The sequence below is a fragment of the Arthrobacter sp. 10N43 genome (assembly GCF_056394525.1).
Map to the genome: position 1 here is coordinate 111921 of NZ_JBFTIA010000005.1, position 230686 is coordinate 342606.

The 230686-nt window shown below is 68.1% G+C and carries 187 protein-coding genes, 4 tRNA genes, 2 pseudogenes and 2 riboswitches (2 of these 195 only partly in view); of the genes and pseudogenes, 69 read left to right on the forward strand and 124 right to left on the reverse strand.

The genetic code is table 11. The features are described from left to right. Positions 1–456 carry the final stretch of an aminoglycoside phosphotransferase family protein gene (locus tag AC1DDO_RS12215; protein ID WP_476971912.1) on the forward strand. Its footprint begins 654 nt before the window's first position, so 456 of the gene's 1110 nt are visible here — the last part of the coding sequence; its start codon lies beyond the left edge, outside the window; its stop codon occupies positions 454–456. On the opposite strand, the gene AC1DDO_RS12220 is transcribed toward AC1DDO_RS12215, so the two are convergent. The 11 genes from AC1DDO_RS12220 to dxr form a co-directional block, all read right to left on the reverse strand. Then, a complete protein-coding gene (locus AC1DDO_RS12220; RefSeq protein WP_476971913.1) occupies positions 453–1862 on the reverse strand; it encodes a pyridoxal phosphate-dependent decarboxylase family protein in 1410 nt (469 codons plus the stop codon). The two genes, AC1DDO_RS12215 and AC1DDO_RS12220, sit on opposite strands and share 4 nt — an antisense overlap. A 55-nt stretch (positions 1863–1917) precedes the next feature. Beyond that, positions 1918–2712: a sulfite exporter TauE/SafE family protein gene (locus tag AC1DDO_RS12225; RefSeq protein WP_476869889.1), complete on the reverse strand. Its 795-nt coding sequence runs from the start codon at positions 2710–2712 to the stop codon at positions 1918–1920. A 19-nt stretch (positions 2713–2731) separates the two neighbouring features. Next, positions 2732–4543, reverse strand: a complete 1812-nt coding sequence (locus AC1DDO_RS12230; protein WP_476971914.1) for a proline--tRNA ligase — start codon at positions 4541–4543, stop codon at positions 2732–2734. A 438-nt stretch (positions 4544–4981) separates the two neighbouring features. Then, positions 4982–5752 carry a hypothetical protein gene (locus AC1DDO_RS12235; protein WP_476971915.1) on the reverse strand — a complete coding sequence of 257 codons (771 nt, stop codon included), beginning with the start codon at positions 5750–5752 and terminating at the stop codon, positions 4982–4984. A gap of 40 nt (positions 5753–5792) precedes the next feature. After that, positions 5793–6680, reverse strand: a complete 888-nt coding sequence (locus tag AC1DDO_RS12240) for a GNAT family N-acetyltransferase (protein ID WP_476869885.1) — start codon at positions 6678–6680, stop codon at positions 5793–5795. After that, positions 6643–7809 carry a flavodoxin-dependent (E)-4-hydroxy-3-methylbut-2-enyl-diphosphate synthase gene (ispG, locus tag AC1DDO_RS12245; protein WP_441409394.1) on the reverse strand — a complete coding sequence of 389 codons (1167 nt, stop codon included), beginning with the start codon at positions 7807–7809 and terminating at the stop codon, positions 6643–6645. The genes AC1DDO_RS12240 and ispG overlap by 38 nt, the downstream gene beginning before the upstream one ends. A gap of 48 nt (positions 7810–7857) precedes the next feature. Continuing rightward, positions 7858–8148: a YciI family protein gene (locus AC1DDO_RS12250; RefSeq protein ID WP_476971916.1), complete on the reverse strand. Its 291-nt coding sequence runs from the start codon at positions 8146–8148 to the stop codon at positions 7858–7860. Positions 8149–8206: 58 nt separating this feature from the next. Beyond that, complete coding sequence (locus AC1DDO_RS12255; protein ID WP_476971917.1) at positions 8207–8728, reverse strand: hypothetical protein; 522 nt, start codon at positions 8726–8728, stop codon at positions 8207–8209. Beyond that, positions 8725–9423 (reverse strand): MarR family transcriptional regulator, encoded by a 699-nt coding sequence (locus AC1DDO_RS12260; protein WP_476971918.1) that lies wholly within the window; start codon positions 9421–9423, stop codon positions 8725–8727. Before AC1DDO_RS12260 ends, AC1DDO_RS12255 begins: the two co-directional genes overlap by 4 nt. A gap of 125 nt (positions 9424–9548) precedes the next feature. Further along, positions 9549–10880: a M50 family metallopeptidase gene (locus AC1DDO_RS12265; protein WP_476971919.1), complete on the reverse strand. Its 1332-nt coding sequence runs from the start codon at positions 10878–10880 to the stop codon at positions 9549–9551. A 19-nt stretch (positions 10881–10899) separates the two neighbouring features. Further along, positions 10900–12084, reverse strand: coding sequence for a 1-deoxy-D-xylulose-5-phosphate reductoisomerase (gene dxr / locus AC1DDO_RS12270; protein ID WP_476971920.1), 1185 nt, complete (start codon positions 12082–12084; stop codon positions 10900–10902). 55 nt (positions 12085–12139) lie between these two features. Here dxr and AC1DDO_RS12275 point away from each other — a divergent pair, with 55 nt between their 5' ends. Then, on the forward strand, positions 12140–13636 hold the full coding sequence (locus tag AC1DDO_RS12275; RefSeq protein WP_476971921.1) for a lipase maturation factor family protein: 1497 nt from the start codon (positions 12140–12142) through the stop codon (positions 13634–13636). 75 nt (positions 13637–13711) lie between these two features. On the opposite strand, the gene AC1DDO_RS12280 is transcribed toward AC1DDO_RS12275, so the two are convergent. Genes AC1DDO_RS12280 through AC1DDO_RS12290 form a run of 3 tightly spaced genes read right to left on the reverse strand, consistent with a single transcriptional unit; the run spans position 13712 to position 16822 of the window. Beyond that, entirely contained in the window at positions 13712–15244 is a 1533-nt protein-coding gene (locus AC1DDO_RS12280; protein WP_476868999.1) for a tripartite tricarboxylate transporter permease, read from the reverse strand. Next, the gene (locus AC1DDO_RS12285; protein WP_476971922.1) at positions 15237–15758 is read right to left on the reverse strand and encodes a tripartite tricarboxylate transporter TctB family protein; all 522 of its coding nucleotides are present in this window, start codon (positions 15756–15758) and stop codon (positions 15237–15239) included. Before AC1DDO_RS12285 ends, AC1DDO_RS12280 begins: the two co-directional genes overlap by 8 nt. Before the next feature lie 2 nt (positions 15759–15760). Continuing rightward, positions 15761–16822, reverse strand: coding sequence for a Bug family tripartite tricarboxylate transporter substrate binding protein (locus tag AC1DDO_RS12290; RefSeq protein ID WP_476971923.1), 1062 nt, complete (start codon positions 16820–16822; stop codon positions 15761–15763). A 172-nt stretch (positions 16823–16994) separates the two neighbouring features. On the opposite strand from AC1DDO_RS12290, the gene AC1DDO_RS12295 reads away from it, so the two are divergent. Then, positions 16995–18575: an ATP-binding protein gene (locus AC1DDO_RS12295; protein WP_476971924.1), complete on the forward strand. Its 1581-nt coding sequence runs from the start codon at positions 16995–16997 to the stop codon at positions 18573–18575. After that, positions 18572–19288, forward strand: a complete 717-nt coding sequence (locus AC1DDO_RS12300) for a response regulator (protein ID WP_476869003.1) — start codon at positions 18572–18574, stop codon at positions 19286–19288. Before AC1DDO_RS12295 ends, AC1DDO_RS12300 begins: the two co-directional genes overlap by 4 nt. 52 nt (positions 19289–19340) lie before the next feature. On the opposite strand, the gene AC1DDO_RS12305 is transcribed toward AC1DDO_RS12300, so the two are convergent. The 7 genes from AC1DDO_RS12305 to AC1DDO_RS12335 form a co-directional block, all read right to left on the reverse strand. Next, on the reverse strand, positions 19341–20183 hold the full coding sequence (locus AC1DDO_RS12305; RefSeq protein WP_441409382.1) for an HpcH/HpaI aldolase/citrate lyase family protein: 843 nt from the start codon (positions 20181–20183) through the stop codon (positions 19341–19343). Then, positions 20180–20740: a MaoC family dehydratase gene (locus AC1DDO_RS12310; protein ID WP_476971925.1), complete on the reverse strand. Its 561-nt coding sequence runs from the start codon at positions 20738–20740 to the stop codon at positions 20180–20182. Before AC1DDO_RS12310 ends, AC1DDO_RS12305 begins: the two co-directional genes overlap by 4 nt. Beyond that, the gene (locus AC1DDO_RS12315) at positions 20737–21498 is read right to left on the reverse strand and encodes a CoA transferase subunit B (protein ID WP_441409380.1); all 762 of its coding nucleotides are present in this window, start codon (positions 21496–21498) and stop codon (positions 20737–20739) included. The genes AC1DDO_RS12310 and AC1DDO_RS12315 overlap by 4 nt, the downstream gene beginning before the upstream one ends. A 2-nt stretch (positions 21499–21500) precedes the next feature. Beyond that, the gene (locus AC1DDO_RS12320; protein ID WP_441409379.1) at positions 21501–22286 is read right to left on the reverse strand and encodes a CoA transferase subunit A; all 786 of its coding nucleotides are present in this window, start codon (positions 22284–22286) and stop codon (positions 21501–21503) included. An 18-nt stretch (positions 22287–22304) separates the two neighbouring features. Continuing rightward, a complete protein-coding gene (locus AC1DDO_RS12325; protein ID WP_441409378.1) occupies positions 22305–23468 on the reverse strand; it encodes an acyl-CoA dehydrogenase family protein in 1164 nt (387 codons plus the stop codon). 115 nt (positions 23469–23583) lie between these two features. Next, positions 23584–25794 (reverse strand): acetyl/propionyl/methylcrotonyl-CoA carboxylase subunit alpha, encoded by a 2211-nt coding sequence (locus AC1DDO_RS12330; RefSeq protein WP_476971926.1) that lies wholly within the window; start codon positions 25792–25794, stop codon positions 23584–23586. 7 nt (positions 25795–25801) lie between these two features. Then, positions 25802–27409 carry a carboxyl transferase domain-containing protein gene (locus tag AC1DDO_RS12335; protein WP_476971927.1) on the reverse strand — a complete coding sequence of 536 codons (1608 nt, stop codon included), beginning with the start codon at positions 27407–27409 and terminating at the stop codon, positions 25802–25804. A 212-nt stretch (positions 27410–27621) separates the two neighbouring features. Here AC1DDO_RS12335 and AC1DDO_RS12340 point away from each other — a divergent pair, with 212 nt between their 5' ends. Next, on the forward strand, positions 27622–28263 hold the full coding sequence (locus AC1DDO_RS12340) for an SACE_7040 family transcriptional regulator (RefSeq protein ID WP_476972063.1): 642 nt from the start codon (positions 27622–27624) through the stop codon (positions 28261–28263). A gap of 240 nt (positions 28264–28503) precedes the next feature. Here the strand turns inward: AC1DDO_RS12340 and AC1DDO_RS12345 are convergent, their stop codons facing one another. Genes AC1DDO_RS12345 through pdhA form a run of 3 tightly spaced genes read right to left on the reverse strand, consistent with a single transcriptional unit; the run spans position 28504 to position 32059 of the window. Beyond that, positions 28504–29874 carry a dihydrolipoamide acetyltransferase family protein gene (locus tag AC1DDO_RS12345; RefSeq protein WP_476971928.1) on the reverse strand — a complete coding sequence of 457 codons (1371 nt, stop codon included), beginning with the start codon at positions 29872–29874 and terminating at the stop codon, positions 28504–28506. Continuing rightward, entirely contained in the window at positions 29871–30881 is a 1011-nt protein-coding gene (locus AC1DDO_RS12350; protein WP_441409373.1) for an alpha-ketoacid dehydrogenase subunit beta, read from the reverse strand. The genes AC1DDO_RS12345 and AC1DDO_RS12350 overlap by 4 nt, the downstream gene beginning before the upstream one ends. Then, positions 30881–32059, reverse strand: coding sequence for a pyruvate dehydrogenase (acetyl-transferring) E1 component subunit alpha (pdhA, locus tag AC1DDO_RS12355; RefSeq protein ID WP_476869011.1), 1179 nt, complete (start codon positions 32057–32059; stop codon positions 30881–30883). The genes AC1DDO_RS12350 and pdhA overlap by 1 nt, the downstream gene beginning before the upstream one ends. Positions 32060–32255: 196 nt before the next feature. Here pdhA and AC1DDO_RS12360 point away from each other — a divergent pair, with 196 nt between their 5' ends. The 4 genes from AC1DDO_RS12360 (at position 32256) to AC1DDO_RS12375 (ending at position 35033) form a co-directional block, all read left to right on the forward strand. After that, positions 32256–32729 carry an Lrp/AsnC family transcriptional regulator gene (locus AC1DDO_RS12360; protein WP_441409371.1) on the forward strand — a complete coding sequence of 158 codons (474 nt, stop codon included), beginning with the start codon at positions 32256–32258 and terminating at the stop codon, positions 32727–32729. Between the two features lie 228 nt (positions 32730–32957). Next, positions 32958–33611, forward strand: a complete 654-nt coding sequence (locus AC1DDO_RS12365) for a hypothetical protein (protein ID WP_476971929.1) — start codon at positions 32958–32960, stop codon at positions 33609–33611. A gap of 132 nt (positions 33612–33743) precedes the next feature. Further along, entirely contained in the window at positions 33744–34160 is a 417-nt protein-coding gene (locus AC1DDO_RS12370) for a DUF4383 domain-containing protein (protein WP_476971930.1), read from the forward strand. Between the two features lie 123 nt (positions 34161–34283). After that, positions 34284–35033, forward strand: a complete 750-nt coding sequence (locus tag AC1DDO_RS12375; RefSeq protein ID WP_476971931.1) for a hypothetical protein — start codon at positions 34284–34286, stop codon at positions 35031–35033. 100 nt (positions 35034–35133) lie between these two features. Here the strand turns inward: AC1DDO_RS12375 and AC1DDO_RS12380 are convergent, their stop codons facing one another. Both AC1DDO_RS12380 and AC1DDO_RS12385 read right to left on the reverse strand, forming a co-directional pair. Further along, entirely contained in the window at positions 35134–36741 is a 1608-nt protein-coding gene (locus tag AC1DDO_RS12380; protein ID WP_476972064.1) for a solute symporter family protein, read from the reverse strand. A gap of 5 nt (positions 36742–36746) precedes the next feature. After that, the gene (locus tag AC1DDO_RS12385) at positions 36747–37127 is read right to left on the reverse strand and encodes a DUF485 domain-containing protein (RefSeq protein ID WP_476869015.1); all 381 of its coding nucleotides are present in this window, start codon (positions 37125–37127) and stop codon (positions 36747–36749) included. 226 nt (positions 37128–37353) lie between these two features. On the opposite strand from AC1DDO_RS12385, the gene AC1DDO_RS12390 reads away from it, so the two are divergent. Genes AC1DDO_RS12390 through AC1DDO_RS12405 form a run of 4 tightly spaced genes read left to right on the forward strand, consistent with a single transcriptional unit; the run spans position 37354 to position 41234 of the window. Continuing rightward, the gene (locus tag AC1DDO_RS12390; protein ID WP_476971932.1) at positions 37354–38571 is read left to right on the forward strand and encodes a sensor histidine kinase; all 1218 of its coding nucleotides are present in this window, start codon (positions 37354–37356) and stop codon (positions 38569–38571) included. A gap of 35 nt (positions 38572–38606) precedes the next feature. Continuing rightward, positions 38607–39326 (forward strand): LytR/AlgR family response regulator transcription factor, encoded by a 720-nt coding sequence (locus tag AC1DDO_RS12395; protein ID WP_476869017.1) that lies wholly within the window; start codon positions 38607–38609, stop codon positions 39324–39326. Further along, complete coding sequence (locus tag AC1DDO_RS12400) at positions 39323–39745, forward strand: DUF485 domain-containing protein (RefSeq protein ID WP_476869018.1); 423 nt, start codon at positions 39323–39325, stop codon at positions 39743–39745. Before AC1DDO_RS12395 ends, AC1DDO_RS12400 begins: the two co-directional genes overlap by 4 nt. 25 nt (positions 39746–39770) lie before the next feature. Continuing rightward, positions 39771–41234 (forward strand): sodium/solute symporter, encoded by a 1464-nt coding sequence (locus AC1DDO_RS12405; RefSeq protein WP_476869019.1) that lies wholly within the window; start codon positions 39771–39773, stop codon positions 41232–41234. Positions 41235–41292: 58 nt separating this feature from the next. Here the strand turns inward: AC1DDO_RS12405 and AC1DDO_RS12410 are convergent, their stop codons facing one another. The 6 genes from AC1DDO_RS12410 to rpsB all read right to left on the reverse strand — a co-directional run bounded on the left by AC1DDO_RS12410 (position 41293) and on the right by rpsB (position 46345). Continuing rightward, positions 41293–41919 (reverse strand): DivIVA domain-containing protein, encoded by a 627-nt coding sequence (locus tag AC1DDO_RS12410; protein ID WP_476869020.1) that lies wholly within the window; start codon positions 41917–41919, stop codon positions 41293–41295. 32 nt (positions 41920–41951) lie between these two features. After that, positions 41952–42872, reverse strand: coding sequence for a phosphatidate cytidylyltransferase (locus tag AC1DDO_RS12415; protein ID WP_441409360.1), 921 nt, complete (start codon positions 42870–42872; stop codon positions 41952–41954). Continuing rightward, positions 42872–43429, reverse strand: coding sequence for a ribosome recycling factor (gene frr, locus AC1DDO_RS12420; RefSeq protein WP_441409359.1), 558 nt, complete (start codon positions 43427–43429; stop codon positions 42872–42874). Before frr ends, AC1DDO_RS12415 begins: the two co-directional genes overlap by 1 nt. A gap of 132 nt (positions 43430–43561) precedes the next feature. Then, entirely contained in the window at positions 43562–44299 is a 738-nt protein-coding gene (gene pyrH, locus AC1DDO_RS12425; RefSeq protein ID WP_441409358.1) for a UMP kinase, read from the reverse strand. Between the two features lie 176 nt (positions 44300–44475). Continuing rightward, complete coding sequence (tsf, locus tag AC1DDO_RS12430) at positions 44476–45312, reverse strand: translation elongation factor Ts (RefSeq protein WP_441409357.1); 837 nt, start codon at positions 45310–45312, stop codon at positions 44476–44478. A gap of 133 nt (positions 45313–45445) precedes the next feature. After that, positions 45446–46345, reverse strand: coding sequence for a 30S ribosomal protein S2 (gene rpsB, locus AC1DDO_RS12435; protein WP_476869021.1), 900 nt, complete (start codon positions 46343–46345; stop codon positions 45446–45448). Positions 46346–47049: 704 nt separating this feature from the next. Here rpsB and AC1DDO_RS12440 point away from each other — a divergent pair. After that, on the forward strand, positions 47050–47610 hold the full coding sequence (locus AC1DDO_RS12440; protein ID WP_476869022.1) for a M23 family metallopeptidase: 561 nt from the start codon (positions 47050–47052) through the stop codon (positions 47608–47610). A gap of 231 nt (positions 47611–47841) precedes the next feature. Here AC1DDO_RS12440 and AC1DDO_RS12445 read toward each other — a convergent pair whose 3' ends face one another. The 6 genes from AC1DDO_RS12445 to AC1DDO_RS12470 form a co-directional block, all read right to left on the reverse strand. Next, positions 47842–49032, reverse strand: coding sequence for an acyl-CoA dehydrogenase family protein (locus AC1DDO_RS12445; RefSeq protein ID WP_441409354.1), 1191 nt, complete (start codon positions 49030–49032; stop codon positions 47842–47844). Positions 49033–49243: 211 nt separating this feature from the next. Further along, positions 49244–49320 (reverse strand) — tRNA-Ile (locus AC1DDO_RS12450). A 195-nt stretch (positions 49321–49515) separates the two neighbouring features. Further along, a complete protein-coding gene (locus AC1DDO_RS12455; protein ID WP_476869023.1) occupies positions 49516–50712 on the reverse strand; it encodes a glycosyltransferase in 1197 nt (398 codons plus the stop codon). Positions 50713–50817: 105 nt separating this feature from the next. Then, positions 50818–51720 carry a DMT family transporter gene (locus AC1DDO_RS12460; protein WP_476869024.1) on the reverse strand — a complete coding sequence of 301 codons (903 nt, stop codon included), beginning with the start codon at positions 51718–51720 and terminating at the stop codon, positions 50818–50820. Then, positions 51720–52343: a CDP-alcohol phosphatidyltransferase family protein gene (locus tag AC1DDO_RS12465; RefSeq protein ID WP_441409351.1), complete on the reverse strand. Its 624-nt coding sequence runs from the start codon at positions 52341–52343 to the stop codon at positions 51720–51722. The genes AC1DDO_RS12460 and AC1DDO_RS12465 overlap by 1 nt, the downstream gene beginning before the upstream one ends. Positions 52344–52398: 55 nt before the next feature. Continuing rightward, positions 52399–53277: a phage holin family protein gene (locus AC1DDO_RS12470; protein WP_476869025.1), complete on the reverse strand. Its 879-nt coding sequence runs from the start codon at positions 53275–53277 to the stop codon at positions 52399–52401. A 184-nt stretch (positions 53278–53461) separates the two neighbouring features. Here AC1DDO_RS12470 and AC1DDO_RS12475 point away from each other — a divergent pair, with 184 nt between their 5' ends. Both AC1DDO_RS12475 and AC1DDO_RS12480 read left to right on the forward strand, forming a co-directional pair. Next, positions 53462–54685 carry a multidrug effflux MFS transporter gene (locus AC1DDO_RS12475; protein ID WP_476869026.1) on the forward strand — a complete coding sequence of 408 codons (1224 nt, stop codon included), beginning with the start codon at positions 53462–53464 and terminating at the stop codon, positions 54683–54685. Positions 54686–55191: 506 nt separating this feature from the next. Continuing rightward, positions 55192–55599, forward strand: a complete 408-nt coding sequence (locus AC1DDO_RS12480) for a hypothetical protein (RefSeq protein WP_476869027.1) — start codon at positions 55192–55194, stop codon at positions 55597–55599. Between the two features lie 127 nt (positions 55600–55726). On the opposite strand, the gene AC1DDO_RS12485 is transcribed toward AC1DDO_RS12480, so the two are convergent. The 7 genes from AC1DDO_RS12485 to AC1DDO_RS12515 all read right to left on the reverse strand — a co-directional run bounded on the left by AC1DDO_RS12485 (position 55727) and on the right by AC1DDO_RS12515 (position 63638). Then, positions 55727–55799: transfer RNA gene (locus AC1DDO_RS12485), tRNA-Asn, on the reverse strand. A gap of 135 nt (positions 55800–55934) precedes the next feature. Next, positions 55935–56007 (reverse strand) — tRNA-Asn (locus AC1DDO_RS12490). 53 nt (positions 56008–56060) lie between these two features. Continuing rightward, entirely contained in the window at positions 56061–58022 is a 1962-nt protein-coding gene (dnaG, locus tag AC1DDO_RS12495) for a DNA primase (RefSeq protein WP_476869028.1), read from the reverse strand. Between the two features lie 52 nt (positions 58023–58074). Further along, entirely contained in the window at positions 58075–59364 is a 1290-nt protein-coding gene (locus AC1DDO_RS12500) for a deoxyguanosinetriphosphate triphosphohydrolase (protein ID WP_476869029.1), read from the reverse strand. After that, positions 59357–60535 carry a tRNA dihydrouridine synthase DusB gene (gene dusB, locus AC1DDO_RS12505; RefSeq protein WP_476869030.1) on the reverse strand — a complete coding sequence of 393 codons (1179 nt, stop codon included), beginning with the start codon at positions 60533–60535 and terminating at the stop codon, positions 59357–59359. Before dusB ends, AC1DDO_RS12500 begins: the two co-directional genes overlap by 8 nt. 158 nt (positions 60536–60693) lie before the next feature. Next, positions 60694–62160, reverse strand: coding sequence for a YibE/F family protein (locus AC1DDO_RS12510; protein WP_476869031.1), 1467 nt, complete (start codon positions 62158–62160; stop codon positions 60694–60696). Positions 62161–62264: 104 nt separating this feature from the next. Continuing rightward, positions 62265–63638, reverse strand: coding sequence for an FAD-binding oxidoreductase (locus AC1DDO_RS12515; RefSeq protein WP_476869032.1), 1374 nt, complete (start codon positions 63636–63638; stop codon positions 62265–62267). A gap of 254 nt (positions 63639–63892) precedes the next feature. Between AC1DDO_RS12515 and AC1DDO_RS12520 the strand changes: the two genes are divergently transcribed. Genes AC1DDO_RS12520 through AC1DDO_RS12530 form a run of 3 tightly spaced genes read left to right on the forward strand, consistent with a single transcriptional unit; the run spans position 63893 to position 66436 of the window. Further along, the gene (locus AC1DDO_RS12520) at positions 63893–64657 is read left to right on the forward strand and encodes an alpha/beta hydrolase (RefSeq protein ID WP_476971933.1); all 765 of its coding nucleotides are present in this window, start codon (positions 63893–63895) and stop codon (positions 64655–64657) included. After that, entirely contained in the window at positions 64657–65496 is an 840-nt protein-coding gene (locus tag AC1DDO_RS12525) for a DUF1295 domain-containing protein (protein ID WP_476869034.1), read from the forward strand. The genes AC1DDO_RS12520 and AC1DDO_RS12525 overlap by 1 nt, the downstream gene beginning before the upstream one ends. 37 nt (positions 65497–65533) lie before the next feature. Continuing rightward, complete coding sequence (locus AC1DDO_RS12530; RefSeq protein ID WP_476869036.1) at positions 65534–66436, forward strand: lysophospholipid acyltransferase family protein; 903 nt, start codon at positions 65534–65536, stop codon at positions 66434–66436. 143 nt (positions 66437–66579) lie between these two features. Here AC1DDO_RS12530 and AC1DDO_RS12535 read toward each other — a convergent pair whose 3' ends face one another. The 3 genes from AC1DDO_RS12535 to AC1DDO_RS12545 all read right to left on the reverse strand — a co-directional run bounded on the left by AC1DDO_RS12535 (position 66580) and on the right by AC1DDO_RS12545 (position 70065). Beyond that, complete coding sequence (locus AC1DDO_RS12535; RefSeq protein ID WP_476869244.1) at positions 66580–67581, reverse strand: GNAT family N-acetyltransferase; 1002 nt, start codon at positions 67579–67581, stop codon at positions 66580–66582. A 2-nt stretch (positions 67582–67583) separates the two neighbouring features. After that, positions 67584–68969 (reverse strand): glycine--tRNA ligase, encoded by a 1386-nt coding sequence (locus tag AC1DDO_RS12540; RefSeq protein WP_441409340.1) that lies wholly within the window; start codon positions 68967–68969, stop codon positions 67584–67586. Between the two features lie 130 nt (positions 68970–69099). After that, a complete protein-coding gene (locus AC1DDO_RS12545; RefSeq protein ID WP_476869245.1) occupies positions 69100–70065 on the reverse strand; it encodes a DMT family transporter in 966 nt (321 codons plus the stop codon). A 33-nt stretch (positions 70066–70098) separates the two neighbouring features. Here AC1DDO_RS12545 and AC1DDO_RS12550 point away from each other — a divergent pair, with 33 nt between their 5' ends. Then, positions 70099–70335: an RNA-binding S4 domain-containing protein gene (locus AC1DDO_RS12550; protein ID WP_441409338.1), complete on the forward strand. Its 237-nt coding sequence runs from the start codon at positions 70099–70101 to the stop codon at positions 70333–70335. A 61-nt stretch (positions 70336–70396) separates the two neighbouring features. Here AC1DDO_RS12550 and AC1DDO_RS12555 read toward each other — a convergent pair whose 3' ends face one another. Beyond that, positions 70397–71053, reverse strand: a complete 657-nt coding sequence (locus tag AC1DDO_RS12555; protein ID WP_476971934.1) for an alpha/beta hydrolase — start codon at positions 71051–71053, stop codon at positions 70397–70399. Positions 71054–71147: 94 nt separating this feature from the next. Between AC1DDO_RS12555 and AC1DDO_RS12560 the strand changes: the two genes are divergently transcribed. Beyond that, the gene (locus AC1DDO_RS12560; RefSeq protein WP_441409503.1) at positions 71148–72023 is read left to right on the forward strand and encodes an SGNH/GDSL hydrolase family protein; all 876 of its coding nucleotides are present in this window, start codon (positions 71148–71150) and stop codon (positions 72021–72023) included. A 99-nt stretch (positions 72024–72122) separates the two neighbouring features. Then, on the forward strand, positions 72123–72728 hold the full coding sequence (locus AC1DDO_RS12565) for a hypothetical protein (RefSeq protein ID WP_476972065.1): 606 nt from the start codon (positions 72123–72125) through the stop codon (positions 72726–72728). A gap of 32 nt (positions 72729–72760) precedes the next feature. On the opposite strand, the gene AC1DDO_RS12570 is transcribed toward AC1DDO_RS12565, so the two are convergent. The 3 genes from AC1DDO_RS12570 to mmsB all read right to left on the reverse strand — a co-directional run bounded on the left by AC1DDO_RS12570 (position 72761) and on the right by mmsB (position 75824). After that, positions 72761–73321, reverse strand: coding sequence for an isochorismatase family protein (locus AC1DDO_RS12570; RefSeq protein ID WP_476869247.1), 561 nt, complete (start codon positions 73319–73321; stop codon positions 72761–72763). Between the two features lie 84 nt (positions 73322–73405). Then, positions 73406–74890 carry a CoA-acylating methylmalonate-semialdehyde dehydrogenase gene (locus AC1DDO_RS12575; RefSeq protein ID WP_476869248.1) on the reverse strand — a complete coding sequence of 495 codons (1485 nt, stop codon included), beginning with the start codon at positions 74888–74890 and terminating at the stop codon, positions 73406–73408. A gap of 31 nt (positions 74891–74921) precedes the next feature. Next, entirely contained in the window at positions 74922–75824 is a 903-nt protein-coding gene (gene mmsB, locus AC1DDO_RS12580; protein ID WP_476869249.1) for a 3-hydroxyisobutyrate dehydrogenase, read from the reverse strand. Between the two features lie 195 nt (positions 75825–76019). Here mmsB and AC1DDO_RS12585 point away from each other — a divergent pair, with 195 nt between their 5' ends. Next, positions 76020–76919 carry a LysR family transcriptional regulator gene (locus AC1DDO_RS12585; RefSeq protein ID WP_476972066.1) on the forward strand — a complete coding sequence of 300 codons (900 nt, stop codon included), beginning with the start codon at positions 76020–76022 and terminating at the stop codon, positions 76917–76919. Positions 76920–77015: 96 nt separating this feature from the next. Here the strand turns inward: AC1DDO_RS12585 and AC1DDO_RS12590 are convergent, their stop codons facing one another. The 3 genes from AC1DDO_RS12590 to AC1DDO_RS12600 form a co-directional block, all read right to left on the reverse strand. Next, complete coding sequence (locus AC1DDO_RS12590; RefSeq protein ID WP_476869250.1) at positions 77016–78398, reverse strand: MFS transporter; 1383 nt, start codon at positions 78396–78398, stop codon at positions 77016–77018. Positions 78399–78565: 167 nt separating this feature from the next. After that, entirely contained in the window at positions 78566–79813 is a 1248-nt protein-coding gene (gene metX, locus AC1DDO_RS12595) for a homoserine O-acetyltransferase MetX (protein ID WP_476869251.1), read from the reverse strand. Positions 79814–79825: 12 nt separating this feature from the next. Further along, positions 79826–79941, reverse strand: a riboswitch (SAM riboswitch). A gap of 216 nt (positions 79942–80157) precedes the next feature. Beyond that, positions 80158–81474, reverse strand: coding sequence for a bifunctional o-acetylhomoserine/o-acetylserine sulfhydrylase (locus tag AC1DDO_RS12600; protein ID WP_476869252.1), 1317 nt, complete (start codon positions 81472–81474; stop codon positions 80158–80160). A 62-nt stretch (positions 81475–81536) separates the two neighbouring features. Then, a riboswitch (SAM riboswitch) is annotated at positions 81537–81652 on the reverse strand. 169 nt (positions 81653–81821) lie between these two features. Between AC1DDO_RS12600 and AC1DDO_RS12605 the strand changes: the two genes are divergently transcribed. Continuing rightward, a complete protein-coding gene (locus AC1DDO_RS12605; RefSeq protein ID WP_390204337.1) occupies positions 81822–82460 on the forward strand; it encodes a VOC family protein in 639 nt (212 codons plus the stop codon). A gap of 105 nt (positions 82461–82565) precedes the next feature. On the opposite strand, the gene AC1DDO_RS12610 is transcribed toward AC1DDO_RS12605, so the two are convergent. Then, positions 82566–83333, reverse strand: coding sequence for a CPBP family intramembrane glutamic endopeptidase (locus AC1DDO_RS12610; protein ID WP_476869253.1), 768 nt, complete (start codon positions 83331–83333; stop codon positions 82566–82568). Between the two features lie 100 nt (positions 83334–83433). On the opposite strand from AC1DDO_RS12610, the gene AC1DDO_RS12615 reads away from it, so the two are divergent. Beyond that, positions 83434–84114, forward strand: a complete 681-nt coding sequence (locus tag AC1DDO_RS12615) for a histidine phosphatase family protein (protein WP_441409329.1) — start codon at positions 83434–83436, stop codon at positions 84112–84114. Positions 84115–84137: 23 nt separating this feature from the next. On the opposite strand, the gene AC1DDO_RS12620 is transcribed toward AC1DDO_RS12615, so the two are convergent. The 7 genes from AC1DDO_RS12620 to tdh form a co-directional block, all read right to left on the reverse strand. Then, entirely contained in the window at positions 84138–85382 is a 1245-nt protein-coding gene (locus tag AC1DDO_RS12620; RefSeq protein ID WP_476869254.1) for an amidohydrolase family protein, read from the reverse strand. Between the two features lie 11 nt (positions 85383–85393). Then, positions 85394–86527, reverse strand: coding sequence for an NAD(P)/FAD-dependent oxidoreductase (locus AC1DDO_RS12625; RefSeq protein ID WP_476869255.1), 1134 nt, complete (start codon positions 86525–86527; stop codon positions 85394–85396). Between the two features lie 46 nt (positions 86528–86573). Next, the gene (locus tag AC1DDO_RS12630; protein WP_476971935.1) at positions 86574–88955 is read right to left on the reverse strand and encodes a SulP family inorganic anion transporter; all 2382 of its coding nucleotides are present in this window, start codon (positions 88953–88955) and stop codon (positions 86574–86576) included. A gap of 349 nt (positions 88956–89304) precedes the next feature. Further along, positions 89305–89802, reverse strand: a complete 498-nt coding sequence (locus tag AC1DDO_RS12635; protein ID WP_476971936.1) for a GNAT family N-acetyltransferase — start codon at positions 89800–89802, stop codon at positions 89305–89307. Between the two features lie 76 nt (positions 89803–89878). Continuing rightward, positions 89879–90136 carry a PLD nuclease N-terminal domain-containing protein gene (locus tag AC1DDO_RS12640; protein ID WP_476869257.1) on the reverse strand — a complete coding sequence of 86 codons (258 nt, stop codon included), beginning with the start codon at positions 90134–90136 and terminating at the stop codon, positions 89879–89881. 474 nt (positions 90137–90610) lie between these two features. Continuing rightward, positions 90611–91822: a glycine C-acetyltransferase gene (locus AC1DDO_RS12645; RefSeq protein ID WP_476869258.1), complete on the reverse strand. Its 1212-nt coding sequence runs from the start codon at positions 91820–91822 to the stop codon at positions 90611–90613. 76 nt (positions 91823–91898) lie between these two features. Next, complete coding sequence (gene tdh, locus AC1DDO_RS12650; protein ID WP_476869259.1) at positions 91899–92945, reverse strand: L-threonine 3-dehydrogenase; 1047 nt, start codon at positions 92943–92945, stop codon at positions 91899–91901. 145 nt (positions 92946–93090) lie between these two features. Between tdh and AC1DDO_RS12655 the strand changes: the two genes are divergently transcribed. Next, positions 93091–93999 carry a LysR family transcriptional regulator gene (locus AC1DDO_RS12655; RefSeq protein WP_026537693.1) on the forward strand — a complete coding sequence of 303 codons (909 nt, stop codon included), beginning with the start codon at positions 93091–93093 and terminating at the stop codon, positions 93997–93999. Between the two features lie 3 nt (positions 94000–94002). Here AC1DDO_RS12655 and gatB read toward each other — a convergent pair whose 3' ends face one another. The 4 genes from gatB to AC1DDO_RS12675 all read right to left on the reverse strand — a co-directional run bounded on the left by gatB (position 94003) and on the right by AC1DDO_RS12675 (position 98991). Next, complete coding sequence (gatB, locus tag AC1DDO_RS12660) at positions 94003–95508, reverse strand: Asp-tRNA(Asn)/Glu-tRNA(Gln) amidotransferase subunit GatB (RefSeq protein ID WP_476869260.1); 1506 nt, start codon at positions 95506–95508, stop codon at positions 94003–94005. Continuing rightward, complete coding sequence (gatA, locus tag AC1DDO_RS12665) at positions 95508–97073, reverse strand: Asp-tRNA(Asn)/Glu-tRNA(Gln) amidotransferase subunit GatA (protein WP_476971937.1); 1566 nt, start codon at positions 97071–97073, stop codon at positions 95508–95510. Before gatA ends, gatB begins: the two co-directional genes overlap by 1 nt. A 4-nt stretch (positions 97074–97077) precedes the next feature. Continuing rightward, a complete protein-coding gene (gene gatC / locus AC1DDO_RS12670) occupies positions 97078–97374 on the reverse strand; it encodes an Asp-tRNA(Asn)/Glu-tRNA(Gln) amidotransferase subunit GatC (protein WP_091249523.1) in 297 nt (98 codons plus the stop codon). Between the two features lie 138 nt (positions 97375–97512). After that, positions 97513–98991, reverse strand: coding sequence for a CitMHS family transporter (locus tag AC1DDO_RS12675; RefSeq protein WP_476971938.1), 1479 nt, complete (start codon positions 98989–98991; stop codon positions 97513–97515). Between the two features lie 170 nt (positions 98992–99161). Here AC1DDO_RS12675 and AC1DDO_RS12680 point away from each other — a divergent pair, with 170 nt between their 5' ends. Beyond that, a complete protein-coding gene (locus AC1DDO_RS12680; protein ID WP_476971939.1) occupies positions 99162–100940 on the forward strand; it encodes a sensor histidine kinase in 1779 nt (592 codons plus the stop codon). After that, a complete protein-coding gene (locus tag AC1DDO_RS12685; protein ID WP_476869264.1) occupies positions 100933–101604 on the forward strand; it encodes a response regulator in 672 nt (223 codons plus the stop codon). Before AC1DDO_RS12680 ends, AC1DDO_RS12685 begins: the two co-directional genes overlap by 8 nt. Before the next feature lie 18 nt (positions 101605–101622). Here the strand turns inward: AC1DDO_RS12685 and AC1DDO_RS12690 are convergent, their stop codons facing one another. The 10 genes from AC1DDO_RS12690 to AC1DDO_RS12735 form a co-directional block, all read right to left on the reverse strand. After that, on the reverse strand, positions 101623–103338 hold the full coding sequence (locus tag AC1DDO_RS12690; protein ID WP_476971940.1) for a SulP family inorganic anion transporter: 1716 nt from the start codon (positions 103336–103338) through the stop codon (positions 101623–101625). Positions 103339–103410: 72 nt separating this feature from the next. Beyond that, complete coding sequence (locus tag AC1DDO_RS12695) at positions 103411–103794, reverse strand: RidA family protein (RefSeq protein ID WP_441409316.1); 384 nt, start codon at positions 103792–103794, stop codon at positions 103411–103413. Positions 103795–103955: 161 nt separating this feature from the next. Then, positions 103956–104459 carry a GNAT family N-acetyltransferase gene (locus AC1DDO_RS12700; protein ID WP_441409315.1) on the reverse strand — a complete coding sequence of 168 codons (504 nt, stop codon included), beginning with the start codon at positions 104457–104459 and terminating at the stop codon, positions 103956–103958. A 121-nt stretch (positions 104460–104580) separates the two neighbouring features. After that, positions 104581–105423 carry an inositol monophosphatase family protein gene (locus AC1DDO_RS12705; protein ID WP_476971941.1) on the reverse strand — a complete coding sequence of 281 codons (843 nt, stop codon included), beginning with the start codon at positions 105421–105423 and terminating at the stop codon, positions 104581–104583. Continuing rightward, entirely contained in the window at positions 105420–107777 is a 2358-nt protein-coding gene (gene ligA / locus AC1DDO_RS12710; protein WP_476971942.1) for an NAD-dependent DNA ligase LigA, read from the reverse strand. Before ligA ends, AC1DDO_RS12705 begins: the two co-directional genes overlap by 4 nt. Then, positions 107764–108549 carry a PP2C family protein-serine/threonine phosphatase gene (locus AC1DDO_RS12715; protein WP_476971943.1) on the reverse strand — a complete coding sequence of 262 codons (786 nt, stop codon included), beginning with the start codon at positions 108547–108549 and terminating at the stop codon, positions 107764–107766. The genes ligA and AC1DDO_RS12715 overlap by 14 nt, the downstream gene beginning before the upstream one ends. A gap of 134 nt (positions 108550–108683) precedes the next feature. Then, positions 108684–110024: an adenylate/guanylate cyclase domain-containing protein gene (locus AC1DDO_RS12720; RefSeq protein ID WP_476971944.1), complete on the reverse strand. Its 1341-nt coding sequence runs from the start codon at positions 110022–110024 to the stop codon at positions 108684–108686. Then, a complete protein-coding gene (locus AC1DDO_RS12725) occupies positions 110014–110613 on the reverse strand; it encodes a PH domain-containing protein (protein ID WP_476971945.1) in 600 nt (199 codons plus the stop codon). The genes AC1DDO_RS12720 and AC1DDO_RS12725 overlap by 11 nt, the downstream gene beginning before the upstream one ends. Beyond that, positions 110606–111544 carry a biotin--[acetyl-CoA-carboxylase] ligase gene (locus AC1DDO_RS12730; protein ID WP_476971946.1) on the reverse strand — a complete coding sequence of 313 codons (939 nt, stop codon included), beginning with the start codon at positions 111542–111544 and terminating at the stop codon, positions 110606–110608. Before AC1DDO_RS12730 ends, AC1DDO_RS12725 begins: the two co-directional genes overlap by 8 nt. Positions 111545–111730: 186 nt before the next feature. Then, a complete protein-coding gene (locus AC1DDO_RS12735; RefSeq protein WP_476971947.1) occupies positions 111731–112636 on the reverse strand; it encodes an SDR family oxidoreductase in 906 nt (301 codons plus the stop codon). A 204-nt stretch (positions 112637–112840) separates the two neighbouring features. On the opposite strand from AC1DDO_RS12735, the gene AC1DDO_RS12740 reads away from it, so the two are divergent. From AC1DDO_RS12740 to AC1DDO_RS12755, 4 genes are all read left to right on the forward strand, one after another. Then, the gene (locus AC1DDO_RS12740) at positions 112841–114424 is read left to right on the forward strand and encodes an acyl-CoA carboxylase subunit beta (RefSeq protein WP_476971948.1); all 1584 of its coding nucleotides are present in this window, start codon (positions 112841–112843) and stop codon (positions 114422–114424) included. Between the two features lie 35 nt (positions 114425–114459). Beyond that, positions 114460–114696: an acyl-CoA carboxylase subunit epsilon gene (locus tag AC1DDO_RS12745; RefSeq protein ID WP_476971949.1), complete on the forward strand. Its 237-nt coding sequence runs from the start codon at positions 114460–114462 to the stop codon at positions 114694–114696. Between the two features lie 95 nt (positions 114697–114791). Then, positions 114792–116492: a DUF885 domain-containing protein gene (locus tag AC1DDO_RS12750; protein WP_476971950.1), complete on the forward strand. Its 1701-nt coding sequence runs from the start codon at positions 114792–114794 to the stop codon at positions 116490–116492. A gap of 264 nt (positions 116493–116756) precedes the next feature. Continuing rightward, the gene (locus tag AC1DDO_RS12755) at positions 116757–118220 is read left to right on the forward strand and encodes a dicarboxylate/amino acid:cation symporter (protein WP_476971951.1); all 1464 of its coding nucleotides are present in this window, start codon (positions 116757–116759) and stop codon (positions 118218–118220) included. 82 nt (positions 118221–118302) lie between these two features. On the opposite strand, the gene AC1DDO_RS12760 is transcribed toward AC1DDO_RS12755, so the two are convergent. Continuing rightward, positions 118303–118869, reverse strand: a complete 567-nt coding sequence (locus AC1DDO_RS12760; RefSeq protein ID WP_476971952.1) for a hypothetical protein — start codon at positions 118867–118869, stop codon at positions 118303–118305. A gap of 183 nt (positions 118870–119052) precedes the next feature. Here AC1DDO_RS12760 and AC1DDO_RS12765 point away from each other — a divergent pair, with 183 nt between their 5' ends. The 3 genes from AC1DDO_RS12765 to AC1DDO_RS12775 all read left to right on the forward strand — a co-directional run bounded on the left by AC1DDO_RS12765 (position 119053) and on the right by AC1DDO_RS12775 (position 122784). Beyond that, on the forward strand, positions 119053–119451 hold the full coding sequence (locus AC1DDO_RS12765; protein ID WP_441409303.1) for a YbjQ family protein: 399 nt from the start codon (positions 119053–119055) through the stop codon (positions 119449–119451). A 68-nt stretch (positions 119452–119519) separates the two neighbouring features. Beyond that, the gene (locus tag AC1DDO_RS12770) at positions 119520–120242 is read left to right on the forward strand and encodes a TetR/AcrR family transcriptional regulator (RefSeq protein ID WP_476971953.1); all 723 of its coding nucleotides are present in this window, start codon (positions 119520–119522) and stop codon (positions 120240–120242) included. Between the two features lies 1 nt (position 120243). After that, the gene (locus AC1DDO_RS12775; RefSeq protein ID WP_476971954.1) at positions 120244–122784 is read left to right on the forward strand and encodes an MMPL family transporter; all 2541 of its coding nucleotides are present in this window, start codon (positions 120244–120246) and stop codon (positions 122782–122784) included. Positions 122785–122888: 104 nt separating this feature from the next. Here the strand turns inward: AC1DDO_RS12775 and map are convergent, their stop codons facing one another. After that, positions 122889–123671: a type I methionyl aminopeptidase gene (gene map / locus AC1DDO_RS12780; protein WP_476971955.1), complete on the reverse strand. Its 783-nt coding sequence runs from the start codon at positions 123669–123671 to the stop codon at positions 122889–122891. A gap of 66 nt (positions 123672–123737) precedes the next feature. On the opposite strand from map, the gene AC1DDO_RS12785 reads away from it, so the two are divergent. After that, positions 123738–124040, forward strand: coding sequence for a helix-turn-helix domain-containing protein (locus tag AC1DDO_RS12785; RefSeq protein ID WP_476971956.1), 303 nt, complete (start codon positions 123738–123740; stop codon positions 124038–124040). On the opposite strand, the gene AC1DDO_RS12790 is transcribed toward AC1DDO_RS12785, so the two are convergent. After that, positions 124010–125476 carry an HNH endonuclease gene (locus AC1DDO_RS12790; RefSeq protein WP_476971957.1) on the reverse strand — a complete coding sequence of 489 codons (1467 nt, stop codon included), beginning with the start codon at positions 125474–125476 and terminating at the stop codon, positions 124010–124012. The two genes, AC1DDO_RS12785 and AC1DDO_RS12790, sit on opposite strands and share 31 nt — an antisense overlap. 368 nt (positions 125477–125844) lie before the next feature. Here AC1DDO_RS12790 and AC1DDO_RS12795 point away from each other — a divergent pair, with 368 nt between their 5' ends. The 3 genes from AC1DDO_RS12795 (at position 125845) to AC1DDO_RS12805 (ending at position 129412) form a co-directional block, all read left to right on the forward strand. Then, the gene (locus tag AC1DDO_RS12795; protein WP_441409297.1) at positions 125845–126552 is read left to right on the forward strand and encodes a Maf family protein; all 708 of its coding nucleotides are present in this window, start codon (positions 125845–125847) and stop codon (positions 126550–126552) included. 201 nt (positions 126553–126753) lie between these two features. Then, a complete protein-coding gene (locus AC1DDO_RS12800) occupies positions 126754–128574 on the forward strand; it encodes an acetyl/propionyl/methylcrotonyl-CoA carboxylase subunit alpha (protein WP_476972067.1) in 1821 nt (606 codons plus the stop codon). A 106-nt stretch (positions 128575–128680) separates the two neighbouring features. Then, the gene (locus AC1DDO_RS12805; RefSeq protein WP_476971958.1) at positions 128681–129412 is read left to right on the forward strand and encodes a glutamine amidotransferase; all 732 of its coding nucleotides are present in this window, start codon (positions 128681–128683) and stop codon (positions 129410–129412) included. Between the two features lie 86 nt (positions 129413–129498). On the opposite strand, the gene AC1DDO_RS12810 is transcribed toward AC1DDO_RS12805, so the two are convergent. Beyond that, positions 129499–130911, reverse strand: coding sequence for an MFS transporter (locus AC1DDO_RS12810; RefSeq protein ID WP_476971959.1), 1413 nt, complete (start codon positions 130909–130911; stop codon positions 129499–129501). Between the two features lie 294 nt (positions 130912–131205). Between AC1DDO_RS12810 and AC1DDO_RS12815 the strand changes: the two genes are divergently transcribed. From AC1DDO_RS12815 to AC1DDO_RS12825, 3 genes are read left to right on the forward strand one after another with little or no spacing between them, the layout of a single operon-like run. Next, positions 131206–132621, forward strand: coding sequence for an MFS transporter (locus AC1DDO_RS12815; RefSeq protein WP_476971960.1), 1416 nt, complete (start codon positions 131206–131208; stop codon positions 132619–132621). Position 132622: 1 nt separating this feature from the next. Then, positions 132623–134929, forward strand: coding sequence for a molybdopterin oxidoreductase family protein (locus AC1DDO_RS12820; protein WP_476971961.1), 2307 nt, complete (start codon positions 132623–132625; stop codon positions 134927–134929). Beyond that, positions 134926–136485, forward strand: coding sequence for an FAD-dependent oxidoreductase (locus tag AC1DDO_RS12825; protein WP_476971962.1), 1560 nt, complete (start codon positions 134926–134928; stop codon positions 136483–136485). Before AC1DDO_RS12820 ends, AC1DDO_RS12825 begins: the two co-directional genes overlap by 4 nt. A gap of 49 nt (positions 136486–136534) precedes the next feature. Here AC1DDO_RS12825 and AC1DDO_RS12830 read toward each other — a convergent pair whose 3' ends face one another. Continuing rightward, positions 136535–136921 (reverse strand): hypothetical protein, encoded by a 387-nt coding sequence (locus AC1DDO_RS12830; RefSeq protein ID WP_476971963.1) that lies wholly within the window; start codon positions 136919–136921, stop codon positions 136535–136537. A gap of 212 nt (positions 136922–137133) precedes the next feature. Between AC1DDO_RS12830 and AC1DDO_RS12835 the strand changes: the two genes are divergently transcribed. Together AC1DDO_RS12835 and AC1DDO_RS12840 are read left to right on the forward strand one after the other, a co-directional pair. Continuing rightward, positions 137134–137517: a hypothetical protein gene (locus AC1DDO_RS12835; RefSeq protein ID WP_476971964.1), complete on the forward strand. Its 384-nt coding sequence runs from the start codon at positions 137134–137136 to the stop codon at positions 137515–137517. A gap of 239 nt (positions 137518–137756) precedes the next feature. Continuing rightward, positions 137757–138734: a hypothetical protein gene (locus AC1DDO_RS12840; RefSeq protein WP_476971965.1), complete on the forward strand. Its 978-nt coding sequence runs from the start codon at positions 137757–137759 to the stop codon at positions 138732–138734. A gap of 258 nt (positions 138735–138992) precedes the next feature. Here the strand turns inward: AC1DDO_RS12840 and AC1DDO_RS12845 are convergent, their stop codons facing one another. From AC1DDO_RS12845 to AC1DDO_RS12855, 3 genes and pseudogenes are all read right to left on the reverse strand, one after another. Beyond that, the gene (locus AC1DDO_RS12845) at positions 138993–139172 is read right to left on the reverse strand and encodes a hypothetical protein (protein WP_476870088.1); all 180 of its coding nucleotides are present in this window, start codon (positions 139170–139172) and stop codon (positions 138993–138995) included. A 54-nt stretch (positions 139173–139226) separates the two neighbouring features. Next, positions 139227–139367, reverse strand: a pseudogene (locus AC1DDO_RS12850) (recombinase family protein); the annotation flags it as partial. A gap of 179 nt (positions 139368–139546) precedes the next feature. Then, positions 139547–140206: pseudogene (locus AC1DDO_RS12855) on the reverse strand (recombinase family protein); the annotation flags it as partial. Between AC1DDO_RS12855 and AC1DDO_RS12860 the strand changes: the two are divergent. Together AC1DDO_RS12860 and AC1DDO_RS12865 are read left to right on the forward strand one after the other, a co-directional pair. After that, positions 140157–140789 (forward strand): hypothetical protein, encoded by a 633-nt coding sequence (locus AC1DDO_RS12860; protein WP_476971966.1) that lies wholly within the window; start codon positions 140157–140159, stop codon positions 140787–140789. The pseudogene AC1DDO_RS12855 and the gene AC1DDO_RS12860 sit on opposite strands and share 50 nt — an antisense overlap. A gap of 67 nt (positions 140790–140856) precedes the next feature. After that, complete coding sequence (locus AC1DDO_RS12865; protein ID WP_476971967.1) at positions 140857–141549, forward strand: hypothetical protein; 693 nt, start codon at positions 140857–140859, stop codon at positions 141547–141549. 29 nt (positions 141550–141578) lie between these two features. Here the strand turns inward: AC1DDO_RS12865 and AC1DDO_RS12870 are convergent, their stop codons facing one another. The 4 genes from AC1DDO_RS12870 to AC1DDO_RS12885 all read right to left on the reverse strand — a co-directional run bounded on the left by AC1DDO_RS12870 (position 141579) and on the right by AC1DDO_RS12885 (position 145112). Continuing rightward, positions 141579–142124, reverse strand: a complete 546-nt coding sequence (locus AC1DDO_RS12870) for a flavodoxin domain-containing protein (protein WP_476971968.1) — start codon at positions 142122–142124, stop codon at positions 141579–141581. A gap of 167 nt (positions 142125–142291) precedes the next feature. Next, complete coding sequence (locus tag AC1DDO_RS12875) at positions 142292–142765, reverse strand: DUF805 domain-containing protein (RefSeq protein ID WP_476971969.1); 474 nt, start codon at positions 142763–142765, stop codon at positions 142292–142294. Positions 142766–142908: 143 nt separating this feature from the next. Continuing rightward, positions 142909–143646 carry a hypothetical protein gene (locus tag AC1DDO_RS12880; RefSeq protein WP_476971970.1) on the reverse strand — a complete coding sequence of 246 codons (738 nt, stop codon included), beginning with the start codon at positions 143644–143646 and terminating at the stop codon, positions 142909–142911. 50 nt (positions 143647–143696) lie between these two features. Further along, positions 143697–145112 (reverse strand): NAD(P)H-quinone dehydrogenase, encoded by a 1416-nt coding sequence (locus tag AC1DDO_RS12885; protein ID WP_476971971.1) that lies wholly within the window; start codon positions 145110–145112, stop codon positions 143697–143699. Between the two features lie 121 nt (positions 145113–145233). On the opposite strand from AC1DDO_RS12885, the gene AC1DDO_RS12890 reads away from it, so the two are divergent. Then, positions 145234–146052, forward strand: a complete 819-nt coding sequence (locus tag AC1DDO_RS12890) for a purine-nucleoside phosphorylase (protein WP_441409283.1) — start codon at positions 145234–145236, stop codon at positions 146050–146052. Positions 146053–146089: 37 nt separating this feature from the next. On the opposite strand, the gene AC1DDO_RS12895 is transcribed toward AC1DDO_RS12890, so the two are convergent. Next, positions 146090–146569: an RrF2 family transcriptional regulator gene (locus AC1DDO_RS12895; protein ID WP_476867612.1), complete on the reverse strand. Its 480-nt coding sequence runs from the start codon at positions 146567–146569 to the stop codon at positions 146090–146092. Between the two features lie 129 nt (positions 146570–146698). Here AC1DDO_RS12895 and AC1DDO_RS12900 point away from each other — a divergent pair, with 129 nt between their 5' ends. After that, on the forward strand, positions 146699–148438 hold the full coding sequence (locus AC1DDO_RS12900) for a phospho-sugar mutase (RefSeq protein ID WP_476867613.1): 1740 nt from the start codon (positions 146699–146701) through the stop codon (positions 148436–148438). A gap of 30 nt (positions 148439–148468) precedes the next feature. On the opposite strand, the gene nirD is transcribed toward AC1DDO_RS12900, so the two are convergent. Beyond that, positions 148469–148861 carry a nitrite reductase small subunit NirD gene (nirD, locus tag AC1DDO_RS12905; RefSeq protein ID WP_476971972.1) on the reverse strand — a complete coding sequence of 131 codons (393 nt, stop codon included), beginning with the start codon at positions 148859–148861 and terminating at the stop codon, positions 148469–148471. A gap of 256 nt (positions 148862–149117) precedes the next feature. On the opposite strand from nirD, the gene nirB reads away from it, so the two are divergent. The 6 genes from nirB (at position 149118) to AC1DDO_RS12935 (ending at position 156327) form a co-directional block, all read left to right on the forward strand. Continuing rightward, positions 149118–151799 (forward strand): nitrite reductase large subunit NirB, encoded by a 2682-nt coding sequence (gene nirB / locus AC1DDO_RS12910; RefSeq protein WP_476971973.1) that lies wholly within the window; start codon positions 149118–149120, stop codon positions 151797–151799. 2 nt (positions 151800–151801) lie between these two features. Beyond that, on the forward strand, positions 151802–152836 hold the full coding sequence (cobA, locus tag AC1DDO_RS12915; protein ID WP_476971974.1) for a uroporphyrinogen-III C-methyltransferase: 1035 nt from the start codon (positions 151802–151804) through the stop codon (positions 152834–152836). 8 nt (positions 152837–152844) lie between these two features. After that, positions 152845–154086, forward strand: a complete 1242-nt coding sequence (locus AC1DDO_RS12920; RefSeq protein ID WP_476867617.1) for a uroporphyrinogen-III synthase — start codon at positions 152845–152847, stop codon at positions 154084–154086. Positions 154087–154270: 184 nt separating this feature from the next. After that, positions 154271–155188, forward strand: a complete 918-nt coding sequence (locus tag AC1DDO_RS12925) for an FAD-dependent oxidoreductase (RefSeq protein WP_476971975.1) — start codon at positions 154271–154273, stop codon at positions 155186–155188. 162 nt (positions 155189–155350) lie between these two features. Beyond that, positions 155351–156049 (forward strand): deoxyribose-phosphate aldolase, encoded by a 699-nt coding sequence (gene deoC, locus AC1DDO_RS12930; RefSeq protein ID WP_476971976.1) that lies wholly within the window; start codon positions 155351–155353, stop codon positions 156047–156049. A 53-nt stretch (positions 156050–156102) separates the two neighbouring features. Further along, positions 156103–156327 carry a hypothetical protein gene (locus tag AC1DDO_RS12935; protein ID WP_441409274.1) on the forward strand — a complete coding sequence of 75 codons (225 nt, stop codon included), beginning with the start codon at positions 156103–156105 and terminating at the stop codon, positions 156325–156327. A gap of 51 nt (positions 156328–156378) precedes the next feature. On the opposite strand, the gene AC1DDO_RS12940 is transcribed toward AC1DDO_RS12935, so the two are convergent. Both AC1DDO_RS12940 and mfd read right to left on the reverse strand, forming a co-directional pair. Further along, on the reverse strand, positions 156379–157203 hold the full coding sequence (locus tag AC1DDO_RS12940) for a metal-dependent hydrolase (RefSeq protein ID WP_441409273.1): 825 nt from the start codon (positions 157201–157203) through the stop codon (positions 156379–156381). Positions 157204–157207: 4 nt separating this feature from the next. Next, entirely contained in the window at positions 157208–160864 is a 3657-nt protein-coding gene (gene mfd / locus AC1DDO_RS12945; protein WP_476971977.1) for a transcription-repair coupling factor, read from the reverse strand. 265 nt (positions 160865–161129) lie between these two features. On the opposite strand from mfd, the gene AC1DDO_RS12950 reads away from it, so the two are divergent. The 5 genes from AC1DDO_RS12950 (at position 161130) to AC1DDO_RS12970 (ending at position 165322) form a co-directional block, all read left to right on the forward strand. Then, the gene (locus AC1DDO_RS12950) at positions 161130–162653 is read left to right on the forward strand and encodes an SDR family oxidoreductase (RefSeq protein WP_476971978.1); all 1524 of its coding nucleotides are present in this window, start codon (positions 161130–161132) and stop codon (positions 162651–162653) included. A 46-nt stretch (positions 162654–162699) separates the two neighbouring features. Next, positions 162700–163197 (forward strand): DUF2505 domain-containing protein, encoded by a 498-nt coding sequence (locus AC1DDO_RS12955; protein WP_476867623.1) that lies wholly within the window; start codon positions 162700–162702, stop codon positions 163195–163197. 4 nt (positions 163198–163201) lie between these two features. Next, on the forward strand, positions 163202–163423 hold the full coding sequence (locus AC1DDO_RS12960; protein ID WP_441409269.1) for an SCO4848 family membrane protein: 222 nt from the start codon (positions 163202–163204) through the stop codon (positions 163421–163423). 112 nt (positions 163424–163535) lie between these two features. Next, positions 163536–163979: a VanZ family protein gene (locus AC1DDO_RS12965; protein WP_476867624.1), complete on the forward strand. Its 444-nt coding sequence runs from the start codon at positions 163536–163538 to the stop codon at positions 163977–163979. Positions 163980–164008: 29 nt separating this feature from the next. Next, complete coding sequence (locus tag AC1DDO_RS12970) at positions 164009–165322, forward strand: UDP-glucose dehydrogenase family protein (RefSeq protein ID WP_476971979.1); 1314 nt, start codon at positions 164009–164011, stop codon at positions 165320–165322. Positions 165323–165376: 54 nt separating this feature from the next. Here the strand turns inward: AC1DDO_RS12970 and sufU are convergent, their stop codons facing one another. The 5 genes from sufU to AC1DDO_RS12995 form a co-directional block, all read right to left on the reverse strand. Next, positions 165377–165832 carry a Fe-S cluster assembly sulfur transfer protein SufU gene (gene sufU / locus AC1DDO_RS12975; protein ID WP_476867626.1) on the reverse strand — a complete coding sequence of 152 codons (456 nt, stop codon included), beginning with the start codon at positions 165830–165832 and terminating at the stop codon, positions 165377–165379. Between the two features lie 11 nt (positions 165833–165843). Then, positions 165844–167151, reverse strand: coding sequence for a SufS family cysteine desulfurase (locus AC1DDO_RS12980; protein ID WP_476971980.1), 1308 nt, complete (start codon positions 167149–167151; stop codon positions 165844–165846). Positions 167152–167239: 88 nt separating this feature from the next. Continuing rightward, the gene (locus AC1DDO_RS12985) at positions 167240–168793 is read right to left on the reverse strand and encodes a glycerophosphodiester phosphodiesterase (RefSeq protein WP_476971981.1); all 1554 of its coding nucleotides are present in this window, start codon (positions 168791–168793) and stop codon (positions 167240–167242) included. Continuing rightward, on the reverse strand, positions 168790–170103 hold the full coding sequence (locus AC1DDO_RS12990; protein ID WP_476971982.1) for a hypothetical protein: 1314 nt from the start codon (positions 170101–170103) through the stop codon (positions 168790–168792). The genes AC1DDO_RS12985 and AC1DDO_RS12990 overlap by 4 nt, the downstream gene beginning before the upstream one ends. A gap of 74 nt (positions 170104–170177) precedes the next feature. After that, on the reverse strand, positions 170178–171608 hold the full coding sequence (locus AC1DDO_RS12995) for a tyrosine-protein kinase domain-containing protein (protein ID WP_476971983.1): 1431 nt from the start codon (positions 171606–171608) through the stop codon (positions 170178–170180). Positions 171609–172088: 480 nt separating this feature from the next. Here AC1DDO_RS12995 and AC1DDO_RS13000 point away from each other — a divergent pair, with 480 nt between their 5' ends. From AC1DDO_RS13000 to AC1DDO_RS13015, 4 genes are all read left to right on the forward strand, one after another. Next, complete coding sequence (locus AC1DDO_RS13000; protein WP_476971984.1) at positions 172089–173249, forward strand: glycosyltransferase family 4 protein; 1161 nt, start codon at positions 172089–172091, stop codon at positions 173247–173249. Next, a complete protein-coding gene (locus AC1DDO_RS13005; protein WP_476971985.1) occupies positions 173246–174760 on the forward strand; it encodes a lipopolysaccharide biosynthesis protein in 1515 nt (504 codons plus the stop codon). Before AC1DDO_RS13000 ends, AC1DDO_RS13005 begins: the two co-directional genes overlap by 4 nt. After that, positions 174753–175808 (forward strand): glycosyltransferase family 2 protein, encoded by a 1056-nt coding sequence (locus AC1DDO_RS13010; RefSeq protein WP_476971986.1) that lies wholly within the window; start codon positions 174753–174755, stop codon positions 175806–175808. Before AC1DDO_RS13005 ends, AC1DDO_RS13010 begins: the two co-directional genes overlap by 8 nt. A 416-nt stretch (positions 175809–176224) precedes the next feature. Beyond that, positions 176225–177277: a right-handed parallel beta-helix repeat-containing protein gene (locus AC1DDO_RS13015; RefSeq protein WP_476971987.1), complete on the forward strand. Its 1053-nt coding sequence runs from the start codon at positions 176225–176227 to the stop codon at positions 177275–177277. 96 nt (positions 177278–177373) lie between these two features. On the opposite strand, the gene AC1DDO_RS13020 is transcribed toward AC1DDO_RS13015, so the two are convergent. The 19 genes from AC1DDO_RS13020 to AC1DDO_RS13110 all read right to left on the reverse strand — a co-directional run bounded on the left by AC1DDO_RS13020 (position 177374) and on the right by AC1DDO_RS13110 (position 211600). Beyond that, positions 177374–179110 (reverse strand): YncE family protein, encoded by a 1737-nt coding sequence (locus AC1DDO_RS13020; RefSeq protein ID WP_476971988.1) that lies wholly within the window; start codon positions 179108–179110, stop codon positions 177374–177376. Positions 179111–179209: 99 nt separating this feature from the next. Then, on the reverse strand, positions 179210–181807 hold the full coding sequence (locus tag AC1DDO_RS13025; RefSeq protein WP_476971989.1) for a PKD domain-containing protein: 2598 nt from the start codon (positions 181805–181807) through the stop codon (positions 179210–179212). Positions 181808–181895: 88 nt separating this feature from the next. After that, positions 181896–185720: a PKD domain-containing protein gene (locus AC1DDO_RS13030; protein WP_476972068.1), complete on the reverse strand. Its 3825-nt coding sequence runs from the start codon at positions 185718–185720 to the stop codon at positions 181896–181898. A gap of 30 nt (positions 185721–185750) precedes the next feature. Continuing rightward, positions 185751–189251: a PKD domain-containing protein gene (locus AC1DDO_RS13035; protein WP_476971990.1), complete on the reverse strand. Its 3501-nt coding sequence runs from the start codon at positions 189249–189251 to the stop codon at positions 185751–185753. A gap of 176 nt (positions 189252–189427) precedes the next feature. Next, positions 189428–190351: a hypothetical protein gene (locus AC1DDO_RS13040; RefSeq protein ID WP_476971991.1), complete on the reverse strand. Its 924-nt coding sequence runs from the start codon at positions 190349–190351 to the stop codon at positions 189428–189430. Next, positions 190348–191130, reverse strand: a complete 783-nt coding sequence (locus AC1DDO_RS13045) for a hypothetical protein (RefSeq protein ID WP_476971992.1) — start codon at positions 191128–191130, stop codon at positions 190348–190350. The genes AC1DDO_RS13040 and AC1DDO_RS13045 overlap by 4 nt, the downstream gene beginning before the upstream one ends. After that, positions 191127–191924: a CDP-alcohol phosphatidyltransferase family protein gene (locus AC1DDO_RS13050; RefSeq protein WP_476971993.1), complete on the reverse strand. Its 798-nt coding sequence runs from the start codon at positions 191922–191924 to the stop codon at positions 191127–191129. Before AC1DDO_RS13050 ends, AC1DDO_RS13045 begins: the two co-directional genes overlap by 4 nt. Continuing rightward, the gene (locus AC1DDO_RS13055; protein ID WP_476972069.1) at positions 191921–193087 is read right to left on the reverse strand and encodes a DUF1972 domain-containing protein; all 1167 of its coding nucleotides are present in this window, start codon (positions 193085–193087) and stop codon (positions 191921–191923) included. Before AC1DDO_RS13055 ends, AC1DDO_RS13050 begins: the two co-directional genes overlap by 4 nt. A gap of 5 nt (positions 193088–193092) precedes the next feature. Next, a complete protein-coding gene (locus tag AC1DDO_RS13060; protein WP_476867640.1) occupies positions 193093–193554 on the reverse strand; it encodes an FAD synthase family protein in 462 nt (153 codons plus the stop codon). Between the two features lie 54 nt (positions 193555–193608). After that, entirely contained in the window at positions 193609–195195 is a 1587-nt protein-coding gene (locus AC1DDO_RS13065; RefSeq protein ID WP_476867641.1) for a sugar transferase, read from the reverse strand. Between the two features lie 688 nt (positions 195196–195883). After that, on the reverse strand, positions 195884–198652 hold the full coding sequence (locus AC1DDO_RS13070) for a helix-turn-helix transcriptional regulator (protein ID WP_476867642.1): 2769 nt from the start codon (positions 198650–198652) through the stop codon (positions 195884–195886). A gap of 71 nt (positions 198653–198723) precedes the next feature. Further along, positions 198724–201462 (reverse strand): LuxR C-terminal-related transcriptional regulator, encoded by a 2739-nt coding sequence (locus AC1DDO_RS13075; protein ID WP_476867643.1) that lies wholly within the window; start codon positions 201460–201462, stop codon positions 198724–198726. Between the two features lie 287 nt (positions 201463–201749). Next, positions 201750–204446 (reverse strand): helix-turn-helix transcriptional regulator, encoded by a 2697-nt coding sequence (locus tag AC1DDO_RS13080; protein ID WP_476867644.1) that lies wholly within the window; start codon positions 204444–204446, stop codon positions 201750–201752. Positions 204447–204468: 22 nt separating this feature from the next. Further along, on the reverse strand, positions 204469–207213 hold the full coding sequence (locus tag AC1DDO_RS13085) for a LuxR C-terminal-related transcriptional regulator (RefSeq protein ID WP_476867645.1): 2745 nt from the start codon (positions 207211–207213) through the stop codon (positions 204469–204471). A 207-nt stretch (positions 207214–207420) separates the two neighbouring features. Continuing rightward, positions 207421–208008 carry an aminoacyl-tRNA hydrolase gene (gene pth, locus AC1DDO_RS13090; protein WP_476867646.1) on the reverse strand — a complete coding sequence of 196 codons (588 nt, stop codon included), beginning with the start codon at positions 208006–208008 and terminating at the stop codon, positions 207421–207423. A gap of 107 nt (positions 208009–208115) precedes the next feature. Then, complete coding sequence (locus tag AC1DDO_RS13095; RefSeq protein ID WP_441410333.1) at positions 208116–208715, reverse strand: 50S ribosomal protein L25/general stress protein Ctc; 600 nt, start codon at positions 208713–208715, stop codon at positions 208116–208118. Between the two features lie 261 nt (positions 208716–208976). Continuing rightward, on the reverse strand, positions 208977–209957 hold the full coding sequence (locus AC1DDO_RS13100) for a ribose-phosphate diphosphokinase (protein WP_026537748.1): 981 nt from the start codon (positions 209955–209957) through the stop codon (positions 208977–208979). Positions 209958–209962: 5 nt separating this feature from the next. Further along, entirely contained in the window at positions 209963–211486 is a 1524-nt protein-coding gene (glmU, locus tag AC1DDO_RS13105; protein ID WP_476867647.1) for a bifunctional UDP-N-acetylglucosamine diphosphorylase/glucosamine-1-phosphate N-acetyltransferase GlmU, read from the reverse strand. Between the two features lie 42 nt (positions 211487–211528). After that, positions 211529–211600: transfer RNA gene (locus AC1DDO_RS13110), tRNA-Gln, on the reverse strand. Positions 211601–211830: 230 nt separating this feature from the next. On the opposite strand from AC1DDO_RS13110, the gene AC1DDO_RS13115 reads away from it, so the two are divergent. After that, the gene (locus AC1DDO_RS13115) at positions 211831–212430 is read left to right on the forward strand and encodes a TetR/AcrR family transcriptional regulator (protein WP_476867708.1); all 600 of its coding nucleotides are present in this window, start codon (positions 211831–211833) and stop codon (positions 212428–212430) included. Between the two features lie 246 nt (positions 212431–212676). On the opposite strand, the gene AC1DDO_RS13120 is transcribed toward AC1DDO_RS13115, so the two are convergent. The 5 genes from AC1DDO_RS13120 to AC1DDO_RS13140 all read right to left on the reverse strand — a co-directional run bounded on the left by AC1DDO_RS13120 (position 212677) and on the right by AC1DDO_RS13140 (position 219041). Continuing rightward, positions 212677–214506, reverse strand: a complete 1830-nt coding sequence (locus tag AC1DDO_RS13120) for an ABC-F family ATP-binding cassette domain-containing protein (RefSeq protein WP_476867648.1) — start codon at positions 214504–214506, stop codon at positions 212677–212679. 73 nt (positions 214507–214579) lie between these two features. Next, positions 214580–215542, reverse strand: coding sequence for a 4-(cytidine 5'-diphospho)-2-C-methyl-D-erythritol kinase (locus tag AC1DDO_RS13125; RefSeq protein WP_476867649.1), 963 nt, complete (start codon positions 215540–215542; stop codon positions 214580–214582). A gap of 91 nt (positions 215543–215633) precedes the next feature. Next, positions 215634–216533, reverse strand: coding sequence for a 16S rRNA (adenine(1518)-N(6)/adenine(1519)-N(6))-dimethyltransferase RsmA (gene rsmA, locus AC1DDO_RS13130; protein WP_476971994.1), 900 nt, complete (start codon positions 216531–216533; stop codon positions 215634–215636). A gap of 170 nt (positions 216534–216703) precedes the next feature. Continuing rightward, positions 216704–217849: a transglycosylase family protein gene (locus tag AC1DDO_RS13135; RefSeq protein ID WP_441410328.1), complete on the reverse strand. Its 1146-nt coding sequence runs from the start codon at positions 217847–217849 to the stop codon at positions 216704–216706. 304 nt (positions 217850–218153) lie between these two features. Next, on the reverse strand, positions 218154–219041 hold the full coding sequence (locus AC1DDO_RS13140) for a TatD family hydrolase (RefSeq protein ID WP_476867651.1): 888 nt from the start codon (positions 219039–219041) through the stop codon (positions 218154–218156). A 177-nt stretch (positions 219042–219218) separates the two neighbouring features. Here AC1DDO_RS13140 and AC1DDO_RS13145 point away from each other — a divergent pair, with 177 nt between their 5' ends. Genes AC1DDO_RS13145 through AC1DDO_RS13155 form a run of 3 tightly spaced genes read left to right on the forward strand, consistent with a single transcriptional unit; the run spans position 219219 to position 224424 of the window. Then, entirely contained in the window at positions 219219–220361 is a 1143-nt protein-coding gene (locus AC1DDO_RS13145) for an AAA family ATPase (RefSeq protein ID WP_476867652.1), read from the forward strand. Between the two features lie 14 nt (positions 220362–220375). Beyond that, positions 220376–221905 (forward strand): DUF58 domain-containing protein, encoded by a 1530-nt coding sequence (locus AC1DDO_RS13150; RefSeq protein WP_476867653.1) that lies wholly within the window; start codon positions 220376–220378, stop codon positions 221903–221905. Next, positions 221902–224424 carry a transglutaminase TgpA family protein gene (locus AC1DDO_RS13155; protein ID WP_476867654.1) on the forward strand — a complete coding sequence of 841 codons (2523 nt, stop codon included), beginning with the start codon at positions 221902–221904 and terminating at the stop codon, positions 224422–224424. Before AC1DDO_RS13150 ends, AC1DDO_RS13155 begins: the two co-directional genes overlap by 4 nt. A 22-nt stretch (positions 224425–224446) precedes the next feature. Here the strand turns inward: AC1DDO_RS13155 and AC1DDO_RS13160 are convergent, their stop codons facing one another. Beyond that, the gene (locus AC1DDO_RS13160; RefSeq protein WP_476867655.1) at positions 224447–225946 is read right to left on the reverse strand and encodes an NAD-dependent succinate-semialdehyde dehydrogenase; all 1500 of its coding nucleotides are present in this window, start codon (positions 225944–225946) and stop codon (positions 224447–224449) included. Between the two features lie 280 nt (positions 225947–226226). Then, positions 226227–227165 carry a 16S rRNA (cytidine(1402)-2'-O)-methyltransferase gene (gene rsmI, locus AC1DDO_RS13165; RefSeq protein ID WP_476867656.1) on the reverse strand — a complete coding sequence of 313 codons (939 nt, stop codon included), beginning with the start codon at positions 227163–227165 and terminating at the stop codon, positions 226227–226229. Positions 227166–227223: 58 nt separating this feature from the next. Between rsmI and AC1DDO_RS13170 the strand changes: the two genes are divergently transcribed. Together AC1DDO_RS13170 and AC1DDO_RS13175 are read left to right on the forward strand one after the other, a co-directional pair. Further along, complete coding sequence (locus AC1DDO_RS13170; RefSeq protein ID WP_476867657.1) at positions 227224–228978, forward strand: dolichyl-phosphate-mannose--protein mannosyltransferase; 1755 nt, start codon at positions 227224–227226, stop codon at positions 228976–228978. A 61-nt stretch (positions 228979–229039) separates the two neighbouring features. Next, positions 229040–230686, forward strand: partial view of an AMP-dependent synthetase/ligase gene (locus tag AC1DDO_RS13175; protein WP_476867658.1) — the 5' portion only. Its footprint extends 183 nt past the window's final position; the window shows 1647 of its 1830 coding nt (coding positions 1–1647); it begins with the start codon at positions 229040–229042; its stop codon lies beyond the right edge, outside the window.

Consider the following 230686-nt stretch of genomic DNA (forward strand, 5'->3'; position numbering starts at 1 on the left):
CTGGTCCATGCGGACCTGCACTACCTGAACGTCCTGGCCCGGCCCGGCGTGCCGGAACCAGGAAACGGACAGGCGGCGGAGCTGGAGTCGTACGCCGCCATCGATCCCCAGCCGCTGATCGGCGAGGCGGAGTTTGCCGTGGCCCCGCTGCTGTGGAACAGGCTCCGGGAATTGCCGCAGAGGGATCCCGGGCGCGCCCTGCTCGCCCGCTGCGCTGATTTCAGTGCGGCAGCCGGCCTCGACGCCGAGACCGCCCGGCAGTGGAGCCTGGCGCGGGAGGTGGAGAACGCCCTCTCCTATGCCTCACTGCGTCATCATGAGGGCGATCTGGCCCGTTCCCTTTGGGTGGCGAGCACGCTGGCGGGCCGGACACTTCCGGGGCTGCCCGCCCCGCAGGAGCTCCGGGCGCCCGGGGAAGCCTACGGCGAAGTTCAATGGGACGCGGCAGGAGGCTAGCCCCGCACTGCCGCCAGCGCGTCGCGGACGGCGTCGACGGCGACTCTGACGTCGGCGTCGTCCGTGCTCCAGTTGCTCACCGAAATCCGAAGGATGTCCCGGTCCTGCCAGCGTGAACCGGACATCCAGACCCGGCCGTCGCCAATGATCCGCTCCGTCACGGCCCGCGTCAGAGCATCGTCCCCGAATGCCAGGGACACCTGGGTGTAGTCGACGTCGTTGAGCACTTCGACGCCGTCCAGCGCCGCAAGCTGTTCGGCCAACTGCGCTGCACGCTGCACCAGCGTCCGGACCTGGCTGGCGACGCCGTCGCGGCCCAGGGATTTCAGCGCCGCCCACACCGGCACGCCGCGTGCCCGCCGGGAGAGCTCGGGCACGCTCTCGAACGGGTCGCCGGCTCCGTCCGCGGCCTGGATCAGGTAGCTGGTGTGCAGCCCCATCGCGGACCGCAGGGCCTGGGCGTCACGAACCATCACGATCCCGCAGTCGTACGGCACGTTGAGGGTCTTGTGCGCATCCGTCCCCCACGAATCGGCGAGCCCGAGTCCGGCGGTCAGGGCGGACAGTTCGGGCACAGCAGCTGCCCAGAGTCCGAAGGCCCCGTCCACGTGCACCCAGGCGCCATGGGCCTTCGCGACGGCGATGGCCTCGACGAAGGGGTCGAAGGCGCCCGAATGCAGGTTCCCGGCCTGCAGGCACACGAGCAGTGGGACCGGGCTGCCCTCCCCCGCACTGAGCGCGAGGTCCAGGGCACAATCCAGCTCGGCCGGGATGATGCGCCCCTGGCGGTCGGAGGGCACCAGGGCGGGACGTCCCAGGCCCAGATAGCGCAGGCCAAGGTCGATGGTGTCGTGGCGTTCCTGTCCCACGAAGCAGCGGATCCGGGGCGCGCCGGCGAGTCCGTCGCCGTCGAGGTCCCACCCGGCATCGGCCATGAGCCGCCAGCGGGCGGCGGCGAGGCCGGTGAAGTTGGCCATGGTGGCGCCGGTGGCAAAACCAACGCCGGACTCTTCGGGGAGCCCGAGAAGCTCAAGGATCCAGTGGCCGGCGGCTTCCTCGATTGCGGCGGTCGCGGGCGTGGCGAAGCGCAGCCCGGCGTTCTGGTCCCAGGCACTGACCAGCCAGTCCGCCGCCAGCGCCGCCGGCAGCGTGCCGCCGATGACCCAACCGAAGAACCGTCCGGACGGCATGGCCATCAGCCCGGGTTCGGCCTTCGCCGCGAGGTAATCCACCACTTCGGCGGCCGGCATGCCGGTTTGGGGCAGCGGACCGCCGAAGTCGGCGGCCAGCTCGGCGGCCGTGGCCTGCGGTCCGATGTGGCGTGTGCCCTGGCTCTCGAGCCACCGGCGTGCGTGCCGGGCCGCGGCTTCGAGGGCATCCCTGTAACGTTCCTCGCCTGCTGACATAGCTGCATGCTACGCCCGGCGCCAGCGGACCGGGAGCCCCTCGCGGAGCCGTTGATTAGGTGAAGTTGTCCTGCCAGACGTCGGAGCCGAGCTTGATGATCAGCGCGGCAACGACCACCAGGAAGACGATGCGGATGAAGCGGCTGCCCTGCCGGACGGCGGTCCGGGCACCGATGTAGCCGCCGGCCATATTTGCCGCCCCCAGCAGCAGCCCCAGTCCCCACAGCACCGCGCCGTGAGGCACGAAGAACAGCAGGGCGCCGGCGTTCGTGGCCACGTTCACGATCTTGGCCTTGGCGCTGGCCTCCAGGAAGGCGTAGCCCATGGCCGAGACGAGCGCGATGATCAGGAACGAGCCCGTTCCGGGTCCGATCAGCCCGTCATAGAAGCCGATCGCGCCACCGATCAGGCAGGCCACCACATAGTGCCGGTGCCCTTCGTGGCGCAGTTTGGTCAGCTGGCCGACGCTGGGTTGGAAGGCGGTGAAGAGGGCGACGGCGATCAGTGCGGCCACGATGATTGGCTTGAAGACGCTCGCGGGCAGGTTAGCGGCCAGCACCGCCCCGCCGTAGCTGCCCGCCATCGCGATCGCCGCCATAGGCAGGGCGGTGCGCAGATCGGGCCGGACGCGGCCGTAATACGTGACCGCGCTCGTAGTGGTGCCGAAGATGGACCCCATCTTGTTGGTTGCCAGCGCCTGCACCGGGCTGATGCCGGGCACGAGGAGCATGGCCGGGAGCTGGATGAGCCCGCCGCCGCCGACCACGGCGTCGACCCAGCCCGCCGCCAGACCAGCCAGAATGACCAGGACGACGGTGCCGAGCTGGATCGACTCGAGACCGGAAACCACTAGTGGGAACTGTGCAGCATCAGCCGTTGCGCACGGCGTTGACCACGTAGTCAACAGCCTTGTCAACGGCTACGTTCTCGGCGTCGCCGCTGCGGCGGTCCTTGATCTCCACGACGCCGTCCACGAGTCCGCGCCCGACGGCGAGGATGGTGGGGACGCCGACGAGTTCGGCGTCGCCGAACTTCACGCCGGGGGAAACCTTGGGGCGGTCGTCATAGATGACGTCGAGGCCGGCGGCTTCCAGTTCCAGGGACAGCTTCTCTGCGGCCGCGAAAATCTCCTCGCCGCGGCCCACTGCCACAACATGGACGTCGGCCGGAGCGACGGCGCGCGGCCAGACCAGGCCCTTGTCATCGTGGTTGGACTCGGCCAGGGCAGCCACCGCGCGGGTGACGCCGACGCCGTAGGAACCCATGGTCACCACGACCTGCTTGCCGTTCTGGTCCAGGACTTTCAGGTCCAGGGCCGCGGCGTACTTCCGGCCCAGCTGGAAGATGTGGCCCATTTCGATGCCGCGGGCGGTTTCGAGCGGGCCGGAACCGTCCGGTGCCTCATCGCCGGCGCGCACATCGGTGCACTCGATGACGCCGTCCCAGCCGAAGTCGCGTCCGGCGACGAGGCCGAACACGTGCTTGCCGGCCTCATTGGCGCCGGTGACCCAGGCGGAGCCGCTGACCACGCGGGGATCCACGAGGTAGAGCAGCTTCGCGGCGCCCTCGGTGCCCAGCAGCGGCGCGTCCAGTGACATGCCGGGGCCGAGGTAGCCCTTGACGATCAGTGGCTGCTTCTTGAGGTCGTCGTCGTTGGCGGCTTCGAGCGTGATTTCGCCGGCGATCGGCAGGAAGGATCCAATGTTCGCTTCGACGCGCTTGAGGTCCACGCCGCGGTCGCCCGGGAGGCCGATCACGACGAGCTGGCGTTCACCGGTGGGCAGCGTCACGGCGAGCACGACGTTCTTGAGCGTGTCGGCGGCGGTCCAGGGGCCGCCGTCGGCCTCAGCCCGCGGAACCAGGACGTTGGCGGCGTCGACGAGCGTTTCGATGGTGGGCGTGTCCGGGGTGTCCCGGACATCAGCGGCCGGTGCGTTGCTGAAGTCGATGTCTGCGGGGACCACGGTGGTGACGGCCTCGACGTTGGCCGCGTAGCCGCCGGCGGAGCGCACGAACGTGTCCTCGCCGATCTCGGTGGGGTGCAGGAATTCCTCGCTCTTGGACCCGCCCATGGCACCGGCGGTGGCAGCAACCGGAATAACTTCAAGGCCCAGGCGCTCGAAGATCTTCAGGTACGCGCCGCGGTGGGCGGCGTAGCTGGCGTCCAGTCCGGCGTCGTCGACGTCGAAGGAGTAGGAATCCTTCATGATGAATTCGCGGCCGCGCAGCAGGCCTGCCCGGGGGCGTGCCTCGTCGCGGTACTTGTTCTGGATCTGGTAGATGCTCAGCGGCAGGTCCTTGTACGAGGAGTACAGGTCCTTGACCAGCAGGGTGAACATTTCCTCGTGCGTGGGTGCCAGGAGGTAGTCGTTGCCCTTGCGGTCCTTGAGCCGGAAGATGCCCTCGCCGTATTCGGTCCAGCGGTTGGTGGCCTCGTAGGGCTCCTTGGGCAGCAGCGCCGGGAAGTGGACTTCCTGGGCTCCGATGGCGGTCATTTCCTCGCGGATGACCTGCTCCACCTTGCGCAGGACACTCAGTCCCAGCGGCAGCCAGGTGTAGATGCCCGGGGCCGCGCGGCGGATGTAGCCGGCGCGGACCAGGAGCCGGTGGCTGGCCACCTCGGCGTCGGCGGGATCTTCGCGCAGGGTGCGCAGGAACAGCTGGGAGAGTCGAAGGACCACAGGTGGGGTATCCGTTTCTGGGGAAGTGCGGGCAAAGCCTAAGAAAAGCGTCTAGATACTAATCTACCGTCCTGAAGGCCCCCGCTTGCCCCGATGCCCTGCCGCGATGCACTGTTGCGTGGCCTGCCGCCGCAGCGCCCATGGCACGGAAGATGACAGGAAAGAGCCACGCCATAACTGATGGAAGCCCCTGGCCGTTTCCAGCTGGTCATCCCGTCATGGCGTGGCTCCCGTGGCCCCAGCACCCCCAGATCTCAGGCTGCGAGCTACTTGGTGTCGCCTCCAGGCGTCGCCTTCCCCGGAATTTTCGCCGGGGAATGCACGCGCCTTTGCGACACGGCTAGGTAGAACCTATGTGACACGGCGCCCGGAATCAAGAGTCTGCACCCGGTTAATTTCAGCAGTGTCGCTGTAGGACCGGTCCGGGCTCCGGGCGGCTTATTTCCCGACCAGCGCGGCGGCCTCGTCCAGCATCTTTCCCGCCCGGGTCACTGCCTCGGCCTCGCTGGCTCCACCCGCGGCGACGACGGTGACGAGAACGCCGCCCTGGAGCACCTGCCCGGTGATCGCGGACTGCTTTCGGCCGTCCGCCAGGGCGGTGTCCGTCCGGTACGCGACGCTGCCCGGGGTGGTGCCGAGTCCGTCCAGCTTGGTCAGTTTGAGGTCCACCTTGGTCCCGCCGGTGGTGAACGACATGGCTGAGCACTTGTTGAGGACCTCGCCCTGGGCGATTCCCTGTTCAAGGACCTTGGAGTCGGCGCGGTAGGCCAGGGAGACCCCGGTGCTGGCGCCTGTCGCCGCGTCCTGGGACACGCCCGCCGCAACCGCCGTGCCTTCGCTCGATGCCGCCTGCCCGCCCAGGGCCAGCGGCGCGCACTCTGCGGGTTCCACCGAGATCGATGCCAGCATGGACTTTGCCTGGTCAATGGATTTCTGGAGGTCGGCGCCCGACATCATGGTGAGCGGCTTGCCCTGCGCGTCCTTCAACTGCGCCACGATGGCCGTCAGTTCGGCGCTCGTGTACGCCTTGGCCTGCGTCTGCGTGGGAGTCGGCGTGCTTGCCTGGCTGGGCGCCGGGCTTCCACCCTGGGCTTGCGCACTCTTGGCGGCGTCCGGCGAGCCGCCGGGGGTGCCGCACGCGGACAGCCCCAGGGCGCCCCAGGCGAGTAGTGCCGAGGCACCGGCAATGCGCAGCGCTGACGTCTTCATGTTTCCCCCAAGAACGAGACCGGTCGCCGGCAGCTGCCCGCTAGAAGAGCACTGTAGCGAACGTGCCCACCTGGCGGAAGCCCACCCGTTCGTAGGTGGCCCGCGCCCTGGCGTTGAAGCCGTTGACGTACAGGCTGGTGACCGGCGCCAGCGTCTGTGCGAGGACGACGACACCGGCCATGTAGCCCGCGCTCAGTCCCTGCCCGCGGAACTCTGGATTCATCCAGACGCCCTGGACCTGGGTCACTTCCGGCGTGACGGCGCCCAGCTCGGCCTTGAAGACGACGTCGCCGTTAGCGTTCAGGTGCACGAGTGAATGGCCCTGGCGGATGAGGCTCTTGACGCGCCGGCTGTAGTATTCCCGGCCGCCAAGGTAGGGCGAATAGCCCACTTCTTCTTCGAACATGGCCGCGCACGCGGGCAGGATCTTGTCGAAGTCGGCCAGTTGGCCAAAGCCGAGTGCAGGCTCGGGCCGGACAGCGGGCGGGCCCGAGATCGTCAGCAGGGGCTGGTTGTCCCGGACTTCATGGGCGCCCTGGCCGAGCCGCTCCAAGGCCGAGTGGATGGCCAGGACAGGCTCGGCCGGCCCGAAGATCGAGGCGTAGCGGCGCCCTGAGCGGTGCGCGGCCATCGCGATGAGGCCGGCGAGGTCCGCGTCCAGCTCGATCGGCACCAGGTTGGCGCCGGCCCAGCAGGCGCCAAGGAGGGTGCCGCCGTCGAACGCGCCAAAGATGCTGGCGCCCCCGGCCGTGGGCGCCGCCGTGCCGGCGCCCTCCAGGTGCGAGAGGATGAAGACGTTGGCGACGGCGTCCCGGTGGGCGAGCGCCAGCAGCGCTCCGGTGTCGGCGCCGCCCAGGGCCCTGACGACGACGCCGGGTGCGGCGTCGTCCCTACGAGACGCTAACCACGGGGCTACCCTTTGCAGCATCTTCGCCACCGGCGTCCCCCATCTCTTCAGCGATTCGCATGGCTTCTTCGATCAGTGTCTCAACAATCTGATCCTCGGGCACAGTTTTGATGACTTCGCCCCTGACGAAAATCTGGCCCTTGCCGTTACCTGAGGCGACGCCGAGGTCCGCTTCGCGGGCCTCGCCCGGGCCGTTCACGACGCAGCCCATGACGGCCACGCGCAGCGGGACCTCCATGCCTTCCAGGCCCGCGGTGACCTGCTCGGCAAGCGTGTAGACGTCCACCTGGGCGCGGCCGCAGGACGGGCACGAGACGATTTCCAGTTTGCGGGGGCGCAGGTTGAGCGACTGCAGGATCTGGTTGCCCACCTTGATTTCCTCGACCGGCGGGGCCGAGAGGGAGACCCGGATGGTGTCGCCGATCCCGCGGGAAAGCAGGGCGCCGAACGCCGTCGCGGACTTGATGGTGCCCTGGAAGGCCGGTCCGGCCTCGGTGACGCCAAGGTGCAACGGCCAGTCACCCTTTTCGGCCAGCATCTCGTAGGCGGCGACCATGATGACCGGGTCGTTGTGCTTGACGGAGATCTTGAAGTCGTGGAAGCCGTGTTCTTCAAACAGCGAGGCTTCCCAGACGGCGGATTCGACGAGGGCTTCCGGGGTGGCCTTGCCGTATTTCTTCATGATGCCCGGTTCCAGGGATCCTGCGTTGACGCCGATCCGGATCGAGGTGCCGTGGTCCTTTGCGGCCCGGGCGATTTCCTTGACCTGGTCATCGAACTTGCGGATGTTTCCCGGGTTCACGCGCACGGCCGCACAGCCGGCCTCGATCGCGGCGAAGACGTACTTCGGCTGGAAGTGGATGTCCGCGATCACCGGGATCTGGGACTTCTTGGCGATGATCGGCAGGGCCTCGGCGTCATCGGCGGACGGGCAGGCGACACGCACGATGTCGCAGCCGGAGGCCGTGAGTTCGGCGATCTGCTGCAACGTGGCGTTAATGTCCGTGGTCGGCGTCGTGGTCATCGACTGGACGCTGATGGGCGAGTCGGAGCCGACGCCCACGGAACCCACCTTGATCTGGCGCGTCTTCCGGCGGGGGGCAAGGACGGGGGGCGGTGCTGACGGCATTCCCAGGCTGACCGAGGTCACGTGGACTCCCTTTTAGTAGCGATGTAAAGAAGGTGTGGGCGGAAGGGGCTAGGCGTGATCGGCCAGGAGACCGGTCAGCGGGGCCCACACCGTGGTGCGCGTGCCCGAGATGGCACCGGCGGCCGCGAAGGGGTCCTGCCGCAACAGGTCGTTCAAGGCCGCCTCGTCGGCCGCCTTGAAGATGAGCAGTGCACCTGCACCGTCGCCGTAGGGGCCGCTTGCCAGCAGGGCGCCCTCGCGGGCAAGTCCCGCCGTCCATTCACGGTGTGCCGGTCGGCTGGCATCGCGGACCTCGGAAGATTCGGCGTCGTACACGTACTCCACAGCAAAAACAGTCATACGGATACACTATCGCCCTGTTTGCCCGGTTCCCATCCGGGGACGCCAGGGCACGCTGTCAGCCGAATAAGAGGACCTTGGCTGCAGCCGCCACGCCGGCTGCCCACAGCATGGATGTGAGGGTCCCGATGATGAACCGCTCGGCGGCGACCGGAGTTTCCTTCAACTCCGCAAACCGGCCCAGGCCCTTGATGGCCACGACGTAGGCGATGGCGACGGGCTGGCCGGCGAGGATGGCCAGGCACACCGCGAACCGTTCCAGGATGCCGATGATGGCGCCGCCTCGCAGGATCCGGGCGCTGCTGACGGTCTCGGCAGGCCCGGCCGCGTCACGCGCCGGGACAGCGTCCGGGGCCGGCTCCTGGCCGGCCCGTGTTTCGGGGTCAGTGGTGGAATCGGCGGAGGGGTCCTCGGCCGTGTCCGCGCCGGAAGCGCTCCCCCTGTCACCGGGTCTGTCACCGGGTCTGCCGTCAAGGGTGCGGTCGTCAATGGTGCGGGCGAGGCGGAACACCCCGGCGGTGACCGGCCAGCCGGCGAAGCCTGCTATCAGCAGGGCCAGCGTGATCCAGAGGGCGTTCACGTGTCTCCTTCTGTCATGCCGGTCATCAGGCTGTCCGCGAGGGCCAGCAGCATTTCTGCCGCCGGCCTCGCCGCCCATTCTTCCTGCCAGCCGGAGCGCATGACCGCGCGGCTCACCGATTGCTCGGTGATTCCAAGTTTCTGGGCGGCAATTTTTTGAGTCCCGTGAGTGCCGTTGGTGCCGTGCCGCACCGAGCGCAGCACGTCCACCACCTTCCATTGCGCCGCTGTCCGGTCCTGGACCAGCCGGCCAATCAACCGGAGCACCGCCTCTGCATTGGCACAGGCGCCCGCCGCACGGGACCTGGCCGCGCCGTTCGCGGCCGCCGCGGCACCTGCCCTGCGGGCGGCCCCGCCGGCCACCACGGCGAGCGGCACGTGGGCAGCCGCCCCCTTGGCCCGGTCGACGGCGGCCCGGGCAGCCACGAAGGCCGGTCCGGAGCCTTCCCGCGGGCTGGCGGGCAACGGCAGATCCACCTCCCCCACGCCGATCCCGACGTACCAGCGGCCGCTGCGCAGGGCGTGAAGTGCGATGTCCACAACCTCGTCGACCCGTTCCACGACCCCCTGGACCTCGTCGCCAACCGAACGCTCAAAGCGCCCGCTGGTGGAGAGGCTCCCGAGTTCCTTCAGGAGGCCCGGGACGCGGTCGACGTCGCCGGTGCTGCCCCGCTGGTCGATAGTCATGACGTACATGACCCCAGCCTAGGGAGGTGATTCTAAATAATCAATCATTTTCAACTGATTATTCTAAATCAGCCGAAATAAGCTTATGTATGAAAATCAGCTGAAGCCGGCTGGAGCGGCCTGCGTGAAGGCCGCTACCCGAAGAGGTTGACCGGCTTGACGATGTCCGCGTAGATCAGCAGCGCCCCCATGCCCATCAAGAGCACCGCCACTACGTACGTCACCGGAAGCAGCTTGGCGATGTCGAAGGCGCCGGGATCCGGGCGGCCGAACAGCTTGGCGATCTGGCGGCGGGCCCCCTCGTACAGCGCGCCCGCCACGTGCCCGCCGTCGAGCGGCAGCAGCGGAATGAGGTTGAAGACGGCCAGGGCGAAGTTCAGTCCGGCCAGCAAGCCGATCAGGGCGGCGAAGCGGGACTGCAGCGGGACCTGCTCCATGGCGGCGACCTCGCCGGCCACGCGGCCCACGCCCACCACGCTGATGGGGCCGTTGGGATCCCGGGGCTCCTCGCTGAAGGCCGCCTTGGCCACCCCGGCCACGCGGGCGGGCAGGTTGACCACAACGCCGGCCACCTGCGCGATGTTCTCCCCCGCCATCGGCAGCACGGACGACGCCGGCTGCTGCACCAGCGCCGTCTGGGCGCCGATGCCCAGGAAGCCGACGTCCTGGTACTGGAGGCTTCCGTCGGCGGCCTTGGCCTGCCGGCCGTCGGCGCCGATCACCGGCCGGGACGAGAGCACGGGCGTGACCGTGGTGTTGACCGTGGCGCCGCCGCGCTCCACGGTGATGCTGACCTGCCTGCCCGCCGAGGCGCGGATCCAGCCGGTGAGTTCGTCCCAGCTGGTCACGGCCTTGCCGTCGAAGGAAGTGACGGTGTCATTCGGTTTCAGCCCCGCGGCCGCGGCGGGCGTGAGCTTGCAGTCCGCCGAGTCCGGGTCCACGGTCTCGCCGGCCTTGACCTGGCACTTGGAGACATCGGCGATGGTGGTGGTCTGGCTGGCGGTCCCGAATCCCATCAAGAGCACGGCGGTCAACACGACGCCGATCAGCAGGTTCATCACGGGGCCGCCGAGCATGATGATGACCTTCTTCCAGACCGGCAGCCGGTAGAAGACCCGGTTTTCGTCGCCGGGGCCGATTTCCTCGTGGGCAAGGGAGCGGGCATCGGTCGCCAGCGACTGGAACATGCCGGTGCTGGACGGGCGGACGGTGCCGTCTTCCTTGTTCGGCGGGTACATCCCGATCATGGACACGTAGCCGCCCAATGGGATGGCCTTGAGGCCGTATTCGGTCTCGCCGCGCTTCCTGGACCAGACAGTGGGTCCGAAACCGATCATGTACTTGGTGACGCGGACTTTGAACAGCTTGGCCGGCAACAGGTGGCCGACTTCGTGCAGGGCAATGGACACGGCGATGCCGATCGCCACGAAGACGACACCGAGGATAAAGAGGAGGACGGGGCTCATGTGCGTGATCTGCTGCTTCCTAGACGCTTCTGACGGCTAAACGTTCGTGGGTGCGGGCACGTGCCCATCTTTCAGCATCCAATACGGACTCCACCGTCAGCCCGGAGGATCCTGTGTGTTCGCTGAGCACGGCGTCGATCGTGTCCACAATGTCGGTGAAGCGGATCTGCCCCGCGTGGAAGGCCATCACCGCCTCCTCGTTGGCGGCGTTGAACACCGCCGGGAAGGTGCTGCCCTGCTGGGCGGCGGCCTTGGCGAGGGCGACGGCGGGGAAGGCGACACCGTCCAGCGGCTCGAATGTCCAGCTGGTGGCCTTGCTCCAGTCGCACGCGCTCGCGGACCCGGGGACCCGGTCCGGCCAGCCGAGGCCCAGGGCAATGGGCAGGCGCATGTCCGGCGGCGAGGCCTGGGCGATCGTGGAGCCGTCGACGAACTGGACCATGGAGTGCACCACGGACTGAGGGTGGACCACAACGTCGATCTTCTCCAGGGGGATGTCGAAGAGCAGGTGCGCCTCGATCACCTCCAGGCCTTTGTTGACCAGGCTGGCGGAGTTGGTGGTGACCATGAGGCCCATGTCCCAGGTGGGGTGCGCGAGGGCGTCCTGCGGCGAGACGTCATGCAGCTCCTCGCGGGTCTTGCCTCGGAACGGGCCGCCGGATGCCGTCAGGACCAGCCGGTCCACTTCGGCGGCGGAGCCGGAGCGCAGGCACTGGGCAATGGCCGAATGCTCAGAATCCACGGGGACGATCTGCCCCTCGCGCGCCGCGGCCTTGACCAGGGCGCCGCCGACGATCAGGGATTCCTTGTTCGCCAGCGCCAGGGTGGCTCCGGATTTGAGGGCAGCCAGCGTGGGGGCCAGGCCGATGGAGCCGGTGATTCCGTTGAGGACGACGTCGGCGCTGATTTCCGCGATCCGTGTGGAGGCGTCCGGGCCGGTGATGATCTCGGGACGGTAGCCCGTCACGGAAGCCGCGCGGGCGGCGTCGTCGATCATGTCCCGAAGGGCGGTGGCCTCCCCGGAGGCGGCGCCGACGGCCCAGGCGCGGGTGTGCACGGCCTGCCGGGCCAGGAGTTCGAGGTTGCCGCCGCCGGCGCTGAGCGCCACGACCTCAAACAGGTGCGGGGCGCCGTCGACGACGTCAATCGCCTGTGTGCCGATGGAACCGGTGGACCCGAGGAGGACGATTTTGCGCGGCTGCATGGTTCAAGTATCCCGCACGGCGACGGCGACTTAGTTGAGGCGTAACGTGGAAAACGTGGAGTGGACCGCGTGGTTCGACGCGCCAGAGTACGAGTTCGCCCGGCAGGTGCTGCAGCGCGGCACTGCCACCCTCTACTTCGTGGCCTTCCTCTCCTCGCTCAACCAGTTCCCTGCCCTCCTCGGCGAGCGCGGCCTGTTGCCCGTGCCGGACTACCTCGAGGGCTTCAACCGGCTGGGCCGGCCCAGCCTGTTCCGCTGGCGCTACTCGGACCGGCTGCTGCGGACGGTCTGCTGGAGTGGCATGGCGATTGCCGCCACGATCGTTGCCGGGCTCCCCCAGCTCGGCCCGCCGTGGGTTCCGCTGCTCGCGTTCCTGGCCCTGTGGCTGCTGTACATGTCGATTGTGAACGTGGGGCAGACTTTTTACAGCTTCGGCTGGGAGATCCTGCTCCTGGAGGCCGGGTTCACTGTGGGGTTCCTCGGCTCAGACCAGACTCCCCCGCCCCGGACCATCCTGATCCTGCTGGCCTGGCTGGTGTTCCGGCTGGAGTTCGGCGCGGGCCTGATCAAGATCCGGGGCGGTTCCGAGTGGCGGGACCTGACGGCCCTGTACTACCACCACGAAAGCCAGCCGATGCCGGGGCCGCTGAGCCGTCAGGCCCATCTGCTGCCCAAGGCATGGCACCGGCTGGAGGTCCTGGGCAACCACTTCGCCCAACTCGTGGTCCCGTTCTTCCTCTTTGCCCCGCAGCCGTTGGCCAGCGCCGCCGCCGGGATCATCATCTTTACGCAGTTGTGGCTGGTGGCGAGCGGCAATTTCGCCTGGCTGAACTGGATGGCGATCATCCTGGCCTTCGCGGCGGTCAGCGATCCCGTGGCGCACGCCGTGGTGCCGGCACTCCCGCTTGACTGGCACGCCGCGTCCGCAGGAGCGGGATCAGGCGCCGGATCCGGTGCCGCATCGGGTGTCGGAAGCCAGGCGCCGGTCCCGTGGCTCGTGGTGGTCACGTTCGCCACCGTGTTCCTGGTGGTGCTGAGCTACCGGCCGATCGAGAACCTCTTCTCCCACCATCAGCTGATGAACGCCTCGTTCAACCGCTGGCAGCTGGTGAACACCTACGGCGCGTTCGGCACCGTCACGAAGCGGCGGATCGAGATTGTGGTGGCGGGGACCCTCGAGGAGGAACCAGGGGACGACGCCGAGTGGCGGGAGTACGGCTTCAAGGGCAAGCCGGGAGACCTCCGGCGGCTGCCGCGCCAGTTCGCCCCGTACCACCTGCGGCTGGACTGGCTGATGTGGTTCCTGCCGCTGCGGACCGTCCACGAAGAGTGGTTCTATGCGTTCCTGGCCAAGCTGCTGGAGGCGGACCGGCCCATGCTGCGCCTGCTGCGCTACGACCCGTTCGACGGCGAACGGCCCCGCTGGGTGCGTGCCAGCAGCTATCTCTACCGGTTCACCACCCGGGCCGAATTCCGTGCGACGGGCCAGCGCTGGAACCGGACCCTGCTGCACGTCGCCATCCCGCCGTCGAGGCTGCCGCCGGAGCGCTGAGGCGCGTTTGCCGCACATGGCCGGAATGGGGTTGCCATTCCGGCCATGTGCGGCGAATCAGTGACACACCCCGGCTTAGACGGACACCTCTTCCTTCGCCGGTGCGGCCTCCAGTGTTGCCTGGCGGCGGCGCAGCCACCACGAGGCGACGAAGATCAGCGCCATGGAGATGTACACCACAAGGGCGAACGGCGAGCCGAAAAGGGCCGTGGGGTCGTTCTGCGACAGCTGCAGCGAGCGCCGCAGCTGCACCTCGAACATCGGGCCCAGGATCATCGCCACCACCATAGGCGCCACGGGGTAGCCGTAGCGGCGCATGAAGTAGCCCAGGATGCCCACCACCAGCAGGATGCCGACGTCGCTCGGGGAGAAGTTCACCGAGAACGCGCCCAGGGCGGCGAACACCAGGATGCCTGCGTAGAGGTAGGGCCGGGGGATCTGCAGGATTTTTACCCACAGGCCCACGAGCGGGAGGTTCAGCACCAGCAGCATGAGGTTGCCGACATACAGCGAGGCGATCAGGGTCCAGACCAGCGCCCCCTGGTTTTCGAACAGGAGCGGCCCCGGCTGGATCTGGTAGCGCTGGAACGCCGTGAGCATCATGGCCGCCGTCGCCGTCGTCGGGATGCCGAGGGTCAGCAGCGGCACCAGGACCCCGGCAGCCGCGGCGTTGTTCGCCGCCTCCGGTCCGGCGACGCCTTCGATCGCGCCCTTGCCGAACTGGGCCTTGTTGGCGCCCCTGGCCAGCTTCCGCTCGGCGGCGTAGGACAGGAACGTGGAGACGTCCGCGCCGCCTGCCGGGACGGTGCCGATCGGGAACCCGATGAAGGTTCCGCGCAGCCATGGCTTCCAGGACCGCTGCCAGTCCTCCTTGGACAGCCAGGCGTTCTTGCCCTTGCTGACCGGGATGAGCTCCACGGGGCCGTGCCGCAGCTTGGACGCGACGTACAGCGCCTCCCCGAGGGCAAAGAGGCCCACGGCCACGAGGACCATGTCGATGCCGTCCACCAGGGTGGGGTTGTCGAACGTGAAGCGCTGCTGGGCGGTGCTGTCATCGATGCCGATCAGGCCGATGAACAGTCCGAGGGCAAGGGAGGCCAGGCCGCGCAGGACTGAGGCGCCCAACAGCGCACCGACGGTCAGGAAGGCCACCACCATGAGGGCGACGTAGTCCACCGGACCGAGGCCGACGGCGAAGTCGGCCACCACGGGCGCCAGGAAGGTCAGCAGGACCGTGGCGATGGTCCCGGCGATGAAGGAGCCGATCGCCGCCGTCGCCAGGGCCGCCGCTCCCCTGCCGGCCTTGGCCATCTTGTTTCCCTCCAGCGCCGTGACGATCGAGGAGGATTCGCCGGGCGTGTTCAGCAGGATGGAGGTGGTGGAACCGCCGTACATGCCGCCGTAATAGATTCCGGCGAACACGATCAGCGCGGCGGCAGGATCCAGGGCGTAGGTGATGGGCATGAGCAGCGCCACGGTCATGGCGGGACCAATGCCGGGGAGGACGCCGACGGCGGTGCCGACGAACACCCCGCCCAGGGCGTAGAGCAGGTAGACCGGCTGCAGCGCGGTGGTGAATCCTTCGAGCAGGAGCATGAAGCTATCCATGAAGGAACGGCACCCCCTCGAGCAGCGGGCCCGGCGGCAGGGAGACGCCCAGGAGCCCGCCGAAGACGTACTGCAGTACCAGCGCCAGGACGATGGAAATGATGATCGCCTTCCAGAGGGGTTTGGCGTCCAGGGACCAGGCGGCACCGCTGAAGAGCACGGCGGCGGCCACCGGCCAGCCGGCCGGTTCGATCAGGAAGATGTGCAGCACCACGAAGCCCACGAGTTTGGCCAGGGCCACCCAGTCGGTCTTGGCCGTCACGTCGAGGTCTTCGCTGTCCTCGGCCTGGCCGACTTTGCCGCGGAGGACCTGCAGGACCACCCCGGCGCCGCACAGCACCAGCATGCCGCACACGATGTAGGGGAAGGCGCGCGGGCCGATGCCGGTCTCCGACGGCGGGATCGGAATGGATCCCGCCGTCAGCAGCCCCGCCGCGCCCACGCTGACGAACACGAGGGCGAAGAGGATCTCGCCCGTCGGCCGTTTGGCGGGCGTTGTTGCTTGTACGGACATTGTTACTTGACCAGGCCGATCTGGGTCAGCGTGGTCTTGACCTTGGCGATGTCCTCGGTCAGGAAGGTCTTGAAGCCGTCGCCGGCGAGGAAGGCGTCGTCCCAGTTGTTCTTGGTCAGGGTGGACTTCCAGGCCTCGGACGCGTGCAGCTTGGTGACGACGTCGGTCAGCTTCGCGCGCTGGGCGTCGTCGATGGAGCCGGGGGCCACCACGCCGCGCCAGTTGGTCAGCACGACGTCGATCCCCTGGTCCTTGAGCGGCTTGACGCCGGGCAGCGCCGGGGCCTCGGATTTGCCGGAGACGGCGAGCGCCCGGACCTTGCCGGCCTTGACCTGCTCGGCGTACTCGCCCACGCCGGAGATGCCGGCCTGGACCTTGTTGCCGAGCAGCGCCGCGATGGATTCGCCGCCGCCGGAGTAGCCGATGTAGTTCAGCTTGTCCGCCTCCACGCCCTGGGACTTCAGGATCTGCCCGGCCAGGATGTGGTCCGCGCCGCCGGCCGAGCCGCCAGTGATGGCCACGCCCTTGCCGTTGGTCTTGATGTCCGCCACGAGGTCGGCGACGGACTGGTACTTTGACGACGCCGGCACTACGAGGACCAGCGGTTCTTCGGTGAGCCGCGCGATCGGGGTGGTGTCTTCGAGCCGGGTCTTGGCGCCATTGGTCTCAACTGCGCCGACCATGACGTAGCCCATCACCATGAGGGTGTTGACGTCCTTCTCGGTGGCAAGCTTGGCGAGCCCATTGGTTCCGCCGCCGCCGCCAATGTTGGTGACCTGGGCGGAAGAGACCAGCTTGTTGGTCTGCAGGTCCTGCTGGATGGCGCGTCCGGTCTGGTCCCAACCGCCGCCCGGGTTGGCCGGGACGATGATGCTGAGCTTCTTGATCGGGTCGGCGCCCGCGGCCGTGCCGGCAGCCGTGCCGGTTCCGCTTCCAGCGCAGGCGGACATGGCCAGGACGACTCCGGCGGCACCGGCGATGAGGGCGGCGCGGCGGGTGTAGGCGGACCGCGTGAAAGTGGGCCGCGTGAAAGTGGACTGCGTGAGAGTGGACTGGCCAGACATGGTTTCTCCTTGGGCGAATGTGATGCACATCATTGGAATCACGTCACTGACCCTAGGAGCGCCCGGCGACGGGCAACAGAATTTGGCCTTAGAGGTAGTAGTGGTCATATTGGTCACGGCCGCGGCCGTCTTTTTGGCGGGCGGACGCCGCTGCCGATGGGAAACTTGTGACATGTTTCACAGGATTCCCCTACGGTTCCAGCTGGTCGCATTGCAGCTGGGCATCGTGCTGGCTGTCCTCACGGTGGTGGGGGCCGTGACCATCCGGATGCAGGAACAACAGCTCCGGGATGCGTACAAGGGCCGGCTGATCGGCGTCGCCGAAAGTGTCGCACAGCTGCCCTCGGTCATCAGCGCGTTCGGAACGCCCTCGCCGGCCCAGACCATCCAGCCGATCGCGGAAGTCATCCGGCAGGCCTCCAATGTCACGTACGTGGTGGTGACAGACCGGCACGGCGTCCGGCAGTCGCACCCCAACCCTGCGGAAATCGGCCGGCCGGTCTCCACCGATCCCTCCGTGCCCCTGTCCGGGGAGATCTACGTGGGCACCCAGACCGGAACCCTCGGCGAGTCCTGGCGGGTCAAGGTCCCCATCTTCGACCGGACCGGCACCGTGATCGGCTCCGCCTCCGTGGGGGTGCTGGAGAGCACGCTGGCCGCCGACCTCCACGACGACATGCCACAGCTGTTCGCCTGGCTGCTCGGGGCCGCGCTGCTGAGCTCACTGGGCGCGATGTACGTCTCGAAACTGGTATGGCGGCGGATCTACAAGCTTGAGCCCGAGGACATCGCTGCCCTGCTGGAAACGCGCGACGCCATGCTCCATGGCCTGGGCGAAGGGCTCGTGGCGGTGGACGCAGACGGCAGGATCGCGCTGGTCAATGACGAGGCCCGGCGCCTCCTCGGACTGTCAGCGGATATCACCGGGACGCCCGCCGCGGCAAGCCTGGAGCCGGCGGTCCACCGTCTGCTCTCGGCCGGGTCGGCCACGGAGGAACTGGTGCTCTCGGGAGAGCGGATCCTGCTGGGCAAGGTCAATGCCGCCACGGTCGACGACCGGGAAGTCGGCAAGGTGCTGATCCTGCGGGACCGCACGGAACTGCACACCGTCCTGCGTGACCGCGACGGCGCCGTGGACGTAACCCAGGCCCTCCGCGCCCAGGCGCACGAGTTCGCCAACAAACTGCACGTTATTTCCGGACTGCTGGAGCTCGGGAAGCAGGACAAGGCCATCGAATACCTTGGCCGCAGCCACAACGACGCCGTCTTCGCGAACCGGCCGCTGGCGCCCGGAATCACCGACCACGGGGTCCAGGCCCTGCTGATAGCCAAGTCCACAGTCTGCGCCGAGCGCGGCATCGACATTGTGGTCAGCCCGGATTCGGTGTGCTCCGCCGATGACTCAGGCGACGTCATCACGGTCCTGGGCAACTTGGTCGACAACGCCGTGGACGCCGCGGGCTTCGACAGCACCGTGGCCATCCGGCTCGGCGAGAGCGCCGACGGCGAGCGGACCATCGTGGTGGAGGACGACGGGCCCGGCGTCCCCGTTGCGGAACGCGCTAAAGTGTTCGAGCCCGGTGTGACCAGCAAGGAGGCCGAGGGGATCAACAGCCGCGGGTTTGGGCTGGCCCTGGTCCAGCGGGTTGCCCTCCGGCGCGGAGGCCGGGCCGCGGTATCCTCATCGGCATTGGGCGGAGCCTGCTTCTTGGTGGTGCTCAGGACAAAAGAGGCGGAACTACAGAAGCAATGAGCGCCATACGCACCCTCATCATCGACGATGACGTAGCAGTGGCCGGGATCCATCACGGGTTCCTGCTGGCACGCGGCGGATTCGACGTCGTGGCCATGGCCCACACCGGGCAGCAGGGCATCGATCTGGCCGCCGAGCTGGCGCCGGAGCTGGTGCTGCTGGACATTCATTTGCCGGACATGTCCGGCCTGGATGTCCTGCAGCGGCTGCGCGGGCACCGGCGGCCGGTGGATGTCCTGGTCATTACCGCGTCCCGGGAACTGGATACGGTCCGTGGCGCGATGGCCGGCGGGGTGCTGCACTACCTGGTCAAGCCCTTTTCCTCGCAGGCGTTGAACGAACGGCTGGACGAGTACGTCATGCTGCGGGACGAGCTGGCCTCGGGCGCCGCCGGGCCGCTGGACCAGGCCAGCATCGACCGCCTGGTGGCTCCCTCCCGCCGGTCCGCGCCGGCAGAGCCGGCCCAGCCGCCGGGCCAGGCTGCGCTGCGGCTGCCCAAGGGGCTCTCCCGTCCCACCCTGGACGCGGTCATCGAGGCGCTGAAGGCCAGCCCCGAGGACGTATCCGCCGCCGGCCTGGCGCTGCAACTGGGCCTGTCCCGGGTCAGCGCCCGCCGCTACCTTGAGTACCTTGTGGTTCACGGCCATGCCCGGCTGACGCCCCGCTACGGAGCGGCGGGCCGGCCGGAGAACCGCTACCTCTGGCGCCGCTGAGATTGCGGAGCCAAGGATCCAGGCGTTGGGCGCCGAGGGTGGGCGCCGAGGGTCAGGAGCTGACGTGGCCCGCGCGGCGCAGCGTCGATGCGGCGTGCTTGAGGATGGGCCCGTCGATCATCTTGCCCTTGAACGCGAACACGCCCGTGCCTGCCGCGGAGGCGGCGTCAAGCAGCTCGGCGGCCGCCGAGACGTCGGCCTCGGTGGGCGCGTAGGCTTCGCGGACCACGGCCACCTGGTCCGGGTGGATGCAGGCTTTGGAAGAGAACCCGGACGCCACGGCGTCACGGGATTCCAGGGCCAGCCCGGCAAGATCCGGGATGTTGACATAGACGGCGTCGATCGCGTCCTTGCCGAAGGCGCCGGCGGCCAGGAGCACACTGGAACGGGCGTGCAGCGCGACTGCCCGGTAGCTGCCGTCCTCGAACCGGCTGGAGGTTCCGCCGAGCGAGGCGAGCAGGTCTTCCGCGCCCCACATCAGGGCCACCACGTTGGGTTCGGCGGCGATGGCTGCGGCGTTGAGGACTCCCGCGGCCGTCTCGCAGAGGGCAATCACGCTGTAGCCCTGGAGTTCCTTGAGTTGGGCGGCGCTCTCGGCCTTGGCCAGCATGATGTGCCGGTAGGGCGTGTGCTTGAGGCAGTGCAGGTCCTTCTCGAACTCGTCCGTGCCGGCGGGATTGACCCGGATGATGGTGCGGCTCGGGTCCAGTTCCGGGACGTCGCCGGTAGCGCCCAGCTGGGCGAGGATGGCGCCGCGGGCCCGCTGCTTGTCGGCGGGCGCGACGGCGTCCTCGAGGTCCACGATCACGGTATCGGAGCGCTCGGCGGCCTTCTGGTACCGCTCAGGGCGGTCGGCGGGGCAGAACAGCAGGGCAGGACCCATCAGGAAACTCATGTTTCTATTGTCCCCTTTTGCGCCGCTTCCAGCTCGGCAGCCGCGTGGGCCTCGCGTGTCCACATCAGGCAGCTGCGGGCAGCCAGCGCCACCACCTCGCCATGCTGGTTGCGTCCGGTGTGCTGCATGGTCACGATGCCCTGCCCGGGGCGGGACGCGGACAGCCTTTTCCCGGTGACCACGGTCTCCGTGTAGAGGGTGTCCCCGTGGTACAGCGGGCGCGGAAAGGACACGTCCGTCAGTCCCAGCTGGGCGATGATGGTGCCCTGGGTCAGCTGAGGCACCGACTGGCCCACCACGGTGGCGAGGGTGAACATCGAATTCATCAGCCGCTGGCCGAATGGCTGCCCGGCGCTCCAGGCCGCGTCCAGGTGCAGGGCCTGGGTGTTCATGGTCATGGTGGTGAACAGGACATTGTCCGTCTCCGTGACCGTCCGGCCCGGCCGGTGGGCGTAGACCACGCCCTCCTGGAGCTCGTCGAAATAGAGGCCGCGCTGTTCAATCACCCGGGGGGTGCCGGCATCGGGGCTTGGGGAGGGCCGGTCGGCGTCGCTCATACAGTCAGTTCCTGGTCTTCCTCGAAAAGTTCGGCTCCGGTGGCGGCCACGACGTCCTCAACGGTGACGTCGGGAGCCAGCTCCCGCAGCACCAGCCGGGACTGCCCGGCCTCGGTCACGACGTCGATCACGGCGAGGTCGGTGATGATCCGGTCCACACAGCCCTTGCCGGTCAGCGGCAGCGTGCACGATTCAACGATTTTCGGCTTGCCGTTGCGGTCCACGTGGTCCATCATCACGATCACCTTCTTGGCCCCGAACACGAGGTCCATCGCGCCGCCCATGCCCTTGACCATCTTGCCCGGGATCATCCAGTTGGCGAGGTCGCCGTTGGCGGCCACCTCCATGGCGCCCAGCACCGCCACATCGACGTGCCCGCCCCGGATCATGCCGAAGGAGGCGGCGGAATCGAAGAACGCCGCACCCTTGTTGACCGTGACAGTTTCCTTGCCGGCATTGATCAGGTCCGGATCGATCTCATCCTCAGCCGGGTACGGCCCGACGCCCAGGATGCCGTTCTCCGAGTGCAGCACCACCTCGACGCCGGCCGGAATGTAGTTGGGGATCAGCGTCGGCATCCCGATGCCAAGATTGACATACTGGCCGTTGTGCAGCTCCTGCGCCACCCGCGCGGCGAGTTCGTTGCGGTTCCAGCCCTTTGTTTCAGTACCGGGGGCGTGTTCGACGGCGGAGCGCCGGTATTCGTGGCGCACGGCCTCGGGACGGGGCGGCGCGCCCTGGGCGTTGTTTGTTTCCACGGCTATGCTCCTGCCTGGTTTGGTGTGCCGGGGGCAGCCGAAACTGCGACCGTCCGCTTCTCGATGCGTTTCTCCCCCTGCGGGGCCAGGACCACGCGCTGGACGAAGATCCCCGGAACGTGGACGTGCTCCGGGTCCAGCTCCCCCGGCTGCACAAGTTCCTCGACCTCGGCGATCGTGATCTTCCCGGCCATGGCGCACAGCGGGTTGAAATTCATCGCGGTGGCGTGGAAGACGAGGTTGCCGTGGCGGTCCCCCTTCCAGGCGTGCACCAGGCCGAAGTCGGGCGTCAGCGACTCTTCCAGCACGTAGTCGGCGCCGTTAAAGCTGCGGACCTCCTTCGGGGCGGAGGCGATCGCGACGTTACCCTCGGCGTCGTACTTCTGCGGCAGCCCGCCGTCGGAGACCTGGGTCCCGACGCCGGCCGGCGTGTAGAAGGCGGGAATGCCGGCACCGCCGGCGCGCAGCTTTTCGGCCAGGGTGCCCTGCGGGGTGAGGACCACCTCGAGCTCACCGGCAAGGTACTGCCGGGCGAACTCCTTGTTCTCCCCGACGTAGGAGCTGATGGTGCGCCGGATCCGGCCGTCCTTGAGCAGGATCCCGAGTCCCCAGTCGTCCACGCCGCAGTTGTTGCTCACGGTTTCCAGATCCGTGGCGCCGCGCTGGTGCAGCGCCTCGATGAGGGTCACGGGGATGCCGCAGAGCCCGAACCCTCCCACGGCGAGGGAGGCGCCGTCGTGGATGTCCGCGACAGCCTCGGCTGCGCTGGCGACTACTTTGTTGATCATCAGGATCCTTCCGGCCGGCTACAGTCCCAGTTCGCGGGCGATCAGCATCAGCTGGACCTCCGTGGTGCCTTCGCCGATTTCGAGGATCTTGGAGTCGCGGTAGTGGCGTGCCACGGTGAATTCGTTGATGAAGCCATAGCCGCCGAACACCTGGGTGGCGTCCCGCGCGTTGTCCATGGCTGCCTCGCCTGCGACCATCTTAGCGATGGCCGCCTGCGTCTTGAACGGCTTGCCGGCAAGCATCCGGGCGGCCGCGTCGTAGTAGGCCAGGCGGGCCGTGTGGGCGCGGGCTTCCATCCGGGCAATCTTGAACGCGATGGCCTGGTACTTGCCGATGTTCTGCCCGAACGCGCTGCGTTCCTTGGCGTACTTCACCGACTGGTCCACGCAGCCCTGGGCCGCGCCGACGGCCAGCGCCGCGATCGCGATCCGGCCCTCGTCCAGGATGGACAGGAAGTTGGCGTAGCCGCGGCCCTGGGTGCCGAGCAGGTTGGCTTCGGGGACGTGGACGTTGTCCAGCGTGAGCGGGTGGGTGTCCGAGGCGTTCCAGCCGACCTTGTTGTAGGCCTTCTCCGCCGTGAACCCCGGGGTGTTGGTGGGCACCAGGATGGTGGAGATCTCCTTCTTGATGCTGCCGTCCGGACGTTCTTCCTGGCCGGTGACGGCCGTGACGGTGACGAGCTTGGTGATGTCCGTGCCGGAGTTGGTGATGAACGCCTTGTTGCCGTTGATGACCCATTCACCGCCGCCCAGTTTGGCCGTGGTCTTGGTGCCGCCGGCGTCCGAGCCGGCCTCGGGCTCGGTCAGGCCGAAGCCGGCGAGCGCCTTGCCGGAGGCGAGCAGGGGCAGCCATTCCTCTTTTTGGGCGTCGTTGCCGAAGCGGTGGATCGGCATGGCGCCGAGCGAGACGCCGGCCTCCAGGGTGATGGCGACGGACTGGTCCACGCGGCCGAGCTGTTCCAGCGCGAGGGCCAGGGCGAAGTAGTCCCCGCCCATGCCGCCGAACTCTTCCGGGAAGGGCAGGCCGAAGAGGCCCATGTCCGCCATCTGGGAGACGACCTCGTAGGGGAAGCTGTGTTCCTCGTCGTGCTTGGCGGAAACGGGGGCCACTACTTCGTCGGCGAATTCGCGGACGGTGTTGCTGAGGTCCTGGTAGTCCTCGCTGAGCTCAAAATCCGGCATGGGGGTGACTCCTTTGTCTGATGTAAATCCGCGGTCTGGTGATGGTGTCTGGTGATGGTGTGTGCTGCTGTTTTTCTGCAAAAGCTGCTCCGTGGCCGCCCGGTCAGAAAGTTTGTTAGTCGGCCGCGCCCATTGCGATCACGGCTTCCTCGATCGTGTCCTCGGCGGCGTTCTCCGCCGGGGACGGAGCATGGACCGCGGGGTGGACGGTGGCGAGCACCTGGTCTGCCTTCACGAGGTCCCCGGGACCGACGCTGATGTGGACTGTTCCCTCGAGCGGCGCCACGAGCTGGTGCTCCATCTTCATCGCCTCCACGGAGAGCAGTACCTGGCCGGCTTCCACCGTGTCGCCGTCGCTGACGGAGACGGACACCACCGTCCCTGGCATCGGCGAGCGCACGGCCGGGTCGGCGGCGCCTTCCTCGCGTTCGATCGCGGCCAGCACCCGGGCGAGCCGGGACTCGCGGGTGAGCACCTCCAGGCGGCAGGACCAGCCCTCGTTGCCGAGGAAGAGCTCGTGTGGGTCGCCGGAGGCCGGGCCGCTCTGGTCCGGTGTTCCCGGGCCCTCAGGCGTCGACACCAGCGCGTATTCCCGTGCTTCGCCATCGAGGGTCAGCTCGGCGTGGTTGCGCTTGGGGAAACGAAGCGATGCCGTGCGTTCCGGCCCGCCGTCGACACTCACCGCCGCGGTGCCCTGCCCGACGGCGCCGGACACCGTCACCGTGGCGACGCCGCCGCCGGGCGTGCCCAGGCTGATCCGCCGCGGGGCAGGCACACCGATCCGCCAGCCGTCGCGCCGGCTCCACGGGCCTCCCCCGGGGTTCCGTGCATCGCGTTCCTCCATCGCAGCGGCGAATACCGCGGCGGCAGCTGCCTCGAAGTCGCCCACGCGGCGGAAAGAGAACTCCGGCATCTTGCGCTCGATCAGGCCGGTGTCGAGCCGGCCGGCGCGGACGTCGGCGTCGTTGATCAGCAGCCGCAGGTACTCGATGTTGGTGTCGATGCCCAGCGCCGTGTACCCGGCGAGCGCCCGGTCCAGGGTGTCCAGGGCTTCGGTGCGGTTCCGGCCCCACGCGATGACCTTGGAAATCATGGGGTCGTAGCTGGAGGAGATTTGGAGGCCCTCGACAAGGGACGAGTCGACCCGGACCTGGCCATCGGCGTGATCGGGCATTTCGTCCAGCAGGACCACCCGCCCCGTGGACGGCAGGAAATTCTTCTCCGGCACCTCGGCGTAGACGCGGGCCTCCACCGAGTGTCCGGTGAGGACGACGTCGTCCTGGGTCACGGTGAGTTCCTCGCCGGCGGCGATCCGGACCTGCCATTCGACGAGGTCGACGCCGGTGACCATCTCGGTGACGGGGTGTTCGACCTGGAGCCGGGTGTTCATTTCCATGAAGAAGAATTCGTCTGGGGCGTTGTCCGAGACCAGGAACTCGACGGTGCCGGCGCCGGAGTACTTGACGCTGCGGGCCGCGTTGCAGGCGGCCTCGCCGATCCGGGCCCGGATGTCCGCCCCGTCGGGCAGGGATTCCAGCAGCGGGGAGGGAGCTTCCTCGATGACCTTCTGGTGCCGGCGCTGCAGCGAGCACTCGCGCTCCCCCAGGTGGATGACGTTGCCGTGGTTGTCGGCGAGGACCTGGACCTCGATGTGGCGCGGGGTGAGCACGAGCCGTTCCAGGAACAGGGTGTCGTCGCCGAAGGCACTCGCGGCGACCCGGCGGGCCGTGGCCAGGGTGGCTGCCAGGTCCTCGGGGCGTTCGACGATGTGCATGCCCTTGCCGCCGCCGCCGGCTGAGGGCTTGATCAGCAGCGGGAAGCCGACGCCGGCCGCGGCCTCGATCAGCTGCGCGTCCGTCATCCCCGGTTCGGCGATGCCCGGGACCACCGGGACGCCGTAGCCGGTGACGTGGTTCTTCGAGCGGATCTTGTCGCCCATGACATTCAGGGATTCCACGCCCGGGCCGATGAACGTGATCCCGGCTTCGGCCAGGGCACGGGCGAAGTCGACGTTCTCGCTCAGGAAGCCGTAGCCCGGGTGCACGGCCTCGGCCCCGGTGTCGCGGCAGGCCTGGATGATGGCCTCGATCTTCAGGTAGCTCTCGGTGGCCGCGGCCGGGCCGATCCGCACCGCCACGTCGGCTTCGCGCACGTGCCGGGCGCCGGCGTCGGCGTCGGAATAGACCGCCACCGAACGGATGCCCAGGGCCCGCAGGGACCGGATGACGCGGCAGGCGATCTCGCCGCGGTTGGCGACCAGCACGGTGCCGAACAGGGGCTTGCGGGGGGTCGAGGGTGCACTCGATGAAGAGGAAGTAATTGTCATTGCTGGCTCACATCCGGAACAGGCCGAAGGAGGTCTCCGGCAGCGGGGTGCGGGAAACGACGTCGAGCGCCAGTCCCAGGACGGTGCGGGTGTCCGCGGGGTCGATCACGCCGTCGTCCCAGAGGCGGGCGGTGGAGTAGTAGGGGCTGCCCTGGTCCTCGTACTGGGCCTTGATGGGGGCCTTGAAGGCTTCCTCGTCCGCGGCGGACCATTCCTCGCCGCGGGCCTCGTACTGGTCCCGCTTCACGGTGGCCAGCACGCTGGAGGCCTGGTTTCCGCCCATCACGGAGATCCGCGACGCCGGCCACATCCACAGGAAGCGCGGCGAGTAGGCCCGCCCGCACATGGAGTAGTTGCCCGCGCCGAAGGAGCCGCCGATCACCACCGTGAGCTTGGGGACGCGGGCGGTGGCGACGGCGGTGACCATCTTGGCGCCGTTCTTGGCGATGCCGCCCTGCTCGTAGTCCTTGCCCACCATGAAGCCGGAGAGGTTCTGCAGGAAGATCAGCGGGATGCCGCGCTGGTCGCACAGTTCGATGAAGTGCGCGCCCTTGAGCGAGGATTCGCTGAACAGCACCCCGTTGTTCGCCACGATGCCCACCGGGTGGCCGTGCAGCTTCGCGAAGCCCGTGACCAGGGTGGTGCCGTAGTTCTTCTTGAATTCATGGAATTTGCTGCCGTCGACCAGCCGGGCGATGACCTCGCGCACGTCGTACTGGGCGTTGACGTCCGTGGGAACGGCGCCGTAGAGCTCAGCCGGATCCGCGACGGGTTCGACGGCGGTGTCCACGTCCCAGACGGGCGCGGCCGGCCGCGGCAGGGTGGCCACGATGTCCCGGACGATCTGGAGGGCATGCTCATCGTTCTCGGCCAGGTGGTCCGTGACGCCGGAAATCTTCGAGTGCACGTCTCCGCCGCCCAGTTCCTCGGCCGTGACGATCTCGCCGATCGCGGCCTTCACCAGCGGCGGGCCGCCCAGGAAAATGGTGCCCTGGTTGCGGACGATGACCGTCTCATCGCTCATGGCAGGGACATAGGCGCCGCCGGCGGTGCAGGAACCCATCACGGAGGCGATCTGCGGGATCTTCGCCGCGGACATCCTGGCCTGGTTGAAGAAGATCCGGCCAAAGTGCTCCTTGTCCGGGAAGACCTCGTCCTGCTTGGGCAGGAAGGCCCCGCCCGAGTCCACGAGGTAGATGCAGGGCAGCCGGTTCTCCAGGGCGATTTCCTGGGCCCGGAGGTGCTTCTTCACCGTCATCGGATAGTAGGTGCCGCCCTTGACCGTGGCGTCGTTGGAAATGACCAGGACCTGGCGGCCGTGCACCAGGCCGATCCCGGCGATCACCCCGGCGCCCGGGGAGTCATCGTTGTACATGCCGTTGGCCGCGAGCGGCGCGATTTCCAGGAAGGGGCTGCCGTCATCCAGCAGCCGGTCGATGCGTTCGCGCGGGAGGAGCTTGCCGCGGGCCACATGGCGTTCGCGGGACTTTGCCGGCCCGCCCAGCGCCGTAGCGGCGAGCCGTTCCCTCAGTTCGCCGGCCAGGCCCAGCTGGGCCTGGCAGTTCGCGGCAAAGGCGGCGCTTGTCGCATCCACCCGGCTGGCGATTGTCTCCATTGACTGCTTCCGTTCCCTGACCTGAGTGCCGGTTCGGCGGCTACAGCCGCCCGGATATTTCGGCTGATTCCGCAAATATTTCGGTTAGTACCGCATAACTGAGATTTAGGTTAGTCTCTATTAACTGTGATGTCCAACACAGGGATCATTTGCAACGAGGGGATGCGCCGGTGACCGAGCCCAGCCTGACCACCCAGCTTCCTACAGTCCCGGTGGCTTCCACCCCGGCCCTCTCCAGTCCGGTCCCCTCCACACAGCGCAGCCAGGCCAAGGCGAACAGGCGGCAGGCCCTCCTGTCCGCGGCCGCCGCGCTCTTCGCCCTGGAGGGCTTCAACCGCGTTTCACTGGAGGATCTGGGGGCCGCGGCCGGCGTCAGCGGGCCGGCGGTCTACCGCCACTTCGCCGGCAAGCAGGCAGTCCTCGGTGCGCTGCTCCTCAGCGTCAGCCAGGACCTGCTCGACGGCGGCCGCAAGGTGGTGGCCGATTCCGACGGCGATCTGGCGGCGCTGGGCGGCCTCGTGGCCTTCCACGTCGACTTTGCCCTGAGCAATCCCGACGTCATCCGGGTCCAGGACCAGGACTTCAGCAACCTTGCCGGCGAGGACCAGGCCGAGGTCCGCACACTCCAGCGCAACTACGTTGAACTCTGGGTGGAAGTGCTGGCTGGGCTGCATGAAGGCACGGAGGCGGCCGAGCTGCGGATGCGGGCACATGCCACCTTTGGATTGATCAACTCGACCCCGCACTCGGTACGCAGCCACGGCCGCCGGGTCGGCGTCCGCCGCGCCCGGCCGCTGCTCGAAAGCATGGCACTGGCCGCGCTCCTGGCACCGGCCGCGCCGCCGGCAGACTGACGCTCCCGCCCGACTGACCAGTCCCCGTCCGGGCACACTCCGCTCCCGGCGTTTTCCCGCTGCGGCACACTCCGGGGGCAGTTTGGCGTGGACACGCCGTCAATTGGGCCGCCGCCGTCGGGCATGGCGCCCAAAGTGCCCCCGGAGGGAGGCACCGGCGGAGACACCCCGCACACAACAAAGCTGCCGGCCGCTCGTTCCTTTCGGAAGGAGCAGCCGGCAGCCGTGGTGGGCCGGAGCCTAGACCATCGCGAGGACCATGCCCGGATCGGCCAGCATGGCGCCGAGGTCCTGGAGGAACCGTGAGCCCTGCTCGCCGTCCACCAGGCGGTGGTCGAAGGAGAGGCTGAGCGTCATGACCTGGCGCAGGGCGACCTCGTCCTGGTACTCCCACGGCATCTTCCGGACCGCACCGAGGGCCAGGATGGCGGCCTCGCCCGGGTTCAGGATGGGCGTGCCGGCGTCAATGCCGAAGACGCCGATGTTCGTGATGGAGATGGTGCCGCCGGAGAGCGCCTCGGGGCTTGTCTTCCCGGCCCGGGCCGTGTCCGTCAGTTCCGTCAGGGCGGAGGAGATCTCCAGGAGGGACATCCGGTCCGCGTCCTTGATGTTCGGAACCGTCAGCCCGCGCGGGGTCGCGGCGGCGATGCCCAGGTTCACGTAGTTGAACTGGACGATCTCCTGGTTGGCCTCATCCCACCGTGCGTTGAGCGTCGGGTGGTTGCGCAGGGCAATGAGCACCGCTTTGGAGACGAGCGTCAGCGGCGTGAGCTTGTACCCGGCGAACGCGCGGCTCGCCTTCAGCCGTGCCAGCAGCTCCATCGTGGGCGTGACGTCGACGGTCAGGAACTCGGTGACGTGCGGTGCGGTGAAGGCACTGGCGACCATGGCGGCGGCCGTGAACTTCCGCACGCCCTTGATCGGCGTGCGGGTCTCCCGCTCGCCCCGGGCCTGGGGCGCAACGGCCTGCGCCGGCGCACCGGCGAGTTCGTGAGCGGCCGCGGACTGGTCGCCGCCGGCGAAGTTCTGGACGTCCTCGCGGGTAATGAGGCCATGTTCGCCCGTGCCGGTCACCGCTTCGAGGTCGACGCCGAGATCCTTGGCCAGCTTGCGCACCGGCGGCGTGGACCGCGGACGCTCCCCCGGCACCGAGGCGGCAGGCTTGGCCTCAACCGGCTCGGCCGCGCGGACCGGCGCAACTGGAGCAGCCGCCGGAGCTGCAGCCGGAGCTGCCGGGGCTGCGAACGTGCGGGCACGGCGGGCCGGCCGGCCTGAGGCTTCGAGCACGGCTCCGTAACCCACAAGGTTCGGCTCACGCTTGGCCGCGGCCGCCTCGGGTGCGGAGCCTGCGGAGCCGTCGTCCTCAATCTCGAAGGAGACGATCGGCTTCCCGACCTCAACCACGGTGCCGGGCTGTTCGTGCAGGGCCGCGACCACACCGGCGAACGGCGAGGGCAGCTCGACGACGGCCTTGGCCGTCTCCACCTCGGCGATGATCTGGTTGAGGGTGACCGTATCCCCCACCGCGACCTTCCAGGCGACGATTTCCGATTCCGTCAGTCCTTCACCGAGGTCCGGGAGCCTGAATTCCTTGATCATGGTGGCGCTCATCCTTCCAGCCCGCTGAGGGAGTTGGGGCGGCCCATGGCGCGGTCAACGCCGTCGAGAATCCTGTCCAGGCCCGGCAGGTGGTGCATTTCCAGCTTGGAGTACGGGTACGGAACGTCGAAGCCGGTTACGCGGACCGGGGCGGCTTCGAGGTGGTAGAAGCAGCGTTCGGTGATGCTCGCGGCAACTTCGGCGCCGAGGCCGCCGGACTGGCCGGCCTCGTGCGTGATGACCAGCCGGCCGGTCTTGCGGACCGATGCCTCAAGGGTGACGAAGTCCAGCGGAGCCAGCGAGCGGAGGTCGATGACCTCGACCGAAACGCCTTCGTCCGCGGCCGCCAGTGCGGCATCGCGGGCAGTCTTGACCAGCGGACCGTAGGCCACAAGGGTGACGTCGTTGCCCTCGGTGACCACGCGGGCCTTTTCCATGGACAGCGCAGTGCTCAGGTCGACGGTCTCGTCCACCTCGCCCTTGTCGTGGTAGCGCCGCTTGGGCTCGAAGTACAGGACAGGATCGTCGGAGGCGATGGCCTGCTGGATCATGGTGTAGGCGTCCTGGGGGTTGGACACGCTGATCACGCGCAACCCCGAGGTGTGGGTGAAGTAGGCCTCGGGCGATTCCGAGTGGTGCTCCGGAGATCCGATGCCGCCGCCGAACGGGACGCGAATGGTGATGGGCATCTTGACGGCGCCCTGCGTGCGGTAGTGCATCTTGGCGACCTGGCTGACGATCTGGTCGAACGCCGGGTAGATGAACCCGTCGAACTGGATCTCCACCACCGGGCGGTAGCCGCGGTAGGCCAGGCCGACCGCGGTGCCCATGATCCCCGACTCTGCCAGCGGGGTGTCCACGACGCGGTGCTTGCCAAAGTCTTTCTGCAGGCCGTCGGTGACACGGAAGACACCGCCGAGTGCGCCGATGTCCTCCCCCATCAGGACCACCTTGGGATCGTTTTCGAGGGACTTGCGCAGGCCCGAATTGATGGCTCGGGCAAAGGTCATCTGCGTCATCAGCGTGCACCTTCTTCAGAAGAGGCTTCTGCGGGATCGCCGAAGGAAGCCAGGTAACGGGAGTAGTGCTCCTGCTGGCGGTCCAGCCAGGAGTTGGGCGTGCTGTACACGTGCTTGAAGATATCCAGCGGCTGCGGCTCGGGCATGTTGATGGTGCCGGCCCGGAGTTCCTTGGCCACGGCGTCGGCCTTCGCGGCGACGGCTGCCTCAAGGTCCGCTGTCAGCAGCCCCTTGCGGTCCAGCAGCGACTTCATCCTGCTGATCGGGTCCTTGGCGGCCCAGTCCTCGAGCTCGTTGGCGTCCCGGTAGCGGGTGGGGTCATCCGCCGTCGTGTGCGGGCCCATCCGGTAGGTCACGGCCTCGATGAAGGTGGGGCCGCCGCCGTGCCGGGCGCGGTCCAGGGCAATGCGGGTCGCCGCCATGACGGCGAGGACATCGTTGCCATCGACCCTCATGCTGGGGATGCCGAAGCCTGAGGCGCGGTCCGCCAGCTGGATGTGGGACTGCAGCCGGACGGGCTCCGAGATGGCCCAGTGGTTGTTCTGGCAGATGAAGACCACCGGCGCCTGGAAGCTCGCAGCGAAAACCATGGCTTCGTTGACGTCGCCTTCGCTCGTGGCGCCGTCACCGAAGTAGGCCACGGCGACACAGTCGGCGCCGTCGTTCTGGATGCCCATGGCATAGCCGGTGGCGTGCAGGCTCTGCGCACCGATGATGATCTGCTGGGTGGCGACGTTGACCGTGAACGGGTCCCAGCCGGCGGACGCGTTGCCCCGCCAGGCCCGGACCAGGTCTTCCGGCTTCACTCCCCGGCAATAGGCGACACCGTTGTCGCGGTAGCTGGGGAAAACAAAGTCGTCTTCGCGCAGAGCGCGGGCCGAGCCGATCTGGGATGCTTCCTGGCCGAGCAGCGGCGGCCAGAGGGCCAGCTCGCCCTGCCGCTGGAGGGCAGTGGCTTCGGCATCGATCCGGCGGATGGCCACCATGTCCTCGTAGAGCCCGCACAGCTGCTCGTCGCTGACGTCCTGGAGCCAGGAATCGAACTCCGGATGGCTGATGCGCTCGCCCGCCGGTGTGATGAGCTGGACGAGATCGCCGCCCGTCCGCCGCGCTGAATTCTCACTGTTTCCGGGGCCCCCGGCGGAAATGCCGCCCTTGCCCGCGTCGTCGGTAAACACTGTTTGTCCACACCTTCTGACGTCGTCTGACCGGAACTCGCAGGACTCGTGATCCCGCGGCGCGCCAGCCGTCCGGGCGCCGTTGCCCCGGATAATTGTGACCCTACTCACAATGCTCATCAGGCACAACCACCGGTAAAAATACTGAGCATTATGCACTATTTGCTGCCACCAGACCGTGCTAATCTTGCGCATTATGCAACCCTTGGATGGCACTGACACCCGCCTGCTTTCGGCCATGGCGCGGGACCCGCGGCGGACCGTGGTTGCCCTCGCCCAAAAGCTCGGGCTCTCCCGCAATACGGTCCAGGCCAGGATGGCCCAGCTGGAGAAGAAGCACGTCTTCCTCTCCTTCGAGCGGCGCATCAACCCGGCGTCTCTGGGGTACCCGCTGATGGCCTTCATCTCCGTCCACGTCCAGCAACAGAAACTCGGCGCCCTTGCCGTGGAACTTGCCGGGATTCCGGAAATCCTTGAGGGCTTCGGCCTCACCGGCTCCGCCGATCTTCTCCTGCGGGTGGTGGCCCTCGACGCCGAGGACCTGTTCCGGATCAACGGTAAGATCCTGGCCTGCGACGGCGTGGACCGGACCGATACCGCCCTGGCCATGAGCGAGCTGATCCCGTTCCGAATGCAACCGCTGCTGGAACGCGGATCCGCCGACACCTGAGCCAAGTCTCAGGGACCGGAGCCGCGCCCCGGATCTGTGCTGTACATCTGTGCTCGGGACATCTGTGCTCGGGGCATCTGTGCTGTACATCTGTGCTCGGGACATCTGTGCTCGGGGCGGCCGCGGCGCTAGGCTGTGTCCGTTGGGTCCCCTTGAGTTCTTTGGGGCCGCGCACGCGGCCCTGTGCAACAGGCAGTGGCTGTCTGGACTGCCGGAAAGGCTTGAACCGTGAGCAGCCCCGAGGAACCACACCGCCCGGTACCGCCGCAGCCCGGGCACGAGCCTGCGGCCGGCCACCCGGCGCCCGGACAGCCGCCCGTTCCGTACTACGCGGCCCCGCCCGGACCGCCCGCCAACGGCGCACCCTCCAATTACCCGCAGCCGAACTACGGGCCACCCGCCAACTACGGCCCGCCGCCCTACTACGGGGGCCCGGGCCAGCCGCCGCCGAAAAAGAGCCGCAAGGCCCTGTGGATCGTGTTGGGGATCGTCGGAGGCGTCCTCCTGCTGGTGACAGTCGGCGTCGTCGTCCTCCTCAACGTGGTGGGCGGAGCCACCAACCACGCCCGGGGTATCGCAGACGACTTCACCAAGCTCATCATCGCCGGCAACTTAAACAGAGCGTATGACAAGTACCTGGATCCGGCCCTGATGGAGAAGATTTCCCGCGAGGAATTCGCCACGGGGGTGCAAAGCCTGGAACTGGACGGCAGCTGCAAGCCAAACTTTTCAAGCCTCAACGTCAGCTCGAACAACGGCGCCAACGCGGCCGACGTCGCGGGATCCATTGACTGCGACACCAAGCATGTGGAGCTGGCCTACCGCTTCGAGGGCCGCGACGAGCTGAAAATGGTGAACATCCGGCTGCGGCCGCAGCGCTGACCTCGGAAAACTCTCTCGCAGCCGGCGCCCATCCACAGGCGCAAGTGGTCCGAATCGCCTTCAGAGAGTCCCGCCCGGGACCCCGCTCCCCGGCCGATGTTCCAGTCGGCCCGACAGAAAAGGATTCGGACCATGCGCACTTCACCGAACCGTCTGATCGCCACCGTTTTCGGTGCCGTCTACCTGCTGGTTGGCCTCCTTGGCTTTGTGGTCACCTCCGGCGTGGGCTTCGCCGCGACCGAGGGCGCCAACCTGATCATCTTCGAGGTCAATCCGCTGCACAACGTCATCCACCTCGCCATCGGCGCCGCCCTGCTCTACGCCGGGCTGCAAGGTGTGGCCCTGTCCAAGTCGATCAACACCGCTGTGGGTGCCGTCTACCTGCTGGTGGGCATCGTCGGGCTCTTCCTGCTCAGCTCGCCGCTGAACATCATCGCCCTCAACGGCCCGGATAACGTCCTGCACCTTGCCAGCGCCGTGCTGCTGCTGGGCGTCGGGCTGTCCATGGACAAGGCAGTCGCCCCTGCCCGCGCCCGCGCCCGCGTCTAAGGCAAGCGTTCTGTACCGCAACTGATCCACATCCATGCTGGACACCGACTCCGGGTCCCACCCAGCATCCCGGCCCGGCGTCCCAGTGACGTCGCTCCCCCACAACGCGAAAGGACGGGCGAGATGAGTTCTGTTCCGCTGAACACCAATGCACTCCCGGAACAGTTCCCCCAGCCGCGGTTGCAGCGGGAGAACGGCGACAGCGAGCACCCTGGGGCCACGACCGGCCCGGCCGGCGGCGCCACGAAGGCCGCAGCCGTTGGTCTGCTCGCGGGCTTCGCCGGCTTCGGCGCCGGAGCGGTGAACCTGGCAATCGCAGCGAGCCTGCTGCTGGCGCCCGCCTCCGGCGCGGGCGCGCCGCCGGTCAACGGCCTGTCCATTGCGGCGGGAGCAGCCGCCGGACTCTGGGGGTGCGCCCTTCTTGCCTGGACCGTCCTGACACTCCGCAAGGGGCAGATACCATGGGCCGCCCGAACCATACGAGTGCTCGTGGCGGCAGCCTTCGTGCACGCGGCCGCTGCGGCCGGGCAAGGGCTGAACGGCGGGTCGCCGGACGGGCAATCGCAGAACGGCAGCTCACTGGTGGTCAGCCAACTTGCCGCGCTGCTGTTGACCCTGATGATCGTGGCGTCCGCAGGCTGGCTGCGCCGGCAGGGCAACGGCACGGACACGTCGGCCGGCAGTGGCGCGGCGGCGGGCTCGGACACGGCCGGGCTCCGGCCCGGGCGGCTCCTGCTCGCGGCCTTTGGCTTCGCGGTCCTGGTGGCGGCAGTGGCCACGCCGGGCCTGGCCGCCTCCACAGCGGGCCAATTCGCGGTGCCTCACGGCAGCCACGGGATCCCCGCCCTCGGCGGCCAGCACCACGGCCACTAGGCACGGGGTTCGAGGCACGGGGCTCGAGCCCGAACCCGAACCCGAAAGCAAGGAGCTCCCGTGCTGATGCACGGGAGCTCCTTGCGTTGCGGCGCCTGCCCTAGTGGTTGGTGGCCTTTTCGGCACCCACACCGGTCAGGGAACGGACCTCCATCTCGGCCTGCTTCGTCGCATCTTCCTTCCGTTTGTCCAGGACCGTGCCGAGCCAGCCGAGGAAGAACGCCAGCGGGATGGACACGATGCCCGGGTTGCTCAGCGGGAAGACGGCGAAGTTGGCGCCGGGGATCATGGACGTCTTCGCCCCCGATACCACCGGGGAGAGCGCAATCAGGATGATGGCCGCGGACAATCCGCCGTACATGCTCCAGACGGCCCCCTGGGTGGTGAACCGGCGCCAGAACAGCGAGTAGAGGATGGTCGGAAGATTGGCGGAAGCTGCCACGGCGAAGGCGAGCGCCACGAGGAACGCCACATTCTGTCCGTTGGCGAAGATTCCCCCGGCGATGGCCAGCAGGCCGATCACCACCACGGTGCGGCGGGCAACCTTGACCTCAGTGCCGGCGTCGGTCTTCCCCTTGGCCAGCACGTTGGCGTAAATGTCGTGCGCGAAGGACGCCGCGGCGGTGATCGTCAGGCCCGCCACCACGGCCAGGATCGTGGCGAACGCCACCGCGGAGATGAAGCCCAGCAACAACGGTCCGCCGAGGTGGAACGCGAGCAGCGGCGCGGCCGAGTTGACCCCGCCCGGGGCGGACTTGATGGTGTCGGCTCCCACGAGCGCTGCGGCGCCGTAGCCGAGCACCAGGGTGAAGAGGTAGAAGATGCCGATCAGCCAGATGGACCACACCACGGATTTGCGGGCTTCCTTGGCCGTGGGCACCGTGTAGAAGCGCATCAGCACGTGCGGCAGGGCGGCGGTGCCGAGCACCAGCGCCAGGCCCAGGGACATGAAGTCGAGCTTGGAGGTATCGGACTTGCCGTACTGCAGGCCCGGGTTCAGGACGGCCGGGTTCTTCGCGGTTTCGGCGGCACCGCCCAGCAGGTCAGAGAGGTTGAAGCCGTAAATCGCCAGGACCCAGAAGGTCATGACGGCGGCGCCGGCAATCAGGAGCATGGCCTTGATGATCTGGACCCAGGTGGTGCCCTTCATGCCGCCGATCAGCACGTACATGATCATCAGGACGCCGACGACGATGATTACCAGGGCCTGTCCGCCCCAGTCGCTGATGCCCAGCAGCAGCGAGATGAGGCTGCCGGCGCCGGCCATCTGCGCCAGCAGGTAGAAGAAGCAGACGGCCAGGGTGGAGATGGCGGCCGCGATGCGCACGGGGCGCTGCCTGAGCCGGAAGGACAAGACATCGGCCATGGTGAATTTGCCTGTGTTGCGGAGCAGCTCGGCCACGAGCAGCAGGGCCACAAGCCAGGCCACCAGGAAGCCGATGGAGTACATGAAGCCGTCGTAGCCGTTGATGGCGATCGCCCCGGTGATGCCCAGGAAGGACGCCGCGGAGAGGTAGTCGCCCGCGATCGCCGTGCCGTTTTGGGATCCTGTGAAGGATCGTCCGGCCGCGTAGTAGTCGGCCGCGGTCTTGTTGTTGCGGCTGGCGCGGAACACGATCACCATGGTGACCGCCACGAACAGGGCGAAGATGCCCATGTTCAGCAGGGTGGTGTCTTTGAGGGCGGCGACATTGACCGCGGGAACCATAAGCGTCACTTTGCTGCCCCTCCTACCGGGTTGCCGTGCTTGTCGAATTCGTGCCCTTCGATGCCGTGGCGGATTTCGGCGGCGATGGGGTCGAGCCTGCGGTTGCAGTAGCTGACATACCAGCCGGTGATGGCGAACGTGGTCACAAACTGGAGCAGGCCCATGATCAGGCCAACGTTGATGTTGCCCCAGACTTTGGTGGACATGAAGTCCACGGCGTAGTCGGCCAGCAGCACATAGGCGAAGTACCAGAGCAGGAATGCAATGGCCATTGGAAAGACAAAGCTGCGGTGACGTGTGCGCAGTTCCTGGAACCGCTCCGTCGACTGGACTTCCTTGAAGTCCACGGCCGCCTTAGCGGCCGTTTCTTGGGCTTCGTGACCCATCGTTCCTCCTCATTGAGACTGGTGAGCCCACACCGGCTGCTTTGCTTATCGCGGGAAACCGCAGACAATCCCACCCGCCAATGTGACTGTGATCACTCTGCACCCTCGCTCGCGCTGCGTTCCAGAACCCGCGCGGCCTGCGTCGCTCAACGGTCCCGATGCTGCGCCAAACGGTGCCCTGCGACGTCCAAAAGAGCCCGCCGGGCCGCGACGGTAGGCTGGCACCATGCCGGACTCTCCCCTGTTCACCGCCGCCGCAGTCGCGGTGATCGCCCTGGCAATTGCCGTCGTCGTGGCCGTGGGGCTGAAGGTCCTCCGTTCCTTCCGTGACCTCGGCACTGATGCGGAGCGGGCCACCTACAAGACGCTGCATGCGGCGTCCCGCGCCGGCCAGTACCTGCGGACGGGCCTGAACCCTGCCGGCGCGGCCAAGGCCAGCAGGCAGCTGCGCACCCTCCTGGGCTGCGACGCCCTGGCCATCACCGACACAACCGGCGTGCTCGCGTGGGACGGCGCCGGCGAGGAACTCAAGCCTGCCCTGATGGGGCTCGCGTCAAAAGTGCTCGACGGCGGCCACCTCGCCGTGATTCCGGCGGGCGACCTCCAGTTGCGCACCGCAGGCGACGGCGGCCGGACGCTGGCGCCGGAGGTGGAGCGCGCCGTCGTGATCGCCCCGATCAAAGCCGGCACACGCGTGGTGGGCGTGGTCGCCGCCTTCGCGCCGGCCGCCGGCGCCGGACTGGTCCGCGCCACCGGCGAGGTGGCCGACTGGGTGGCCACCCAGGTGGAACTCGCCGAACTCGACGCCTCCCGCACGCTTCTGATGGAGGCGGAGGTCCGGGCCCTGCGCGCCCAGATCAGCCCGCACTTCATCTACAACTCGCTCAACGCGATCGCCTCCTTCATCAACACCGATCCGGTACGCGCGCGCGAGCTCGTGGTGGAGTTCGCCGACTTCACCCGCTACTCCTTCCGCCGCCATGGCGACTTCACCACCTTGGCCGAGGAACTGCGCTGCATCGACCGCTACCTGCTCCTGGAACGGGCCCGGTTCGGGGACCGCGTGCAGGTCAGCCTGCGGATCGCGCCGGAGGTCCTCAGCACCGTGATCCCCTTCCTGAGCCTGCAGCCCCTGGTGGAAAACGCCGTCCGGCATGGCCTGGAGGCCAAGGAGGGACCGGGCCACATTTCCATCACGGCGAACGACTCCGGCGCATTCGCGGAAGTGACGATCGAGGACGACGGCGTGGGCATGGACCCGGAGCAGCTGCGCTCCGTCCTCGCCGGGCACAGCGACGGCGATCATGTCGGGCTGCGCAACGTCGACGCCCGCCTGCGGCAGGTCTACGGTGACGAGAACGGCCTGGTGATTGAGACCGCACCGGGGGAAGGCACCCTGATCACGATGCGCGTCCCCAAGTCCCAGCCCCGGCACGACGCCTGAGCCGGTCAAAATGACCGCCGCAGTAGGCTAGAGCCATGATTAACGTCCTCGTCGCCGACGACGAGCTCCCCGCCGTCGAGGAACTGGCCTTCCTGCTCGGCAAGGATGACCGGATCGGCGCCATCCACCGCGCCTCCTCCGGCGCCGAGGCCCTCCGGGCGCTCGAAGCCGAGACGGTCGACGCCGTCTTCCTCGACATCCACATGCCGGCCCTGTCAGGGCTGGACATTGCCCGGGTCATTGCCCGCAGCGCACGCCCTCCTGCCGTGGTCTTCGTAACCGCGGACGAGGACTGCGCCCTGGAGGCCTTCGAGCTCGCGGCCGTGGACTACCTCCTGAAGCCCGTGCGCGCAGAACGGCTGGCGAAATCGATCGGTCGCATCAGCGAACTGCTCAAGGACGGCGCCCCGGCCCCCGAAATGATCACCGTGGACCTGGGCGGGACCACCAAGATGATCCGCCGCGAAGACGTCACGTACGTCCAGGCGCAGGGCGACTATGCACGGCTGCACACGGCGGAGGCGAGCTACCTGGTCAGGGTTCCGCTGGCCGACCTGGAACAGCAGTGGGCCGACGCCGGATTCCTGCGCATCCACCGCTCCTACCTGATCGCGCTGAGCCACGTCAGCCAGATGAAGCTGGCTGCGGCGCGGCCCAGCGTCACCGTGGCCGGGGCCGAACTGCCCATCAGCCGCCGGCACCTGCCGGCGGTCCGGGAAAAGCTCGAAGCAAGCCGGATCCGGCCGCAGGCATGACGCGGGTCCGGGTCACGGCGCCCCGAAGCGTCAAGGCAGGAACCGTCACGGCGGGCAGCCCCTCGCCGGGCAGTGCCACACCGAACGGTTCCGCCCTGGCCGGCGGGCACTCCGCGGCGGCCGCACGCGAGGCGGCGGAGGAATCCGACGCCGGCCAGTTGTTCGTCCGCTCCCTCATCCGGTCCCAACTCCGGCTGGCCCTGGTGGTGGGCCTGGGGTTCCTGCTGATCCTGCTGGCCTTCCCGCTCATGCTGGGGCTGGTTCCGGGCCTGGCCGGCTCCACTATTGCCGGCCTTCCCTTCGACTGGGTCCTTCTCGGTGCCGGAATCTATCCCGTGATCGGCCTGAGCGCGTGGCTGTACGTGCGCACCGCCGCCAGGAACGAGGCCCGCTACCGGGACCTCGCCGGCGAAAAGTGAGGGGCACGGGCAGGGTGAGCGGAACGTGAACCCCGCCGTCGGGGTGGCGGCGTTCGCTGCCGTCTCACTCGCCACGGCCGTCATCGGTTTCTACGGGTTGCGGGTCTCGCGCACCACCGGGGACTTCTATGTCGCGTCCCGGACGGTCAAGCCATGGTGGAATGCCTCGGCAATAGGTGGCGAGTATCTCTCCGCCGCGAGCTTCCTCGGCGTCGCAGGGCTCATCCTGCTCTCCGGCACGGATGCACTGTGGTATCCGGTGGGGTACACGGCCGGCTACCTGATGCTGCTCCTGTTCGTCGCGGCTCCCCTGCGCCGCTCGGGCGCCTACACGATTCCGGATTTCACCGAGGCGCGCCTCGATTCGCGGGCCGTCCGGCGCGTCACGAGCCTGGTGGTGGTCCTGGTCGGCTGGCTCTACATCGTCCCGCAGCTCCATGGGGCCGCCCTGGCCATCCGGATCACCACGGGCCTGCCGGCCTGGGTGGGCCCGGTGGCGGTGGTCGGCGTCGTGTGCATCACCGTGGTGGCCGGCGGGATGCGCTCCATTACCTTTGTCCAGGCGTTCCAGTACTGGCTCAAGCTCACCGCACTGGCGGTGCCGTTCGTGTTCCTGCTGTTTGTGCTGGGCGGCAGCAACGCCGCGGCGGCGTCCCCGGCAGCCAACCCGACGGCGCTGGCCCCCGCGGGCCCGTACCAGATCATTTCGCTGCTGGTGGCCCTGCTCTTTGGGACGCTGGGGCTCCCCCACGTCCTGGTGCGTTTCTACACCAATCCGGACGGGCAGTCCGCCCGGCGGACCACCCTGATTGTCCTGGGCCTGCTGTCGGTCTTCTACTTGTTCCCGACCGCGTACGGGATGCTGGGCCGGTTGTTCGCCGCGGACATTGCCCAGAGCGGCCAGGCCGATGCCCTGGTCCTCCTGCTGCCGGGCCGGATGGTCGGCGGGCTCGCAGGAGACCTGCTGACCGCGCTCGTGGTGGCCGGGGCGTTCGCGGCGTTCCTGTCGACGACGTCCGGCCTGGTGGTCTCTCTGGCGGGTGTGATCAGCCAGGACGTGTTCGGCGGCAGTGTCCGGGGTTTCCGGCTGGCCGCACTGATCTCGGCCCTCGTCCCGCTGGGGATCGCGTCGATGACCGAATCCCTGGCGCTGGCCGGCAGCGTGGGGCTCGTGTTTGCCTTTACCGCGTCCACGATCTGCCCGGTGCTGCTGCTGGGCATCTGGTGGCGCGGGCTGACGGACGTCGGGGCCATCACCGGCATGGCGACCGGCGGTGTGCTCTGCGGCAGCGCAATGGTGGCCGGCTCGGTGCTGGGCGCTGCGCAGACGCCGTCGTGGCTGGCGATGCCCGCGGCGTGGACGGTCCCGGCGGCGTTCGCCGTCACGGTCTTGGTCTCCCGGGCCACGCAGGGCCGCGTTCCGCGGACCTTGACGCGCATCATGACCCGGCTGCACACCCCGGAGCGGCCGCTCGCGACGGAGCGGTGACCCGGCGTCAGGCAGGATCCGCCGGCATTCCGGCGTCGGGCAGGATCAGTCGAGGAACCTAGTCGATGGCGGCCATGAGCTCGACGGCGCGCTCGAGGAACGCGTCCACCTGGCTTTCCTCGTAGCCTTCCCGGCCAACGGCGGGGCGGAACACGGCGCGCCGGACGTTGTCCACGCTCAGCGGCTGGTCCTCCTCGAGGTAGCCGATCAGGTCGTGGCACAAGTCGTCGACGTCAGTGGTGTTGTAGCTGCGGGCCTTGGCCTTCGACGGGCGGCGGAAGCGCTCGCCGTCCGGGCGGTGCAGACGCCCGCGCAGGACGCCCGCGAGCCGGCCGATTTCACGCAGCCAGGCTTCCTCGCCGCGTTCGGCAACCAGCTCATCGCGCTCCTGCCGGGCGAGGGCGTCTTCGAGCCGGTCCAGCGCGGCATCCACGCCAGCTGCGGCGTAGCCGCCCTTCACCGGGTCGAAGGACACTGCGCGGACGTCGGAGCTCTTGATGGCGCGGGCGGCCGGGGACGGAGTTTCGAATGACACCCTGGCGCGCTGCAGGAAATCGTCGACCTGCCTGGCGTTGTAGCCATACTGGTTCCGCTGCACGCGGTCAAAAGACGCAGGAATCTGCCGTTGAATGTCCACTGTTACTTTGTTCCTTTGATGCCGTTCGGCTGGTTTGCTCGGCACCATTCTAGGCGCCGGAGGGGCTGGTCCGGGTGCTTCTAGCTGCCAGCGACGGCCGAGAACAGGATGAACGCCGCCGGCGAGGCGAACACAATCGAGTCCAGGCGGTCCATGACGCCTCCGTGGCCGGGGAGGATGCTGCTCATGTCCTTGATGCCGAGCTCGCGCTTGACCATGGATTCGGCGAGGTCGCCGGCGGTGGCCGCCGCCACCATGCCCACGGCGAGCACGACGCCGAACCACCACGGCTTGCCGAGCACGAAGATCATGGCGAGCACGCCTACGATCACGGCCCCGGCAATCGAGCCGGCAAAGCCTTCCCAGGTCTTCTTCGGGCTGATCTTGGGGGCCATCGGGTGCTTGCCCAGGGATGCGCCTACGAGGTAGCCGAAGGTGTCGTTGGCGACCACCAGGAGCAGCAGCGTCGCGATCTGCCACGCGCCGGGCGGGATCACCCCGTCAGGCCAGAGGCCAATGGGGGTCTCGCCGTCGGCGGTGTGCAGGAGCAGTGTTGCGAAGCTGATCAGGAACGGCACCCAGGACAGCGTGAAGACACCTGCGAAGATGCTCCGCGCCGATCCGGCGGCGCCTTCCAGAGTCCGCCACAACAACACCGCCACGCTGCTGACGAGCATGGCAAAGAGCAGGCTCTCGAGGCCGCCGAAGTAGGCAGCGACCGGCATGCCGACCGTGCCGACCATCACCGGGACGATCGGCAGGCGGGTGCCGGCGGCTTCAAGCGCGCGGTAGATTTCCCAGACGCCGAAGATCGCGAAGGTGGTGGTCACCAGGACGAAACCGAGCGGCAGGAACAGCAGGCCGCCGAGGACACACACGAGCATGCCAACGCCAGAGCCGATGGCGGCGGGCAGGTTCCGGCCAGCTTTGGGCGTAGGGTTTTCGCGCCGTGTCCCCCGCCTCCGGGCGCGTGGCCCGGGGGCCTCCTTTGCCTGATCCATCAGACCTCGAGCAGCTCAGCTTCCTTGCGCTTGAGCAGCTCGTCAATGCCGTCCACATGCGCCTTGGTGAGGGCGTCGAGTTCCTTCTCGCCGCGTGCGCCTTCGTCTTCGCCGGCTTCGCCGTCCTTGACGAGCTTGTCCAGGGTTTCCTTGGCCTTGCGGCGGATGTTGCGGATGGACACCTTCGCGTCCTCGCCCTTGGACTTGACGATCTTGACGTATTCCTTGCGCCGCTCGCTGGTCAGCTCGGGAATCGTGATCCGGATGACGTTGCCGTCGTTGGAGGGGTTGGCGCCCACCTCCGAGTCGCTCAGGGCGCGTTCGATGTCGCGCAGCGCCGTCTTGTCGTACGGGGTGATGAGGATCGTCCGGGCATCCGGGACCGCGAAAGAAGCCAGCTGCTGCAGCGGCGTCGGCGTGCCGTAGTACTCAACGATGACCTTGTTGTACAGGCCAGGCGTCGCGCGGCCCGTCCGGATCGAGGCGAAGTCGTCCTTGGCTACCTCAACTGCCTTGTCCATCTTGTCCCCGGCTTCGAGCAAGGTTTCTTCGATCACGGTCTCTCCTCAGAAATTGGTGCGTCCCGGGGGCCGGGGCGCGGCACGTCTTCTTGTGCGCCTGCGGCTTCCGCCCGGCGCGTGTGTCTTCCGCCTAGCGGCGGAAAGGTCCTGAAAACATCCTAGCCGTTGCTACGGGGTGACGACGGTGCCCAGGTCTTCGCCGAGGATGGCGCGGGTGACGTTGCCCTCCCCTTCCATGCCAAAGACCACCATGGTGAGGTTGTTGTCCTTGCACATGGTCATGGCGGTCTGGTCCATCACGCGGATGTCCCGGCGCAGGGCGTCGTCGTAGCTGAGGTGGTGCAGCTTCTCCGCCGTCGGGTCCTTTTTCGGGTCGGCGGTGTAAACGCCGTCGACGCCGCTCTTGGCCATCAGGACGACGTCGGCGTGGACCTCCAGGGCGCGCTGGGCAGCGACGGTATCGGTGGAGAAGTACGGCAGGCCGGCGCCGGCGCCGAAGATGACAACCCGGCCCTTTTCCATGTGGCGGATGGCGCGGCGGGGAATGTAGGCCTCGGCGACCTGGCCCATGGTGATGGCGCTCTGCACGCGCGTTTCCACCCCGGCCTGCTCCAGGAAGTCCTGGAGGGCGAGGCAGTTCATGACGGTTCCGAGCATGCCCATGTAGTCGGCGCGGGAACGGTCCATGCCGCTCTGGGACAGTTCGGCGCCGCGGAAGAAGTTGCCTCCGCCGACGACGATTGCTACCTCGACGTCGGGAACTGCTGCGGCGATCTGCTTGGCCACGCCGCGGACGGTATCCGGGTCAACGCCAAGTTTCCCGCCGCCGAAGACCTCGCCGGAGAGCTTCAAGAGGACGCGGCGCCTGTTCTTCTTTGGCTGGGCTGAAGTGGTGACGGTTTCCATGGTGCCTTCCCGTTGGTGAACTCTGAGTTAGGTTATCGTGCTGGACGCCGAAGGCGGCATTCGGGCCGTGACCGGAACGGGTGCCTCGCGCGTGCATGCAAAAGGGGTGGCCACCATGGTGACCACCCCCTTAGCGTGTCTGACTAATGCCTGACTGGTGTCTGGCCAGCCGCTGACTAGGAACCGACGCGGAAGCGCGTGAACGCGGTGCCCTTGACGCCGGCCTCTTCGAGGACCTGCGCGACGGACTTCTTGGCGTCCTTGGCGAAGGCCTGGTCGAGGAGAACCTCGCCCTTGTAGAAGCCGGTAACGCGGCCTTCTACGATCTTGGTCATCGCAGCTTCGGGCTTGCCCTCGGCCTTGGCGGTTTCCTCGGCGATGCGTCGCTCGGACTCGACGAGCTCGGCCGGAACGTCCTCACGGGAGAGGTAGTTCGGGGACATCGCGGCGACGTGCACGGCGACGTCGTGAGCTGCGGTGGCAGCCGCTTCGCCTTCGCCGTCGACAGCGAACAGAACGCCGACCTGGGCCGGGAGGTCCTTGGAGGTCTTGTGCAGGTAAGCGTCGACCGTTGCACCCTCGATGCGGGAGATGCGGCGGACAACAACCTTCTCGCCCAGGATGGCGCCTTCTTCGACGACAACCTCGGAGAGCGGCTTGCCGTCAACCTCGGTGGCCAGCAGGGTCTCGAGATCGGCAGCGCCGGACTCGACGGCCACGGCCAGGACCTTGTCGGCCAGCTGGATGAACTTGTCAGCCTTGGCGACGAAGTCGGTTTCGCAGTTGACTTCGATCATCACGCCGACGCCGTTGGCGACCTTGGCAGCAACCAGGCCTTCAGCGGTGGAGCGGCCTTCGCGCTTGGTGGCGCCCTTCAGGCCCTTGATGCGGATGATTTCGATGGCCTTCTCGGCGTCACCGTTGGCTTCGTCAAGAGCCTTCTTGACATCCATCATGCCGGCGCCGGTGCGCTCGCGCAGAGCCTTGATATCAGCGGCAGTGTAGTTCGCCATGTGAACCCCTCTGTCTAGAAATTTTATGTGGTGTACGGACCGACAGGACGGCTGCTCACCAGGTGAGCGGCCATCCTGTCGGTACCCCTATGCACCGGAGCGCATGCGGGGAGATCCAGATTTATTTGTCTGACTACTTGGCTTCGTCGGCGGCCGGTGCTTCTTCAGCAGCCGGTGCGGCTTCAGCGGCCGGAGCAGCCTCGGCAGCGGGAGCCTCTTCGGCTGCCGGTGCGGCTTCAGCGGCGGGCGCTGCAGCAGCTTCAGCCTTGTTGCCTTCGAGGAGCTCGCGCTCCCACTCGGCCAGCGGCTCTTCCGGAGCTTCCGTGGTGCCGGTGGCGCGCTGGTTGCGGGCGATGAGGCCCTCAGCAACGGCGTCGGCGACAACGCGGGTCAGCAGGTTGACGGAGCGGATGGCGTCGTCGTTGCCCGGGATCGGGAAGTCGACTTCGTCAGGATCGCAGTTGGTGTCCAGGATGGCCACAACCGGGATGTTCAGCTTCTTGGCTTCGTCGACAGCAAGGTGTTCCTTCTTGGTGTCAACGATCCACAGAGCGGAGGGCGCCTTGGTCAGGTTGCGGATACCACCGAGGTTGGTTTCCAGCTTGGTGAGTTCGCGGCGAAGGAGCAGCAGTTCCTTCTTGGTGTACGCGGAACCGGCGACGTCGTCGAAGTCGATCTCTTCGAGTTCCTTCATGCGCTGGATGCGCTTGGAGACCGTCTGGAAGTTGGTCAGCATACCGCCGAGCCAACGCTGGTTGACGTACGGCTGGCCAACGCGGGTGGCCTGCTCGGCGATGGATTCCTGCGCCTGCTTCTTGGTGCCGACGAAGAGGACGGTGCCGCCGTGTGCAACGGTGGCCTTCACGAACTCGTAGGCACGGTCGATGTAGGACAGCGACTGCTGCAGGTCAATGATGTAGATACCGTTGCGCTCCGTGAAGATGAACCGCTTCATCTTCGGGTTCCAACGGCGGGTCTGGTGTCCAAAGTGGACGCCGCTGTCAAGCAGCTGGCGCATAGTTACGACGGGCATGCCGACGCTCCTTCCGGCAGGTCATTCATGAGAGAGCCCATGGCTCTCTTACCCTGCCAATAGTTGACGGTTGTTTAGCTTTCGCCCGGGGCGGGCGTTGCTCCTGGCATCCACCGCGCTTCCCATCCGTGCCATATGGAACGGACCGCAGGAGGCGCAGTCCTCCGCAGCGGAAGTTTTAGGCTTCTTTTGAGGAGGGCTGGATACGCGTTAGTCAGCCACTGCTCCCCCGCACCCCTGAATGAGGCGTGCCGGCTCGGACAATCTCGATTAACGCGATGAACTAGCGTGAGGGCACAGCAAACTGCTCCACCAAGTGTACTACAGCGGCCCCGCCCCGGAGGACGGTTTTCGCAGGGCAGCGGGCCGGCGAAACAGGGCTTGCGCAGGGGCCTGCGGTCCCGGGCCGGCGGGGCCTCCGGAGGCGCAGGCGGGCCTGCTGAAGGGCGGGCCGGTGGCTGGATTGACTGTCGGGCCGGTGGCCGGATTGACTGCCGGGCAGGTGGCCGGATTGACTGCCGGGCAGGCGGCTGGATTGGCTGCCGGGCTGGCGGGCTGATTGTCTGCCGGGCCGGCGGGCTGATTGTCTGCCGGACTGGCCGCCGGATCCACCCCTGGCTTCCCCCCACTTTCCGCCCGTACCGCTATCCACATAGCCACCCGTGGCAGTTCCACCCGACTCCCCGCCCGGGCAGGCTGGTGCCATGAAGATTCTCCCCGGCCTGGCGGCTGTGCTCCTGTTACTCTCGCCCCTCGCCGCCGATTCCCCCGCAGAGGTTCCTGGGCTTGCGACGTCCACGGTCCGCGGCTCCCACGAGGCAGGGTCTGTCCCGGCACCTGACTGGAGTTGGCCGCTCAGCCCGCGGCCGGCGGTTCTGCGGGCCTTCGATCCCCCGGCCAGGCCATGGCTCAGCGGCCACCGCGGCGTGGACCTTGCGGCGGCCCAGGTTGGCACCCCGGTTATCTCGCCGGCCGCCGGGACGGTGAGCTTCGTCGGGGTCGTGGTGGACCGGCCGGTCATCACGATCGATCACGGCAACGGGCTGCGCAGCAGCTTCGAACCGGTGGCGAGCGCCCTGGCAGTAGGGGCCGCCGTGGCGGCGGGTGACATCCTGGGGCAGCTGCGGGCCGGCCACTGCGGCCCGGCGCCGCCCTGTCTCCATTGGGGCGTCCGCCGCGGCGAGGAATACATCAATCCGCTGGCCTTCGTGATGGATCTCAGACCCTCGGTCCTGCTCCCGCCCCTTAGCTCCGGGCCCGGGTGACGCCGGCCCGAACGGCCGGCCGCAGCTGATTCCGCACGACTGCGCGCACTGTTCCTCCGCGCACTGTTCACCGTGCACAGTTCACCGCGCACGGCCCCTACGGCGGCGAGGCGGTGGCCGCCGCGCACCAGCGGACCGCATCAGCGGACCGCGTCAGCGGACCGCATCAAAGGACCGCGTCAAAGGACCGTGTCAAAGGACCCGCTCAGCGGACCGCCTCACCAAACCGTGTCAGACGATCGCGGAAATGCCTGTGATCGCCCGGCCGGTGACGAGGGTATTGATTTCGTGCGTGCCCTCGTAGGAATAGATGGCCTCGGCATCCGCGAAGATCTTGGCCATCTCGAAGTCGGTCACGATCCCATTGCCGCCGAGGATGCTCCGGCCCAGTGCCACGCTTTCACGCATGCGGGCCGTGGTGAACGCCTTGGCCAGGGCCGACTGCTCATCCTTGGCCTCGCCCGCGTCCTCGAGCTGGGACAGCCTGACCATCATGCCCATGGAGCTGACAGCGTTGCCGAGGATCTGCACCAGCTGGTTCTGGACCAGCTGGAAGGAGGCAATCGGGCGGCCGAACTGGCTGCGTTCCACGGCGTAGCGCCGGGCGACGTCGAAGGCTGCGAGCTGCTGTCCCACTGCCTGCCAGGCCACGGCGAGGCGGGTGACCTTCAGGACCTTGTTGGTGTCGCGGAAGCTGTTGGCGTTGGCAAGCTTGAAGAAGTCCGGCACCACTACGTTCTCCAGCGTGATGTCGGCGTTTTGAACCGTGCGCAGCGAGATCTTGTTCTCGATCTTCGTGGCACTATAGCCCTCGGTCTTGGTGTCGACGAGGAAGCCCTTGACCTGGTTGTCCTCGACGTCCCGGGCGTAGATGACCACCCAGTCGGAGAAGGTGGCGTTGCCGATCCAGCGCTTGGCCCCGTTCAGGATCCAGTTCCCGCCCTCGCGCCGCGCCGTGGTCCGCGTTCCGCCGGCGACATCGGAGCCACCGAGGGGTTCAGTGAGGCCGAATGCGCCGATCTTCTTGAGCGAGTAGATGTCCGGGAGCCAGGCGTCCTGCTGCTCCTGGGAGGCAAGGGCTTCGATAGAGCCGGTGAACAGCCCGTCGTGGACACCCATGAAGGTGGCGATCGACGTGTCCGCACGGGTGGCTTCGGCGTGCAGGATTCCGGCGAACAGGTTCGAATAGCCCTGCCTCCTGACCGGGCTGACCAGGTCGATTTCGGCAAGCTTCGGGATCAGCTCCATCGGGAACTCAGCGCGATTCCAGCAATCCACGGCGATCGGCTTGACCTCGCGGGCCAGGAACTCGCGGACCTCGGCCAGCCTGTCCTGCTCCTTGGCACTGAGGAGCTGCTCGAAAGCGAAGAAGTCGCCATCGGCGTAGGGCAAGTTGTGGATGTCGATTGCAGCTTTGGACATGATGTTCCTTCACTCGTGGTCAGCGTCGACCTAAAGGACGCGGGGCTTCGCGCCGGCGATATGTTACTGGTCAGTAACATATCGCAGTTTGGAGGCGCCTGCAAGCGCCCGCTCGCCCACGAAAAAGGAGCCGTGGCCGACATCGTACGTCAGCCACGGCTCCGCTTTTTCGTGGGGGTTGCGGGCTCCGGATGAGGAGAATTCCGCAGAATGGTAGGGCTACTCGGACTTGAACCGAGGACCTTAGGATTATGAGTCCCGCGCTCTAACCAGCTGAGCTATAGCCCCTTGCGCCCGGAACCAGGCCTGGCCCGCGGGGGCCGGATTGATTCCGGGCAAAAATACTCTAGCAATAGTAGACGCATCACACGTGCAGGCGGCCACCGGAGAGCGCCCAGCCCGCAGGCGAAGCGTCCACCTACGGCCTGCCGAGCCCTCAGCCGGACCGCCGCAGACCGCCGCAGACCGCCGGAGGCAGCCTGCCTAGACCACCAGGTCGTCGTAGCTGGCGCCCCGGTAGATGTCCTCAAAGGTCTGCAGCGTGCGCGCGATGCCATGGTTCTCCACCATTTCGCGGCTGGTCTTGCCCATCGCCTCGCGCTCGTGCGCGGGCAGCGAGAAAACGCGCTCCAGCTTTGCGGCGAGGTCATTGCTGTCGTTGGGCGTGAAGAGGAAACCGTTTTCCCCTTCGCGCACCAGGTGCGGCAGCGCCATGGCGTTGGCCAGCAGGACCGGCGTCGAGGCCGACATCGCTTCGAGGGTCACGAGGGACTGGAGTTCTGCCGTGCCGGGCATGCAGAACACATCGGCCGTGATGTAGGCCCTGCGGAGGTCCGCGTCGCTGGCCAGTCCGAGGAATTTGACCCTGTCCGTCAGTCCGAGGCGGGCCACCTGGGCCTCGAGGGCCGGACGGACTTCCCCGCCGCCAACGATTTCCAGGTGGATGTCCAGGTCCTTGGGCGTTTTAGCCAGGGCGTCGATCAGCACGTCCACATGCTTCTCCTCGGCCAGGCGGCCGGCAAAGAGTGCGGTTGGGCTGGCATGGCGCTCCACGGTTTCGCCGGGACCCAGCTCGTAGGCGGAGGCATCGATGCCGTTGGAGAGCGGCAGGACCTTGCGGAGGAAGGCATGCTGGTGCATGGCCTTGGCGGCGAGCGGAGTGGGCGTGGTCACCACATCGGCCTGGCCCATCACCTTGCCCATGTCCTTCCAGGAGATGCGCCCGATAATGTCCTTGAACCATTGCGGGAACGGCAGGAAGGGGTTCAGGTTTTCCGGCATGAAGTGGTTCGTCGCCACTACCCGGATCCCGCGCTTCACGGCCTCGTAGAGGACGTGCTCGCCAATCATGTAGTGGCTCTGGATGTGCACCACGTCCGGCTGGATCCGGTCGAACAGGAGTCCGATTTCCTTCTTGATCTCCCAGGGGAAGGTGACCCGGAAGTACTCGTGCGTGGGCACGGAGTGGGAGCGCAGGCGGTGGACGGTGGCTTCCTCGCTGAACTCGCTGTAGCTCGCGCCCTTGCCCGGGCGGCAGGCCAGGACGTGCACTTTGTGTCCGCGTGCCGTCATACCCTTGGCGAGGCGGTAGCCGAACTGGGCCGCGCCGTTGACGTGGGGCGGATAGGTGTCAGCGGCAATCAGGATGGTCAGCGAGGGCTGGTTGTCGGACTTGGTCACGTGAAGAGCTCCTGGTGGTCGCTGTGCGGACAGCTGGATCAATGGCGGCCGGCTGGCGGTCGGCGCAGGCGCGCCGGGCCTGCAGCCGAAGTCTGGACTGATGCCCTAGGACCTGCCCGCCGCCTTCCGCGCGTCCTTCTTGCGCTTGGTGACTTCCGGGTGGTGCCTGGAAAGGGCTATGACTCCCACGATAGCAAGCAATGCGGCCGTCCCCATGGCAATAGCCGTCACAGGCTGGACATCCGGGCGCAGTTCGCCCAGGATCACGATGCCGATCGCGATGCCTACAATCGGGTCGATCACAGTCAATCCGGCGATCACAAGGTCCGGCGGTCCGCTGGAGTAGGCGTTTTGGACAAACCACGATCCCAGGGCGCCGGCAGCAATAATCGCAACCACGCTGTACCACGGCACATTCAGCAGGAACTGTCCGTTGGGATCGAGCAGATGCCTGCCAATGATGCGGGTCAGGACAGCCACGAAGCCGAACAGGACGCCGGCGCCGAGGATATAGACGAATGCGCTCAGGCGGTGCCTGAACAGGATGGCGAGTGTGCCGAAAAGCCCCACAGCCAGGGCAAGAAGCAGCACGATGGTCAGCTCGTCCGAGGCACTGACGTTGTGGTTCTCCTGGGTCGCGTTGACGGCCAGCAGCACGAAAAGCGCTGAGCCGGTCACGCAGCAAGAGATCGCCACAACCGTTGCCCGGTTCATACTCAGGCCCTGGTCCTTGGTGTTGACCACGGTGGTGATGACCAGCGCAATCGCGCCGATCGGCTGCACCACCGTCAAGGGGGCCATGACGAGGGCGACGGCGTTCATCGCCATCCCGGCGCAGAGCAGCAAGAGCCCGAAAACCCAGCGCGGATTGCGGGCGAGCCGCAAGAGGCCGTGGCTGCTCAGCGCCAGGCCGCCGGTATCGGCCTTGACCGCGCTGCCTTGACGCTGGGCGCCAAACGCCAGGCAGAAGGCGCCGAGGACCGCAAGCAAAACCGCAAGCCAGACCATCAGCGGGTGCCGCCGTCGTGCTCGCGGAGTTGCCGGCCCTTGCCAATGATGGCCCAGACGTAGTTATAGGCCGCGATCCAGTGCCCTACCAGGCCCAGGCCCAGGAAGATCCACGCGAGGGTGGCGTAGACCTCGGCGGCGGGCACCGGGAGTTTGGACAGCACCAGCAGCGGTGTGCCCACGAGCAGCAGGCCCGTGCGGATCTTTCCGATGCGGCTCACCGGCAGGTCCGGGTGGCCATGGAAGTAGAACAGGGACAGGGCCAGCAGGACCGCGTCGGGGACCAGCAGCGCGGCGAGATACCACCACTGGACGACGCCGGCGATCACGAGGGTGACCGCTACGGCGATCAGCGACAGCCTGTCGGCGATGGGGTCCATGACCCGTCCGAGGTTGGACATCTGGTTGAAGCGGCGGGCGATGTAGCCGTCCACCCAGTCGGTGCTGGCCATGATGGCGAGCACGAGGGCACCGTAGCCGTACGCGTGCTCGGCGAGGACCAGCCAGATGAACAGGGGAACGCCAAGGAAGCGCACCACCGTCAGGACATTGGGAACCGTGAAGACCGCATCGCGGTGGACGAGGGGCTGCCCGGGGCGGGCGCCAGCGCCGATGAACTTCATCGATTCCCCCTTTCCGTGGACGGCAACGGTTTGGCGTTCGGCTTCAGGGGCCCGCCTATCCCTTCATCAGCCTGCGCACCAGGACCGCAAGGGCGGCCCCGGATGCGGCGAGCACAGCAAGAGGCTTCCAGCGCTGCATGATCTTGGCCGCAAGGCCCTGCCCGTCAGCGGATGTGGGCGACCACGACGAGGAGCGGGCTGAGGAGCGGAGGCCTGCGATCTTGTCGCCGAGCTGCTCCTTGCCGTCCTGCAGCCGGGCCTGGGTGACGGCCAGCAGGCTCTGGGCCTGGGTCTTGACATCGAGTTCCCGGCCGAGGTTGTCCCGGACTTCGGTGAGATGCGTGCGCCGCTGATCCAGCCGGCGCAGGAGTTCGGCCTCTGTGAGGACGGGCCCGAGGTCGGGCTTCGCGGCAGCCTGGGCTTCCTTTTCCGCCTTTGCCTTGGCAGCAGCGGCTTCCTTGGCGGCCTTCGCGGCTTTGTACTTTTCGGAGTTCGGGTCCAGGACCGAGGCGTCGAAGGCGGAGCCTTCCTTGGCGATGCCGAGATCATGCTTGAGTCCCCGGATGGTCTCCTCGGGGACCAGCGGCATGAGCGCCTTGAACTTCCTGAGCCCGATCAGCGCCCCGATCACGGCGATGACCAGGCAGACCGCACAGACCAACAGGGCTGCGAGCCATGCCGGCATGATCGTGGCCAGACCCATGATCGCGGCCACGACGAGTCCGATCACCAGGAGCGCTACGAAGACCAGGGCGACGGCGAAGAAGGCGCCGGCGACGCCGAGCTTGACTCCCTTGCGCTTAAGTTCGGCCTTGGCCAGAGCAATCTCGTCATTGAGCTGTCGGGGCGCCAGCGTGAAGATTGTCTTTACGGTTTGCGGGAGCTCGGAGATGCGCAACCCGCTGTTTGTCCCGCCGCTGTGACGTCCGCTCATCGGTCCCGCCTAACTGGTGCCATCCGTCGATCCGCTACCGCGGGCTTGCCGGGTCTGGACAGCTTCGCACAGACCCCGGTGTCAAAACTATCATTTCGGCTCGTGGGAGGCCTTTTCGGGCAAGGCGTGGCGCGCCCGCCCAACCACCCGTCGGGCAGGTGTGCGGGCCCTAGGATGGACCTCTGTGAGCACACCCCCCAATCCCGGTGATTCCCTGACCCGCCGTCGTAAATTCCTGTACATCCTGACGCTCGGCGCGTTGACGGCCCTCGGGCCGTTCACTGTGGATCTCTACCTGCCTGCGTTCCCGGCCCTGGAAGACAGCCTTGGCGTCTCCGAGGCCGCTGTGCAGCTGACGCTCACGGGGACGACCATCGGGTTCGCGCTGGGGCAGCTCGTAGTGGGCCCGCTGAGCGACAAGTTCGGCCGGCGGCTGCCCCTGATCCTGGCGACGGCGGTACACATCACGGCATCGCTGGGCGCCGCCCAGTCCACGGACATTGCCACGCTGGGCTTCTTCCGTATCCTGATGGGCATCGGGGCTGCCGGCGGCGGCGTGGTGGCCATGGCCATGGTCCGGGACCTGTTCAGCGGCTACGCCATGGTGCGGATGTTCTCTCGGATGGCCCTGGTCAACGGCCTGGCCCCGATCCTCGCCCCGGTGATCGGCTCCCAACTGCTGTTGCTGATGCCTTGGCCGGGCATCTTCCTGTTCCTGGCCGCCTACGGGACCTGCGTCATCATCGCGGCCCTGTTCGTGATCCGGGAGACCCTGCCACCAGAGATGCGCGGCAAGACCGGGATGACCGCGCGCCAACGCTACAAGGTGCTGTTCTCCGACCGGATCTTCGTGGGCCTGCTGCTGGTGGGCGGCATGAACTTCGCGGGCCTCTTCGCCTATCTCTCCGCCTCGCCGTTCCTGTTTCAGAACGTCTACGGTTTCACGCCCCAGCAGTACGGCCTGCTCTTCGGCATCAACTCCCTCGGCATCGTGGCGGGTGTTCAGACCAGTGCCCGGCTCATCAGGCGCGTCCCGCCGCAATGGATCCTGGCTTGCTCCACCGCCTGGATGTTCGTCATGGCCGTCCTGATCGTCATCTTCGACCAGCTCGGCTTCGGGCTGTGGGGCGTCCTGGTGCCCCTGTGGTTCTACATCCTCGGCGCCGGCTTCACGTTCCCCACCGTGCAGGTGCTCGCCCTGGCCAAGCACGGCGCCCAGGCCGGAACCGCGGCGTCGCTTCTCGGCGCGGCGACCTTCATGATGGCGGGTCTTGTCTCCCCGGTGGTCGGCTGGCTCGGCGTCGGGTCCGCGACCCCCATGGGCGCCGTCCAGGCCGTCTGCATCCTGCTGGCAGCCGCGGCGCTGTGGCTGGTCGTCCGCCCAAGTACGGTCCCCCCGATCCAGTAACGGACTCCCGGCGGCCGCCCCGGGGGGGACATGCCCATTCTTCGAGGCCTCCCTGCGGGACATGCCCGTTTCTTCGCAGCTCGCCGCGAGGGACATGACACCCGCGGGGACATCGATTAGAACATGCCCATTCTTCGAGGCCTCCCCCGCGGGACATGCCCATTCTTAGCGCCGAGGACTGGGCACGGGGGCATTATGTCCACTCGCCAGGGCCGGGACTGGGCATGTCCCCCCGGGCCCTTTTCGGAACTGAGCACCCACCGGGCATGGACAGGACATGCCCGTTCTTAGGGCTCCCCAGAGGGACATGCCCATTCTTGGAGGCCTCCCCCGCGGGACATGCCCATTCTTGGCGCCGAGGACTGGGCACGGGGGCATTATGTCCACTCGCCAGGGTCAGCACTGGGCATGTCCCGCGGGCACCCCTGACATAGCGAGCCGTCGCCCCCTGCCCCCGACACACCCGCACCCTGTTCGACGTCCGCGGCGGGCGATAAAGTTATTTCATGCCCGACAGGCAGGACCACCAGCCCCTTCCGGCCACATGGCAGCGGTGCGACTCCGGAATCCTGCCCCTGTGGTGGGATCGGTTGTGCAGCCAGACCAGTCCGCAGTCGGCGGCCCTGTACGCCTCCGGGCTGTTCACCGAAGACCGCCGGCGCCCGATTGCCCAGTGGTACAACCCCGCGTATGACTCCGCCCTCCTGGTGGCACCGGAAAGCTCCCCGGAATGGCCGGTGCAAAGGTTCGGCATCTTCTACGCGCCCCCGGGCGGCGGATTCACCCAGGTCCATTCGGCGCCGCACGAATGGCACCCGCGCGAGCCGCGGAAGTCCCCCACGGAGCGGGAGGCCTTCGAGGCCGCCGTCGCCGAGGCCCAGCGTTTTCTCCAGGTGGAAATGTACTTCGTCTGAGCCGGCAAAGGCCAGCACAAGCCCCGGCAGCCGCCAACGGCCACAACGAAAACAAAGCAGCGCGACAAGAACCAGGGAAATAAAAAAGGTCCCGCGGCGGGTTTTCACCTGCCGCGGGACCTGTCCGCTCCTCCTGCTGGACTTGAACCAGCAACCCTTCGATTAACAGTCGAATGCTCTGCCAATTGAGCTAAGGAGGAATGAAGCAGGTATGACATTAGCAAAGGTTTCGCCGGTAGGGAAATCGGCGGCGGGGCCAGTGCCGGCAGGACGCGAAATACCCCCTCCGGGTATAAAAAAGTCCCCGTTCCGGAACCCGGAACGGGGACTGCGCGCTCCTCCTGCTGGACTTGAACCAGCAACCCTTCGATTAACAGTCGAATGCTCTGCCAATTGAGCTAAGGAGGAATGAAGCGGGTATAAGCCTAGCAAACACCAGCCCGGGAAACGAAATCGGCGGCTCAGGCGTCCGCGCGCAGGGACCGCCGCTGCATCTCCAGCTGCATGAGCTCGCGATTGAGCCGCTGGAATTCCTCGGGATCGGCCGAGGCGTCCAGACGCTGCAGCTGGCCCATTTTCTCGGCCTTCACCCTGGTGATCTGGAGTTCGAACAGGCGCGCGAGAATGTCCTTGCAGTAGCGCTGGACGCCCTCGGGCGTGCTGGCCGGCAGGGGCACGACAGCGAGTTCGGACACGAGCGGCCGCAGCGGCTCGGGGACCTCGTGGAGCAGCTGCTCCACCCAGCGCACCGGGTCTCCGGCGAACGCCAGTCCGGCGGCACGGATGGCCTCGTGGATGGCGAGGTAGGCGGGCGTGGAGAACCGCGCTTCCGAGAAACGCTGCCACGTTTCGCCCACCAGAATGCCGGGCTCCTGCAGTGCGACTTCGAGCGCCTGGCGCTCCATCGCTGCCACGGGATCCCGCGGATCCGGCCGGTTGAAGGACGGAAGCACGTCCGACGGCGGCAAGGGGGCGACACCCGGTCCCGGCCCCGCAAAGCCGCGGCCGGACCCGGCATAGCCCTGCCCGCCGCCTTGTCCCGGCGCGTTCCCGTGGCCGTGGCCGGTGCCCGGCGGGGCCGAGGCAGCCTGAGCGGCACGCTTTGTCGCCGCTCCGACGGCCCTGCTGACCTCCTCGACCGGCATTCCCAGCCAGCCGGCCAGCTCCCGGGCGTAGGCTGGCCGGATACCGGCGTCGCGGATTTGGGCCACCACGGGCGCGGATTCGCGCAGGGCAGCGATCCTGCCCTCCACGGTGTCCAGGTTGTGCCGTTTCAGGGTGGCCCGGATGGCGAACTCGAACAGCGGGCGGCGGCTCGCGATCAGGTCCCGGACGGCGGAATCGCCCTTGGACTGTCGGAGTTCGCAGGGGTCTGCGCCGCTGGGCTCCACAGCCACGAAGGTTTGCGCGACGAACCGCTGGTCCTCTTCAAAGGCGCGCAGGGCGGCCTTCTGCCCGGCGGCGTCGCCGTCGAAGGTGAAGATGACCTCTCCCCCGCTGCCGTCGTCGGAGAGGAGCCTGCGGGCGACCTTGATGTGCTCGGTGCCGAAGGCAGTGCCGCACGTGGCCACGGCCGTCGGGATGCCGGCCAGGTGGCAGGCCATGACGTCGGTGTAGCCTTCCACGACCACGAGCTGCCGGTCCTTGGCGATGTTTCGCTTGGCGAGGTCGATCCCGTAGAGGACCTGGGATTTCTTGTACAGCGCGGTTTCGGGTGTGTTGAGGTACTTCGGGCCCTGATCGTCCTCGTAGAGCTTGCGGGCGCCGAAGCCGATGGTGTCGCCGGCGATGTCCCGGATGGGCCAGATCAGCCGGCCACGGAAACGGTCGTAGATTCCCCGGCCGCCTTCAGAAAACATGCCGGTGAGTTTGAGCTCGGGGTCGGTGTAGCCGCGGCCGCGGAGGTGCTTGAGCAGCGAGTCCCAGCCCTGCGGCGCATAGCCCACGCCGAACTGCTCCGACGCGGCACGGTCAAAGCCCCGCTCGTACAGGAAGTTTCGGCCCTCCGCCGCGCCCGGGGTGAGCAGTTGGGCGCGGAAGTATTCGTCGGCGATCTTGTGCGCGTCCAGCAGCCGCTGGCGCCGGCCGATGTCCTCCCGGTTGGGTCCGGAGCCGCCGTCCTCGTAGTGGAGTTCGAAGCCGATCCGGTGGGCCAGCTTTTCCACGGCCTCGTGGAAGGAGGTGTGGTCCAGCTTTTGGACGAAGGAGATGACATCGCCGTCCTCGCCGCAGCCAAAGCAATGGTACCGGCCAACCTGGGGCCGGACGGTGAAGGAGGGTGAACGCTCGTCGTGGAAGGGGCACAGGCCTTTGTAGGAACCCAGCCCGGCCCCCTTGAGCGTCACGTAGCCATCGATGACTTCCTTGATGTCCGTGCGCTGGCGTACTTCGTCGATGTCTTCGCGTTTGATCAGGCCGGCCACAGTGCCATCCTAGTCCCCGGGTACGACACCGGTCCGCCGGCCACGGTCCCCGTCACCACAGCGACGGCAGGCTGCCCACGAGGCGCTCGTACATGGCCAGGGCCGAGCCGTCGGTCAGCGATGCGACCTGGTCGATCACGACGCGCAGCCGCGCGCCGTCGTCCGCGGCGTCGCGCCAGTCGGCGGCGAACATCGGCTCCAGGTGGCGGTCGCCCGTGGCGCTGAGGGCGGTGACGAGGGCGTGCAGGACCTCGCGCTGGCGCTCGTAGATGGGCTGCCGGTGTTCGGTGGTCATCACGAAGGTGGTGGCCAGGCCCTTCATCACCGCGATTTCCATGACGGTGTCATCCGGGACGATCAGCTCGGCGTTGTAGCGGGTCAGGTTTTCCGGGCCGTAGACGGCGCGGGTGGCTTCCAGGGCGCTCTGGCAGAAGCGGCCGATGAGCTGGCTGGTCATGTCCTTGAGCGCCGCCATGGCTTTGCGGCTGCCGTCGGCCTCGCGCACCCAGACGTTCGTGGCTTCCAGCCGGGCCAGGGCCGCGTCGATCGCGGCGGGTTCGTTGTGCGGCAGGTACCACTGCTTGGCGTAGCCGACGACGCGGGCGCGGTGGTCCGGGTTGTCCATCCAGCGCAGCTGGAAGTGGCCCGCGACGATCGCGTCCTCGACGTCGTGCACCGAGTAGGAGATATCGTCCGCCAGGTCCATGACCTGGGCTTCGAGGCAGGACCGGCGTTCCGGGGCGCCGTCGCGGATCCAGCCGAAGATGGGGAGGTCGTCCTCGTAGGCGCCGAACTTGCTGGTCCGCTCGCCGTGGATGACGGGCGCGTTCACGGCGGACCACGGGTACTTGGCGGCGGCGTCGAGGCTCGCCCGGGTCAGGTTCAGGCCGGCAGGCCGGCCGTCCGCGGCCAGGACCTTCGGCTCCAGCCGGGTCAGCAGCCGCAGCGTCTGGGCGTTGCCCTCGAAGCCGCCAATTCCATGGGCGACCTCGTTGAGGGCCGATTCGCCGTTGTGGCCGAAGGGCGGGTGGCCGAGGTCGTGGCTGAGGCACGCAGTGTCCACGACGTCGGGGTCGCAGCCGAGCGCGCGGCCCAGCTCACGGCCCACCTGGGCCACCTCGAGGCTGTGGGTGAGCCGGGTCCGGACGAAGTCGTCAGTATCGGGGGCCACCACCTGGGTCTTCGCGCCGAGCCGGCGCAGCGCCGAGGAGTGCAGGACCCGGGCACGGTCGCGCTCGAAGTCGGACCGGTAGGTGCTCTTGGGCGGCTCTTCGACCCAGCGGGCGGAGTCGCGGGAGGTGTAGCCGTCCAGGACGGGGGCGGTGGTCCGGGTCTCAGCCACCGGAGACGTCCAGTTCGGCGAAGGAAATGTCGCGGGTCTGCTCGTCATCCAGCGTCCGGTTGAGCAACCAGTCCTTGGGCAGCGCGGGCTTTTTGGGAGAGCCGGCGCGGCCGCGCGGGCCCTCGGCGTCGTTTCCCGGATACGGTGAGTCGAGGTCCAGCTGGTCCAGGGTTCCGCGCAGCACCTCAAGGCTGGTGACGAGCGCAAGTTTGGTCCGCAGTTCGCTGCCGACCACATAACCCTTGAAGTACCAGGCAATGTGCTTGCGGATTTCGCGCAGGGCCTTGCCCTCATCCCCGAACGTCTCGACCATGAGTTCGGCGTGCCGGTACACGCTCTCGGCCACCTGGCGCAGATCCGGCCGGTAGCGCTGCTCGCTGCCTTCGAACGCGGCCATGAGATCGCCGAACAGCCACGGCCGGCCCTGGCAGCCGCGGCCGACGACGACGCCGTCCACTCCCGTTTCGCGGACCATCCGGACCGCGTCCTCGGCGGACCAGATGTCACCGTTGCCCAGGACGGGAATGTCCGGCAGGGCCTCGCGCAGCCGGGCGATGGCGGACCAGTCGGCCTGGCCGGAATAGAACTGTGCGGCCGTGCGGCCGTGAAGGGCGACGGCGGCGACCCCGGAATCGCGGGCAATCCGGCCGGCGTCTAGGTATGTCAGGTGGTCATCGTCGATGCCTTTGCGCATCTTGATGGTCAGCGGAATGTTGCCCTTGGAGGCTTCCTTGACGGCGGTCTGGACGATCGAGGTGAAGAGGTCGATCTTCCACGGAAGGGCGGAGCCGCCGCCACGCCGGGTGACTTTGGGGACGGGGCAGCCGAAGTTGAGGTCGATGTGGTCCGCCCGGTCTTCCTCGACCAGCATCCGGACCGCCTGGCCGACGGTCACGGGGTCTACGCCATAGAGCTGGACGGAGCGGACTTTTTCGTCGTCGTCGTGCGAGATGATGCGCAGCGACTCCGGTGTGCGCTCGACGAGGGCACGCGAGGTGACCATCTCCGCCACATACAGGCCGCCGCCGTATTCACGGCACAGCCTTCGGAAGGCGGAGTTGGTGATGCCCGCCATGGGAGCCAGGATCACGGGGGTGTCCACGGTGATCGGGCCCAGCTTCAGGGGCGGGAGTTCCAGCTTGGGGGCGGGAGGCGTTGCTACAACAGTCACCCGACCATTGTCTCAAAGCCGGGCAAATCGGCCCGGTCCCCGCTTCGGCTATGTGGAAATCTTCCGCTGCGCGGGAAACGCCGGGTGCCGCCGCGGCCCGGAACGGAGACCGCTTTCGTCCGGGTTAGGGCCCGGATCAACTCCAGATCGAGGCCGGATCAGCTGCGCAGGGCGGCGCGCCGTCCGCGCCGGGTGGCAGGGCCGGCGTCGTCGGGCCCGCCGCCTGCGGACCCGGCGTCGTCAGCGGCCTCAACATCGCCGTACCCAACACTGCCGGACTCGACACTGTAGGGCCCGCCGCCGCCGGCCGCCGAGCCTGCGAGCGCGGCGACGGGGACCGCATCAGTGGCCCCAGCCCCAGTCCCCTTGGCTGCATGGCCATTGATTCCGGTGGCCTTGACCACCAGCACCGCGATGAGCGTGGTGACCGGAACGGCCAGGACGAGCCCCACGGAACCGACGAGCGTGCGGATGACTTCCTCGGAGAGTTCGGCGCTGGTGAGGGCGTCCCCGAGCGGACGTTCGTAGAGCATGACCAGGATCAGGACGGGCAGGGCCGCGCCGGCATAGGCGAACGCGATGGTGTAGACCGTGGAGGCGATGTGGTCCCGGCCAATCCGCATCGCGGACGCGAACAGCTGCCGGGCACTGGTCTCGGGGGCGAGTTCCCACAGTTCCCACACAGCAGAGGACTGCGTAATGGTGACGTCGTTCAGCACGCCGAGGCCGGAAATGATCAGCCCGCACAAAATGATGCCGGAGATCGAGATGTTGTCCGACATGTTGGTGAGCGTGGCGGCGTCGTGGCTGCCCACACCGGCGAGGTTGGCGGCGTCGGTGGACCAGGCCGCCAGCAGCGCTGTAATGGCGAGGCCGAACATCGTCCCCAGCAGCGCCGTCGACGTGCGGGCGGAGAAGCCATGGGCGAAATACAGCACCCCGATCATGATCACCGTGGAACCCACGAGAGCCAGCAGCAGCGGCGGCTTTCCTTCGACCAGCCCGGGCAGCATGAAGGAGACGAGCACGACGTAGGCGCCGACAAGTCCGATCAGGGCCCGCAGGCCGCGCCAGCGCGCCACCGCGATTACGACGACGGCGTAGAGCACCGCCAGGAAGATGATGGGCAGCGTCCGCACGAAATCGACGAAGACGTAGGCCGGTGCACCCTGGCCGGTGGCGCCCTGGGCTTTGGAGAGGTTGAGGTAGCGGATGTTGTCCCCGGGCTTCACGCCGTGGGATTTCGCGATGTCAGGGTTGATGACCACCTTCACCGGGTTGCCGCCCTTGTCCGGCTCGGTGTAGGCGAAGGTGCACTGCGATCCCTCCTGCGGTGCCTGCACGGCAGGGTCGCCGCCCGCCTGGGCGTCCGAGCAGCTGCCGACGACGACGCGCTGGATCTTGCCGGTGTCAAACGTCACGCCCGGAGCCGCCGCGTAGGGGCTGGCCAGCGTGATGCCTTCCTTGCTTCCCGAGGGCCACATGAGCACCATGGCCGCCAGGGTCAGCAGCGTCAGCGGGATCAGGATGGCAGCCAGGATCCAGTTGGCCTTCTTCCGCGCCGCGCGCGTCTGGGGCGTCGGCTCCGAATGTTCAGTATGGGAATGGGTGTGTCCGGCGCCCATCAGCAGTTCAACCTCATGCCGAAAACTTTACGGCGTGGGCGGGCGTGGTCCGGACGGATGACGCGGCACGCCGGGCAGTGCCGGCGTTCCGGCGGGAGGTCCAGCTAGGCCGGAGCGATGTTTTGGTTGACGTGGAAGAAATTCTGGGGATCGTACTTGGCTTTGACGTCGCGCAGGCGGCTGTAGTTCGGACCGTAATTCTCCGCAATCCTGGGCAGGTCATCGCCGTCCATGAAGTTGATGTAGCCGCCGGGAGCCGAATAGGGCCGCAGCGCGGCCGCGTAGTCCCGCACCCAGGCGATGTTGGCCTCGTTGTCCGCGGGGTCCATCCACTGCGCCGCGATCACGGGCGAAAACTTCACGTTCCGGTTGGCGAACGCCGTGTCCGTGGCGCCCACCCGCTGGACAGCACCATCGATGGGGTAGATATGTACCGCTGTCTGCACGCTGGGGACCTTGGCGCCGTGTTCGATGTGGGCAGCGATGGCACCGTCATTGAGCTCCGCCAGGAAATCGGCTTTCCAGTAGGCCTGCATGCCCGGAGGCTGCAGCGGGTCGAAAGCCGAGTTCAACGCGGGGTACGGCATCGGCCCCACCATGAATCCGGCCGGTTGCGCGACGTCCAGGAACGGCTGCCAGCGTGCCGGTCCTTCCGCCGGGTCGCCGGTCCACATGCCGACGACGACGCACACCGGTTTCCCGTGCCACTCCTCGGGCAGGAACGGCACCGGCGGGCCCTGGTGGAAGCCCATGAAAGCCCCAAACTCTTCCGGGGCGGAAGCCATGTGGTCCCGGTAGAACCTTGCCACCGACTCCGCATGCTCGATGGGGTAAATGATGATGCCGGCGTGGACCATGTCCACGGGGTGCATCCGGTACTCGAACGAGGTCACGACGCCGAAGTTCCCGCCGCCGCCGCGCAGCGCCCAGAACAGGTCCTGGTTCTCGCTTTCGCTGGCGGTAAGGAATTTTCCCTCCGCCGTGACGACGTCGGCTGAGAGGAGGTTGTCGCAGCTGAGCCCATACTTGCGGCTCAGGTAGCCGATGCCCCCGCCGAGGGTCAGCCCGGCGATGCCGGTTGAGCCGACAATGCCGCCGGGAGTTGCCAGCCCGAAGGCATGGGTCGCGTGGTTGAAGTCGGCCCACGTCGCACCGGCCTCCGCGCGCGCCGTCGCGGCCGCGGGATCGACCCGGACCCCTCTGGTGTTGGAGAAGTCGATGACCAGGGCGTCATCCCACGTGCCAAAGCCGGGGGCGCTGTGCCCTCCCCCGCGGACCGCCAAATCCAGGGAGTTGTCCCGGGCGAAGTTGACGCAGGAGATGACGTCGGCCACTTGGGCCACCTGGGCCACCGCTGCCGGCCTCTTATCGATCATGCCGTTGAAGACCGCACGCGCCGCGTCGTAGCCGGCGTCGCCGGGCGTGATGATCTGCCCGCGGACTTGCTCGCGAAGGCCATCGAACTTTGTTCCGTTCATTTTCTATACCGTCGATTTCGTGGGATTCGACCCGGACGGTTTTTTGCGCTCCCAGCCGGCGTGGCGCCCGGAGGTTTACCTGCACATGCCTACTCTCCCCGCAATCCCCCGTCAAGGGCACTTTGGCGGGCCGCACCCATCGCCGGTGGCACCGGCTCCGAATCCACACTAGGCACCCCTCTGCCTTGACGGGCGGGGGCGGAGACCTAGGGTTGGTTATTGACGGACGAAGGACCGGAAGGACACACGTGGCGATGCGCAAACTAGACGACCGCGAACCGGAGGCGGGCCGATCCGGGCCCGCCGCCAAGGCCGTGCTGAGAATCGCCGAGGCCGCCGGGGAGACCCGCGGAGTCGCGCTGGTCCTGCACGGCGGGAGGGCCGACAGCTACGATCCGGTCCGCGGCCGGCACCTGAGCCCGGCCCGGATGCAGCCTTTCGCCCGTGCGCTGAACCGGCAGGGCGGCCCGCACGGGCTGGCCGTGTGGACCCTGCGGAACCGGTACCGCGGCTGGAACGGCAAGGACATGTCACCCGTGCAGGATGCCCGCTGGGCGCTGTCCCGGATCAGCAAGGAACATCCCGGCGTACCGGTGTACCTGCTGGGCCACTCCATGGGAGGGCTCACGGCACTGTGCGTAGCCGACGACCCCCAAGTCGAGGCCGTCGTCGCGCTCGCCCCGTGGCTCAATCACGAAACTCCCATCGGACCGGTCACCGGCCGCAGGGTCCTGATCGTCCACGGCACCGAGGACCGCTGGACCAGTCCGGCGAACTCGTTGGACTACGCCCGGCGGTCTGAGGGCGTCGCGGCTTCCGTCGACTATGTCTCCCTCCGGGGTGCCGGCCATTTCATGTTCCGCCGGGTTGGACTGTGGAACACGCTGGCGAACGGCTTCGTCCTGGCCGCCTTTGGCGAGGCCACGGGAGCCGACGTCTCCACCGCCACGGCGGCGCTCCGCGGCGCTCTCGGCAGCGCCGTGCCGGCGGCCGGTGCCCGCATGCCGGTGGTGTTGTGATGCCGCCGTTCCCGCTTGATGCCTTCCTTGCCAGCCTCCCGTGGGTCATCGCCGGATTGGTGGTGCTGCTGGCGCTGACCTTCGCGGTTGCCGTCCGGCAGAACCGGCACTCCGTCATTGACACCGTCTGGGGCCTTGGTTTCGTGGTGGTGGCCGGCATCTCCTGGGCGCTCTCCGCCGGGTACGGCGACGCCGGCCGGCGGCTGCTGCTCCTTGTCATGGTCGCGGTGTGGGGCATCCGCCTTGCCGTCCACATCGGGCTTCGTGCCCGCGGCGGCCACGAGGATCCGCGCTATGTGGCCATGCTCGCCGGAGCTCCGGGATCACGCAATGTCTATGCCCTGCGCCGGGTCTACCTGCCCCAGGGCGTGGTGATGTTCTTCGTCTCGCTCACCATCCAGGTCGGCATGTTCGCCACCGGAAGCGTGGGCTGGCTGGCCTTCGCCGGCGTCCTGCTCTGGATCCTTGGCTTCGTGTTCGAGACGGTCGGCGACTGGCAGCTGACCCGGTTCAAGGCCGATCCCGCCAGGCGCGGCACCGTCCTCAACACCGGCCTGTGGCGCTACACCCGGCATCCGAACTACTTCGGCGACGCCGCCGTCTGGGCCGGGCTTTTCCTCGTGGCGGCCGATTCGTGGCCCGGCGTCCTGACAATCCTCTCCCCCGCCCTGATGATCTGGACACTCGCCGGCAAGACCGGGAAGCCGCTGACGGAAAAGGCAATGTCGGCTCGGCCCGGCTACAAGGAGTACATCGACTCCACGTCCGGTTTCCTGCCCCTGCCGCCCCGGCGGACAGGCGGCCCAAAGGCCGGCGGGCAACAGGCCGGCGGGCACTGACGTGCGGGGGCAGGCCAGGTCCGGCGCCGGCTCCGTCCTGGGCTGGCGGCCGAAGCGCTGGCGGCCGAAGCGGTGGAGGCCACAGCCCAGCGACCGCTTCTACCGTTTCATTGTCCGCACCGGGCTGGCGCTGCGATGGCTGTTCCGGATCCGCGTCCTTATCACCGGCCAGGAGCACCTGCCGCACCACGGACCGGCAGGGGCCTCCCGGCAGTATGCTTCCCCACTGAAGGTCTCCGCCCGCGGCCCGTCGCGCACGGTGGTGCCCGGCCAGGGGGCCGTCATCGCGATCACGCACTTCGGTTACCTGGACTTTGCCTTTGCCGAAATGCTGCTGTGGTGGAACAACCGGGCCCAGTTGCGCTTCCTCATCACCCAAGGAGCCGCCGACCACTGGTTTGCCGGGCCTGCGGTCAGCGCGGCCGGGCACGTCGTGGTCGGCTACGGCTCGGGGACCCACGCCTACGACGCCGCGGTCGCCCGGCTGAAGGAGGGCGAGTACATCGGCATCCTGCCCGAGGCCGGCGTGAGCCGCAGCTTCACGGTCCGCGACTGCAAGACCGGCGCCGTTCGGATGGCCGCCGAGGCCGGCGTGCCGATCATCCCGGTCTCCGTCTGGGGCGCCCACCGGCTGATGACCCGCCACCACGCCTTCTCGCCGTGGCGTGCCTGGCGTGCCCCGGTCCGCATCCACGTGGGCGAACCCCTGCTTCCGGGCTCACTCCCGGACCCGGCAGACGACGCCCAGCCCGCCACGGCGCGCCTGGCCAGGACCCTCCAGGACGGGATCGACGTCGGGATTGCAGACTTCCCGCTGAACCCGGCGCCGGGAGCCTGGTGGATGCCGGCCGGACGCGGCGGCGGCGCCCCGACGGAAGAGGAACGACGCCGGCTCGACGAGGCCGACGGCCCGCGGCGCGCAGGGGCCAGGCGCCGATAAGCCCCACTGCCGCTGCTGGCGGTCATGCCCAAGTAGCCGGGCCGCGCCATTAAACGACAACTGACCCGCAGCTGCGGCCGTTATCACGCTTCATAACGGCCGCCAGCTGCGGGTCAATCGGGTTATATGGTCAGTTCGGTTGCCTACACCGGGTCGGAGACAACCAGTGTTTCCGAGCCCTGGACATGGGCCTTGCCGCTCTCGAGCAGCGGTTCGACGACGGCGCGCAGGGCGGTCATCGCGTCGTCCAGTTCCAGCATCACCGGGTGCTGGTAGGCGATCAGGGCCAAAAGATCCCGGACGGCGGTCAAGGCTTCCTCCGCGCCCAATGCGGGCTCGTGGCCGAGGAAAACCTCAGTGGGCTCGCCCGAGGCTGCACCGGAGCCGTCGGCGTCGGCGCCGGGAATGCCCTGCGCGTAGCTGATGGCAAAGCCCTCCAGCCGGCCCTTGCGGCTGGCCGCGACGCCGTGTCCGAAGGCACTGGCCTTGGGCGCCCGCAGAACGATCGCGCCGTGGGCGCCGCTGAGATCATCCAGGAACAAACGCTGCACCGTGGCAACGCTCAGCTCCCCCGGACTGTCCCAGCCGTGCACGGCGGTGTAGTAGCGGCCCACGACGTCGCTGAGCTCCACCGAGCCGGTGGCCAGGTCTTCGACCTGATCGGTGGCCGCGGACTCCGAACCGTCGCCGAACACCGGCAGCTTCAGCGGCGCCGGGTCCACGACGATCAGGCGGGACCGCTGGATCGGGGCCAGGCCCGCGGCCTCGGCAAACGCCGCCCCGGGGGTGCCCGGCTCCACCTTGCAGCGCAGTTTGGACACTCCCGACGGCGCCTGGGCGGCCTCGTGCCGCAGCATGCTCAGCAACGTGGACCCCAGACCCACGCGGCGGTGGTCCCGGGCGACCTCGACATACGCCCAGAGCCGTTCCGGATGCAGTGAGGCCTCGTGGACCACGGCCGCCGCCACGGGAATGGCGACACCGTCCACGACGTCCTCGGCCACAATGCAGCGGCGCCACGGCGAGTTGCCCGAGGGCGCCAGCGTGCCGCGGAACTGTCCGGCCTGGACCGTCTCGGGACCGCCCCAGACTTCCAGCAGCGCGAGGTCGTCGCCCTCCCGCCACTCCCGGTATTCGATGGCCATGATCAGGCGCCGATCAGCCGCGCGGCCAGGTAGCCCTCGACCTTGTCCAGGGACACGCGTTCCTGGCTCATGGTGTCGCGTTCGCGGATGGTGACGGCCTGGTCGTCCAGGGTCTCGAAGTCCACGGTGATGCAGAACGGGGTGCCGATCTCATCCTGGCGGCGGTAGCGGCGGCCGATGGCGCCGGCGTCGTCGAACTCGATGTTCCAGCTCTTGCGCAGCTGCGCGGCGAGGTCCTTGGCCTTCGGGGACAGGTCCTCGTTGCGGCTCAGCGGCAGCACAGCGGCCTTGACCGGGGCCAGGCGCGGGTCGAGCTTGAGCACGGTGCGGATGTCCACGCCGCCCTTGGCATTGGGGGCCTCGTCCTCGGTGTAGGCGTCGATCATGAAGGCCATGAACGAGCGGGTGAGGCCGGCGGCCGGCTCGATCACGTACGGGGTGTAGCGCTCGTTCGTGGCCTGGTTGAAGTAGCTCAGGTCCGCGCCGGAGGCCTTGGCGTGGGTGGAGAGGTCGAAGTCGGTGCGGTTGGCGATGCCCTCGAGCTCGCCCCACTCCGAGCCCTGGAAGCCGAAGCGGTATTCGATGTCCGTGGTGCCCTTGGAGTAGTGGCTGAGCTTGTCCAGCGGGTGCTCGAAGAAGCGCAGGTTCTCTTCGCGGATGCCCAGGCCCGTGTACCAGGACATGCGTTCCTTCATCCAGTACTCGTGCCACTGCTCGTCCGTGCCGGGCTCGACGAAGAATTCCATCTCCATCTGCTCGAATTCGCGGGTGCGGAAGATGAAGTTGCCCGGCGTGATCTCGTTGCGGAAGGACTTGCCGATCTGGCCGATGCCGAACGGGGGCTTCTTCCGCGAGGTGGTCAGGACGTTGCCGAAGTTCACGAAGATGCCCTGGGCCGTTTCGGGCCGCAGGTAGTGCAGGCCTTCCTCGCTGGCGACGGGGCCCAGGTAGGTCTTGAGCAGGCCGGAGAATTCGTGGGGCTCGGTCCACTGGCCGCGGGTGCCGCAGTTGGCGCAGGCGATGTCCTTCAGGCCGTTCTCGGCGGGACGGCCCTTCTTCTCCTCGTATTCTTCCTCGAGGTGGTCCGCGCGGTAGCGCTTGTGGCAGGACAGGCACTCCACCAGCGGGTCGGAGAAGACATCCACGTGGCCGGAGGCCTCCCAGACCTGGCGGGGCAGGATGACCGAGGAGTCCAGGCCCACGACGTCGTCGCGGCCGCGGACCACGGACTGCCACCACTGGCGCTTGATGTTTTCCTTGAGCTCGGCGCCGAGGGGCCCGTAGTCCCAGGCAGAACGGGAGCCACCATAGATTTCACCGGCCTGGAAAACGAATCCCCGTCGCTTGGCGAGGGAAATGATCTGGTCGAGGACGGATTTTGCTGCCATGGGAACTCCAATTTTGTACAGGGCCGCTGGGTGCGGTCCGCGGTGTCAGCCCCGGTCACCGGCTGGTTGCCGGGCGGGGTGATACGAACAATGCGATGCGTCTGGGCGATGCAATCTCCAAGCCTACCGGTTACCGCTTCAGCGCGCCCCGCGGCCAGGGCAGGGTGGCCAGGATGATGGCGCCAAGTGTCAGCACGGTGCCGAGGACAGTCGGAAGCGCGATCACGGTCCCGGGCACGGGCAGGATCAGGTCCAGTCCGAGGGAGCCCAGCAGCTGGCCGGCGATCATCCCGAGCCCGGTGACCAGCACGCCAAGGCTGCGGACCAGGAGGGCGCCGACGCCGATGAAGACGCAGCCGAGCGGGCCGCCCAGGTACAGCCACCACTGCGCCGGGAGCGGGTTGCCGGCGCCGGCAACGGCGAGCTTGATCAGCCAGGCCACCCACAGCAGGGTGGCTCCGGCGATGAAGTTCACCAGCGTCGCAGCGATCGGGGACCCGTAGTGGACGGTGGCCGTGCCGTTCATGGCCTGCTGGAAACTCATGAGGAAGCCGGCCAGAACCGGGAGCAGCAGGGGAAGCAGCAGCTGCACCCCGGACTCCCCGGCGCTGAACCGGGGCGACACGGCCCATCCGACGGCGGCGACGGTCAGCGCACTGCCCAGCACCCGGATGCCGGTGATGGGCCGCTTCCCCGCGGGCCCGATTCCGAGCCGGTCCACCAGCAGGCCGCTGAGGGTCTGTCCGGTCACGGCGGCAACGGTGAAGAGGGCGACGCCAAGCAGCGCCACAGTGAAGGACTGGGCGAAGACGAAGAGGGCCCCGATGCAGCCGGCCAGCACGTAGTAGGGCGGGAACTGCCGCTCCCGCACCGCGGGCACGATCCGCGCCAGCCCGGCCCGGCCCTTCGGCAGCGCCAGGGAAATGACCGCCATCACCACCAGTCCGGTGCTGAAGCTGACGACGGCGGCGGCGATGCCGTCCCCCAGCGCCACCCCGAGGGCGCCGTTGATCCGGCCCTGGAGCGGGATGAACAGCCCCGCCGCGACGGCGATGGGCAGCCCCGCGATGAGCGGGAGCCGGGGGGTGTGGGTCATGGGTGTCACCTTTGGTCAGGCATCATTGCCTATATGAGCAATTCGGAATTCGAAGACATTACTATCCGCGACGACATGATCCGGCTGGGCCAGCTGCTGAAGCTGGCGAATCTGGTCGAGGACGGTGTGGAAGCCGCGGAGCTGATCAAGAACGGGCTGGTCAAGGTCAACGGCGAAATCGACGAGCGCCGCGGCCGCCAGCTTCACGACGGCGACACCGTCACCGTCAACAACCGGACTGTGCGGATCAGCGCGCCCGCAGCCTCCTAGCGGCCGGCGCGCCCGGTTGTTGGGGCGCGGCTGTTGGGGCGCGGCTGTTGGCCGGGTGCGCTTACTTCTTGGAGTTGAGCACTACGTGCGTGAGGAACTCGGAGACGTGGCCGATTTCCTGCTGGTTGATCCCGTGCCACATGCCCATGTAGAGGACCTTGGTGAGCTTCACGTGCTTGCGGACCCAGCCGACGGTGAAGTCGATCTTGTCCTCGGTGATTACCGGGTCCTGCTGGTCGCGGCCCCAGAACAGCGGCACGGTGCCGTCGAGTTCGCCGTCGTGGAAGCTGGGGTCATCGCCGGCGTCGACGACGAACCCTGAGAGGCCGACGACGGCGGCGAAGTCCGCCGGGCGCTGCCGCAGCAGCGTCGTCGCCATGGCCATGCCCATCGAGAACCCCAGCAGCGTCACCGACGGGTGGTTGGCCTTGACGCCGTCGAGCCAGTCCTGCACATACGCCGCGGCGACCTTGACGGCGTCGAGCGAATAGTCAATGGACGCCGTCAGCGGGAACCAGGTGAAGCCCGGACCCATGGGAAGCGGGGCACGCAGCGAGGCCACTGCGAATTCCTGCGGCAGCATCTCCGCCAGGCTGAGCAGATCCTGTTCGTTGGCCCCGTAGCCGTGCAGCAGGACCAGCAGCGGTTTGCCGGCCCGCTCCTGCTCCGGCTTGGACCACAGGACGACGGGCGCGGGACGGGCATCAGCGTGAGTCATGGAACCATTCTTACAGTTACCCGACGGTAACAACCTACGGTGGCGTAGCTTAACGTGAACAGTGCAGGATAAGAGGGTGAGCGAAACCGAAGCCATGGAAAATTCACCAGACACCTCAGCGGACACTTCGGCGGATACCGTCGTAACCCACCCGTGGACCCGCTACGTGGCCATGGGCGACTCCTTTACCGAAGGCATCGGCGACCCGGAGCCGGCCAGCCCGGGCGGCCACCGGGGCTGGGCAGACCGGGTGGCCGAAGAACTCAGCCGCGGGCACAACGACTTCGCCTACGCCAACCTGGCTGTCCGAGGCCGGCTCCTGCAGCAGATCGTGGACCAGCAAATGGCGCACTGCTTGTCCCTCAAGCCGGACCTCATCACACTCTCAGCCGGCGGCAACGACCTCATCCGCCCGGGTGGCGATCCCGACATACTGGCCGAAAAGCTGGACTCAGTGGTCCAGATCCTGAGCCTGGGCGGCGCCACCGTGGTCCTGTTTAACGGCCCGGACACCGGCTCCACCGTGCTGGGCCGGATCCGCAGCAAGGTGGCCATCTACAACGAGAACCTGCGCACCATCGCCGCGCGCCACGACGCCGTGATCGCGGACATGTGGTCGCTGCGACAGCTCAATGACCCGCAGATGTGGAATGTTGACCGGCTGCACTTCTCACCGCTGGGCCACCACACCATCGCGGCCATGGTGCTGGACTCCCTGAATGTCCAGCACACCCTGCAGCCGCTCTCCCCCAAACCGCTGCCGCAGCGCAGCTGGCGCGAGGCGCGCAGCGGGGACCTGGTGTGGGCCAAGGAGTATTTTGTGCCCTGGGTGGTGCGGCGGCTGCGGCACCGCTCCTCGGGAGACGGCGTGACGGCCAAGCGGCCCCTGGCTGGGCCGGTCTTCGGCCCCGGCGTTCCGCTGGGCTCGGGCGAAGGACCGCCCGGCGCCGAGGACGCGGTACGGTCCTGAGCCTGCGGGGCATAAGCTGGAGGAACACTTCTCCGGCCCGATGTTTGAGCCCGCAGACGAGAAGGCCCAGCAGCTGAAAGGCCCCATACCGTGAGCAGTATGTTCTTCTGGATCATCGTGTTGTCGTTCCTGATTCCCGTCGTCATGCGCTTCTACCGCAGGTCCGCCCGCGGCCGGAACCAGGGCACTCCTGGCCAGTTCGGCGGGTTCCCCGGCACCCCGGGAAACAACAACCAGAGCAACCAGCCGCGGGATGGCTACACCCAGCAGGACTACTTCGGCGGCTTCGGCCAGCTGGGCGCTCCCAGGCAGCCGGGACCGGCAAACGGGCAGTACCCGAACCAGCAGAACCCGGACGAGCAGTACCCGAACCAGCAGTTCCCGAATCCCCGGTTCCCCAACCAGCCGTTCCCGACCGAGCCGTACCCCGGCCAGCAGTACCCCAACCCGCCATATTCCGGTCCGGCGGGCTACCAGTCCCCGGTTCCCTACGAGGACAGCCCCGAATACCTGAACAACCCGCCGCAGCCGCAGCGGCAGACACCCCAGACTCCCCCCGCAGCGGAAGCGGCACAGCCGCAGGCGCCGTCGGCCCCGCTGGGGTACCGGGCGCGCAAGCTCGCCGAACTCGACCAGCAGTACAGCGACGGCAAGCTGTCCATGGAGGATTACATGGCCCAGCGCGCTGAAATCATGAAGGGCTAGGTTCCCGAAGGGCTAGACCATCACGGGCCAGATCAGGAACGGCCAGCGAAGTCGACGTCGGCCGCTTTGACTGTTCCTGCGGTCCGCCCCGGGGCCTTGTGGTACTGCCAGTACAGGTTGGTGTGGGACACCACGAGTTCCGGCGGCGGCGCGCCAAAGTCGGTCAGGTCCTCAGTGGTGTGGGCGTCGGCCACCAGCGTGACATCGTAGCCGCGGGTGATCGCGCCGTGGAGGGTCGAACGGATGCACTCGTCGGTCTGGGCGCCGGCCAGGAAGAAACGGCCGATGCCGCGGTCGGCAAGCACGGATTCCAGGTCGGTCGCCTCAAAGGCGTCGCTGTACTCCTTGGCCACTAGCGGCTCCGAATCGCGCCGGATGAGCTCGGGCACGTACTGCCAGCCGTCGCTTCCCCGGGGCAGCTCCTCGGAGTTGTGCTGCACCCAGACGACCTCCACCCCGGCGCCGCGCGCCTTGTCCACGAGGGCGGCTATGGTCGCAACGACGGCGTCCCGGCGGTAGGCCTCCGCGACCACACCGACCTGCATGTCGACAACGAGCAATGCCGTGTTGGGGCGGTTGATGAGCGTGGTCATGGTGCCTCCCGGATCGTGGCTGTCCCTGGCTGCCTACTCTAATCCCGGAGCCCTATACCGGCGAGAGACCAGGGCAACGCGGGGTCAGTCGACCTGGGGGAAGCCGAGGTCGATCACCGAGGTGGCCGGGTCCGGCCACCGGGTGGTGACCACCTTGCCGCGGGTGTAGAAACGGATGCTTTCCGGGCCGTACATGTGGGTGTCGCCGAAGAGCGAGTTCTTCCAGCCGCCGAAGGAGAAGGTGCCCACCGGTACCGGGATGGGCACGTTGACGCCCACCATGCCGGCCTCGACGTCGAACTCGAACTGCCGGGCGGCGCCGCCGTCGCGGGTGAAGATGGCCACGCCGTTGCCGAACTCGTTGTCGTTGACCAGCTTCACGGCGTCCGCATAGGTTTCGACCCGCACCACGGAGAGGACGGGGCCGAAGATCTCGTCGTCGTAGACCTTCATGCCGGGCTTGACGTGGTCGATCAGGCTGACGCCGATGAAGAAGCCGTTGGAGTCGAACTCGTGCTCGCGGCCATCCACCACCACGGTGGCGCCCTCGTTGGCGGCGCCGGCGACGTAGGAGGCCACCTTGTCGCGGTGCTCGGCGGTGATGAGCGGGCCCATCTGGGAGGCCGGGTCCGTGCCGGGACCGATCGTGAGGGTGGCCATGCGGGTGCTGATCGCGTCCACGAGTTCATCCGCGGTGCTGCCGACGGCGACCAGGACGCTGACGGCCATGCAGCGCTCCCCGGCGGAGCCGTAGGCGGCCGAGACGGCGGCGTCGGCGGCCATGTTCAGGTCCGCGTCCGGCAGGACCACCATGTGGTTCTTCGCCCCGCCCAGGGCCTGGACGCGCTTGCCGTGATCGGCGGCGCGCTTGTAGATGGACTGCGCGATCGGCGTCGAGCCGACGAAGCTGATGGCCTTGACCTCCGGGTGTTCCAGCAGGACGTCGACGGCTTCCTTGTCGCCGTGGACCACGTTGAGCACGCCTGCCGGCAGTCCGGCCTCGGCGAAGACCTCGGCGATGAAGATGGCGGAGGACGGGTCCTTTTCGCTCGGCTTGAGCAGCACGGTGTTGCCGCAGGCCAGGGCGCTGCCGATCATCCACAGCGGCACCATCGCCGGGAAGTTGAACGGCGTGATGCAGGCGACGACGCCGACCGGCTGGCGGACCGAGTGGACGTCGACGCCGCCGGCGACCTGCTCGGAGCGTTCGCCTTTGAGCATGTGGGACAGCCCGGTGGCGAACTCGATGTTCTCCAGGCCGCGGGTGATTTCACCTTCCGCGTCGGAGAGGACCTTGCCGTGCTCGCTGGTGAGCAGGGCTGCGAGTTCGGGGCGGCGCTGCATGAGCAGTTCGCGGACCTTGAAGAAGATGCCGGTGCGCTTGGCCAGGCTCGTGGCGCGCCAGCCGGGCAGGGCGGCGCGGGCGGCGGCGATGGCTTCCTCGACGCGGGCGGCGGAGGCCAGGGCAACCTCTTTCTCCTGTTCCCCTGTGGCGGGGTTGAAGACGGGGCCGAAGCGCTCGGCGTCGGAAATCAGGGCGCCGTTGATGAAGTGCGGAATGCGTTCCATGGGGTGGTTCTCTTTCTAAAAGGGGTGGGGGCTAGTTGGCGGACTCGAAGGAGCCGTCGACGAGCTTGACGATGGCGGAGCAGTCCGTGCCGGACTGGCCGGCGTCGATGAGCCGCTGGAAGAGCTGCTGGACGTGCTCGCCGAGTTCCAGCGGGGTGCCGGTGTCCCGCGCGGCGCTGATGGCCAGGCCGATGTCCTTGTTGGCCAGCTCGGTGGTGAACGTCGGGGCGAAGTCGTTGTTCGATGCCGCGGTGGGCACCACGCCGGCCACGGGATACCAGGTGCGCAGCGCCCAGCTGTCGCCGGAGGAGACCGATGCGATGTCCCAGAAGACCTGCTTGTCCAGGCCGAGCCGGTCGGCAAGGACCGCTCCCTCGGCGGTGGAGGCAAGGTTGATGAAGAGCATGAGGTTGTTGCAGATCTTCGCGGCCTGGCCGGTGGTGGCGCCGCCGGTGGGGATGATATTCGCCGCCATGGGGCGGATGTATTCGGTGGCATCGGCGACGGCGCCGGCCTCGCCGCCGACCATGAACGTCAAGGTGGCGGCCTTCGCGCCGCTCATCCCGCCGGAGACGGGCGCATCGACAAAGCGGAAGCCGGCGGCAGCGGCGGCGTCGTGCAGGGCCTGGGCGGAGGCAATATCGATGGTGGAGGAATCCACCAGCAGGGTCCGGGTGTCCGCGTGGGACAGGACGCCGTCCTCGCCGAGGTACACAGCGCGGGCGTGCTCGCCTTTGGGCAGCATGGTGAAGACGACGTCGGCACCGGCGACGGCCTCGGCGATGCTGCCGGCGGCCCTGACTCCCCCGGCCTCGGCGGCGGCAACGGCTGCGGCGTTGAGGTCGAAGCCGCGGACCTCATGTCCGGCCTGCGCGAGGTTGACCGACATGGACCCGCCCATGTTTCCCAGTCCGATCCAGGCGATAACTGCCATGGCTTAAGCTCCTTTGCTTGGTGGTTGCGATGCACTGCGGCGTGAAAGCCGAGACCCTCTGTGTCCACCATCACATCCTGCTAGAGTGCAATCAAGGCAAAAAATCACAGAGGGCATGTGCATAAATGCACACAGGCGGCGTGGGCCTCCGTATCCGTTGACGACAGACCCGCTGAGGAGGGACCACACGTGGACATGCGTCGGCTTCCGAGCCCCGATGACCTGCTGATCCTGCTGACGGTGGCCCGGCTGGGCCGGTTCAACGCGGTGGCCGAGACGCTCGGGACCACTCACACCACCATTTCCCGCCGCGTCCTTGCCCTGGACAAGCAGCTCGGCGGCCGGACGCTGGAACGCAGCCCGCATGGCTGGGAACTGACCGAGCTCGGCAGTCAGGCCGTCGCCGCGGCCGAGGCCATCGAGGGCACCCTGGGCGCCCTGTCCAGCAGCATCGCCCGGTCCGGCGATGTGGTGTCCGGCCTGGTCCGGATCAGCACCCCGGACGGCTTCGGCGCCGAATTCCTGGCCCCGGCCCTCGTCCGGCTACAGCGGGCGAACCCCATGCTCAACGTGGAGTTGCTCAGCGCCACGCGCAAGGTCAGCCAGAACCGCTCCGGCGTGGACCTGGAAGTGGTGGTGGGCAACATGGAGACCACGAATGCCCGGGCCATCTTCCTGAGCAACTATTTCCTCCGGCTGTATGCCAGCCCCGGCTACGCGCAGGAGCACGGGCTTCCGGCAACGCTCGACGACGTCCGGCAGCACGGGTTTGTCTCGTATGTGGAATCGGCGCTTCAGGTCGCGGAGCTGGGCCACCGCTCCACGCAGCTGCCCGTGCCGCGGTCCAGTTTCCAGGCCACCAGCGTCTTCGCCCAGCTCGAGGCCGTCCGGCGGGGAGCCGGGATAGGACTGCTGCCCAATTTCCTCGTGGCGGGCAGGTCCGGTTTCCTGCCCGTCCTGCCGGACGATTTCCAGCGACAGCTGCCCATCTGGGCGGTCGCCCGGCCCGAGTCCCTGCGCTCGGCCCCGGTCCGCGCCGTGCTCGAGGCGATACGCGGCGAAATCCGGGAGCGGCAGGACGTGCTGTCCGCCTGAGTCCGCGTAAACGCAGCTGCCCGGGTCCGCGCGGTGCGCGGACCCGGGCAGCCTCCCCCACTGCGGTTATTCCTGGCGGGGTCTCCTCGGGCGGAACTACCGCTTGCCGGCGGCGAGGAGGTCTGCGGTGCCCCGGGCGTCGGCGGCGTCGACGTCGTGGAGCGAAATGCCGCGGGTCTCCTTGAGGAAGAACACGGCGACGGCGGTAATCGCGCAGGCGATCATGAGGTAGATGGCTACCGGGACGGAGGACTTGAACTGGCCCAGCAGGGCGACGGCGATGATCGGCGCCAGCGAGCCGGCCACGATCGAAGTCACCTGGTAGCCAAGGGAAACACCGGAATACCGCATGCGGGTCGGGAACATCTCGGCCATGATGGCCGGCTGGCCGGCGTACATCAGGGCGTGGAAGAGCAGGCCGATGACGACCGCGGCGAGGATGATGAAATCGTTTCCGGTGTCCATCATCGGGAAGGCGAAGAAGCCCCAGGTCGCACCAAGAACGGCGCCGGCCATGTAGACCGGCTTGCGGCCCAGGCTGTCCGAGAGCCTGCCGACTATGGGCACCACGGAGAAGTGGACCACATGCGCCACCAGCAGGAGCAGCAGGATCCGGGAGGTGTCGGCATGGACCACCGTCTTGAGGTAGGTGATGGAGAAAGTGACCACGAGGTAGTACAGGATGTTTTCCGCGAAGCGCAGGCCCATGGCGGTGAACACGCCGCGGGGGTAGCGGCGGAAGACCTCGGCAACACCGTAACCCTTGTGGCCGGCCTCAACCTCCTTGCGTGCTTCGAGGAAGATCGGGGCGTCGCTGACCTTGGTGCGGATGTAGTAACCGATCAGGACAATCACGGCCGAGAGCCAGAAGGCAACCCGCCAGCCCCAGCCGAGGAAGTCCGCGGAGGACAGCACGGAGGACAGGATGAACAGCACGGCGGTGGCGAAGAGGTTGCCGAGCGGAACGGCCGACTGCGGCCAGCTGGCCCAGAAGCCACGGGACTTGCTCGGGCTGTGCTCTGCGACGAGCAGAACGGCACCGCCCCATTCACCGCCGACGGCGAAGCCCTGGGCGAAGCGCAGGAACACCAGCAGCGCCGGGGCCCAGTAGCCGATCTGCGCGAAGGTGGGGAGGCAGCCCATCAGGAAGGTGGACACGCCCACCAGGATGATGCTGAGCTGGAGCAGCTGCTTGCGGCCGAACTTGTCGCCAAAGTGGCCGAACACGATCCCGCCGATCGGGCGGGCGACGAAGCCGACGGCATAGGTCAGGAACGCCGCGAGGATGCCGTCCAGTTCCGTGCCTGAATTGGGGAAGAACGTTTTGCCGAAGACCAGCGTGGCCGCGGATGCGTACAGGAAGAATTCGTACCATTCCACCACGGTGCCGGCCATCGAGGCCGCCACCACCTTCTTCAGGCCGGACGTCTTGACGTCTGGCTCGTCTGCGCGCGTTGCGGCGGCGTTTTCCGTGCTCATGAGAACTCCTTCGGTGTCGCCTTCGACACCCCGTGGACCATTGGGCTGAAAATTTGTGTGAGTTAGCACACACAGCGTTATTCTCAACGAGTATGGGTCCGCAGGCACTGAGCCACAACGACCATTAGTGCAGAGAGCATCTGCAAAAATGCACAGGAACGCCACGCCTAGTGGCCGAAGAAGGTCTCCCGCAGCTGGCCGCCAAGCTGCCCGATCTCGGTCAGGAAGCCGTCGTGGCCGATCGGAGCCTGAATCATGTGCAGTTCCGCACCGCCCGGCAAGGCATCTGCCAGCTCGCGGGTCTGGGCCGGGAAGTACAACCGGTCCGAGTCGACGGCCGCCACCAGGAACTCGGCGGTGGCGGGGGCAAGCGCCTCCGGCAGGCTTCCGCGCCCCCGGCACACATCGTGGCTCATGAGCGCCTCGGTAATGGCGATGTAGCTGTTGGCGTCAAAGCGCCGGACCAGCTTGCTGCCCTGGTGGTCCAGGTAGCTTTCAACCTGGTAGCGCCCGCGTCCGGCCAGCGATCCGGCTTCCAGCGGCGCCTCGGACGCCTGCGGGTTCCGGCCAAACCTGCCGTCCAGTTCGGCCGCGGAGCGGTAGGTGATGTGGGCGATGCGGCGGGCGAGGGCCAGCCCAGCTTCGGGTTCCGGGCCACCGTAGTAGTTCCCCCCGTTGAAATGGGGGTCCTGCCGGATGGCCAGGGTCTGGGCCTGCGCAAAGGCAATCTGTTCGGCGGTGCTGCTGGGGCCGACGGAAATCACGGCGCAGCGGCGGACCCGGTCCGGGTAGGTGACGGCCCATTCAAGGGCGCGGGCGCCGCCAAGCGAGCCGCCCACCACGGCGTACCAGCTCCCGATGCCCAGGGCGTCGGCCAGCCGGGCCTCGGCGGCGGTGGTGTCCCGCAGCGTGACCAGCGGAAACCGCGATCCCCACGGGCGGCCGTCCGGCGCCGGGGTGGAGGGGCCGGTGGAACCGTAACAGCCGCCCAGGATGTTGATCGAAACGACGAAGTACTTCTCCGTGTCCACGGGAGCCCCGGGTCCGGCGAGCTGCTCCCACCAGCCGGGCTCCTCGCTGGCGCCGCGGGTCACGTGGGTGTCCCCGGTCAGGGCATGTTCAATGAGGACGGCGTTGGAGGCGTCCGCGTTCAGGGTCCCCCACGTCTCGAAGCCGAGGACCACATCCGGCAGCAGGATCCCGGATTCAAGCTGCAGGTCACCGATCCTGACGTACTGGACAGTACCGTCCTGAACCGTGCCATCCGGCACAGGGGAAGCAGCGTGGACCGGAGTGCTTTCCGGGGTGCTTTCCGGCCTGCTTTCCCGGGTGCTTTCCCGGGCCGCTGCGGCGGCAACAGGGTTCGGGGATGGCTTCGTTACGGTTTCACCACTGCGGGTGACGGCAATCGTCATAATGAGGACCTATCTTCGCGCTTGCCTGCCGTCAGCTGACCGGCAGGCCAGGTCTTCACCCGGGGCACCCCGCCGCAAATGGAGGGTTGCCGGCCAGCAAGCCGGGGCTGTCACTGGCACTCATGACCTGGTACGAGTGTACGAAACGGCGTGCGGAAATGACGAAGATTGTGACTCCCGTGTGACAGCCCGGCGGTTCCCACGTCGATCCAGCCCCATGTCGATCCAGGCCCACGTCGATCCAGTCCGGCGAGTTCGCCGGAAGCCTGCCCAGTCGCCGGAAGGTTACGGCGACTGCGACGGGTTCCGGCGAACTCGGGGCCGGCGGCTACCAAAGCGCCGGGTCAGGCGCCCTTGGCAGCGCGGAATCCGGCGTCGAGGTCCGCGAGGATGTCATCGATGTGTTCCAGGCCCACCGAGAGCCGCACCAGCCCGGGATTGACCCCGGCGATCTCCTGCTGCTCGGGCGAGAGCTGGCTGTGCGTGGTGGACGCCGGGTGGATCACCAGGGAGCGGACATCGCCGATGTTCGCGACATGCGAGTGCAGTTCGAGGGCATCGACGAACCGCTTGCCGGCCTCCGCTCCCCCGGCGAGGTTGAAGGCGACGACGGCGCCGGTCCCCTTGGGCCCGTATTTGCGGCCACGCTCGTACCAGGGGCTGGACGGCAGCCCCGCGTAGGCGACCGATTCGACGTCGTCCCTGGCCTCCAGCCACTGCGCCACCTTGGTGGCGTTGGCAACGTGGCGTTCGACGCGCAGGCTCAGCGTTTCGATGCCCTGGGCGATGAGGAAGGCGTTGAAAGGGGACACGGCAGAGCCGAGGTCGCGCAGGAGCTGCACGCGGGCCTTGAGGATGTAGGAGAGGTTGGCGCCCAGTGCGCCGTCCGCACCGAGGTCCCGGGCGTAGACCAGGCCGTTGTAGGTGGGGTCGGGGGTGTTGAAGCCCGGGAACCGGGCGGGGTCCTTGCCGAAGTCGAACTTGCCGGAATCCACGATCACCCCGGCGATCGCGGCGCCGTGGCCGCCCAGGTACTTGGTGGCGGAGTGGACCACGATGTCCGCGCCCCACTCGATCGGACGGATGAGGTACGGGGTGGAGAGTGTGTTGTCGACGATCAGGGGCACGCCGGCCTCGTGGGCCACCCCGGACACGCCTTCGATGTCCAGCACGTCCTGGCGCGGGTTGGAGACCACTTCGCCAAAGAACAGCTTGGTGTTGGGCTGGACGGCGTCCCGCCAGTGGTCCAGGTTGTCCGGGTCCTCCACGAAGGTCACGGAGATGCCGAACTTCTTCAGCGTGTGGGCGAGCAGGTTGTAGGTGCCGCCGTAGAGGCTGGGGCTGGCCACCACATGGTCCCCGGCCTCGGCGATGTTGAGGATCGCGAAGGTCTCGGCGGCCTGCCCGGAGCTGAGCAGCAGGGCTGCGAGGCCGCCCTCAAGGCTGGCCACGCGCTGTTCGACGGCGTCCTGGGTGGGGTTGCCGATCCGGGTGTAGATGGGCGCGAGTTCGGCGAGTGCAAAGCGGTTCGCGGCGCTTTCGGCGCTAGGGAACACGAACGACGTCGTCTGGTAGATCGGCAGGGACCGCGCGCCGGTGGCGGAGTCGGCCTCCTGGCCGGCGTGGATCTGGCGGGTTTCAAAGGACCAGGCAGTGGACATTGACGCTCCTGAGGGTACTGGGCACAGCACCGGCCAGGGCCCTTCGGCCCGTACCGGCGCAGGCGCCGCGCTTGCCTTCCGGCGGGCGCCGGACGGCCGGGTCCTCACCCGGGGCACCCCACCGCGAGACGAGGGTTGCCGGCCAGCAAACCGGGGCTTTGCGCTGGCACTCATGACCTTGCTTCAGTGTAGGAATGGCGGCGGAGCGCTGGATAGCTTTGTGACGAAGATGAAGGCGCCGGTCCAGGAATGCCTCTCGGGATGTAACGGCAGGTAACACTGGACATCCCACGATGGTAAGGCAAGCCTAAGCTGAGAGGTCCATCACAAAGTGCCAAGATGAGGGCATGCGCATGGATCACGTCTCTTACGCCTGTGAACACGATGGCTTGGCAGCCACCACTGAACGTATTGCGTCTGCCCTCGGCGTCGAAGCCGTGAAGGGTGGAGTGCACCCCCGTTTCGGGACACGCAACATGATTATCCCGCTCGCGGGACACAAGTACCTGGAAGTCGTGGAGGTCCTGAACCACCCGGCCTCGGACAAGGCCCCGTTCGGCCAGGCTGTCCGGGCACGCTCCGAAGCGGGCGGCGGCTGGATGGGGTGGTGCGTCGAGGTTGACGATCTCGCCCCGTTCGAAGAGCGGCTCGGCCGCGCGGCCGTGAACGGCAACCGGAAGTTTCCGGACGGCCGTGAACTGGTCTGGAAGCAGATCGGCATCCTGGGGCTCATCGCCGACCCTCAGGTGCCCTACATGCTCAAGTGGGAGGGCGACCCGGGACTGCACCCGTCCAACGCCTACGCGAGCGAGGTCAAAATGTCCGCGCTGACCATTGCCGGTTCGGCAGCGCGCGTGACGGAATGGCTGGGCGAGCCGGTTGAAAAGCCGCTGGAAGACGTCGCAGTGAACTGGATCGCACCGCACGGCACGCCCGGCATCCTCTCGGTCACCTTCGAGACCGCCTCCGGAGCGGTCACGATCTAACGCTCCACCCGCCCCACGCTTCGGCCGCCATCCCCTAGGTGCCAACGATGTCACCCAGGAGATGGCGGCCGAGATTATTTAACGCCCGTCGTCCAGAACAGCCCCTCAGCCCAGGCCCACGGCCTTGCCGAACAGGCTGAACCCCACGAACGCAACGGTGTCCAGGATGGCGTGGGCGATCACGAGCGGCATCACCCGCTTGGTCCGGATGTAGAACAGCGCAAAGATGACGCCCATCACCGCGTTGCCGATGAACGGCCCGAACCCCTGGTACAGGTGGTAGCTGCCGCGGAGCAGTGCGCTGGCGATGATTGCCGCCGGCACGCTCCAGCCCAGTTTCCCGAGCCGGTCCAGCAGATACGCCACCACAATGACTTCCTCGACCACCGCGTGCCGGATCGCGGACAGGACCAGCACCGGCACGGTCCACCAGTACGCGTCCAGGGCGCTGGGGATGATCGACGTCGTGATCCCCAGCGCCCGGCCGGCGGCGTAGAGCCCGAGGGACGGAATGCCGATGAGCGCGGCGAGCCCCAGGCCCTGCAGGAGGTCCTTGCCGGGCCGGGCGAAGTCGAAGCCGATCCTTCGGAACGCCGAGGTTCCGCGCACTCCGGCCGGCCAGTGTTCGGTGAGGAAGTAGATCACCAGGGCCACCGGAACCAGGGCGAAGAAGATGTCCAGCACCTGGTAGGTGAGGTCGAAGTATTCGCGCGTGCTCTGCGAACGGTTCAGCGTGGACGTCCCCTGGGCCAGCGGCGCCGTGGTCATCTTGTCCAGCAGCTGCACCAGGGAGTAGACCGCGGACTGCCCCAGCGACAACCCCAGGACAATCAACACTTCGAACCGCAGCCGACGGCGGGAGGGAACCAACATGTTTCTATCTTGCCTGCAGTTGCCGATAGTTTGCTGGTGCCCGCGTGGTGCAGGCCGCGCGGGCACCGCCGGCATTTTGGGAGCCCTATGCTTGGGGATTATGAGTGCGCCCCGGAAAATCATCATGATCCGGCACGGCCAGTCTGCCGCCAATGCCGATACCTCGATCTACAACCGTGTTCCGGATTACCGGATTCCGTTGACGCCGCTTGGCCTGGAGCAGGCGACCGCGGCCGGCGAGGAGGTCAAGCGCCAGCTGGACGGGCGGCCGGTGTGCGTCTACGTCTCGCCGTATCTGCGCGCCTACCAGACCCTCGAGGCGCTCAATCTTGGCCCGCTCGTGGAGCGGGTGATCGAGGAACCGCGGCTGCGGGAACAGGACTGGGCCAACTTTCAGATCGCCGGCGACATTGAGGACCAGAAGGAACTCCGTAACGCCTACGGGCACTTCTTCTACCGTTTCCGCGAGGGCGAGTCCGGTTCCGATGTGTACGACAGGATTTCCTCTTTCATGGAAACCCTGCACCGGCACTGGTCCAAGCCCAACTACGCCCCGAACGCCCTGTTTGTGACCCACGGGCTGACCATGCGGCTGTTCTGCATGCGCTGGTTCCACTGGTCCGTGGAATATTTCGAGTCCTTGAACAACCCGGAGAACGCCGAGGTCCGCACCCTGCTGCGCACTGCCCGCGGGAAGTACGAGCTCGACAAGCCCTTCACGCAGTGGGAGTTGCGGCGCGTGGACGAAACAGTCCTCGACGCTCCGCCCATGATGTTCTAGCCGGCCCTGGCGGACCGCCGGCGCTACCGGAGCTTCTGCGGAACGCCGGCCCGCCACACCGCGTGGGTCAGCGGGATACCGGGCCGGTAGGCAAGGTGCGTCGCCGACGGCGCGTTGAGCAGGTGCAGGTCCGCGCGGTGCCCGACGGCGATCGAGCCCACCGCACGTTCGCCGTCGACGTCGTTCCCGGATTCCCGGCCCAGGGCCAGGGCGCCGCCGTACGTCGCGGCGCGCACGGCCTCATGGACGCTGAGCCGCATCTGCAGCACGGCGGTAGTTACGCAGAACGCCATGGAGCTCGTGTAGGACGTGCCGGGATTGCAGTTGGACGCCAAAGCGATCTGCACGCCGGCGTCGAGCAGTTCCCGGCCGGGGGCCAGGGGCTGCCGGGTGGACAGGTCGCAGGCCGGCAGGCACGTGGCCACCGTGCCGCGGGTGCCGGAGCCGCCGGTGCCCTTGCCGGAGCCGGAGCCGCCGTCGGCGTCCCACCCGGACCAGCTGGCGGCGAGGGCATCGATGTCTGCGGCCGACAGGTAATTCACGTGGTCCACGCTCGCGGCGCCGACTTCCACCGCCAGCCGGACGCCGGGGCCCTCGCCGAGCTGGTTGCCATGGACCCGCAACCCCAGCCCGGCGGCCTTGCAGGCCAGGAGGACCCGGCGTGACTGCTCCTCGTTGAAGGCGCCCTGTTCGCAAAAGACGTCGGCCCAGCGGACGTAGGGCCGGACCGCGGCGAGCATCGGCCCGCAGACCAGCTCGGTGTATTCCTCCGCGTCCGCCCCGGCGGGCACCAGATGCGCCCCAAGGTAGGTCACTTCGTCCGCGACGGTCGAGGCGATGCGGGCACTGCGGGCCTCGTTTTCGAGGTCCAGGCCGTAGCCGGTTTTGGTCTCCAGGTAGGTGGTGCCCTGGGCGACGGCCTCCGCGACGCGGCCCATGGCAAGGCGGGTGAGGTCGTAGTCGCTCGTGCTCCGGGTGGCGCCGGTGGTGACTGCGATCCCGCCCGCGCTGTAGCTCTCCCCCGCCATCCTTGCTTCGAACTCGGCCGTGCGGTCCCCCGCGAAGATCAGGTGGGTGTGAGAGTCAACCCAGCCGGGCAGGAGCGCCCGGCCGGCGGCGTCCACGGCCTCGTCGGCCGCCGGCGCCTCGGATGCGGGGCCGAGCCAGGAAATCCGCTCGCCCTCGATCACCACCGCCGCGTCGCGGAGGACGCGGTGTTCCGCGTCCTGGGTCATCAGTTCGGCGATATTGGTGATGAGGGTGCTCATGGGTCCATTCTTCAGCGCCGGATGGACCAGCGGGTCGCGGCCAGCGCTTCCGCTGTCCGGGATGCCGGACTGGCCTCGGTGGGCGGGACCGTGGCGGCGGGTCCCTGGCCGGCGCCTTTTCCGGAGAGGATCAGCCCGGCGGCCAGTTCGGCGATGCCGGAGGAGGTCTGGAAACCGTATCCGCCCTGGCCGGCGAGCCAAAAGAATCCGGTGGCTTCGGCGTCGAACCCCACCACGGGGACGCCGTCGGCCGCCTCCGTCCGCAGCCCCGTCCAGGCCTGGCGGACGCCCCTGATCCCGAGCGTGGTGATGGCGTTGAGCCGGGCGACGAGCCGTTCGATGTCGCCGGGGTATGGCCGGGCATCCTCGGGGCCGCTGGGCACGTGCTCCGCGGGCGAGATCAGGATCTGGCCGTGTTCGGGCCGGAAGTAGAAGCTGTCGTCGGCAGCGGCCACGAACGGGGCGGCTTCCGGGAGCGGATTCTCGACGTCGACGATCGCCGCGGTGCGCCGGTACGGCTGGAGCTGGACTTTTTCGACGCCGCTGAGGACGGCAAGCTCATCCGCCCAGGCCCCGGCGGCATTGACCACGACGGCGGACTGGAAGCCTTCCTGCCCGGCGCCCAGTTCCCAGCCGGTGCCCAGGCGCTGGGCCGAATGGACCCTGGCACCGGTGATGATGTCCACGCCGCCGGCCTCCGCACGGCGCCGGTGGTCCTCGAGCAGCACGGGGGCGTTGCATGCGAAGGATCCAGTGTCCAGGCCCGCGGCGCTGAACGACTCCGGAACGAGGGCCGGGCACAGCTCCAGCGCCTCGGCATGGGTGATCCGGCGCATGTGGCCGCTGGCCTCCGCCTGGACGGTGGCGTCGTCCCCGATCAGCATGAAGCTGCGCGGCGTGAGCACCGGTTCCGGGCGTTCGGCGTCCTGGGCGGTGATGAGGTCCAGCGTCCGGACGGTGAGTTCCTGGACCACGGGCGGGCCGTAGCTGGGAATCAGTTGCCGGGCCGAGCGGGCCGAGGTGTGGTAGGCCAAGGTCTGCTCGGCTTCGATCAGGGCCACGCTGCATTCCCCTGCGAGGGCGGAGGCAAGGGACAGTCCGGCGATACCGCCGCCGACAATTACGACATCGTAATGAGCTGACATGGTCCCATCCTTGCAGATGGTCCCATGTCAGGGCAGATGCTCCCCGTCAGGCCACGCCGGTTCCGGCGCTGGTGCGGCCCGCGCCGTCAGGGGTCCGCGGCAGCGGGTCCAGGTGGCTGATGCCGGCAGGGGTCACCTGCAGCACCTGTGCCGTGGCGATGTCATAGAACAGGCCTGTCAGGTGCAGCTCGCCTGACCGCAAGGCCTGCTGCAGGCTGTGGTGCCGCCCCAGCTGCTCCAACTGGATGGCGACGTTGACCATGGCCAGCTGGTCCGCCTCCCCGTACCCGGCGTTGGCCGCGTCGGCCTGCACCGGGTGGCCCGCACGGAACGCGGCCATGCTCGGCCGGGCATGGTCCAGCCAGACGTCGACCGGGGTGCGGCCGGCCCCAGCCGCAGCCTCACGCGAGTGCCCGGCCTCAGTTGGGTGCTCTGCTTCAGACATCAGGGCGGCCATCGCCCCGCAACCGGAGTGTCCGCAGATGACCACGGACTGCACGGAGAGCTCCTTGAGCGCGAATTCGAGGGCGGCCTCCACTGAGGGATCGAGGTGGGCACTGCCGGCGGCGTTACCCACGGCGTTGCCCACGTTGCGGACGGTAAAGAGGTCTCCGGGCCCGCTGCTGGTGATCAGGTTCGGCACGAGCCGGGAGTCGGCGCAGGTAAGGAACAGCGTGTCCGGGTCCTGCCCGGCGGAGAGTTCCTGCACGTGGGGCCGGAGCAGGTGCGCGTGCCGGCGGTGGTAGCTGTCCACTCCGGCCAGCACAGGGCTCAGCGGGACGGGCACGTCGGGCGTCTCCGGCGCTGGGCCCGCATGGCCACTCCGCCCGTGCCGCTGCCAGCTGCGCCAGGGGGCGAATCCGCCGCGGAGGGCCGAGCGTGAACTGCCGCGTGCCGGCGGGCGGTCCTGGGCCTCGCGAAGGGTGGCCGTGCCGCTTTCCTCGATCTCCACGGTGCCGCCGTTGCTGACGTGGCGCCGGCGCCAGGCGTCCAGGGCGTCATGGACCGGGTGGTCGAGGAAGTCCACCTCCAGCTCGACGGTCACGTGCGATCCCGACGGCACGGACGCGAGCACGTGGCTGAGGCGGGGCAGGGACAGGAAGCTGCAGGAGCCGTCGATGACTACCCTCCAGCGCTGTTCGTCCCGCGCGCCGAGCGGTTCGGCGTGGATCCCGGCGCGGACAACCCGCCACAGGACGGACGCCATGGCCAGGGCGAGCCCGGTGACCACGCCTGCCAGGAGGTTCACGAACACCACGGTCAGCAGCGTGACGGCGTAGATGGCCATGTCTCCGGTGACGCGGGCCGTGGTGAAGTCGGCCACCTTCACCAGCCGCACGCCGATGATGATCAGCAGGCCCGCCAGGACAGCCACCGGAACCAGCTCGATGACAGTTGCCAGCAGAAGAGAGAAGACCAGGACCCAGACACCGTGAAGGATGGCGGACTTGCGGGTCCGCGCCCCGGCTTCGAGGTTGGTGGCGCTGCGCACGATAACCCCGGTGACGGGCAGGCCGCCCAGCATGCCGGACGTGACGTTTGCCGCGCCCTGGCCGACGAGTTCACGGTTGAAATTTGTGCGTTCGCCGTGGTGCATCCTGTCCACGGCCACCGCGGAGAGCAGCGATTCGACGCTCGCCACCAGGGCGATCGTCACGACGCCGACGACGACGGCGCTCCAGTGTCCGCCCGGCAGCTGAGGCAAGGACAGCGCGTCCAGCAAGGACCCATCGAAAGTGATGCGGTCGACGTCGGACGCCAAAGGCAGCGACAGCGCCGTGGCGGCGACGACCGCCACCAGGGGCGCGGGGACGCGCCGGAGGGACGCCGGCATGTACTTCCAGCCCAGCAGCAGCAGGATCACGGCGGCGCCCAGGACCGCGGCCTGGGGGTCCAGCGAGGCGACGCTCGCCGGGAGGGCTTTGACGTTCTGCCAGGCTGATTCGCCGGCCTCGGCGCCGAGCAGCACGTGGGTCTGCTGCAGCACGATGATGATGCCGATTCCGGCCAGCATGGCGTGCACGGCCACCGGGGCGATGGCCAGGGCAACCCGGCCGAACTTGGCGAAGCCGAGAAGCACCTGCAGAACGCCTGCAGCCGCCGTGATGGCGCAGGTGGCGGGCCAGCCGAACTGGTCGATCAGGCCCGCCACGATGACGGTCAGGCCTGCGGCGGGGCCGCTGACCTGCAGGGGCGAGCCGCCGAGGGTGCCGGCAACGATCCCGCCGACGGCCGCCGCGATCAGCCCGGCCATGACCGGTGCGCCGGACGCCGCTGCGATGCCCAGTGACAGCGGAACCGCCACGAGGAACACCACAAGGGACGCCGGTAAATCCCAGCGGAGCCCGGAAGTCAGGGCTGTTCGGAGGGGAATCCGGCTGCCAGTGGCAGCGGCTGGACGTGGATCCGTGACGGCGGGTGCGGGCATTTCAGTCCTTGGCTCGTTGGGCGGGTCCTGATCCACGCTATTGACGCCGCCGCCGGGCCCGCAAGGATGCCTGCCGTGAGAAGAAACACGAGGTCAGAGCCGTAAGAGTGCCCGTAACAGAGTCCTTTTTGCCCGACTCCGATCCCGGTCTGGTACGGCCTCAGGGGCCGGTGTGACCCCCGAAAAAATCCCGGGCAATTTCAAGTCACATGGGAAAATTGAGCCCTTTTGTGGACCTGATCTCGAAAAGAAATTTCCCGCGGCGGCTGTTTGCCGGATACGAGCGTGGGTGGGCCCCCCGGGTCCATCAGGCATGCAGCAGGTTCCGCCGTCACCACCGTCGCTGTTGTCAGGTTCCAGGGCGCCGAAGAGTCCAGTGGCTCACGGTGTTGTCGGCAGATGGCATCTCCACCATTCCGAGTTTGGCCGCGACCTTCTTGGACGGCCCGTTGCCTGGGTCAATAGTTGCGGAGATTGACCGGAGCGGGGAGATTTTGAAGACGTGGGCGAGCATTTCCCGCCCGATTTCGGTTGCGTAGCCTTGACCCCAGAACTTCCGGTGAAGGACGTAGGTGAGTTCATCGAAGTCCCGATCCGGCGCCCTCACCACGCCGCAGTAGCCGACAAAGGCTCCCGTGGATCGTTCGAAAATGGCTGACGTGCCATATCCGCGTTGCGCGTATTTTTCCTGACTGACATCTATCCAGCGCGCGACTTCAGCCCGCTCCAGCGTTGAACCATCGCCGACAAATCGCATGACCGCGACGTCCGCGCAAAGTGCTGCGAAGTCATCCAGATCTGTCTTTTCAAACTGGCGGGCAATGAGTCTGTCCGTCTGAAACATCATGGTGAAACAGTAGTTGCTGCGCCCGCGTTAGGCTGCCGGAGAAGACGTTCCCTTAGGCCACCCGCCACCCGCAGGCTCAGGAGGATCCCGACCGTCCCGCCTGCGAATTCGTTCGTCCCACGAGGAACCAGAGCATTGGGCCGAAAACTGGCAGCGCGAACACAATCAATAGCCAGAGCGCCCGGCCGGACGGCGTGTGATTAGTGCTCCGCGCGATGCTGATCAGCGCACCAATGAAAGTTGCGGCACAGATCATGCCGGCAACAATGACCATGACCTCCCACGCAGAAGGGACGATCGGATTCACGCTCTCGGCACCAGCCAGCAACAGCAACTTTCATTCCCCCAATTTCGATTCTCGGCCCGCGTTCCCAATTGGAGTTCGCGGGTGCCGAAAACCCTACAGCTACTCCCGCCCTGACCATAGTCACGGCTGAGCAGGGAAGGCCGCCGCGCACTTGGAGAAGTCCCGAGAGGTTAGGCCGGGCCCGTGTAACTGGGTCCGGCCGCTGGGATCAGGCCACTCCGTCTGCGGCGATCGTCGCGCGGCCGCGCACGAACGCCCGCACCATTGGACATGCCCTCCCCTGGCGCGCACGACTGGACATGTCCCTCGCTGCCGCCTGCCGGCCCGGGACATGCCCCCCGTTGGTCGCGGCCAGTGGACATAGTGGCATTATGTCCACTCCTGGCCGCCGGGGCTGGGCATGTCCCGCGGGCAAGCAGCGGAGGAAGCCGGGATGAACGGGCAATGCCGGGCCGGGCCGGACCCCTGTGACTGAGCTGGGGTCCGGCCGCTGGGGTCCGCCTAGGCTGCTGCCACCGCCGCGCGGCTGCGCACGAACGCCTGGACGCAGGCCTCGACGTCGTCGGAGCTGTGCGCGGCGGAAAGCTGGACGCGGATCCGGGCTGCGCCCTTGGGGACCACCGGGTAGCTGAATGCCGTGACGAAGACGCCGTGGTGGAGCATGGCGTCGGCCACCTTGGCCGCCATGACGGCGTCGCCGAACATGACCGGGACAATTGCGTGCTCGCCGGGAAGCAGGTCGAAGCCTTCCTCGCTCATGCGGTTCCGGAAGAGCTCCGCGTTGGCGAAGAGTTTGCCGCGCAGTTCGCCGGAGTTCTCCACGAGGTCCAGGGCCTTGAGCGTGGCCGCGACGATCGCCGGGGCCAGCGAGTTGGAGAACAGGTAGGGGCGGGCCTTCTGGCGAAGCATGGCGATGACTTCGCTGCGGCCGGAGACGTAGCCGCCGGAGGCGCCGCCGAGGGCCTTGCCGAAGGTGCCGGTGTAGATGTCCACGCGGTCCGAGACTCCGGCGTGCTCCGGCGTGCCGGCACCGGTGGCGCCCATGAAGCCCACGGCGTGGGAATCGTCCACCATGACCAGGGCGTCGTACTTCTCGGCGAGGTCGCAGATTGCTTCGAGCGGGGCCAGGAAACCGTCCATCGAGAAGACGCCGTCCGTGACGATGATCTTGCGGCGGGCCGGGTTCTCCTGGGTGCTGGCCGCAATCAGCTTCGCCTCGAGGTCTGCCATGTCCTGGTTGGCGTAGCGGAAGCGCTGGGCCTTGCAGAGCCGGATCCCGTCAATGATGGAGGCGTGGTTCAGGGCGTCGGAGATGACGGCGTCTTCCGGGCCGAAAAGCGACTCGAAGACACCTCCGTTGGCGTCGAAGCAGCTGGAGAACAAAATGGTGTCCTCGGTGCCGAGGAACTTCGAGACGCGCTGCTCGAGTGCCAGATGCAGGTCCTGGGTGCCGCAGATGAAGCGGACGCTGGCCATGCCGAAGCCGCGCTCGTCCATTGCGGTCTTCGCGGCGGCGATGATGTCGGGGTGGTCCGCGAGGCCCAGGTAGTTGTTGGCGCAGAAGTTCAGCACGTCCGCGCCGGACTCGCCGATCTGCCCGGCCTTGATGCGGTTGGCCTGCGGCGAGTCGATGTGCCGCTCGGTCTTGAACAGGCCGGCGCTGCGGATCTCGTCGAGTTCGTGCTGCAGCTGGTCCTTGATGGCTGAATACATGGGTTGGCTCCTCAGCTGGTTGGATGCGGGGGCAAAATGCGGGCGGGTCGGGAAGGGGTTCTGAAAAGGGGCTGGCCTAGAAGACGGTCCAGTCGAGGACCACCTTGCCGCCGACGCCGGCGCGGGCCACTTCGAAGCCCTTTTCCCAGTCGGTGGCCGGCAGTGTGTCTGTGACGACGGCCGAGATGTTCGCGTGCAGGACCGGGTTGGAGGCGAGCATGGCGCTCATCGCGTACCAGGTCTCGAACATTTCGCGGCCGTAGATGCCCTTCATGGTCAGCATGTGCGTGACCACCTTGCCCCAGTTGATGTCGATGGACTGGCTGGGCAGTCCCAGCATCGCGATCCGGCCGCCGTGGTTCATGTTGTCGATCATCTCAGGCAGCGCGGTGGGGTGTCCCGACATTTCCATGCCGATGTCGAAGCCTTCGCGCATGCCCAGTTCACGCTGGGCGTCCTTGACCCGCATCTTCGAGACGTCGATCGCGAGGTCGACGCCGAGCTGCCGGGCCAGTTCGAGGCGGGGGGCGGAGACATCGGTGATGGCGATCTTGCGGGCGCCGGCGTGGCGGGCGACGGCGATCGCCATCAGGCCGATGGGGCCGGCGCCGGTGATCAGGACGTCCTCGCCGACCAGCGGGAAGCTCAGGGCGGTGTGGACGGCGTTGCCGAACGGGTCGAAGATGGCGCCCAGTTCCGGGGTGACGGACGGGTCCTGGTGGACCCAGACGTTGGTCTCGGGGATGACAACGTACTCGGCGAAGGCGCCGTCGCGCTGGACGCCGACGCTGACGGTGTTGATGCACATCTGCCTGCGGCCGGCGCGGCAGTTGCGGCAGATCCCGCAGACGATGTGGCCTTCGCCGGAGACGCGGTCGCCCACCTTGACGTCCAGGACGTCCTCGCCGATTTCCACGACCTCGCCGTAGAACTCGTGGCCGGCGATCAGGGGGGCGTTGATGATGCCCTGCGCCCAGGCGTCCCAGGCCTGGATGTGCAGGTCTGTGCCGCAGATGCCGGTGGTCATGACGCGGATCTTGACGCCGCCGGGGCCGGTCTCCGGCTCGGGACGGTCGACGAGTTCGAAGCCTGCGTGGGCGCCGGCCTTGTAGAGAGCCTTCATGGGTCTGCCTAACTGTGTGGAACGCACCGGAAAGGATGCGGTCGTGTGGGACAACTCACCCCATTAGACCCATCCAAAAGCATTAGCACAACCGAATTTTTCTCAATCGACGAATTAGCAATTGCTGTTGCATAGAATGGCTGGCATGGAAATCCACCAGCTGGAAATGCTGCGCGAACTCGGAGCCCTGGGAAGCGTCAAGGCCGTCGCCGAAACCCTCCTCGTGACCCCGTCGGCCGTGTCCCAGCAACTGGCCGCGCTGCAGAAGACCGTGGAGGTGCCGCTGACCCGCAAGGAGGGCCGGAACCTGGTGCTGACGGAGGCGGGACAGGTCCTGGCGGACGCCGGGGCCGCCGTCGTGAGCGCCATGGCGGATGCGAAGATGGCGATCGGCGCGTACCACGGCTCTCCGGTCGCTCCGGTGACGCTCAGCGGCTTCCACAGCGCCGGGCAGGCGCTCTTCGCGCCGCTGGCGCGGTTCCTGGACGGCCCCGGCCAGCCGCGGATCCTGCTCTCGGACGAGGACGTGGCCCAGCAGGATTTCCCGGCCCTGACGGCACGCTATGACCTGGTGCTGGCGCACCGGATGGACCACAGCCCGCGCTGGCCCGAGGAACGCGTCGCGGTGATCCCGCTGGCGCACGAGCCCCTGGATGTGGCCCTGCCCGCCGGGCACCGGCTGGCCGGTCAGCGTGCAGTGACGGCCGACGACGTCGTGGGCGAACCGTGGGTGACCAGCCGGGCAGGCTACTCCCCCGCGGACGTGCTCTCCGCCGTCGCGGCCGTTTCCAGCCGCGAGCTGAACATTGTGCACCGGATCAACGACTATTCGACCGTGGCGGCGCTCGTGGCGGCCGGCGGCGTGATCGGCCTGCTGCCGCGGCACACCGCGCGGCCCGTGCTGAATCCGGACATCGTGCTGCGGCCGCTGGAGGGCATCAGCACCCGGCGCCGGATTGACCTCCTGGCCAGGCCCGAGAACCTTAAACGCACATCGGTCATGATGGTCTGCGAAGCGCTTCAGACCATCATGACCGATTTAGTGGGTGGCTAGGACCTAGCCTTCGACGCCGAGGCGCTGCAGGATCAGTTCACGGACGCGGCCGGCGTCGGCCTGCCCGCGGGTGGCCTTCATGACGCCGCCGACGATCGCGCCGATCGCCTGGAGCTTGCCGCCGCGGATCTTGTCCGCGACGTCGGGCTGCGCGGCGAGGGCCGCGTCGATGGCTTCCAGGAGGGGGCCGTCGTCGGAGACCACGGCGAGGCCGCGCTGCTCGACGATTTCCGCCGGGGTGCCCTCGCCGGCGAGCACGCCGTCCAGGACCTCGGAGGCCATCTTGTTGTTGATCTTGCCCTCTTCGACCATCTTGTTCAGTTCCACGATCGTGGCCGGTGCGACGCCGAGCTGGCCGGGGTCGACGTCGGCGTTCTTGGCGCGTCCGACGATCTCGCCCATCCACCATTTGCGGGCCACGGTGGCGGTGGCGCCGGCGGCGATGGTTTCCTCGATCTCGTCCATGACGCCGGCGTTGACGACGTCGCGGAATTCCAGGTCGGAGTAGCCCCAGTCGGCCTGCAGGCGCTTGCGGCGGGCGGCCGGCGGCTCGGGCAGCGTGGCGCGGAGTTCCTCGACCCATTCGCGGGAAGCGGTGATCGGGACCAGGTCCGGTTCCGGGAAGTAGCGGTAGTCGTCGGCGTCGGACTTGGCCCGGCCCGACGTCGTGGTCCGCGTGTCCTCGTGCCAGTGCCGGGTTTCCTGGGTGACCGGCTCGCCGGAGTCCAGGACGGCGGCGTGCCGCTGGATCTCGTAGCGGACGGCGTGTTCGACGGCGCGCAGCGAGTTGACGTTCTTGGTCTCCGAGCGGATGCCGAAGCGTTCGCGGCCGTGCGGGCGCAGCGAGACGTTGGCGTCGCAGCGGACGTTGCCGCGTTCCATCTTCGCGTCCGAGACGCCGAGGTTCTTCACGATCTCGCGCACGGCGGCGACGTAGGCCTTGGCCAGCTCGGGGGAACGGCTGCCGGCGCCCTCGATCGGCTTGGTGACGATCTCGACCAGCGGCACGCCGGAGCGGTTGTAGTCCACCAGGGAGTAGTCCGCACCCTGGATGCGGCCGGTGGCGCCGCCCATGTGGGTCAGCTTGCCGGCGTCCTCCTCCATGTGCGCGCGTTCGATCTCGACGCGGAACACGGTGCCGTCGGAGAGCTCGACGTCAAGGTACCCGTCGTACGCGATGGGCTCGTCGTACTGGGAGGTCTGGAAGTTCTTCGGGGTGTCCGGGTAGAAGTAGTTCTTCCGGGCGAAGCGGCACTTCTCGGCGATCTTGCAGTTCAGCGCCAGGCCGATCTTGATCGAGGACTCGATCGCGGTCTTGTTCACCACAGGGAGAACGCCGGGCATGCCGAGGTCCACCTCGTTGACGTTGGTGTTCGGCTCGTCGCCGAAGACGTTCGGCGCGGAGGAGAACATCTTGGTCTTGGTGTTGAGCTCCACGTGAACCTCGAAACCCAGGACGGGATCGTACTTCTCCATCGCCTCTTCGAAGCTGAGGGTTGCGTCAGTCATTAGTGTGAACCTCCGTGGCTCGCGACGGCATCATTAAGGGAAGTTGCTGTCAGTGATGGTGCCTTGTCCAGCAGCGGGCCGCCCCACTGCGCCTCGAGCAGGGATTCCAGGACCGCGCCGACGCGGTACAGCCGGGCGTCCTGGCGGGCCGGGGCCAGCAACTGGATGCCGACCGGCAGTCCGTCCTCATCGGCCAGGCCGCCGGGCAGCGAGAGCCCCGGCACGCCTGCCATGTTGGCGGGGATGGTGGCGACGTCGTTGAGGTACATCGCCAGCGGGTCGTTGAGCTTCTCGCCGAGCTTGAAGGCCGTGGTGGGGGCCGTCGGGGAGATCAGCACGTCGGCCTTGGCGAACGCGGCCTCGAAGTCGCGCTGGATCAGGGTGCGCACCTTCTGGGCCGAGCCGTAGTAGGCGTCGTAGTAGCCGGCGCTCAGGGCGTACGTGCCCAGGATGATGCGGCGCTTGACCTCATCACCGAAGCCAGCGGCACGGGTGGCGCCCATGACGCGTTCGATCGTCAGCGGCCCCTCTTCGGGCAGGACCCGCAGGCCGTACCGGACGCCGTCGAACTTGGCCAGGTTGGAGGAGGCCTCCGAGGGCATGATCAGGTAGTAGGCGCCCAGGGCGTACTTGAAGTTGGCGCAGGAGACCTCGACGATCTCGGCGCCCGCGCCCTTGAGCAGCTCGAGGGATTCGTTGAAGCGGTTCTCGACGCCGGCCTGGTAGCCCTCGCCGTGGAGCTCTTTGATGATGCCGATCTTCATGCCCTCGACATTGCCGGTCCGGGCCGCGGCGACGAGGTCCTCCAGCGGGTCCGGGAGCGAGGTGGAGTCGCGCGGATCGTGCCCGCCGATCACCTGGTGCAGCAGGGCCGAGTCCAGCACGGTGCGGGAGACCGGGCCGATCTGGTCCAGCGAGGAGGCCATGGCGATCGCGCCGTAGCGGGAGACCCCGCCGTAGGTGGGCTTGACGCCGACCGTGCCGGTGACGGCGCCGGGCTGGCGGATGGACCCGCCCGTGTCCGTGCCCAGGGCCAGCGGGGCTTCGAAGGCCGCGACGGCGGCAGCGGAGCCACCGCCGGAACCGCCGGGGATGCGCTCCAGGTCCCACGGGTTATGGGTGGGGCCATAGGCGGAGTGCTCGGTGGACGAGCCCATCGCGAACTCGTCCAGGTTGGTCTTGCCCAGGATCGGCATCTTGGCCGCGCGCAGGCGCTCGACCACAGTGGCGTCGTAGGGGCTGTTCCAGCCTTCGAGGATCTTCGAGCCGGCCGTGGTGGGCTGGCCGATGGTGACAATGAGGTCCTTGACGGCGATCGGCACGCCCGCGAGGACGTGGAGCTCGTCGGCGGCGGCGCCGCCCGCGGCGCGGATCGCGTCCACTTCGGCGGCGACGGCGAGCGCCTCCTCCGTGTTGACGTGCAGGAAGGCGTGGACCTTGCCGTCGACGGCGGCGATGCGGTCCAGGTACGCCTGGGTGACCTCGACGGCGGTGATCTCGCGGGCGGCCAGCTTCTCGGCGAGCGCGGCGGCGGAGAGGCGGATCAGTTCGTTGTTCTCAGTCATGGTCTTAGTCCTCATCCAGGATTGCCGGGACCTTGAAACGGCCTTCGTACGCGTCGGGGGCACCGGAGAGGGATTGCTCGGCCGTAAATGTGTGGCCCACGACGTCCTCGCGGAACACGTTGGTCAGCGGAATCGGGTGAGACGTGGCCGGGACGTCGTCACCGGCAGCTTCACTGACGGACTTCACTGATTCGACGATGACGGCGAGTTCGCCGGCCATCCTGTCGAGCTCTTCGGCACTCATCTCGATGTGCGCGAGTTGCGCGAGATGCGCGACGTCGTCGCGGTTGATCGCAGCCATGGATCTCCCCTGCAAGTTCGGATTATTTTCCGTCCCAGTCTACGTGGATTGAACTGCGGTTACCGTCGGACGCCGAGATGACAGTTCGCGGCAATGTTTTGTGCAAACACTGCCGCGAACTGTCATCTCGTGGGGGGCTTAGCCGATGCCGATGGCTCCGGTGAGGACTCCTACTCCCAGCATGACCAGGGAGATGACGGCCGTGCGCCAGAGGACCTTCTTGTGGTGGTCGCCCAGGTCCACCTTGGCCAGGGAGACCAGGAGCAGGATGGCCGGGACCAGGGGGCTCTGCAGGTGGAAAGGCTGGCCGGTGATGGAGGCCCGGGCCATGTCGGCGGCGCTGACGCCGTAGTGGGCCGCCGTCTCGCTCAGGACCGGCAGGACGCCGAAGTAGAAGGCGTCGTTGCTCATGAAGAACGTCATCGGGATGCTCAGGACGCCGGTGATGACGGCCATCAGCGGGCCCATGTCGGACGGGATGATCTGGACCAGCCATTCCGACATTGCCTTGACCATGCCCGTGCCGTTGAGAACGCCGGTGAGGACCGCGGCGGCCATGACCATGCTGACGACGGCGACAATCGAGGGTGCGTGGGCGATCAGCTGGGCGCCCTGGTCCTTGACGTTGGGGAAGTTGACCAGCAGGGCGATGGCGGCGCCGACCATGAAGACGAACGGCAGCGGAATGATGTTGGCTACCAGCGTCACCATGACCGCGACCGTCAGGCCGAGGTTGAACCAGAACAGCTTGGGGCGCAGGGTCTTGCGGTTGGGGTCCAGGGCGGTGTCGGCCATGGCGGAGTCCCGGTCATCGACGAGGACGTCGGTGCGTTCCAGGACTGCAACGGAGGATCCCTCCGGGGAGAGCCCTGCCGGCGAGTTTCCTGCGGGGCCGGAGCCCTTGCGGCCGCGGCCGGTTCCGGAACCGCCGGTCGAGCGGCCGCCGGTGCCGCCGTCGAACCCTTCAGCCGAGTCCGGCACGCCCCAGATTTCCGGTGCAACGGCGCGGAGCCGGTTGCGCTCCTGCAGGCCGAGCAGCCAGGAGAAGACCAGCACCACAACAAGGCCGGCGATCAGGGACGGGATCATGGGAACGAAGACATCGTTGACATCGAGCTTCAGTGCGGTGGCGGCGCGGGCGGTGGGACCGCCCCACGGCAGGATGTTCATGGTGCCGTTGGCCAGGCCGGCCACGCAGGTCAGGACCACGGGGCTCATCTTGAGCCGCAGGTAGACCGGCAGCATCGCCGCGGTGGTGAGGATGAAGGTGGTGGAGCCGTCGCCGTCGAGGGACACTGCTGCGGCGAGGATGGCCGTGCCGAGGACCACCTTGGCGGGGTCGTTGCCGAGCTTGCGCAGGATGAACCGGACCAGGGGGTCAAAGAGTCCGACGTCGATCATCAGGCCGAAGTAGATGATCGCGAACATCAGCAGCGCTGCCGTGGAGGTCATGGACTTCATGGAATCCATGACCATGGGCCCGATGCCGAGGCCCGCGCCGGCGAAAAGCCCGAAGATTGTGGGGACGATGATGAGCGCCAATACGGGCGTCAACTTCTTCGTCATGATCAGCACCATGAATACCGCGATCATGGCGAATCCTAGTAATACCAGCACGGCCGGCTCCTTCTTCTTTGAATGACACCACTCCGGTGTGATGCGCACTACAGACGTTAGAGTGGCGCCCGTCACGGCTGGGCCTTTGGCTCAATTGATTGGCATACTGCTTATTGGACGCATTTTGCGCATTTTGCTCACGTCCCTATCGACCACCAGGCAGGAGCCCGATGAAGCGCCGCACACCTCTGCCGGCCCTGCGCTTTTCCACCCAGACACTGCTGCTGCAGCTCGGCGTCGTGGCGCTCGTGGTCCTGCTGAGCAGCGCCGTCCACGCCTGGCTGACCTACGACCGTCTGGGCCGCGAAGCGGAGAACCAGGCGCTGACTCTGGCCCGGACGGTGGCCTCGGACCCCTCGATACGGGCAGACGTCCAGTCCATCAGCGCCCTGCCCGCCGCTCCCCCGGCGGCAGAGCTGCTGGCCGGCCCGTTGATGGCTGCCGCCGAGGGCGCCCGCACCCGCACCGGGGCACTGTTCGTGGTCATCACGGACGAGACCGGCATCCGGCTGGCGCACCCGGACGCGGAACGGCTGGGCGAAAAGGTCAGCACCGACCCCTCCGAGGCCCTCGCCGGCAAGGAGGTCACCACGCGCAACACGGGCACGCTGGGTCCGTCCGCCGGGGCCAAGGTCCCGGTGTTCGCCCCGGGCTCCACGGCGGTGGTGGGCGAGGTGAGCGTGGGCTACTCCACCGAAACGATCAGCCAGAGCCTGGCCCGGGACATCCTCCCCATCGCCGTCACGGCCGCCGGGGCGCTCCTGGCCGGCGTGCTGGCATCCTTCCTGTTGCGGCGGCGGCTCCAGCGGCTCACCCTCGGGCTGGAGCCCGAGGAGATCAGCACGCTCGTCCACGACCAGGTGGCCGTGTTGCAAGGGGTCGACGACGGCGTGATCGGCGTCGCGGCCGACGACCGGGTCAGTGTCTTCAACGCCGCCGCCCAGCGGCTGCTCGGCGTTCCCGACCTCGCGGGCACCGCCTGGGCCGCGGCTCCGGTCCCGGCGCAGCTCAAGGTCCTGACCCGGGCCGACGCGGCCGAGGGCGATGCCGTGGAGCTCGTCGCCGGCGGCCGGGTCCTGGTGGCGAGCGCCCGCAAGGCCCTGCATGGCCGCGAGGACCTGGGCTGGGTGGTGATGCTGCGGGACCGGACCGAGCTGCAGCAGCTGACCCGCCAGCTCGACGCCGTCGGCACCATGTCCGCTGCCCTGCGGGCGCAGCGCCACGAGTTCGCCAACCAGCTGCACACGATTGCCGGCTTCATGAGCATCGGCCAGCCGCAGCAGGCCCAGGACTACCTCGCCAAACTGGCGGGCACCGGGCCGCTGGCGTTCCCGGTGGACCAGGCCGAGCTGCTCCAGGACCCCTATCTGCAGGCTTTCCTTGGCGCCAAGGGCGTCGAGGCGGACGAGCGCGGCGTGAGCCTTCGCCTCGGCCCGGAGTCCGTGGTCCGCGGCCACGTCACCGAACCCCAGGATGTCACCACCGTTCTGGGGAACCTGATCGACAACGCGGTGAACGCCGCCGTCGCGGGCTCGGCGGCCGAGCGCTGGGTGGAAGTGGAAGTGCTCGACGAACCGGGAAACGGCGGCGGCCCCGGCACCCTGCACATCGTCGTCGCGGATTCCGGCGACGGCCTGGGCGAGGGAATCACTGCCCCCGGGGCGGAGGGGGCGGAGGCGGTCTTCTCGGAGGGCTTCACGACCTCGGAACACCCGGCGCGGGCCGGGGCCGGGCAGGGCCTGGGGCTGGCGTTGTCCCGGCAGCTGGCACGCCGCCGTGGCGGGGACGTGCGGATCCTGGACCCGGGCTCCCCCGGCGGCCCGGGCGCCGTGTTCGTCGCCACGCTGCCGGGAACCACACTGCCGGGAACCACACTGCCGGGAGCGACGTTGCCGGGGACCTCCCAGCCGGGAGCCATACAGCCAAACGGAGAGGACAACGATGTCTGAGGATTTCAGGGTGCTCATTGTCGACGATGACTTCCACGTCGCCAAGCTGCACGCCGCCTATGTGGATTCGGTGGCCGGCTTCCTGGCGCTGCCGCCGGCCGGCTCGGCCTCCCAGGCCCTGCAGGCCATTCACAGCCTGCGCCCGGACCTGGTGCTGCTGGACGTCTACCTCCCGGACGCTTCGGGCCTGGACCTGCTGCACCAACTGGACGTGGACACCGTGATCCTCAGCGCGGCCTCGGACACGGCCTCGCTGCGGCTCGCATTCCGCCGCGGGGCACTGGGCTACCTGCTCAAGCCCTTCACGTCCGAATCCCTCTCGCAGCAGCTGCGCTCCTACGCACGCTACCGGCGGATCCTGGGCCAGCCGGGTTCCGTCAGCCAGGAGACGGTGGAACGGGCCAAGCGCGCCCTGATCCCGGGCGATGTGGTCGCCTCGGCCCGGCCCCGTTCGGCCACCGAGGCCGCGGTGCTCGAGTCCCTGGTTCCCGGCGAGCAGTATTCCGCCGCCGACGTCGCCGCCCGGGTCGGCGTGTCCCGGGCCACCGCCCAACGGTATCTGTCCGCGCTGGCGGACGACGGCGCCGTCGACATCCAGCTGCGGTACGGCACCACGGGCCGGCCCGAGCACCGCTACGGGATCCCCGCCGCAACCGGCCACTAGCCCGCACAGCACAAGCAACTAACTGGCGTCAGGTTCCTTCTGCGCGTCCGCCTGCTCTGCCTGGACGGCCCGGAAGATGTTGCCGTGGATCATCTCCGCCCCGAGGCGCTCGATCACGCCGTCGCGCTCCAGCACCGCCCGGACGGCCGGCTTCAGCCGGGTCAGGCGCAGGTTGACGTCCGACTCCCGGGCCAGGTTCACGATGTCCGCCATCTTCGCTGCCCCTTGGGAGTCGACGAAGTTGATTCCGCCGCAGTCGAGCACAATCCCGGTGAGTCCGGGCGTGGACTGGATGACCTCGCGCAGGCGGTCCTCGAGGGCGTCGGCGGTGGCGAAGAACAGGCCGCCGTCGAACCGGATGACGGCTATGCCGGGAACGGTCTCGTCGCCGGGATGATCAGCGGCTTCGCGGAAGACCTGGGTGCCGGGCTCCCGGCCGAGGGAGGGCATCTCGGGGTGGGTGGCCACCCGGACGAGCCAGATGAGCGAAAGTCCGATCCCGATGACGACGCCGGCGAGCACGCCGAAGATGAGGGTGCCGATGATCGCCGCGACCGCAATCCAGAAGTCGAACTTCTGCACCCGGGCAAGCCGGCGCATTTCCGGCAGGTTCATCATGCCCATGACCACGGCCTCGATGATCAGCGCCGCGAGTACCGGTTTGGGCAGGATCGAGAACAGGGGCGCCAGGAAGAGCAGCGTGAGCAGCACGGTGACCCCCGAGGTGAGGGAGGCAAGCCCGGTCTTCGCTCCGGAGTGGTCGTTCAGCGAGCTCGCGGACAGGCTGGTGGAGACGGGCATCCCGTTGAAGAGTCCCGCGGTGATGTTGGCCAGCGACTGGGCAATGGATTCCTGGTTGATGTCGATCTGGTAGCGGTGTTTGGCGGCGAACGCCCGGGCATCCCCGGCGGTCTGGGAAAAGCCGATCAGGACCAGCGCCACGGCCGCGACAGCCACTGTTCCCACGTGGTCCCACATCAGCTGGCCGTTCGGGACCTGCAGCGAAGGCAGCCCGCTGGGGACGTCGCCTACGAGGGCCACGCCCTTGGCCCCGAGATCGAACAGCGCCGCGGCCAGCAGTCCGCCCACCACCAGGACCAGGGCACCGGGAACCCTGGGCGCGATGGCCTTCAGACCGAAGACGACTACCAGCGCGATCACGCCAACCACCACGGTCGTTTGCTGCGCCTCGCCCAGGGTCCCCAGCCAGGACCACAGTTCCTGGATCGGGTTCGAGCCGGTGACCTCGGTGCCGGTGAGCTTGGGAAGCTCACCGATCACGACGTCGATCGCCGCGCCGAAGAGGAACCCGGTGACCACGGCCCTGGAGAGGAACTGCGCAATCCAGCCCATCTTCAGGACGGCCAGAAGCAGGAACAGGATCCCGGAGGCAAGGGTGATTCCCGCAACGAACGAGGCAACATCCTGCTCGTTGGTGATGCCTGCCGCGAGCACGGCACTCGCGGCCACCGCCGCCAGGCCGGAGCTCGGCCCCATGGAGATCTGCCGGCACGTGCCGAAGATCGCATACACGATGGCGCCGGCGGCCGCGGCATACAGGCCGTTCTGCAGCGGTACGCCGGCGATTCCGGCGTACCCCAGGTTCTTCGGAACGATCAGGGCCGCCACCGTGACTCCGGCGATCAGGTCGCCGCGCAGCCACGTGCGGTCATACGAGCGGAACTGGCCAATGATCGGGACCCCGGCCGGACCTCTCCCCTGCGCCCTCTTCATGGGCCAGTCTTACTCCAAGTCCGGAGGTTCCACCAGAGTCCGGCGCCGGCGCCCGGCACAAGCAACCGGTTTCTAGCTGGCGCTCTTCTGGGCGACGAGTTCGATCTCGACGAGCATCTTGGGGTCCAGGAACGGCAGCACGTGAACCAGGGAGAGAGTCGGGCGGATGTCCCCGAAAACCTCACCGTGGGCGCGGCCGGCCTCTTCCCACTTGCTGATGTCCGTCAGGTACAGCTTGGACTGCACCACGTCTTCGAAGCCGAAGCCGGCGTCGGCCAGGACGGCGCCGAGCTTCTGCAGGATGTAGCTGGTCTGGGTATAAAAGTCGTCGCCGACAATTCCGTCGTCGCCGCTGGCGGCCGTCGCGGAAATGTACAGGGTGTTGTCCACCTGGACAGCCCGGGAATAGCCGAGTGTCTGTTCCCAGGTGGAGCCGGTGCCGAAGGTTTTGCGCATGGTGTGCCTTTCGCAGTTACCGCAAGGATCGGCACAACTGTAGGTCGCAAGGCACTCGGGCCGCCAAACCCGGCGGCATTGTGTCGCGCGGGGCGGGGTGGGACGCGCGGGGGGGCACGGGGTGGGCGGGCAGGCTGGCAGATTGGCGCCGCTGCCGGGGCCTACAGCTCCTGGCGGTAGACGAGCAGCTTGATGTCCGTGCCGGGGACCAGCCAGTCGCGGTCCGGTGCCCGGAGGAAGCCGGTTTTCCGGTAGAGGCCGTGGGCGCTTTCCCAGCTCTGGCCCGTGGTGAGGGCCACGGCGCCAATGCCCGGCAGCGACCTGGCGTGCTCGATGATGGCCTCGACCATGGTCTTGCCGGCGCCGCTGCGCTGGACCGCCGGGTCCACCACGAGCATGCGGAACTCCAGTTCGTCGCTGAGGGCGATGTCCGCGTACGGCTCGCCCGCGACCGCCAGCGTGACCGAGCCGAGGATCCGGCCGTCGCGCTCCGCGACCCACACCGTCGCGTCAGCTGCGCGCTGCCCGACGTTCTGGATCTGGCGCATGTACGGGTGGTCCGCGCTCTCGAAGTAGCCCGCCGCCAGGTAGGCGTCCCGGGTGATGCGCGCTATGGCGTCGAAGTCGGCCGGAACGGCGGGGCGAATGAGGATCTGCGAAGGCACCTGTCAATGGTACGGGCGTCCGAGGCCGATCACCCCCGGAACCACCGTTTCCGTGACTGAACTATCACTACAGCGCTCAGCGACTACCTCGCTCAGGCACCGCCCCCGGGCACTGCGCCGCTTAGAGCGGGAACTTGCCGGAGAGTTCCAGCGATCCGGCGCACGTCCAGGCGGCCAGGCGCTCGTCGTCGGAAGGTCCGCCGGCCAGGGGGCTGGTGAGCCGGGGCCGCCGCACCCAGCAGCCTGCCTCCTCGGCGACCAGGGCCCCGGCGGCGAAGTCGTGTTCGTTGAGCCCGCGCTCGCCATAGGCATCGTGGGTGCCGTCCGCGACGAGGCACAGGTCCAGCGCCGCCGACCCGAGCCGGCGCATGTCGGCGAAGCCGTCCATCAGGCTGCCCAGGGCGGTGGCCTGTTCCGCCCGCACGTCGGGGTCGTAGCTGAAGCCCGTGGCCAGGATCTGGCCGGTCCGGCCGGGGACCGGGCCCAACAGGGCGGTCAGCCGGCCCTGCTCCTGGAGCCAGGCCCCCGCGCCGCGGGACGCGTAGTAGGTGCGTCCCAGCGCCGGTGCGCTGACCACGCCGGCCAGCCAGACGCCGTCGGCGTCCGCCACAGCCACGGAGGTGGCGTAGTAAACGATGTTGCGGATGAAATTGGTGGTGCCGTCGAGCGGGTCGATGGACCAGCGATATCCGCTGGGCTCGGCAGGCAGGACGGTGCCGCCCTCCTCCCCCGTGATGATGTCCCGCGGCCGGGCTGCGGTGATGACGTCGCGGACGGCGGCCTCGGCGGCAAGGTCAAAGGCCGTCACCCAGTCACCGGAGTCACCCTTGTTGCTGACGTCCAGGGCGGCGGTCTCCCGGGTGGCCAGGACCGCGGCCCCCGCCGCCGCAGCCGCCTTGGCCAGCTCCAGCAACTCCGCGGTGCCGGGGTCCGCAGCGGAGGTGCCAGCGGGATGTGAGCTCATTCGGCCGCTGCCGCAGCTTCGACCCCGAGGGACTCGCCGCCGTCGTCGTCCACATCAGCCACGCTGCCCGCGCCGGTATCCGCGGGGCTGTCCGCGCCGGCCGGCCCGTCCGCCAGCAGCGCCCGGAAACCGTCCTCATCCAGGACCGGGACGCCGAGCTGCTCGGCCTTGTCCAGTTTGGTGCCGGCGTTCTCGCCCGCCACCACGTAGCTGGTGTTCTTCGAGACCGAACCGGCCGCCTTGCCGCCGCGGATCAGGATGGCTTCCTTGGCCTCGTCGCGGCTGAAGCCCTCAAGGCTTCCGGTCACCACGATGGTCAGCCCTTCCAGGGTCCGTGGCGTGGATTCGTCGCGTTCATCCGCCATCCGGACGCCGGCGGCCGCCCAGCGGTCCACGATCTCGCGGTGCCAGTCCTCGGCGAACCATTCCGTCAGCGCTTGGGCGATGACTGGGCCGACGCCGTCGACGTGGGCGAGCTCCTCTTCGGAGGCACTCCGAATGGCGTCCATGCTGCCGAACGCGGTGGCGAGCGCGCGGGAGGCCCGCGGGCCGACGTGCCGGATGGACAAGGCCACCAGGATCCGCCACAGCGGCTGGGCCTTGGCTTTCTCCAGTTCGCGGAAGAGCTTGTCCGTGGTGGCGGTGGGCTTGGACGGGGTCTTGGTGGTGGCCTTGGTGAAGAAGTAGGGCACCAGCTCCACTTCGCCGGTGGCCACGCCCTTGGAGCGCTTCTCGCGGCGGACGCGGACGTCGGCCAGCTGCTCCGGGGTGAGGTCGAACAGTGTCGCCTCCGTGGTCAGCGGCGGGTCCGAGGGCTCGGCGGGCTGGGTCAGGGCGATGGCGGCTTCCCAGCCGAGGGCCTCGATGTCGAAGGCGCCGCGGCCGGCGAGGTGGAAGACGCGTTCGCGCAGCTGCGCCGGGCAGGACCGGGAGTTGGGGCAGCGGATGTCCACGTCCCCTTCCTTCCCGGGCGCCAGGGGTGTGCCGCAGGAGGGGCACTCGGTGGGCATGATGAAGTCGCGGACGGGCGGGTCCTGGGCGTCCCGGAGCGCCAGGACCGGGCCGACGATTTCCGGAATGACGTCGCCGGCTTTGCGCAGCACCACGATGTCGCCGATTTTCACGCCTTTGGCAATGACCACTTCCTGGTTGTGCAGGGTGGCCATTTCCACGGTGGAGCCGGCGACCTTGACCGGTTCCATCACACCGTACGGGGTGACGCGGCCGGTGCGGCCGACGTTGACGGCGATGTCCAGCAGCTTGGTGTGGACCTCTTCCGGCGGGTACTTGTAGGCCACGGCCCAGCGCGGCACCCGGGTGGTGTAGCCCAGGGCCCGCTGTGTGGCGAAGTGGTCCACCTTGATCACGATGCCGTCGATCTCGTGGGTGAGGCTGTGCCGCTTGTCCCCGTAACGTTTGATGAAGGCCAGCACGTCCGCCAGCCCGGGCAGGACCTCGAAGTACGGGCTGGTGGGCAGTCCCCACTCGGCGAGCTTGCGGTAGGTCTCGGACTGGCTGGCGGTTTCGAGTCCCTCGCGGGCGCCGATGCCGTGGACGTACATCCGCAGCGGCCGCTTGGCGGTTTCCGCTGGGTCCTTCTGCCGCAGTGATCCTGCGGCGGCATTGCGCGGGTTGGCCAGCGGCGCCTTGCCGGCCGCGATCAGGGCTTCATTGAATTCCGCGAAGGCCTGGGACGGTATGAAGACTTCGCCGCGGACTTCCATCTCGGCCGGGAAGCCGGTGCCGCTGAGCTGCTGCGGGATTTCCTTGATGGTCAGGACGTTGTGGGTGATGTCCTCGCCGGTGGTGCCGTCCCCGCGGGTGGCGGCCCGGACCAGCGCGCCGTCGCGGTAGAGCAGGTTGACGGCCAGGCCGTCGATCTTCAGTTCGGTGAGCCACGAGGCCGGGCTGCCGCCATTGCCCCCGTTGCCGAGTTTGGCGATGCCTGCCTCGGCCTTCACCATCCAGGCCTCAAGCTCCTCGAGCGAGAACACATCCTCCAGGCTGTACATGCGCTGCAGGTGCTGGACGGAGGTAAACGCGGCCGAGACCTCGCCGCCGACTTCCTGGGTGGGCGAGTCGTTGGCCACCAGTTCCGGGTGTAGGGCCTCGAGGGTTTCCAGCCGCCGGTAGAGCTCGTCGAACTCGGCGTCGGAGATGATCGGCGCATCTTCCTGGTAGTACGCAAAGCGGTGCTTGCGGACCTGTTCGACGAGGTCCTCGTACTCCTCGCGGATGTCCCCGGAGGGCGTTTGTGTGTCTTCTGCTGCGGTGTTCCCTGTGCTCACAGACCTATCCTGCCCTAGATCACGGCACTTGTCCGGTCCAGTGGCGGTCCTGTCAGGACTGCTCATCTCCGGCTGCAAACGTAGCGTCAACCACGATCGCTGTGATGTTGTCCCGTCCGCCGCTGCGCAACGCCGCCTGGATCAGTTCGTCGACGGCCGCCTGGGGGTCCGCCTCAGACTTCAAGATGCCGCCAATCTGCTCATCGCTCAGCTCTCCGTTGAGGCCATCGGAGCAGACCAGCATCCTGTCGCCTTCTTCAAGGGGAAGCAGCCAGTAGTCGGCTTCGGAGTCGTCGCCGGTACCCAGGGCGCGTGTCACAACGTGCCTGCGCGGATAGACGGCGGCCTCGGCCTCGGTGATCTGCCCGGCGTCGAAAAGTTCCTGCACCTCGGAATGGTCCACACTGACCTGCGTGAGCCTGCCGTGGCTGTACCGGTAGGTGCGTGAATCGCCGATGTTAAGCACGAGCCAGTGTGGGCCGTCCGGCTGTTCGACTACCACGACGCCGGTCAGGGTGGTTCCTGCGCGGGACCCGGTGGCGTGACGGATGCCGGCGTCGGCCATGAGCACATACTCCTGGAGAATGGCGGCCGTTGCGTTCCGGACCCCTGACTTCACCTGGGGCAACTCCGCCAGGGTGCGCACGCAAATGCCGCTCGCGACTTCGCCGGCCTCATGGCCGCCCATGCCGTCCGCCACTGCAAAGACGGGATCGGTGGCGATGAAGGAGTCCTCGTTCATCTCGCGGCGCAGCCCCCGGTCGGTGCCGTACCCGCAGCGCAGGCGCGGTCCCCGCCCGTCCGACGGCGGGAAGGTGGAGTCTGGCGTTGGGTTCATCGTGGTCCTCAAGAAAGTGTGCGCGTGGGTCGACGGCGGTCACAAACCCGGGCCGAGCGCAACTGCCGGTCCGACTATTGCATACGGCCGTACAACTGAGAAGCCCGCCACGCGCTGCAGCCGGCTGATCCGGCTCAGTCCAGGATGAGGCCCCGGCCCTCGCCGGGCTGCAGCAGCACCGGGTGGATTTCGCCGAACCCGCGGACGTCCTCGGCTGTGCGGGGCACCAGGATAAAGCGTTCGTCCTGTTCCAGCGCGGCCGCTGTCATCGAATCCACCAGCACGGTGCCGGGGTCCGCGAGGGCGGTCAGGCGTGCGGCGAGGTTGACTGTGGGTCCGTAGATGTCGCCCAGGCGGGAGAGGATGCGGCCCCAGACCATGGCCACGCGGGCCTGCGGCAGGATCTCGTCCTCGGTGAAGGCTCGGGAGAGGGCCAGGGAGATCTCGGCGCCGGCCGCGGGGGTTTCGGCGATGTAGAGGACTTCGTCGCCGACGGTCTTGACCAGCCGGCCGCCGCCGACAGAGATGATTTCGGCGCACTTGTTTTCGAAGCGCTGCACCAGCTGGGCGAGGGTTTTCTCGTTCATCCGGCGAGACAGGCTCGTGTAGGACACGAGGTCGGCGAAGCCGACCGCCCGGGCCAGCGGCAGCGGGGAATCGTCCTCGTCGCCTTCGCGGCCCTCTTCGCTGGACTGCAGCCCGGCCTCGGCCCGGACGGCGAGGCGCTGCACACCGGCGTTGAGCTGCCGGCGCCAGGAATAGACGAGCATTTCCTCGAGGGCGTCGATCAGGTTGGGCAGTTCGCTGACGAGCCGCTTCCGCGCGACGGCGTCCGGCACGCCCTGCTCCTGGACCATGTCCTCCACCAGGGCCTCGATCTGCCACACGACCATCCGGTCGGTCATCTGGCCGATGGCCCGGGTGATCGAGATGGCGGCTTCCTCGGTGAGCTTGCCGTCACGCACCAGGTCCACGATGGTGGACAGGGCGGACTGGTCGCGCTCGGTGAAGGCGACATCCTCATCCCCGAGGTTGGGAAAGCCCAGGGCACGCCAAAGTTTCCGGGCCGAAAGCAGGGACAGGCCGGCACCGGCGGCGACTTCCCGGCGCCGGAGCTTGCGTTCGCCGCCCAGCAGCCGGGCTTCCAGGGCCTTGGCGGCGAGCCGGTCGGCGGACATGGTTCCGGTGGGCGGGGCTACAGGTTCGGGGTCGGGCACAGGTTCGAAGTCCTCATCGGCGACGACGGGCCCGCCGTCGGCCGGTTCGTGTCCGGCAGGGGCAGGATTGTGTTGGGCGGGTTCGATGGGCTCTCCGGCATCGGCGTCGAAGGAAGTTCCCGTATCCAAGGAAGTTCCAGTGTCGAAGGTGGTCGCGGCGTCGCTGTCGGCCGCAGCCGGGTCGGCAGCGTGCTCGGGCTCCCGGGGCAAATCCGGGGCGGCGAGGTCGATGTCCTGGTGGACGTTCTCAGCGTTCATCTCTTCCACCTTCTCTCGTCTCCCACGGCGGGGCTTCGTCCGGGTTGTAGTTCATGCCATCGGCCCCGGACATCCCGCCCTTGGCGAGCTCGCTGATGGCGTCGAGCATAAAATTTCGGAATGTCGCGGCCTCCGGGACATCCGGAACCACCATTCCATCGGGGTACCCGGTCTCCAAGGATATATTCCCGGAGCGCAATAGGCGCTGCAACAACGATTGCTCAATGGCCACATTGCGGACGCTCGCGAGGGGAACCTGTTCATCGCGCCGCCGTAACATGCCGTAGCGGGTAACTAATCGCTGGCTGGTCAGGATGTAGCGCGTGGCGTGCCAGGCAACGACCCGCGGGAGGCAATAGCCCAGCAGCACCCACGCCGCCAGGCCCAGGCAAATAGCCACCAGCCACGGCGTCCAATCCTTGGGGATGAAGGGCACCAGCCTCGCAGGGCCGCCCTTGACCACCCAGGCACAGGCGTACGCGGCCAGCGCCGGAACAACAACAAAAAACAGCGCCGGGACAATGAGCATCCTGGGCTGGGGCCGGGTCACAACAATCACTTGCTCTCCCGGCACGAGCACTTTACGCATAGCCGCTTTCTGCCCCGCTGCGGCCTTCGCCCTGCCCGCCGGTCCCGGCCGGGTTCCACGGCCTGAGGTGCACGACGTCGCCTGCGGTCACCACGTGTTCGTGGCCCGCCGCGTCAGTCACCAGGAGCGAACCATATTCGTCCAGGCGCGTGGCGTGGCCAATGATCTCGTGGTCGCCGGGGAGCTGGGCCCGGACCTGCTTGCCGAGGGTCGTCAGCAAGTGTTCCAGCCGCTTGTGCAGCGAGGGGCCGCCGGCCATGCCGGCGGCCGGGTCGCCGTCGGCGTTGCAGAAACTCCGGTAGAGGGCGGCGAAGCGGGACAGGTAGCTCTTCAGGAGTTCCGTCCGGTCCACGGTGTCCGGGTTCTCCAGCAGCACGGACGTGGCGGTGGGCACCGGCAGTTCGGGTTCGGTGAGCGTGACGTTCAGGCCGGTGCCCAGGATGACCGGAGGCGTGCCGGCGCCGCCGAGCGGGCCGAGCTGGGCCAGGATGCCGGCGATCTTCCGGCCCCGCACCAGGACATCGTTGGGCCATTTGAGTTCCGCCGGAAGCCCTGCCGTCTCCGCGAGCGCCTCACGCAGGGCGAGAGCGGCCAGGAGGGAGAGCCAGGAGTAGCTGTGGGTCGGCAGCGGTCGGCCGGCAGCGTTGACCGGGCGGAGCACGAGCGAGACGGAGACGGAACTGCGGGCCGGGGCTTCCCACCGGCGGTCGAGCCGGCCGCGCGCGGCGCTCTGGTATTCAGCGGTCAGCACCGACAGGTCCGGCCACGCACCCGGGTCCTCGGTCACGCCGCGCAGGAGATCTGCATTCGTGGAACCGGTGGATTCGACCACCGTCAGGTGCGGAATTCCGTTGGCTGACAGGAACGCCTCATCGCTAAGTGCGCTGAGGTCCAGGGGCGGACGGTCCGGGGTTTCCTGCACGGCTTCCATGTTTGAATCCTACCGAGGAAAGCCCGGCCCGGCTCGCGCACCTGCCGGGTCAATGACTCCGCGGAAACTCCCCACCTTTGGCCGCCATGCCCGGCGTGTCGGCCGGACATGCCGGGATTTTTCGGCGTCCGGTCCTCAAACATGGGGAAATTCCGCCGGGCACGCCGCCGAAAACACTCAGCATGTTCAGAGGAAGATGTCCGGGACCAGCTGGTCCTCCGGCGCACCGAGGCTGTACGGGCTGAAATCCGTCACCCCGGCCCCGGCGAGGACCTGTTCATCGGTGTAGAAGTTGCCGCTCCGGCTGCCGCCGGCCGGGACCGCGTTGGCACCGGTCAGCACGGCGTGGGCGGCGTCGGCCATGATCTCGGGGCTGCGGGCACCCTGGACGATCTTCTCGCCGCCGGGCATGTTGCGGATCGCCGCGGTGTCGATCAAGGTGCAGGGCCAGAGCGAGTTCACGCTCACGCCGTCGGCCTTGAGTTCCTCGGCCAGCCCCAGCGTGGTCAGGCTCATGCCGTACTTGGCCATGGTGTAGGCCAGGTGCAGCCCGGCCCACTTGGGGTCCAGGTTCAGGGGCGGGGAGAGCGTCAGGATGTGGCCGGCCCCGGATGCCCGCAGCGCAGGCAGCGCCATCTTCGAGAGCAGGAAGGTGCCGCGGACGTTGATGTCCTGCATGAGGTCGTAGCGCTTCATGTCCACGTCATCGGTGCTGGAGAGGTCGATCGCCGACGCATTGTTGATCACGACGTCGATCCCGCCAAAGCGGTCCACGGCGGCGCCGACAGCGCCGGCGACGTCGGCGTCGTTCCGGACGTCGCCAACCAGCGGCAACGCCTGGCCGCCGGCGGCCTCGATCTGTTCGGCGGCGGTGTACACGGTGCCTTCGAGCCGGGCGTGGGGCTGGCCGGTCTTGGCCATGAGGACGATGTTGGCGCCGTCCCGGGCTGCGCGGAGCGCGATGGCGAGGCCGATGCCGCGGCTTCCCCCGGAGATGAGGACAGTGCGGCCCTGGAGGGAAGCGGCGGCCTGGTACGGCACCGGCTGCTGGGATTGCGGGGCGGCGCCCGAAGCATCATTGCTTGAAGTCATGAGCACACTCTAGCGGACTTATGTTACTGGCGGGTAACAAAGCGGTGCGGGAGCTTGATTGCGGGAAAATTGTAGGTTCCCTACAGCGGCACCCGCCAATACCGTCACTAGACTTGCCAGCAGAGCCCTGCTTTTGTGGATTCCAACCAAAGGACCCCGCAGGACGGGCACCGAATAAGCTAGCGACAGAGCCGGAGACACTTGATGAGCCACGATCTGACCACGACTGCGGGAAAGATTGCAGATTTCCGCGACCGCCAGGCCCGTGCCGAGCAGCCTTCCGGCCCGGAAGCGATCGAGAAGCAGCACGCGCGCGGCAAGAACACCGCCCGCGAGCGCATCGACCTGCTGCTGGACGCCGATTCCTTCGTCGAATTCGATGCGCTGGCCGTGCACCGCTCCACCGCCTTCGGCATGGAGAAGAAGAAGCCGCTCGGCGACGGGCTCGTGTCCGGCTACGGCACGGTGGACGGCCGACCCGTCGCCGTCTACAGCCAGGATTTCTCTGTCTATGGCGGCTCGTTGAGCCAGGTGAACGGCGAGAAGATCGTCAAGGTCCAGGAGTTCGCGCTGCGCAACGGCTGCCCCGTGGTGGGCATCCTCGACGGCGGCGGCGCCCGCATCCAGGAAGGCGTTGCCTCGCTGGCAATGTTCGCGGACATCTTCCGCAACAACGTCCACGCCTCCGGCGTCGTCCCGCAGATCTCCCTCATCATGGGCCCCTCCGCCGGCGGCGCGGCCTACTCCCCCGCCCTGACCGACTACGTAGTCATGGTGGACAAGACCTCCCACATGTTCATCACCGGCCCGGATGTCATCAAGACCGTCACCGGCGAAGACGTGGACATGGAAACCCTCGGCGGCGCCCGCCAGCACAACGCCAACACCGGCACCTCGACGTACCTGGCCTCCGACGAGGCCGACGCAGTCGAGTTCGTCCGCGAACTGCTGGACTTCCTGCCCTCCAACAACCTCGCCGAGGCTCCGGTGCTCGAGCACCAGCAGGAGCTGGAGATCGACGACGACGACCTCACCCTCGACACACTGATCCCGGACTCGGCCAACCAGCCCTACGACATGCGCAAGGTCATCGAGCAGATCGTCGACGACGCGCACTTCCTGGAGATGCAGTCCCTCTACGCCCCGAACGTGATCATCGGCTACGGCCGGGTGGAGGGCCACACGGTGGGCATCGTGGCCAACCAGCCCATGCAGTTCGCCGGCACCCTGGACATCGCCGCGTCGGAGAAGGCCGCCCGCTTTGTCCGGCACTGCGACGCCTTCAACATCCCGATCATCACCCTCGTGGACGTGCCCGGCTTCCTTCCCGGCAAGGACCAGGAGTTCCAGGGCATCATCCGGCGCGGCGCGAAGCTGCTCTACGCCTACGCCGAGGCCACCGTGCCCAAGCTGACCGTGATCACCCGCAAGGCCTACGGCGGGGCCTACATCGTGATGGGCTCCAAGAAGCTCGGCGCGGACCTCAACCTCGCCTGGCCCACCGCCCAGATCGGCGTCATGGGCGCCCAGGGAGCCGTGAACATCCTGTACCGCCGCGAACTCGCCGCGGTGGCCGAGGACGGCGGCGACGTCGAGGCCAAGCGCGCCGAGGTGATCCGCCAGTACGAGGAAGAGCTGCTCAACCCCTACCAGGCCGCCCAGCTGGGCTACGTGGACGCCGTGGTGGCACCGTCCGAGACCCGGGTGCAGATCATCAAGGGCCTGCGCGCGCTCCGGGACAAGCGCGCCGCGCTGCCCGCCAAGAAGCACGGGAACATCCCGCTGTGATCCCCACAGACTCCCAACCTTCGCAGGTCCCCACCGTGAGCCCATTCGAAGCGGCCACCGGGCCGGAGACCGCACCCGCAGTCCTGTTCTCCGTCGCCAAGGGGCAGCCGACGCCGGAAGAGCTGGCGGCCCTGACCGCCGTCGTGCTTTCCCTGGGGCAAGCCGAGCAGGCAGCACCGGAAACCCCTGGAGTCCGGCACTGGGTGCGCCGCCAGCAGCTGCGGCTGGCGCCCCGGCCGGGACCGGAAGCCTGGCGCCGCAGCCTGGGCTGATCGTCCCCGGGCTGGGCAGGGGCAGGGGCAGGGGCAGGGGCAGAAAAAGTTCAGTGACTCTTTCATAACTGACTTGCCCGGGCTAGTCTCGTCGGGTGACTACCGAAACGATTGCCTCAGACAACACTGCCCCTGTGCGCCAGCAGACCGCCATCGACGCCGTCGCCGACGCCTACACGGACACTCTGATCCGGTTGAATCCGAGCTTCGCCACCGAGCTTGGCCTGCCCGGGCACGAGACCGAGTACCAGGACTTCTCCCCCGCCGGCCATGAGGAATTCGCGGCCGCTGCCCGCGAAGCACTCGCGGCACTGGACGGGTTGGAACCGGTCGACGACGTCGACGCTGTCACGCTCGACGCCATGCGTGAGCGGCTGGGCCTGCAGCTGGAAATCCACGAATCGGGCTGGGACACGGCCGACCTGAACAACATCGCCTCACCGTCCCAGGACATCCGCGCCATTTTCGACCTCATGCCGACGGACACCGCCGCGCAGTGGGACCACATCGCGGGCCGGGCACACAATGTCCCTGCCGCGATCGACGGCTACATCGAGTCGCTGCGCTCGGCATTGCAGGACGGCAAGGTTTCTGCGGCCCGCCAGGTGTCGATCGTGATCGAGCAGGCCACCAAGCACGCCGCGGAGGACGGCTTCTTCGCGAAGCTTGCCGCCGGCGCCAAGACCGCGGAAGGCCCGCTGCCCGCCGACGTGCAGTCAAAGCTCGACGCCGGCGCTGCCGCCGCGCGCGTGGCCTACTCCCGGCTGGCCGGCTTCCTGGAGTCCGAGCTGCTTCCGGTCGCCCCGGCCAAGGATGCCGTGGGCCGCGAACGCTACGCGCTGGCCTCCCGGGACTTCCTCGGCGCCACAGTGGACCTGGAGGAAACCTACGCCTGGGGCGTGCAGGAGCTTGACCGCCTGATCGCCGAGCAGGAGCGCGTCGCCGGGGAGATCCGGCCCGGCGCCACGATCGAGGAAGCCAAGGAGATCCTGGACAACGATCCCGCGCGGCAGCTCAAGGGCACCGACGCCCTCCAGGCCTGGATGCAGGAGCTCTCCGATAAGGCCGTGGCCGACCTCGCGGGCGTGCACTTCGAGATCCCGGACGTCATGAAAACACTGGAATGCCGGATCGCCCCCACCGATGAGGGCGGCATCTACTACACGGGCCCCTCGGACGACTTCAGCCGCCCGGGCCGGATGTGGTGGTCCGTGCCGGCCGGCGAGGACACCTTCACCACCTGGGCCGAAACCACCACCGTCTACCACGAGGGCGTTCCCGGCCACCACCTGCAGGTCGCCACCGCCACCTACCGTCGCGAGCTGCTGAACAAGTGGCGCCGGAACGTCTGCTGGACCTCGGGCCACGGCGAGGGCTGGGCGCTCTATGCGGAGCGGCTCATGCAGGAACTTGGCTACCTCACCGATCCCGGCGACCACATGGGCATGCTGGATGCCCAGCGGATGCGTGCGGCCCGCGTGGTGTTCGACATCGGCGTGCACCTGGAGCTGGAGGTCCCCGAACGCTGGGGCTCCGGGACGTGGACCCCGGACAAGGGCTACGAGTTCCTGAAGCAGAACGTCGCGATCAGCGAAGGTCAGCTGAAGTTCGAGTTCACCCGTTACCTCGGCTGGCCGGGACAGGCGCCCTCCTACAAGGTGGGCCAGCGGCTCTGGGAGCAGATCCGGGCCGAGCTTGAATCCCGCCCCGGCTTCGACCTCAAGTCCTTCCACACGAAGGCGCTGAACATCGGCTCGGTGGGCCTGGATACCCTCAAGCGAGCGCTGCTGGGCTAGTCCCCACTGAGACCGCAGTTCCACCGTCTCGAGACCGCAGTTCGCGGCAGTGTTTCCTTAGAACATTGCCGTGAACTGCGGTTTCGTGTGACTGGGGCATCCCGAGGACGAGACAATCGCCACATCCCGGCCGGGAATAACTTCACAAAAGTCCCACGCCGCGCGGGAAAGACCGGGATTTAGTGCTGCGGGGCCACAAGTCAGCCCTTAATACTTCTCAACATCCGTTCGTCATGCTATGAATGGCCGCCCTAGCGTGTTCCGGTGACCACTCAGACAAACACCCCCGCACCTGCTGGAAAGACCGGGTTCCAGCTGCCCAAATGGGCCGGTTCCTTCGGCTTCCAGATCATCGCCGCCCTGATCGTCGGCCTGGGCCTTGGCCTCCTCGCCAAGTACACCGGCAGCACCAAGACGAGCCCCAACGCCCTCGGCGCCACACTGCAGACCATCGGCTCGAGCTACGTCTCGCTGCTGCAGACCGCCGTGGTCCCCCTGATCTTCACCGCCGTCGTCAGCTCCATCTCCAACCTGCGCGCCGTTTCCAACGCCGCCCGGCTGGCATGGAACACGCTGCTCTGGTTCGCGATCACCTCGCTGATTGCGGTGCTGATCGGCATCGGCCTGGGCGTGCTGCTGCAGCCCGGCGCCGGCACGGGCATCAACCAGGAAGCCAAGTACACCGGCAAGTCCGGCGACTGGTGGGCCTTCCTCACCGGCCTGTTCCCGAAGAACTTCCTGGGCCTTGGCGCCAACACCACCATCACCGACGGCGTCGCCACCACCTCCGTGAGCTTCAACGTCCTCCAGATCCTGGTGATCGCGATCGCCGTCGGCGTCGCCGCCCTCAAGGTGGGCAAGGCCGCCGAGCCGTTCCTGAACCTCAACGCCTCTGCCCTCGCCGTGATCCAGAAGGTCCTCTGGTGGATCATCCGGATCGCGCCGCTGGGCACCGTCGGTCTGATCGGCAACGCCGTGGCCGTCTACGGCTGGGACACCATCGGCTCGCTGGGCAAGTTCACCGTGGCGATCTACATCGGCCTGGCGCTGGTGCTGTTCGTGGTCTACCCGGTCCTGGTCCGCAGCCACGGGCTGTCCGTCAAGCAGTACTTCTCCGGCGTGTGGCCGGCCGTGCAGCTGGCATTCGTCTCGCGCTCCTCGATCGGCACGCTGCCGCTGACCCAGCGCGTGGCGGAGCGGAACCTGGGCGTCCCCCGCGCCTACGCCTCCTTCGCGGTGCCGCTCGGAGCGACCACCAAGATGGACGGCTGCGCCGCGATCTACCCGGCCGTGGCGGCGATCTTCGTGGCCCAGTTCTTCGGCATCCAGCTTGATTTCACCCAGTACCTGCTGATCGCGCTGGTGTCCGTGCTCGGCTCGGCCGCGACCGCCGGCACCACTGGCGCCGTCGTCATGCTGACCCTGACGCTCTCCACGCTGGGACTGCCGCTGGCAGGCGTCGGCCTCTTGCTGGCCATCGACCCCATCCTGGACATGGGCCGCACCGCGGTGAACGTGGCCGGGCAGGCCCTGATCCCGGCGATCGTGGCCAAGCGTCAGGGCATCCTGGACGAAACGCTGTACAACGCGCCGCGGAACGGCGATCCGTTCAGCGATGACGACGTCGACGCCGACGGCAGGACCGCCGTCGAACCCGCGGAAGCCGCCCCTCTTGCGGCAGCTGAGGCAGGACGCGACGATCGCGAACTGGCGGACGCGAAAGCGTAGCGGCAGAACCGACAGCAAAACCAGAGAAGTCCCCGGGTACACCCGGGGACTTCTCTGGTTGTGGCGGCGCCTGAAGCGTGGCCTAACGTCCGCCGATCACGCCCTTTTCCGCGGCCTTGGTGACGGCATCGGCTTCGGCCTGGGTCAGGGTCCCGTCCTTGACGGCCTGGTCCAGCCGCGGCTTCAGCGCCGCGGCGTGGTTGGCCTGCTCGGCCGTGCGCAATTCCTCAAGCGCGCCGGTGACCTTGGCTTCATCGATGCCGAGCGACTTCGCCAGGGAGGCCGCCAGGGCCTTCTCCATGGCGGCGCGGTCCGGCTTCTGCCCCGGGGCAGGAGGAGTGGCGGGCGGCGTGGCCGGCCTGTTGGCTTCGCGGAAGGCCTTCAGGGCGTCGGTGACCTTGGCCTCGTCGACGCCCAGCTTGGCGGCGAGGTCTTTGGCGCGGGTGCCGAATTCCGCACCGCCGCGGCCGTGGTGGCCGCCGCGCATGCCGTGGCCGCCGTCGAAGTTGTCCGCCGGGGCACTCGAACTGGGGGTCGGCGTGGGAGTCGGCGTCGTGGTGGCCGAGGCCATCCCGGCAACTCCGATCCCGGCGCCCAGCGCCACAGCCGCTGCACCGAGGCCGAGCGCAATTCTGGTTGTGCGTGACATGTGCTGTCTCCTGGATCTGCCGCGCGATGACGGCGCTTGAAGCCAATGGTTCGGCCGGGGAAGGCTGTTCCACGGGCATCTTTAGTCTGCACCCGCCCCAGCAGAGATAGCTGTTTCCTACCTTTCACTTTCCTGTGAATCTCACAGGGAAATGCGGGCGGCAAAAGTGGATAGGCTCTGGGCATGCTGATCGTCACATCGAACGACATTCCAGGCCACCGGATCGACGCTGTCTTCGGCGAAGTCATGGGCCTGACGGTCCGCTCCCGGGACATCACCGCCCAGGTCATGGCCGGTTTCCGTTCCCTCGGCGGCGGTGAGGTGCTGGAAATGACGCGGGCGCTCTACGACAGCCGGCAGGACGTCATGGCCCGGATGGTGGCCGAGGCCGAGCAGCGCGGCGCCAACGCCATCGTCGCCATGCGCTTCGACACGTCAGCGATCGGGGCGAACTGGACGGAGATCTGCGCCTACGGCACTGCCGTTTTTGCGATTCCGCTATCCCAGGATCAGCCAGGCGCCACAGGCCAGTCGATCTACCTGACCAACTCCGGCGACACTGCGCCGCAGCTCAAGCCCTGATTTCCGACTTCAGGCTCCCTGGAAAAAGTTACTTGCGCAGAGTGCAAATATGCACGTAGTGTAAGCGCGTGACCCCAGAACCATCTCCTGCCGCCGCCCAGGCTGCCTCCTCCAGCGAACCCGATACCGCACCGCCCTCGAGCCGCGAACTGAGCCGCCGCGAACTCAACAAGGCGGCCACCCGTCAGGCCATCATCGACGCCGCCATGGACTTGCTCCGCACCCGGGGTCCCGGAAACTTCACGGTGGAGGACATCGCCGAGGCCGCAGGGATATCCCGGCGCACGTTCTTCAACTACTTCGCCAGCACCGAAGTGGTCATTGCCTCGGTGACCCACGGGTTCCTGGACACGGCGCTGCAGCAGTTCCGGCTCCGCCCGGCCGGCGAGCCCATCCTGGAATCCGCGCGGGCCGCCCTGGTTGAGCTCGCCGACCCGATGACCGTGGCTCCCCTGGCCGAGCTGTACAGCATGGGCCAGGCGAATCCCATGCTCAGCCGTTCCGAACTTGAAGCCTGGGACCACTGCACCGTGGAGATCATCGACGCCGCCCGCGAGCGTTTCGCCCAGGGCCCGGGCATCGAGATCGACGAACTCTACCTCCGTGCCCTCGCGGGCTCCATCATCTCCTGCGGGAAGGCCGCCATGGACGTCTGGTTCGCCCGCTGCGGCGGCGACCTCAGTCCGGCGTCCTTGTCCATCCTGCGCCAGCTCCTCATCGACTCCATGAGCCTCCTCGGCTCCGGTTTCGCATCCCACTCCCCCGCCACCCCTTCCCCAGATCGGCACTGACATGGCCCTATTGCTCTACCGTCTCGGCAAGTTCTCCTACCGCCGCCGCTGGCTCGTCATCTCCCTCTGGCTCGCCGTCATGGTGGCCGTCGGCGGCGCCGCGGCAGCCTTCCACGGCACCATGTCCAACAACTTCCAGATTCCCGGCACTGAAACCCAGCAGATGGCGGACAAGCTCAAGCAGGAGCTGCCCAAGTCCTCCGGCGGTTCGGCCGGCATCGTATTCCAGTCGCAGAACGGCGAGTTCACCCAGGCCGGCAAGGAGGCAGTCTCTGCCGCCCTGGCCAAGCTGAAAACCCTGCCCGATGTTCAGGGCACCGTGGACCCGTTCGCTACCCAGGCCCAGCTGGACAAGGCCGTCACGGATGTGGCAGCCGGCGAGCAGCAGGCATCCGCAGGCAAGGCGCAGCTCGATGCCTCGGCCGCCCAGCTGGCCGCCGGGAAGTCCCAGCTGGCCGCCGCGGAGCAGCAGATGACCGCTGCGGGCATGTCCCCGGAGGCCATCGCAGCCCAGCTCGGCCAGCAGAAGGCCGCCCTCACCGTAGGCCAGGAAAAGCTCGACGCCGGGACCAAGGAACTCGAAGCGGGCGCGGCCAAGCTTGATCTGGCCAAGCGCCAGCTGGAGGCCTCCCAGGGCATGCGGTTCGTCTCCGAGGACGGCACGGCGGCGATTGCACAGGTCCAGTTCAAGACCTCGATCAACGGGCTGGCCCCCGCTGTGCGCCAACAGGTCCAGGACATCGCCCACGAAGTCTCTTCCGCCGGCGTGACCGCGCTGGCCAGCAAGGAAATCACCGAGGACGTCTCCGAACTCTTCGGCATCTCCGAGATCCTCGGCATCGCCATCGCCGCACTGGTGCTGATCGTCATGCTGGGAACACTGATCGCCGCCGGCCTGCCCCTGCTGATGGCGATCGTCGGTGTGGCCGTGGGCGTTGGGGGCACCTTCGCGCTCAGCGGCGCCATCGATATGAGTTCCATTTCCCCGATGCTGGCGCTCATGCTGGGCCTCGCCGTCGGCATCGACTACTCGCTCTTCATCGTCAACCGGCACCGCAGCCAGCTCCTGGCCGGCATGGACGCGGAGGAATCCGTGGCCCTCGCCACCGGCACCTCCGGCAACGCGGTGCTGTTCGCCGGCCTGACGGTCATCATCGCCCTCGCGGCCCTCGTCATACCCGGTCTTCCCTTCCTTGCCGTCATGGGCCTGTCCGCCGCCGCAACAGTGGCAGTCGCCGTCGTCGTCGCCCTGACCCTCACTCCCGCCATGCTGTCCCTGATTGGCCCCAGGCTCATTTCCCGCCGCGCCTGGGCCAAGGCGGAGAAGCACAACGCCGCCCCGGGCCACGAGCGCGAGGACCGTGCCCGCGACCAACGCCGCAGCACCCGCGGCTGGGGCGGCCTGGTCACCCGGCACCCGGTCCTGTCCCTGCTCGCCGGCGTCCTGCTGCTGGGCATCGTGGCGCTGCCGGCAAGCCAGCTGCGGCTGGCGCTGCCCGACGGCGGCTCCGAGCCCGTTGAATCACAGGCGTTCAAGGCCTACGACGTCACCGGCCGAAGCTTCGGCGAAGGCATGACGGGCCCGATCGTGGTGGTGGGCGACTTCCCCGCCGGCCTCACCGAAGCCGAAGCCACGGCAAAGCAGCTCGACGTCGCCGACATCCTCCGCGGCACGGACAACGTCACCGCCGCCGTTCCGGTGGCGCTGAGCGAGGACCGCCGCACCGCAGTGTTCCAGGTCATTCCCCGCGAGGGCCCCGCCAGCGCCAGCACGGTCAAGGTGGTCTCCGAGCTGCGCGCCGAGAAGAGCCGGATCAAGGACTCCACCGGCGTGAGCATCGGCCTCACAGGCCAGACGGCCGGCAACGTCGACGTCTCCACCAAACTCGGCGACGCTCTGCCCCCGTACCTGGCAATCGTCGTCGGACTGTCCCTGATCCTGCTGCTGCTCGTGTTCCGTTCGATCGTGGTGCCGCTGCTGGCCACGGGCGGCTTCCTGCTCTCGCTCGCGGCCGCCTTCGGAGCCGTCGTCGCGGTCTACCAGTGGGGCTGGCTCGGGGGCGTGTTCGGCGTCGAAAATCCGTGCGCCGTGCTGAGCTTCCTGCCGATCATCCTGATCGGCGTGCTGTTCGGCCTGGCCATGGATTACCAGGTGTTCATTACCTCCGGCATGCGTGAGTCGTTCATGCACGGCGAATCGGCCAAACACGCCGTCCGCACCGGCTTCAGCCATGCCGCGTCCGTGGTTACCGCGGCCGCCATCATCATGGTCAGCGTGTTCTCGGGCTTCATTTTCTCGCACCTGAATATGGTCCGGCCGCTGGGCTTCGCGATGGCCTTCGGTGTCCTGGTGGACGCGTTCGTGGTCCGCATGACGATCGTCCCGGCCGTGATGTACCTGCTCGGCGACAAGGCGTGGTGGCTGCCCCGCTGGCTGAACCGGATCCTGCCGGACGTCGATGTTGAGGGTGCGAAGCTCCGGCCCGCTTCAACGACCTCTGTCAAGAGCGAGCCGGAGCCGGAGGAGGTCGGCGCCCGCTGACACTCGCAGCCTGCGCCAACTTCCGCGGAAGCCGCCCGCTGATCGATTCGATCGGCGGGCGGCTTTTTCGTGCGCGCATGGGCGCCGCAGGCGCCGCTCCGACCCTACGACGGCGCTTGGTCCGGCAGCGTGAGGATTTCGGCTCCGTCATTGGTGATGGCGATGGTGTGCTCACTGTGCGCTGTCCGGCACCCGGTCGCGCTTCGGAGCGTCCACCCATCGGCATCGGTGATGAGTTCGGCGGTGTCCGCCATGACCCATGGCTCCAATGCCAGCACAAGCCCAGGGCGCAGTTTGTATCCGCGTCCGGGGCGCCCGGTGTTTGGAATGTGCGGGTCCTGGTGCATCGTTGATCCGACGCCGTGGCCGCCAAAGTCGGTGTTGATCGGATACCCGGCCTCGCTCAGGACCAAACCGATCGCGTGGGAGATGTCACCGATGCGGGCTCCGGGACGGGCAGCGGCTATTCCAGCAGAGAGCGCGCGTTCCGTCGCGTTGATCATCGCGACGCTTTCCGAGGGCTTTGAGTTGCCCACGATGAAGCTGATGGCGGAGTCTGCGACAACCCCGCCCTGGGAAACGGCGAGGTCAAGGGTCAGCAGGTCGCCGTCGGCGAGCCTGTCGTCGTATGGCAGCCCGTGCAGCACTGCGTCGTTGACGGAGGTGCAGATGTAGTGGCCGAACGGCCCGCGGCCGAAGGACGGCTCGTAGTCGACGTAACAGGACACCGCTCCGGCTTCGACAATCATGGCCTTGGCCCACCGGTCGATGTCCCGGAGGTTGGTGCCTACTACGGCACGGCCCTTCAGCGTCTGCAGAATAGTTGCTACGAGCGCGCCCGCCTCCTTGGCCCGGGTTAGTTCGGTCGGGTTGAGGATCTCAATCATGCGGCGCCTTTCTCGCAAAACCAATAACTATCCCGGCCATACTATCCCGGTACTAGAATCGGAGCCATGGTCAGGCTGCCTCTCACACCCGCTGATCTCGAGCGCGGACAGCGCCTCGGCGCCCTGCTCCGGCGCGCCCGGGGGAAGCGCTCGATGCTCGAAACCGCGCTCGATGCCCGCGTCTCTCCGGAGACCCTCAGAAAGATCGAGTCGGGCCGCGTGGCGACCCCTGCTTTCCCGACCATCGCTGCGATCGCCGACGTCCTGGGCCTCTCCCTCGATGCCGTGTGGGCCGAGATCAACCAGCCCGAAGAGGCTGCGGAACCAACGGGCCCCGCTCACAACACGCGGGAGCGGCTGGCCTCGTAATCCTCGAGCCCGCGGCTGTGCCGGTGGCGTTCGATCGGACCAAGCCGGCTCCCAGGCAGAGGTGGAGCCGTGGAGTAGTAGGTGTGGCCGGTGGGGGTGATGACTTCTATGGTGTGCCGTCGTCCTGGGCGCGCGACGGCGGTCCAGCCGGGGGTTTCTTTGGTGTGGTTGCAGGCTTCGCAGAGGCCCGAGCCGTTGGCCGCGGTGGTAGGTCCGCCGTTGTGGTGGGAAACGATGTGGTCCAGGTGCCGGATAGGGGCGTCGCAGTATGGAGTACGGCAGGTGTCGTCCCGGGCTTGAATGAAGCGTCGGAGCCCTGGCGGGAAGATCCGGGCGCGAGAGTCCATGCCGATCAGCTCTCCGGCGCCGGGATGGGTGTAGAGGCGGCGGAGCCAGACCTTGAACGCGGCTTCGTCTCCGAAATCTCCGGACGTGTCTGCGCCGCTAGGGGAACCGCCGGACCTGCTGCCGGATCCTTGTGATCCATCGGGCGGAGCGCCGGAACCTTGGCCCGTGGCCGGCTCCGGGTCCACGGAACCGCCGGCGGGGCCGTCAGGTTCCAACGAACCTGCGGTGCCGTCGGGTTCCAACGAGTCAGTGGGCCCGGTGGTGACGAGGGTGCGGGCCCATTGGGCGGGAACGGTGCCGTAGCCGGGAAGGCGGGCCGGTTCGCTGTCGGCCTGGAAGAGGGTGCGGTCGGTCATGACGAGCTGGATCTCAACCCCGGCAATCCCGCCGGGGGTGCCGGCGGCGCGTTCGACGAGGGCATCGGCCATCAGTTGGCCGCGGCTCCTCGGATCCCCGGCGGCGCGTTGGGTGTCGGCGTGCCGGGCCAGGGCGGTGTACACGGCGACGGCCTGGGCGACGGGCAGCAGAGCGGTCAGATAGGCCATGGTGTCCGGGGCCGGGCGGAGGCTGACGTGCCGTTCGGTGGCGGCGTGCGCGGCCCGGTCCGTCACGGCGCGAGGGTCGCAACGGTAGGCGGCAGCCCGGGCTGCGGCGGTGATGGCCCGATCGCCCATCCCGGCAAGGGTGCCGGTGTCCGGGGCGAGTTGGGCGTCGACGGCGGTACGGTCGGCGGCGGTCAGGCAGGCGGTCTCGCGCACGAGGAGGGTGGCGCGCCATTCGTTCAGAACCCCGGTTTCCATTGCGGTGAGGGTGTGGGGCATCTCGGTGACCAAGGCTTGGGCCAGACCCAGGAGGCGGCCGCCTTTGGCGGGGGATTCGCGGCGGGCCAAAGCGATCTGCGCACCGACACCCGCCCCGAGCTTATCGGCGGGCATCCCGGCGGCGGCCTGGGCGCGGCGTTGGAGCTGGTCGAATTCGACGGCGAGGTGGGCCTGTTCGGCGGCCGCGGCGGATTTCCGGTCCTCGAGTTCGCGGATGCGGTCGATGATCCGGGCACAGTCCGCCGCGGCGGCGATGGCGGGCGTCATCCGGACCAGATCCCCGGCGGTCGACGGCGCGGTGCCCGCCCCCGGGCCCGCAGCGGGCAGGGCCGATCGGCCAAGCCCGGTCCCGGCTTGACCAAAACCGCGTCCGGAACGGAAGCAGGAGCGTGCCCGGCGCGGCCGAAGCCGGTGCCGTCGCGTCCTGCCGAAGCCCCTTCGGGCCCCTGATTGCCGTCCATGAATGAAGTCTGCCGCGGGGGTCCGACATTTAAGGGGTGGGTGGAGTCCCCAGCCACGGGCGTATTGGGATAACCGCTGACATCAGGCGGACAACCCGGCGCGGAGGCCTGAATCGCCACCGATGAACCCACCGCCACGGGCCCACTCCGGCAACCGTCAATTAGGCTGGACCCGTGACCCGCCTGATTCTTGCCTCCCAGTCCCCCGCCCGCACCAAGCTGCTCAGCCATGCCGGGATCCGGCACGAGGTCCTCGTCTCGGATGTGGACGAGGACGCCGTCCAGGCCCGCTATGGTGTCACCGATCCGCATGACACGGCCCTGCTGCTCGCCCGGGCGAAGGCCGAGGCCGTCGCCTCGCTGCCTGAGGCGGACGGCGCAATCGTGATTGGCTGCGATTCCGTCTTCGAATTCGACGGCGAGGCCCACGGCAAGCCGTACACGGCCGAGGTCGCACGCGAGCGCATGCTGCGCATGAGCGGCAGCATGGGCGTGCTGCACACCGGCCACTGGCTCGTCGACTGCCGCGACACCGACGGTGAAGAAACAGACGGTGAAGACACAGACGACGACGGCGACCTCACCGCACGCGGCTCCGGCGCCACCTTGGGCTCGGTATCCTCCGCCGAAGTGCACTTCATGGAAATGAGCGTCGAGGAAATCGACACCTACATTGCCACCGGCGAGCCGCTGCAGTGCGCCGGCTCCTTCACGATCGACGGCTACGGCGGGGCGTTCATCCGCAAGGTCGACGGCGATCCCCACACCGTCGTCGGGCTCTCCATCTCCACTCTGCGCGCGCTCCTCAGCCAGGCAAATGTGGGTATTACCGAGCTTTGGACCGGTGGGGCCGTGGACCCGGCGGACGTCCGCGCCGAGTGAAAGCGGAGTGAAAGCCGAGTAGGGACTCAGTGGGGACCGAGTGAGCCATTTCGCCGCCCTTTGTGGCAACCCTACAAAGGAGGGGCCGTTTACGCGCGGAATCCGCAAGTAATATCGGCGGAACCCACAAAACCGCGCTAGGCTCCCTGAAGGAAAGAAGGAGACGCCTTGTCAGCAAATTCGGAGCAGTCCGCCACCACCGTGCCGGGATCAACACAGTCATCTGCAGCCGCGGGCAGCCGCCCGCTTAGCAAGGTGCTGATCGCCAACCGCGGAGAAATTGCGGTGCGCATCATCCGCGCCGCCCGCGATGAAGGCATCACCTCGGTGGCCGTCTACGCGGATCCCGACCGCGATGCCCTGCACGCGCGGCTCGCCGACGAGGCCTACGCGCTCGGTGGCAACACCGCCGCAGAGTCCTACCTGGTGATGGACAAGATCATCGACGTCGCCCGCCAGTCCGGGGCGGATGCCGTCCACCCCGGGTACGGCTTCCTGGCCGAAAACGCCGAGTTCGCCGCCAAGGTGATCGCTGCCGGCATCACGTGGATTGGTCCCTCCCCCGAGGCGATCTCGGCCCTCGGCGACAAAGTCCAGGCCCGCCACATCGCCGAGAAGGTCGGCGCCCCGCAGGTCCCCGGCACCGCCGACCCGGTCGAATCCGCCGAGGAAATCCTCGAATTCGTGGACAAGTTCGGCCTGCCCGTGGCCATCAAGGCGGCCTTCGGCGGCGGCGGACGCGGCATCAAGGTGGCTCGCACCCGGGAGGAAATCCCCGAACTCTTCGAATCTGCCGTGCGCGAGGCGACTGCCGCCTTCGGCCGTGGCGAGTGCTTTATCGAGCGCTTCCTGGACGCCCCGCGGCACGTCGAGACCCAGTGCCTCGCCGACGCCTACGGCAACGTTGTGGTGGTCTCCACCCGCGACTGCTCGCTCCAGCGCCGCAACCAGAAGCTCGTCGAAGAAGCCCCTGCCCCCTTCCTCACCGAAGAGCAGAACAAGCGCCTCTACGAATCCTCCAAGGCCATCCTCAAGGAAGCCGGCTACCTCGGCGCCGGCACGTGCGAATTCCTCGTCGGCCAGGACGGCACCATCTCCTTCCTCGAGGTCAACACCCGCCTCCAGGTGGAGCACTGCGTCTCCGAGGAAGTCACCGGGATCGACCTCGTCCGGGAACAGTTCCGGCTGGCCCGCGGCGAGGAACTCGGCTACGACGACCCCGAAGTCCGCGGCCACTCCATCGAATTCCGCATCACCGGCGAGGACCCGGGCCGGAACTTCATGCCCGCCCCGGGCACCATCACCACGCTGAAGAACCCGACCGGCCCCGGTATCCGCATCGATTCCGGCGTGGAGCAGGGCGATGTCATCAGCGGAAACTTCGACTCCATGCTCTCCAAGCTGGTGGTCACCGGCGCCACTCGCGCCCAGGCCCTGCAGCGGTCCCGGCGTGCACTCGAGGAAATGGTGGTCGAAGGCATCCCCACCGTCATCCCGTTCGACCTCGCGGTTGTGTCCAATCCCGATTTCGCCCCGGCCGAGGGCGCCTTCAAGGTACACACCCGCTGGATCGAGACGGCCTTCGTCAACGACATTCCGGCCTGGACCCCCACCGGCACCGACGCTGAAGCGCCCGACGCCGGCGATCGCCAGCGGGTGGTCGTCGAGGTCGGCGGCAAGCGCCTCGAAGTGGTGTTGCCGGCGTCGCTGGGCACCGGCACGTCCGGCGGCACGGGCGGCGGCAAGCCGGCCAAGGTCAAGAAGCGCGTCCGTGGCGGCGGCGCCACCGTGGCTGCGAGCGGCAACGCGCTGACCTCCCCCATGCAGGGAACCATCGTGAAGGTGGCCGTCGCCGAAGGCGCCACGGTCGCCGAGGGCGATCTCGTCGTCGTGCTCGAAGCGATGAAGATGGAACAGCCGCTCACCGCCCACCGCGCCGGGATCGTAATGGGCCTCACCGCGTCCGCGGGCGAGACGGTGTCCGCCGGCGCCGTGATCGCCATGATCGAAGACGGCGAGTGACCGTCAGCAACGGCGGACAGTAGAAAGAACCAGCAGGACAGTAAGACCACTCCGGTCACGGGCGCGCCTCTGGCGCCTCCGTGACCGGCCAGTGGAAACTTGGAGTGTGAAGCCATTCCTGCTCCTCGCCTCGCGCGCGGAAGAAACCGCCGCCGAGGACGAATACCGCGCCTATCTGCGCTACTGCGGGCTCGAGCCCGAGCAGCTGCACCGCATCCGGATGGAAGCCGCCCCGCTCCCCCCGCTGGAGCTGTCCGACTATTCGGGCGTCATTGTGGGCGGCAGTCCCTTCACCTCCAGCGACCCGGCCGATCACAAGAGCGCCACCCAGCACCGGGTGGAGCGCGAACTCGCCGGACTGCTGGACAGGATCGTGGCCGAGGACTTCCCGTTCCTCGGTGCCTGCTACGGCGTCGGAACGCTCGGCCTGCACCAGGGCGCCGTGATCGACCGGACCTACGGTGAAGGCCTGGGCGGTGTCACTATCAAACTGACGGCCGAAGGGCTGCAGGATCCCCTCCTGCGCGGACTGCCGGAGAGCTTCATAGCGTTCACCGGCCATAAGGAAGCCTGCACCGTCCTGCCCTCCCACGCGGTACTCCTGGCGAGCTCGGCCGCCTGCCCGGTTCACATGTTCCGGATCAAGACCAACCTGTACGCCACCCAGTTCCACCCCGAGCTCGACGCCGAGGGGCTCGTCACCAGGATCGACATCTACCGCCACGCCGGCTACTTCCCGCCGGAATCGGCCGAAATGCTCATGGAGGACGCCCGCCGGTTCACCGCGACGGAGCCGATGAAGATCCTGCGGAACTTCGTGGAGCGCTACGCGAGCTAGCCGACGGGGAAAGCTAGCCGACGCGGAAATGCCCGGTGTGTTCGACCAACACACCGGGCATTTCCGTCAGCAGCTTCGCTGGAGCGTCAGGCTACGTTGTTCTCGTAGTCCAGATCGCGGGTTTCCTTGCTCACGAACAGGGCAATCAGCGTCAGCACGGCCATGGCGGCGAGGTAGACACCGACCAGCGCCGGGCTGCCCTTGCCGACTTCCCAGAGCCAGACGGCGATGAACGGAGCCACCGCCGCACCCAGGATGCTGGAGAAGTTGTAGCTGATGGCCGAGCCGGTGTACCGGACGTTGGTCGGGAACAGTTCCGGCAGCAGCGCACCCATGGGCCCGAAGGTCAGGCCCATCAGGGAGAAGCCGATGATCAGCAGTGCCATGGTGCCCACGAACCCTGCGCTGAACAGCGGGACGAACAGCAGGCCAAAGACCAGGATGCCGGCCGTAACCACCATGAGCATCTTGCGGCGGCCGTACTTCTCGGCCAGGGGGCCGGAGACCAGGGTGAAGATGCCGAAGAACACGACGCCGACAATCAGCATCCAGAGGAAGTCGTTGCGGGTGTAGCCCAGGCCGGGGACGAACGCGGCGGCCGCGGACTCGCTCATCGGCTTGCCTGCCTTCTCGGCCGCGGACTTGGCGGCATCCAGGCTGGAGGCGCGGGTTCCGTAGGTGAGCGTGAACGTGGTCATCAGGTAGAAGAGCACGTAGGTGGCGAGCATGATGAACGTGCCCAGGATCAGGTGGCGCCAGCTGGTCTTGAAGACCCGGGCAAGCGGCAGCTTGGCGACCTCTTTGGATTCGATGACCTTGGTGAACGCGGGGGTTTCGATCAGCTTGAGGCGGACGTAGAGGCCGATGATCACCATGACGGCGCTGAGCAGGAACGGCACGCGCCAGCCCCAGTCCATGAAGGCCTGCGGCGTCAGGGTGTAGCTGAAGACCAGGAAGATCACGTTGGCGATGATGAAACCGATCGGGGCACCGAGCTGCGGGAAAGTGCCGTAAATGGCGCGCTTGTTGGCGGGGGCATTCTCGGTGGCCAGCAGTGCCGCACCGCTCCATTCGCCGCCAAGGGCAAGGCCCTGGAAGAAGCGCATGACGACCAGAAGGGCCGGAGCCCAGAATTCCCAGCCGGGTACGGTCGCCGTCGGCAGGCAGCCGATCAGGAAGGTGGCAATACCCATTGTCAGCAGCGAGGCAACGAGGGTGCCCTTGCGGCCGAACTTGTCGCCGAAGTGGCCGAAAATGATCGAGCCGAGCGGGCGGGCGATGAACGCGACACCGAATACAGCGAAGGATGCCAGCAGCTGGGCGGTTTCGTTCTGCGCCGGGAAGAACAGCGAGGGGAAGACCAGCACGGCAGCAGTGGCGTACACGTAGAAGTCATAGAACTCGACGGTGGTGCCGATCAGGCTGGCGACAATCACGCGGCCGCGCGAATTCACCTGCTTCGTGGACCCATGCTCCGAGGAGGTTGCAGTGGATGACATGTAGTAGCGCTTTCATGAAGACCGGACGGAAATTCCCCAAGAGCCCGATGCCCGGGGCCGCCGGATAGGGAGTCGTATATGTCTGATAATAGTTCGCACCGTCCATTCAATGGACAAATGTTCCGCTATTTGGACGCCGTGTCGTCGTCTCACGTGGTGGTCGTCACACCCATTCTCACACCGTAATAAAGGCCCCGATAGGCAAAAGTCACAGCGCGTTAATAAACGGCGACAGTCCCGGAAACGCGGGATCCCTACCTTTGAAGGACAACACCCCCCAAGGAGGTCTCCCAAGTGACTGCTGAACGCACCGCCGAAATCGGCACCGTAGATGCCGATGCCGCCCGTACCGGCGGCACCCTTACCCTCGACCACCGGCCCGGCCGCTGGATCGCCAACTGGGATGCAGAAAACAAAGAACAGTGGGAGTCCGCCGGCCGCTCGATCGCCCGTCGCAACCTGAATTGGTCCATCTTCGCCGAGTTCCTGGGTTTCGTGGTCTGGCAGCTTTGGTCGATCGTGGTGGTCCAGCTTCCCTCCGCCGGATTCAAGTTCTCCACCAATGAGATCTTCTGGCTGATCTCCATGCCAAGCCTCGTGGGCGCCACGCTCCGGATCCCCTACACCTTCATGGTGCCGCGCTTCGGCGGCCGCAACTGGACCATCGTCTCGGCCCTGCTGCTCCTGCTCCCCTCGGTGGGCCTGGGGCTGTGCGTGGCCAACCCGGGCACCCCGTTCGGCGTCATGCTGTTCGTCGCGGCGCTGGCAGGATTCGGCGGCGGCAACTTCGCAAGCTCGATGGCCAACATCACCTTCTTCTACCCCGCCCGCGAAAAGGGCTGGGCCCTGGGCCTGAACGCCGCCGGCGGCAACCTCGGTGCCGCCGTCGCACAGCTGGCCGTGCCGATCGCCATCACCCTGCTGGCAGCCGGCACCGTGAACCTGCCCGTCGCCGGCTTCATGTGGGTTCCGCTGATCCTGCTGGCCGCCTTCGGCGCCTGGAAGTACATGGACAACCTCACCAGCGCCAAGGGCGACGTCGCGGGCTCACTGGCCGCGCTGAAGGAACCGCACCTGTGGATCATGGCGCTGCTGTACATCGGCACCTTTGGCTCCTTCATCGGCTTCGCCGGCGTCTTCCCCAAGCTCATCAAGGACTACTTCCCGGCCTTCTCCTCAATCGGCGTCGGCACTGTGGCACTGTCCCTGGCCTTCCTCGGCCCGCTGGTCGGCTCACTGGCCCGCCCCTACGGCGGACGCCTGGCTGACCGGAATGGCGGGGCCCGCATGACCGTCACAGCCTTCGCCGCGATGGCCGTGATCACCCTGACCATGATCTGGACCCTGCCGCTGAAGAACTTCTGGCTGTTCCTGGTCCTGTTCCTTCTCCTCTTCACCGCCAGCGGCTTCGGAAACGGCGCCACCTACCGGATGATCCCGGTCATCTTCGCCACCTCCAGCCGGGCCGCCCGCTCCGGTGCCAGCACGGTCACCACCCAGCGGCTCGCGTCCTCGGCCCTGGGCCTGATCTCGGCCATCGGCGCCTTCGGCGGATTCGTCATCCCGCAGGTGCTCAACGCCTCGAACACCGCCAGCGGCTCCTACACCCCGGCGTTCTTCGGATTCGTGGGTGCCTACGTCCTGATGCTGGCGGTCTGCTGGTTCTTCTACATCCACAACGCCAACCGAAACGCGATGGGACACGTCTAACATGACCACCGGCGCCGACACGCACTGCCCATACTGCGCCCTGCAGTGCGCCATGACGCTCACATCTCCAGCGGCTCTGACCCCGGCTGTCCAGCCGGGGTCAGACCCCGTTCACGCCACGCCGGCGCCGGCGCCCGCCGTCGCCCCGCCGCTCCTGACAGTCGCTGGGCGGGACTTCCCCACCAACCGCGGCGGCCTGTGCCGCAAGGGCTGGACCTCCGCCTCGCTGCTGAACCACACCGGCCGCGTCACCGAGCCCCTGCTCAAGGGCGCCGACGGCGTCCACCGCCCGGTCAGCTGGGACGAGGCCCTCAGGCTGATTGTCTCCGCTGTGAAAAGTGCCCGCGCCGTGCACGGTCCGGACGCCGTCGGCGTGTTTGGCGGCGGCGGCCTCACCAATGAGAAGGCCTACCAGCTGGGCAAGTTCGCCAGGCTGGGCCTGGGCACCTCGCGGATCGACTACAACGGACGGTTCTGCATGTCCTCGGCCGCCGCGGCCGGCATGCGCGCCTTCGGCCTGGACCGCGGGCTCCCGTTCCCGCTGGCGGACCTCGACGCCGCCAGTACCATCCTGATGCTCGGCTCCAACGTTGCCGAGACCATGCCGCCCTTCGTCCAGCACCTCCAAGGCGCGCGCGACGCCGGCGGGCTGATCGTCGTCGACCCCCGGCGCTCCGCCACCGCCGCGTTTACTTCCGACGGCGGCGGCCTGCACCTGCAGCCGCTGCCGGGCACCGACCTCGCCCTGCTCCTGGGCATCTCCCACGCGGTGATCCACGAGGGCCTGGCTGACGCCGCGTACATCGCCGAGCGCACCACCGGCTACGACGCCGTGGTCCGCAGCGTCGGAAGCTTCTGGCCGGAACGGGTCCAGTCGATCACCGGCGTCCCCGCCGGACTGATCCGCGAAACCGCCCGGCGGCTGGCCGACGGCGCCGGCAAGGGCGGCAGCTACATCCTCACCGGCCGCGGCGTCGAACAGCACGTGGACGGCACTGATACCGCCACGGCCGCCATCAACCTCTCCCTCCTGCTGGGCCTGCCGGGCTCCGCGCGGAGCGGCTACGGCACCCTCACCGGCCAAGGTAACGGCCAGGGCGGCCGCGAACACGGCCAGAAGGCGGACCAGCTCCCCGGCTACCGGAAGATCACCGATCCAGCGGCCCGCGCCCACATGGCAAAGGTCTGGGGCGTGCCCGAAGCGCTCATCCCGGGACCCGGCGTCCCCGCCGTCGAACTCCTCAAGTCCCTGGGACAGCCCGACGGCGTCCGGTGCCTCTTCGTGCACGGCGCCAACGTGGCGGTGTCCGCCCCCGATGCGAACGCCGTGATCGCCGGCCTGCGCAGCCTGGACTTCCTGGTGGTGTGCGACTTCTTCCTCTCCGAGACCGCCGCCGAGGCCGACTTGGTCCTGCCGGTCACCCAGTGGGCCGAGGAAGAAGGCACCCTGACCAACCTCGAAGGCCGCGTGCTGCGCCGCCGCCAGGCTCTCACTCCCCCGCCCGGGGTGCGCAGCGAGCTGTGGATCATGACCCGTCTGGCCGAACTGCTGGAGGCCCCCTCCACCTTCAGCGAGGACCCCGAAACCGTGTTCGAGGAGCTCCGGATTGCATCCTCCGGCGGACTGGCCGACTACTCCGGAATCGACTACGCCATGCTGGACCGCGGCGAGGAGGCCTACTGGCCCTACCCCGCCGGCAGCACCGGCACGCCGCGGCTATTCCTGGACGCTTTCGCCCACGGGAACGGCCGGGCAGTATTCACCCCCGTTGCGCCCCGGCGTCGTACTCCTTCCGCCTCAGCAACCGGCACCTCCCCGGCCGGAATCTCCCCGGCCGGACGGCCGATGACCCTGATCACGGGCCGGCTGATGGAGCACTACCAGTCCGGCGCGCAGACCCGCCGGGTGGCCGCCCTCGCAGAGGCCCAGCCGGAGGCGCGGCTGCAGCTCCACCCCGCCGCGGCCGCCGCCCAGGGCATCGCCGACGGCGACTTCGTCTCCATTTCCAACGAACGCGGCGTGGTCAGCTGCCGTGCCGAGCTGAGCACGGACATCCGCCCGGAGACGGTGTTCCTGCCGTTCCACTTCCCGGAGCTCGAGAGCGCGAACCGGCTCACGGAGGCGGCCACGGACCCCATTTCCGGGATGCCCGAGTTCAAGACCAGCAAGGTATGGATCCGCCCGACAAGTTCCGGCGACACAAGTTCCTGCGACACGGTGTCCGGCGGCGCGGTTCCCGGGGCTGTCCCGGTCGGTGCTCCCCCCGGTGTTGGCAGCCGCATTATTCAAGCAGAGGAGACCTCATGAGTGAGCGGATTGTGGTGGTGGGCTTCGGGCCCGTCGCCGCGAGGCTGATCGACGAGCTGCTGCCGGCTGTGCGCAGCGGAATCGCGCACCTGACGGTGATCGGCGAAGAGTCCGAGGCGGCGTACAACCGCGTGCTGGTGGCGGATCTCGGCGTCGGCCGGACCACGCCGGCAGCCCTGGCCCTCGCGGATGCTGCCGCACTCGTGGCGGAGGGCGTCGATGTCCGGCTGGGCGTCCGGGTCCGCCGCGTGGACCGCGCCCGGCAGCAGGTCCTGCTCAGCGATGGCACCTCCCCCGGCTACGAGCGGCTGGTCTTCGCCACCGGTTCGCGGCCTGTCATCCCCAACCTCACCGGCCTCAACCCGGACCCGGCCGCTCCCGTGCTGCCGCCGGGCGTGACCGCCCTTCGGGATCTCCGCGACGCGTCCGTACTCCACTCCGCCGTGGCCGGCGGCAAGCGCGTGGTGGTCCTGGGCGGCGGCGTGCTGGGTCTGGAGACTGCCCTGGCCGCGGCCGAGGAAGGCGCCACCGTCACGGTGGTGCACAACGGACCGCATCCCCTGGGCCGGAACATCGACCGCGGCGGCGGCGCCGTTCTCGCGGCCTCCTTGCGGAACTGCGGCGTGCGGGTTGCGGGCAACGCCCGCTCCGTCGGCGTCGAACACAACGCCCCCGACGGCGGCTTCTCGGCGCTGCTGCTAGATGACGGCTCCGCGATCGACGGCGACCTCCTGGTGCTCTCCTGCGGTGTCCGGCCGCGGACCGAACTGGCCGAAGGCTGCGGTCTCTCCACCGCCGCCGGGATCCTGGTGGACCACAAGCTCCGGGCCCATCACGAGCCGCACATTTTTGCGATCGGTGACTGCGCAGAGGTCCGCTGCCCGGACCCCGAGTGCGTGGAGTGCCGGACCGCACGCGGCCCGTCCGGGCTGGTGGGTCCCGGCTGGCGCCAGGCCGAATGGCTCGCCGATTACTTGTCCCTGCTGGCATCCGGCGCCGAGGCAGAGGCTGAGGCACTGCCCTCGCTTCCCGCGGAGCTGCCGGGCGTGATCGTGCTCAAGGCCCGTGGCATGAACATGGCCGTGGCCGGGGACGTCTCCGCAGACCCGTGGGACGAGGAAGCCCTGGCCGCCGGCGCCGTGAATGGCCGGGCGCGGCTCCAGATTGCCCAGTGGGCCGATCCCGAGCACGGCCGCTACGTCAAGATGACCACCCGGGCCGGCGTGCTGGAGGGCCTCGTGTCCGTGGGCATGCCCCGCACCTCGGCCGAGCTTGTGCAGCTGTTCGAGCGCGGCGCCGAACTCCCCGCGGACCGGTCCTTGCTGCTGCGCCTGGACGGGCCGGACCAGCTGGCATCTCCCGGCACTGCCGACCCCGCCCGGACCGTCTGCCGGTGCGCGGGCGTCAGCGGGACAGCCATTGCTTCTGCCGTCACGGAGGGCTGCGGGACCGTGCCCGAGGTCTCCGCCGCGACCCGCGCCGGCACCGGCTGCGGCGGCTGCCACGACGACATCAAGGGGATCATCGAGGCCCACTTTCAGGGAGCGGTTGCCTGAGGCTTAGTTCGATGGGCAGCCGTGCTCGCCGGACATCGCCGCGGCCGCGCTACCCGTTTGCGGCGCCCGGTCCGGCAGGGTTGTAATGCACTGCGTTGTCGAATCTCTTCTGCCACTGGGCATGCTCGCGGGCGGCATCCAGCCGGCGGCTTGGAGTCCACCTGGGCAGGTAGTCGGGCGCGGGCAGCTCGCGGGCAGGCTTGGGCTTCGCCACGGGCCGGGTCTGGACGGGCCTGGGCGCAGGCCGGGTCTGGACGAGTGTGGTCACATACCGGGTCTGAACGTGCTCCCGGCGGTAGTTCGGCTTGGGGTCGGCGATCGTCCAATTGATCAAGGTGCGCATGATCAGCACGAGCACCCACAGGCCGAGCCCAGCCACGATGTATTGCCAAAACAGGACCAGCAACACGATGGCCAATAGTACGAAAAGGAACATGGCGACATTATGCATTTGCGACGCGCCAGGAGGTAGAGGTCTTTTTTCCCTGATCGCCCCCGAGTGCGTCGTCGTCCGTGTAGTCCTCACCAAATCGGGACGCATGGTGGGCAGAAACCGCGCCGAGCCGGTCCGGCATCGACGACCTGGACCTGACCAACACGTACCAGTGGCTGCGCGCCGGTACGCCCATTCCCGGTGCCACGGCGCGGGTGTACACGCCAGTGGTCGCCGACGCGGGTCAGGCGCTGTCCGTAACCGTTTCCACCGCGTACAAGGGCCGGGTCTTCCGGACTGAGACGGTCAGCCCGTACCGGCCGGTGGTTCCTTTCGGGAAGCTGGTCACAGCCCTGCCGACGGTGGCGGGCACGCCCAAGGCCGGCTCGATCCTGACGGTGAAGCCCGGCGCCTGGACGCCGGGCACCGCATTCACTTACGTGTGGATGCGTAACGGCGTGCCGATCTCCAACGCAGCGGCAGCGACGTATAAGGTCCGGACTGCCGACAAAGGCAATGGGCTGACCGTCCGCGTTACAGGCACCCAGCCCGGCTACAAGACGGCAACCCGCGACAGCGCCGCATTCCTCGCCCGCTAACGGCCCTCTTTCCGGACGGGACGGACGCTTTTCGGCGTGCGCGCGGGAACTGTGTTATCTGTAGTCTTTGCCGGTGCCGACCCGGCTCACTTGCCCGAGCTTGTGGTGCCGCGTGTCCCGGCGAGACCACGCCATCAATCCTGCACCCTGACCTCCAGCAACGTTGCCGCAAACCACAAACCGGGCGCTACTATCATCATGGGCCCGGGAGGACCGGCCCGAAGACTTTGGGGGAACAAATGAACAAAAAGGCCATCCGTCTCGGCATCGCCGGGGCACTCGCCGCGCTCTCGCTTGCCGGCCTCGCCGTCCCGGCCCATGCCGACGACCTGATGCATGCCATCCCGATCGACGCCTACTCCAAGGCGGTAGCCGTGCCTGCGGCCGCGGGCCTGAAGCAGCTGACGAACGTCACCGGGCCGGTCGTTACCGGGACCTTCGTGACCGGCTCTGTGATGAAGGTTACGGCCGGCACCTGGTCGGAACCGTCCGACAGGCTGACGGTCACCTACAGCTGGTTCTCCCCGGACGGGAAGGTATTGGCCAGCGGCCCGAGGTTCACGCCCGGGGTGTCCGACGTCGGTGTGACCGTCACTGTCCTTGTGACGGTCACGGCCCCGGGCTACGACACTGCCCAGGTGCGGGTCACGGCGCCCAAGCCCGTGACGCTGCGTGACCCGGCCCAGACCAGACCGCCTTACATCCAAGGCACGCCGACCGTGGGGAAGGCCCTGACCGTCGTCCCCGGCCTCTGGGCACGTAATGAAATGAACGTGGTGCGCGAATCCTACCTATGGACGCGCGACTACGTGACGATCTCCGGGGCCACTGGCCGCCACTACACGCCTGTGGCTGCCGATTTGGGCAAGAAGATCGACATCTGGGTCACCTCGACGCTGAATGACAGGATCTTGAAGACCCAGGGGGCCTTCTCTTCGGCGAAGGTGGCTGCCGGGACCCTGACTTCGTCCACGCCGACGATCGTCGGCACCGTCAAAGCCGGGAACGTCCTGACCGTGAAGCGGGGCACCTGGACCTGGGGCACCGCCTTCAAGTACCGCTGGCTGCGCAACGGCGTCCCGATCTCCGGAGCCTGGGATCCGACCTACAAGGTCCGGACCACCGACAAGGGCACCAAGCTCACCGTCCGCGTCACAGGTTCCCGGCTCGGCTACACGACCGTTACCACGACCAGTAGTGAGTATTCCGCCCGCTGACCCCAGGCCGCTGACGCTTGGGATGCCTCCTACAGATAAACCGAACATAGCCCCCGGATTACCTGGTGCGGAGTGTTATGCGTCCTCCGGGGCGGGCAAGAACAAATACCCCCGAACGAGCAGGGCCCCCGGACCACAACTGTGCCCGAAAGCACAACGACCACTTCGACATGGTGGACGACTTCCTGGTCGGCGCTGGGGCGCCCCTCCTGGGCCCCGCGCTGCTCTCCTTTGACGCTCTCAAGCGCATCATCAATCTCAAGGGCCTGGAAGCCCGCGTTGTCGATAATCGTCAAGGATTGGTTTGGCCATGTGGGTGACATTCGGCATTCTCAGCATAGTGATCGCGTAGTTCGTCACCATGTCGTTGCGATCGGTGATCTGCGCGGACTTCATTGGGCTCAGGCATTCGGCGCACAGGGCGATGCCCGCCAGCAAATGCCTTGCCTTGTTCGTCCGCGAGCGCCTACGTGCCGGGTCCTTCAGTACAGCGCATGTGGCTTCCCAAATGTGGCGCTCCACTATGGCCGGAAACTCCGACTCTCCGACAATTTCCCCCTCCCACTCGGCAAGGCCAGCGTTGCGGGGGCGCAGGAGCATCTGCCGCAAGGTTGCGTAGGACCACGCGCCACCGCGAGCGGTCCTACCCCGCGGTCACCCAACATCTGAATGAATGACCCCAGCGAGAACCCTGCCAGAACGTGGCCTTGGGCCTCGCGCACAATGGCCGCCCCAACATCGTCCAGCACAGGGACACCCGACGCTCTGCCAGCCAAAGGGGCGGGAGCCGCCCAGCCATCCCCAGTCATGGCCTTTTGCTGTTGGGCTCGACGTACACGCTCCGCCTTGTGGGCAGACTCATAGCGGGCAACCTGCCCCAGCAGGCCAGCCCGCAACATCCCTTCTGGCGTGCGTAGGTCAATCTCCCCGCCCTTGACTGTATGCGTGGCGACAGAATGCTTGTTGCATACGGCTATGTAGTCCTCAAGCTCTGTGGGACTACGGTGGAGCCGGTCAGTGTGCCAGCTTATGACGACATCGACGGCCCCCGCTGCGATGTCCGCCAGCATCCTCAGGTCGCCGGGGCGCTTCTTGCCTGAGTAGGCGCTGATGTCGTTATCCGTGTAGACCGCGTGAACTGACATTCCTTGCTCTTCCGCAAGGGCGCGACAGTCCTCCTCCTGGCGTTGCACGCCTAGGCTCGCCTGTTTTGTCGTCTGAGATGCGGGCGTATATTGCTGCCACCGGAGATGCCATGGATGCAGCCTGGAGTGTATTGCGTCTCGACATATGCCAGGAAGGCCCGAGTTGAGTGCACTCCACCAGCACCCCCGCACCGAAGCGGGCCTTTCTCCCCTTGGCAACGCAACTGGACCGTGGATGCAATGGACGTAGGCTCCGTTCGCCATCAGGAGGCATCCCATGAACGTCCCGGTCATTTTGGCGCTCGGCGCGATTATTGTATTTGCCATCGTCGTGGTCAGAACGCGCGACAAGGATCCCCAGCAGCGGTCCACCGTGTTGCTGCGGACCGGGGCGGCCATCATGGGGGTGTTCACCGTCCTCGCGGGAATCGTCATTGTCGGCGACTCAATGCAGAGCCCCGGCGGAACGGCAGCGATGCTGATGACCCTGGCCTGGGTGGTGCCGATGCTCATCCTGGCTGTCGCGGCCTGGTTCTGGCCGGCGGCCACCGCTCCCCTGCTGCTCGCCCTGTCGTCTGCCTTCATCGCGGCCTGCGTCTGGCTGGCGTTCGACCCCGCGGGCTTGCGCAGCTTCGTCAGTGAAAACGGACCCATCATCGCCGTCAGCGTCGTCGCCCTGGCCTTCCCCGCCGCCGTCCTGGGCCTGAGGCGCACCGTGCTGGCCGGCTGGCTGCTCGTGGCCCTCGGCGTGCTGCCGCTTGTCATCACAGTGATTGCAAGGTCCGGACCGGTCGGATCGATCACCGCGGCAAGCGTGGTCCCCCTGATCGCTGGAATCAGCTACCTCGCCTCCGCCCGCATGGCCCGCGGGAGCACCGCGACGGGCGGGCACCGGGCGGCTGCCGCCTGACCCGCCGGTTACCCGGCCGCGTAACGCGAATCGGGACAAGGAACAATCGGCGGGTAGCATCGGGGCCATGAGCGCCGACGACGACGACATCACCGAAGAACTGCTGGCCGACGCCGGGAAACTCACCGGGTTGAGCCTGGAACTGCTGGGACTTGACCCGCATCCGGGCGACATGACGGCCGATCAGCGGCTCCAGTTTGATCCCGAAGACCTGGCCGAGATGGCCGCTGTCTCGCCGGAAGACCGCCAGAAAGCAGTGCGCCAGACCCGCTTGCTGGCCGGGCTCCTGTGGAATTCGTCGAGCATCCTCATCGACCAGCTGTTCCGCGATCTCGGAACCCTCAGCAGGCTGGAAGTTGTCACAGCCACCGACATAGCAGGGACCTCAGTCCTGTCCTCCCTGCCGCCACAGTTCGCCGCCAGCTACGACGCGAAGTTCACTCAAATGTTCATCGTCGTCGCTGCGGACGTCACCGCCTCCCTGGTCCGGGGCTGGACCGCCCCCGGATGCCTCGCGGCGGAACTCGCCGTCCGCTGCCTGCTAGATCAGGCGGAAATCACCGAGGACATCTACGAACTGGACCTCCCGGAGGACTGGAGGGCCGACGTCGAGGAAGTCCTGCTGGAGGACGCCGACAGTGAGGCCCTGTACTCGGACAGGCTCGATGAGCTCGAAGATGACGCCAGGGAACTGGATTTCGAGCACTGGTTCAACCCTTTCGCCCCCGGCGACACGGTCCCGCCCTACGCCTGCTCCTGAACCCTACTTCTCAACCCTGCTGCTGAGCCCTACTCCGGACCGGCCCGCTTGGCCAACCATGCCAGGTAGTCCTCGGTGAAGCGCCGGACGCCGTCCCACTCCGTGTAGACATAGTCACGGGACGTGTCCGTGTCCGTTGAGCCCTTGTCCTTGGCGATCTTCTTCATCAGGTGCTTCTTGATGAAGCCGTAGTGGGTGTAGAGCAGAGCACCGGCGAACAGACCGACGTGCTTTGGCCGCCACCCTGTGTCCTCTTCGAACTTCTGCACGTAGCCCTCGGCGTGTTCCTCGTCTCCGTGGGCGGCCATGCTGACGGACACCAGCGCGGAAGGCAATCGTTCGAGCTCACCGCGGTTCTTCTTCACAAAGTCCGTGACGTGCCTTTCGTGTTTGCCCACATGAACAGAAGCCGCCACGATCACGCCGTCGTAACCCTCCGGCAGCGTGTGGCCGGAATGTTTGAGGTCCGCGGTCTCCGCCTGATGCCCGTGCACACGGATCAGATCGGCCATGTACTCTGCGATCTGGGCTGTCTGTCCTTCAACCGTTCCATACGGGATGTAGATATTGGCCATGATCCAGTGTGGGAGCGGGGCGGGTTGCCGCCCTAGGGTCCAACGCCCCGGGACCGTCATGCGCAAGGCCGCTGAAAAGTGAAGAATCCCTGCCGGATTCCCGGGCAGGGATTCTTCACTTGCGGAACTCCCGAGATTTGCGGAACTCCCTGGATTTTCGGAACTCCCTAGTAGCCGGAGGGCTGGTCGAACCTCTGGCCGGCCGGATTGGACGGCAGAATTGCCATCACCAAGAGCGCCAGGCCACCGAGGAACGGCACCAGGACCAGCAGGATCAGCCAGGCGCTCATGTTCACGTCATGCAGGCGCCGGGCCAGCAGGGCCAGGGACGGAACGATCGTCCCCAGTCCCCAAACAACGGCAAGGATCAGCCCAATGACGGCGCCAGGTCCAATCGCGGCGGCTCCGGACGCATTGGTCGTCATGCCAGTACTCGTGATGATGTTGATGACGATGCCCACCAGGAGTGACACCAGCGCCCACCACCAGTACTCACTACGGCTGGCCCGGCCGGTGAAGGTGGCGTACTTTTTGAAGAATCGCTGGACGGCCTGCGTGAGGCTGGCCCCGTACAGCGGGGCCCAAAGCGGCGGCTCTCCGGTCTGCGGCGGTAATGCATTCGGTTGCTGCGGATAACTCATGTAGTCCCCTTCAATGAGTGCCAGTGACGAGACTCATCCTAGGGCCGCCAGCGCCCAGGAATCAGCGTTGGGCGTCGAGAATTTACAAGGCGTTCATCCGCGCAGGCGCGCGGGACCATCAGGCACCGGTTTAGCCTTCGCGCTCAGACGCCCGGCTCGAACTCTGCATTTCCCATCATCAGGATGCCGCGCCGGGGTATCCAGAAATCCCCCAACCTGTCCTGGACCGTCAAGGCCGCCGGCTTTCCCAGGTAGCACCCCTTCAGCACGGCCCGGCTGCCTGCGACAAACCACAGGCGCCGGGGATAGACGGCGAACCGTTGGCCGTTGGGAACGTGGCCCGTCAGCCTTAGGCGCCCCGCCCCCAACGCAGGGCCGGCGACGGCGCCCATGGCGCGCAGGAACGTCCGGCTGCGCCAGAGCCGCTCAGGCGCAACACCTGAGACTGCCGACATGGCCCTGGTGACCGGCGTTGCCCGGAGAATGAGTTCCCAGTGCAGGACAGCCCCGCCGTCGACGTCGACCGTGAAGGCGTGGCTGCCGCTCCAGGCGAGGGAGATGCGGGAAGTCGACGCCGATTCGAGGGCGGCGCCAAAGTACCGGGGGCAGGACAGCCCGGGGTCCACGGTGCCGTGCATTGACCAGGCGCCGGCCGGGTCGCGGATCCAGACCGAGGTGTACCCCGGCCCGATCGATGACCCGGCAAAGCGCCGCAAAGCCAGGACATAGCCTGAACTGAACGGAACCCCGGTGATACCGAACCCGGTAAAGCGCTCCGTATCCCCGGTATCCCCGGCACGGCCATCCGCACCGGCACGGCCGCCGGCCGGACGTTCGACCGCCCGCTCGAGGGCTTCAATCAAAGCCTGGGGACTCTGCATGGCATCAGCCTCCGGATTGCGGACCCGGCTGGGAACTACAGGTACACGAACTACATGTGGACGTGGAGCCGCCGGGCTGCTTCGGAGATGGAGCCGCTAAGTGACGGGTACACGGTGAAGGTGCTGGCGACGTCGTCGACGTGCAGTTTCTGCGTCACGGCAATCGAGATCGCGAAGATGAGCTCGGAGGCGTTCGGACCCACCACCACCCCGCCGATCACGGTGCCGGAGCCCTTGCGGGCGAAGATCTTGACGAAGCCGTCGCGGTGGTTGCGCATCTTGGCGCGCGCGTTGCTGCGCAGGGAGAGCTTGACGATGTCGCCCTGGTACTTGCCGGATTCGATCTCGGCCTCGGACACGCCCACGGATGCGATCTCGGGCGAGGTGAAGATGTTGGACGCCACCTGGTGCAGCTTGATCGGCATGACGGCGTCGCCCAGGAAGTGGGCCACGGCAATCCGGCCCTGCATCGCGGCCACGGAGGCCAGGGCCAGGACGCCGGTGCAGTCGCCCGCGGCGTAGATGTTCGGCGCGGTGGTGCGCGAGACGCCGTCGACCTTGATGTGGCCGCTCTCGGTGAGGGCGACGCCGGCTTCCTCCAGGCCGATGCCGGCCGTGTTCGGGATGGAACCGACGCAGACCAGGCAGTGGCTGCCGGTGACCTTGGAACCGTCGCCGAGGGTGACCACGACGCCGTCGTCCGTGCGTTCGACGGTTTCGGCGCGGGCGCGGGAGAGGACCTTGAGCCCGCGGCGTTCGAAGACGCCCTCGAGGACCTCGGCGGCGTCGGTGTCCGAGCCCGGCAGCACGCGGTCGCGGCTGGAAATCAGGGTGACTTTAGAGCCCAGGCCGTTGTAGGCCGAGGCGAATTCTGCGCCCGTGACACCGGAACCCACCACGATGAGTTCCTCGGGGAGTTCGTCCATGTTGTAGATCTGGGCCCAGTTCAGGATGCGCTCCCCGTCCGGCCGCGCGGTGGGCAACTCGCGCGGGTGGGCGCCGACCGCCAACAGGATGGTGTCTGCCTCCACGGTTTCGGTGCCGTCGGCGGTCAGGACCTCGATGGTGTGGTTGTCCAGCAGCTTGCCGGAGCCGATCAGGATGCGGACGTTCTGGTGCTCCAGCCCGGCCTGGATGTCCTCCGACTGCTTCCGCGCCAGCCGCAGGAGACGGTCGTTGATGTGCTTGAGGTCCGCGCGCATCGACGGGGCGAAGTCGCCGCCGTCGACGTCGAACTTGACGCCCAGCTCCCCCGCCTCGGCCACGCGGGTCATCAGGTCTGCGGTCGCGATCAGGGTTTTGGAGGGAACGACGTCGGTCAGCACGGCGGATCCGCCGAGGCCTGCGCGTTCGATGATGGTGACCTGCGCCCCCAGCGAGGCGGCGACCATGGCGGCTTCGTAGCCGCCAGGCCCTCCGCCGAGAATTGCGATGCGGGGTGAGCTGAAGTCAGGATGCGTAGTCACAATCAACCATTGTCCACCATCCGAACCGGAGCCACCAAAGAGTCCGGGCCGCCGAGCGTCCTCACGGCTCCCGGTGGCACGGGTGCTGTGCAGCCGGCCGCCGGCACGATAACTTGTACCGGTGAGTACAACAGAATTCCTGAACACGGATCCCTTCGAGGCCGCCCGCGCCGCCGCCGACTACATCGCCGCAGAGACGGGCGTCGATTCCCACGACGTCGCGCTGGTCCTCGGCTCGGGCTGGGGCGACGCCGCGGAGCTCATCGGCGAGACCACCGCGACCCTGTCCGCAGCCGAAATCCCCGGCTTCTCCGCACCCTCCGTGGTGGGCCACGTGGGCACCATCCGCTCCGTGCTGACCAAAGAGGGAAAGCGCGCCCTGGTCCTGGGCGCACGCACCCACTACTACGAGGGCAAGGGCGTCCGCGCCGTGGTCCACGGCGTGCGTACCGCCGCGGCCGCCGGCTGCAAGACGCTGGTCCTGACCAACGGCTGCGGCGGCCTGAACGAGGACTGGGCGCCCGGCACCCCGGTCCTGATCAGCGACCACATCAACCTCACCGCCACCTCACCGCTGGAAGGGGCAACGTTCGTGGACCTCACGGACCTGTACTCCTCGCGCATCCGCGGCCTGGCCCGTGAGGTGGACCCCTCCCTGGACGAGGGCGTCTACGCGCAGTTCACCGGCCCGCACTACGAGACGCCCGCCGAAGTGCAGTACGCCAAGCGCATTGGCGCATCCCTGGTCGGCATGTCCACGGCACTGGAGGCCATCGCCGGCCGCCACGCCGGCATGGAGGTCTTCGGCATCTCTCTGGTAACCAACCTCGCCGCAGGGATCAGCCCCGTGCCGCTCAGCCATGAGGAAGTCCTTGAGGCCGGCCAGGCCGCTGGACCGCGCATTTCAAAGCTGCTCGCGGAGATCATCGCAAAGCTCTGATCCAGCCCGGCGTAAGGTCCTGGACCGCCGGCTGCGGCTATTCCGCAGCCAGGTAGTCCAGGACCTTCGCTTTGTCCGCCGGGAACCGCCGCTCGATCGAGTCCGCGATCCCGGCGATGCTCTGCCGCGCCAGCGCCTGCCGCCAGGCGAGTTCGGCCTGCCGCATGGTCTGGGAAATGAGGCAGGACCGGGCAAAGTTGTCCTCCCGGTCCGGCTCGGGGATATTTCCCAGGATCGCCTCACACCGGAATGCCGGGTCCTGGCCCTCCAGCGCCAGCACGATGTCCAGCACGGTGATGTGTTCCGGCCGGCGCGCCAGGAGAAATCCGCCGCGGGGCCCCGAGACCGAGTCCAGCACTTTGGCCCGGACCAGCGACTGAAACTGCTTGTTCAGATAGGCGGCCGGAAGCTTGTAGAACTCCGCCAGCCGTGCACTGTTCACCGGCTCACCCGGCGGTGTCCAGGCCATGTTGACGCAACTGTGCACGGCCCATTCCACGCCACGCCCCATCTTCATATTCCAGACGTTACGTGTCCGGAAATTTGGGTGTCAAGGTCCTTCTGAACGCCCCAAATTGGCACGTGAAATGCCAATTCCCGGCCGTCTGGGCAAGCTTCTCCCAGGATTGGCGATAGTTTGGTTCCTATGACGTCTTCTGATGCCGAACTCGCCCGACTCCTGAGCGATGCCCGCGACTGGGCCGACCAGGACCCGGACCCCGCAACCGCCGCCGCCCTCTCTGAGCTGATCCGCCTCACCGACGGGGGCGTCGGGGCGGCCCGCCAGGAGCTGGCAGACAGCTTCAGCGGCACCCTCCAGTTCGGCACCGCCGGACTGCGGGCGGCCCTCGGCCCGGGTCCGAACCGGATGAACCGCGTGGTGGTCCGCCGCGCCGCCGCCGGCTTCACCGCTTTCCTCACGAGCGCAGTCGAGCAGGCCTCCCCCGGCACCCGGCCGCGCGCCGTCGTCGGCTACGACGCCCGCTACAACTCCGATATCTTCGCCGAAGAAACCGCCGCGATCCTCACCGCGGCCGGCGTGGAAACGTTCTTGATGCCCTCCGCGCTGCCCACCCCGTTGCTCGCGTACGCGGTGCGGGCGCTGGATTGCGACGGCGGCGTCATGGTCACCGCCAGCCACAACCCGCCCCAGGACAATGGGTACAAGGTCTACCTCGGCCGCCACGCGGTTGAGGAAAGCGGCCGCGGCGCCCAGATCGTGGCGCCCTACGATGCGCTGATAGCGGCGAAGATCGACGCCGTCGGCGCCCTGGACTCGATCATCCTGGCCGCGGACGGGTGGACTGTGCTGGAGCCCTCCATCGCCGCCGAGTACCAGAACGCCGTCGCGGCCTTGGCCATCCCCGAACACTTCCCGGCCCGCGGGCTGAAGATCATCCTGACCCCCATGCACGGCGTGGGCGGGGAAACGGCGGTGGCGGTGCTGAACGCCGCCGGATTCGAGGACGTCACGCTCGTCACGGAACAGGCGCTCCCGGATCCGGACTTCCCCACAGTGAGCTTCCCCAACCCCGAAGAGCCCGGGGCGCTGGATCTGGCCCTCGAGGCGGCAACGCGCGGGGACGCCGACATTGTGATCGCCAACGACCCCGACGCCGACCGGGCGGCCGTGGCGGCGAAGGATCCGGCCACCGGCGCGTGGCGCATGCTGCGCGGCGACGAGGTCGGTGCCCTGCTGGGTGCCCACGTCGTGGCGCGGCAGGCCGCGGGCGGCGAGGCCCCGGCCGGCGTGTTCGCCAACTCGATCGTGTCTTCCCGGCTGCTGGCGCGGATCGCGGCAGCGGCAGGCTACGCACACGAGGAAACCCTGACCGGCTTCAAATGGATTGCCCGGGTGCCGGGGCTGGTCTACGGCTACGAGGAGGCGCTGGGCTACTGCGTGGCCCCGTCCCTGGTGCGGGACAAGGACGGCATTTCGGCCGCCGTCCTCATCGCCGAACTCGCGGCGGCGGCAAAGGCCGAGGGCAAGACAATCTTCGACACCCTGGACGAGCTCTACCTGGTGCACGGCCTGCACGCGAGCGACCAGCTCAGCATCCGCGTGGCGGACCTTGGCCTGCTGGACGCGATGATGAACCGGCTGCGCGTCAGCCCGCCGGAATCGTTCGGCGGCTCGGGCGTCGAGGCCGTCACGGATCTGGCCGTGGGCACCGAGCAGCTGCCGCCCACTGAAGGCCTGCTGTACCTGACCAGGGACCTCAGCCGCGTCATCATCCGTCCCAGCGGCACGGAACCGAAGCTCAAGTGCTACCTGGAGGTCATCCGCAGCGTGGACTCGGCGGCCGAGCTTCCGGCGGCCCGGGACGAGGCCCGCGCCGCACTGGACAGCGTGCTGGCTGACGTCCGCGAGGCCCTGGGCTTGTAGGGCTCACCCCACCCCCCAAGGGATCAACTGCTAGAGCTCAACCTCAATGTACCCGCCCACAATCCGGGTACCGAAGGTTGCGAGCCGGAGTTCCGGGTTGCCGAGGCACTCACCGGTTTCGAGGTCGTAGACCTCTTTGTGCAGCGGCGAGGCGATGGTGGGTCGGTCGCCGCGGGACCCGGTGATGCCGCGGGCCATGACATTGGCCCCGGTTGCCGGGTCCTCGTTGGCGACAGCGAAAACCTCACCGTTCGCGGTCTGGAACACGGCGACCTGGTGCCCGGAAATCAGTGCGGCCTCGCCCCATGCGGGTTCCAGGTCCGTGACGGTGCAGACCCGGTGCCAGCCGGCGCCGGATCCGGAAATCTGACCTGCGATGTCGGGTTGTGCGTCGTGTGCTGCGGTTTCAAGTACGGCGGTCATCCCGGCCCCTCTCTGATACATCCCTTGCGGGTTCAACCGCTGCTGCGGCCACATATTCAAGCTAGGCCTCCGGTGTTTCATCCGGGCGCGCCGGATGTGTCCGGCGCGTAAAAGAGAGCTCACACGGCCGGAAATGCATTCGTGATGCAGAAGTTAAGATCACGAAACATAAGGGAAACTGAAGCGAAATTCCGTTTGCCTAGTCTGGGACGACAAGCTGCAGAGCACCGTCTGCGGCCCATGCGAAAGGCCCACCGTGACCGGACTCCCTTCAAGCCACCCGAATCAGGGTGCAGCCAGCGCCGCCCCGCGCCGTATTGTGGTGGCCGGCGGCGGCCCCGCGGCGCACCGATTCGCCGATGCCATGCACGCCCGCGGACTCGATGGCTGGCACGTTACTGTCCTCACCGAGGAAGCCCACCTCCCCTACGACCGCGTCGCGCTGAGCAAGGCACTCACCGACAGCGACGTCGACCTCACCCTGGGCAGCGCTTCCATGTGGGAACACACGGCCCTGGACCTGAAGACCGGCGAGCGCGTCACCAGCATCGACGCCGTCGGCAAAACCGTCACGACCGCCGCGGGTACCACCTATCCGTACGACGAGCTCGTGGTCGCAACGGGCTCGGACGCGGCCCGCCTGCCCATCCCGGGCGCCGAACTTACCCATGTGTACCGCACCCTTGAGGACGTCTGGTCCATCAACAAGGCCATCGCGGACCTCACCGTGAAGCTGGGCCGCCAGGTCAAGGCGGTCACCATCGGCGGCGGTCTGCTGGGCCTGGAATCAGCGGCCGGCACCGAACAGCTCGGCGCCACCCCGATCGTCATCAACGGCTCGCCCTGGCTCATGAACACCCAGCTGGACGAGGGCGCCGGGCAGGCGCTGGGCCGGCTCATCGAGGCCAAGGGCTTCACCGTCCACGGCGGGGTGTTCCCCTCCGAGGTCCTCTCCGACGACGACGGCCAGGTCACCGGCGTCCTCATGGCCGACGGCCGGACCATCGACGCCGACATCGTGATCGTGGCGATCGGTGTGCGGCCCCGCGACGAGCTGTTCCGGGCCGCAGAGGGTGCAGTGCAGCAGTTCCAGCTCGGCCAGCGCGGCGGCGTCGTCATCTCCGACGACTGCTCCACCGAGGTTCCCGGCATCTGGGCGATCGGCGAGGTCGCCAACTTCGGCGGCATGTGCCTGGGCCTCGTGGCCCCGGCCAACACCATGGCCGAAATCGTCGCGGACCGGCTGCACGGCGGCGACGCAACCTTCCCCGGCTTCGACACGGCCACCAAGCTCAAGCTCTCCGGCGTCGACGTCGCCAGCTTCGGCGACGCGTTCGCCCGCACCGAACACTCCCTCGAAATCGTCTACGCCGACCCCGCCCGCGGCGTCTACCAGAAGATCGTCACCACCGATGACGCCAAGACCCTGCTCGGCGGCATCTTCGTCGGCGACGCCACCCCCTACACTTCCCTGCGCCCCATGCTGGGCCGCGAACTGGCCGCCGAGCCCGGCGCGTACCTCACCGCGGCCGGCGGCGGCGACGCCCCGGAAACCGAACTGCCGGACGACGCCATCCTGTGTTCCTGCAACAACGTCTCCGCGGGAACCATCCGCGACACCGTCAACGGCTGCGGGGCCTGCGACGGCAACGCACCCGTCCAGGAACTCGGCGAGCTGAAGGGCTGCACCCGCGCCGGAACCAGCTGCGGTTCCTGTGTCCCGATGCTCAAGAAGCTGCTCGAGACCGAGCTGACCAAGTCCGGCGTTGAAGTTTCCAAGGCCCTCTGCGAACACATTGAGCTCTCCCGCCAGGAACTCTTCGACGCCATCCGCGTCCTGGAACTGACCTCCTTCGAGGAGATCATGGCCAAGTACGGCACCGGGGACGGCTGCGATATCTGCAAGCCGACCATCGCCAACATCCTGGCCAGCCAGAACAGCGCCTACGTCCTGGACGCCGGCCGCGGCACCCTGCAGGACACCAACGACCGTGCCCTGGCCAACATGCAGAAGGACGGCACCTACTCGGTGGTTCCGCGCATCGCCGGCGGCGAGATCACCCCGAAAAAACTCGGCGTGATCGCCGCGGTGGCCGAGCAATACGGCCTCTACACCAAGATCACCGGCGGCCAGCGGATCGACATGTTCGGCGCCCGGCTGGAGCAGCTGCCGGAAATCTGGAAGCTGCTGGTGGATGCCGGCTTCGAATCCGGCCAGGCCTACGGCAAGAGCCTGCGCACGGTGAAGTCCTGCGTCGGCTCCACGTGGTGCCGCTTCGGGGTCCAGGACTCGGTGGCCATGGCCATTCAGCTTGAGCTGCGCTACCGCGGCCTCCGCAGCCCGCACAAGCTGAAGATGGGCGTCTCCGGCTGCGCCCGCGAATGCGCCGAGGCCCGGGGCAAGGACGTCGGCGTCATCGCCACCGCTGACGGCTGGAACCTGTATGTCGGCGGCAACGGCGGAGCCACCCCGGCGCACGCCCAGCTGCTGGCCAAGGACCTCGACGACGAAACCCTGATCAAGTACATCGACCGCTACTTCATGTACTACATCCGCACGGCCGACCGCCTGCAGCGCACCGCGCGCTGGCAGGAAGAGCTCGACGGCGGCATCAAGCACGTCGAGGACGTCGTGGTGCACGACACCCTCGGCATCGCCGCGGACCTCGAGGCCGCCATGGCCAAGCACGTGGACACCTACATCGATGAGTGGGCCGACACCCTGAAGGATCCCGAGCGCCTGCGCCGCTTCCGCTCCTTCGTCAACGCCCCGGACCAGAAGGACGACTCCATCACCTTCGTCCCCGACGAGCGCGGCCAGATGCGCCCGGCCACGGCAGAAGAGAAGGCCTTGGCCGGACAGCAGCCAGTCCTGATCGGTTCGTCCATTCCGGTCCGGGCCACCACCCCTGAACTGCTTGACCAGAACGAGGTATAGCCATGCAGCTCACCATTGACCTCACCGGACGCGAAGTCCTGGTCACCGGCGCGGACCACGCCGCGCGGCAGGCCGTACGGCGCTACGAGGCGGCCGGCGCCGTCGTGCACCGCCTGGGCACCCCGCACGGCGCCGGCATGAACGGGCCGCTGCCCGAGCGCCCGTTCCTGGTGGCGGCCGTCGAGGACGGCCAGCCCGGCTGGGAGGCCCTCCTGGACCGGTGCCGGGCCACCGGCATTCCGGTCGCAACCGAGCCGGCGGCCGGCCCGGCGGGACACGTCACGCTGGTCGGCGGCGGCCCCGGGACCACCGAGCTGCTGACCGTTGCCGCCGTGACGGCGCTGCGCGATGCCGACGTCGTCTTTTACGACCGGCTCGCCCCCTACCAGGAGCTGCCGTCCCTGACCTCGGCCAGGCTCGTGGACGTGGGCAAGAAGCCCGGCCACCACAAGGTCAGCCAGGCCGACATCGAAAGGCTCATGGTCGAAAGCGCGCTGGCTGGCAACAACGTGGTCCGCCTCAAGGGCGGGGACCCCTACGTCTTCGGCCGCGGCGGTGAGGAAGTCGCGTCCTGCGTCGCGGCCGGGGTTCCGGTCCGCGTCATCTCCGGAGTCACCAGCGCCATTTCGGTTCCGGCCGCCGCCGGCATCCCGGTCACCCACCGCGAAGTCAGCCACATGTTCACGGTGGTTTCAGGCCATGCCCCGTTGACGGAGAACGAACTGACGCATCTGGCCGGGCTCGGCGGGACTATCGTGGTCCTGATGGGCATCGGCACACTGCACCACCTCGCCGCCGGACTCCGCCGGGCCGGAATGCGGGCCGACATGCCGATGGCCGTGGTTGAACGCGGTTACCGCCCCGGCCAGCGCACTACCATCGCCGAACTGGGCACCATCACCTCCGCCGCCGCGGGCTGCAGCAACCCCGCCGTCCTGGTGATCGGGGAGGTTGTCCGGGTTGCCGAGGCCAACCGGGGCTGTGCCGAGGCCTCGGCGGAGCTTGACCGCCTGGCCGCATCCCTGCTGGAAGCATAAGGATTTTCATGAGCGCACTGAACGCCGCCGCCGCAACCTTTCCGGAGCCCGGCGCACCCCTGACCCCGCTGACTCCGGCCACCCTGATCCCGGCGTCCCTGATCCCGGCGTCCGCCGGGACGCCCCCGCCTGAACCTGCCGACGATGCCGCCGACCGGGACCTTCCCCTGGACGGTTTCCGGATCGGCGTCACCTCGCACCGCCGCTCGCAGGACCTCATCGAGGCCCTCGAGCGCCGCGGTGCCGAGGTGCTTCACGCCCCGGCGCTGAAGATCGCCCCGGTCCGGGAGGACGAGAGCCTGATCGAGGACACCCGGGCCATCATCGCCGCCCGGCCCGATCTCTGCGTCGCCACCACCGCCTACGGCATGCGCCGCTGGTGCGAGGCCGCGGACACGTTCGGCATTGGCGACCAGCTGCTGGAGACCCTCTCCGCCACCCGGATGTTCGTCCGCGGGCCCAAGGCCCGCGGCGCCGTGCGTGCTGCCGGGCTCGCCGACGTCGGCATCAGCAGCGACGAAACCACCGCCACCCTCGTGGACATGCTCCTTGCCGAGGGTGTCCGCGGCAAGACCGTCGCGGTGCAGCTGCATGGTTACACCGACGTCCGCCAGCTCGAACGCCTGCGCATGTCCGGCGCCACCGTCCTGACCGTCACCCCGTACCGCTGGGTCAAACCCGACGGCGCCGACCGGCTGCCCAAGCTCATCGAAGCCGCCTGCAGCGGCAACCTGGACGTCCTGACCTTCACCAGCGCCCCCGCCGTGGACGCGATGTGGAGCACGGCCCACGAGATGGGCGTCTACAAGCAGCTCGTGGAGAGCCTGAAGACCAACGTGGCGACCGCCGTCGTCGGCCCCATCACCGCGCAGCCGCTGATCGACGCCGGGCTGCACCCGCTGATCCCGGAACGGTTCCGGATGGGCGCGCTGATCCGGCTGGTCTGCGAGCACCTGGCGCTGAACCACGTCCGCCGGCTGGACACCGCGTCCGGCAGCGTGGAGCTGCGCGGCCGCTCACTGCGCATCAACGGTGAGCCGGTCGAGATGGCCCCCGCGCCCCTGTTGCTGCTGCGTGCTCTGATCGGCGCCGGCGGGGCCGTGCTCTCCCGCGAGGCGCTCTCGGACCTGCTGGAACTGCGCGGCTCCGTGCACGCCCTGGACATGACGGTCAGCCGGCTGCGGTCCGCGCTGCCGGACACCCGGCTGGTGGAAACCGTGGTGAAGCGCGGCTACCGGATCCGGGTCTAATGGCGGTGGGCCGGGGGCTCTCCGCTGGGTGTGACCCACGACATTACCGGCCGGTAAATACTGGCGAACAGGCAGGTCAGAAGCGGCAACACCCGGGAAACACCCCGGAAAAATCGGAAGCATACGCTGGGTTTCATCAAGCACACCGGCCACACGATGGCCACCCCAGCGAAAGGGCCAGCACATGTCCGCTCCGGCATTGTCTCCCACCTCCGGCACGTCTTCCTTGACCGCAGCCGCCTCCGGCACCGCCTCTCCGACGACCGCCACAACGGCCGCCCGGCCCCGGATCGTCATCGCCGGCGCGGGTCCGGCCGCCCAGGCCCTCGTCCGGCACCTCACCCGGACCCCGTTCGCCGGCGCCGTCACGGTCCTCAGCAACCGCGATGACGCCCCCGAGGAACTGCTGGAGCTGGCAGCCCTGCCCCAGGTCTCCGTCCGCTTCGGCCAGCCGGCCAGCCACATCGACGCCGACAACCGCGTCGTCACGACGGCCGACGGCATGGACTTCACCTACGACGAGCTCGTGATCGCCACCGGTTCCGCTCCCGCCGAGACGCCGGTGGAAGGTGCCGCACGGTGCCTGAGCTATGCCACGATCGACGACGCCGCCCGGCTGGGCGAAGCCGTCAAGGACGTCACCCGGGTCCTGGGCCGGCGTCCCCTCGGTATCCTCGTCGGCACAGGCTCGGCCGCCGGCCAGGCCGAGGCTGTCCTCCGGGCCCGCGGCGTCCGCCCGATTCGCACGACGGTCCGCCCGTCCGCCATCGTTCCCACCATCGCCGGGTCCGTCCTGCCGGCGTCCGGCATCGTCTTCGAGGACGGCTCCAGCATGAACGGCGACCTCGTGATCCTTGCCGAGGAGCGCATCGCCCGCGACGAACTGGCCGCCACGGCCGGGCTGGCCACCGCTCCCGGCGGCGGGATTGTCATTGGCCAGGACTTCCGCACCTCCGTGCCGGGCATCTGGGCGATCGGCGACGCGGCAGCGTACGACGGCGTCCGGCTGGGCCTGCTGGTGGCCTCCGGTTCGGCCGCATCCGTGTGCGCGTCCCAGTTGCTTCAGGCCACCATGGCCCGGCCCCTGGCTGCTGCCGCCTGAGCGGACGGAGCATGCCCGGCCGGGGCATCGGCCGGGCATGTTCCTATGGCAAGATGGTCACCTGATAAGCCGCGCACCATGCGGCGCCGCCAAGGGCCCGCAGGCCCACAAGGCCCGGGAAGGGACCGCCGTGTCCCCAGGCCCGCCAGGAAAGGGACCACCATGAGCCACGAAGCCGCCACCGGGGGCACGCCCGACATTGCCTCTTACATCGACCACACCATGCTCAAGCCGGAAGCCAGCGAGGCGGAGATCCTCAAGGTCTGTGCCGAGGCGGCCGAGTACCGGTTCAAGTCCGTCTGCGTGAACCCGGTCTGGGTCAAGACGGTCAAGAAAGCGCTGAAGGGCTCCGGTGTCCTGACGTGCTCCGTGGTGGGATTCCCGCTGGGCGCCACGCCGAGCGACGTCAAGGCCTTTGAGGCCCGCGGCGCGGTCCTGGACGGGGCCGAAGAGGTGGACATGGTCATCAACATCGCCGCGGCCCGCGCCAATGACAAGGGCGCCCTGGTGGATGACATCGCCGCCGTCGCCGAGGCCGTCCACGAAGGCGGGGCCATCCTGAAGGTCATCATCGAAACGGCGCTGCTGGATGACGCCCAGAAGGTGCTGGCCTGCCAGGCTGCGGTGGAAGCCGGCGCGGACTTCGTCAAGACCTCCACCGGCTTCAACGGCGGCGGTGCCACGGCCGAGGACGTCGCGCTCATGCGCCGCACCGTGGGCCCGGACCTGGGTGTCAAGGCCTCCGGCGGCGTGCGGTCCCTGGCCGATGCTCAGGCTATGATTGCTGCAGGTGCAACACGTATTGGCGCCAGCTCCGGCATCGCGATCGTCAAGGGTGAACAGGGTTCGTCCGCGTACTGATCCGTGCCGGCAGCGCCCACAGTTTTGAGCCCCCAGGGGCCGAGGAGGAACACATGTCCAGCAACAACACCCAGTCCCGGCAGGTAGAGAACAGCCTCGGATCCAGCATCGCCGTGTTCGTGCCGATGATGGTCCTGTTCCTCGGCGCGATCTACTCGCTGTCCTTCCTGACGCTGGACAACGTCTGGCCGATGGCCATCTGCCTGGTCCTCTTTGCCCTCTCGTTCTGGATCCCGCAGACGCTGCTGGGCCGCTCGGATTCGGCCGGCGAGAACTAGGCGCCACGCTTAAAAGACTGAAGCTCCGGACATTTCCGGAGCTTCAGCCATTTAAGCGAGCCTAAGCAAGCCCTTCACCAGCCCCGCGCCCAGCGCCAGGACTGCCGGGAAGTGCGCCTTGGCCACGGCCAGGCCGGCGCCGAACATCCCCACCATCGCGTAGCCGCTGACCGGGATGAGGACGAACCATTCCCGCCGTGAGCCCGCCCGGCCCAGCAGCGGGATGGAGAACGCCCCGTTGGCTCTCCAGATGTTCTTGAGCAGCGGCAGTTTCCGCAGGACCTTCGGCGGCTTGATCACGATCGGCCAGAGCAGCGGCACTCCCCCGGTGGTGATCATGTCCCCCACAATGTGCACCAGCACGCCGGTGAGCATGGAGACCGGCAGCCAGGTCCACTGCTGCGGCGCGAACCACGTCACCAGGCCTGCCATGAGCAGCGCGAAGATCCAGTTGCTGACCACCCCGGATTTCGGAAAGAGCTTCAGCGCCTTCGCGGCGATGTTGATCATGAACATGCACAGCAGGCCGGCCCCGACGGACAACAGCCCCCACTGGGTCTGCACCTGGAACTGCCCGGCGAACGTGGCCAGCAGCACGAAGAACGCCGCGCCCAGCACCGAATGCGTGCCCTGCCTGTGGCCGCCGCTGACGTTCTCAATGCCGCGCGCCACCAGGTTGGACAGCGGGGGCAGCGCGTGCGCCACGGTGCTGGCGCGGTGGTCCCAGTCGCAGACCAGCGCGGTCCCCGCCGTCGCCATGGCGCCAATGACGATTCCCGTGGGATCCAGCGGGTACCAGCCGAGCGCGTACGGGCCGGTCGAGGCAATAGCTACCCACGCCGCGGCTCCCGACGCGGCGTGATGTCCTCCCATCATTCTTTTACTTCACCGCCGGTGTTGCTGCTACAGGAGTGTCAGAGAAGATGTTGCGGATGACGCCGTTGGCCCACTCGAGGATCTCGGCGTCCTGCAGGTCCCGTCCGCCGATCTTCGCCGTCTTGGGCTTGGGGATGAGCACCGCGTCCAGGGCAGGCTTGGCCTGGGCGCCCGGGTACATCCGGGTCAGGCGCATGAGCTTGGACTCGGGCAACTGCGCCGGGGAGAACTTGATGAAGTTGCCCTGCAGCGCGACGTCGGACAGACCGGCCTCGCGGGCGCCCACCCGGAACCGGGCGACGTCGATCAGGTTTGTTGCGGGCAGCGGCAGTTCGCCGTAGCGGTCCACCAGCTCGGCGAGGACCTCGTCGATCGCCTCGTACGTGATGGCGCTGGCGAGTTTGCGGTAGGCCTCCAGGCGCAGCCGTTCGCCCGGTACGTAGTCGTGCGGCAGATGCGCGTTGACCGGCAGCTCGATCTTCATTTCGGCGGCCTTTTCCTCGGCCTCGCCGCGGTATTCGGCCACGGCCTCGCCGACCAGCCGGATGTAGAGGTCGAAGCCGACGCCCTGGATGTGGCCGGACTGCTCGCCGCCGAGCAGGTTGCCGGCGCCGCGGATCTCCAGGTCCTTCATGGCCAGCTGCATGCCGGCGCCGAGCTCGTTGTGCGTCGCGACGGCCTTGAGCCGTTCCAGCGCCACCTCGCCGAGCGGCTTTTCCGAGGGGTAGAGGAAGTAGGCGTAGGCGCGTTCACGGCCGCGGCCCACCCGTCCGCGCAGCTGGTGCAGCTGGGACAGGCCGTACTTGTCCGCGCCGTCCACGATCAGGGTGTTGGCGTTGGAGATGTCCAGGCCGGTCTCGATGATGGTGGTGCAGACCAGGACGTCGAAGCGCTTTTCCCAGAAGTCCACAATGATCTGTTCCAGCCGGCTCTCGGACATCTGCCCGTGCGCCACCTCCACCCGGGCCTCCGGGACCAGTTCGCGGATCTTCGCCGCGGTGCGGTCGATCGTGGACACCCGGTTGTGGACGAAGAACACCTGGCCTTCGCGCATGAGCTCGCGGCGGATCGCTGCGGAGGTCTGCTTGTCCGTGTACGGGCCCACGTAGGTCAGCACGGGGTGCCGTTCCTCCGGCGGGGTGGCCAGAGTGGAAGTCTCGCGGATGCCGGTCAGGGACATTTCCAGCGTGCGCGGAATGGGGGTGGCGCTCATGGCCAGGACGTCCACGTTGGTGCGCATCTTCTTGAGCGCCTCCTTGTGTTCGACGCCGAAGCGCTGCTCTTCGTCCACGATCACCAGGCCGAGGTCCTTGAAGCCGAAGTCCTTGGACAGCAGCCGGTGCGTGCCGATCACGACGTCCACGGAGCCGGCCTTGACGCCGTCGGCCGTTTCCTTGGCCTCCTTGCCAGTCTGGAAGCGGGACAGCGGTTTGACCACCAGCGGAAAGCCGGAAAAACGTTCGGTGAACGTCTCGTAGTGCTGCTGGGCAAGCAGTGTCGTCGGCACCAGCACGGCCACCTGCTTGCCGTCCTGGACGGCCTTGAACGCGGCGCGGACGGCGATCTCGGTCTTTCCGTAGCCGACGTCGCCGGAGATCAGCCGGTCCATCGGGATCTCGCGCTCCATGTCGGCCTTGACCTCGTTGATGGTGGTCAGCTGGTCCGGCGTCTCCACGTAGGGGAAGGCTTCCTCGAGCTCCCGCTGCCACGGGGTGTCCGGGGCGAAAGCGTAGCCGCGGGAGGCCATCCGGGCCGAGTACAGCCGGATCAGTTCGCCGGCGATCTCCTTGACCGCCTTGCGGGCCTTGGACTTGGTGCTGGCCCAGTCCGCGCCGCCCATCTTGCTCAGCGCCGGGGTGTCGCCGCCGACGTACCTGGTGACCTGGTCCAGCTGGTCGGTGGGGACGAAGAGCCGGTCGCCCGGGGCGCCGCGCTTGGACGGGGCATATTCGAGCACCAGGTACTCGCGCACGCCGTCGCCGCCCCCGGCCACCCGGCGCTGGATCAGCTCGACGAACCGGCCGATGCCGTGCTGTTCGTGGACCACGGAGTCCCCGGCCACGAGCTGGAGAGGGTCCACGGCGTTCCGCCGCTTGGACGGCATCCTGCGCATGTCCTTGGTGGAACTGGCTGAGGTCCTGCCCAGCAGGTCAGCCTCGGTCAGCAGCGCCAGCTTGAGCGGGTCCAGGACAAAGCCGCGGCCGACGGCGGCGGTGGTCACCTCGATCAGCCCGGCCTGCGGATCCGCCTCGAGGGTGTCCACCCGCGCGCAGGGGATGTCGTTGTCGTGGAAGAGTTCCGCGAGGCGCTGCGCCGGGCCGGGGCCCTCGGTGACCACGACGATCCGCCACTGGTCGCGGACGCGGGAGCCGATGAAGTCCATCATTTCCGCCACGTCGCCCTGGTAGCCGCGGGGTTCGCGGGCGTGCAGGTTCAGGACGTCGACGTCGGGGAGCAGCTCCTCGTCGCTGGCCAGGGAGGTGATGGACCACCAGGAGACGCCGTGTTCCAGGGCGGCGGTGCGGGTTTCGGTCAGGGAACGGAAGCTGGCCGAGTGCAGGGCTTCGGACGCCGCGGAGGTCAGATCGAGCGGCGCGGTGCCGCCGTCGGACGCTGTGGACCAGGCGGCCTCGAGGAATTCCTCGTTGGTGGCGGCGAGGTCGTGGGCACGGGTGCGGACCTTTTCCGGCTCGATCACCACGGAGATGGAGCCCGCCGGGAGCTGGTCCAGGAACGGCACCATGGCGTCCACCAGGACCGGGGCCAGGGATTCCATGCCCTCGACGGTGATGCCGCCGGCGATCTTTTCCAGCATGTCCGCCGCGGCCGGAAGCTGGGACTTCAGCGTCGCCGCGCGGGACATGACGGAGGGGGTGATCAGGATTTCGCGGCACGGCGGGGCGTGGAGCTCGGTGGGGTGGTGCAGGCCGGGCGCGGTCAGCGAGCGCTGGTCGGCGACAGCGAACCAGCGCATCTGGTCCACCTCGTCGCCGAAGAACTCGACCCTGATGGGGTGGTCCTCCGTGGGCGGGAAGACGTCCAGCATGCCGCCGCGGACGGCGAATTCGCCGCGGCGGGTCACCATATCCACCCGGGCGTAGGCGGCGTCGGCGAGGCTCTTCACGACGCTGCTGAAGGGGGCCTCCTGGCCGACCTTCAGGGTCACGGGCACCAGTTCGCCCAGGCCGGCGACGATGGGCTGCACGACGGCGCGCACGGGGGCCACCACCACGCGCAGCGCACCGGCGGTGGCCGATTCGGGGTGTGCCAGGCGGCGGAGCACGGACAGCCGGCGGCCGACGGTGTCCGAGCGCGGGGAGAGCCGCTCGTGCGGCAGGGTCTCCCAGCTGGGGAACTCGGCGACGGCGTCTGCCGGCAGGAAGGCGCGCAGGGCCTCGGTCAGGTCCTCGGCCTCCCGGCCGGTAGCGGTGACGGCCAGGACCACGGGCACCGGGCTGCCTGCTTCCTTCCCCGCGAGCGTGGCCAGCCCGTCTGCCATTTCCGCGAGCAACGTGGACCGCATGCCGGCCGGGGCGCTGATCTGGTAGTCCTCGCTGCGGCCGGCGAACCCGCGGGCCGCCTCGGCCTGGATCCGGGCGTAATTCCGGTCTTCGGCGAGGACACGGCGCAAGCCGGTGAGAGAGGGGCCGTTGAGGCTCATGGCTGGAGCTCCTGATGGGATCACGGGGATGCAGGCAACACGAATAGCCGAAATTCGTGAGAATCCCGGGTCTTCCAAGCCTACCGCGCGGCCGGGGGCGGCCCGCACCGGCCCCGGACCCGGGCCCGCATCCGGGCCAGCAGGTTCGCGGCCGCCGGGGCTAGGCTGGAAGGACCGCGGCGGGCCTGGCGGCAGTCCGCAGCCGGCCACACTCCGAATGCCTTGTATCCGAATGCCTTGCATGCGCAACGATCAGGAGCCTCCCATGAACGGCAAGCCCCCAGGCCCGAACCACGATTCGACCCCGAAAACCGTGCTGGTCACGGGCGCCACCGGCTACATCGGCGGCCGGCTTGTCCCCCGGCTGCTGGAAGCCGGGCACCTTGTCAAAGTAGTGGTCCGGACGCCGGCCAAGATCGCCGGAGTGCCGTGGCTGGAGGGCGTCGAGGTGGTCCACAGCAGCCTCGACGACGGCGACGCCCTGCGGGAAGCCCTCGACGGCGTCGACGTCCTGTACTACCTGGTCCATTCCATGGCGGCCGGCGCCGGTTTCGAGGCGAAGGAAAAGGCGATGGCAGGGACGGCCGCGCGGGCCGCAGCCTCGGCCGGGGTGGGCCGGATCGTCTACCTTGGCGGCCTGCACCCGGCCGGGGCCGAACTGTCCACCCACATGCGGTCCCGGGAGGCGGTGGGAAAAGTCTTCCTGGACAGCCCCGTGGACGCCGTGGTGTTCCAGGCCGGCGTCGTCATCGGCTCCGGCTCGGCGTCCTTCGAAATGATCCGGCACCTGTCCGAGACCCTCCCGCTCATGCCGGCCCCAAGCTGGGTGCGCAACAAGATCGAGGCAATCGCGGTCCGCGACGTCCTGTACTACCTCGTGGCGGCCGCCTCACTGGAAGAGAGCATCAACCGGTCGTTCGATATCGGCTGCCGCCAGGTGCTCAGCTACGCCGGAATGATGCAGGAATACGCGGCCGAGGCGGGCCTGCCACACCGGGTGGTGCTGGCCCTGCCGGTGCCCGCGCCCAAACTGGCCGGCATGTGGGTGGCGCTGACCACGCCCATCCCGCTCTCCATGTCGCTGCCACTGGTCGAATCGCTCCAGCACGATGCCGTCTCCCGGGAGCACGACATCGATCACTACATCCCGGTGCCCGACGGCGGACTGACCCCCTACCGGCGGGCCGTGGCCCTGGCCCTGGGCAAGGAACGCGACGGCCAGGTGGAGACCACATGGGCCAGTGCCGGCGTGGACGCCGATCCCCTGCCCAGCGACCCGGACTGGTCCGGCCACACGGTGTACGTGGACGAGCGCAGCTTCCGCAGCGACGTGGACCCCCGGCACGTGTGGACCGTCATCGAAGGAATCGGCGGCCGGAACGGCTGGTACTCCCTGCCCCTTGCCTGGCAGGTACGCGGCTGGCTGGACAAGCTCACCGGCGGGGCGGGGCTGCTGCGCGGCCGCCGGCACCCCCACCTGCTGGCGGAGGGCGAGGTGGTGGACTGGTGGCGGGTCGAGCGGATCGACCGCGGCTCTCTGCTGCGGCTGAGGGCCGAAATGAGGGCCCCGGGCCGGGCCTGGCTCGAGCTCTCCGTGGAGCCGGACGGGGCGGGCAGCCGGTACCGCCAGCGCGCCATTTTCTTCCCCAAAGGCCTCAGCGGCCGCCTCTACTGGCTCGCGGTGCTGCCATTTCACAGCGTCATATTTCCCGCCATGTCGCGGAATATCACCGCCGCCGCCCGGGAGCTGGACCATCTCGAATCGGAGCCTGCCGGGCCCACCACGTAGGATGTTGGAGCCCGAATCGTCCACTTCCACATCCCGGAGGACCCCTATGGCCCTGAGTGCATCCACCAACGTTCCGCACAGCGTCGACCGCGTTACCGCGGTTTTCGTCAATGAAGACTTCCTGCGCCACACGAGCGAACTCGTCGGCGGCACCCTGGAATCCTTTGCCCTTGACGGAGACCCCGCCGGCGCTTTCAGCACCACCACCGTGCGCACCATCCCGACCACCCGGATGCCTGACCTCGCCCGGAAATTTGTCGGCGAAACCCTGAAGGTCACCCAGCTCGAGGCATGGGAAGCTCCCGCCGCCGACGGCTCCCGGCAGAGCCAGATCTCCCTCAAGGTCGCCGGCGCCCCGCTGGACGTGAAGGCTGTCCAGCGCCTTGTGTCCGAGGGCGGCAGCACCCGGATCGAGCTCGAGGGCAACGTGACCTCCTCGGTTCCGTTCCTTGGCGGCAAGATCGCCGACGCGGCCGAACCGATGGTCGGCAAGGCCCTGAACCTGCAGTCCCAGCAGGCCCAGGCCTGGCTCGAAAGCCACTGACGCCGTGGAACTGCCCGCAGTCCTCGCCGTCGTCCTGATCGTCGCCGGCGTCTGGTCCCTGGCCGTCTGGCCGCAGTTCCTGCGCCGGGTCATGAAGGACCCGCGTGCCCGCGACGCCAACGGCAAGGCCACGCGCTTCCTGACCGTCCATGTGGTCCTCGTCAGCATCTCGATGCTGCTGGGGGCTGCGACGGCGGCGATCGGCATTGCCGGGCTGTTCAGCTAGCATCCGGCGCACCGGCGGCCATACCGCCGCCGGTGTGCCGGATTTCCTGCCCTGGAGGCGTACCGACGGCTAGAATCGGCAAAAAAGGTGGACCGCTGAAAGGGGACGCCAATTGCTATCTCGCCGCGCGGCCATCTGGGCACTGGGCGCCTATGTGCTGGTCCTGGGCGTCATCGCCCTCTGGCCCGTTCCTGTGGACCAGGGCGCATCCGATCTGCTGATGCGATCGCTGCGGAAGCTGCACCGCTGGGGCGTCCCCACCTGGCTCGACTATCGGGTGGTGGAACTGACTTCCAATGTCATCCTGTTCCTCCCCCTGGGCGCCCTCGTCGCCCGGATCCTTGGCCCACGGCTGTGGTGGGGCGGGGTTGCCGTCGGTTTCGTCGCCTCGGCCCTGATTGAGCTCGCCCAGCTCATCTTCCTCCCGGCACGCTTCGCCTCAGTGGCCGACGTCGCCGCGAACACCTTTGGCGCCATGATCGGCGCCCTCGCTGCCCTGCTGCTCATGGCGTTCTCTGCTGCTGTGCGGTTCCGGCGCCCACCGCGTACGCTGTGAACAGGCCACCACGGGAGGACAACGAAAGTATGCGGATCTCGGTTATCGGTTGCGGATATCTGGGCGCGGTTCATGCCGTGTGTATGGCAAAGCTGGGTCATGAGGTTGTCGGCATCGACGTCGACGAGCACAAAGTAGCGCAGCTCTCGGCGGGCCACGCCCCGTTTTATGAACCTGTCTTGGACGATCTCCTCTCCGAGCTGGAAGAATCGGGCCTTCTGCGCTTCACCACCGACATGGCAGCCGCCCGCGGTGCCGAGGTCCACTTCATCTGCGTCGGAACGCCACAGAAACGCGGCGAGAACGGTGCCGACCTGCACTTCGTTGACGCGGCCATCGCGTCGCTCGCGCAGTATGTGTCCCCCGGCGACATTGTCGCCGGGAAATCCACCGTGCCGGTGGGATCCGCCGCACGGCTGGCCGAGGTGCTGGCAGAATCGGAGCCCGGCGCCACGCTGGTCTGGAACCCTGAATTCCTGCGGGAAGGCCATGCCGTAACGGACACCCTGAACCCGGACAGGTTTGTCTACGGGGTGCCGGACGGCAGCGAAGACCATCCAGCGGTGGCCGTCCTCGACCGGGTCTATGAGACTCCCCTCGCGGGCGGGACGCCCCGGCTGGTGACGGACTACGCCACCGCAGAGCTCGTGAAGACGGCCGCCAACTCCTTCCTGGCCACCAAGATTTCCTTTATCAATGCCATGGCCGAGGTCTGCGAAGCCACGGGCGCCGATGTGACGCGCCTGGCTGACGCGATCGGCCTCGATGATCGGATCGGCAGGAAATTCCTGAACGCCGGCATCGGCTTCGGCGGCGGCTGCCTGCCCAAGGACATCCGGGCCTTCATGGCCCGCGCCGGTGAACTGGGCGCCGACCAGGCCCTGACGTTCCTGCGGGAGGTGGACGCCATCAACATGCGGCGCCGCACCCGCGTTGTGGAGCTCACGCGGGAGCTCTGTGGCGGCACCCTGATGGGACAAAGGATTGCCGTGCTGGGTGCGGCCTTCAAACCCGAAAGCGACGACGTCCGGGACTCGCCCGCGCTGAGCGCCGCCGCGCAGCTGCAGCTGCAGGGCGCCGTCGTGACCGTTACCGACCCGCAGGCGCTGTCCAACGCCGCCAAGCGCTTCCCGGAGCTGCAGTTGGAGCCGGACCTTGAGACGACGCTGCACAAGGCCGATGCCGTGCTGCTGCTGACGGAGTGGCAGGCCTACCAGGAGCTCGATCCGCACGCGGCCAAGGCGCTCGTGTCCGCGCCGCGCATCCTGGACGGCCGCAATGTCCTGGACCCCGCCAAGTGGCGGGCCGCCGGCTGGACCTACAAGGGCCTGGGCCGGCCCTGACGCGGTGCGGTCAGGACGCCTTCAAGATACGTTCGAGGTGCGGTCAGGACGCTGTCAGGACGCCAGCGCCTGGCCGAGGGCGTCTTCCGCGGCAACCCATGAGAGCATGGCGCACTTGACCCGGGCAGCGTAGCGGGACACACCCTCAAACGCGGCGGCGTCGCCCAGGATCTCCGGATCGGCCGGCACCTTGCCGCGGGACCGCAGCACTTCGCGGAAGCTGTCAATGACGGTGCGGAGTTCCCCGACGGTCATGCCCTCGGCGAGGTCCGTCAGCACGGAGGCCGACGCCATCGAGATGGAGCAGCCGTCGCCGTCCCAGCGCAGCTCACTGACTTTCCCACCGGCCACGGACACCCGGACCGTGATTTCGTCCCCGCAGGTCGGATTCAGCTGGTGGGACTGGCCGCTGCTCGCGCCATTGGGTGCGGCCGCGGCGGCCAGGCCGCTGCCGTGCCGGGCTTTGGAGTGCTCCAGGATGATCTGCTGGTAGAGCTGGTCAAGACTCATGGATGGCCGTCCTAGGCTTTGAAGTAGGCACGGACATCGGCGACCGCGTTGAGGAACGCGTCCACATCGTCCGTGGTGTTGTACAGGTAGGTGCTGGCGCGCGTGGTGGCCGTCAGGCCGAGCCGGCGGTGCAGCGGCTGGGCGCAGTGGTGGCCCACCCGCACGGCGATCCCGCGGCTGTCCAGGAACTGGCCGACGTCGTGCGCGTGGACGCCGGCGACGTCGAACGCCGCCAGGCCGATCCGTTCCTGCCCCGCAGCGGGACCCAGCACGCGGATGCCGGGGATGGAGTCCAGGCCCTGCACGAGGCGCTGGCCGAGTTCGGCTTCCCAGGCGTGGATGCGGTCCATCCCGGTTTCGCTGAGGTAGTTCACCGCCGCGGCGAGCGCCACGGCCTGCGAAATGCGCTGGGTGCCGGCTTCGAAGCGCTGAGGGCTCGGCAGGAAACCCGCACGTTCCATGGTGACGGTGGTGATCATGGAACCGCCGGTCAGGAACGGCGGCATCGCGTTGAGCAGCTCCGAGCGGCCATAGAGCGCGCCGATTCCGGTCGGTGCGAGCATCTTGTGGCCGGAGAACACGGCGAAGTCGACGTCGAGCGCCTTGACGTTCAAGGGCAGGTGCGGCGCGGACTGGCACGCGTCGAGCACCACGAGGGCGCCCGCGGACCGGGCCAGGGCCACCAGGGCCGCCACCGGGTTGATGGTGCCCAGGACGTTGGACGCGTGCGTGAATGCCAGGACGCGGGTGCGGGGGCCCACGATGCCGGCGGCGGCGGCCAGGTCCAGGGCGCCGGCGTCGTCGATCGGGATGAACTTCACGGTCGCGCCCGTCCGGGCGGCCAGTTCCTGCCAGGGAATCAGGTTGGCATGGTGTTCCATCTCCGTGACCACGATTTCGTCGCCCGGGGCCAGGGCGAACCGGGCCGCCTCGGGTGCGGCGCCCGGCAGGGACGCGTTGAGGAAGGAGTAGGTGAGCAGGTTCAGGCCCTCCGTGGCGTTGGAGGTCCAGATCAGTTCATCCCACTGCGCCCCGACAAAGTCCGCCACGGTTTCCCGGGCGTTTTCGAAGGCTTCGGTGGCCTCGACGGCGAGGTGGTGCGCCCCGCGGTGGACCGCGGAGTTCCGCTGCTCGTAGAACTCCTGTTCGGCCTCGAGCACGCTGAGCGGGTTCTGCGAGGTGGCCCCGGAGTCCAGGTAGACCAGCGGCTGGCCGTTGACGTGCTGCTGCAGGATCGGGAAGTCGTTGCGGATCCTCAGGACCTCTTCGTTTCCGAGCGTGGCGGCAGAGCGGCGGAGGTGGGCTGGGGTGGCAACCATGGCGGAGACTCCTGGATCGGCGTTCGCTGCGGCGTACCCCTGCCGGCCTGGCAGCCGGTGCGAAATACGTCACACAGATTAAACCTAATTATCCCACGTTCCCGCAGCCCTCCTGCGCGGCCACCGCGCGGACCCGCACGCCGCGGAACTCGACGGGAGGTCCGGCATCGTAATTCTTCAGCAGGGTCAGCCATGCCCCGCCGTAGCGGGTGTCCTCGGCCGAGACGCTCCAGCCGGAGGTACCGCCCCCGTCCCGGCGGACGGCGATGCTCCACGGCCGCAGCGACACCACGAACTTCATCCACTCTCCGGCCCGCGGCGCGGGGCTGCCGGCTTGGGCGAGCCGGACCGGATCCCTGGTCCCGGCGTCGTGCCGGTAGAGCGCCAGGGTGCCGTCCGCGGCGACGTCCAGGGAATAGCCGGAGACTTTCGGGGCGGACCCGGGACGGTATGGCGCGTCGCCGTCCTGGCCAAAGGCCACCCCCGCGCCGGGGCCGGCCGCCGGGAGTCCGGAGGGCCAGCGGAGTTCGAACTCGAACTCCCAGTCCGGGGAGTTGACCGCCTCCGCCAGCGAGCCCAGCACGTAGCCGGACTGGCCCGGGCTGGAGATGCTGACGGCGCCGTCGGCAAATGCCGGCTGCCCGTCCCAGACAGCGTCGGCGGCCCACGGCAGGTCACCGGTTCCCCGGCGCCCGGCGGCGAAGCCATCTTCGCTAAGCGGTTCGTCCTGGTGCAGGACATAGCCGATGTTGGCGCAAATGAAGCCCCGCACACCGAGGTCCTGCAGGCGGGCGTACTCGCTGCGCCGGTGCAGCTCCCAGGCGAGCACCGGTTTGCCGGAGGCCACCACCTGCCGGATCATGGCCTCCGGCACGGTGTAGTGGATCCCCAGCAGGTCCGTGCGCGGGATGAGCTCCGGGACCTTGGCCTGGTCGCGCGCGACCATGTAGCCGAACGTCGTGTAGCCTTTCGCGGCGGCGAGCTTGTGCCCCGGCGACGCGGACGGCTGCTTCCACACCACGTGCTCCCGGGCCGCGGGATACTTCTCCAGCAGGGCCAGGATTTCGTCGGCGTTGGTCCCGGGCTTGTCCTCAAGGAAGATCACGTGGCTGGCCACGAAGGCGTCCAGGACGTCGGAGAGCAGCGCGATGGGTTCCAGCGGTGTGGCCGGGCCGAGCCAGGCCCGGGCATCGTTGCGCAGGGGCTCCAGGGCGGCGTAGGGCGCCCGGGCAATGGTCAGGTCAATGCCGGTCAGCCGCTGGGTGTTCAGGTCGTGGTGGCAGACCAGCACGCCGTCCGAGGTGGCGGAAACCGACACTTCGATCGCCTTCAGCCCTGCGGCCACCGCCCCCTTGTAGGCGCGCATGGTGTGCTCCGGCCAGTTGTCCCCCGAACCCCGGTGCGCGACGAAGAACGACGGCGCTGCCAGCAAGGCGGCGACCGTGAAGGGCCCCTTGTCCCCCGGCGCGGCGACGGCGCCCGTGGTGACGAATTCCTTGGCCGCGGACGCCGCGGGGACGATCCGGGGCCGCGGCCGGGCAGTGGCGCCCGGCGCGGGGCTCCCCGGACAGGCCGAGCAGCCGGCCACGCCCAGTACGGCCCCGGCTGCCGCGAAGCCCAGGAACTGCCGCCGCGCGATCACGGCGATCCTGCGCCCTGCAGGGTCACGGCGGTGCGGGCGGGGACGGCTGCGGGGACCCGTGCGCGCGTGGACGCCCTGTGTGCCCTGGCCTCGTCGGTCGCGATGACCACCATGGCCAGTACCGTCCAGATGACGATGCCGGCGGCGGACCGGGTGGCCAGGGAGCTGTAGGTCTGCGGAATGACCAGCGCCATGATCGCGGCCAGGGTCAGGCCGGGATAACCGGTCCTCATGCCGCGGCACACCAAGACGGCCATGGCACCGAAGTAGAAGACGGAGAACAGGAGGCCGATGTCGATGCCGTACATCAGGGTCGGATTCTCGAAGCTCGTTTGCAGCCCGGCCTGGACCGCCACCCGGTAGCTGGAGCCGATGCCCTGGCCGGCCACGGCAAAGTCGCTCCAGCGGCCCAGGAAGTACTCCAGGGCAATGCCGCGGGCCTCGCTGGAGCCGGTGTCGTCGGCCACCCGTCCCGCCACGCCGGCCACCAGCGGGGACACCATGATGGCCGCGCCCACTCCCGTCATCACCAGGAGCATGGCCGTCTTGACCCAGACAGGCCGGCGGGCAAAGAGCACCACCACCACGATGGCCACGGCCAGGGCCACCAGGCCCACCCGGGACTGCGAGATCAGCATACCCACGGCCATCAGTGCCAGCAGCCCGGCCTGCAGCCATTGCCGTGTCAGGCCTGCCACCAGCGGCGCCGCAACAGCCACCACCAGGGACAGGGCGAGTGGCTGGTCAAGTGTCCCCATCCAGCGGCCGGCATTCCGGGCGAACCAGTACTGGGTTTTGAACCCTGCCTCGTAGAACAGGACGTTCCCGCTCAGCCACTGCGCGACGGCCACGGCACACACGAGCGCAACAAGAGCCAGGAGCACGGTGCGCAGCACCGCCACCAGGCCCTGGCCGCGAACGGCGTCGGCAAGCAGCAGCAGGAAAAACAGCACCGGCACCACGATCTGGTCCACCAACAGGACCATGCCGCCGCCGTTGCCGGAGGTCGATGTGGCCAGGTAGGCCGCCAGGATGACCAGCCCCAGAACCAGGAACAGAAGGAAATGGGCACCCAGGACCGTCCGGATGCTGGCGGGGTCGTAAAGCAGCCGCACGAGGAAGACCGCGGCCACCAGCCACGTTGCGGCATGGACGGACATGGGACCGGAGGACACCCCGGTGAGCGTCGCGGATCCGATCGCCGGCACCAGCAGCCACAAGCCCAAGACCGCAGCCAACGGAACCCTGACGCGTTTGCGGAAGAGGAAGGCCGCCGCGAGGCACACTCCGATCCAGGCCGCCAGCTGCATCTAGGCCACCTGGCCGGACTTCACGGCCCGGCCCGGCCCGAGGAGAACTGCAGCGACAACGACGCCGTCCACGGTCACCGCCGGGCGGCAGAGTGCTTGACCGGAGCCGGCTCTGCAGGGGCCTCCGGGGCCGTCACCGTGGCACGTTTCTTCGGCTTGCGCAGCTTTGTCCGCGGCTGCTTGCGGCCTTCGGACAGCCGCAGCGGGAGGGCGTTCAGCACCACGCCCGCGACGGCGCCTTTCACCAGTTCCAGGTTCCGCAGGGACGCGCCCAGCAGTTCGCGCGTCACCTTCTGGTACCGGACCACCAGCACTGTTGAGTCCGCCTGCACGGCCAGCAGGGCGGCGTCGCTGAACGGCTGCATGGCCGGCGCGTCGAGGATGACGCGGCTGTAGCTGCCGCGCATCTCGCCCAGCACGGCCGTCATGGGCTGTCCCGCCAGGAGTTCGGTGGGGTTATAGGGAACCGAGCCGGCAGCAACAATGTGGAGCCTGTCGCTGGCTGTTTTCTGGATGACACGGGGCAGGGCCGCCCGGCCGGCGAGGACGTCGGCCAGGCCGAGCGGGTTGCCGAGTTTGAGTTCGGATTCCAGCCGCGGGAAGCGGAGGTCCGTTTCCACCAGCAGGACCTTCTCCCCCGCCTCTGCCCACGCGCGGGCCAGCATGAGTGCCACGGTGGTCTTGCCCTCCCCTGCCCGAGCCGAGGTAATGAGCACGACGCCGGAGGCCGGCAGTGCGGGCAGGTGTTCAATGTTGGTTCGGAGGCGGCGTGCCGCCTCGTCCAGCAGCGAGGCCGGGCTGCGTTCCAGGACTGACGAGAACTGCCGGGCCTGCGTGCTGGCCGGGACGCGGGCAAGCAGCGGCAGTCCGGACGCGTCTTGGACCTCTTCCGGGGTCCGCAGGGTGTGGTCTGTCATCCGGCGGGCGACCGCGATGGCGATGCCGGCGCCGAGGCCGAGCAGCGCGCCCAGGGCCAGGTTCAAGGAAAGCCGGGGGGACACCGGATCCGCCTCGTCGGTGGGTCCGGCCACGACGTTCAGCAGCGTCTGCCCGCCGCCGCTCTGCGTCCGGCCGGCGCCGACGTCATCCAGCGCCGAGTTGAGGCCGGAGACGATCTCGCGGGCGATCTCAAGGGCCTTGGCCTGGTCCGGCAGACTGACCACAACTGTCAGCATCAGGGTGTCCTGGTCCGCGGAGGCACTGACGCTCTGCGCAATGTCCGATGCCGTCAGGCCCGTGGAACTGCTGCTGACCAGTTTTTCCACGAACTTGTCGCTCTTGATCAGGCTCGCATACGAGGCAATACGTCCCCGCGACAGCTCGAGGGACTGCAGGGACGACTGTCCCGCTGACGGCGGCGAGACCACATAGAACTTGACGGTGCTTTGATACACCGGCGTTGTCTTCTCCGTCACGCCCCAGGCAACGGCTATGCCCGCCAGCAGGCACAAGAGCACGATGAGCCAGCCGCGCACAATTGCGCGCCCGTATTCAGACAGTTCCAATCGAACCCCCCATGCGGCCACCACGCCGTGCCTGCCGCGGCACGGTCTTTCATGGTCCCTTGACGCACCATTATTGACCGCGTCCGTGCCGTGCGGAAGCTTTTTGGTTCTATGTCTTTTAGGCACGCTTCGGGCCCCCACACCTCCCGGCCCCGATGCGAACACCGCCCGGCCGGCGGGCGGTCATGCCGGCGGGCCCTGAATCCTAGCCAAATTCGGGCACCGGCCGTAGTCTTTGCGTAAGCCAGGGCGGACCGGCAGGTCCGGAAACACTTTGGGATTCAAGTCCTGGAAGCAGGGCTTGGACCCAGATCCTGGCGGGTCTCAGCAGCAGGTCTCAGCAGCAAATCTCAGCGGCAGGGTTCCAGCAACGGGTCCCGGGGCCCGTCCCCGGCGGCCGGACCGGTGTTCCTGCGCCAGCAGCAGCGCGGTCCCGTTCAGGGATGCCTTCCGCCGGGGTTCCGGATCGAGGGGGGCACTATGACGACTGACGACGGGCAATTCTCGGTACTGGTGGCGCACCCCAGCGCCGATCTCTACGGCTCAGACCGGGTGCTGCTGGAAACCATCGACGGGCTGCACCGCAGCGGCGCCCGCGTCCTGGTGGCCCTGCCGTCGACCGGGCCGCTCGTGGCGGAACTCAAGCGCCGGGGCGCCGCGGTGGTTCTCTCGCCGACGCCGGTGCTGCGCAAGAGCCTGCTCACGCCCCCCGGCCTGGTGAAGCTCGCGGCCACCTCGGTGTACGGGCTGCTCCGCAGCATCGGTGTGATCCGAGGCTCCCGTCCGGACGTCATCCTGGCGAACACCATTACTGTCCCCCTGTGGACGGTTGCGGGACGGCTGACGGGGGTCCCGGTGGTCACCCACGTCCATGAGGCGGAGGCCAACGCCCCGCGGGTCCTCCGCGCAGCCTTGGCCCTGCCTCTCCTGTTCTCTCGCGGCATCCTGACCAACAGCCAGTTCAGCTCTGACACGCTGGCCGCATCGCTCCCGGCGCTCCAGGGCCGCCCGCACGTGCTCTATAACGGAGTCCCCGGGCCAGCCGAGCCGGTCCCACCCCGGCCCGAGCTCCACGGCGGGCTCCGGATCCTGTACGTCGGGCGGCTGTCCCACCGCAAAGGCGTGGATGTGGCCATCGACGCGTTGCTGCGGCTGCGCGGCGATGGGGTGCCCGCCCGGCTCTCGCTGGTCGGGGCGGTCTTCCCCGGTTACGAGGACTACGAGGCCGGCCTCCGGAGCCAGGTTCAGGCCCATGGCGCCGAAGAGCACGTCACGTTCCATGGTTTCCAGGATGTCGTCTGGCCGTTCCTTGCCGAGTCCGACGTCGTCGTGGTGCCTTCCCGGCTCGACGAGCCGTTCGGCAACACGGCCGTCGAAGCGGTCCTGGCTTCCCGGCCCGTGATCGTCAGCAACACCTCGGGCCTGAGGGAGGCCGCGGCCGGTTACCGTTCGGCGCAGTTCGTCGAGCCCGGCGATCCCGGTGAACTGGCCGCTGCCCTCGCCCGCGTTGCCGGCCGGTGGCAGGAGTACCAGTCCAGCGCAGTGCTCGACGCCGCCGAAGCGGGCCGCAGGCACAGCCCGGAACACTACGGGACCCTCATGGCCGGACATCTGGCCCAGGCCGCCGGCAGGCTGTTGTGACGGGAAGCCCGGCCTCCCGCGCGGCCGCGGTCCCGGCCGCGCCGCCCAAGACCGCACGGGGCGTCCGGTGGAGCTTCGGGGCAGTGCTGGCCCGGCAGGGATTCCAGATGCTCTGCGCCGTGGTCCTGGCCCGGATCCTGGGCCCGCAGAGCTACGGAGTCATTGCGGCGGCCACGGTGTACATCAGCCTGGTGGCGCTGCTGCTGGACCAGGGCCTCTCCGCGGCCCTCGTCCAGCGGCCCGATGTCAGCCGCCGCATGGCAGGTGCCACCGCCACGCTGAACATTCTGGTGGCGGTGCTGCTCGGGGCGGTGACGTGGTGGGCCGCGCCGTGGATCGCGCAGTTCTTCGGCGTAGCGGAGCTTGAGCCGATCCTGCGGCTGCTGGCGTTGGCCGTCCCCATCAAGGCCCTGGCCATCACGCCGCGGGCCATGTTGTCCCGCAACCTTGCCCTCCACCGGGTGGGCGCGGCGGACATTGTGGCCGCCGCCGCGGGCTGCGCGGCCGGAATCGGCGCCGCGCTCGCCGGGGCCGGCCCGTGGTCCATGGTGTACCAGGTGGTCACTGCCGACCTCGTCTGCAGCGCGTTGTTGCTCGCGGCGAACAGGGGTCCCGTCCCCAATTTTGCCTTCCGGACCGTGGCGCCCCTGTTGAAGTTCAGCGTCAGCGTCTTTGCCACGGACTGCCTGGCCTACTTCTCCCGGAACCTGGATAACATCCTGGTGGGCCGGGTACTCGGCGTGGCCGCCCTCTCGCTGTACGGAATGGCCTACCGCATCCTGGTCATCCCGGTCCAGCTGATTGGCCAGACCGTCAACCGGGTCATGTTTCCCGCGTTCGCCCGCGCGGCCGGCAGCCCGGAGAAAGTGGCCGCAAGCCTCGTGGCCGCGACCCGGCTGCTGGCGATCTCCGCGGTCCCGCTGATGATCTTCGTGGCCTGCGCCGCCCCCGAGCTCGTGGGCCTGGTCTTGGGCCCTGAGTGGCTGCCCGCGGCCGGGCTGGTGAGCGTGCTCGCCATTGGGGGCGCCCGCGAAACCGTTTTCTACGTCACCCCCTCCCTGATGAAGGGCCTCGGGCAAAGCGGGTTGATCCTCCGGTACGAAATCCTGGCCGCCGTCGTGCAGGTGGGCGGAATCGTGATCGGACTCCAGTTCGGCGTGTTCGGCGTCGCCGTCGGCTACTCAACCGCCGGCTTCATCCTCACCCCCGTGCTCCTGCGCATCCAGTACCGGCTGACCGGTGTGACGGCGATGTCCCAGCTGGCGGCCATCTTCCCCGCAGTCCACGCCGCGGCCTGGGGCGCGGCAGGCTACTGGGCGCTTTCCCTGGCCACCGTGCACGGCCCGTGGCACCTGTTCGGCGGGCTGGCGCTCTATGCCGGGCTCGCCCTCGCCGCGCTGCGGGTTTTCCACCGGCGCACGCTCTCCGGCTACCTCGGGCAGGCGCGCGCGCTCATTGGGCGGCCCGCCCGCCGGCAAGCCCACACGACGACGAGAGGTCACAATGTCTGACATCACCCACCCCGGAGTCCGCCCCACGGGCGAGGAACCCGCCGTCGGGATCCCGGCAGACGGCCTGGTCATTGTGGTGCTGACCTACCGCAGACCGGAGGACATCGCCCTGGCGCTGCCGCGGCTGGCGGACCAGGCGGAAACCGGCCATGCCGCAGCAGGCCAGGCCGGTCCGGGGCCGGAGTCCCTGGACGGGCCGGACGGGCCGGCGGGGCCGCCGGCCACGGTACTGGTGGTCGACAACGACCCCGAGGCCAGCGCCCGTCCCATCGTGGAACAACTCGCCGGCACCCTCCGGCCCGGGCTGGTCCGGTACGTCCACGAGCCCAGGCCCGGGATCGCGGCGGCGCGGAACCGCGCCCTGCGGGAGGCTGCGTCAAGTGAGCTGCTGGTCTTTATCGACGACGACGAAGTGCCCTCGGAGCGGTGGCTGGCGCAGCTGGTGGGCCTGCAGCGCTCCAGCGGCGCCGCCGCCGTCGTGGGCCCGGTCATCAGCGAATACGAACACGCTCCCGAGCCCTGGATCGAAGCCGGAAAGTTCTTCAACCGCCGCAGGCTCGCCACCGGGACCCGCCTTGACGTGGCGGCGACGAACAACCTGCTCCTGGACCTGCGGCAGGTCCGTGACCTGCGGCTCTCGTTTGATGAACGGTTCGGCCTCAGCGGCGGCTCTGACACGCTCTTCACGCGGCAGCTCGTCCAGCGCGGAGGTTCCATGCTGTGGTGCGACGAGGCCATCGTGGTGGACCGGGTCCCGTCCTCGCGGCTCACCCGCGGCTGGGTCCTCCGCCGCGCCCTGCGCAGCGGGAACTCCGCGACCCGCGTGAACCTGGAACTTGCCGGCGGCGCCACCGCCCGGCTGGGTGCCAGGGGCGTTGCCCTGGGATCCGGATCAGCCCGGCTGGTCGGCGGATCGGCACGCCTGGCGGCTGGCCTCATCAGCGGATCGGCGCAGCAGCAGGCCAAAGGAATGCGCACTGCCGCCCGCGGCCTGGGCATGGCAGCGGGCGCCTTCGGCTACGTCTACAGCGAGTACCGCAGAAAATAGTTTTACTGCTGTTTCACCGCCCCCGCGCCGCCGGCGCCGAACCCCTGATCTGCGGGGAATTTTTCGGCGTGTCGCAAGCGACGCGCCCGGGCGTGATCAAGTTGGAATGCCCCATGAATCGAAGTTATCAATTTGCAACACTGTGGGGACCTCGACTAGCGTGTCTGCACAGACGCCGGGGTCGGGGAACGCCTCCCGGTAAGTCAGCCGCGAGAGCTACGGGTCCGCCCGTGCCTCGCCCGGGTCGCAGCCACCCGGGCCCCACGAGCACTACTTGCGCTGACCATGCACCAGGCAACATACCGGCGCGGTCTCCACGCCGCCGGCAGACAGGCCCTCGCGGGCCTCCCGCCACTTCCGCTATGTCCGTGCGATTCCCCGTGCCCGGATAGCTAGACAACAGAGGTTTTGACACTATGGCCATTGGCTCGAAGAAAATCCAGCGCAAGAACGTCCGCGCAACATATGCCGCCGGCGCCGCGGCAGTGACAATCACTGCCCTGGCCATGTCCGCGGCACCGGCCGTCCAGGCGGCGCCCGCAATGGCGCCCGCCGCGCTGACCATCGGGTCCTACCAGCCGACCGTGTCCACCACCGGGGTTCCGGCCGGAACGGCGCTGAAGCCCTACAACACCTCCGGCGCGGACCTCGTCATCACCCAGGACGGCACGGTCCTGGACGGACTGGACATCTACGGCGACATCAAGGTCCGGGCCAAGAACGTGGTCATCAAGAACAGCCGGCTGCACGGCGGCAAGGCGATCCCGAAGGCCAACACCGGCGTCGTCGACGCCAACAGCGCCGCTGTTGTGAACCTCGTGGTCCAGGACAGCACGATCATCCCGGACAGCCCGTCCTACTACCGCGACGGCATCGTCGGCCACGATTACACGGCCCGGCGGAACCACATCCAGGGCTCCAACGACGGCCTGGGCATCTTCAACCGTCCCGGCGGCCCGGTGACCGCCAACGTGACGGCCGAAGGCAACTACATCCACGGGCTGACTTATTGGTCCAACGACCCCGCCCACAGCGACGGCACGCACAATGACGGCATCCAGGTCCAGGGCGGCCAGAACATCCGCATCGTCGGCAACAACATCGTGGCCAACTCCAAGCCCGGCCCCGGCAGCGCACCGAACCCGCGCGGCACCCACGCGGGAATTGGCATCATGCTGCAGCAGAACGTCGCCAAGCTCGCCAACGTCGTGGTCGATAAGAACTGGGTGGATGATGGCCAGACGTCCATCAACATCGACAACGGCAAGTACTCGAACATCACTGTCACGGTCTCGAACAACAAGCTCGGCCGCAACCAGTTCGACTTCGGCAACGGCTCGAAGTACCCCATCCGGGTTATCAACCGCGCCGCAAGCACCGTGGCCGGCCTGACCACCAGCAACCGCTGGGCCGACACCCAGGGCATGCTGGTGGAAGGAAAGACCAGCGGCATCCGCTACAACTCCTAGGATCCCCTGCCTCCTAGGATTCCCTGGCGGGATTCAAAGCCCTGGCCGGGTCCTGAAACGGGCCGGATCCGCAACGGATCCGGCCCGTTTTGTGTCTCACTTGGCTCTCAGGCTCACAGCCGGGGACGTCTTGGTATTGCCGAACGTATCGGTGACCACCAGCTTGTACTCATGGGCGCTCCCGGGCGGCACCATGTCGAGTTGCTGGATCGTGGGCCGATACCAAAACCGGGACGAGACCGTCCGGGTACTGATGACCGTCCCGTCCCGGAACAGCCTGTAGCTGAGCCTGGAATTGTCACGGTCCCAGTTCGCCTGCCAGCTGATGTTGATCGCCCCGGCGGACGGCGATGTCAGCACCGGGTTGGTGGACGCGGCCGAGGACCTCGGACCTTCCTTGTTCGGGGCGAGGCTGCTGACGGCAAAGCGTGCCAGCCCCTGCTGTCCGCGCAGGTTGACGTTGCGGAATTCGCCGCCCATCACCACGTATTGGTCGTTTCCGGCAACCGTCCACGGGCCCTGGTTCTGGCCCGTGGCCGTCCCGGTATCCATGTCCGGGAACCAGACCAGCAGCGTCGGCATGGGTTGGCCGATGAAGCTCGGAAGTCGTGAACTGGGCCGGGTGAAGGTCCCGGTCGCTGCCTTGCTGTAGGCGAGCGCCCGCTGATAGGACCGCGTAGCGGTTTCCGGGAAGCCCCCGATCTTCCCGCAGTCGTGCGAGTGCCCGGCTTTATAGACGGCGGTGTTGCTGGCAAAGGTACTGTAGGAGTCACCGCTGCAGTCATCGATCCATTTGATGGCGAGGTCGGACCAGTTCGCGGCAAACGATCCCTCGAGGTTTCCGGTGCCGCCGCTGTCAATGAGGATGAATGCCGTCCCGTACCAGCTGGTGCCGTCGCTGGAGAGGGACGTGATGCCCGCGTAGGTCCCGGCGTTCCGCACGATTTTGTTGGCAGGGGTTGCCCGGTTCTTTCCGGTGGCCGCGTCCACTGCCCCGAGGCCGAAGCCTGGTTCGCTGCTGCCGTTCAGTGTGGTGAAAGCCCCTCCGACAACCAGCTTGCTGCGGTCAGGAGCCAGGACCAGGGCGTTGACCCGTCCGCCGCCGGCCGCGGGCTTCCAGGCCAGCAGGCCGCCGTCGGAGGCGCGGACCGCCGCCAGCCGCGATCTCGCGGCGGATCCGACGGCGGTGAACGAGCCGCCCAAGAAGACCGTGTCCGGCGTGGCCACGATCGCCCGGACGGACCCGGACATGGGCGGCGCCCAGCCTGGAATCACGGCCCCTGTCGCGGGGTCCAGGGCCACGACTTTCCGCGCTGCATGACCGTTGACCTGGGTGAAGTCTCCTCCAACGTAGAGGCGTTTGCGGTCCGGGGACGCCGTCACCGCCAGGCCTTGGGCGTTGAGGGACGCCGTGAAGCTGGTAATGAGCTTTCCGGTAGTCAGGCTGAACGCCAGGATGTTGTTCCGCGGCGTGGTCTGTGTGCCGGCCGCGGCGCCGGCGGGGCGGGCTGTGCTGAATTTGCCTACGGCGTACACCGTGTTCGCGATGACGGCCTGCTGCCAGACCACCCCGTCAACCTGCACCGTCGGCAGGGAATCCGCCGTCACGGTGACAGGACTCGAGGGAAGGCTTGGATCGGCCGGCGCGGAGTCGGCGCTGGCGCCCGGGGCCACCGTAAAAGCCAGGGCCGCGGCCAGTACAGCACTGGCAACCGCCCGCCAGGCCCGGGCCGCGGCCGGCAAGCGGTGCCACCAGCGAGGCAGCCTAAAAGTTCTCCGGGGCAGCTCTCCGTGTGCGTCAAGCGCGGTCGCGCCCCCAATCATCCAGGACATCAGTGTCCTCCTTCGCTCGGCTTCGGCATTCCTTGGGTGACTTGCCGGTTCGCAGCTGCCCGTTCCCGGCCCTCCCGGTGGTCCCTTCCGATCGCCGCGTCAGTTGGGCGGCACCTGGAGGTTGTCGAAACGTGCCAGCACCGGCGCGTTGGTCGCGGAACTGGAGAGGTAGGACAGCAGCCCCACCGATCCCGCGCCCTGCAGGCCGGCGGTGGAGTCGGTGGCCGTGACGGCCCATGTGCCCGGCTCCTCGGTTCCCGTCCGCCAGGTCTTGGCCCGGATCGTGGTGGGTGCGGCCCCGAAGACCTCCACCCGCAGCTGCAGCTGCTGGCCGGCCGCGAGCGTGATTCCCGGGGCGAACTGCCCCAGCACCGTCTCCGCGCCGCCGGCGAGCCGGGTCAGTTGGACGGTAGTGGCCCCGTTCGAGGCGACCTTGACCTTGCCGCGGTACTCGGCCGTGCCCACACGCCGTCCGATCACGCCCAGGTAAGTGCCGCCTCCGTCGCCAATCTTGTCCAGCGATACCGTCACAAGCGAGTTGCTGGCCGCGGTCGAGACCGACGGCAGGAACGCTGACGGGCCCCGGCCTGCGGCCAGGTTCATGGTTCCCTGCCCTCCGGCCACCGAGAAGAACGACGCCGAGCCGTTCAGCGACCATGCCCCGCCGGAGTCCGCCGTTCCCCAGCCCGACGCCAGGGTCCGGCCAAAGGCGTCCTGCGCCATCACCCCGCTGGACATGACGGTGACGGCTTGGCTGGTGGTGCCCGTGGCGCCGCTGTTGTCCGTCACGGTCAGGGTCACCGTGTACGTGCCGGAAGCCGCGTAGCTGTGCGACGCCGTGACGCCGCTGGCGGTGGCGCCATCGCCGAACGTCCACGAGTAGCCCGTGATCGAGCCGCCGGGGTCCGAGGAAGCTGCGGCGTCGACGTTGACGGTCAACCCCGTGGTGCCGGCAGTGAAGGCGGCCATCGGCGGGGTGCCGGTGGAACCCGCGATGGTGATGCTGCCGGAGTCGCCCGTAGTGGTACTTCCCAGCGGATCCCGGACTGCGATCCGGTAGCTGTGCGCACCGGCGGTGAGTCCGGCGTCGGAGAACACCAGGGTGGGGCGCTGCCAGAAGGTGGACTGCGCGGTGACCGTGTGGACCGGCACGGGGTTCCCGTCGCGCAGGACACTGTAGCTGAGGTTCGAATTGTCGCGGTCCCAGTTGGCCTGCCACTGCACGCGGACCTGTCCGGCGCCGGGGCTGGAAAGGGTGGGCACGAACGCTGCCCCGGTGACGCGCGGGCCCTGCAGGTTGGGCGCCGCATCCCGGCGCGCGAACCGGGCCATGCCCTGCTGCGGCTGCTGGTTGACGTTGCGGAACTCCCCCACCATCACCACATACGTGTTGTTGCCGGTCACGGCCCAAGGTCCCTGGCTTTGGCCGCTGGCAGTTCCGGTGTCCATGTCCGGGAACCAGTTCAACAGCGACGGCGCAGGCTGGCCGGTGAAGGACGGGTAGCCGAGCGGGTCGGCCGTCAGGGTCCCCGTTGCGGCTTTTCCGAAGGAGACGGCCCGGTGCCAGACGCGCGGCGTGACCTCAGGGAATCCCCCCAGGTTGCCGCAGTAGTGCGGATGGCCGGCGACATAGACGGCAGTATCGGTGGCGAAGGCCCCGTAGGAATCGCCATGGCAGTCCTCCACCCACTTGATCCGGCCGTCGGACCAGTTGGCCGCGAACGCGCCCTCCAGGTTGCCGCCGGTGCCGAAGATGTAGCCGGTGCCGTAGAAGCTCGTGCCGTCCGTGGAGAGCGAGAGCACGGCCGAGTCCGTTCCGGCGTCGCGGACCACGTCATTGGCCTGCAGCGGCAGGTTGGTGCCGGTGACGGCGTCGACCATGCCGAGCCCGTAGCCCGGACGGGACGAGGTGTTCAGCGTGGTGAACGCGCCGCCGGCCACCACCCGGGTTCCCTCGGGAGAGAGGGCCAGGGCGTTGACCTTGCCGCCCGCGGCAACCGGGGCCCACGGCAACAGTGCCCCGTTCGCGGCGCTGACGGCGGCGAGCCGCGAACGGCCGGCAGTTCCGACGCCTGTGAAGGTGCCGCCCATCCACACCGTCCCGGCCGATGCCGCGATGGCCCGGACGGAGGCGTTCATCTTCGGCGCGAAAGAACTGATCAGGGCACCCGTCACGGGGTCCAGGGCGGCCACCCGCAGGCGCTGCACGCCGTTGACGGTGGTGAAATCCCCGCCGATGTACAGCCGCGATCCGTCCGGCGACGGCGCGACGGCGAGCGCCTGGGCGTTCAGGACCGGCGCGAAGCCAGTGATGAGCCGCCCCGTGGTGATGTCGAAGGCCAGGATGTTGGCCCGGGCGCTCAGTTGCGTCCCGGCGGCCGCGCCGAAGGGGCGGGCATTGTTGAACTTGCCGACCACGTAGACGGTGTTGCCGATCACGGCCGATTGCCACGCCACGCCGTCGTGCTGGACAGTGGGGAGGCTGTCCGCCGTGACGGTCACCGGCGTTCTGGGGTCGTTCGGGTCAACGGGCGCCGAATCGGTGATCCCGCGGGGTGCCCCCACGAGGGCCGCGGCGACGAACAGGAGCAGGGAAAGGGCCAAGGCACCCGCCAGCGCCGCGGCGCGGTGGACGGGCCGGCTGGTGGTGCCGGGCGCCGCAGTGGACCCGGTGCCGGCTTCTGATCCCCACGTCATGCTCGTCCCTTCGTCTGGACTACAGGTTTTCCCCTCCCCAGCCCGGCCCACCCGCAGTCTCTTTGGCCCGCTTTTTTGCCAGCAGATGTCAGTTGAGGCGCACCTCGAAATCGTCGAACCTTGCCTGCACGGGCGCGTTGCCCGCGGTGCTCCACAGGAAGGACATCAGCCCGGCCGAACCGGCGCCCTGGAGCGAGGCGGAGGCGTCGCCGGCCGTTACGAGCCACGCTGCCGGTTCGGTAGCGCCATCCCTCCAGACCTTCGCCCGGAGGGCGGCCGGCGCGGAACCGGTCACGGTCATCCGCAGCCGCAGCTGGTCGCCGGCGGCCACCGTCAGGCCGGGGACGGCGATGGCCTGCAAGGTGGTTTCCGTGCCGCCGACGAGCATGGTCAGATAAAGCGTGGTGCTCCCGGTCGCCGAGATCTTGAGTTTGGCCCGGTACTCGTCTGCCCCGGCCTTCCGCCCGATGATGCCCAGGAACATGCCGCCGCCGCTGGCGATCTTGTCCGTCGAGGTCTTGACCTGGACATCGGCTGCCGCGGCCGAGACCCCGGACAGGTAGGCCAGGCGCTGGACCCCTGCTGCTCCCAGCGCCATGGAACCGGCCCCTGAGCCCACGGCGTAGCTGCCCGCAGTGCCTGTGACCGTCCAGGCCCCTCCGGTGTCCGCCGTGCCCCAGCCCTGGGCTGAGGTGCGTCCGAAGGCGTCGGCGGCGAGGGCCTGGTTCGGCGCCGGGTCTGTCACCGTGACTGTTTTGGTGAGGGTGCCGGCGGCGCCGTCGTTGTCCAGCACTGTCAAGACGACGTCGTAGCTGCCGGCCGCGGCGTAGGTGTGCGATGGCGCGGCCCCGGCGCCTGTGGCGGCGTCGCCGAAGTCCCAGGCGTAGGACGCGATGGTGCCGTCCGGGTCCTGTGTCCCGGCGGCGTCGAAGGCTGCCGTGCGGTTGGTGACGGTGGCGGTGAACTGGGCGGACGGCGCCTGGTTCGGCTGCACCGAAACCTGTGCGGCGCTGGTGCCAGCGGCGCCGCTGTTGTCGGTGACGGTCAGGGTGACCGTATAGGTTCCGCCGCTGAGGTAGCTGTGGGAGGCGGTTTTCCCGGTTCCCGTGCCGGAGTCGCCGAAGTCCCAGGCGTAGGAGGTGATGGTGCCGTCCGGGTCGGCGGACGAGGACGCGTCCAGGCTCGCTGTGAGCTTGCTGGTGGTCGAGGTGAACGCTGCCACGGGCGGTTGGTTGCCCGGCGGGGCCGTGGCCGTGACCGTTCGGGTGGTGCTCGCGGAGTTGCCGTCGCCGTCGGTCACGGTCAGGCGGACGGTGTAGGAACCGGGAGCCGCGTAGGTGTGCTGGGTGGTGACGCCCGTGCCGGTGCTCCCGTCGCCGTACGCCCAGCTGTAGGACGCGATGGGGCCGTTCGGGTCCGAGGATCCGGAGGCGTCGGCGCTGACATTGAGGTAGGTGATCGAGGAGGTGAAGGCCGCCGTCGGTGGCGTGGCCGGGACGGTCAGTGGGCGGCCGGAAGCGCGGTAGTGGTTCTGGACCTGCTGGAGGCCGAGCGCCGCGGGATAGAGGGCGACTTCGTCGATGTCGCCCTTGAGGCTGCCGCTGCTGGGCTGGCTCGGCCAGGTTCCCACCAGGTCCGACCCGACGCGCCAGTACCCGTCGAAGACCCTGCCCGAGGTGACGTCGGTGCGGAAGGCGGCCCGGACACCGTCGATGTAGAGGAACATGCCGCCGCCGCTGAGGCTGGCGGTGACCTGGTGCCATTGGCCGTCGTTGAACCCGGCGTTGCTGTTGATACTCCTGACGGCCCCGTTCCACAGGCCGAAGTAGATCCGGCCGGCGTCGTCCATGTAGACGTTCCGGTCGGTGACCCGGGACGTGCCGCTGGCAACGTTGCCGAATCCGATGATCTTCCCGCCCGCCGTGCTGCTGGTCCTGACCCACGCTTCAGCGGTAAACACGTCCGGTGCGCGCTGGTATCCGTTGTCGGCGGCGACTCCGTTGACGGTGCCGTCAAAGGTTCCGGCGCCGGTCGCTTCTGCGACGACGGCGCCGTCGGCCCGCAGCCCGGCACCGGCAGCGGCGGTGAGGTCCCCGGCGTTGGCCGAATCCACCAGGATGGGTCCGGCAGGGTCGTTGAAGCGCCAGAAACTTACCGGGCGGTCGGCCTGGATGGCGTCGGCATAGCCGCTGGCGGGCGTGGAGGCCGCGGCCGTGATGGAAACGGTGTCGGACCGGGACTCGTTGCCGAGCGGGTCCGTGGCGAAGATCCGGTACCTGTAGGTCTGGCCCGGCACCAGCCCGGAATCGAGGTAGCTCAACCCGGGCCGTTTCCAGAAGGTGCTGTCCTGGGTGACGGTGTAGGCGGGTGTGGCGGTGATACCGTCGCGGATCACGCGGTAGGTGAGCCGGACATTGTCCGGGTCATGGTTGGCCTGCCAGCGCACGCGCACTGTCCCGGCGGCGGGCGAGCTCAGGGTCGGGGTGCTGCGCGCGCCGCTGAGGGCCGGGCCGCGGGTGTTGGGTGCCTTGTCCCTGACAGTGAAGCGGACCAGGCCCTGCTGGCGTGTGCCGTTGACGGTGGTGAATTCGCCGCCGAGGACCACGTACTGCCCGTCGCCGGTGACGGCCCAGGCCCCCTGGTTCTGGCCGGTGTACGTGCCGGTGTCCAGGGCCGGGAACCAGTTGAGCAGGGAGGGCGAAGGCAGCCCGGCCCAGTTGGCGTAGCCGAGCGGGTCCCGGATGATGGTGCCGGTGGCGGCTTTGCTGAACGCGACGCCGCGTTGGAAGGTCCATGGCTCGGTTTGCGGGTAGCCGCCGATGTTGCCGCAGTAGTGGGCGTGGCCCACCTTGTAGATGGTGTCCCCGGCCGGATAGACGGCGTACGTGTCGCCGTGGCAGTCCTCCAGCCAGGTGATCTGGCCGCCGTTCCAGCCGGCGGCGACCGTCCCTTCGAGATTGCCGCCCGCACCGAAAACGTAGCCGGTCGCGTAGACGTTCTCGGCGTCCCCGCTCAGGCTCGTGATGGCGGAGTTGAGTCCGGCGTTACGCACGCGCCCGTTGACGGCCCACGGCAGGAGCCCGCCGTTGACAGTGTCCACGGCGGCGAGCCCGTAGCCGGGGTTGGCGGAGCCGTTGAGCGTGGTGAAGGCGCCGCCGACCACCATGCGGGTCCCGTCCGGCGCGAGGGCCAGGGCGTTGACCCTGCCTCCTTCCGCCGAGGGCGCCCAGTCCGTCAGGGCGCCGTTGCTGGCCTGCACGGCGGCGAGCCGGCTGCGCGCGACTGAACCCACCGCGGTGAACAGCCCGCCAAGGTAGACAGTTCCGGCCGTCGGCACGATCGCCCGGACGCTGGCGGCGACCTTGGGAAGGAAGGAGGGAAGGAGCGCCCCCGTGCCGGGGTCAAGGGCGGCGACCCGCCAGACGGTGGCGCCGTTGACGGTGGTGAAGTCACCGCCGACGTAGATCCTGGAACCGTCCGGCGAGGCGGCGATGCTGTACGCCTGGGCGTTCAGCGCGGGGGCAAAAGGAAGCAGTTCGCCGGTGGTGAGGTTGTAGGCCAGGATGTTGCGGCGGACCACGGTGTTGGTCCCGGCCGGCGAGCCCGCCGGCCGGGCGGTGCCGAAGCTCCCGGCCGCGTAGACGGTGTTGCCGACGACCACCTGTTGCCAGACGACGCCGTCGATCTGGACAGTCGGCAAGGCATCCGCGGTCACCGTGGCCGGGTTGGCGGGATCGGCCGGGTCCGGCGGGGCGCTGTCCGCCGCCGCCGGGGCCACTGCCGCCAGTCCCAGGGAGAGTGCAAGTGCCGATGCCGCGAAGGCTGCCACGACCTTTTCCAGCAGCCGTCGCGGGACCCTTCGCCGGGTCCGGCCGCCGCCGGCCGCGGCCGGCCCGTGTTGTGGCTTCAGCATCGTCACAAGCCCTCCCCCGTTCCCCGTGGCCTACGGGATCTTCACGGCGAAGGTGTCGAAGCGCAACACCACCGGGACGTTGGTGGACGATCCTGAGAGGTACCCGACGAGTCCTGCACCGCCAGCCACCTGGAGTTCCGCCGTCGAGTCGCTCGCGTTGAGCTGCCACGCCACCGGTTCGGCCGCCGACGCCCGCCAGACCTTCGCGCTGAGCGCCGTCGGGGCGGTGCCGGTCAGGCTGAGCCGGATGATCACGGGATCGTTGGCGGCCAGGGTCAAACCGGCAATCGCCAGGGGCCCGGCGATGGTCGTCTCGGCGTTGTTGATGACCCGGGTCAGGTACAAGGACACGGCGCCGTTGCTGCCGACCTTGATCTTGGCCCGGTAGTCGTTGTTGTTCGCCCGCCGGCCGAGCAGTGAGGCGAACATGCCGCCGCCGTCGGCAATCTTGTCGGCGAACACCGTGACCGTCCCGTCGAAGGCCGCGGTGGACACCGCGTTCAGGAACGCGCTCCGGCTGGCTCCGGCGGCCCCGAGGGTCACAGCCCCGGAACCATTGTTGACGGCGAAGTTGGTGTTGCCTCCCGAGAGCGTCCAGGCCCCTCCGGTGTCCGCCGTGCCGAAGCCTCCGGTGACGGCCCGCCCGAAGGCGTCCGCAGCGACCACGGTGTTGGACGCCGGGGCCGTGACGGTGACCGCCTTGCTGAGCGTGCCCGTGGCGCCGTCGTCGTCGGTCACCGTCAGGGTGACGGTGTAGGTTCCGGCATTGGCATAGGTGTGCGACGCCGTCGCCCCGGTTCCGGTACTCGCGTCCCCGAAGGTCCAGGCGTAGCCGGTGATGGTCCCGTCCGGATCCGAGGATCCGGTGCCGTTGAAGGAGACGGCCAGGTTGGCAGCGGTTGAGGTGAACGCGGCTGTCGGGGCCACGTTTGCCGGCGGAGCCACCACGGTCACGGAGCGGACGACCGTGGCGGTGTTTCCGGTGTTGTCCGTTACCGTCAGCCGCACCGTGTAGGTGCCGCCTGCCGCGTAGGTGTGCTGGGCCGTGACCCCGGTGCCGGTGCCGCCGTCGCCGAAGTCCCAGGCGTAGGCGGCGATGGGTCCGTTGGCGTCCGAGGACGTGGTCCCGTCTACTGAGGCCGTGAGTCCGTTGGCGGTGGACGTGAACCCGGCCACCGGTGCCGCGGGAGGGGCGCTGACCGTTCGGCCGGAGGCCACAAAGTGCGCCTGGACCCGGGACATTGGGAGCACGGTGGGGTAGATGGCGACGTCGTCGATCTGGCCGTTGAGGTACCGGCTCGTCGGACGGCTGGGCCAGCTGGTCAGGTTGTCGCCGCCGATGCGCCAGAACCCGTCGATGGGCCACGCCGAGGTGGTGTCGGTCCGCCCTGCCGCCAGGACGCCGTCGAGGAACAGTTGCATCCCGTTGGGACCCAGCGTGGCAACGACGTGGTGCCATTGGTTGTCGCTGAAGGTCTTGGTGGTGTTGACGGTGATCCGGGAGGCGGCTCCGCTGCCGCCTGTCGGGCGGACGCCGAAGTAGATCCGGCCGCTGTTGTCCATGTAGACGTTCCGGTCGTAGTCAGCGGATACGCCTGTCTGCGAGTTGCCGAAGCCGATGATCTGGCCGCCTTGGTTGGTGCCGGTCCGGAACCACGCCTCGGTGCTGAACACCTGCGGGCGGGCGGAGAGCGTCGGGCTGCTGGCCACCCCGTCTGTGGTGGCGTTGAACGTGGCGGCAGTGTCCGAGTCTCCGGTCATTGCGCCCGCGGCGCCGAAGCTCACGCCCGGCCGGCCGATCAAATCGTCCTTGCCCGCGAGGTCCACGCCGGTGGCCCCGCCGGTATCGCCGAGGCGCCAGTAGTTGCCGGGCTTGTCGGCCAGCACCTGCTGGGCGTAGCTGCCCGGTGCCGTGACGGAACCGGGGACGGTGATGGAGACAGTCTCGCTGCGGGCCTCGTTGCCGAAGGCGTCCCGGGCGAAGATACGGTAGCCGTAGCTCTGGCCGGGGGTCAGGCCGGAGTCCAGGAACGTCATGCCCGGCCGCCGCCAGAAGGTGGAAGCCTGGGTGACCGTGGAGATGACGGCGCCGTTGCGCCGGACCTCATACGTGAGGTTCTCGTTGTCCTGGTCCCAGTTGGCCTGCCAGCGGACCCGCACGGTGCCGGCGGACGGGCTGGAGAGCGTCGGGTTGAAGTTCACACCGGTCAGGCGCGGCCCGCGCAGGTTCGGCGAGAGTCCGGTCCGCGGGAACCTGGTCAGTCCCTGCTGGGGCTGGTTGTTGATGGTGGTGAATTCGCCGGCCATCACGATGTAGTCGTTGTTGCCGGCAATTGTCCAGGCGCCCTGGTCCTGGCCGGTGAAGGTGCCGGCGTCCAGGATCGGGAACCAGTTCAGCAGCGACGGCGACGGGTTACCGGCGAAGTCGGTGTAGCCGTGGCTTTCGGCGGTCACCGTGCCGGTGGCCTTCTTGCTGAAGGCGATGCCGCGGTTGAACTGCCAGGGCTCGGCCTGGGGGAACGCACCGATGTTTCCGCAGAAGTGCGCATGGCCGGCCAGGTAGACGGCATCCCCCATCGGCTGGATCGAATAGGTGTCCCCGTGGCAGTCCTCGAGCCAGGTGGTGGAGTCGTCCGCCCATTTGACGGAGAACATTCCCTCCAGCGTGCTGCTGCGGCCAAAGGTGTACCCGGCGCCGTAGACGTTGACACCGTCGGACGCGAGGGTGGTGATGGCGCCGGTGGTGGCGCCGTTGCGGGCGATGGCGTTGATCTGGAAGGGCAGGACGGCGCCCAGGGACGTGTCCACCTTGGCCACGCCGTAGCCGGGGCTGCTGGAGCCGTTAATGGAGGTGAAGGCACCGCCCACCACCATGCTCGCGCCGTCCGGGGAGAGGGTCATGGCGTTGACCCGGCCGCCGGCGGCAACCGGGTTCCAGGGCAGGAGCGCGGCGTTGGAGGCGCTCACCGCGGCGAGCTTGTCGCGGGTGACGGAGCCGACGGCGTTGAACAGGCCGCCGAGGTACACCGTGGTGGAGGTCGCCACGATCGAGCGGACCGACGCGGACATGCGGGGCAGGAAGCTGGTGATCAGGGCTCCGGTGCCCGGGTTCAGGGCGACTGCCCGCCACACGGTGGAGCCGTTGTATGCGGTAAACGCGCCGCCGACGTACAGCCGTGATCCGTCCGGGGAGGCTGCCAGTGCGGTCACCTCGCCGTTGAAGCTGGGCGTGAACGTGCTCAGCAGCTCACCGGTGGTGAGGTTATAGGCCAGGATGTTGTTCCGCGGGACGGTGCCATTGCCGGCAGCAGCGCCCGCGGGCCGCGCCTCGGTGAAATTGCCGCCGACGAACACCGTGTTGCCGATGATGACCTGGGCCCAGGCGACGCCGTTGATCTGGGCGGTGGGCAGGCCGTCGGCGGACACGGTGACGGGCGTGGCCGGGTTGGCGGGGTCCGCGGGGGCGGTGTCCGCCGCGGCCGGCTGGCTGCCGAGCAGCCCCAGTGACAGCGCGACGGCGGCGGCCAGCATCAGCGCCAGCATCCTTTTCGCGCCCGCCCGCACGGTGGTGTAGAAGGTCCTCGCAGTTGTTGCTGTTTCAGTTGCTGTTGCAGGTGCCGTCGTCGGTGCCGGGCCGGCCGGCGGCCGTGTCCCTCTCCCCCGAGCGCTCCCCAGCGTTGCGTTCCTGAGCATCTTTTCTCGTCCCCCTAGTTCAGTTGATGACTGGCCGCACTGGCACCCAGCGCCGCCACATCCTCGGCCGAAAAGAGGCCTCGAATGCAGTGATCGTTTTGGTTCTCTCCCACGTTTGTACTCATTAGCGTCTGGCCCTGGCTGCCGGGAATGATCGGAAAGTGCCGGGGCACCGGGCCGACCTGGCGCACTGGAATGCCGGCCCGCAGGGCTACCCACTTCAGCCAGATGTCATCCGCGCGCCGGCACGAGTCCTGGAAGCCGTCCCCGCGCAGCCGCAGCTCCTCGAGCATCGCCGGGGGGTAGAAGACACCGGACACGCCGGTGGCGAAGTTGGCCGCCCGCTCGGCTGTGTCACGGGCCCGGGACCAGGTTCCGTAGCCGGCTACCCGGTCCCCCTCGACCCCCATGATGCTGACCCAATGCGCGCCCACACTGCCCGGGTGGCGCTCGCCGGCATCCACCAGCTGGGCCAGCCACTTGGGCGGGTAGACGATGTCGTCGTCGGCCGTCACGAGCGGCACGGTGTGCCGTGGCATGGAGGTGACGTAGGGGTAGTACTTGGTGTGCGGCCCGTAGTTGGGGGCGGTGAGGATCTCCAGGCCCCGGCGTTCGAGGCGGCGCAGCGAAGCGGGGAACGATGCAAGGTCTTCCGGCGAATCCAGCCACAGGACGAGGCGTTGCGGCCGTACCGTGCCGCGGGCAATCGACTCGATTGCAATCGACACCGTGCGGATCCGGTCGCCGTGGGTGGTCAGGGACACCACGACGCCGGCGGCTCCCGTGACCGGCCCGCGTGCCAGCAGGTTGCGCACCCGCAGGCTGGCCACGGCGCAGGCGGCCTGCACCCGTTTGCCCAGCTTGCGTGCCCGCCGGACTGCGCGCCGCGAAATAGAGAAGGGAACGGAGACCGGCGGCCCGCCGGGTGCCGGCGTCATGGTTTGGTCCCGGCCGGGGCACGGCCGGCGAACGTCGCAATCGGCGTCTCGGCTTCCAGGTTGAAGCGGATCTTCACGGTGTCCCGCGCCTCGAGAGGCACGGCGAAGACGAACACGCCGGCGCCGGAGGCCCCGGCCGCGACGCTCGCCGGGAACGCGACGGGGTCCGGTCCGCTGAGTTGGCTCGCCGGGGCGTCGTCCTTGCCGTAGCTGACGTCCACGAGCGCCCGGTCCAGCGAGAGCGGTACCGCGGTGGCGTTGACCACAGTGATCTTGAACCGCACGGCAGGTCCGGCCACTTCGCCGATCCCGGTTGCCACGCCCTGGACGGCCGTCATCTCCGTGATGGTCGCCGTTACACCGCCTTTGACGGCCTTCTTGGCCGTCAGCTCCACGGGGGCGGCAGTGGGCTGCGCGATCGCCGCGAGTTCCTGGTCCGACTTGCCCTTCCGGTCCACGGGTGCGGGGTCGACCTCCGGCGGACCGGACGGTTTCGCCGCTGTCACCGGTCCAGCGGCTGCCGGGTCCGGCGTTCCGGAACCCGTCTGCGCGGCAGTGGCGCCGGCCGGGTCAGGGCTGGCGGTGCCGGGCTGGGCGGAAGCGCCCGCGGTGCTGTCCTGGGCTGCCGGCGCGTCGCTGCCGGAATACTTGAGCCCGGAAGCCCACGCGACACCGCCAATGGCCAGGAGCGCGGAGACTCCGAGGGACGTCGCCACCAGACGGGTTCGGCGGCCGGCCTTCCGGCGCTTGTCCGCGGGGGTGCTCGGTTGCTTGTTCATGCCCGACCTCCCCGCGTGACGTGCTTTCCGGCCGGACGGGATACCGGCTGGGACGCAGAGAGCTCCCGGAACCACTTCACCGACGCCAGCACCAGGAACCCGGCCGTGGCGGCGAAGATCAGCGTGTAGACGGTCAGGAAGACAGGCAGCACGCCGTAGGTGACGAAGGACAGGCAGAGGACGCCGTAATCCATCGGGATCACCAGCAGCGAACGGATCCAGGAGCGGCTGCCGGTTTCTGCCACGGACACCCGTCCGGCCTGGCGCCGGAGCTGTTCGGTGAGGATCATGCCGAAGAACAGGACGGCGGACACCATCGCCGCGCCCAGCGGAACCACGAGCCACCAAGGGTCCACGGCGTCGAAGCGATAGAGCCCGACGGCGAGCGCCAGCGGCATCGCCGAGGTCTTGACGGCGTCGACCATGTGGTCCAGCCACTCCCCGGCCGGCGAACCGCCGCCCCGCATCCTGGCCACCTGGCCGTCGGCCGAATCAAAGGCGTAGCCGGCCGCGAGGCACAGTGCCACGCCGATGCCGAGCACGACGGAGGGCGGGTAGAGCATCAGCAGGGCGATCCCGGCGAAGGTGAAGGCCGCGCTGATGGCTGTCACCACGTTCGGGCTCAGGCCTGCCCGTATCGCTGCCGCAGCCAGGAGCCGTCCCAGCCGGCGGTTGATGTAGCGCGAGTACGCGGGGGCACTGCGTGCGGCGGCCTTCTGGCCGACCGAAAGGGACCTCACTATGGCCCAATACCCGTCGGCGGCACGTTCGACGTGCGGGTCGATGGCGGTCACTGGCCGGCCCCCATGCTTTGCTGGGCCGACGCGGGGAGCCGGCGGTAGGCGCCGCGCGCTGAACGCACCCGCAGCCGGGCAAGGTCACGGCACAGCTCCTCATAGCCGTCCGTGACGAGGTCCCAGCTGTAGCGGTGCGCGATGATCTGCGCCTGCTCACCCCGCCACGCCACATCGGACCCGGGCCGCTCGGCGTCAGCGACCAGCCTGGCCACCTCTTGCGGCTCCGAAAAGTACCGGCCGGAGTGTTCCAGGACCTCACGGTTGAATCCGACGTCGAACGCGTTGGTCGCCGTTCCCGAGCCGATGGCCCGCAGGAGCGAGGGATTGGTTCCGCCGACCGAGTGGCCGTGCCAGTACACGAGTGCGTTGGCATACAGCTGGTCCAGCAACTCCTGGTCCCAGATCCCGCCGACGAAACGGACCCGGGCATCGGCCAGGGCGTGGACCTCGCTCGTGTACCGGTTCGAATAGGGGGCTGAACCCACGACGATCAGTGGCAGCTCCGACCCGCTCCGGACGAAGCCGTCAACAATCAGGTGGACGTGGTTCTCCGGCTCGAACCGGGCCACCACCAGGTGGTATTCCTGCGGTTTGAGGTCCAGTTGCCCGAGCTTGTCCGAGTTGCCCCCGGCCAGCAGCGGTGCGCCGTACGCGAGGTAGACGGTGTCGGCGTCGAATTTCTGCCGGTAGTAGTCCTGGATCCCGACGGCGTCGGCGATCAGAGCATCCGAGAGCCTGACTGCGAGTCGTTCCACGGCCCTGTAGTAGTTCTGGCCGCCCTTGCCCCACTTGGCGCGTTTCCATTCCAGCCCGTCGACGTGTGTGGCCACCGGGATGCGCGCCGCCCGGAAGGCCGGCAGGTAGGGAGCGTTGGCGGCGTTGAAGAGGATGGCCGCATCCGGCCGGTGCCGGAGCAGGTGGGCGACGGAGAGGCCGGTGTGGCTCAACGTCTCCAGGGACCGTTTGTGCATCGCCGGAAGGTGGACAAGTTCCATGCCCAGGTGTTCAGAGGGCTTGTCTGTGCCTTCCCCCATGTCCCGGCAATAGACCGTGACGCGGTGGCCGCGCTGCACCAGGCGCTGCCCGATTTCCTCGATCGCAGTTTCGAAGCCGCCGTAGTGTGCCGGGACGCCGCGCGTCCCCACCATGGCGACATGCAGGCCGCTCACCGCCGTGTTCCTTGCCTGAGGTGCGACGGCGACACGGACTGGTTGATCAGTTCCAGGGCCGTGCGCAGGGCTGAACTTGAGGTGTGGACGGTGTACGGGAAGTGGACAACCTCGACGCCGACGGCGCCAAAGGCCGCTTGCAGCCGGTCTCCTTGCGGAGTGCCCTTCCAATCGTCTCCCTTGAAGAAGATGTTGAAGCGCAGTTCCTCCCAGACCTGGAGCTTGTCCGGGACGACTTCGGCGAAGACCTTGTCCACGTAGCCGATGCTGCCGACAATCTCCATCCTCTCGGCGAGCGGGACCAGGGGCAGCCTGCCCTTGGCCCCCTCGAGGATTTCGTCGGACACGACCCCCGCAATCAGGTAATCGCATTGGCTCTTGGCGTGCTTGAGGATGTTCAGATGCCCAATGTGGAACAGGTCAAAAGCCCCCGGGGCATATCCAATTTTGAGACCCATTGTGTTCTGCTGCCTTCCCGTGTGACGCCGGCCCAGTACCGGCGTTTAGTGTGTTTAGTAGGCCCCCACCGGATGAAGAATGACCCTGAATGTTCGCCACAGGATCATGATGTCGCCGGTCAATGACCAGTTCTCCACGTAGTAGAGGTCCCAGCGGACGCTCTCGTCCCAGCCCAGATTGGACCGGCCGTTGATTTGCCACAGACCCGTGATTCCCGGCTTGATCAGCAGCCGCCGGCTCACATCGCCCTCATAGCCCTCCACCTCGACGGGCAGCTGCGGCCGCGGTCCCACCAGGCTCATGTCGCCCTTCAGTACGTTCCAGAACTGCGGCAGCTCGTCCAGCGAGTACTTCCTGAGCCAGCGTCCGGCGGTGGTGATCCGGGGATCGTTCTTGAGCTTGAACAGCAGCCCCGCAGCCTCGTTGAGGTCCTGCAGCGCCGCCAGGTCCTGTTCGGCCGTGGTGACCATGGAGCGGAATTTGACCATCTTGAACCGCTTGCCGTTGAGTCCGACCCGTTCCTGGCGGAAGAACACCGGTCCCTTGCTGTCGCGGACGATGATCCAGGCCAGGGCGCACAGCAGCGGTGAGAGGACCAGCAGGGCCGCGGCGGCTGCCACGATGTCCACGAGGCGTTTGAGTGTGTGCTTGCCGCCGGTGAACCGCGGCAGTTCAACGTGCATGAGAGGCAAGCCCTCGACGGGCCGCCAGTGAATCCTGGGTCCCGCGACGTCGGTCAGGCTCGAGGCCAGGACGAGGCCGGCCGGTGTGCCTTCCAGGGCCCACCCCAGCTGCCGGATGGAACGGGTGCCGCCCTCGAGGCGTCCTGCCACGACGACGGCATTCGCCCCTGTCTCTTCGACCTTGTCGGCGACCGAGTCGACGTCGCACAGGACCGGGATCCGGTCGGCGGAAATTTGTAGGTGGTTTTCGGTGTAGCCGGCCGGCAGGGCGGCCCCCACGACTTCGTAGGCGGCGCCGGAGACTTTGCCGAACTGCCGGATCACGTACTCGACGTCCGCGGGTTCCCCGACGACGATCACCTTGGAAAGGTAGTGGCCGAAGAGCCGCTGGCGGTTCAGCCAGGCCCGCCATTGCCAGCGGTTGACCAGCAGGAGCAGGGCACCGGCCGGAAGCGCGAGGGCGAAGTGGCTGCGGACCACATCGATGCCCAAGAGGATTACCACGATGGCGATGCCGCCGAAGACGCCCAGGGTCGCGTCGAGGACCCGTTTGTATTCCTCGGAGCCGACTCCCAGGACCGTCTCTTCGCGGGTGCGGTGCACCTCCAGCGCTAGGACCCAGACCAGGACAATGGCAATGCTGACGGCCAGGTACGATCCGCCCGCGGCGGCGCGTGTCAGGAAGGGTTCGCCCGCTTCGAGGTGGAAGGCGTAGGCTGCCGCAACGGCAATCATCACGATGGCGGTGTCCGAAAGTCGGAGCCAGCGGCGATAGCGCTTGGCCCAGGACGTGCCCGAATCCACAACTGCGGCGGGAACGTCGTTGCCGACACCCGGGGCGGCGGTCCAGGGCTGGCCGAGCGGGCCGGCGCTTGAGGCCAGCACCGGTGCGGGCCGGCCGGTCAAACGGCTTCCCCGGGCCGTGTACCCCCTGCGGCGCTCGTCAACGGCGCTCATGCCGGGTCCGCGTCTCTTCGGGGCGCGGACCCGTGTGTAGACCGGTTAAGGGAGCCGGCGGCGGCTGGGGGGAGAGCCTCGGTCTCAGAAGGCTCTGACGCCGCCGGCTCCGACCTTGGCGTACGGCTGCCAGTTTCGGCACCGTACGATTCCAATGAAGGAGTTCGGTATAGGGAGGTTACGGCACGACCACCTCTAATGGTGGCAGTGGCTGCTTCAGCAAGCAAGATGGTTTGCGAGACCAAACTTCCCTGCAGGTCAAACCCGCGGTCGATTACCGCCCTGAAGTTCCTCATTTTGAGACCTTTGTGAGTAGTTCGTGGGACTGACTTAAGTCAATCCCCGGGGCCGGATCTGCACACGAGTAGCGTTTACCCGACTTCTGTTGTCCTGGCCGGGATGGCACTACTTGGGGATACTGCCGCCGGTCCCCCGGGCCACCCGGGGCCGTACGCGGCCACCGCACCTGCGGCCCTGCGGGCGGTACGCGGCCGCCGCACCTGGTGCCCTGCGGGCGGCACGTGGCCACCGCAGCTGCGGCCGTGCGGGCAGGAACCGGCGGGGACAGGGGCGGCAGTCCGGCGGAACGGACGGCGGATTGATGGTGGGCGGGCCCCAGGTCTCAGACCGCATTCCCAGCCCACACTTCTCAGGTAGGACTCAGGAAACAGGGCTCAGGACTCAAGACTCAAGACTCAGGTGCCAGGGTTCCTTGGGCCGGCGTCTGCTGCGCCTGCCTCTCCTGCTCGAGGGTGCCGTGATCCAGAGAGCCGTGGTCCAGAGTGCTGTGGTCCAGCAGGTCCGCGCGGCGACCGACGCCGAGTTTGGCGAAGATCCGGGACAGATGCCCCTCCACCGTCCGGTGGGACAGGCAGAGTGACGTGGCGATCTCGGCATTCGTGGCGCCGCGGGACACCAGGTCCAGGACTTCTGATTCGCGGCCGGTCAGCGCCGCGCCGTGATCGCTGTGGACGATCTCCAAGTGCGCCGACATTCCGGCCTCCACTAGCCGGTGGTGGACACGGCGCTGGACCGCGGTGAGCCTCCACCGGTCCGGGTCATCTGCCAGGATCCGTTCCGCCTGCTGGGCGGCCTCGAGGGCCAGCAGTCCGTGGCCGCCGCCGAGCGCGTCGTCGCTGATGCCAATGAGGTCGGCCGCGTCGGACGCCGATACCGCCAGCGCGTAGGATTCCAGCAGCCGCGCCTCCGGGCCGTCCACGGCCCGGCTGCTCATGGCGAGGGCCTCGGCCCCCGAGACGTCACCGCTTCGGAACGCGAGCCTCCTGATATCGGTTTCAACGCCGCGCAGGCCCTCGCGCATCGCTTCGTCCGCCAGCCGGGACAGGGCCGATACGCCCGGCCCCTCTAAGCCGGCGCTGCCCGTGCCGGCGCGGTCCGTGCTGGCACTATCCAGGCCGCTGGCGAGCGGTCCGGCCCCCGGTTCCGCCGCCCGGCAATACGCCTCTGCCAGCAGGCGCAGGGTCTTTGGCTCGCGGTAGTCCGAAAGCCGGAAGTCCAGGCAGTGCTGGCTGGCCTCAAACTGGCGTCCCACGGCGGCGGCCGCGTACGCTGCGACGGCGTGCGCAAACGGCAGCAGGTTCAAGGGGTCGGCGATGGTGAGTTCCTCCACGCCCAGCCGCACTTCGGCCAGGCATTCACGCATCCTGCCCTGGCGCAGCCTCGAGTATCCGCGCATGAGGTGCAGCATGCCGCCGCTGTACAGCAGCCGTCCGGGCTCGCGGGCCGCGTAATCGTCAAGGACCCTCCCCAGCGCGTCCCAGTCCCCGGCCCGGATCAGGTTCAGGCAGTGGCGCACCACAAGGTCCTCGAACACCAGGGGAAGCCCCTGGCTTCCGCTGCGGGCACCGTTCCACGCCTCCCCGTCCAGGCGCAGCCCTGTTCGCAGCCGGCCCTGGGCGGTCAGCAGCTCGGCGAGGAGGGAAACTGCCGGGACGCGGATTTCGGGCGGGATGCCGGTGGTCTCGACCAGTTCGCGCAACCCGGTCCCCACTGCCATGAATCTGCCGTCCCAGGTCCGGTTCAGGAGTTCTGCGGCCACTCCCGCCGCGGCAGTTTCGGCCCACGGTCTATCCTCCGGAGCACGTCCCGGTGCGCGCGCGGACGGCAGGGACTCCCGGGCCGGCGTCGTGGATCCAAGCCGGGCCGCTAGCAGGGCGGCCAGATAGGACGGCCGTCCGGCGCGCACCGGTTGCGCGGTCTCCAGGCACGCCACAGCGGCCTGCGGGCGCCCGGCAATGAAGTGGGAGTATGCGAGCTGGATCCTGGCCTCTGACAGGAACCGGGCGTCCCGGATGGCACCGGCGGCCCGGGCCGCGGTGGCAGGATCCAGGGCCGTGTTGGCGGCAACAGCGGCATGGAGCAGCTGCGCGGGAGGAATCTCCACGCCGCAGTCCAGCGACCAGCGCAGCCTGTTCAGGGCAGCTCCGGGCACCGCGGCGCGCTCCGAGGGAAGCGACAGCACGCTGGAGCGCAGGGCCGAACTGCGCCCGGCCGGGACCCGGTGGCGGATGATCTCGCCAACGATCGGGCTCGCGGGCCGAACGAGCCGGTCGTGCCCCGGGGAAACAGCGATTATTCCTGCCGTGTCGAGCGCATCGACGGCTTTGGGACCGCTGATCCGCAGGATCTGGGCCAGGGAGAGCGGTCCTGCCAGGGCCACGATCGTGGCCGCGGTCTTTTCCTCCGGCGTCATGGAGCGCAACTGCCGGTCAACGACGTCGGCGGCAGGAACCTGGGCCATGTCGGGGTTGGCGAGGAGGAACCACACGCCGTGTCGGCAGCCCAGTGCGCCGGTGGAGCGGGCATGCTGGATCAGGGACATTAGCATCAGCGGATTCCCGTCGGCAGCGTCGTGAAACAGCGCACTGACCCACGGCGAGACGTCGGCCCGCAGCACCTGTTCGCACAGCTGGTGTGTTCCGGTCCGGCTGAGGGGGACGAGATCGAACTTGGCGATGATTCCGTCGTCCCAGAGCGAGAGGAATTCTTCCGGGATCAGGGGCCCGGGCCGGCACGTCGCTAGGATGGCTGCTGCGCCGGTGGCCGCGGCCTGGGCGAGCTGCCGGACGGTCCCGTGGTCCAGGCAGTGCGCGTCGTCGACGACGAACAGGGGGCGCTCCGCCTCCGCTTTCAGACTGTCGGCCATTGCTTCGACGACGGCGGCATACGAGTCGAGCTCCCGGTCGGGGAGCCGGGACAGGTAGGGCGCCAGGGCGCCAAAGGGTACGGCGGCCAGGGCCGGTGTGGCCGTCAGCCGGATCAGGTGTCTGCCGGGCCCGAGTTCGCGGATGGCGGCTTTGACGACGGCGGTCTTGCCCGTGCCTGCGCCACCGACGACGATCGCACCTGACCGTGTGTCATCGCGCAGGCAACGCATCAGGTCCTTGACCAGCGTTGACCGCTCGATGAGCCGGGCGGCCTCAGCCAGGCTTTCCATCGCAGGTTCTTCCTGCCGCCCGCTGCGTTGCCCGGGGCGCCGCCCGGGCAGCCGCCAGATTTATGCCGGGGTCAGCCGAGTCGGGCGCTGTCAGCCGGCGTTGAGATGACATCTTTGAGTTCCGTTCGGCTGGCTACATGCAACTTCGAATACACCTGGTAGAGGTGTCCTTCCACCGTGCGAACCGATACGTGCATCTGTTCGGCGATCTTGCGGTTCGATGTGCCGGCAGCGGCCCGAACGGCTACTTCGCATTCCCTCGCCGTCAGGGTCGACGTCGTGAGCGAATGGAGGCCGTTCTTGGGACTGCCGAACTTGTCATCGAGTGACTGCTGCGCCCGCTGGGCGATCCGCAGCGCGATCCGGTTGCCGGCGTCGTTCGCACAACTGACGGCCTTCCGGGCCGCGTCCCGGGCGAAGACGGCGTTGCCGTTGGCGTCAGCGTCCTTGGATGCCGCCAGCAACAGTTCGCTGTCGGCGTCCCGCATGCCTTCGGCCAGCCGCGAGCACAGGGCGGCGAATTGCCCGGTCACTTGTGCGCCGAGGTCGCCCAGCCTGTGGCCCATCTGGCGGTCCCCCAGCCTGGTGGCCGCGGACATGAACAGGAGCGCCGGGGCCACGGCCGAGGATTGGGAGTCGTTGTCCGCCTCGGCGGCCAGTGCGCGGATTGATGCTGCCCGCTGGCCGAGCTCGGCCTGGGCCGAGAGTTCGAAATAGCGCGTGAGCCGTTCCGCCAGCCAGGCCGTGGGTGGCCGCGGCTGGTCCAAATCGCCCAGCAGGAGCCCGGCCGTCTCCTCTTCTCCCTGGAGTGCGGCCGCGTAGGCGCAGGCAGCGGTGGCCAGGGCGGTCAGGGCATCGGGGTCCTGGGCGCGGAGCTGCCACCTGCCCGCCTGAAGCCGGGACAGTGCGTCGTCGAGGTGCCCGGCGTTCAGGTCGATGACGCCTGCGCCAATTTCGAACATGCCGCCGAGCCGCGTCTGGGGCTCTCCGCCGCCGTACGTCTCGTCAAGGTAGGCCGATGCCTCCCGGAACTTCGCCGAAAGCAGCAGGAGCAGCAGGAACCTGCCCCTGATTTCACGTACCGCCTTGTCCGTGAGCTGCACGTTCGCTGTGGCCGCCAGGACCTGCTTGCCCAGGGCCAGCGCCCAGACGACGTTGCCGGTGACGGCCAGGGCCTCGCAGCGCACGCTGGCCGTCACGATGCGCAGTTCGCTGCCAAGGTCCGTCGTGTCCATGTGGTCGGTCGCGGCCAGGACATCGGCGTAGCGTCCCTGGAATGCGGCGAGCTCGGCCTCGGCCAGGGACAGCTGTTCGCGGGCCGCTCCCACCGCGGCGCTGCGCTCCGGTTCTGCGGCCAGCCGCTCCGCGAGCTCCCGCAGCCGGGCTTTGGGATCGGCTCCGGGGGCCGTACTGCGCTTTTCCAGCTCTGTGCGCAGAAGCTGCAGGGCGGTCCATTCGGCGAGCGGCAGCTCCCTGCAGGCGGCCTCATCCAGTGCTTCCAGGACCCGGCGCGCCGATTCCTCGTTGTTGACCAGGATGTGGGCGTTCATCGATTCGATGGCCGCCTGGACGTCGCGTTCGCTTCCTACCGCCTCCTGGATGAACCGCAGTGCGGCCACGGGGTCGGATGCGCTGTTCGCGGTGTGGGCCGCGGCCAGCGCCACTTCCGGGCGCACCTGTTCTCCACAGTCCAGGGCCCACGCGACGCCGGTCGCGCCGCCGGCCTCCAGAGCATCCGAGTCCTGCAGCACCGCTGTGAGCCGGCGGCGGAGTTCGGCGCTGCGGCCCGGCGGGACAACGCTGGCCACGATGCCGGCGGTCACCGGGTTGGCGACGCTGACCATCGGCGGATGCTCGTGGGTAACCCGGATCAGGGCCCGTTCCTGGAGCGCGTCCATGTCCTGGGGGTTGGCGATGTGCATGAGGGTCTGCAGCGGAACTGCGCCGGCCAGTGCCAGCAGCTCGAAGACGTCCCGCTGGCCGGCGCCAAGCCGGTTGAGGCGGGCCTTCACGACGTCCCGGATCTCACCGGTCAGGGCAATGGGGCCGTTGCCGAGGAACCACACGCTGTCCTGGCGGACCACTGTGCCCAGCTTGATCTGTTCCCGGGCGAGGGAATGCAGGAACAGGGCGTTGCCGCCGCTCGCGCTCCAGAGCGCCCGGGCAGCAGTCAGGGAGAAGCGGCCGCCGTATTCGTGGTGCAGCGTTGCTGCCGTCTCGGCGAAGTCGAACGGCCCGAGGTCCATCCGCCGGAGCAGGTCATCCTTCCAGAGGCCCATGATGTCACCGCCGACATGTGGCATGTCCACGCACGCCGCCAGCAGGGTGACATGGGCCCCTGCGCTCAGCTGGGCGACCATCATGCTCGAGAGTTCGTCGAGGTCGTGGGCGTTGTCCACGAACAGGACGATCCGCCGCCCGTCGGATTTGTTGTGGAGGAGCTGCGTCAGCCCGCGCAGCACCATCAGGGGGTGTTCGAGATGGGAGGCGTCGAGGTCATTGAGCAGGACGCTCAGGGCCCCATAGGGAAGCTTGGAGGAAATGGAGCTGCCTCTGACCTGGACTACCAGGTACTCGTCGCCGAGCTGTTCCAAGGCACGCTGGGCGATGAAGGATTTTCCGGCCCCGTGGTCGCCCACGAGTACTATGCCGCAGCCGGACCCGGATGTCAGGGTCTCAACCACCTCGGCAACTACCTGTTGGCGGGTGAAGGGCTTGTCTTTGTTCCGGCCGTATCCGTTTCTTGGCGCCGGATATATCGTTTCTGTCTGGCCGCTGCCCGCAGGCAAGCCGGCGTCTTGCTGGAACATATGAGAGACCTTCGCAATCAAAAGTGTGAGCGGTGATACAACAACCGTAGGGACTAAGCGTATTTTGGGTATGCGTAAGTAGTACTCGAATACGCAACGAGTATTCGGCCCGCTCTACGTAGCTGTACTCAGTTGGACCCGCACCCTTGCAGGGTCCAAACCAAGTAGTCGGAATCAAGCTTCACGTGTCCCTGACCGTAGCGTCCCGGGCGCCGGAAAATCAGCCCGCCGCCGGCCCGGCTGATGGCCGAAAAAGGCCCTTTGCCGCCCGGCGCGCTGAGGTGCCGCTAGCGTTCGTCAATGCCGGGCAGCTGTTCACGGCCTTTGACGTTGAGCTTGGCGTAGCTGCGGTAGAGGTGGCCTTCAACCGTGCGCACGGACACCTGGAGCTCGGCGGCGATCTGCCGGTCGGTGAGGCCGCGTACAGCCAGCGCCACGATGTCACGTTCGCGGCGGGTCAGGATGCCGAGCGAATCATCGTTCTTGGCCGTGTCCTCACCGGGAAGGTCGTCTGCCCGGTCCAGGCACCGCTTCCGCTGGGCGTTCGCCATGCGCTCCCTCAGCGTGTCGCCCGCGGCCCGGTAGGCGTGCGCCGCGGCGTCATAGGCAAGGGCAGCAAAGCTCCACAGTTCCGCAGCTTCGCAGGTCTTCGCGGCCTCGAGGTGGTCTGCGGCGTTGTCCGTGCTGATGGCGGCCGCGTAGGCGCAGATCGCCTCGGGCCGCGGGCCTTCAAGCCCGGCCCGGAGTTCCAGCAGCCTCGTCGCCGATTCCGTGTCCCCCAAGGCCAGGCAGAAGGCCAGCGCGTCGAGTTCGAGGCCGGCGGTGTCCACCTCCGGGTCCGGGCGTCCGAGCCGTTTCAGTTCGGCGATGGCGCCGGGATAGTTCCCGAGCCGGGCTTTTCCGTAGACCACGGCCATCGCGGCCAATGAGCGCATGTACCGGGGCAAAGCCGCGGGTGCCGACTCGAAGTCGCCGAGGAAGAGCTCCGCTTTCGTCTGGGCCCCGACTTCTGCGGCCGCAGCAAAGGCCATGGCCGCCGTCAGGGGGAACAACTGCTGGGGGTCGGTCAGCCGCAGCGCTTCGAGGGCGGCGCTGAGCGTGTTCAGTGCCTGTGCGGCCTTGCCCTGGTAGAGCAGGACGATGCCGTGGGCCGCGTGGACTCCCCCGCCGAAGGAAATCAGGCTCGGCCCGGATCCGGCGACAAAGCCGGTCAGGAGGTTCTCTGCGGACTGCCAGTCCCCGGAGTGGATCGCGGCAGAGGCCGAACGGACCACGAGGAAGTCGGTGAGGAAGTACAGCTCGTCGTGGTCGGCTCCGGCAGCCTCGACCGCCTGGGACATCACGGCCAGGGCGCTGAGCCCCTTGCCGGCGGCCAGGAGCCTCGCCGCGTCGAGGCAGAGCCGGAACGCCCTTTGGAGGGTGTTCGCCGCCGGCTTGATACCGGCCGCCCCCGCCGCGGGGGCCCCTTCCGCAGGAGCCCGTTCCGCCGGGGCCCGTTGGTACTCGCCTGCCAGCGCCAGAACCATGGCTTCCATGGTGTCCAGGCGTTCCCTGACGGCAGCAAGAATGTGCCCGGCGTCGTCCGGGGTGGCCTCGGCGAGGCGCTCGGCGGCGCGTTGAAGCACCTGTGCCCGGTCCATGATCTCTGCCGGTGCGTGGCCCAGTGCGGACATCACCGCTGCCCACAGGAGCGATCCGGCGAGAAGCCCGGGGATGCTGGTGCCCTGGCCGAAATCGGCGTCGAGGATGTCCCGCGCCGCCGCGTAGTCGGAGGCGTTGTAGCGGGTGCGTGCTATTACGGCCCGGGCCGCCATCTGCAGTTCCGGATCCTTGACGAGGCCGGCGGCCTTGCGGGCGAGTTCGTCCTCGTAGAGCCGGCTGGCCAGCACGGCGGCCCTGAGGAGTTGCCGGTCCTCTACCTCGGCGCCGCATTCGATCGACCAGCTCACGTGCCGCAGCAGTCCTTCGGCCGACGTCGGCTCGCTGTCCATCTTGCGCAGCAGGCTCTGCCGAAGCTGCAGGCTCCTCGCCGGCGAAATCAGGTTCCGCAGGGTGTCGCCGTACACGGTGTGCCAGAGCCGCAGCTCTCCGGTTCCGGAGTCCGTCACACGGATCAGTTCGCTGTCGATCAGCGCCCCCACGGCCACTTCGCCGGCCACGGATTCGATCAGCTCCCTGGAGACGGGTTCGGCCAGCGCCACCAGGTTCAGGGCCTGCCGCTCGTCCGGCGAGCGCAGCAGCAGCTGCCGGCGCACGACGTCGGTCAGCCGGTCGCCATGGCTGTTCAGGTGCCGGGTGAACAACCAGACACCATTGCGCCGCAGCAGTGTCCCGTCGTTCTTGGCGTCGTCGAGGAGCCCGTTGAGCAGCATCGGGTTGCCGCCGGAGGCCTCCCAAAGAATCTCCGCTACGTTCGGCAGCACCTGCGAGCCGAGCTTGCCCTCCAGCATCTCCGTGGTCTGCGGGAGCGTGAGCGGGCGGAGATCGTGCCGTTCGGCGATGCCTTCAAACCACAACTGCAGGAGCGGTTCCGGCAGTCCGGGCCGGGCGGCCGCGCCCACAAGCAGTTTCGCCCAGCCGGCAGCGGCGAGCTCCGCCAGGATCCCCGCCGTCGCCTCATCGAGGTCGTGGGCGTCGTCGACGATCAACAGCAGGGGTTTTTGGGTGGCTCGCTTCTGCTCTTCCAGGTGCGCCCACAGCGTCCTCAACACGGCCAGCTGCGATGTTGCTTCCTGGACCGGCAGTTCCACGATGAACGGACCAAGAACGCCGTACGGCACCTTGCTCAGAGACGCGCTGCCGTGGATCGGCACCGGCGTCACTTCGGAGCCCAGCTCCGCCACCACGGCCTCGATGAGCCGGGACTTACCCATCCCGCTGTCGCCTAGGACGAACACGGCCACATGGCTGCCGCCTTGAAGGGCCTCGACTGCCGACATCAAATCATCAGACCGCCCGGTCAGGGCGCGGGTCGCTGCCCCCATGCCGCGGTCCCCCGCCGGCCCCCTAGATGAGTCCAAGCAGATCACTTCGCGAAGAAACTCCGAGCTTCGTGAACACCTGGTACAGGTGGCCCTCCACGGTTCTGACGGAAATGCCGACTTCCAGGGCGATGTCCTTGTTGGAGACCCCGTTGCCGGCAAGGGTGGCGATCTGCCGCTCCCGGTCTGTCAGCAGCGGACCCTTGTTGCGGGGCATGACCGGCAGCGCCGGCACCGACTCGGAGAGGCTCTCAAGCATGCTGTACGCGGCATTCGCGCTGGCAGTCAGCCCGGCGCCCTTGGCGTAGTCGAACGCGAGCGCCGCGCACCTGGCCTGGACGGCGTCAAGTTCGAGGGCCGCGGCCTGCCCGGCGGCTTCGAGCATGATTGCCGCGTCCTTCTTCCGGCTGCCGACGGCGACCGTGCGGGACATCTCGGCAAGCGGGCCCTGCCGCAGCCCGGCGAGTTCCTCCATGAACAGGAAGTCCTTGACGGTGCCGTTGACCGTGGCACCGAACATGCAGATGCCGGCAAGGGTGTGGCGGCCCTTGCGGAAATGTTCCTCCGCCGACCGTACCAGCCGGTCCTTGGCCTCCGGGTCGCCGAGCCAGCGCGAGGCCATGTCCATGCAGAACTCCGTGGCACTGCCCACGGTGAAGCGGGCCGGCCCTTCGGCAGAGCGGGCCCGGTCCAGGTAGATGGTGGCCTGGACCGAATTGCCGGTCTGCGCGTATGCAAAAGCGGTGGCTGCGTAGGCCTGGCGCAGGGACTGCAGGCTCGCGCGGACCTCAAGCTGGGCGATCGCGGCCAGCAACGGGTCCAGTGCCATGTAGCCGCGGCCGGCATAGACGTAGGCCAGCCCGACGGCGAGGTCCGTGGCGGCGCTGCCGGAGTGCAGCCCGTGCCCTGCCCGGCCGCTCGCGTCCTTGAGCATGTCGATGGCCTGGCGCCACAGGCCGGAGAGGAGCAGAACGTTGAAGGAACGCCAGGCGAAGTTTTCGCGGATGCGCGGCACGTTGGACCACTCGCCCAGCTGACCGCCGATCTCCCGCATGAGTTTGCGGGCATCGAGCTCATGGCCGGTCATGGACAAGGCCTCCATCAGGATGATGGCCGATCTGAGCCGGTGCACGGGGTCGGCGCCCGGGACGTCCGTGGTGGCCGCCGTCGTGAGCCGACCCATCATGGGCTCGAAATCGCCGATGAAGGAGAAATAGTTGAACTCGCACAGATCCAGGCACAGCCCCGCCCGGGAAAGGGCCGACGGGTCGGTGGACGGCTCGTCCAGGCTCAAGTCCTGGAGCCTGATCCTGGCCTGCCGGAGCATCTCGGGGACCTGGCCGGAGCGGTCCTGAAGCCACGCCATGCAGTCTGCCTTCGCCGCGATGAATTCGGCAAAGTTCTCGGCCGCGAGATCGTTGACCTGCTGTTCGGAGACGTCGTCCAGCGCGGACATGGCCTGCAGCGGCAGGCCGAGCTGGAGATAGGCGGCCGATTTCTGGAGCTGTCCTTCGGCCCACTCGGGGTCCGCGGGAGAGAGGCTGCCGGCACATTTAAGGGCAAACTTCGGGTCGAAGAGCTTCACGGCGGCGCTGGCCGCCGCCACGGCGTGGGCGGGCGCGAGTTGGGCGTTGCAGTCGTGGGTCCACGCCGCGTAGGCGAGCAGGTCCTCGACCGAGAGTTCATCCAGCTCATGTTTCTGGTGCCCGGGGACCTGGTCCCGAAGCTCCAGCCGGCGCTCCACGCTCAGCCAGTTGCGGACGATGTCGCCCAGGTACCTGTCGCCGAGGGTGACGAGGTGCCGGTCCGCGCGGTCAACGACGATCTGGCCGGCCTCTTCCATGTCGGCGATGACGCCGGGACTATACATCCTGGCGAGCCGGGACAGGGGAAGCGTCCGGGCGCATGAGAGGACGTCGATTACCTCCCGCGCTTCGGGCGTCTCCCGGGCGTACCTGGCGCGGACAATATCCTCCAGCGCTGTCCGGCCATCCAGCACGACCTCGTCGACAAGTGTCCACACCGATCCGGACAGGACAAGGTTTCCGCGCTCGATCTGTTCGGAGACGACGGCCTGCAGGAGCGTGGGGCTACCGCCGACCAGCTGGTGCAGCTGGCTCGCCAGGGCGGTGGAGACCCGGTGACCCAGGGCTGACTGCAGGACCTCCAGCGTTTCGAGCTCGGTCAGGTTGGCGAGCCGGACCTCGGCGAGGTGGCCCGATGTGATGAGCCAGTAAAAATCGGGGGGAAGGTCCGTGGTGCGCTGCGCCGTCGCGATCAGCCGGGCGGTCCGGGTCTGCAGCAGGTTCAGCAGGACGCCGGTGCTCAGTTCGTCGAGGGCCCCGGCGTTGTCGAGCAGGATCACGCACTGGCGCCCGGCAGCGTCGTCGCGGATCAGCGAGGTAATACCGTGCAGGATGGCGGTCGGCGAGCCCAGGGAGCTCTGCGGGAGGCGCGCGAGGGTGAAGGCGAGGCAGCCGTACGGTGTTGCCGAGCCCGGCCCGGAGCTGCGGAGCTGGATGGTGTAGACCTCGGGGCCGAATCCCGCGAGGGCAGTCCTGCCGACAAGTGTCTTGCCCACACCGCGGTCGCCGGTGATGACAACGCCCATCCGGTCATGGGACAGCAGTTCCTGGCGGACATGCTCGGCGTCGGCGTTCCGCGCCAAACCGGACCAGCCGTGCCTTGCGACCTGGCTGGCAGCATGTTCTTCTTCGGCGGGTGCCAATGTAGTGGAAACATTCCCCCAGCCCAGCGAATCCCTCGACATGTAGTTTCCTTCGTACCGCTTTGCAGACAGCAACCCCGGGCTGCCCACTTAGAAGTAGCGTATCCCTATCCCCCGACATGAGAGTAGACAGATCATAACTGGAATGCCGAAACCTTGGAAGGAAACCCGCCCGGCGGATACAACTAATACGCCCGGCGTCTGCCGCCGAACCGGGCCGGCCGGGTGGAAGGAGCGTTTAAGCTGCGTCTAGGTGGCCTTGGCCGGGTGGAATTTTTGCTGCGCGGCGAGGAGGCCGTCCCTGACCAGGACCTCGACGGCGTCAGCCGCCGAATCGATGAGGAACGGCAGTTCTTTCTTTTCCGGTGCGGAAAAGTCGCGCAGGACGAAGTCCGCGGTATCCATCCGGCCCGGCGGACGCCCGACGCCCACCCGCACACGCAGGTAGTCCTTGGTGGCGAGGGCCTTGGAGATGTCCCGCAGCCCGTTGTGGCCGCCCTCGCCGCCGCCGATCTTGAGCCGCACGGTGTCGAAGGGGATGTCGATCTCGTCGTGAACGGCGATGACGTGGGCCGGGTCGATCCCGTAGAACTGGGCCAGGGCCGAGACGGGGCCGCCGGAGACGTTCATATAGGACAGCGGCTTGGCCAGCACGATCCGGGGCCCGCCGATGCCCAGGCGTCCCTCAAGGACCTGGGCGCGCGATTTGTGCGACTTGAAGCCGCCGCCCACGCGCGAGGCGAGTTCGTCCAGCACCATCTGGCCGACGTTGTGCCGGTTATGGCTGTACTCGGCGCCGGGGTTGCCAAGGCCTACGATCAGCCAGGTGTCAGTCATGGATCAGTCCTTCGGTGGGACGCGGCGGAGGGAAGATGTGGGGTGGGTCGCGGAGACGACGGCGGCCGGGCCCCTGAGGGACCCGGCCGCAGCCACATGCGCAGGAATTACTCGGCTGCTGCTTCGGCTGCCGGGGCAGCTGCTTCGCCTTCTTCGCCCTCTTCGACGTTTTCGACGGCCTCGGAGATGTTGACCACGAGTGCTTCGGGGTCGGCCAGCAGGGTGGAGCCCTTCGGCAGGACGAGGTCGGAAGCGTGGATGTGTTCGCCGGCGCTACGGCCTTCGATGCTGACCTCGATGGCGGTGGGCAGGTGGGTTGCCTCGGCCTCAAGGGAGACGGTGGTCATTTCCAGGTTGTGGACGTTGCCCGGAGCCAGCTCGCCGCTCAGGTGGACGGGGACGTCAACGGTGACCTTTTCGCCGGTGCGGACGGTCAGCAGGTCGAGGTGCTCGATGATCTGCTTGATCGGGTTGCGCTGGATGTCCTTGACGAGGGCCAGGTGCTGCTCGCCGTTGATGTCCAGGGTCAGCAGGGCGTTGGCGGTGCGGACGGCCAGGGTGGTGGCCTTGGCCGGCAGGGTGATGTGGATCGGCTCGGCGCCGTGGCCGTAGATGACTGCCGGGATCAGGTTGGCCATGCGGGCGCGGCGGGCGAAGCCCTTGCCGAATTCGGTGCGGACTTCTGCTGCGAGCTTCTGCTCAGACATGGATATCTCCTCGTGGGATTTCAAGCTGTGGGACTAAACGGTGTTCAGCAAGGGCGGAGGTCTTCACGACCTTCAACGCCGGGCTGCCGTGCAGCTGACCTTTAGAAGGAGATTCAGACCCAGTCGATAACGGAGACCAGCAATCCGGTTGACCGTGCATCTAAAATTCACACGGTTTGCCGGCGCTCTCCCTCGCCAAGGTTTCGGTACAAGGCTACCAGCGGCGGGCCCGGATCCTAAATCCGGGCCCCGCCGGCCGGCTCAGGCCTGGCCGTCGAACAGGCTGGTGACGGAGCCGTCGTCGAACACTTCACGGATGGCGCGGGCGATCAGCGGTGCGATGGACAGCACCGTCAGCTGCGGGAAGCGCTTGTCCGGGGTGATCGGCAGTGTGTTGGTGACCACGACCTCGCGGGCGCCGGACTCGGAGAGGCGGCGGGCCGCCGGGTCGGAGAACACGGCGTGGGTCGCGGCGATGATGACATCCTTGGCGCCGGCGTTCTTGAGTACCTGCACGGCGCCGGAGATGGTTCCGCCGGTGTCGATCATGTCATCGATCAGGACGCAGGTGCGGCCTTCGATCTGGCCCACGACCGTCTTGGAGACGGCCTGGTTGGGCACGGTGAGGTCGCGGCTCTTGTGAACGAACGCCAGCGGCGCGCCGCCGAGGCGCTCGGCCCACTGCTCTGCGACGCGGACGCGGCCGGTGTCCGGCGAGACGACAGTGACCTTGTCCGAGCCGACGCGGGTGCGGATGTAGTCGGCCAGGAGCGGAATGGCCATGAGGTGGTCCACGGGGCCGTCGAAGAAGCCCTGGATCTGGGAGGTGTGCAGGTCCACGCTCATGATGCGGTCGGCGCCGGCGGTCTTGTACAGGTCGGCGACGAGGCGTGCCGAGATCGGCTCGCGGCCGCGGCCCTTCTTGTCCTGCCGGGCGTAGGGGTAGAACGGGGACACGACGGTGATGCGCTTGGCGGAGGCCCGCTTGAGCGAATCGATCATGATCAGCTGTTCCATCAGCCAGTTGTTCAGCGGGGCGGGGTGGGCCTGGATCACGAAGGCATCGGTGCCTCGAACGCTCTCGCCTGCCCGCACGTAGATCTCGCCGTTGGCGAAGTCGTAGGCGTCCAGGGGCAGCAGTTCGGTGCCCAGCTCCTTCGCGATCTCCTTCGCCAGCTCAGGGTGCGCGCGCCCCGCGGCCAGCACCAGCTTCTTCTCGCCGTGTGCCGTAATTTCGCTCATGATTGCTAGCCCTCTTCTGTCGGTGCCGGAGTAGTGGAGGAAGTTGGGGCGGCGCCCTCGGCGGCTGCATGGACCGCGGTCCCGGCCATGGCGGTTCCGGCCAGGGCGGCGGAGATGGAGCCGGGGCGGTTGGCCGCCACCCAGCCTTCGGAATTCCGCTGCCTGGCCACGGAGAGGGCGAGGGCGCCGGCCGGGACGTCCTGGCGGATGATGGCGCCGGCACCGCTGTAGGCGCCGTCGCCCACGCTGACCGGAGCCACGAAGACGGTGTTGGAACCGGTGCGCACGCCCGAGCCGATCACCGTGCGGTGCTTCTTCTCGCCGTCGTAGTTGGCGGTGATGTTGCCGCAGCCGATGTTGGTGTCCTCGCCGATTTCCGCGTCTCCGGCGTAGCCGAGGTGGGACAGCTTCGAGCCGCGGCCGATCGTGACGTTCTTGGTTTCGTAGAACGCGCCGATCTTGCCGGTCTCGCCCAGGACGGTGCCGGGGCGCAGGTAGGTGAAGGGTCCGACGCTGGCGCGGGCACCGATCATGGAGCCAGAGCCGTGCGTGCGGATTACCGTGGCGCCCTCCCCCACCGTGACGTCGGTCAGTGTGGTGTCCGGCCCGACGACGGCGTCGCGGGCCACCGTGGTGGCGCCGTGCAGCTGGGTGTTGGGCAGCAGGCGGACGTCCTCCTCGAGCGTCACTGTGGCGTCGATCCACGTGGTGGCGGGATCCACCACGGTGACGCCGGCGCGCATCCAGGCTTCGACGGTGCGGCGGTTGTGTTCGGCTCCGAGCGCCGAAAGCTGGACGCGGTCGTTGGCGCCCTCAACCTGCCAGCGGTCTTCGGTGACGACGGCGGCGACGCGGCCGCCCGCGGCGCGGGCCAGGGCCAGGACATCGGTGAGGTACTTTTCGCCCTGGGCGTTGTCCGTGGTGACGTGCACCAGCGCGTCGCGCAGCACGGCGGCGTCGAAGGCGTAGATGCCGGAGTTGATCTCGCGGATTTCGCGTTCGACGTCGGTCGCGTCCTTGTGCTCGCGGATACCCGTGACCGTTCCGTCCTCGGCACGGAGGATCCGTCCGTAGCCGGTGGCGTCCTCGAGCACTGCGGTGAGGACCGTGACGGCGTTGCCCTCGGCCTCGTGGGCGGCGACAAGCTCACCGAGAAGTCCGCCGGTGAGCAGCGGGACGTCGCCGTAGGTGACAACGACGGTGCCGCTCAGCGAGTCCTGGGTGTGAAGCGCGTCGAGGGCTTCCAGTGCAGCTTCAACCGCGCGGCCGGTGCCGGGCACCTCGTCCTGGTCTACGATCAGGGCTTTCGGATCGAGGGCGGTGACGTGGGCGGCCACGAGGTCGCGTTCATGCCGGACGACGAGGGCCAGCTCGCGGGGGTTGACACTGCGGGCCGCCTGGAGCGCGTGGCCGACCAGGGAGCGGCCGCCGATCTCATGGAGAATTTTTGGCGTACGGGATTTCATCCGGGTACCGGCCCCTGCAGCTAGGACGATCACGGCGGCTGGGCCAGTGTTCTCGGGGCTCACGTATTGGCTCTCCTTGCTTGGTTGCGCGGTGTGTCTCGCCAGTTCCGCCCATAGGACTCGAACCTATACTCCACGGCTCCAAAGGCCGGGGTGCTGCCATTACACCAGAGCGGACCGTGCCGGGCTTGACCTGTGGCACGAGAACCAATTCTGCCACGAACGATGATGCTCGTGCGACTCAGCGCGGCACAGGGCGGCTCAGCGCGGCAGGACGGGCAGCGGGCGAACGCGGCCACGCGGTAGGGCATGATGGTCCTGTGATCAACAGTACGGGCGGATCCGTTGGGGCGGACGGCGGCCACGGCAGGCCCGAGCGTGTCCCCAGCCACGTTGCCCGGCCCCGCATGACAGGTCCGCAGCGCCGTACACAATTGCTCGGCATCGGCCGTGGGCTTTTCGCACTCCGCGGCCTGGACGGTACGACCATCGAGGAAATCGCCGCCACTGCGGGCGTCTCCAAACCGGTGATCTACGAGCACTTCGGCTCCAAGGATGGCCTGTATAGGCAGGTGGTGGAATATGAGTTCCACATCCTGCTGGCTTCGATCAACGACGCCCTGGCAGAGGATGCCAAGCCCCGCGTCCTGGTGGAACGGGCCGCCCTTGCCCTGCTGTCCTACATCGAGGACCGGACCGACGGCTTCCGCATCCTCATGCGAGACGCACCGCCGTCCCAGCCGGAGGGGGCCTTCTCCACGCTGCTGTCACAGGTGACGGCGCGAGTGGAGCACATCCTCGAGGACGAACTCGCCCGCCGCGGCTTCAGCCCGGCTGACGGGGCCATGTACGCCCAGATGCTCGTTGGCATGGTCGCGATGACCGGCCAGTGGTGGCAGGGCAGCCGCACCCCGGACAAGCGCGAAGTCGCCGCGCACCTGGTAAACCTGGCCTGGAACGGCCTGACCGGGCTGCAAAAGGACCCGGAGCTCCGCAGCGAGGACTAGGGGTTCGGGCTGGCGGGTCGCGTGTTACCGCGGGACATGTCCGCCGACGGCCTCGAAGAATGGACATAACACCAACATGCCCATTGTTTGCCCGCACCGTGGGACATGTCCGGCGGGGACTGAGCCGCGCTCGGGACGTGCCCATTGTTGGCCCGCAAAGAGGGGCATGTCCCGAGGAAGGCATTTTCTCCGAGGGGCATGTCCATCCGTGCTCACACACTCTGGGCATGTCCCGCGGCGAGGAGGCTACTCCCCCAGCACTTCCAGGGCCTCGAGCCATTCGAGTTCGAGGGCTTCGCGTTCCCCGGCGAGGTCCAGGAGTTTCTTGTTGAGCTCGGCGAGCTGGTCGAACTTGCTGGCGTCCCCGGCCCCGGCCGTCATCTGGGCATGGATCTTGTCTTCCTGCTGCTTGAGCTTGCCCAGCTGGCGGTCGATCCGGTTCTTGGCCTTGCGGGCGTCGCGCTTCTCGGCCTCCGACGGACCCGTGGCGGCGGGCGCGGAACCGGCGCTGGAGGAGGTGACGGGGTTCCCGCCGCCGGTGATCGTGGAGCCGGCAAGGGCGCCTTCGCGCAGTTCGAGGTACTGGTCCACGCCGCGGGGCAGGGCACGGATCTTGCCGTCGCCCAGCAGCGCCATCTGGTGGTCCGTGACACGCTCCAGCAGGTACCGGTCGTGGCTGACCACCACGAGCGTGCCGGGCCAGCCATCGAGAACATCCTCGACGGCGGCGAGCGTGTCGGTGTCGAGGTCGTTGGTCGGTTCGTCAAGCATGAGCACGTTCGGCTCGCCCACGAGCAGGCGCAGCAGCTGCAGCCGCCGGCGCTCGCCACCGGAGAGGTCCTTGACCGGGGTCCACTGCTTCTCGTTGGTGAAGCCGAGCTGCTCCACGAGCTGTCCGGCGGTGAATTCCTTGCCGCCGACATTGAACGAGCGCTTTTCGCGTTCGATCACTTCGATCACGCGCAGGTCCGAGACATCGTCGAGCTCCTTGACCTCCTGGGTCAGCACGGCTGTGACCACCGTCTTGCCGCGCTTGACCTTCCCGGAGCTGGGCTGGATCTCGCCGTTGAGCAGCTTCAGCAGGGTGGTCTTGCCGGCGCCGTTGACGCCCACCAGGCCCAGCCGTTCCCCCGGTGCCAGCCGCAGGGTGATGTTGTCGAAGAGCTTCTGCCCGGCATCGCCACCGAGGAAGTCCAGCGAGACGTTCTCAAGGTCCAGGACGTCCTTGCCAAGCCGGGCGGTGGCCATCTTGCTCAGCGCCGTCGAGTCGCGCGGCTCGGGGACGTCGGCGATCAGGGCGTTGGCCGCCTCGATCCGGAACTTGGGCTTGGCGGTGCGGGCCGGGGCGCCGCGGCGCAGCCAGGCGAGCTCCTTCTTCACGAGCTGCTGGCGCTTGCTTTCCATGACCGACGCCGAACGGTCGCGTTCGGCCCGGGCCAGCACGTAGGCGGCGTACCCGCCGTCGAACGGGTCCATGATGCCGTCGTGGATTTCCCAGGTCTTGTTGCAGACTTCATCGAGGAACCAGCGGTCGTGGGTGACCACGAGGAAGGCGCCCTGGTTGGGCCGCCAGCGGGACTTCAGGTGCCGGGACAACCAGGCGACGCCTTCGACGTCGAGGTGGTTGGTGGGCTCATCGAGCATGATGACGTCGTGGTCCTCGATCAGCAGCTTGGCCAGAGCCACACGCCGCTTCTGCCCGCCGGAGAGCATGTGGACGTTGGCGTGCCAGTCGACGTCGGACACGAGGCCGCCCATGACTTCGCGGATCTGCGGATTGCGGGCCCATTCATAGTCGGCCTGGTCCCCCACGATCGCGGCGCCGACGGTGAGGTCGCCGTCGAGCACGTCGCCCTGGTCCAGGTAGCCGATGTTGACCTCGCTGCGCTTGGTCACCCGGCCGGAGTCCGGGGTGGAGCGCATGGACAGCAGCCGCATGAGGGTTGACTTGCCGTCACCGTTGCGGCCCACCATGCCGATCCGGTCGCCCTCTTCAAGGCCGAGGGTAATGCCATCGAGGACGGTACGGGTTGCATACGAGACCGTGAGGTTCTCGCCGCCGAGCAGGTGTGCCACAGGGAACTGCTTTCTTAGGTGTATCGGTGAAGGTGTTGCTGTTAAGTCAGGAGGTGCGGTGCGCCAAAAGCTCCTAAAGGAGCGTATCGGAGATGATGCGGGCCCCGTGCACCGGGCCGTGCACCGCCAGTGCGTCGAAGCTGTGGTGGCGGAGCTCTTCGGCGAGTCCGGCGGCAGCGGCGGGGCTGTGCGCCAGGAAGGCGACGGTGGGTCCGGAGCCTGAGACAATTCCCGCGATCGCCCCGCAGGCCTCGCCGCGCCCGAGGGTCTCGCGCAGGCCCGGGGCCAGTTCGATCGAGGCCCGTTGCAGGTCGTTGACCAGGACCCGGCTGAGGGCGTCGGCATCGCCGGTGCGCAGCGCGGTGAGCACGCCGGGATCCACCGCGTCCGGTTCGTCCACCGCCACCCCTTCGGCTGCACGCAGGCGGTCCAGGGTCCGGTAGACCTCCGGGGTGGGCAGGCCGAAGTCGGCGGTGACCAGGACCCAGTCCGTTTGGGCCTTGACCAGGGCCGGGGACAGTTCGTCACCGAGGCCGAGGCCGACGGCGGTGCCGCCGAGCAGTGCGAAGGGAACGTCCGCGCCGAGTTCGGCGGCCAGGTGGGCCAGCTCATCGCGGGACAGCCCGCTGTTCCACAACGCGTCGCAGGCCAGCAGGGTGGCGGCGGCGTCAGCTGACCCGCCGCCCATGCCCCCGGCCACCGGCACCCGTTTGGTGATCTCCAGGTGGACACCGGTGGAGTGCTCCGACACGTCGGCCATGATCGCTGCCGCCTTGTAGGCGAGGTTGCGGTGGTCGAGTGGGATGTCCACGCCGTCAAGGTCCACGGTGCTCGCATCGCTGATGCTGACCGTGATCTCACCCGTGTCGGTGCTGGTGGCGGCAACTTCTTCGTAAAGTGAAACAGCCAAGTAGACGCTGGCCACCGAGTGATAGCCATCGGGCCGCAGCGGCCCTACGTCCAGTGAGACATTGACCTTGCCTGGAGCCTTGACCCGGACAGTCCTCGCGGCAAAGCGCCCTCTCACTGCGTTCATGGCTCCACGCTATGGCATCGCGGCCCGGGCTCCAAGCACGTAACGCCGCCCGCCGGGCTCACAAACAGCCCGCAGAGAGCCCACCGGGGGCTCAGGAGGCCGGCTGTTCGTGGGCCTCGGCGATTCTGGCGAACGCCGCAATGTCGATCACTTCGCCACGGAAAGTGGGGTCGATGCCGGCGGCCCGCAGGCAGCGTTCGGCCTCGGCGGCGCTGCCTGCCCAGCCGGCCAGCGCCGCCCGGAGGGTCTTGCGGCGCTGCGCGAAAGCGGCGTCAATGACGGCGAAGACCTGTTCCCTGGTGGCGGTGGTAACAGGGGGCTCCCGCCGCGTGAACGCGACGAGTCCGGAATGGATCTTGGGCGCGGGCCAGAAGACGTTCATGCCGATCACGCCGGCCTTGCGCATGCTGCTGTACCAGGCTGCCTTGACCGAAGGCACGCCGTAGGTCTTGGAACCGGGCCCGGCCGCCAGCCGGTCGGCGACTTCGTCCTGGACCATGACCAGGCCGTGCTGCAGGCTCGGAAAGTGCTGCAGGAGGTGCAGCACCACGGGGACGGCAACGTTGTAGGGAAGATTCGCCACGAGCGCTGTCGGCTCAGCGGGCAGCTCCGTGACCTTCATGGCGTCGGCCAGGACGAGATGGAAATTCCCGACGGCGTCCGGCCGCCACGCCGCGACCGTGGCCGGCAGACGCCCGGCAAGGACGGGATCGATTTCGACGGCGACCACGGTCCGGGCGGCGTCCAGCAGGCCAAGGGTCAGCGACCCGAGCCCGGGACCTACCTCCAGGACGGTCTCATCGGCCCGGATGTCGGCGGCGTTCACGATGCGCCGGATGGTATTGCCGTCGATGACGAAGTTCTGGCCGAGGGTCTTCGTGGGCCGCACGCCGATTTCCTCTGCCAGCCGGCGGATATCGGAGGCACCCATCAGCGGTGCGGGCGCCGCTCCGGGCAGGCTTTCGGGGGCGGAGGGGCTCGGTTCAGTCACCTAGGTATCCTATCCCGGCCCCGGTACGCCGCAGGCCGGGCCCGGAAGGAATCCGGACCCGGCCTGTGCGGTCCCCTGGCTGTGGTCAGCAGCGGCGGAACTCGGGCGGTCAGTGGCCGGCGGTAAGTAGCTGATGGTCAGGCGCCGGCCTGGCTTTGCTGGCTGGTGTGCTAGCTGGAGGCGGCCCAGCCGCAACCCCAGGGACCCAGGCCGCGCTGTGCGTAGACGCGGTTGGCGATGTCGATCTGCTGGGCCTTGGTGGCCGCAGCGGCGTTGGGGGCGTACGCGCCGCCGCCGGAGCCGAGCCAGGTCCGGACGTCGAACTGCAGGCCGCCGTAGTAACCGTTGCCGGTGTTGATGGACCAGTTGCCGCCGGACTCGCACTGGGCGATCTTGTCCCACATGCCCTGGTTCATCATCGCGGGGGCGGAGGCGCCGGTGTTGGCGGCGGCCTGGGGCTTTTCCTTGGTGCCCACAGTCACCTTTTCGGTGACCGGCTGGGCGCTGACGGTCTCGGACACCAGGGTCCGGGAGGCTTCGCGGCCGTCCACCAGGACCAGCTTGAAGCTCTTGGCCGTGGTGCCGGCGACGCCGGCCTGGGTGACCTTCTTCTCACCCTTGAACATGTCCGCATTCTCGGTGGTGAGTGTTTCAAACGCGACCGGCTCGGTGGTGTTGGCCGTCTTGCTGACGTCGACGCGGGAAACCTTGATCACCATGTCGTTGACGACCGGCGCGTTCCCGGGCTGGGAGAGGCGGTCGCTGGCTCCGAGCGCAATGCCGGCGTCCTCGAGCACCTTGGCCACGGTGGCCTCCGTGGTGGTGGTCGCGGCTGCCTTGCCGTCCGCGACGATGCTCACGGTCTTCGGCGTCGAGATGGACACGAACGAGCCGGAGACGGCGAGCTGGGCGTCCTTCGGCACGGAGACCTGCGAGGCGCTGGCGACGCCGAGTTCGGTCACGAGCCCTTCGACGGTGGGCGAGGTGGTGGAGATGGTCCGTTCGGCGCCGTCCAGGCTGACCTTGACGGCCTTGGCGAGGTTGACGTTGATGACTGATCCGTCCTGCACATGGGAGTCCACCGAAGGCGACACCCTGTCAGATGGCTGGAGTTCAACCTTGGCACCCTTGACGACCTGTCCGACGGTTCCGCCGAAGGTCTGGACGGAGCTGACTTTGCCGTCCACGTTGAGTGTGATCGTCTTGTTGTTGCCGACGAAGGCCACGAGGCCCAGCACCAGTGCCACCAGCACTACGAGCTGCGTGCCAACCTTGACGAAGCTGATCTTGCCGTCCGATGTGAAGAACTTGACCACGATTGCCCGAATCTCTTGGACCTTCCGGGCACGGGGATAAGTACACGTGACCACCCTCCGTGAGCGCGCCAAAGGCGGCTCCGAACAGAGTCCGGATCGTCACGAAACATGCATGCACTGCCTCACCCAAAACGAGAGCGCACATGTGGTTCGTTTGCCACGATGCACGCCCTGCTTGAGTGAAATTCTCCGTAGGCCTTCCCCGACCCCGGCTAATAGTTGACCACTGTAACCGAAGCGTTATAAAGGGGCCAAGTAATTGTGCATACCCGGTATCCACTCCGGAGGGCCGGAGGAGGCCGGTTCAGTCCCAGGATCCGTATGCCCGCACGGTATTTTCGGCGATCTGCGCACACAGCCCGGACAGCTCCGATCCAGTCACATCGGACATGGCCCGGACGGTGTACGGAACCATGTAGCTGGCGTTCGGGCGGCCGCGATGCGGGTGCGGGGTGAGGAAGGGCGCGTCGGTCTCGACCAGGATCCGGTCCGGCTCCGCAATGGCGAGCGCCGCGCGCAGGTTCGCCGCGTTCTTGAACGTCACGGTGCCGGCAAAGGACATGTACCAGCCCTCCGCGTTGCAGGTCCTGGCGAGGGCTTCGTCGCCGGAAAAGCAATGAAAGACCACGCGCTCCGGGGCCCCTTCTTCGCGCAGCACCTGGACGACGTCGTCGTGTGCGTCGCGGTCGTGGATTTGCAGCGTCAGGCCGAGGCGTTTGGCGATGTCGATGTGGCGGCGGAACGAGTAGCGCTGGTGGACCAGGCCCTCTCCCTCGGTGCGGAAGAAGTCGAGGCCCGTCTCGCCGATGGCCCGGATCCTCGGGTGGGCGGCCAGGGCCTCGATCTCGGCCAGGGCTTCTTCCAGGGTCCCGCCCCGGGCGTAGTCGGGGGCATCGTTGGGGTGGAGGGCCACTGCGCCCAGGAGCCGTGAATCGAGCTCAACGGCCTGGACCGTGAACCGGGACGATTCGAGGTCGCAGCCCACCTGCACCGCACCCTGGACACCCACTGCCTCGGCGGCGTCGAGGGCATCCTTGACTCCCACCAGGAGCTCCGCCTCGGGAAAGTCCAAATGTGTGTGGTTGTCCATGACCGGCACGGGAAGCGGCGCGGGTGCGGGCGGATACCCGCCGCGTCCGGTACCGTCGGTTCCAGGCACCCGGAATGGGACGGGAGTGAGGGGATTGAGCATTCTTCCACCCTATCCGGCGCCCAGAATTCCTTGGAACTCTCTGTCAGGTCCGGCAGTTGTGTTAGTAGTCTGTTAATACTCTGTTATTTCCCCGTAAGGAAACAGGCGAACGCCACTGCGGGGCCCGGCGGCCGCTGGCGGTCCGTTCCGGGACCCACAAGGCCTGAAAGGCTGCCGATGGATTACCAGCGCACTTCCGTAGATGACGTCCTCCCCGAAGGACAGAGCTTCCCGAGCCGATCAGCCCTTGACCCCGACGCAGGCGGACACCGGTCCCCAGCCCCGGCATTGGACGCGGACGCCTTCCACTCGGCCAGCACCCGGATCCTGACGGCCATCAATACGGTCATCGACGGCAAGGCAGAAGCGGCGAAACTGGCGCTCACGGTGCTCCTGGCCCAGGGCCATTTGCTCCTGGAGGACGTCCCGGGGGTGGGCAAGACGCTGCTGGCCAAGACACTGGCCCGGACCATCGACTGCACCGTCAGCCGGATCCAGTTCACCCCGGACCTGCTCCCGTCCGATGTCACCGGCGTGTCCGTCTACAACCAGGCCACCCGGACCTTCGAGTTCCGGCACGGCGCGGTGTTCGCCAACATCGTCATCGGCGACGAAATCAACCGCGCCTCGGCCAAGACCCAATCGGCCCTGCTGGAGTGCATGGAGGAGCACCAGGTCACGGTGGACGGCACGTCCTACCGGCTGGATGAGCCGTTCATGGTGGTGGCGACGCAGAACCCCATTGAGATGGAAGGCACCTACCCGCTCCCGGAAGCCCAGCGGGACCGCTTCATGGCCCGGATTTCCATGGGCTACCCGGACCGGGAGTCCGAAATGGAGATGCTCGAAACCCACCAGGCGTCCTCTCCGCTGGCCCGCGTCACGGCTGTTGTCACGGCGGCGGAGGTGGCTGCGATGATTGCCTCGGTGCAGCAGGTCTACGTGTCCCGGTCCATCAAGGAGTACACGGTGGCCCTGGGCCGGGCAACGCGTGAAAGCGGGCTTCTCCGGCTCGGCGCCAGCCCGCGGTCCATGCTGCAGCTCCTGCGGGCGGCGAAGGCCACCGCCGCGCTGGAGGGCCGGGACTTCGTGCTGCCGGACGACGTCGTCAGCGTCGCCGAGGCTGTGCTGGCCCACCGGATCATCCTCGACCGCAAGGCGGCCAGCGCGGGCGAGACGCCGCAAAGCGTGATCCGGGCCATCATCGCCAAGATTCCCGTCACCCCGGAAGTGTCGGCCTCGAACAACGGAACCGGCCGCCCTGGCCGGAACAAGGCCATGGCTGCCGCGGCGTCGCCCAAACTGCCGAATCCGCGCTAGGAGGCGGTCCCGGCGTGGCGTTGAGGGATCGGTTCCCCGGACACATCTTCAGCACCCGCGGCTGGGGCCTGCTCGGCGCGGGGGCGCTGTCCCTGCTGGCCGCCCAGATCATGGGCCGCCGGGACCTGCTCGCGCTGGCCGTACTGCTGCTGGTCCTGCCCCTGCTGGCCCTGGCCGGAAGCCGGGTCCTGAAGCCCAGGTTCCGGGTCTACCGCGAATTCAGCCCGGCGCCGGTCGAAACGTCCGCCCGGACCACGGTCCGGCTGGCCGTTGCGCGGACCGGGCCGGGAACCGGCCACGCCGTCATGGAGGAACACCTGCCGGCCCGGTTCGGCGAATCCCCCGTCTTCCGTTTCCCGGCCCGCAGGGCCACCGGCGGCGCCAGCCGCTATGAGTACCATCTCCGATCGGCCAATCGTGGCCAGTTCCTGATCGGGCCCGTCACAGCGGAGTTCAGCGACCCCTTCGGGCTGTCCTTCCACCGCCACGCGATCGACGACGGCGACCTCCTGACCGTGACCCCCGCCGCCGTCCAGCTCCCCGAGACAGGGCTGGCCGGCGCCCGCGGACACGACGGTGTGACAGCCACGCGCGCCCGGGCGAATCCCAGCGACGACGACGTCATGACCCGCGAGTACCGCCATGGCGACCCGATGCGCCGTGTGCACTGGGCCGCGACGGCCCGCCACGGGTCCCTAATGGTGCGGCAGGAGGAATCCGTCACGACCCCCGAGGCGACCATCATCCTGGATCAGCGGCTCTCGGCGTATCCGCACGGCGTATTTGGCCATGCCGGCCATTCCTCCGGGCATTCGGGCAACGGGGAAGGCGACGGCCACGACCTGCTGAGCTGCGACGCCTTCGAATGGGCCGTCACGGCGGCGATGTCGATCGCGGCGCACCTCGCGGAACGCAACTACACGCTGCGGTTCCTGGACAGCGCGGGCGCCCCCGCCTTCCGCAATTCGCCGTCCGCTCCCGACCCGGAGGCCGAGGAATACACCGGCACGGCCGGGCTTCAGTCCATCGCGGAAAGCCTGGCCGCCATCGAGCTCTCCGGCCCGCACCACGGCCACCCGAACCGCAACCGCACCCCGGATTCCCGCCGGCGGACAAGCCCGCAGGAGACATCGGGACCGCCTGCCATGTCCAGCGCCCACGAAACCGCCGGGGGCGCAAGGAACACCGCAGCCGCCGGGAACGCGCCGAGGGATTTCGACGACGCCCTGATGGACAAGCTCTCCGCCCACCGGCTGCGGGGACCGGTCCTGGCGATCCTGGGCACCCTGTCCCTGGCCGAGGCCCAGGCGCTGTCCCCGGCGGCCGGGTTCGGCGCGAACGCCTTCGCGCTGCTCGTCACGGACCAGACGCATGGTTACGGCGCGACGCCAGAGGTGCTGGAGGCACTGAGGCTGGGCGGATGGCGGGCCGTGGCGGTTTCTGACCGGAGCCCGCTGCCCGCCGCGTGGACAGCATTCGACGAGGCCGACCCGACGATGTCCGCCGCAGCGGACGTCCGCCGAGGCGTGGGAGGCCGGCGATGACGCTCACACCGCAGCGCAGCTCCGCATCCCGCACCGGCGAGGCCGGCACGGACGAAACCACAGTCCTGTCCCCCGGCGCAGGGTCCCGGCGGGAAGGACCCGGCGCCCAGCCCTGGGTGATGGGGACCGTCGTCGCGGTGGCCGTCGCCGGCGCCGCCCTCGGATTCAACGGCGTCCTGCGCGGGTGGGCCTGGTACTCCCCGGTGTTCAGTACCGTCTTGGCCGTGGCATTCTCCATGGCGATGCTCCGGTCCTTGCGTACCCGGACTTGGCTCGTGGCTGCCGGCGGCCTGGTGGCTCTCGTGGTGTCCCTGACCTTCATTTTCTTCCGGCAGCACAGCATCGCCGGGTTCATCCCGTCCCCGGAGACCATGACCTACCTGGGCAAATTCCTCAGGCGCGCCAGCGAAACCGTCCTGGCCGAGAGCACCCCGGTGGCCCCCAACGCCGGCATCGTGATGCTGATCTGCGCGGTCCTCGGGCTGCTGGTGATCCTCATCGATGCCCTCGCGTTCCCACTGGCGCTGCCGGCCACGAGCGGGCTGGGGATCCTGGCGATCCTCGTGGTGCCTGCCATCGTCAAGCCGCAAAGCGTGGGGGCGCTGGGGTTCCTCGGCGCCGCCGTCGGGTATCTGTTGATCCTGGGGTGCAGCCATTGGTTCACACCGGATGCCCGCACCCTGGCCGACACCGCCCGGAACCCCGGACAGCTCCGGCGCGGCGCGGTCACGGCCGCCGCGGCGCTGACCTTGACGCTGCTGCTGCAGCCGGTCATCCCGGGTTTCGACCAGGGCACGTTCCCCCAGGGCTCGCGGCTGAACCCGTTCGGCGGCGCCACCGGCCTGAATCCGATGATCAGCCTGGGCAACAGCCTGCGCAGCCCGTCCGGGGACGGCCGGATCACCTTCGCGACGAACGCGCCGACGACGCCGTACCTCCGCTCTGTGACGGTGGACAGCTTCGAGGGCGATTCCTGGGCACCGGATGACCGGGAATCAACCCGGCAGCCGGGCACGGGCAGGATCGAATCCGGTCTTGATACCGCCGCGACGGAGTTCCGCGTCATCACCGCCGTCAACACCGGCCAGTACACAAGCCCCTACCTGCCCTCGCCGTATGCGCCGGAATCAGTCAACGGCCTCGCGGGGCGCTGGAGCTGGGATCCGGCCACGCTGAGCATCAAGGGAATCGACACCAACTCCCGCGACCAGCAGTATGTGGTCACGTCCGTCACGCCCCAGCTCACCGCCGCGCTGCTGGCGCGGGCCTCCGAGCCGGTGCGCGGAGTTCCCGAGCAGTTCCTCCGGCAGCCATCGAACGTTCCGGAGGTTGTGCGGAGCACGGCCCAGACCGTGACTGCCGGAGCCGCCACACCGTATGCGCGGGCCATGGCCATCCAGCGGTACCTGCGCTCCACCGAGTTCAGCTACTCCCTGCAATCACCCGTGCAGGGAGGCTACGACGGCAACGGCCTGTCGGTGCTGGCGGACTTCCTGACCCAGAAGAGCGGCTACTGCATTCATTTCGCCTCTGCCATGGCCGTGATGGCCCGGTTGGAAGGCATTCCGAGCCGGATCGCCGTGGGCTACGCACCGGGGCGCCCCACTGGAGCCACCGTGGCGGTCTCCGGCCAGGGTCCCCTGCCGGAGTTCGAAGTCGATGCGCGCGATGCCCACGCCTGGCCGGAACTCTATTTCCAGGGTGTCGGCTGGGTCGCGTTTGAGCCCACGCCGTCCCGCGGCGTCGTTCCGGCCTACGCAACGGAGGCCGCCGCGCCCAGCGGAGCCAGCACCAACGAACGCAACGACGCCCTGACTCCCGGGGACGGTTCCACCAAGTCACCGGTCCCCGCCCCCGGCGCGGTTCCCCTGCCCGGCACCGGAAATCCGGCGGCTGCGGGCACGCACCCGGCACAGGCGCTCTACGGCCTTGGCGCGGCTCTGCTGCTGGCCCTGATCGTGGCCTCCCCGCGGCTGGTGCGCAGCGGCGTGCGGCGGCGCAGGCTTATGACGGCGGCCCGCGGCTATCCCCGCGCCGGCACGGCCCTGCCGGCTTGGGCGGAACTGCGGGACCTCGCCACGGACTACGGCGTGGCGCCCGGAGCGAGCGAGACGCCGCGGCATTTCTCCGAGCGGTTGCGCGCCTCGGCGGCGCTGGGTGAACCCGGCGTCACGGACGGACCCGGGCAGCGCGCCGCGGCAGCGCTGACCGAGGACTTTGAACGTGAGCAGTACGGCCGCCCGGGTGGCGCCGGTCCGGCGGACAACGCAGGGACCGCGGACCCGGCCGACTCCGCCGCGGCCAGGATTGCCCTGGTGCAGGCCGCGCTGCGGTCCAACGCCGGTCCCCTGGTCCGGCTGCGCGCGGCCTGGCTGCCGCCGTCGGTGATGTCCGGCTGGCGACGGGCCCTCGCGCTGCCCGGCAGGGTCCTGTCCCGGACAGCACAACGCACCCGGCGGGGACTCGCGGGATCCTGGGGGAAGATCCGCAACTCCGTCAGCCGGGTGCGTCGTGGCTAGGCTGTGTGCCTAGGTTGAGTGCCTAGCCTGCGTAGGGATCGGCGATGCCGATGTACTGGGTGTAGAGGTATTCCTCGATGCCCTCCAGGCCGCCCTCACGGCCCAGGCCGGACTGCTTGACCCCGCCGAACGGTGCGGCGGCGTTGGAGACGACGCCGGCGTTCAGGCCCAGCATGCCGGTCTCGAGGCGTTCGCCCATCCGGATGCCGCGGTTCAGGTCCCGGGTGAAGACATAGGCGACCAGGCCGTACTCGGTGTTGTTGGCGAGCCGGACGGCCTCGTCCTCGGTGTCGAAGGTGATGATCGGGGCGACGGGGCCGAAGATTTCCTCGGACAGGATCCGGGTGCCCTCGGTCACGCCCTTGAGGATGGTGGGCTGGTAGAAGTAGCCCGGGCCCTCGACGGCGGAGCCGCCGGTGATCGCGACTGCGCCGGAGTTCACGGCGTCGGTCACCAGCTCGTGGACCTTGTCCCGGCTCTTGGCATCGATCAGCGGGCCGACCTTTGACTCGGGCTCGGTGCCCCGGGCCGTGGTCATGTCCGCCATCTTCGCGGCGAACTTCGTCGCGAACTCGTCCGCGACGGACGCGTGGACGATGAACCGGTTCGCGGCGGTGCAGGCCTCGCCCATGTTCCGCAGCTTCGCCAGCATGGCCCCCGCGACCGCGGCATCGACGTCGGCGTCCTCGAACACGACGAACGGGGCGTTCCCGCCGAGCTCCATCGAGGTCCGCAGCACCGTCTCGGATGCGTCGGCGAGCAGCCGGCGGCCGACCTCGGTGGAACCGGTGAAGGAGAGCTTCCGGAGCCGGGAGTCCTTGATCAGCGGACCCGTTGTGGCCCCGGCCGTGGAGGTCGGGATGAGGTTCAGGACGCCGGCGGGCAGCCCGGCCTCCAGCATCACTGCGGCAAACAGCTGGGAGGTCAGCGGGGTCAGGTTCGCGGACTTCAGCACCATGGTGCAGCCGGCCGCGACCGCCGGGGCGACCTTGCGGGTGGCCATCGCGAGCGGGAAGTTCCACGGCGTGATCAGCAGGCACGGGCCCACCGGCTTCTTGGTCACCAGCAGCCGGGACTTGCCGTCCGGGGAGACCGAGTACCGGCCGAACGCGCGGACGGCCTCCTCGGAGAACCAGCGCAGGAATTCCGCGCCGTAGGTGACCTCGCCGCGGGCTTCGGCCAGCGGCTTGCCCATCTCCAGGGTCATCAGCAGCGCGAAGTCTTCCGCACGCTCCGTCACGAGTTCGAAGGCGCGGCGCAGGATTTCCCCGCGTTCCCGGGCCGGGACCTTCGCCCAGGACTCCTGTGCCGCGGCGGCCGCGTCCAGCGCCGCCGCTCCGTCCTCAGGACCGGCGTCGGCGATGCTCAGCAGCACCTTCCCGGTCGAGGGGTCCTCCACATCGAAGGTCTTCCCGGACGCGGCCGGACGCCATTCGCCGTTGATCAGCAGGCCCGTCGGGACCGAGGCCAGAAGGGCGCTCTCCCGCTCCGCGGAAACAATGGGCTGGGCAGTTACAGTCACAACGACTCCCTCGTCAGCAATTCGGTTTGCCTAGTTTGTTGGCACTAGTTTGTTGAAATAGTTCTTGGTGCAGGCGCACGTTCCCACAGGCAGGCCCGGGCGTCTGGATTACTGCCACGGTACTGCTGCGCTCACTGGCAAGTCTATGCATGGGCGCACTACCCGATCCAGCATATGCTGTGCAGCTGCACAACTGATCGGCGCGGGCCTGCACAACGGAATGCGGGCCCTGGCGAAGCCGTCCCGCAGGGGCCGACGGGCCCGAAAATCTGCTTCCGGATCAGCGTGCGGCGAGCACCGCGGAATAGAGCTCGCGCTTGCTGACTTTCGCGTCGTCGGCCACCGCCGCGACGGCCTCCTTCAGCCGGATGCCCTGGGCTATCAGCCCGTTGACGGCGGCCACGTGGTCCTCCGGACGGCCGGGTTCGCGTTCGGGAGCGCCGCCCACCACGACGGCGATTTCTCCGCGGACCTCGTTGGACTCCGCCCATTCGAGCAGGTCGCGAAGGGTACCGCGGATGACCTCTTCATAGGTCTTGGTGAGTTCACGGCACACGGCGGCCCGGCGGTCGGCGCCGAAGCTTTCGTGCAGGGCCCGCAGCATGGGCTCCAGCCGGTGCGGGGCCTCGAAAAAGACCATGGTGCGCCGCTCGGCGTCGAGGTCCGCCAGCCGCGAGTTGCGTTCGCCTGCCTTGCGCGGCAGGAACCCTTCGAAGCAAAAACGGTCAGTCGGGAGGCCTGACAGGGCCAGGGCGGTCAGCACGGCGGAGGGTCCCGGCGCCGCGGTGACGGTGAGCCCGGCCGCCACGGCACCTTCAACCAGCCGGAACCCCGGGTCCGAGACGGACGGCATTCCGGCGTCCGTCACCATGACCAGGGTCTTGCCGGCACGGACCTGCTCCAGCAGGTCCGCCGTCTTGGCTGCCTCATTGTGCTCGTGATAGCTGATGATCCGGCCGGCCACGGTGATGCCGAGGTTCTGCACGAGGCGGTGCAGCCTCCTGGTGTCCTCGGCGGCGACGATGTCCGCCGTCGTCAGCAACTCCACGAGCCGCGCCGAGGCATCGCCGGCGTTCCCGATCGGCGTCGCCGCGAGGACGATCCTGCCGGGCCCGCCTGTGGCGGGAACATCAGTGGCGGGAACGCCGGCTGAGGGAACGGCGGCGGGGGCATCGTCATCGACAGGAGGAAGGGGGGAGGTGCTGGGTTCGTGGTCCACACGTCCAGCCTACTGCCGCCGGGGCGGCAGCCCTGCGGGCACAGCCGCGAAAGGTAGCATGGGCAACGTGACCCAGACCCCCACGCGGCAGCCCGACGCTGGCCCCGCCGCATCGCAGACCTCTGGTTCGGACAGCGCCAACGGCAGAACCGGCAAAGCCCGGGGCCGCTTCCGCACCGGCCGCAACCTGGAGGGACACCGCTGGATCGGCCGCCCCGCCGAGGCCTTCACTCCGGATGCCCTCAAGGAACGCCTGATCGGCAGCATCCAGAGCTGGCGGGACTACCCGGCGTCGCTTCGGCTCTGGTACTGGCTCATTCCTGCCCTCACGGCGGCGCTGGGCGGCGTCCTGCGGTTCGTCCGGCTGGACACCCCGCGGAACCTGGTCTTTGACGAAACCTACTACGTCAAAGACGCGTACTCGTTCCTGGTCAGCGGGTACGAGCGCAGCTGGCCTGACCGGGCGAACGACGCCTTCATTGCCGGCAACCCCGGCGTGCTGCTGAATACGCCGGAGTATGTGGTGCACCCGCCGGTCGGCAAGTGGATGATCGCCTTCGGCATGTGGCTGTTCGGGGCGGACAATCCCTTCGGCTGGCGGTTCGGTGCTGCGCTGACGGGGACGCTGTCGGTCTTCCTGCTGGCCCTGATCGCGCAGAAGCTCTTCCGTTCCCTGACCCTGGGCGCCGTGGCCGGCGTCCTGCTCGCCGTGGACGGCCACCACCTCGTCATGTCCCGGACCTCGCTGCTGGACATCTTCCTCATGTTCTGGATCCTCGCCGCGTTCGGCGCGCTGCTGATGGACCGCGACGACGGTCGGCGGCGGCTGGCGGCCCGGCTCGGGCGGCAGGCCGCGGCCTCGGCCACGGGGCATCCCTCGGCGCTCCAGCTCACCTCCGGGCCGTGGCTCGGCATCCGATGGTGGCGGCTCACGGCCGGCGTCTGCCTGGGCCTGGCCGTCGGCACGAAATGGTCCGCCCTGTTCTTCCTGGCCGGCTTCGGCCTGCTGACCGTGTTCTGGGACCTCAGCGCCCGGCGCATCGCCGGCGTGCATGCCTGGATCAGCGCCGGCATCCTCAAGGACGGCGTCCCGGCCTTCCTGAGCATCGTCCCGGTGGCCGCCGTGGTCTACGGCGCCACGTGGATCGGCTGGTTCCGGTCCAAGGACGCGTACTTCAGGCACTGGGCCGAGACCAACCCCTCGGCCGAGTGGGGCTGGCTCCCGAACGCCGTCCGGTCCCTCGCGCACTACCACCTGGAGGCCTACAAGTTCCATCAGGGCCTGAACTCCGACCACCCGTACGAGGCCAGCGCCTGGAGCTGGCTGGTCATGGGCCGGCCGACGTCGTTCTTCTACGAATCCCCCGGGCAGGGCAGCCCCGGCTGCGATCTCAGCAACTGCACCACCGCCATCCTCTCCGTGGGCAACCCGCTGATCTGGTGGAGCGCGGCCGTCAGCCTGGGCATCCTGCTGTTCTGGTGGGCCGGCCGCCGCGACTGGCGCGCCGGCGCGATTCTGGCGGGCGTGGCCTCCGGCTACCTCCCCTGGTTCATGTACCCGGAACGCACCATGTTCTTCTTCTACGCCGTGTCCTTTGAACCGTTCCTGATCCTGGGGCTCGTCTATTGCCTGGGGCTGGTGCTCGGCCAGCGGACCGACCCCCTCTGGCGCCGCCGGTCCGGATTCTACCTCGTGGCGCTGTTCGTGGTGGCGGCTGTGCTGCTGTCCGCGTTCTTCTATCCGGTCTGGACTGCCGAGGTGATCCCGTACCAGGACTGGCGCATGCGGATGTGGATGCCGTCCTGGATCTAGGGCAGGATTGCAGGGGAAAGTCCGCCGCACTCCGGGCGGACCAGGAAATGGAGACTCGGTTGTGAGAGAAGCAAGCACCGGACTGCTGGTGGAGCTGGATCCGGGGAGCAACGTGACGGACCTGCTCCTGGAGCAGCACGCGAAGGACCCCGTGCACGCCCTCTACTCCCGCAAGGGCCCCGCCGGCTGGGCCGATGTCTCTGTCCACCACTTCCTGGAGCAGGTCACCGCACTGGCCAAGGGCCTGATTGCCGGCGGACTCGCGCCGGGCGAAACCGTCGCTGTCATGTCCGCCACGCGGTACGAGTGGACGGTGGTGGATTTTGCCATCTGGTTCGCCGGCGGGGTCACCGTACCGATCTATGAGACCTCCTCCGCGGGCCAGGTCGAGTGGATCCTGCACGACTCGGGCGCCCGCCGGGTGTTCGTCCAGGACCATGCCAAGGCGGCCCTTGTCCAGGACGTCCTGGACGCCTCCACTGTCCTTGGCGACCGGATTATCGCCGTCGTGCGGATGGAGCACGACGGCGACGCGCCGAACCTGGCGAGCCTCGCCGCCGCCGGAACCGGGGTCACCGACGCCGAGCTCGAACGCCACCGGACCACCGCGTCCCTGGCGGACGTGGCGTCCCTGGTCTACACCTCGGGCACCACCGGCAGGCCCAAGGGCTGCGAGATCACACACGCCAACTTTGCCCTGGTCGCGAAGAACATCATCCTCTTCCTGCCCGAGCTCCTCATGCAGCCGCGCTCCCGGACGCTGATGTTCCTGCCCCTGGCCCACGTTCTGGCCCGGGCGGTGCAGGTGATCTGCCTGAGCTCCGGCACCACGGTTGGCCACACCGCCAGCGCCAAAGAGCTCCTGGAAGACCTGGCCAGCTTCAAGCCCACCTTCCTGCTGGTGGTCCCCCGGATTTTCGAAAAGGTTTATGCCGGAGCCGCGCAAAAGGCTGCCGCCGCAGGCAAGGAGCGGATCTTCACGGCTGCGGCGGGGGCCGCGATCGACTACTCCAAGGCCCTGGACGCTGCTTCCCGGGGCGACGGCGCCGGACCCGGGTTCCTCCTGCGCGCCCGGCACGCGCTGTTCGACCGGCTGTTCTACCCCAAGCTCCGCCAGGCCTTCGGCGGCCAGCTGCGGTTTACGGTCTCCGGTGCCAGCCCGCTGAGCTCCCATGACGCCCACTTCTTCCGCGGCGCGGGCATCCCCGTGCTGGAAGGCTACGGCCTGACCGAAACCACAGCGCCGTGCACGGCCAACACCCCGGCCCAGACCAAGGTGGGGACTGTGGGCATCCCGGTACCGGGAACCACAGTGCGGGTGGCCGACGACGGCGAGATCCTGGTCAAGGGCATCGGCGTCTTCAAGGGCTACCACGCCAACGCGGCCGCCAACGCTGAGGCGTTCGTGGACGGGTTCTTCCGGACCGGCGACCTCGGCTCCCTCGACAAGGACGGCTTCCTGACCATCACAGGCCGGAAGAAGGACCTGCTGGTCACCGCCGGCGGAAAGAACGTCGCCCCTGGCCCGCTCGAGGAGAAAATCCGCGAGCACCAGCTCGTGGGACAGGCCGTAGTCGTTGGAGACGGCCGGCCGTTTGTCTCGGCACTGGTCAACCTGGACCCGGAAGGCCTGCAGAACTGGTGCACCGCCCGGAAAGTTCCCGTCATGGCCCCGGCCGAAGCCGCTGCCGACGAAAGCGTCCGGGCC

What these genes read in the sequence shown, in the direction of transcription:
- AC1DDO_RS13100 (WP_026537748.1), bottom strand. Translation starts at nt 209,957, where the DNA reads ATGAGCGAAATTACGGCACACGGCGAGAAGAAGCTGGTGCTGGCCGCG.
- gatA (WP_476971937.1), bottom strand. Translation starts at nt 97,073, where the DNA reads ATGACTGAGAACAACGAACTGATCCGCCTCTCCGCCGCCGCGCTCGCC.
- AC1DDO_RS12625 (WP_476869255.1), bottom strand. Translation starts at nt 86,527, where the DNA reads ATGTCAGCTCATTACGATGTCGTAATTGTCGGCGGCGGTATCGCCGGA.
- AC1DDO_RS13145 (WP_476867652.1), top strand. Translation starts at nt 219,219, where the DNA reads ATGGATTACCAGCGCACTTCCGTAGATGACGTCCTCCCCGAAGGACAG.
- AC1DDO_RS12510 (WP_476869031.1), bottom strand. Translation starts at nt 62,160, where the DNA reads ATGGGCGCCGGACACACCCATTCCCATACTGAACATTCGGAGCCGACG.
- AC1DDO_RS13095 (WP_441410333.1), bottom strand. Translation starts at nt 208,715, where the DNA reads ATGTCTGAGCAGAAGCTCGCAGCAGAAGTCCGCACCGAATTCGGCAAG.
- sufU (WP_476867626.1), bottom strand. Translation starts at nt 165,832, where the DNA reads ATGAGTCTTGACCAGCTCTACCAGCAGATCATCCTGGAGCACTCCAAA.
- nirD (WP_476971972.1), bottom strand. Translation starts at nt 148,861, where the DNA reads ATGACCGCCGTACTTGAAACCGCAGCACACGACGCACAACCCGACATC.
- AC1DDO_RS12235 (WP_476971915.1), bottom strand. Translation starts at nt 5,752, where the DNA reads ATGAAGACGTCAGCGCTGCGCATTGCCGGTGCCTCGGCACTACTCGCC.
- AC1DDO_RS13125 (WP_476867649.1), bottom strand. Translation starts at nt 215,542, where the DNA reads ATGAACGCAGTGAGAGGGCGCTTTGCCGCGAGGACTGTCCGGGTCAAG.
- AC1DDO_RS12840 (WP_476971965.1), top strand. Translation starts at nt 137,757, where the DNA reads ATGAACAAAAAGGCCATCCGTCTCGGCATCGCCGGGGCACTCGCCGCG.
- AC1DDO_RS12635 (WP_476971936.1), bottom strand. Translation starts at nt 89,802, where the DNA reads ATGATGTTTCAGACGGACAGACTCATTGCCCGCCAGTTTGAAAAGACA.
- AC1DDO_RS12705 (WP_476971941.1), bottom strand. Translation starts at nt 105,423, where the DNA reads ATGAGCTCACATCCCGCTGGCACCTCCGCTGCGGACCCCGGCACCGCG.
- pth (WP_476867646.1), bottom strand. Translation starts at nt 208,008, where the DNA reads ATGACTGACACCTGGCTGATCGTAGGCCTTGGCAACCCCGGCGCCGAG.
- AC1DDO_RS12370 (WP_476971930.1), top strand. Translation starts at nt 33,744, where the DNA reads ATGCGCACTTCACCGAACCGTCTGATCGCCACCGTTTTCGGTGCCGTC.
- AC1DDO_RS12765 (WP_441409303.1), top strand. Translation starts at nt 119,053, where the DNA reads ATGCTGATCGTCACATCGAACGACATTCCAGGCCACCGGATCGACGCT.
- AC1DDO_RS12350 (WP_441409373.1), bottom strand. Translation starts at nt 30,881, where the DNA reads ATGACGCAGATGACCTTTGCCCGAGCCATCAATTCGGGCCTGCGCAAG.
- AC1DDO_RS12295 (WP_476971924.1), top strand. Translation starts at nt 16,995, where the DNA reads ATGTTTCACAGGATTCCCCTACGGTTCCAGCTGGTCGCATTGCAGCTG.
- deoC (WP_476971976.1), top strand. Translation starts at nt 155,351, where the DNA reads ATGAGCCACGAAGCCGCCACCGGGGGCACGCCCGACATTGCCTCTTAC.
- AC1DDO_RS12695 (WP_441409316.1), bottom strand. Translation starts at nt 103,794, where the DNA reads ATGCGCAAAACCTTCGGCACCGGCTCCACCTGGGAACAGACACTCGGC.
- AC1DDO_RS12400 (WP_476869018.1), top strand. Translation starts at nt 39,323, where the DNA reads ATGACGCGGGTCCGGGTCACGGCGCCCCGAAGCGTCAAGGCAGGAACC.
- AC1DDO_RS12560 (WP_441409503.1), top strand. Translation starts at nt 71,148, where the DNA reads ATGGAAAATTCACCAGACACCTCAGCGGACACTTCGGCGGATACCGTC.
- AC1DDO_RS12330 (WP_476971926.1), bottom strand. Translation starts at nt 25,794, where the DNA reads ATGACAATTACTTCCTCTTCATCGAGTGCACCCTCGACCCCCCGCAAG.
- AC1DDO_RS13170 (WP_476867657.1), top strand. Translation starts at nt 227,224, where the DNA reads ATGGGCAACGTGACCCAGACCCCCACGCGGCAGCCCGACGCTGGCCCC.
- AC1DDO_RS13010 (WP_476971986.1), top strand. Translation starts at nt 174,753, where the DNA reads ATGTCTGACATCACCCACCCCGGAGTCCGCCCCACGGGCGAGGAACCC.
- AC1DDO_RS12810 (WP_476971959.1), bottom strand. Translation starts at nt 130,911, where the DNA reads ATGTCATCCACTGCAACCTCCTCGGAGCATGGGTCCACGAAGCAGGTG.
- AC1DDO_RS13080 (WP_476867644.1), bottom strand. Translation starts at nt 204,446, where the DNA reads ATGGGGGCAGCGACCCGCGCCCTGACCGGGCGGTCTGATGATTTGATG.
- AC1DDO_RS12280 (WP_476868999.1), bottom strand. Translation starts at nt 15,244, where the DNA reads ATGGATAGCTTCATGCTCCTGCTCGAAGGATTCACCACCGCGCTGCAG.
- map (WP_476971955.1), bottom strand. Translation starts at nt 123,671, where the DNA reads ATGATTGAGATCCTCAACCCGACCGAACTAACCCGGGCCAAGGAGGCG.
- AC1DDO_RS12820 (WP_476971961.1), top strand. Translation starts at nt 132,623, where the DNA reads ATGACCACCGGCGCCGACACGCACTGCCCATACTGCGCCCTGCAGTGC.
- AC1DDO_RS12565 (WP_476972065.1), top strand. Translation starts at nt 72,123, where the DNA reads ATGTTCTTCTGGATCATCGTGTTGTCGTTCCTGATTCCCGTCGTCATG.
- AC1DDO_RS13065 (WP_476867641.1), bottom strand. Translation starts at nt 195,195, where the DNA reads ATGAGCGCCGTTGACGAGCGCCGCAGGGGGTACACGGCCCGGGGAAGC.
- AC1DDO_RS12735 (WP_476971947.1), bottom strand. Translation starts at nt 112,636, where the DNA reads ATGACTTCAAGCAATGATGCTTCGGGCGCCGCCCCGCAATCCCAGCAG.
- cobA (WP_476971974.1), top strand. Translation starts at nt 151,802, where the DNA reads ATGCAGCTCACCATTGACCTCACCGGACGCGAAGTCCTGGTCACCGGC.
- tsf (WP_441409357.1), bottom strand. Translation starts at nt 45,312, where the DNA reads ATGGCGAACTACACTGCCGCTGATATCAAGGCTCTGCGCGAGCGCACC.
- AC1DDO_RS13070 (WP_476867642.1), bottom strand. Translation starts at nt 198,652, where the DNA reads ATGGAAAGCCTGGCTGAGGCCGCCCGGCTCATCGAGCGGTCAACGCTG.
- AC1DDO_RS12515 (WP_476869032.1), bottom strand. Translation starts at nt 63,638, where the DNA reads ATGAACGGAACAAAGTTCGATGGCCTTCGCGAGCAAGTCCGCGGGCAG.
- AC1DDO_RS12555 (WP_476971934.1), bottom strand. Translation starts at nt 71,053, where the DNA reads ATGACTCACGCTGATGCCCGTCCCGCGCCCGTCGTCCTGTGGTCCAAG.
- AC1DDO_RS12775 (WP_476971954.1), top strand. Translation starts at nt 120,244, where the DNA reads ATGGCCCTATTGCTCTACCGTCTCGGCAAGTTCTCCTACCGCCGCCGC.
- AC1DDO_RS12680 (WP_476971939.1), top strand. Translation starts at nt 99,162, where the DNA reads ATGAAGCGCCGCACACCTCTGCCGGCCCTGCGCTTTTCCACCCAGACA.
- AC1DDO_RS12655 (WP_026537693.1), top strand. Translation starts at nt 93,091, where the DNA reads ATGGAAATCCACCAGCTGGAAATGCTGCGCGAACTCGGAGCCCTGGGA.
- AC1DDO_RS12690 (WP_476971940.1), bottom strand. Translation starts at nt 103,338, where the DNA reads ATGAAGAGGGCGCAGGGGAGAGGTCCGGCCGGGGTCCCGATCATTGGC.
- AC1DDO_RS12955 (WP_476867623.1), top strand. Translation starts at nt 162,700, where the DNA reads ATGGCCCTGAGTGCATCCACCAACGTTCCGCACAGCGTCGACCGCGTT.
- AC1DDO_RS12860 (WP_476971966.1), top strand. Translation starts at nt 140,157, where the DNA reads ATGAACGTCCCGGTCATTTTGGCGCTCGGCGCGATTATTGTATTTGCC.
- AC1DDO_RS12630 (WP_476971935.1), bottom strand. Translation starts at nt 88,955, where the DNA reads ATGCCCGCACCCGCCGTCACGGATCCACGTCCAGCCGCTGCCACTGGC.
- AC1DDO_RS13015 (WP_476971987.1), top strand. Translation starts at nt 176,225, where the DNA reads ATGGCCATTGGCTCGAAGAAAATCCAGCGCAAGAACGTCCGCGCAACA.
- AC1DDO_RS12535 (WP_476869244.1), bottom strand. Translation starts at nt 67,581, where the DNA reads ATGGCCATCGAATACCGGGAGTGGCGGGAGGGCGACGACCTCGCGCTG.
- AC1DDO_RS12285 (WP_476971922.1), bottom strand. Translation starts at nt 15,758, where the DNA reads ATGTCCGTACAAGCAACAACGCCCGCCAAACGGCCGACGGGCGAGATC.
- pyrH (WP_441409358.1), bottom strand. Translation starts at nt 44,299, where the DNA reads ATGGAAACCGTCACCACTTCAGCCCAGCCAAAGAAGAACAGGCGCCGC.
- AC1DDO_RS13035 (WP_476971990.1), bottom strand. Translation starts at nt 189,251, where the DNA reads ATGCTGGCCGCCGCCGTCGCGCTGTCACTGGGGCTGCTCGGCAGCCAG.
- AC1DDO_RS12585 (WP_476972066.1), top strand. Translation starts at nt 76,020, where the DNA reads ATGCGTCGGCTTCCGAGCCCCGATGACCTGCTGATCCTGCTGACGGTG.
- AC1DDO_RS12445 (WP_441409354.1), bottom strand. Translation starts at nt 49,032, where the DNA reads ATGTCCAAAGCTGCAATCGACATCCACAACTTGCCCTACGCCGATGGC.
- AC1DDO_RS13000 (WP_476971984.1), top strand. Translation starts at nt 172,089, where the DNA reads ATGACGACTGACGACGGGCAATTCTCGGTACTGGTGGCGCACCCCAGC.
- AC1DDO_RS12590 (WP_476869250.1), bottom strand. Translation starts at nt 78,398, where the DNA reads ATGAGCACGGAAAACGCCGCCGCAACGCGCGCAGACGAGCCAGACGTC.
- AC1DDO_RS13155 (WP_476867654.1), top strand. Translation starts at nt 221,902, where the DNA reads ATGACGCTCACACCGCAGCGCAGCTCCGCATCCCGCACCGGCGAGGCC.
- AC1DDO_RS12925 (WP_476971975.1), top strand. Translation starts at nt 154,271, where the DNA reads ATGTCCGCTCCGGCATTGTCTCCCACCTCCGGCACGTCTTCCTTGACC.
- AC1DDO_RS12300 (WP_476869003.1), top strand. Translation starts at nt 18,572, where the DNA reads ATGAGCGCCATACGCACCCTCATCATCGACGATGACGTAGCAGTGGCC.
- mmsB (WP_476869249.1), bottom strand. Translation starts at nt 75,824, where the DNA reads ATGGCAGTTATCGCCTGGATCGGACTGGGAAACATGGGCGGGTCCATG.
- AC1DDO_RS12875 (WP_476971969.1), bottom strand. Translation starts at nt 142,765, where the DNA reads ATGAGTTATCCGCAGCAACCGAATGCATTACCGCCGCAGACCGGAGAG.
- ligA (WP_476971942.1), bottom strand. Translation starts at nt 107,777, where the DNA reads ATGAGCAGTCCTGACAGGACCGCCACTGGACCGGACAAGTGCCGTGAT.
- AC1DDO_RS12715 (WP_476971943.1), bottom strand. Translation starts at nt 108,549, where the DNA reads ATGAACCCAACGCCAGACTCCACCTTCCCGCCGTCGGACGGGCGGGGA.
- AC1DDO_RS12730 (WP_476971946.1), bottom strand. Translation starts at nt 111,544, where the DNA reads ATGGAAGCCGTGCAGGAAACCCCGGACCGTCCGCCCCTGGACCTCAGC.
- AC1DDO_RS12250 (WP_476971916.1), bottom strand. Translation starts at nt 8,148, where the DNA reads ATGACTGTTTTTGCTGTGGAGTACGTGTACGACGCCGAATCTTCCGAG.
- AC1DDO_RS13140 (WP_476867651.1), bottom strand. Translation starts at nt 219,041, where the DNA reads ATGCTCAATCCCCTCACTCCCGTCCCATTCCGGGTGCCTGGAACCGAC.
- AC1DDO_RS12460 (WP_476869024.1), bottom strand. Translation starts at nt 51,720, where the DNA reads ATGGTCTGGCTTGCGGTTTTGCTTGCGGTCCTCGGCGCCTTCTGCCTG.
- AC1DDO_RS12415 (WP_441409360.1), bottom strand. Translation starts at nt 42,872, where the DNA reads ATGGATCAGGCAAAGGAGGCCCCCGGGCCACGCGCCCGGAGGCGGGGG.
- AC1DDO_RS12305 (WP_441409382.1), bottom strand. Translation starts at nt 20,183, where the DNA reads ATGAGTTTCCTGATGGGTCCTGCCCTGCTGTTCTGCCCCGCCGACCGC.
- AC1DDO_RS12685 (WP_476869264.1), top strand. Translation starts at nt 100,933, where the DNA reads ATGTCTGAGGATTTCAGGGTGCTCATTGTCGACGATGACTTCCACGTC.
- AC1DDO_RS12610 (WP_476869253.1), bottom strand. Translation starts at nt 83,333, where the DNA reads ATGTTGGTTCCCTCCCGCCGTCGGCTGCGGTTCGAAGTGTTGATTGTC.
- AC1DDO_RS12380 (WP_476972064.1), bottom strand. Translation starts at nt 36,741, where the DNA reads ATGGTTCCCGCGGTCAATGTCGCCGCCCTCAAAGACACCACCCTGCTG.
- AC1DDO_RS12525 (WP_476869034.1), top strand. Translation starts at nt 64,657, where the DNA reads ATGCCGCCGTTCCCGCTTGATGCCTTCCTTGCCAGCCTCCCGTGGGTC.
- AC1DDO_RS12605 (WP_390204337.1), top strand. Translation starts at nt 81,822, where the DNA reads ATGCGCATGGATCACGTCTCTTACGCCTGTGAACACGATGGCTTGGCA.
- AC1DDO_RS12545 (WP_476869245.1), bottom strand. Translation starts at nt 70,065, where the DNA reads ATGACCCACACCCCCCGGCTCCCGCTCATCGCGGGGCTGCCCATCGCC.
- AC1DDO_RS12375 (WP_476971931.1), top strand. Translation starts at nt 34,284, where the DNA reads ATGAGTTCTGTTCCGCTGAACACCAATGCACTCCCGGAACAGTTCCCC.
- AC1DDO_RS12290 (WP_476971923.1), bottom strand. Translation starts at nt 16,822, where the DNA reads ATGTCTGGCCAGTCCACTCTCACGCAGTCCACTTTCACGCGGCCCACT.
- AC1DDO_RS12345 (WP_476971928.1), bottom strand. Translation starts at nt 29,874, where the DNA reads ATGAGCGCCACCATGATCAAGGAATTCAGGCTCCCGGACCTCGGTGAA.
- AC1DDO_RS12990 (WP_476971982.1), bottom strand. Translation starts at nt 170,103, where the DNA reads ATGCAGCTGGCGGCCTGGATCGGAGTGTGCCTCGCGGCGGCCTTCCTC.
- AC1DDO_RS12645 (WP_476869258.1), bottom strand. Translation starts at nt 91,822, where the DNA reads ATGTATTCAGCCATCAAGGACCAGCTGCAGCACGAACTCGACGAGATC.
- AC1DDO_RS12895 (WP_476867612.1), bottom strand. Translation starts at nt 146,569, where the DNA reads ATGAAGATGGGGCGTGGCGTGGAATGGGCCGTGCACAGTTGCGTCAAC.
- AC1DDO_RS12310 (WP_476971925.1), bottom strand. Translation starts at nt 20,740, where the DNA reads ATGAGCGACGCCGACCGGCCCTCCCCAAGCCCCGATGCCGGCACCCCC.
- AC1DDO_RS12550 (WP_441409338.1), top strand. Translation starts at nt 70,099, where the DNA reads ATGAGCAATTCGGAATTCGAAGACATTACTATCCGCGACGACATGATC.
- AC1DDO_RS12865 (WP_476971967.1), top strand. Translation starts at nt 140,857, where the DNA reads ATGAGCGCCGACGACGACGACATCACCGAAGAACTGCTGGCCGACGCC.
- AC1DDO_RS13115 (WP_476867708.1), top strand. Translation starts at nt 211,831, where the DNA reads ATGACAGGTCCGCAGCGCCGTACACAATTGCTCGGCATCGGCCGTGGG.
- AC1DDO_RS13060 (WP_476867640.1), bottom strand. Translation starts at nt 193,554, where the DNA reads ATGGGTCTCAAAATTGGATATGCCCCGGGGGCTTTTGACCTGTTCCAC.
- mfd (WP_476971977.1), bottom strand. Translation starts at nt 160,864, where the DNA reads ATGAGCCTCAACGGCCCCTCTCTCACCGGCTTGCGCCGTGTCCTCGCC.
- AC1DDO_RS12465 (WP_441409351.1), bottom strand. Translation starts at nt 52,343, where the DNA reads ATGAAGTTCATCGGCGCTGGCGCCCGCCCCGGGCAGCCCCTCGTCCAC.
- AC1DDO_RS12325 (WP_441409378.1), bottom strand. Translation starts at nt 23,468, where the DNA reads ATGCCGGATTTTGAGCTCAGCGAGGACTACCAGGACCTCAGCAACACC.
- AC1DDO_RS12440 (WP_476869022.1), top strand. Translation starts at nt 47,050, where the DNA reads ATGAAGATTCTCCCCGGCCTGGCGGCTGTGCTCCTGTTACTCTCGCCC.
- gatC (WP_091249523.1), bottom strand. Translation starts at nt 97,374, where the DNA reads ATGGCTGCGATCAACCGCGACGACGTCGCGCATCTCGCGCAACTCGCG.
- AC1DDO_RS12790 (WP_476971957.1), bottom strand. Translation starts at nt 125,476, where the DNA reads ATGACGCCCGCCATCGCCGCCGCGGCGGACTGTGCCCGGATCATCGAC.
- AC1DDO_RS12785 (WP_476971956.1), top strand. Translation starts at nt 123,738, where the DNA reads ATGGTCAGGCTGCCTCTCACACCCGCTGATCTCGAGCGCGGACAGCGC.
- rpsB (WP_476869021.1), bottom strand. Translation starts at nt 46,345, where the DNA reads ATGCCCGTCGTAACTATGCGCCAGCTGCTTGACAGCGGCGTCCACTTT.
- AC1DDO_RS13075 (WP_476867643.1), bottom strand. Translation starts at nt 201,462, where the DNA reads ATGTTCCAGCAAGACGCCGGCTTGCCTGCGGGCAGCGGCCAGACAGAA.
- AC1DDO_RS12940 (WP_441409273.1), bottom strand. Translation starts at nt 157,203, where the DNA reads ATGATGGGAGGACATCACGCCGCGTCGGGAGCCGCGGCGTGGGTAGCT.
- AC1DDO_RS12335 (WP_476971927.1), bottom strand. Translation starts at nt 27,409, where the DNA reads ATGGAGACAATCGCCAGCCGGGTGGATGCGACAAGCGCCGCCTTTGCC.
- tdh (WP_476869259.1), bottom strand. Translation starts at nt 92,945, where the DNA reads ATGAAGGCTCTCTACAAGGCCGGCGCCCACGCAGGCTTCGAACTCGTC.
- AC1DDO_RS12390 (WP_476971932.1), top strand. Translation starts at nt 37,354, where the DNA reads ATGCCGGACTCTCCCCTGTTCACCGCCGCCGCAGTCGCGGTGATCGCC.
- AC1DDO_RS12600 (WP_476869252.1), bottom strand. Translation starts at nt 81,474, where the DNA reads ATGTCCACTGCCTGGTCCTTTGAAACCCGCCAGATCCACGCCGGCCAG.
- AC1DDO_RS12385 (WP_476869015.1), bottom strand. Translation starts at nt 37,127, where the DNA reads ATGGGTCACGAAGCCCAAGAAACGGCCGCTAAGGCGGCCGTGGACTTC.
- AC1DDO_RS12220 (WP_476971913.1), bottom strand. Translation starts at nt 1,862, where the DNA reads ATGTCAGCAGGCGAGGAACGTTACAGGGATGCCCTCGAAGCCGCGGCC.
- AC1DDO_RS12395 (WP_476869017.1), top strand. Translation starts at nt 38,607, where the DNA reads ATGATTAACGTCCTCGTCGCCGACGACGAGCTCCCCGCCGTCGAGGAA.
- AC1DDO_RS12260 (WP_476971918.1), bottom strand. Translation starts at nt 9,423, where the DNA reads ATGTACGTCATGACTATCGACCAGCGGGGCAGCACCGGCGACGTCGAC.
- AC1DDO_RS12825 (WP_476971962.1), top strand. Translation starts at nt 134,926, where the DNA reads ATGAGTGAGCGGATTGTGGTGGTGGGCTTCGGGCCCGTCGCCGCGAGG.
- AC1DDO_RS12320 (WP_441409379.1), bottom strand. Translation starts at nt 22,286, where the DNA reads ATGATCAACAAAGTAGTCGCCAGCGCAGCCGAGGCTGTCGCGGACATC.
- AC1DDO_RS12870 (WP_476971968.1), bottom strand. Translation starts at nt 142,124, where the DNA reads ATGGCCAATATCTACATCCCGTATGGAACGGTTGAAGGACAGACAGCC.
- AC1DDO_RS12880 (WP_476971970.1), bottom strand. Translation starts at nt 143,646, where the DNA reads ATGCAGAGTCCCCAGGCTTTGATTGAAGCCCTCGAGCGGGCGGTCGAA.
- AC1DDO_RS12240 (WP_476869885.1), bottom strand. Translation starts at nt 6,680, where the DNA reads ATGCTGCAAAGGGTAGCCCCGTGGTTAGCGTCTCGTAGGGACGACGCC.
- AC1DDO_RS12520 (WP_476971933.1), top strand. Translation starts at nt 63,893, where the DNA reads ATGCGCAAACTAGACGACCGCGAACCGGAGGCGGGCCGATCCGGGCCC.
- AC1DDO_RS13045 (WP_476971992.1), bottom strand. Translation starts at nt 191,130, where the DNA reads ATGAACAAGCAACCGAGCACCCCCGCGGACAAGCGCCGGAAGGCCGGC.
- AC1DDO_RS12410 (WP_476869020.1), bottom strand. Translation starts at nt 41,919, where the DNA reads ATGGTGCCGAGCAAACCAGCCGAACGGCATCAAAGGAACAAAGTAACA.
- AC1DDO_RS12920 (WP_476867617.1), top strand. Translation starts at nt 152,845, where the DNA reads ATGAGCGCACTGAACGCCGCCGCCGCAACCTTTCCGGAGCCCGGCGCA.
- AC1DDO_RS13020 (WP_476971988.1), bottom strand. Translation starts at nt 179,110, where the DNA reads ATGTCCTGGATGATTGGGGGCGCGACCGCGCTTGACGCACACGGAGAG.
- AC1DDO_RS12980 (WP_476971980.1), bottom strand. Translation starts at nt 167,151, where the DNA reads ATGGTTGCCACCCCAGCCCACCTCCGCCGCTCTGCCGCCACGCTCGGA.
- AC1DDO_RS12830 (WP_476971963.1), bottom strand. Translation starts at nt 136,921, where the DNA reads ATGTTCCTTTTCGTACTATTGGCCATCGTGTTGCTGGTCCTGTTTTGG.
- AC1DDO_RS12740 (WP_476971948.1), top strand. Translation starts at nt 112,841, where the DNA reads ATGAGCCACGATCTGACCACGACTGCGGGAAAGATTGCAGATTTCCGC.
- AC1DDO_RS12470 (WP_476869025.1), bottom strand. Translation starts at nt 53,277, where the DNA reads ATGAGCGGACGTCACAGCGGCGGGACAAACAGCGGGTTGCGCATCTCC.
- AC1DDO_RS12725 (WP_476971945.1), bottom strand. Translation starts at nt 110,613, where the DNA reads ATGCGTAAAGTGCTCGTGCCGGGAGAGCAAGTGATTGTTGTGACCCGG.
- AC1DDO_RS13040 (WP_476971991.1), bottom strand. Translation starts at nt 190,351, where the DNA reads ATGACGCCGGCACCCGGCGGGCCGCCGGTCTCCGTTCCCTTCTCTATT.
- AC1DDO_RS12620 (WP_476869254.1), bottom strand. Translation starts at nt 85,382, where the DNA reads ATGAGCACCCTCATCACCAATATCGCCGAACTGATGACCCAGGACGCG.
- AC1DDO_RS12480 (WP_476869027.1), top strand. Translation starts at nt 55,192, where the DNA reads ATGCCCGACAGGCAGGACCACCAGCCCCTTCCGGCCACATGGCAGCGG.
- AC1DDO_RS12540 (WP_441409340.1), bottom strand. Translation starts at nt 68,969, where the DNA reads ATGGCAGCAAAATCCGTCCTCGACCAGATCATTTCCCTCGCCAAGCGA.
- AC1DDO_RS12935 (WP_441409274.1), top strand. Translation starts at nt 156,103, where the DNA reads ATGTCCAGCAACAACACCCAGTCCCGGCAGGTAGAGAACAGCCTCGGA.
- AC1DDO_RS12720 (WP_476971944.1), bottom strand. Translation starts at nt 110,024, where the DNA reads ATGAACGCTGAGAACGTCCACCAGGACATCGACCTCGCCGCCCCGGAT.
- AC1DDO_RS13025 (WP_476971989.1), bottom strand. Translation starts at nt 181,807, where the DNA reads ATGACGTGGGGATCAGAAGCCGGCACCGGGTCCACTGCGGCGCCCGGC.
- AC1DDO_RS13030 (WP_476972068.1), bottom strand. Translation starts at nt 185,720, where the DNA reads ATGCTGAAGCCACAACACGGGCCGGCCGCGGCCGGCGGCGGCCGGACC.
- AC1DDO_RS13085 (WP_476867645.1), bottom strand. Translation starts at nt 207,213, where the DNA reads ATGTCGAGGGATTCGCTGGGCTGGGGGAATGTTTCCACTACATTGGCA.
- AC1DDO_RS12760 (WP_476971952.1), bottom strand. Translation starts at nt 118,869, where the DNA reads ATGTCACGCACAACCAGAATTGCGCTCGGCCTCGGTGCAGCGGCTGTG.
- AC1DDO_RS12575 (WP_476869248.1), bottom strand. Translation starts at nt 74,890, where the DNA reads ATGGAACGCATTCCGCACTTCATCAACGGCGCCCTGATTTCCGACGCC.
- AC1DDO_RS12570 (WP_476869247.1), bottom strand. Translation starts at nt 73,321, where the DNA reads ATGACCACGCTCATCAACCGCCCCAACACGGCATTGCTCGTTGTCGAC.
- AC1DDO_RS12360 (WP_441409371.1), top strand. Translation starts at nt 32,256, where the DNA reads ATGCAACCCTTGGATGGCACTGACACCCGCCTGCTTTCGGCCATGGCG.
- AC1DDO_RS12615 (WP_441409329.1), top strand. Translation starts at nt 83,434, where the DNA reads ATGAGTGCGCCCCGGAAAATCATCATGATCCGGCACGGCCAGTCTGCC.
- dxr (WP_476971920.1), bottom strand. Translation starts at nt 12,084, where the DNA reads ATGCAGCCGCGCAAAATCGTCCTCCTCGGGTCCACCGGTTCCATCGGC.
- AC1DDO_RS12970 (WP_476971979.1), top strand. Translation starts at nt 164,009, where the DNA reads ATGCGGATCTCGGTTATCGGTTGCGGATATCTGGGCGCGGTTCATGCC.
- metX (WP_476869251.1), bottom strand. Translation starts at nt 79,813, where the DNA reads ATGACGATTGCCGTCACCCGCAGTGGTGAAACCGTAACGAAGCCATCC.
- AC1DDO_RS12265 (WP_476971919.1), bottom strand. Translation starts at nt 10,880, where the DNA reads ATGAGCCCCGTCCTCCTCTTTATCCTCGGTGTCGTCTTCGTGGCGATC.
- AC1DDO_RS12900 (WP_476867613.1), top strand. Translation starts at nt 146,699, where the DNA reads ATGACGTCTTCTGATGCCGAACTCGCCCGACTCCTGAGCGATGCCCGC.
- gatB (WP_476869260.1), bottom strand. Translation starts at nt 95,508, where the DNA reads ATGACTGACGCAACCCTCAGCTTCGAAGAGGCGATGGAGAAGTACGAT.
- AC1DDO_RS12950 (WP_476971978.1), top strand. Translation starts at nt 161,130, where the DNA reads ATGAACGGCAAGCCCCCAGGCCCGAACCACGATTCGACCCCGAAAACC.